The sequence below is a fragment of the Stutzerimonas stutzeri genome, assembly GCF_002909485.1.
GTDB lineage: Bacteria > Pseudomonadota > Gammaproteobacteria > Pseudomonadales > Pseudomonadaceae > Stutzerimonas > Stutzerimonas stutzeri_AH.
The window spans coordinates 1-230686 of sequence record NZ_PPXG01000006.1 but is presented as its reverse complement, the minus strand read 5'-3'; the positions used below and the strand labels follow the sequence as shown (position 1 = coordinate 230686).

Genomic DNA, 230686 nt, shown 5'->3' with positions numbered 1-230686 from the left:
AGTGGGGCAATTTCTATGGCTATCTGCTCAATGTAAAAGAAGCCGGTCAGCTGGTTGCCGAGGGCGAGGGCGCCTGGGGTGAACTGCAGCGCCGCATCGACCGCGTCGACGACCTGCACGGCGGAATCGCGCGCATCGAGAAGGTCGATATCGGCCGTATCAACCACGGCATGGAGCGCCTGCGCCTGAAGGCCCGTCAGCTTGAATTGAACGACAAGCTGGACGCTGCTGCTCAGGCCGAGCTGGATGCTGAGCGCGCCTATTGGGACGCCGAGTATCGCGTGCTGGAAGAGAAGCTGGTTACCCTGCAACAGGCGTTCAACCGCGACAGCATTACCGTGCGCACTGCCGATGGCCGGGAGCAGGAAATTACCTTGGGTAAGGTCGTCCGCGCCTTCCAGCCCAACGCCATGTCGACCCTGGACAAGGTGTTTTTCTACTTCGCCAAGCTTTGGGAGTTCGTCAGCGACGAACCACGTGAGGCCAATACCGAGGGCGGCGTGTTCCCGGCGATCTTCGGTACGGTGCTCATGACATTGATCATGGCGGTGATCGTCACCCCGTTCGGTGTCATCGCGGCCGTCTATCTGCGCGAATACGCCAAGCAGGGCCTGCTCACCCGCATCATTCGCATCGCGGTGAACAACCTCGCCGGCGTGCCGTCGATCGTCTACGGCGTATTCGGCCTGGGTTTCTTCGTCTACGTGCTGGGTGGCTCGCTGGACCGACTGTTCTACCCAGAAGCCGCGCCGGCACCGGTATTTGGTACGCCGGGCCTGATGTGGGCCTCGCTGACCCTGGCCATCCTGACCCTGCCAGTGGTGATCGTAGCCACCGAGGAAGGCCTGGCGCGCATCCCGCGGATGATCCGTGAAGGCTCGCTGGCGCTCGGTGCCACGAAGTCCGAGACACTGTGGAAGGTCGTGCTGCCGATGGCCAGCCCGGCGATGATGACTGGCCTGATTCTCGCAGTGGCCCGCGCTGCCGGTGAAGTCGCGCCGCTGATGCTGGTCGGTGTGGTCAAGCTGGCACCGAACCTGCCGCTTAATGGCAACTACCCTTACCTGCATCTGGACCAGAAGATCATGCACCTGGGGTTCCATATCTACGACGTCGGCTTCCAGAGCCCCAACGTCGAGGCGGCGCGACCGCTGGTATACGCCACGGCGCTGCTGCTGGTACTGGTGATCGCCACGCTCAATTTCAGCGCGATCTACATTCGCAACCACCTGCGCGAGAAGTACAAGGCGCTGGATCACTAATTGAAGCGGCAAGCTTCAAGCCACGCCTCCAGAGGGATGAGGCGCCGGCCTGGACTTGCAGCCTGTAGCTTGCAGCTGGCAGCTGCGAACGGAGCGAGCACATGCAAACCAACACGCATTCCATCGACATCTCGGCCCTGGGTCGCGACAAGCGCAGCCTGAACCTGGCCAAAGAGCCGGTAGCCATCGAAGTCCCTGATCTGAGCCTGTACTACGGCCAGAAGCAGGCGCTGTTCAACGTCAGCATGAACATCCCGCGCCAGCGCGTGACCGCCTTCATCGGTCCGTCCGGCTGCGGCAAGTCGACCCTGCTGCGTTGCTTCAACCGCATGAACGATCTGGTGGACGGCTGCCGTATCGAAGGCGCAATCAACCTCGACGGCCACAACATCTACCGCAAGGGCGAGGACGTGGCCGACCTGCGTCGTCGCGTCGGCATGGTGTTCCAGAAGCCCAACCCGTTCCCCAAGAGCATCTACGAGAACGTCGTCTACGGTCTGCGTATCCAGGGCATCAAGCAGAAGCGCGTGCTCGACGAAACCGTCGAATGGGCACTCAAGGGCGCCGCGCTTTGGGAAGAAGTGAAGGATCGTCTGCACGAATCGGCACTCGGCCTCTCCGGTGGTCAACAGCAACGCCTGGTGATCGCCCGCACCATTGCCGTGCAGCCGGAAGTGCTGCTGCTCGATGAGCCCAGTTCGGCCCTCGATCCGATCTCCTCGCTCAAGGTCGAAGAGCTGATCTACGAACTCAAGGCCAAGTACACCATCGTCATCGTCACCCACAACATGCAGCAGGCCGCGCGGGTGTCCGACTACACGGCGTTCATGTATATGGGCAAACTCATCGAGTACGGCGACACCGATACGCTGTTCACCAACCCGGCCAAGAAGCAGACGGAAGACTACATCACCGGCCGCTACGGCTAGTCTGGTCATGCCGTTCGGTCGGTACGAGGCAGCGGCGTAGGGTGGGCTTCAGCCCCACCGGATTCGCGCCCGAGGCGGGTAAGGCCACCCGCGGACCTCGTTTGTACTGCCTGCGCGCCGCCTCCTGGCGCAGCACGATTTGCCAAAGGCCGGACCGTCCGGCGAGAGAACAACCGTTTCGCAAGGGTTCGCACATGATCAGCAAAGACAGCCATACCCAACACATCTCCCAGCAGTTCAACGCCGAGCTCGAGGAGGTGCGTAGCCACCTGCTGGCCATGGGCGGGCTGGTAGAGAAGCAAGTCAACGACGCGGTAACCGCACTGATCCAGGCCGATTCTGGCCTCGCTCAGCAGGTGCGCGACGTGGATGACCAGATCAATCAGATGGAGCGCAATATCGACGAGGAATGCGTACGCATTCTCGCTCGACGCCAGCCGGCGGCCTCTGACCTACGGTTGATCATCAGTATTTCCAAGTCGGTGATCGACCTAGAACGCATCGGTGACGAGGCGACCAAGATCGCCCGCCGCGCCATCCAGCTGTGCGAGGAAGGCGAGTCGCCCAAGGGCTACGTCGAAGTGCGGCATATCGGTGATCAGGTGCGCAAGATGGTGCAGGAGGCGCTCGACGCCTTCGCCCGTTTCGATGCCGATCTGGCGCTGTCGGTGGCGCAGTACGACAAGACCGTCGACCGGGAATACAAGACCGCCCTGCGCGAACTGGTCACCTACATGATGGAAGACCCGCGCTCGATCTCCCGCGTGCTTAGCGTGATCTGGGCGCTGCGCTCGCTGGAGCGCATCGGCGACCACGCACGCAACATCGCCGAACTGGTGATCTACCTGGTGCGCGGCACCGACGTGCGCCACCTCGGCCTGGCGCGCATGGCCGAGGAAGTGGAAGGCACCAAAGAGCGCTGATCCGGGCAGAACCGTAGGGGGGCTGAAGCCCACCCTACGCGGGCCGTTCGTTTGCTGATACGCATCGGTCAGGTGTGGTATCGCCGAGCGGGCGCTCTGATTCGTGCGCGGCACCGCTGTCCGCCATTCAGGCCACTGATCTGCGCTACCAAGACCAGCAGATGCGTATCCCCCATCGGCGCTCGGTTGGATGCAGCTCAAGTGGGGATCAGCGCCTCGCTGAGATAGTCGATGAGAGCCCGCGTCTTCGGAGGCAGGTGGTGATTCTGTCGCCACAGCAGCCAGGCCGCGCCCTGGTAGGAGCCGGTGTAGCGCCACTCGGGCAGCACTTCGCGCAGTCGCTCCTCGGCCAGTGCCTGGGCGGCGGTGAAGTGCGGCAGGCACGTGATGCCCAGATGCGCCAGCGCTACCTGCCGCCGCGCTTCGCTATGGTTGCTGATATAACGGCCACGCACGGTCACTGTTTCTTGCTGGTCCCCGCGGCGCAGGTGCCAGCGATTGTCCCCGGCACTTTCCCCAAGATGCAGACAGCTGTGGCGCAGCAGGTCCTGCGGATGCTGCGGCTCGCCGTGACGTTGCAGGTAGTCGGGGCTCGCGCAAAGCAGCTGGCGCACCGGCCCGAGCGGTTTGCCGGCCAGGCCTTCGGACGGGTTGTCGGTGACTTGCACCAGCAGATCGAAACCGTCCTCGATCAGGTCCGGGCTCTGGTCGCTGATCCGCAGCTGTACATCGACTTCGGGATAGCGCTGCAGAAAGGCCGGTATCAACGGCCCGACGACGAACTTGCCATAGGCCTTGGGCACGCTCAGGCGCACCAGCCCGCGCGGGCTGCGCATCAGCCGTTCGCCAATGGCGACGGCGGCATCGGCCGCATCGAGCATGCTCCGGCAGTGCTGGTAGAACTCCGCCCCGGCCTCGTTCAGCCGCAACTGGCGTGTCGTGCGTTCCAGCAGGCGCAGCGCCAGGGCCTGCTCCAGCCGCGCCACCTGGCGGCTCACCGCCGACGGTGTGCTGCCCAGCAGGCGCGCGGCGCCGGAGAAGCTGCCGGCCTCGACCACCCGCACGAACACGGCCATATAGGGCAACAGGGCTGCGCTGTCATTCGTTCCCATGCGGAACAGGTCCTGTGCTGTTTCGCTAGATTATCGACCGCGGCGACAGGCCCGACAATCAGCGCCTGATCGTTGGTGCGGGGCTCGAGCATGAAAGGTACGTTGAGACAGGGGCTGTGGCTGGCCGATGGGATGCTGCTGACGGTGGCGCTGATCTGGGGCAGCAGCTATGCGGTGGCCAAGCAGGCGCTGCTGTTCTATCCGGTGCTGGGTTTTCTGGCGATCCGCTTCGGCCTGACCTTTGTCCTGCTGCTGCCGCAACTGCGTGGCGCCGGTCGCCGGGCGCTGCGTCCCGGCCTGCCGTTGGGGCTGGTGATGCTGGCGATCTTTCTCTGCGAGACCTGGGGCGTGATGCTGACCAGCGCCAGCAATGCGGCGTTTCTGATCAGCCTGTGCGTGGTGATCACGCCATTCATGGAATGGCTGCTGCTGCGCCAGCGGCCGCACAGCTCATTGTTCATCGCCTGCGCGCTGTCGCTGGCGGGCGTCTGGCTGCTGACCGGCGGCCCGCAGCTGTCGCTCAATCTCGGCGATGCGCTGATGCTCGCAGCGGCATTGCTACGTGCCGTACTGGTCTGCCTGACCCGGCGACTGACGGCGGGCCAGGCGATTCCAGCGTTGGCGCTGACTGCGGTGCAGAGCGGGGTCGTGGCAAGCGGCTGCATCCTGCTCGGCTTGTCTCTACCGGGCGAGCTACCCGCGTTGCCGTCGGAACCGGCGTTTTGGTTCGCGGCGCTGTATCTGGTGCTGTTCGCCACGCTGTTCGCCATGTTCGCGCAAAACCGCGCGCTGGCGCGCAGTAGCGCGACGAGGGTGTCGTTGCTGATGGGTTCCGAACCGCTGTTCGGCGCGATCATCGCCGGTCTCTGGCTGGGTGAACGGCTGGGGCCGATGGGTTGGGCAGGTGGTTTGCTGATCATGCTGGCGACGCTGTGCTCGTTGCGCATCGGTCGTCAGTCGGCATCGTCCATGCAGGGCGATGGCGTGCCGGTCCGCGCCTAGCGCGTACCCGGGCGAAGCCAGAAGGCTGGTCAGCTCTGCCGCAGTTCGGCCTGCAGCTCATCCAATGCCGCTTGGCGCTCGACGTCCTGCAGGCGGGCACCGGGGTTGAGTGATGACCACTCGGGATGCGCACGGCAGCGTTGCAACGCTTCTGGCAGCTTGCCTTCACGCCAGCTCTGGTCCTGCGGCGTCGCCAGGCGGATGGCCTCGGTCGCAGCGTGCCCGCGGCTGGCGAGCACGGCTAGCAGTTGCCGCTGGCGCAAGGCGAGCAGGCGCAGCACGGCATCATCGACAGTGAGTTCACGCTGGCCCTTGAGCTTGCCCAGCAGGCGATTGCCGTAGTGCCGGGCGGTCTGCGCACCACCACCAGCGATGGCGCCGAGCAGGGCTGCCGCGCCGAGGGTGATGCCACCGACCATCAGATCGACCCCGGCGCCGGCGGCCGCGCCCGCAGCCATGCCGCTGCCAATCTTCACACCCAGCTGCTTGAGGGTTTCCGGGTTGAACAGGTCGTCGCCCCAGCGCCCATCGAGCAGAGGCAGATCACTGGCCGCTGCCTGCTCCTTGCGGAAGGCGTACAGGCGCAGCAGCGCATCAACGCCGCGCTGCTCGCGGCCGCGCACGGCGTCGTGCAATTCACGTATGGCGCCGCGCTCCAGCTCGGGTTGTGCGGCCACGCTGCGCCGGCAGGCGGCGACGTCCACCAGCAGTTCGGCAATCAGCCGCTGGCCGCTGACCAGGCGCGCGGCGGCCTGGGCTTCATGGTCCTCGATCAACCGCTGCAGCTTGGGCCGCGCCTGTTCCAGCAGCAGCGCCAGGCTTTCGTACAGCCGGCGCTCGCCGTCGACTGGCGGCGCCACACTATCGAAGCGCACCAGCGCATGCAGGCCCAGACGAGCCAGCGCCTGACGCCATTCCTCCTCACGGTGCCCGGGTTGGGCGACGAAATTGAGCACTGGCAACAGCGGCTTGCCACAGCCGGCGAGCACCGCCAGCTCGTCCTTGTACTTGGCCAGTACCGGCTCACGGGCGTCGATCACGTAGAGTCCGGCATCGCTGGCCAGCAGCTGGCGCAGCACCTTGGCTTCCTGTTCGAAACGCTGGCGCGCCTCGCTGCCGCCGAGAAAGCGGGCGGTGCGCGCCGGGCCATCGAGGCGTTCGCCGGGTCGATCTACGCGCTCGAGGTAGTCGAGCAAGGCGATGGCGTCTTCCAGGCCTGGTGTGTCGTACAGCTCCAGCAGTGCCTCGCCGTCCACCGACAGTCGGGCACCTTCGACATGGCGGGTGGTACTTGGGCGGTGCGATACCTCGCCAAAGCCACTGTCGCGGGTCAGGGTGCGCAGCAGCGAGGTCTTGCCGACATTGGTGTGGCCGACCACGGCGAGCTTAAGGGCTTCAGTCATGTCCGCTCTCCAGCCAGCTCAGCGGTGCGCAACTGGAGTGGGGCAGGCCCAGGGTCTCCAGAGCCTGATGCCAGTCATCCAGACGCGCGCTGTCCAGTGCCTCGCCTGGTGGTGCCTGCAGCAGCCAGACACGGGTCGCCGCTGCACAGCGCGACAGTTCGCCGATCAACGCCAGGGTGCCGCGGTCCGGCGAGCGCCGGGGATCGCAGGCGATGGCCAGGCGCGCCGGTGGAAAGCGGGTGAGCTGATCGAGCAGGCGCCGGCGCCCCTCACGGTCGTCGAGGATGCCGGCATCGGCGACGGTGTTGGGCAACGGCGGTGGCCAAGTGCGACTGCCGTCCAGCTCGATGGCCACCAGCACGGCGCCAGCGCTGCCTTCGAGCTGAGCACCAGCGGTGGGCGCGTGCAGCTGGGCCGGAGCCGCATCGCGAACGCCGAGGCGTTCACTCGGTGGCTGCAGGCGCTCGCGCAGCAGGCGATAGGTCGGCAGACTCAAGTCGAGCGTCAAGGCTGCACGACCGTGGCGCCAGCGCAACAGACTGAACCCGGCGAGCAGCAGCCGTGGCAGAAGACCGTAGATCAGCAGCACGCCGACCAGCCAGCCGGCCCAACGTTGCCGGGCACCTTCCAGATCGCCACCGAGCGCGCCACTAGCTCGGATCTGCTCGATGTCCGGCACGCTGAAACCGAGCGCCGCTGGCAGCGCACCCAGGGTCTGGGTCAGGCCTACGAAAGCGCTTTCGCCGAGAATTGTGGTCTCCCAGACGAAGCCATAACGCCGCGTCGCCAGCAGTGCCAGTAGTGTCAGCAGCGCGCTGCCCATCGCCAGCAGCCACAAGCCATGCACGCCGACGCCAAGCAGCCAGCGGCCTAGTCGATGCCGGTGCAGGATGCTCAGCAAGGCCGGTGCCAGTTGCGCCGCGCGGGCATCACGAGCGAGCTTTTCGCTGAGCCAGAGCCATAGCCGCCCCAGTGCACCACCGCTGTCACTAGCGAGGAGCAGGCCGAGCAGCCAGCCGAGCAGGGTTAGCAGATTAAGCCCGAGCAGGCTGCCGAGCGCCCAGAACACATTGACCGGCCGCTGTCCGTCACCCAGTGCGGCGAAGGCCAGGCCGGCGCCGGTGAAAACCGCGAGCAGCGCCAGCACAAACGCGCCCAGACGTGCGCCCTGGCGCCAGTGCAGGAGCGCTTCGACCAAGCCATCACGGCGGGCCAGCCAGAGCGCGCGCTGTTCGATCAGTGCCGGCAGGTCGCCGCCTTGGGCGCGGGCCTGGCGGTTGGCTTCGTCATCCTCCAGCGGCCCGGCATGCTCTTCGCGCAGGCGCACGGCTTCGGTCAGCCAAAGGCGATCAAGGGAGGTGAGGGCGGGTAACTGAAGATCGGTCACGCGTCATCTCGTGGCAAGGCGAAGACCTGAGCATACCCGCCGAGACAGGCGCGGGGGAATTGCGCTGCTGCTCGATCTCGCTACCGCTGGGTTGGATGTCGCCGCGCAGACGGCTAGAATCCGCGCCCCGATCACTATCGGGCGGCCTAGAGCCGTTTCATTTGCCATGGACGAGGCAAAAGACGCTGTCACCTCGGCCAGCCATCCTGCCAACGAAAAGGAATTCCATGAAAGACCTGTTTTTCTTCGACGCCATGCTCACCCCGAAAATCATCACGCTGATCTACTGGCTCGGCCTGGCTTCGGTTGTCGTCGGATTTGTCGTCGCGCTGTTTTCCGGTGCCATCTGGCAGGCACTGGGCATCCTAATATTCGGCTCGATCGGCACCCGCGTATGGTGCGAACTGCTGATCGTGCTATTCAAGATCCACGAAAACCTGCAGAAGCTCGCCAGCAAGGCGTAATCGAACGGGCGGTCATCACGACCGCCCGTTTCGTTTCCGGCCGTCAGTCTGCGTTGCGCAGGCGCACGGCGATGTCCGGCTGGTCGATGAACAGCCCATCGATACCGGCGTCGAGGAAGGCGCGAATCTCCGCTTCGCTGTCACCGCGCTCATAGCGCTTGTCGCTGCTGCGCAGGTTGGCTGGCAGGAAGGCGTTTTCCGCGCGGAAGGTGTAGGGGTGGACCTTGAGGCCCACGGCGTGGGCGGCGGCGACGAAGCCGGTCGGCGTGCCGAGATTGCCGTTGGCATCACGCGGGATGATGTAGCTCTTCTCCGGGCCGACTCCGGCGGCGTAGCGGGAGATGTCCTTGAGCCCTGCCGGCGTTGCCATCTGCGCGTAGGTCAGCTTGCTGCCGCGTACCTGCTGATCATACGGCTGCCCCGAGCTGAACAGCTGCACCAGGCGCAGCTGGGTGAGCCGGCTGAGGGTCTTGAGGTTGTCCACCTCGAACGACTGGATATACACCGGCGCCTGCCGACCGACATAGCCGTTGCGGGTGAGGATGCGCACCAGCGGCTTTTCCATCGCCAGGCCAAGCTGCTGGAAGTGCGTCGGGTGTTTGGTTTCCGGATACAGGCCGATGCGCCGACCCTGGCTCAGTTGCAGGGTTTTCACCAGGTCGATGATCTCCTGCAGGGTCGGAATTTCCAGGCTACCGTCGAGGCGGGCGTTGCCCGGACGGATATCCGGGATGCGCTCGATGGCGCGCAGGGTCTTCAGTTCGGCGAGGGTGAAATCTTCGCTGAACCAGCCGGTGAGGGTGACCCCATCGACCTGCTGGGTGCGCTTGCGATCGGCGAACTCGGGGCGCTGGGAGATGTCGGTGGTCAGACCCAGCTCATTGTCGTGGCGGGCGACGATCTGCCCGTCGCGAGTCATCACCAGGTCCGGCTCGATGTAGTCGGCACCCTGGAATACTGCCAGCGCATAGGCGGCCAGGGTGTGTTCCGGGACATAACCACTGGCGCCGCGATGGGCGATCACCAGCGGCGATGGCTCACCACGCGCGGCCTGGTGTTTCGCGGCGTGTTCATCCGGGGCGGCAAAGCCGGCCAGTGGGAGCAGCAGGCTGCAGGCGGTCAGCCAGCGGCGAAGGGAAGCGGTGGTCTTGCGGGCCATTTCGGCATCTCCTCGGGTTGGAAGGTCACAGCCTGAGCCAGTTGCATGACCGGACTTTGACGTTTCGCCACCATGTTCGTTTCAGCTAGATGAAGGTGACGAACGGCTGACGTGGCGATTGTTATTGCGCGGCTATGAAGGCGACGACGCTGCAGGAAGATGCGGCGCTCTGATATTCTCGCGGCCATGAATCAGACCCGTCTTCCCCTCGCCATGATCGCCGCGCTCGCGCAGAACCGCGTGATCGGCCTCGACAACCGCATGCCCTGGCACCTGCCCGCCGATCTCAAGCATTTCAAGGCCATGACCCTCGGCAAACCGATCATCATGGGCCGCAAGACTTGGGATTCGCTCGGCCGCCCGCTGCCGGGTCGGCTCAACCTGGTGGTCAGTCGCCAGGCGGATCTGCAGCTAGACGGCGCGGAAACCTTCACCGACCTGGACGCCGCGCTAGTGCGTGCCGAGCAGTGGGCGCGCGAGCAGGGCGTCGACGAGCTGATGCTGATCGGCGGCGCGCAGCTGTACGCCCAGGCGTTGGGGCAGGCGCAGCGGCTGTACCTCACGCGAATCGATGCCGCTCCCGAAGGCGATGCGTTCTTTCCAGCCTTCGACGAGGCCGAGTGGCAGTGCGTTGACAGCCAGCCGCATCCGGCCGACGGCGATGCCCCCGCCTACTGTTTCGAGACTTGGCAAAAACATAGCTGACCGGCACCCTCTTCGCTTGATCGGCGCCAAATCCTTAACGGGCCGCAGCTTCTATGCTGGCCCGTCGCTGTCGTAACGAGAAATCCCATGCAACCTGACAAATCCGACGCCCCGGAAGCCGAGCGCGTTGCCGCGATCTTCGTCCGTCACCCGCTGTGGGAGGACGGCCTGGCCCTGCTCACCGGCACCGCCCTGGTCGCCCTCGGCATTGCCTTCTACAGCCATGCCGGACTGCTCACGGGTGGCACCGTAGGGTTGGCGTTCCTGCTCAAGTACCTGCTCGACTGGTCGTTCGGTCCGGCATTTTTCCTGCTCAATCTGCCGTTCTATGGGCTGGCGATCTGGCGTATGGGCTGGCAGTTCACCCTGCGCACCGTCTGCGCGGTGGGGCTGGTCTCGCTGTTTGCCGAGCTGACCCCGCAATGGATGCGCTTCGCCGAACTGAACGTGGTCTACGCTGCGGTGTTTGGTGGTTTCGCCATTGGCGTCGGCCTGCTGATCCTGTTCCGCCATCGCGCCAGTCTTGGCGGCGTGAACATCCTTGCGCTGTTCCTGCAGGAGCGCTTCGGTGTGCGCGCCGGCACCTTTCAGATGGGTATCGACTCGCTGATCGTGCTGGCTGCCGTGTTTGTCGTTCCTGCGGACAAGGTGATGCTGTCGGTGCTCGGCGCCGTGGCGCTGAACCTGGTGCTGGCAATCAACCACCGCGCCGATCGCTACATGGGCGTCAGCTGAGTGTGATCAGCTCGACCTGCGCACCACCGTCGTTCAACTCCAGCAGCGCCAGGCTGATCGGCAGGCTGAAACGCCGCGGACCAGCGCTGCCCGGATTGATGTAAAGCACGCCATCGCGCCGCTCGACCTTGGGTTTGTGCGAGTGGCCGGCGATCACCACGTCGATGCCGGCGGCAAGCGGGTCGATATCCAGCTGCTTGAGGTCGTGCAGCACGTGCAGCGTTAGGCCGCCAAGACGCAGATCCAGCCGCTCTGGGAATGGCTGCGCCCAGTCAGCCGTATCGATATTGCCGCGAATGGCTTCCAGCGGTGCGATGGCGCGCAGTCCGTCGAGCACCTCCGGCTTGCCGATGTCGCCGGCGTGAATGATCTGCTCGCAACCCTGCAGCGCCGACAGTGCCTCGGGGCGGAGCAGGCCGTGGGTGTCGGAGATCAGACCGATGCGCATGTCGGGTTTCCTTCAGAAAACGTTGATAGATCATCCGACTCTTGGCCGGCATCCGAGGTTGCGGCAGGCTTGGACGTGTTCGGGTCGAGGAGTCTGGCATGGATCGAGTGGATTGCGTGGTGGTGGGCGCTGGCGTGGTTGGGCTGGCGGTGGCGCGCGCGTTGGCGCTGGCCGGGCGTGAGGTACTGGTGCTGGAAGCCGAGGCGGCCTTCGGCACCGCCACCAGTGCACGCAACAGCGAGGTCATCCATGCCGGCATCTACTACCCTCAGGGCTCGCTCAAGGGCCGGCTGTGCGTCGCCGGGCGGCGATTGCTGTACGACTTCTGCGAGAGCCACGGCGTGGCCCATCGACGTTGCGGCAAGCTGATCGTCGCCACCGACGAGGCCCAGCTGGGCGCACTGGAGCAGCTGCAGCGGCACGCGCAGGCCAATGGTGTTGATGACCTGCAGCGTCTCGACCGTAGCGAGGTGCTGGCCTTGGAGCCGCAGGTGCAAGCCGTGGCCGGACTATTCTCACCAAGTACCGGGATCGTCGATAGCCACGCGCTGATGCTGGCGCTGTTGGGAGATGCCGAGCGGCATGGCGCGGTGCTGGCGCTGAATACGCCGGTAGAAGGCATTGCCGTCACTTCCGAAGGCTTGCATGTTCATATCGGCGGCGCCGATCCGCTGGAGCTGCTGGCGCGAACAGTCATCAACTGTGCCGGCCATGGTGCCCCGGCATTGGCGACGCGCACCCAACACCTGAGCGAAGCTGCGCGGCCGCGGCAATACTTCGCCAAGGGCAGTTACTTCAGCCAGACCGGGCGCACGCCCTTCCGCCATCTGGTCTATCCACTTCCCGAGCCCGGCGGGCTGGGCGTGCACCTGACGCTGGATCTCGGCGGTCAGGCGCGTTTCGGCCCGGACGTGGAGTGGGTCGACGGCCTCGATTACACGATGGATGAGAGCCGCGCGGAGCGTTTCTACGCCGCGATTCGGCGTTACTGGCCGGGATTGCCCGATGGTGCGCTGCAGCCGGCATACACCGGCATTCGCCCGAAGATCAGCGGCCCCGGCGAGCAGGCAGCGGACTTCTGCATCGATGGGCCAGCGGAGCATGGCATCGCTGGGCTGGTGAACCTGTTCGGCATCGAATCGCCAGGGCTTACCGCGGCCCTGGCGATCGCCGATGAGGTCTGCCGGCGCCTCGCTGAGGGTGCTCGCGCCGGTTGATCAGGCCGGGTCCTGCTCCGAGACTGCCGGCGACTCAGGCAGGAACCAGTTCATCACCAGGGCGCAGATGCCGCCGGTGGCTACGCCTGATTCCAGCACGTTGCGCAGTGCTACTGGCAGATTGGCAAGGAACTCCGGCACCTGAGAAAAGCCCAGGCCCAGCGCCAGCGAGACCGAAATGATCAGCAGCGCGCGGCGGTCCAGCCTGATGCCCGCGAGGATGTTGATGCCCGCAGCCGCCACCGCGCCGAACATCACGATCGCGGCGCCGCCGAGCACCGGCTCGGGCACCGCCTGCAGCACGCCGGCAACCGCCGGGAAAAGCCCAAGGATCACCAGCATTACCGCGATCCACATGCCGACGTAGCGGCTGGCAATTCCGGTGAGCTGGATGATGCCGTTGTTCTGGGCGAATACCGAACTGGGGAAGGTATTGAAGAAACCCGCCAGCAGCGAGTTGGCGCCGTTGACCAAGACGCCGCCCTTGATGCGCTGCATCCACAGTGGGCCTTCAACCGGTTGGCGCGAGAGCTTGCTGGTGGCGGTGATATCGCCGATGGCTTCGAGCGACGTGACCAGATAGATCACCACCATGGGGATGAACAGACTCCAGGAGAAACCGAGGCCAAAGTGCAGCGGCATCGGGATCTCGAACAGCTCGGCTTCGTGCATGCCGGTGAAATTCAGGCGTCCCAGCCAGGCCGACAGCGCATAACCGATGCCCAGCGCGATGATGATGGCGCAGCTGCGCATCCACTGCACCGGCAGCCGGTTGAGCACGACGATGGCCGCCAGTACCACACCAGACAGCAGCAGGTTTTCGCGGCTCGCAAAAGTACCGTCGCCCATGGCCGCGTAGCCGCCGCCCATGCTGATCAGGCCGACCTTGATCAGCGTCAGGCCGATCATCAGCACGACGATGCCGGTCACCAGCGGCGTTATCAGCCGCTTGATGAACGGCAGCACGCGGGAGACGCCCATCTCGATAAAGGACCCGGCAATCACCACGCCGAAGATCGCCGCCATCACGCCTTCGACCGGCGTGCCCTGCTTAACCATCAGTACGCCGCCGGCGATCAGCGGGCCGACGAAATTGAAGCTGGTGCCCTGCACGATCAGCAGCCCGGCGCCGAGCGGGCCGAAGCGCTTGCATTGAACAAAGGTGGCGATGCCGGAAATCACCAGCGACATGGAGACGATGATGTTGGTGTCACGGGGCGATACACCGATCGCCTGACAGATCAGCAGACCAGGCGTGACGATCGGGACGATGATCGCCAGCAGATGCTGCAGCGCGGCGAGAAAGGCGATCCAGGGGCGGGGCCGATCGTCGAGGCCGTAGACCAGATCGTTACGAGGCTCTTCGGGGGAGGACTTCAGCGCGCTCATGGCATGCTCCAAAAAAGAGCGCGATTCTACGTGGCGCCGTCGATGGGGCACAGCTGAACCCGTCGAATGATGCAGCGGGCCTGATATCCGTGGAGCAGGGCGCCCCGGTCTCGTATCCGGTCACAGCCCGATGGGAAGCGCATTGCGGCGGCCGGAGGCGCCTTACATACTCGGTCGCTGTCGTGCCCCCATCGGCACAGCACGGCGTGTTGATATTCCGATGTTGCAACCGCATCACCCGCGCCTGACCGCGCTGTCACGAATTCCTGAAGGAACAACCATGCAACTAGCAATTGAACAGCGACCTCTGATGGTTTATCTGGCGGTGGGTCTGCTGCAGGGCCTGACGTTATGGATGGCCAGCGAGAGCTGGCCGCATGGGATTATCTGGCGGTCTCTCTGCTCGGCCTTGATCGTGCTGGTTGTGGTGGGGGGCTGGCAGCTGCAGATGCTCTGGGGACAATTGCGCGAGGCGGAGCGGTGGAAGCTGCTGCTTCCTGCGATTCTGTTGCCCGCGGCGCTGGCGGCGTGGCTCGCGGTTCAGTTCGATCAGCCCCGCTGGTATTACTTCGATGAAACGACCGGCACGCTGTTGCTTTGGAGCCAGCTGGCGCTCGCCTACATCCTCACGCCATTCATCCAGGCGCGGGACTCTGCTCATAGCTGGCGCTTCGACTACAGCGCGCTTTATCGGAACGCCTGGAACAACGGCTTGCTGTTGTTCATGGCGTTCGTAATGCTCGGGGTCTTCTGGCTGCTGATCTGGCTCTGGGCGGGCCTGTTCAGCATGCTCGGGGTTGATCAGTTCAAGCGGCTGTTCAGTTCGTCCGGCTTCGTCTGGGTGGCCAGCGCTACGGTGATCGCCGCCGGGCTGCGCATCGGGCAGGAGCGTGGCCAAGTCATCGATGCGCTGCGCAACGTGCTGCAGGCCATGTGTCGTTTTCTGCTGCCGTTGACGGTGGTGATCCTGCTGCTGTTCGTGGTCTTCCTGCCGTTCACTGGCCTAGCTCCGCTCTGGGCGACACGCCACGCGACGCCGATCCTGCTGGCGTTGGTGTTCGCGCATATCGCGCTGCTCAATGGTGTTGTGCAGGACGGGCTGCAGGCTGCCCATTACCCACGGCCCTTGCGCCTGCTAGCCGACGCCAGCTCGCTGTGCCTGCCGCTGCTGGCCGGGCTCGCGATGCATGCGCTGTGGCTGCGTATCGATCAGTACGGGCTGACCCCGGATCGCGTATTGGCTGCGCTCCTGGCGCTGGTAGCGCTGGTCCATGGCCTTGCACTGGTGAGGGCGGTGCTCCGGCGTGATCCCGCCTGGCTGAGCGGGCTTCGGCAGAGCAACCCGCCTCTGGCGCTGTTCGCCGCATGCCTGCTGGTGCTGATGCATGTGCCGATGCTGAGCCCGCTGCAACTGAGCGCGGCGAATCAGTACCAGCGGCTGCTCGATACCACGCTGCCAGCCGAACGAACCGATCTCGGCGCGCTGCGCTTTCAGCTGGGTGAGCCTGGGCGGCGATATCTGCAAGTGCTGCGTGAGGAGCTGGGCAAGCCTTGGGAGGACGAAGCGCTGCGCATACGACTGCAGGCCGATCTGCAGCGACTGGATGGCGCGGAGCACTACTGGGCCTGGACGCGGGAGCAGGAAGTGGCTGCCGCACCGCCAGTGCCCTGGATTGGGGAACCAGTGGCGGATGACGACGGATCACTGGCGCGTGCGGTCAATTATCAGGGGTGCGTAGACAAGTGCCGATTGTTCGCTGTGGATCTGGACCGGGACGGCCAATCCGAGGTGCTGCTACTTCGCGCCGAGCCGTGGGTGGTGCCGGTGTTCGGGCAGGCTGCTGCGGGGAGCTGGGACAGGATTGGTCAGCTACGCGTCACTGCAGGCGTGCTCCCGGACAGCGACGTGCTCAGCGAGATTTTGCAGCGCAGTGACTTCGAGTTGGTCGCGCCACGATTCAATGCGATCGAGATCGATGGCGTTCGCCTGGAACCGGCCATCGGCGAGCCATGAAAAAGCCCGACGCGATGGTCGGGCTTTCTACGTCGCAATAAACCGAACGATCAGCCGTCCAGCATCGCCTTGTTGCGCACCGCGCCTTTGTCGGCGCTGGTGGCGAGCAGGGCGTAGGCCTTGAGCGCCGTAGTCACCTTACGGGCGCGCGGCTGGGCGGGCTTCCAGCCTTTCTTGTCCTGCTCGATACGGCGGTGGGACAGCTCTTCATCGCTGACCTGCAGCTGGATGCTGCGGTTGGGGATGTCGATCAGCACCTTGTCGCCGTCCTGTACCAGACCGATGGCGCCGCCCGCAGCCGCTTCCGGCGAAGCATGGCCGATGGACAGGCCCGAGGTTCCACCGGAGAAGCGGCCGTCGGTGAGCAGGGCGCAATCCTTGCCCAGGCCCTTGGACTTCAGGTACGAGGTTGGATAGAGCATTTCCTGCATGCCTGGGCCGCCTTTCGGACCTTCATAGCGAATGATGACGATGTCGCCAGCCTTCACTTCGTCGTTGAGGATGCCCTTCACGGCGCTGTCCTGGCTTTCGAAGATCTTGGCGGTCCCTTCGAACACGTGGATGGACTCGTCCACGCCAGCGGTCTTCACCACGCAGCCATCGATGGCGATGTTGCCGTAGAGCACGGCGAGGCCGCCTTCCTGGGAATAGGCATGCTCGACGCTGCGGATGCAGCCTTCGGCGCGGTCCAGGTCCAGGGTGTCCCAGCGGGTCGACTGGCTGAATGCCGTCTGCGTCGGAATGCCGGCCGGGCCTGCCTTGAAGAAGGTGTGTACTGCTTCGTCCTGGGTCTGGGTAATGTCCCATTGGGCGATGCCTTCAGCAAGCGTCCGGCTGTGCACGGTGGGCACGTCGGTGTGCAACAGGCCGCCACGGGCCAGCTCACCCAGAATGGAAAAGATACCACCGGCGCGGTGCACGTCTTCCATGTGGTACTTCTGGATGTTCGGCGCAACCTTGCACAGCTGCGGCACCTTGCGTGACAGGGCATCAATGGCGCGCAGGTCGAAATCGACCTCGGCTTCCTGAGCGGCGGCCAGCAGGTGAAGAATGGTGTTGGTCGAGCCACCCATGGCGATATCCAGGGTCATGGCGTTCTCGAACGCCTTACGGCTGGCAATGTTGCGCGGCAGAACGGATTCGTCGCCCTCGCCGTAATAGCGCTGGCAGAGCTCGACGATGGTGCGGCCGGCGCGCAGGAACAGCTGCTCGCGGTCGCTGTGCGTGGCGAGTGTCGAACCGTTGCCGGGCAGGGCTAGCCCTAGGGCTTCGGCCAGGCAGTTCATCGAGTTCGCAGTGAACATGCCGGAGCAGCTGCCGCACGTCGGGCAGGCGCTGCGCTCGTATTCGGCGACTTTTTCGTCGGAAGCGCTTTCATCGGCAGCGATGACCATGGCGTCGACCAGATCCAGGCCGTGGCTGGCCAGCTTGGTCTTGCCGGCTTCCATCGGGCCGCCGGAGACGAACACTACCGGGATATTCAGGCGCAGGGCGGCCATCAGCATGCCGGGGGTGATCTTGTCGCAATTGGAGATGCAGACGATGGCATCGGCGCAGTGCGCGTTGACCATGTACTCCACCGAGTCGGCGATGATCTCGCGCGATGGCAGCGAATAGAGCATGCCATCGTGGCCCATGGCGATGCCGTCATCGACCGCGATGGTGTTGAATTCCTTGGCGACGCCGCCGGCCTTTTCGATCTCACGGGCGACCAGCTGGCCCAAGTCTTTCAGGTGCACGTGGCCGGGCACGAACTGGGTGAAAGAGTTGGAAATGGCGATGATCGGCTTCTTGAAGTCTTCGTCCTTCATGCCGGTGGCACGCCACAGCGCGCGGGCACCGGCCATGTTGCGGCCGTGCGTGGATGTTTTCGAGCGGTAATCGGGCATGACGGTTCCTGCGGCTGATCAGGTAAGCAAAGGTATGCGTATGGTGAGCAACGCCTGTGCCGGATGCAACGGAGGGTGACCGCGCGTTCGGAAGGGGCCGGGTCGAGGCGGGTAGACGCTCGTAGGGCCTGGGCTCAGTGTTCGCCGTGTGGTGAATGGCGACATATCACCGATTCTACGCACGTTCCGGTGCTCGGGCCAGGCGGGACGATTGCCGGTTCTGCGCTACCCCGCGTGCTAGCTGGCCGGCGCTGCTGGCGATGCCGTTCACCCCGCCGTTGCGTGCCCTCGAGGGGCATCGACCGCTGGTCCGCTCGCCTGGCGAGCAGGCATCTGCTCGCTAGAGTCCAACCCCGACCGTTGCGCTGGCAAGCGCACCTTTTCTCTCGTGCCGTTGACCAACGAGCGGTCGCCTCACCATGCGTGCCTGTTTTACGCATTAGCGGGCTGCGGTCGGACGGTGGGTGTCCTTCTATACCAACGATAAGAATTGAGGAACGCAGATGCACAAGATCTCACTTCGATACCTCGGCGCTGCCGCTTTGCTGGTTATATCCACCAGCGCGATGGCCGCTCCCTTGCCGGACACGCCCGGGACGCCATTCCCATCGGCTTCGAGCTTCGATAACTCCGGCCCATATGCGGTCAGTAGCCAGAGCGAAGGGCCTAACTGCCGCGTCTACCGGCCGCGCACGCTCGGTCAGAACGGCGTCAGGCACCCGATCATCCTCTGGGGTAACGGCACCGGCACCGGGCCGACGGCCTATTCCGGGTTGCTGACCCACTGGGCCAGTCACGGTTTTGTGGTCGCTGCCGCGGAAACCTCCAACGCCGGCACCGGGCGAGACATGCTCGCCTGTCTTGACTACCTGGTGCAGGAAAGCAACCGCACCTACGGTACCTATGTCGGTGTGCTGAACACCGGACGTGTCGCGACCTCAGGGCATTCCCAGGGTGGCGGCGGGTCGATCATGGCCGGGCAGGATGACCGTGTGCGGGTCACCGCGCCGATCCAGCCCTATACCATCGGTCTCGGACACAACCCGGCTTCACAGCGCAATCAGCGCGGGCCAATGTTCCTGATGTCGGGCGGTGCTGACACCATAGCCATTCCTTATCTGAATGCGCAGCCGGCCTATTCCCGCGTCAATGTGCCGATCTTCTGGGGTGAACGGCGCTATGTCAGCCATTTTGAGCCGGTGGGTAATGGCGGTGAGTATCGCGGGCCGACGACCGCCTGGTTCCGTTATCACCTGATGGACGACGAGAGTGCGCGCAGCACCTTCTACGGGCGACTCTGCCGCTTGTGCAGCAGCCTGCTCTGGAGCGTGGAGCGCAAGGGCATCGAGTAAGGGCAGGTGAGCGCAAGGCGGTCCGCCGCCTTGCGCACTGCGGATGGAGAATCAGCTATTGGGCAGGATGCGGCAGGTCAGGCTCTTGATGTAGCGGGTCTCCGGAATCGCCGGGTGCACCGGATGATCCGGGCCCTGGGCGCCGCGTTCGAGCAATTGGATGTTGCGGTCCAGATGCCGGGCGCTGCCGAGCAGGATGTTCTGCAGGTTGTCTTCTTCCAGATGCATCGAGCAGCTGGCGCTGACCAGAATGCCGTCCTTGTTCAGTAGACGCATGGCGGCTTCGTTGAGGCGGCGGTAAGCACCTTCACCGTTCTTGATGTCCTTCTTGCGCTTGATGAACGCTGGCGGGTCGGTGATGACCACGTCGAAGCGTTCTTCGGCGTTCTTCAGTTCCTTCATCGCCTCGAAGGCATCGCCTTCCACGCAGGTCATCTTCTCGGCCACGCCATTGAGTGCGGCATTGCGCTCGACGCCGTCCAGGGCGAAGGCTGAAGCGTCGACGCAGAACACTTCACTGGCGCCGAAGGCCGCGGCCTGTACGCCCCAGCCGCCGATGTAGCTGAACAGGTCGAGCACGCGTTTGCCCTTCACGTAGGGCGCCAGGCGCGCGCGGTTCATGCGGTGGTCGTAGAACCAGCCGGTCTTTTGGCCTTGCAGCACCGGAGCCTCGAACTTCACGCCGTTCTCTTCCAGCGCGACCCATTCCGGGACCACGCCGAACGCAGTATCGACGTACCGCTCCAGGCCCTCCGCGTCGCGGGCGCTGGAGTCATTCTTCCACAGCACGCCGCGCGGCTTGAGCACCTGCACCAGGGCTTCGAGCACGGCATCCTTGTTGCGCTCCATGGTGGCCGAAGCCAGCTGCACCACCAGATGGTCGTGGAAGCGGTCCACCACCAGGCCCGGCAGCAGGTCGGAATCACCGTATATCAGGCGGTAGCACGGCTGATCGAACAGGCGATCACGCAGCGATAGCGCGACCTGGATGCGATGCACCAGCAGCGACTTGTCCAGGCTGTGCTTGAGATCGCGCGACAGCAGGCGAGCGCAGATCAGGTTGTTTGGCGACACCCCGACGATACCCAGCGGTTTGCCGCCGGCTGCTTCGAGCACGGCCTGATCCCCGGCTACGAAGCCGGCCAGCGGCGTAGCCGCGGTGTCAACTTCGTTGCTGTAGACCCACAGATGACCAGCGCGCAGGCGGCGATCGGCGTTGGCTTTGAGGCGCAGGCTGGGCAGGGTCATCGGCGGGGCTCCGGGAAAAAGACGGGCATTCTAAACGAGCGGCAGGCCACGCGCGCCGGCGCTGCTGGAAAATCCTCGCAACGCCTGTCGCGCCTGTCGTCGGATCAAGCGGACAACGCCTCGATCAGCGCTTGGCTGAATGCCGGAATGTCATCGGGCTTGCGGCTGCTGATCAGTTGGCCATCCACCACCACCTGTTCGTCGACCCACTCGGCCCCGGCATTCTTCAGGTCGTCGGTCAGCGACGGCCAGCTGGTCATGCGCTTGCCCTTGACCAGGCCGGCGGATATCAGCAGCCAGCCACCGTGGCAGATCACCGCGATCGGCTTTTTCGCGCCCGCGGCGTCGCGGACCAGCTTTTGCGCGGTTTCGTCGGTGCGAATGGTGTCGGAATTGACCACCCCGCCAGGCAGCAGCAGGGCGTCGTAGTCATTAACGTTCAGATCGGCGAATGTCCTGTCTACATGGAACTTCCCTGCCGGAGTGGTGTGGTTCCAGCCCGTCACTTCGCCGTTTTTAGCGGAAACGATTTCGACGGTTGCTCCCGCATTCTCCAGCGCGTCCTTGGGGCCGGTCAGCTCCACTTGCTCGAAGCCGTCGGTGACCAGGATTGCCACGCGCTTGCCGTTGAGGGATTGGGTCATGGGCATGCCTCCGTCTGTCTAGTTGGTCGCCTCGCGGAATGCGAGTCACTTGAAATGGGACCCGAATCTCAGCCAAAGTTCGCCCTTTCGTGCCGATGGCACTTTGCCCTCTCTTCGAGTTCCCCCTTTCATGGCTGTCGAACTTTCCGCCGAACAGATCCGCCGGGTACTGCAAGGCATCAGCGTACCGCCGCAACCCCAGATCATGGTCGACCTGCAGATGGAGCAGGTCATGCCGATACCCGATCTTAAGGCCATTGCCCGGCTGATCAGCCAGGACCCAGGCCTATCCGGGGCGTTGCTCAAGCTGGTCAACTCCCCGCATTTCGGCCTCGCCAATCGCATCGCCTCCATTCAGCAGGCAGTGAACCTGCTGGGCTGCAACTCAGTGATCAATCTGATCAACGCGCAGTCGATCAAAGGCGAGATGAGTGACGAGACCATCGTCACCCTCAGTCGCTTCTGGGACAGTGCGCAGGATGTGGCCATGGCCTGCCTGACGCTGGCCAAGCGCATCGGCTACCAGTCGCCGGACGAGGCGTACACCCTGGGGTTGTTCCACAACTGCGGCATTCCGTTGATGCTCAAACGCTTCCCCGGTTACATGGGTGTGCTGGAAGAAGCTTATGCCAGCGCTGGCGACGAACAGCGCATCGTCGATATCGAGAACCGCGTGCTCAGCACCAACCACGCGGTGGTCGGCTACTTCACCGCCAAGTCGTGGAATCTGCCGCTGTACCTGTGTGACGCCATCGCCAATCATCACAACGCGCTGTCACTGTTTTCCGACGATTCCGGGCGCGATGCGCCGATCAAGACGCTGCTGGCGATCCTGAAGATGGCAGAACATATCTGCGCCTGCCATCGGGTGCTCGGGGCGCAATCGGACGATCACGAGTGGGAGGGCATTTCGCAGCTGGTCCTCGAATACGTCGGGCTCTCGGAATATGATTTCGTCTGCCTCAAGGAAAGCATCCGCGAGCTGGGCGTGGGCTGACGCTCCGCCACTGGCCTGTTAAGGTCGGCATCCCTTCGCTGTCTCCAATGTCCTGCCATGCCCGAACTTCCAGAAGTTGAAACTACCCGCCGTGGCATCGAACCGCATCTGCTCGGTCAGCGCGTCAGCCGGGTGCTGGTGCGCGACCGGCGCTTGCGCTGGCCGATTCCGGAGGATCTGGATGTGCGTCTCTCCGGCCAGCGCATCGAGGCGGTCGAGCGGCGCGCCAAGTACCTGCTGATCAAGGCCGAGACGGGTACGCTGATCGTTCACCTGGGCATGTCCGGCAGCCTGCGGCTAGTGGAGGCGACGGTGCCGGCGGCCAAGCATGAGCACGTCGATATCCTGCTGGAGTCCGGCCAGGCGCTGCGCTACACCGACCCGCGGCGTTTCGGCGCGATGCTCTGGAGCGACGAACCGCTCGCCCATGTGCTGCTCGCCAGCCTAGGCCCCGAGCCGCTGGGCGAGGATTTCGACGGCGATCGGCTGTACCGGCTGTCCCGCGGCCGCAGCATGGCGGTCAAGCCGTTCATCATGGACAACGCGGTGGTGGTGGGTGTCGGCAATATTTATGCGAGCGAGGCGCTGTTCGCCGCCGGAATCGACCCGCGGCGGCCGGCCGGAAGCATCTCGCGAGCGCGTTACCTCAAGCTGGGCGAGGAAATCCGGCGGATACTGGCGATGGCCATCGAGCGCGGTGGCACCACTTTGCGTGATTTCGTGGGTGGCGACGGCAAGCCGGGTTACTTCCAGCAGGAATTGTTCGTTTATGGACGCAGCGGTGAGTTCTGCAAAAATTGCGGCACCACCTTGCGCGAGACCCGCCTCGGTCAGCGTGCCAGCGTTTATTGTCACCGTTGCCAGCGCTGAGGCCATCGCAACTGCGCGGGCGTTCACGCCCAGCATGCCCCGGCCACTGCTATAGTGCCCGCTACAACTAAAATTGCCGCGTTTCGCACAGCTGAAGGACCACACCATGAAACTGTTCCGCTCCACCGCTGTTGTCTTGGCTCTGACCACCGGCCTGCTGGCAATGCCGGCGTATGCGGAGTCGGTTCCGCAGAATGTCAGTGGCGACCCGATGTATACCGTCGAGGCGCCGAAGGCCTTCTCCATGGTTGGTGATCTAGTGATTGCCCGGCCGCTACTGATCGCCGCTACTGCTATCGGCGCAGGCGTATTTGTCGTCAGCCTGCCTTTCACCGCGCTGGGCGGCAACGTCGGCGAAGCTGGCAAGGCATTGGTCGTCGAGCCGGGCAAGGCTGCCTTCGTCCGCTGCCTGGGCTGCACCACCAGCGGTTACGGCGCGCAGCATTGATCGGCATCATCTGCACCGCGGCTGACCGGGCCTGAGCCTTCCGGTCGCGGTGCCGCTGCAGTAGGCTTCGCCTCCCATTCCCCGCGCCGCGAAGCCTTTCTCCTTGAACAGCCGCTACTTCAAGATTGTTCTGCCCATTGCGGGCGTGCTGATGCTGTCCTGGTCGTTCTGGGCCAGTGACGGCTGGCTCGAACTCTGCGCAGGACTTGCACTGTTCCTGTTCGGTATGCAGTGCCTAGAAGAGGGGCTGCGCCAACTGGCGGGTAGCAAGCTCGAACAACTGCTGGCGCGCAGTACCGCAACGCCGCTCAAGGGCCTGCTGTTCGGCATGAGCGGCACGATGCTGCTGCAATCCAGCACACTCGTTTCGTTGCTTACGATTGCCTTCATCAGTACCGGCCTGATCAAGCTAGCTGGCGGCATTGCGATTTTGTTCGGTGCCAATCTGGGCTCCACGACGGGTATTTGGTTGCTGGCGCTGGCCGGGCAGAATGTAAGCCTGAGTCCGCTGGCCCTGCCGCTGCTGGTATTCGGAGTGCTGGCCAGCTTCACCGGTGAAAAGGGCAAGGCGGCCGGCAGAATCGTGCTTGGCATCGCATTCATCTTCCTCGGCATCGATCAGATCAAGACCGGCTTTTCCAGCTTCGGCGGCATGGACTTGTCGCAATACCATGCCGGGGGCCTGGCGGGGCAGTTGATGTTCGTGGCGATCGGGCTGTTCGCCACGGTGGTACTGCAGTCCAGCCATGCCACGTTGATGCTCACACTGACCGCCTTGGCCTCCGGACAGCTCGATCTTGCCCAGGCTTTGGCGACTGCAATCGGTGCGAATGTCGGGACGAGCGTTACCACGGCCTTTGTCGGTTCGCTCGGCGGCAACCGCAGTGGCCAGCGCCTGGCATTGGCCCATGTGCTGTTCAACGTGACCACCGCAGTACTGGCTATTGCGCTGCTGGTGCCGTTGGCCTGGCTGGTGCAGTGGTTGGTGACTCCGCTTGGTCTGGGAGAAAACCGGCTGATTCAGCTGGCGCTGTTCCATACGCTGTTCAACGGAATGGGCGTGCTGCTGTTCTGGCCATGGCAGACGCAATTGGCGAATCTGCTGCTGCGTGTACTGCCTGAGCGCATCGAGCCGGCGGTGCTGATCACCGAGTTGGCGCCGGCGCGACCGGAGGAACTGACTCACGCACGCTACTTGAGCGATCGCGCGCTGGACTCGGCTGATGCCGCCGCGAGCGCCGTGGCGCAGGAGCTGCAGCATCTGGCGCGCCTGAGCCTGGAAGTGATCTGCCATGCTACCTATCTGCCGGTGAACCAGCTGCGCCAGCAGGGCACTATCGACGAGACGCTGATCAGGTCCAAGCCCGACGCCCAGGCGCTCGATGCCGAGCGGCTGTATCAGCGACACATCAAAGGTGTGTACTCCGATCTGCTGACTTTTATGGGCCGTCTGGACCTGCCGCTGGATGAAAGCCACCAGGCGTTCTGGCTGAACTGCCAGGTCGCGGCGCTGCAGCTTGTGGATGCAGTCAAGGATGCCAAGCACCTGCAGAAAAACCTCGGGCACTACCTGCGCACCGACGAATCCGCCGCGCGCCAAGCCTATGTGGAGCTGCGTCGTCACCTGCTCGAGTCACTGCGGGAGATTCGTGCGCTCAACCATTCGGAGCTGCCCGATGAACTCTGGCGTGAGCGCTTGAACTGGCTGGACGAGCGCGCAGCGCAGTTCGATGCCGACTTCCGCCGCCGGCTGTTCGAGTCGATCCGCAACCACAAGTTGGACGGATTGCAGAGCAGCTCGCTGATGAATGATCTGGGCTACGCCAGCCGTATCATCCAGAGCCTGCGCAATGCCTTGCTGCTCGGCGAGGGCCATGAACTGACGCGGCAGCTGCGTCAGCTCGCCGAGGATGAAGGGCCGGTCATTCTGCAGCTCTAACCGGAGCCCGTGGCGCGGGCACTTTCAATGCCTGGCCTATGCCACGCGGATCGCTGGCCGCCTCGACCGCCCCGCTTGGCTTGTGCCAGTAGAGCACCTGCTGATTGCCATAATCGCGATCGATCAGCTTGGGCTGGTGGCCACGCTCGCGCAGGGCAGCGAGCTGCGCTGGGGTGAATGCTTCGGCCTCGTACTGCAGCACGTCCGGCAGGTACTGGTGGTGGTAGCGCGGCGCCGCCGGCCAGGCCTGAACCGGCTCGCCATCCAGGTACGACAGCGCCGAAAGCAGCACCATGCTGGGGATGCGGCTACCGCCGGGCGTGCCGAAGGCGGCGAACTCTTCACGGCTTTCGATGAAGGTCGGGCTCATGCTCGACAGAGGGCGCTTGCCACCGGAAATCGCATTGGCGCTGCTACCTTCCAGGCCATAGGCATTACTGCCGTCGATGTCGGCGGCGAAGTCATCCATCTCGTCGTTGAGCAGCACACCGGTGCCGGGCACGGTGAAGGCGGCGCCGAACATCATGTTCAGCGATAACGTCGCGGCCACCGCATTGCCTTCGGCATCGATCACCGCGAAGTGGGTGGTGTGTTCGCCCTCGCGCCAGCGCGGCGCGGGCGGCAGCGCGCTGCTGGGTGTGGCCTGCTCGGGGTCGATGGAGCCAGCTAGCTGGCTGAGATATTGGTCGGACAGCAGGTGCGCGAGCGGCGACGCAACGAAATCCGGGTCACCCAGCAGCCCGCGGTCGCGGTAGGCGCGGCGTAGCGCCTCGACCACCAGATGACTGCGTTGCAGCGGTTCGGCATCGCGCCAGGACAGACGTTCGAGAATGCCCAGGCTCTGCGCGAGAATCATGCCGCCAGCCGAGGGCGGCGGCGCGCCGATCAGCTCGTGGCCATCGGCGAGAGCGAAGCGCAGTGGCTCACGTTCCACGGTGTGGTAGTCGGCCAGATCCTTCATGGACCAGATACCGCCGGTTGCGCGCACCCCTTGCACCAGCTTTTCTGCAAGCTCGCCACGGTAGAAACCGTCATGGCCGTGGCTGGCGAGGCGCTCCAGGGTCTTGGCAAGTTCCGGCTGGCGCAGCAGATGACCTTCGGCCGGCAGCTCGCCGCCATCGAGGAACAGGCGCGCGCTTTCGGGATCGTCACGCAGCGCGGCGAGGCGCCAGCCGGCACGCTGGCGATACACCGCATCCACTGCAAAGCCTTCGCGGGCCAGGGCAATGGCCGGGGCGAGAGTGGTCTTCAGCGGTAGACGGCCGCGCTTTTCGGCGAGTTCGACCAGCGCGGCCGGTGTGCCAGGAATCGCCGCGGCCAGCGGGCCGTTCAAAGAAAGCTCGCGTTTAACCCTGCCATCGCGCAGGTACATGTCCGGCGTAGCAGCCGCGGGCGCTCGCTCACGGGCGTCGAGAAAGGTGTGGCGGACGGAGTCACCGGCTTCGCGCAGCAGAAAGAAGCCGCCGCCGCCGAGCCCGGAACCGTATGGCTCGACCACCGCCAGTGCGGCGCTGACCGCGACGGTGGCATCGAAGGCATTGCCGCCGGCTTCGAGGATGTGCCGGCCGACTTCACTGGCCAGCGGATGAGCCGTGGCGACTGCGCCGTTGGCAAGGGGGTTGCCGTGGGCCGAGCAGGCCAGTAACAGGAGCGCGGCGAGCCAGCCTTGGAGACCCTTGAGCAGGGTGGTTCGTCGGGTCTGTCGCCGCAGAAGCATCACGCCTTGCCGGTGATGATCATGTACTTCTGCATCAGCTCGTCCTTGCTCTCGACATTGGTTTCGTCGAGGGGGATGCAGTCAACCGGGCACACCTGCTGGCACTGCGGTTCGTCATAGTGGCCGACGCATTCGGTGCAGAGGTTGGGGTCGATGACGTAGATTTCCTCGCCTTGGGAAATGGCGCTGTTCGGGCACTCCGGCTCGCACACATCGCAGTTGATGCAGTCATCGGTGATTTTCAGGGACATCCAGCGAACTCCTGCCGTGGCTCGAACCACGGCACAGCAATATTACGACCGGGCAATTGTGCCGCATCGCCGACCTGCGTGCACTCGACGTAGTGCCGGCGGGCAACGTCAGGTCGGGCCGAAGCGCTCGTTCAGTGCGCTCATCACCGCCGGGTGGACGAATTTGGATACATCCCCCTTGAGTGAAGCGATTTCCCGCACCAGCGTCGAGGAAATGTAGGAATACTTTTCCGACGGCGTAAGGAACAGGCTTTCCACATCGGGCGCCAACTGGCGGTTCATGTTGGCCAGCTGGAACTCGTACTCGAAGTCCGACACCGCGCGCAGGCCGCGTAGCAGGATATTGGCCTGCTGCTCCTTGACGAAGTGCGCCAGCAGTGTGGAAAAGCCCATGACCTTCACGTTCGGCAGGTGCTTGGTGACTTCGCGAGCCAGCGCCACACGTTGCTCAAGCGGGAACAGCGGGTTCTTCTTGGGGTTGGCCGCCACGGCGATGATGACCTCGTCGAACAGGCGCGAAGCGCGTTCCACCAGATCGGCGTGGCCCATGGTGATGGGATCGAAGGTTCCCGGATACAACACTCGATTCATCGCGGCGTCCTGACGCATGCGTGGGGGTGTGGATGGTAGCGGCTCGGTAACGACAGCGTAAAGCCTGAATACCATGCAGCGATCTGTCGTGAATGGGAGTCAATCTCAGGACTTCTTCAGGCGATCGTCCAATTCCGCTGCCAATTTCGCACACAACGCATAGATCGAGAGTTGGGGGTTGGCGCCGATACTGGTGGGAAACAGCGAGCCGTCGTGTATCGACAGGTTATCCAGCTGATGGTGCCGCCCCTGGCTGTCTGTGACCGCCTGGCTTGGGTCGTCGCCCATGGCGCACCCGCCCATCACGTGGGCGCTGCCGAGCCGGGTGCGGTACGGCGCGAGGTTCAGGCCCTCGATCAGCTCGCGAGCGGCGCGGAACGCGCGCACGTAACGGGCATCGGCGTGCAATGGCAACACCGCGCGGGCGCCAGCGGCGAACTGGATTTCCGCCATGCTGAGAAAGGCGCGGCGGATGCCGTTCCAGGCGTAGTCGGTCATGCGGTAATCCAGCACCGGGCTGCCATCGCTGCGCAGTTCGACGGTGCCTTCGGCGCTGTCCGGATGAAAGCCATCGCGTTGCAGGGCGATCATCGCGTGGGTATGTGGCAGTTGGGCCATGCGCTGCGCACTATCGGCGCCGAAGCCGCCGAGCAGCGTCGCGGCCAGGGCCGGATGAATGGGCGGCACTTCGAGCTTGTAGCCTGCCGGCCCGACAACCCCGTCTCGCCACTGGAAGTGATCGGAATAGACCGATTGCGGTGCGCCTTGAAAGGCATCGATACGCTCGCCGAACTGCGCCGCGGAGAAGTTCGTCAGGTGCAGGAAGGTACGTTTGCCGACCCGCCGGTGCGGGTCCGGGGCGTTCGAGCGTAGTAGCAGCGCCGGCGTGTTGATGCCGCCGCCGGCGAGGATGTAATGCCTGGCGACGACGCGGATTCGGCGGCCGTTCGGCTCCACACAGCGTTCGTCCATGCCCAGGCATTCCAGACCGACGACCTGCTCGCCCTGAATCTGCAGGCGCTCGGCACGGGCGAGGTAGAGCAGCTCGCCGCCTTTTTCCAACATCGCGGGGATGCTGGTGACAAGCATCGACTGCTTGGCGTTGGTCGGGCAGCCCATGCCGCAGTAGCCCAGGTTCCAGCAGCCGCGGACGTTGCGTGGAATCACAGCCCAGTGCTGGCCGAGGCTTTCGCAGCCGCGTTGCAGTACCGCGTTGTTGGCATTCGGCGGCACGGCCCAGGGTGCGATGCCGAGGCGCTGCTCCATACGTTCGAACCAAGGTTGCAGCGACTCGACCGAAAGCCCGCTGACGTCGTGTTCGCTGGCCCAGTGTTGCAGCGTCTGCGGCGGTGTGCGAAAGCTCGACGTCCAGTTCACCAGCGTGGTGCCGCCGACTGCGCGACCTTGCAGGATGGTGATGGCGCCGTCCTTGCTGGTGTGGCCGATGGCTTCCTGGTAGAGCGAGCGGTAGGCACTGGCTTCTTGCATGTCGAAGTCACTGCTGGTGCGCAGCGGTCCTTCTTCTATCAGCAGTACCTTGAAGCCCGCTGCACTCAGGATTTCCGCACTGGTGGCACCGCCCGCACCGCTGCCGACGATAGCGATATCGGCTTCCAGTACCAGGTCGTGCTGCAGTCGCGAGCCATCGTGGGTAGTCCAGCCATGGGTGAGGCCTTCGGTGAAAAGATCGGGGACGGGCACATGGACCTCCTTCAGTCAGACCGTCGGCGGTCCGGGATAACCGCAGTGCGCCCAGGCGACGGGGCTGGCGTACCAGGCCATGAAGGTCATCTGCAGCAGCGAGGCGTGTCCCTGCCGGAGCAGGGCAAGCGAGCTGTTCTGCCAGCGCAGCAGGAACGCGCGCAACTGGTCATCGGAGGCTGCATCCCAATGGGACCATATCCCCGTCAACGGGCCGCGAGTCAGCGGCAGGCTAAGCACATCGAACAGCTGGCGTACCTGGCCCAACAGCGCGGGTGAAAGGTGATGCAGACCCCGATCCAGGCTGACCAGGGTGGTCTGCACGGCCTGGGGCATGGCGTCGGGCGCCGCCGAGCCTTCCAGCAGCAATGGAGTCAGGCGGCGCAGCATCGGCAGATCACTATCACGCAGTACGAAAAAGCCGCTCGCCGGGCCGTCTGCCGAGGCGCAGAGGGTCCGGCTGAGCAGGCCGCCGCCGGCCAGGACGGCGCCACCGAGCAGTCCGACCTTGAGCAGGCCGCGACGATTCAGGGAAAGGTCGTGCATTGCTTTCAGCTTCGCATCAGCGGATGAACAGCGCGTAGATCAGCTTCTGCCACCACTTGCCATAGGGCGGATAGATCAGCCGGGCCGCATTGAAGCGCTGCTTGATGAACACGCCCTTGGCCTTGCTGAAAGTCAGGAAGCCTTCGTGACCGTGATAGTGCCCCATGCCGGAGGGACCGATGCCGCCGAAGGGGAGATCGTCCTGGGCGACGTGCAGCAGGGTGTCGTTCAGGCACACGCCGCCGGAGTGGGTCGTCTGCAGTACGTGCTGCTGCTCGTTGCGGTCGTAGCCGAAGTAGTACAGCGCCAGCGGCCGGGGGCGTGTGTTGATGTAAGCCAGCGCTTCGTCCAGATCGCCGTAGGGCACGATCGGCAGCAGAGGGCCGAAGATTTCCTCCTGCATCACGTGCATGTTGTCACTCGTGTTCAGCAGCAGACAGTGCGGCATACGCCGTTGCTGCGTCTCGGTGAACAGCGGCACGACTCGCGCGCCTTTTGCCCCGGCATCGTCCAGATAGTCCTGCAGGCGTGCCAGCTGGCGGGCGTTGATGATCGCTGTGTAGTCGGGATTGTCGGTAAGGGTCGGGTACAGGCGCTGCACCGCCTCCCGGTAGGCGGCGACGAAGCCCTCGACACGCTCGCGCGGCACCAGCACATAGTCCGGTGCGACGCAGGTCTGCCCGGCATTCATGCACTTGCCGAATGCGATGCGCTCGGCTGCATCGGCCAGCGGGACGCTCGCCGAGACGATCGCCGGCGATTTGCCGCCGAGTTCGAGCGTCACCGGTGTCAGGTTCTCCGCGGCCGCGCGCATTACTTCGCGGCCGATTAGCGTCGATCCGGTAAATAGCAGGTGATCGAACGGCAGCCGGGCGAAGGCCTGCCCGACCTCCACATCGCCCAGTACCACCGCAACCTGATTCTCGGGGAAGATCTGCGTCAGCAGGGCCTTGAGTAGCTGGCCGGTGGCCGGTGTTGACTCGCTCATCTTCAGCATCACGCGGTTGCCAGCGGCCAGCGCGCCGATCAGTGGGCCAATGGCCAGGTACAACGGGTAGTTCCACGGCACGATGATGCCAACCACACCCAGCGGCTGGTAGATCACCCTAGCGCTGGCCGGCTGGAAGGCCAGGCCAACACGCCGGCGTGAGGGTTTCATCCAGCGCCGCAGATGACGGCAGGCGTAACGGATGCCATGCAGGCTGGGCATGATTTCCGCCAGCAGCGTTTCGTCGGCCGATCGCTGGCCGAAATCCGCAGCGATCGCTTCTATCAGTGCCGGCTGGTTGCTGACCAGCACATCGCGCAGGGCATCCAGCCAACGTACGCGGTCTTCCTCCGAGGGCATCGGCGCGGCGGCAAAGGCCGAACGCTGGCCTGCGAACAAGACCTCCAGGTCGGCAGGTGCGTGCAGGGTGTCAGCTGACATGTGAACTCCGATGGCGATGTGCTGGAAGATTTCTAGAGTAATTGCTCTAAAGTGTCAACGAGACGTGCTTGCCAGCCTGCCGGCGTGTACCGTTGCCCTCCGCTTCGCCGCCGAGACCAGCCACCCATGGCACCCCGAGCAAAGACCCGTGACCGCATCATCGACGCCAGCCTGGCGCTGTTCAACGGCCAGGGCGAGCGCAATGTCACGACCAACCATATCGCCGCGCACCTCGGTATTTCGCCAGGCAACCTCTACTACCACTTCCCCAACAAACAGGCGATCGTGGCGGAGTTGTTCGTCGGCTACGAGTCGCGGGTCGATCAGTTTTTGCGCCTGCCGCTGGAGCGACCGATGCAGGTTCAGGACAAGGCGATCTATCTGGAAGCGTTACTCGGCGCGATGTGGGATTACCGTTTTCTGCATCGCGATCTGGAAGGCCTGCTGGATGCCAACCTGGAGCTTTCGCAGCGCTATCAGGCCTTTGCCACTCGCTGCCTGCAGCATGCCCAGGCTATCTACCGGGGCTTCGTCGCGGCCGGCATTCTGGTGATGGACGAGGATCAGACGGAGGCTTTGGCGCTCAACGCCTGGATTGTGCTCACGTCCTGGGTGCGTTTCCTCGGTACGGTCGGCGCCGGTGCGGGACAGCTGGATCAGCTTCACCTGCGTCGCGGCATCTATCAGGTGCTGGCGCTGGAGAGCGGCTTTGTCGGACCCGCGGCGCGACGCGAGGTGGAGGCATTGCAGCGGCAGTACGCCGTTGCGCTGGAGAAGCTGTTGCAAGCGCCGAGAGACTGAAGCAGCACTGCCGGCGTCAGCGCGTTTCCGTCAGCCACTTCGGAATACGACGCTCCAGGTAGTAGCGCGGGCATCGTGGTGTGCCTTCGATAAAGCCGACATGGCCGCCGTGGGCATGCAGTTCAAGTGTGGTGCTTGGGGACAGTTCGGTGGTTTCGGGCACGCTGTGGCGGAACACGAAGGGATCGTCGGCAGCCTGGATCAGCAGTGTGGGAATCTCGATCATGGGCAGGAAGTAGCGGCTGGAGGCCCGTCGGTAGTAATCCTGAGCATCACGATAGCCGTGCAGCGGCGCGGTGAAGCGGCCGTCGAAATCCCAGAAGGTGCGCATGCCCTGCAACGGGCCGAGGCGCTGCAGGGCGCCAAGGTGCTCCATCAGGCCTTCATGCTGGAAGCGCTGCTGCTTGTCCTTCACGTACGCGACCATCGCCTTCATGAAGTGCGCCTGGTAGATCCGTGAAAAACCGAGGCCGATGCGATCGGCGCACTGGTCCAGGCGAAACGGCACGGAAATCGCCACTGCTTTGCGCAACGGGCAGCCCGTGGCGGTTTCACCCAGATACTTGAGCAGTACGTTGCCACCCAGTGAGTAGCCCACCGCATACAGCGGCGCCAGGGGGCGGCAGGTCTGCAGGTGGGCGATGACCTCGGCCAGATCATCGCTGGCGCCGGAGTGATAGGCGCGCGGCAGCAAGTTCGGCTCGCCCGAGCAGCCGCGCCAGTTGATCGCCACGCTGGCCCAGCCTTGGGCGGCGAGCTGCTGCTGCAGGCCAAGCACGTAAAGGGAGTTCGACGAGCCGGTGAGTCCGTGCAGCACCAGCACCAAGGGGGCTCCGGCTTCATGGGGGCCGTGCCAGTCCAGGTCGATGAAGTCGCCGTCGCTCAGCCAGAGCCGTTCGCGCTGGCGCTCGAGGCGCGGTGCCTTGCGGAAAAATGGGTTCCACAGGGTTTGCAGGTGCGGGCCGGGTAGCCACCAGGCGGATTGAAAGGGTTCGGACACGGTCGCTGGATTCCTCTGTTCGGTCCGACGCTAGAGTTTCGGCGCCAGGGAGAAAAGCATGATGCAGGCGTTGAATGATGTCCGCCGCTCGGCGACTTATGCCTTTGGAGATATGGTCAGCGCAGCACAGGCAGTGGAGAGTGGACGTCGATATACCCATCCGGAATCCAGCTCATGACTCTTACCCCTTTCGATCAACTGCTGGCCGCTGCTCGCCAGGAGCGCGAACCTCAGCGACTGCTGTTCGTCTTCGTCAGCGCCGAGCTGCCCGATGATGCCACCGAGGCGGAGCGCCAGCGCTTCGAGGAAAACGCCGGCGGCTCGCTCAAGCCGGTGCTCTGCGTGGACAAGCTACCCGAGGAGCTGCGCGATTTCGCAGCGCTGCGTGAGGAGTCCGAGCGTACCGGCGTAGCCTGGGATCTGCTGTTCGCCGCGGCGTTGCCCGGGCAGGCCGGCATCACGCCGAACTCCGACGAGGCCGAGCAGCCCCTGAAAATGATGGTCGGCGCCATCGAGACCGGCAACGTCGGCCGCTTTCTGGCCTTCGATTGCAATGGCCAGACCGTCGATTTCTACTGAGGCCTGCTGGCGTCAGCTCGGCGAGGAGCTGATGGGCGCCTGGCGCTCCCACAGTGCGTAATGCACCTTGCTAGCCTGCTTCTCCCGATGCAGCCGCCAGTTCCCCGGCAGGCCGAGACTGGAAGGCAGCGCTTCGCTTTCGGTGTAGATCCAGGCGTGCTCGGCCAGCCAGCCCTTGCTCTCCAGCAACTCGCAGGCCGGCAGCAGCAGGTTCTTGTTGAACGGCGGGTCGAGGAATACCAGGTCGAAGGCGGTCGGCGACTGAGTCTCCAGGTAGCGCAGGGCATCGCTTTGCAGCAACTGACCGTGACCGCAGTTGAGCGTATCCAGATGCTTGCGCAGGCTGGCGATGGCGTTGGCATTCACGTCCAGCGCCAGGGCCATGCTGGCGCCGCGTGACAGCGCCTCGAGATAGATCGCACCGCTGCCGGTAAACGGGTCGAGCACCCGCGCACCGGAGAGATAGGGCGCCAGCCAGTTGAACAGCGTTTCGCGAACCCGGTCCGGCGTCGGCCGCAGACCCTCGGCATCGGGGAAGCTGAAGCGGCGCGAGCGCCATTCGCCGCCGATGATTCGCAACTGGCCCTGGCCGCCATGGGCGTTAGGGCGAATGGGTGGGTTGGCCATCAGTGCTCCGGAACGCCGCTGGGCTGTTCGATTGGTTTGTCGGTGGGCGGCGGCAGCGGTTTTTGCTCGACGCTAGGACCGGCGGTGACGATGACAAAGCTATCGCTGTGCAGATGCTTGTTCATCGCTGTCTTGACCTGGTCGACCGTCAGCGCCTGCACTTCGCCCATGAAGTCTTCCAGATAGGTCAGTGGCAGGCCGTAGAAACCGATGCTGCCAAGCTGACCGACGATATCGGCGTTGCTCGCAGTCGACAGCGGGAAGCTTCCGGCGATCTCGCGCTTGCTACGTTCCAGCTCGGCCTCGGTGGGGCCTTCGGCGAGATAGTCGCTGACCAGCTGTTGCACCAGTTCGAGTGAACCGTCGGTGAGCTCGGCGCGAGTCTGCATGCTGATCATGAACGGGCCTTCTGCGCGCATCGGGCTGAAACCAGAGTAGATGCCGTATGTCAGGCCGCGCTTCTCGCGCACCTCTTCCATCAGTCGCGTGCCAAAGCCGCCACCGCCGAGGATCTGGTTGCCCAGATAAAGCGCTGCGTAATCTTTGTCGCCGCGGGGGATGCCAAGCTGTGCCAGCATCAGGTGACTCTGATTGGAGGGGAAATCGATATGGTGCTTGCCGGCAGTGGGCGCCTTGGGCGCCGGCGTAGCCGGGAGCGCAGGGCCTTCCGGTAAGGCGGCAGAAACTTCGCCTGCGAGCGCCTCTGCCTCCTCGCGGGACAGGTCGCCGACCAGTGCGATCACCGCGTTGCCTGCCGCATAGGCGCGGGCATGGAATTCGCGCAATTGCTCGACGCTAATCGTTGGAACCGACTCGGGCGTGCCTTCGCTCGGGTGAGCGTAAGGATGCTCACCGTAGAGTTGGGCGAACAGCTCGAGGCTGGCCAGCTTGCCGGGGTTCTGTTTCTGGAACTCGAAGCCGGCCAACAGCTGGTTCTTGATCCGTTGCAGTGAGTCGGCGGGAAAGCTTGGCTGACCGATGACCTGGTTGAACAGCTCCAGGGCCGGTTGGCGCTTGTCCAGTGCGCTCAGGCTACGCAGGCTGACCACCGCCATATCGCGGTAGGAACCATTGCCGAAGTTTGCACCGAGGCTTTCGAAACCGCGCGCGATGGCGCTGACGTCCTTGCCGTCGGTGCCTTCGTTGAGCATGGCGTTGGTCAGCAATGCGAGCCCCGGCACGTCGCCATCCTGGCTGCTGCCGGCGGAGAAGGTCAGGCGCAGGTCGAACATCGGCAGCTCACGGGCCTCGACGAACAATACCTTGGCGCCCTCGGCGGTCTGCCAGCTCTGGATGTCCAGCTTGCGGCGAGCCAGTGGCTGGTCGCCGAGTTCAGCCAGTGACTCCAGGCGAGGTTTTTCTTTGGCTTCGGTTGCTGCAGTGGGTACGGCGGGCTGGCTAGCCTCGCGGGCAACGTCCTGCTTCACCGGTTCGCCAGGTTGTGGCAGAGCGGTGGAGCCTTCATCGCAGCCCGCCAGGCCGAGGCTGGCCGCCAGCAACAAGCCGATCAGGCCATTGCGCAGGGCTTTGGATTCACTCATCACGGGCTTCCTCGGGCAAAACATGGGCGACGCTCAGGCGGGAGCGGGTGAAGTAACTGCGGGCGGCCTGCTGGATGTCTTCGGGGGTGACGGCTTCCAGCGCGCTCAGCTCCTCGTCCATCAGGCGCCAGGAAAGGCCGACGGTCTCCAGCGTGCCGATCGTAGTGGCCTGCTGGGTGATGGAGTCGCGCTCATAGACCAGGCCGGCGATGACCTGGGCACGTACGCGCTCGAGTTCGTCAGCCGAGGGCGCACTTTGCTTGAGTGCCTCCAGTTCCTTCCACAGGCCTGCTTCGACTTCCTCGAGCGTGCGATCCTTTTGCATGTTCGGTGCGGCGCTGAGTACGAACAGGCTGTCGCCGCGGGCGTAGGCGTCGTACCAGGCCGACGCGCTGGTCACAAGCTCTTCACCGCGCTCCAGTCGCTCCGGCAGGCGGGCGCTGTAGCCGCCGTCGAGCAGCGCACTGATCAAGCGCAGCGCATGCACCTGACGAGCATTGTCCTCAGTGGCCAGGCTCGGCACGTTGAATGCCATCAGCAGGGTGGGTAGTTGGGTTTTCACGTGCAGCTTCAGTCTGCGCTCGCCTGGCTCGGCCAGCTCCAGCGGCAGTTTGGCGGTCGGCACGGCGCGCTTTTCGATGGGTCCAAAGAAATGCTCCGCTAGGCTGCGCACCTCGTCCAGCGAGACATCGCCAACGACCACCAGCGTGGCGTTGTTCGGTGCATACCACTGCTCATACCAGGCGAGCAGTTCGTCGGCCTGCATACGGTCGAGATCGTTCATCCAGCCAATGGTCGGATTACGGTAGCCGCTCGCGGGATAGGCGATCGTCTTGAAGCGCTCGTAAGCCAGTGAACTGGGCTTGTCGTCGGTGCGCAGGCGGCGCTCTTCCTTGATGACTTCGATTTCCCGTGCGAACTCCTCAGGGGGGAGCTTGAGACTGGCCAGGCGATCGGCTTCGAGTTCAAAGGCCACGGCCAGGCGATCACGTGCCAGCACTTGGTAGTAGGCCGTGTAGTCGTTGCTGGTAAAGGCGTTTTCCTCGGCGCCAAGCTCACGCAGGATGCGCGAAGCCTCCCCCGCGTCGAGCTTGCGGCTGCCCTTGAACATCATGTGTTCGAGGGCATGGGAAAGGCCGGTCTGGCCGGGCGTTTCGTAGCTGGAGCCGACCTTGTACCAGAGCTGGGATACCACTACCGGGGCGCGACGATCTTCACGCACGATCACTTTCAGACCGTTATCAAGGAAGAACTCGTGGGTTGGCTGGCTGTCTGCTGCTGCCGATAAGGGCAAATAGAAAGCTCCGAGCAGCAGGGCGACGGCGCGGCGTAACATCAGGGGCATAGTTCAGGACTCGTCCAGGTTGGTGTCCGCCACGGCAGACTGGCAGGGCGGCAACACGGCAGCCATGGTACTGGCGTGCGCGGATCAGGCAAAGCCGGGATATCCGCACCTGACGTCGGCCACCGATGCAGGAAGCCGTGCTTAGCGCAGCCGCTTTGCGAGGTGCTAGGATAGAGCCCATTTGGCCGGCAGCGTGGGCTGCCGGTGTTTCGCATCCTTGAGAATACCTTCTCCATGTTTGGTTCCAACGACGACAAGAAGACGCCGGCCGAGCCCGGCGAGAAGAAAGGCCTGTTCGGCTGGCTGCGCAAGAAGCCGCAGCCCCCGGTGGCCGAGCAGCCTGCCGCCGAGCCGCAGGACGACAGCCTGCCGCTTGCGGAAGAACAGGTCGAGGCCGAGATCGAGCAGTCGGCACTCACTGCTCCCGAGGTATTGCCTGAGCGGCTCGCCGAAGCTGAAATACTGCCAGAGCCAGAGCCAGAGCCAGAGCCAGAGCCAGAGCCAGAGCCAGAGCCAGAGCCAGAGCCGGAGCCGGAAATCGTGCCGGCCCCGGTCGTCGCGGCTGCACCCGCCGAGGCGCCGAGCAAGTTAGGCTTTTTCGCCCGTCTCAAGCAGGGACTGTCCAAGACCAGTTCCAGCATCGGCGAGGGCATGGCCAGCCTGTTCCTCGGCAAGAAGGCGATCGACGACGACCTGCTCGACGAGCTGGAAACCCGCCTGCTGACAGCCGACGTCGGCGTCGAGGCGACCACCGCGATCATGCAGAACCTCACGCGCCGCGTTTCGCGCAAGGAACTGGCCGATAGCGGGGCGCTCTATACCGCGCTGCAGGAAGAACTCACCGGTCTGCTCAAGCCCGTCGAGCAGCCTATGGTGGTCGATAGTGCCAAGCGCCCTTACGTGATCTTGGTGGTCGGCGTGAACGGTGTCGGCAAAACGACCACGATCGGCAAGCTGGCCAAGAAGCTGCAGCTCGAAGGCAAGAAGGTCATGCTTGCCGCCGGAGACACCTTCCGCGCCGCGGCGGTTGAACAATTGCAGGTGTGGGGCGAGCGCAACAGCATTCCGGTCATCGCTCAGCACACCGGTGCCGACTCTGCCTCGGTGATCTTCGATGCGGTGCAGGCGGCCAAGGCGAGGGGCATCGATGTGCTGATCGCCGACACCGCTGGCCGGCTGCACACCAAGGACAACCTGATGGAGGAGCTGAAGAAGGTCCGCCGGGTAATGGGCAAGCTCGATGAGTCGGCTCCGCACGAGGTCCTGCTGGTTCTCGACGCCGGCACCGGCCAGAACGCCATCAACCAGACCAAGCAGTTCAACCAGGCGGTAGAGCTGACCGGCCTGGTGCTTACCAAGCTCGACGGAACCGCCAAGGGCGGGGTGATCTTTGCGCTGGCCAAGCAATTCGGCACACCAATCCGCTACATCGGGGTCGGCGAAAGCATCGACGACCTGCGCACCTTCGAGGCCGATGCCTTCGTCAAGGCGCTCTTCGCCCAACAGGACGGCACATGATCCGCTTCGAACAGGTCGGCAAACGCTACCCCAACGGTCACATCGGGCTGCACGAGCTTTCCTTCCAGGTCCGCCGTGGCGAGTTTCTCTTCGTCACCGGCCATTCCGGCGCCGGTAAGAGCACATTGCTGCGTTTGCTGTTGGCGATGGAACGCCCCACCAGCGGCAAGTTGCTGCTGGCCGGGCAGGACCTCTCGCGCATCACTAATGCGCAGATCCCATTCCTGCGCCGACAGATCGGCGTGGTGTTCCAGAATCACCAGCTGCTGTTCGATCGCACCGTGTTCGACAACGTCGCCCTGCCGTTGCAGATACTCGGTCTGAACAAGCGCGAAATCGGCCAGAGGGTAATGACTGCGCTTGAGCGTGTCAGCCTCAAGGACAAGGCGCTGCAGTACCCGGCGGATCTGTCCACCGGACAGCAGCAGCGTGTCGGCATCGCTCGGGCGGTGGTGCACCGGCCGGCGCTACTGCTCGCCGATGAACCCACCGGCAACCTCGACCCGCGCCTTGCCGCGGAGATCATGGGCGTTTTCGAAGACATCAACCGCCTGGGTACAACCGTATTGATCGCCAGTCACGATCTGGCGCTTATCGCGCGGATGCGTCATCGCATGCTGACCCTGCAACGTGGTCGCCTGATCGGCGATGGGGAGGCCAGCTGATGAGTGGCGAACGCAATCCTAAAACCAACCCAAGCCCGGCCGAGCGCGTTGGTGGCTCGGTGAAGAAGCCGGAGCAACCGCGCGGCGACGAGCCGGACTTCAAGACGTTGTTTCACGCCTGGCTGGAAAGCCATCGGGCGAGCCTTGTGGACAGCGTCGGTCGTCTGATCAAGCAGCCGATCGGCAGCTTCTTCACCTGTCTGGTAATGGCAGTGGCGCTGAGCTTGCCCATGGGTCTTGCCCTGCTGCTGGACAATGTCGAGCGCTTAGGCGGCTCCTGGCAGCGCGCGGCGCAAATATCGCTGTTCATGCAGCTGGATGTGGAGGCCGCTGCTGGCGAACGCTTGCGTGATGAAGTTGCAGCCATGCCAGACGTGGCGGCGGCGGACTGGGTCAGCCGCGAGCAGGCGCTGGAAGAGTTCCAGCAACTGTCCGGTCTTGGTGAAGCGCTCAAGGAGCTGCCGGAGAACCCGCTGCCTGGCGTGGTCCTGGTGACGCCCGAGGAGGTGGACAAGGACAAACTCGAAGCGCTGCGCCAGCAGCTGTCCGAGCTGCCGGGGGTGCAGATGGCGCAGCTGGACCTGCTCTGGGTGGAGCGGCTTACGGCCATTCTCAAGCTTGGTGATCGTTTCGTCTTTGGTCTGACACTGTTGTTGATTGCAACGTTGTTGCTGGTGATCGGCAACACCATTCGCTTGCACATCGAGAACCGTCGCACCGAGATCGAGGTGGTCAAGCTGGTCGGTGGAACTGATGGCTACGTCCGTCGTCCATTCCTCTACATGGGCGCGATCTATGGCCTGGGTGCCGGATTGATTGCGTGGCTGTTGCTGGCCTACGGACTGGGCTGGCTGAACGAGGCGGTAGTGAGTCTGGCCGGTCTTTATGGCAGCGATTTTGGTCTGGAAGGCGTTCCGGCTGGTGATGCGCTGTCTCTGGTGATCGGAGCAGTGCTGCTCGGCTACATTGGCGCCTGGCTGGCTGTCGCGCGGCATCTGAGCGAGCTGGCTCCAAGATAAAATCCTTTATATACAGTGACTTAGTATATGGCCTGGGGAACTTTTGCGCAGGCTTGCAGTCTCATGCGGCAATGCTAAACTGCTGCAGCTTCGTCATTGGAGGTACTGCATGACAACTACTCTGCAACCTGTTCAAGCGCTAGTCCCGGGAGCCAATCTCGAGGCTTATGTGCAGACCGTGAACAGCCTCCCGCTGCTCACCGTCGAGCAGGAGCGCGAGCTGGCCGGGCGCCTCTTCTATCATCAGGATCTCGAAGCGGCTCGGCAAATGGTGCTGGCGCACCTGCGTTTTGTCGTTCACATCGCTCGCAGCTATTCCGGCTACGGTCTGGCTCAGGCCGACCTGATCCAGGAAGGCAACGTCGGCCTGATGAAGGCGGTCAAGCGTTTCAATCCGGAGATGGGCGTACGATTGGTGTCCTTCGCCGTGCACTGGATTCGCGCCGAAATCCACGAGTTCATCCTGCGTAACTGGCGCATCGTCAAGGTCGCGACGACCAAGGCGCAGCGCAAGCTGTTCTTCAATCTGCGTAGTCAGAAAAAGCGCCTGGCCTGGCTGAACAACGATGAAGTGACGGCCGTGGCCGACAGCTTGGGCGTTGAGCCGCATGAAGTGCGCGAGATGGAAAGCCGTCTTACCGGGCACGATATGGCGTTCGATCCGGCAACTGATGCCGATGACGACAGTGCCTATCAGTCGCCGGCGCACTACCTGGAAGATCACCGTTACGACCCAGCCCGCCAGCTGGAAGATGCCGACTGGAGCGACAGCTCCACATCCAGCCTGCATACGGCACTTGAAGGGCTTGATGAGCGCAGTCGCGATATCCTTCAGCAGCGCTGGCTTAATGAGGACAAGGCGACCCTTCACGACCTGGCTGCCAAGTACAACGTGTCAGCCGAGCGCATTCGACAGCTGGAAAAGAATGCGATGAACAAGCTCAAGGGGTCGATCCAGGCTTGATTCTCATAGGCAAAAAAAAGCGGGAGGCTACGGCGCTCCCGCTTTTTTTTGCCCCGAATCGGCTGTTGCCGCACACCCATTGATGATCAGTCGGCGCGCTTTGCCTGTCGGATGTTGTCTCGCGCCTGCTCCACCGCGACCAGCAGTTGGGCATTGGTGATCGGCTTGTGCAACCAGACGATCCACGGCGGGAATTGGGCCTGATCGAACTGATGTGCAGCGGAGATGACGATGATCGGTAGATCCTGCATGTCCGCCTTGGCGCGCAGCTCGTCGATCAGTTGCATACCGCTGCCATCAGGCAGGTGCAGATCGAGCGTCATTGCCGCGTAGTGGCCGCTGGCAAGCTTTTCCCGGGCCTGGTGCAGGCTTTGTACCCGCTCCGCCCCATATCCGCCTTCACGCAGCATCATATGCAGCAGGCGCCCAGTGTCTGGCTCGTCTTCGACCACCAGGATTCGCGGCAGATCGTCGCGGCTGTCCGTGTCGCTGGCGGGCACCTGAATGGGCAGTTCGCACCAGAAGGTCGTGCCTTGATCGGGTAGACAGTCAAAGCCGACGGTACCGCCCATACGCTCGATCAGCTCCTTGGTGATGGCCAACCCAAGCCCGGTACCGGATTTCTGACGGCTGTCGGAAGCGTCGGCCTGGGCGAATTTTTCGAACACCCGGGAGCGGAAAGCCTCAGGGATGCCTGGACCCTGGTCCGTGACACTGATGCGAACCTTTGGTCCGCGTAGGCTGCTGTGCAGTCGAATCTGCCCCCCTTCAGGGGTGAACTTGACGGCATTCGACAGGAAGTTGCCGAGCACCTGCTGCAGACGAATACCGTCTACCCACACAAGCACGTCATCGGTGTGTTCCAGCGTGCAGGTTACCCCGTGCTGATCGCAAAGCGCGCGATTGCTTGCCAGTGCTTCCTCGAGCAGGTCACCCAGAGAGTGTTCGCGCAACTCGAAGGACATTTTGCCGGCGGCGATCTTCTCCATGTCCAGCAGGTCATTGATCAGGTGGCCCAGGCGCAGGCTGTTGCGGTAGGCGATTTCGAGCATCTGCAACATGGTTGGAGGTACTGCGCCGAGTGCGCCGCCGACAATCAGCCCGAGCGCTCCGCTGATGGAGGTAAGTGGCGTGCGCAACTCGTGGCTGACGGTGGAAACGAAGTCGTTCTTCATCTGTTCGACGCGCTTGTGCTCCGTCAGGTCCATCAGCGTACCGCTGATACGTTGCGCCATGCCCTGTGGGTCGCGCTGGATATAACCGCGCAACAGTACCGGCACAATGTGGCCATGTTTGTGTTGCAGCCGTAGTTCGGTGGTGAAGTGGTCGACGTTGGAAAGCATGGTTTGCGCCAATCGCGCCTTCTGCTGGGCAAGCTCTTCGGCAACGGTCACCCGTTCCCACAATTTGAGATCGCAGGCCAGTTCATTGGGGCGATAACCGAGCATGTCCCAGGCGCGGGGTGAGGCAAACATGCTGCCGGCTTCCAGATCGAGGTCCCAAAGGCCGTCGTTGCTGCCCTTGAGGGCCAGCGAAAGACGTTCCTCGCTCAGCTTCAGGTCGTGCCTGCTCTGTCGAATATGCCGGGTCATCTCTTCAGCCAGAGCCTTGGTACGGCGATGGCGGAGCGCAAGCGAGGACGTTAGAAGGAACACCAGCAGACTTAGCCCGAGTCCCAGGCCAATTACCAGCGCTTCGTTGGTGCGGAAGCGCTCATCGAACTCTGGCCTGCTGTCCATGCGTAGCGACCAGGTCTGGCCGTAGAGTTCCAGTTGCTGAAGCTGGCTGTAGCGGGCGCTACCAGGCTCTGGTACCTCGCGCGAAGCGTAGAGCAAATGCTGCGGTGCTTCGCTGGTGCTGGCATAGATGTGCAAAGCCAGTGGCAAGTCTGCAGCGCGAAGAATACCTTGCAGTAGGTCGTCGACCCGATAGGGACTGTAGACGAATCCTAGCAGCGCCTGCATGCGTTGCTCGGGCGTAGTCGCCGGAAGTTCTGGTCGGTACACCGGTACATAGAGCAATACGCCGGCCTGGACCTCGCCGTGGGTCTCCTGCAGCAGCGTAACTTTCCCGGTAATGCTGGTTTCACCTAGCCGCGCAGCGCGCAGCATCGCCCGCTGGCGGGTCGGTTCGGAATACATGTCGTAGCCAAAGGCGGCCAGATTGCGACCGGTAAATGGCTCTAGAAAGATGATCGAGGTGTAAAACTCGCGATCCCCGGCAGGGGAAATGTCGTAATTCGGGAAGCCCTGCGCGCGGATCATCGCGATATGGGCATCGCGCTCTTCATGAGGGACGGCCTGTGCGAAGCCGACGCCTTGAATGCCCGGGTAGCGATCCGGCAGCAGCAGACGGCTGACATACATGCCCCACTGCTCGCGGCTGACGTGCTCGACGGCATCGAACAGACCGGCGCCGCCAAGAAGGATCTGCTCGTGGTCACGCAGACGTTTGCGAATGGCCTCGGTGACCTTCTCGCTGAGCATACGGAATTGCTCTTCGGCCGCGCGATCTTCATTGGCACGTAGATTCTGCCAGACCACCAGCTGTACCAGCAGGGTCAGCACCAAAGCGCCCCAGGCGATACCGTTTCGCCAGGTGAAGAGCTGTTGCAAACCCATGGATTGGCTGTGGTGTTCTACTGGATCGCTCATCATCTTCGCTGTGGTGGGCGGTACGTGAACCGATTTGGTTGCCTGGTCGGTCAGAAACTGTGCTGCCCGCTGCTGGCTTTCCGGGCCAGTATGCCGCAACGAAGCGACCTCGGGCGCACTGGCGGTCGGCCTGGGCACGCTGAGCAATCGTCAGTCTACCGTCCATGATGGCCTATTGATATAAATGCGCCGTCAGCGTCGAGATGAATGGCTGCTGTTGCCGTAATCCAGTGCTGTCGGGCGCCAGTCGATGTCGCTCGCAGGCTGCGGCCGGGCAAAACCGTAGCCCTGCCCATAGTCGCAATTCTGGGCCAGCAGGAATGCCGCCTGGTCCGCAACCTCGATGCCTTCAGCGACGACCTTCAGCCCCAAGTTGTGCGCCAGGCTGATGACCGAGCGGGTAATGGCAGCATCTTCACGATCTGCCGGCAGCCCTCTGACGAACCCTTGGTCGATCTTGAGCTTGTGCACATTCATGCGCTTTAGTCGTTGCAGCGATGAATAACCGGTACCGAAGTCGTCGATTGCCAGTTGAACGCCGAGCGCGCGCAAGCGCTGCAACAATTCCAGCGCTGCGTCCGGGTCCTGCATGACAGCGCTTTCGGTGATCTCCAGCTCCAGATAACGGGCGTCCAGCCCGCTCTTGGCCAGAATGGTCGCTACCTGCAGATCAAGGTCACCGTTGCCGAACAGCCGACTGGAGATATTCACCGCGATGAATCCAAGCGTGCGACCTTGGGCAAGCCATTCCCGGGCCTGGTTACAGGCTTGCTCCAGCACCCAATGGTCGATAGCTCCTATCAAGCCGGTTTCTTCGGCGATGGGAATGAAGATGTCTGGCGCTACAAGGCCTTTTTGCGGATGCTGCCAGCGGACCAGGGCTTCGAAACCAGCGATCGTGCCTTGGAGCAGATCGTAGATCGGCTGAAAATGTAGACGTAATTGCCCTTGCTCCAAGGCCTGACGCAGCGCCGCGACCAGTTCGACGCGTTGGCGTGCCTGGCTGGTCAGCTCTTCGGAATAGAACGCATAAGTAGAGCGGCCACTGCTCTTGGCCTTGAACAGCGCTGAGTCGGCGTTGCGCATCAGCTGCTCGACATTTTGCACATCGGTCGGATACGGATAGAGCACGATGCCGATGCTGGCGCTGCTGAACAGCTCCTGCCCTCCGAGGTTGAAGGGCTCGTTCAGGCGATCAAGGATGCGCAATGCCAGGGCGGTGGCTTTTTCGGCGCCGTAGCCTTCGCAAAGCAGCGCGAACTCGTCGCCGCCAAGTCGGCCGAGCGTCATGCCTTCCTCCAGCCCGCTGGTCAGCCGAGCGCTGACGGTTTGCAATAAGGCATCGCCCAGGCTATGACCAAGGCTTTCGTTGATGTCCTTGAAATGATCGAGGTCGATCAGTAGCAGGGCACCGCTACGCTTGCTCGCTCGTGCTCGCTCGAGGTCTTGCTTGGCGCGCTCGGTGAATAGCAGGCGATTCGGCAGATTGACCAGCGGGTCGTAATGGGCGAGCTGGTCAAGTTCCTCGCGGGAGCGTTTCAGCGCCGAAAGATCGGAGAACACCGCTACGTAATGGCTGAGATTACCCTGGTTGTCGTGGATACAGCGCAGGTTCTGCCATTGCGGGTAAACCTCGCCGTTCTTGCGTCGGTTCCAGATCTCGCCGCTCCATTCCCCATGTTCTTTCAGCGCCAGCCACATCTGCTTGTAGAAGGCCGCGTCGTGCTTGCCGGAGGCGAAGAGCTTGGGCGTCTGCCCGAGTACCTCGGCGGTGCTGTACCCGGTAATGCGGCTGAATGCAGGATTGACGTGCACGATGTGCTGGCTTGGATCGGTTACCAGAACGCCTTCTTGGGTGCTGTCGAAGACCGCAGCAGCCTGTTTCAGGCTGGTTTCCTGCACATGCTGAGCGAGCTGCTGCTCGTCGAAGCGGCGAAAGTGCTGCCGGCCGAGCACGAACAGCAGGGCGCTGGTGAATGACACGAACAGAGCGCCTTTGCCCATGTGCCAGGCCTGGCTGTCATCGCCTTTGACCAGGTTGCCGATGAGCGTGTCGCCGAGAAGAATCCACAGCATGGCCAGGAGGAAGTAGGCCAGGGTCAGCCGGACGAGGTGCGTGTTCATCGTTGCTCTTGGGTCCGATCGAGATACTGCACAGTCAAACCTCATCGCACACGGCGAGCGGAAGGAACATCGTATACACAGGTAGTGCTGCATCCTGCTGCGCCCGCGGTGCGACATACTGGCCTAAAGCCAGCTCGGCCACCAGTCCGGGCGGTCGGGTTTGATTCGCTGCAGGTAGTGCCCGCCCCCGAGCTGGCGCATCTGTTGGCGAATCCAGGCGGCGCGATTGTTCACATACCCGCTCGGCTGGCCTGCATGCCATTGCCGCGGATTGGGCAGCACCGCAGCCAGAAGGCTGGCCTGTCGGGTAGATAAGTACGATGCGCCGATACTGAAATGAAGCTGTGCCGCCGCCTGCGCACCGAAGATGCCATCACCCCACTCAACGCTGTTGAGATAAACCTCGAGGATGCGCTGCTTGGGCCACAGCAGTTCGATCAGTGCGGTGAACCAGGCTTCCAGGCCTTTGCGCGGCCAACTGCGGCCGGACCAGAGGAACAGGTTCTTCGCCACCTGCTGGCTTAGCGTACTGGCGCCACGTAGTGAGCCGCCGCTCTCATTGTGGCTGAGTGCCGCGCGAATTGCTGCGACGTCGAAGCCCCAGTGGTCGGCAAACTTCTGGTCCTCGGCAGCGATCACCGCCATCTTCAGATCGTCCGGCAGCTCGCGCCAGGGCCGCCAGTCGCGGGTCAGGTCGATAGTTTCGCCTGTGCGCCAGGACTCTATCTTGCGCTCGATCATCAAAGCGGTGAACGGCGGCGGGACCCAGCGAAACAACAGGACCAGCAGCACCGATAGGCCGATCAGCCAGAGCAGCAGTTTGGACAGGCGCAGTAGAAGGTTTCGCAACATGGCACGTGGTCGTGGGCGAAAAGAGCCGGCATTATAGCGACCGTTCAAGTCCTCGACTGGAAAAGGCAATGATTCGTTCTTATCTCGTGCTTGCCGCCCTGTTCGGTTTCACTGGCGTGGCGCTCGGCGCCTTCGCATCCCACGGTCTCAGGACTCAGCTGAGCCCCGCCTATCTGGCGGTTTTCCAGACGGGCGTGCAGTACCAGATGATTCACGCGCTGGCCCTGCTCGCTGTCGCGCTGCTTGCATTGCAACGGCCCAGTCGCCTACTGACAGCTGCTGGCGCACTGTTCGTCGGCGGCATCCTGCTGTTTTCCGGCAGCCTATACCTGCTCACGCTGAGCGGAGTCGGGCGGCTGGGCATGATCACACCGATAGGTGGCACAGCCTTCCTCGCAGGCTGGCTCTGCCTCGCTCTGGCGGGATGGCGCCTGCGCGCTTGAGCGGGACGAACGGCCGCGGGCTTCGCGTTGGTGGTATGGGTGATTCGGGCTAGAATGCTGTCCCCTTTTCGCAATGGCGGCGAACAGTATGCAGATTCAGTTGAACGGCGAACCTTATGAGCTGCCAGCCGGCGAGACGGTGGCGGACCTGCTGGTGCGTCTTGAGCTGAGCGGACGCCGCCTGGCGGTCGAGCTCAATCGGGACATCGTGCCGCGCAGCGCGCACGCGTCTACCGAGCTCAGCGAAGGCGATCATATCGAGGTGGTCCACGCCATCGGTGGCGGCTAGCCGCTTGCGCTCCTCCGAATCACGCCGCCTGTGCGGCACCCTGTCCGCAGCAATACGTCCGAACGAGGATTTCCCATGCGCCCAGTTCCGAACGACAAGCCCTTTACGCTGGCCGGTCGCACCTATCAATCGCGCCTGCTGGTAGGTACCGGCAAGTACAAGGACCTCGAGGAGACGCGCGCAGCCATCGAAGCCTCGGGCGCCGAGATCGTCACCGTCGCCGTGCGCCGCACCAACATCGGTCAGAACCCAGGCGAGCCGAACCTGCTCGATGTGATCAGTCCCGAGCATTACACCATCCTGCCGAACACCGCCGGCTGCTTCACCTCCGAAGACGCGGTACGCACCTGCCGCCTGGCCCGTGAACTGCTCGACGGTCACAAGCTGGTCAAGCTGGAGGTACTGGCCGATCAGAAGACGCTGTTTCCCAATGTGATTGAAACCCTCAAGGCCGCCGAAGTGCTGGTCAAGGACGGTTTCGACGTGATGGTCTACACCAGCGACGACCCGATCATCGCCCGCCAGCTGGCCGAGATGGGCTGTATTGCGGTAATGCCGCTGGCTGGACTGATCGGCACCGGCCTGGGCATCTGCAATCCGTACAATCTGCGCATCATTCTCGAGGAAGCCACGGTTCCCGTACTGGTGGATGCCGGGGTCGGCACCGCCTCGGACGCCACCATCGCCATGGAGCTGGGTTGCGAAGCGGTGTTGATGAACAGCGCCATCGCCCATGCGCAGAATCCGGTACTGATGGCCGAAGCCATGAAGTACGCCATCGAGGCCGGCCGCCTGGCCTATCTCGCCGGGCGCATGCCGAAGAAGCTCTACGCCAGCGCCTCGTCGCCGCTGGACGGGCTGATTCGCTAAAACGGCTCATGGCCGACCTCGACGTCGTGTCGAGGTCGGCTTTTTTATTTCTCGCAGGTAGACCATGACAGAGCAGACCCCCGCGGCCGAAGAGCAGCAAACCGAGCACCGCCGTACCATCAAGAGTTTCGTGATGCGTGCCGGTCGCATGACCGAAGGCCAGCAGCGCGGTCTGGAACAAGGCTGGCCGAAGTTCGGCTTGGCGCTCGAAGACGGCCTGCGCGATTTCGACGAAGTGTTCGGCCGCAGCGCGCCGCGCACTTTCGAAATCGGCTTCGGCATGGGCCATTCCACGCTGGAAATGGCGGCAGCGGCGCCGGATCAGGACTTCATCGGCGTGGAAGTGCATAAACCCGGTGTCGGCGCGCTGCTGAGCGGACTTATGTCACAGAAATTGAACAACGTGAGGGTCTACAGTTGCGACGCCTTGGAGGTGCTGCGCGATTGCGTGGCCGATTCCAGTCTGGACCGCGTACTGTTGTTCTTTCCGGACCCATGGCACAAGAGCCGCCATCACAAGCGCCGCATCGTGCAGCCGGCTTTCGCCGAGCTGATACGCAGCAAGCTGAAGATCGGCGGCGTGCTGCATATGGCTACCGACTGGGAGCCCTATGCCGAATACATGCTTGAGGTAATGAGCGTCGCTCCGGGCTATCGCAATCTGGCTGAAGACGGGCGCTGCGTGCCGCGACCGGCGGAGCGGCCGGTAACCAAGTTTGAACGACGTGGCGAGCGGCTCGGCCATGGTGTCTGGGATCTGAAGTTCCAGCGCATCGACTGAGCGAAATCACGACAAGCAGTATCCGGGACCGCCGCCGGGCCGCCTTGTAGGCGGTAACCGGTCAGCGCCGTCGCTTGCCACACTCAATCGAGAGCCGCAACAGCGGCCAGGGACAAGTGCCTGCCAGGAAGGCACGCCTGCCACACCGTATAACAATGCAACGCCGACGGCTGGGAACACCAAGCAGTGCCCAGCGTCGTGCGCAATCGGGGGGGAGTAGACGATGTACGGAAAGATCGGAATTCTGTTGTTGGCGGCCTGTGCCGCTTGGCAGGCTCAGGCAAAGGTAGACAGTACCGAGGCTGCCCGGCTGGGGCAGGACCTTACTCCGCTGGGGGCGGAACGAGCTGGCAATGCGGCCGGCACAATCCCGCCCTGGACGGGTGGCGTTGCACCGCCAGCCGGCTACGAGTCGGGAATGCACCATCCCGACCCGTATGCGTCGGATACGATGCTGTATCGCGTTGATCGGACCAACCTCGACCAGTATGGCGGTCAGCTCTCCGAAGGTTTGAAAGCCTTGCTGGAGCGCTATCCGGATTACCATCTACGCGTTTTCCCGACTCGTCGCAGTGCTTCGGTACCGCAACGCATCTATGACGCCACACGCTTCAACGCTGTGAGCGCTGAGCTGATCGCCAACGGCAACGGCATTCTAGGGGTTGCAGCCGGAATCCCCTTCCCGATTCCGCAGAGCGGCATCGAGGTCATCTGGAACCATATTCTGCATTACAAGGGCGACCAGACCCACATGGTCAACAACCAGGCAGTGGTGATCGGTGGCAGGGCCAACTACATCAAGCGCGACCGGCATGTTTACTACGTCTACAACCGCGAGGGGATGACTCAAGGGGATCTGGACAATACCGTGCTGTATTACAAGTATCGGGTTACGGCGCCCGCCAAGCTCTCCGGTACCGCGCTAGTGGTACAGGACCCGCTGGATCAGGTGCTGACCACCCGCAAGGCTTGGCGCTACAGCCCGGATGATCGCCGTGTTCGCCGGCTGCCTTCGCTGGCCTATGATTCACTACAGCCCGACACCAGCGGCCTGGCGACGGCAGATGTAGTCGACTCGTTCAATGGTGCGCCTGACCGTTATGACTGGGAGCTGCTCGGCAAGCGCGAGATGCTGATGCCCTACAACAGCTATGCGGTGCACCAGAAGGGCATTCCCTACGACACCATCGTTCAGCCGCGAACGCTGAATCCCGAGCTGCTGCGCTACGAGCTGCATCGCGTCTGGGTGGTCGAGGCGACATTGCGCAAAGGCTTCGGTCATCTCTACGACAAACGTCGGTTCTATATCGACGAGGACAGCTGGGCGATCCTCGCAGTCGACTTGTATGACGAGAAGGGTGCCCTGATCGGCCTGCAGGAGAGCCATCCGATCAGCTATTACGATGTGCCGATGTTCAACAGCACGCTGGAAACGCTGTACCACCTCAAGGACGGCAACTACTTCGTCGATGGGCTGGACAACAACGAGCAGATGTACGATTTCGACGTGAAGCTGAACCCTCGCGACTTCTCGCCCCAGGCGCTGCGCCGCGGCGGAAACTGATCCTAGGCCACGGATGAAAAAAGCCGCCCTGCAGGGCGGCTTTTTCGTTTTCGGCCGGGGTCGCTTATAACGATTCGCTCGCCGCCAGGCTGACGCGCGTTCCGGCGCTGCCTTGGACAATCGCTTCGATATCGCCAAGCGAGCCGATCACCGCGACCTTGCCTGTGTTGCGAGCGAACTCGCAGGCTGCTTGCACCTTCGGGCCCATAGAACCTGCAGCGAAACCCAGGCGTTCCAGCTGGTCGGGATGCGCTTCATGGATGCGCCGCTGCTGTGGTGTTCCCCAGTCCAGATAGGCGCCATCGACGTCGGTGGCGATCACCAGCAGGTCGGCGTTCAGCTGTTCGGCCAGCAGCGCCGAGCACAGATCCTTGTCAATCACTGCCTCCACACCTTGCAGCCGTCCGTTCTGGTCATACACCGTAGGGATTCCTCCTCCCCCGGCGCAGATCACCACGCTGCCTTTCTCCAGCAGCCAGCTGATCGGCCGAATCTCGAAAATGCGCTTCGGTCTTGGACTGGCGACTACGCGGCGAAAACGGTCACCGTCCGCAGCAATGCTCCAGCCTTTTTCCTTGGCTAGTTGTTCGGCTTCTTCACGACTGTAGACAGGTCCGATGGGTTTCGTGGGCTTCTGGAATGCCGGGTCGTCGGCATCCACCTCCACCTGTGTCAACAGGGTTGCGAAGGGCACCTCGAACGGAAGGAGGTTGCCCAGCTCCTGCTCGATTATGTAGCCGATCATGCCTTCGGTTTCTGCGCCAAGCACATCCAGCGGATAGGTAGGGACGTCCTTGTAGGCGGCACCTTGCAATGCCAGCAGCCCGACCTGAGGACCGTTTCCGTGGGCCACCACCAGTTCGTTGCCCGGCGCGATCCGTGCGATCTGGGTACACGCAATCCTGACATTCTCGCGCTGGTTTTCCGCGCTTAAAGGCTCCCCTCTGCGAAGCAGGGCATTACCGCCCAATGCGACTACGATACGCATGTGTGTTCCTCCGAAGTGCGCCCGCGGAGCGGGCGACAGGTGGATCAGATGTCGGCGAGGGTTGATACCAGGATCGCCTTGATGGTGTGCATGCGGTTCTCGGCCTGTTCAAAGGCTATGCACGCGGGCGACTCGAATACCTCTTCGGTAGCCTCGATACCGTTGGCCAGGTGCGGATAGCGCGCGGCGATCTCCTTTCCGACCTTGGTTTCGCTGTTGTGAAATGCTGGCAGGCAATGCATGAATTTTGCCCTTGGATTGCCGGTTGCCTGCATTAGCGAAGGGTTTACCTGATAAGGCAGCAGCTGCTCGATACGCTCGGCCCAGGCCTCGACCGGCTCACCCATCGATACCCATACGTCGGTGTGGACGAAATCGACGCCCTGGACTGCGACCTGCGGGTCTTCGGTGAGCAGCAGCTTCGCGCCGCTTTGCTCGGCGAACTCGTTGCACGCCTTGACGTGCTCTTCGCTTGGCCACAGCGCCCGCGGAGCCGCGATGCGCACATCCATACCCAGCTTGGCACCGATCAATAGCAGCGAGTTACCCATGTTGTTACGCGCGTCGCCGAGGTAGGCGTAGCTGATCTGGTGCAGCGGCTTGTCGCTGTGCTCGCGCATGGTCATGACGTCAGCGATCATCTGGGTCGGGTGGTATTCGTCGGTCAGGCCGTTGTAGACAGGCACGCCAGCGTAGCGGGCGAGCTCCTCGACGATTTCCTGCTTGAAGCCGCGGTATTCAATTGCGTCATACATGCGACCGAGCACCCGGGCGGTGTCCTTCATGCTCTCCTTGTGGCCTATTTGCGAGGAGTTGGGGTCGATATAGGTAACGTTGGCGCCCTGATCGTAGGCGGCCACCTCAAATGCGCAGCGGGTGCGGGTCGAGGTTTTCTCGAAGATCAGCGCGATATTTTTGCCTTTGAGATGCTGGCGCTCAGTGCCGGTGTATTTGGCGCGCTTGAGGTCGCGGGAGAGGTCGAGCAGATAGCGCAGCTCGCGCTCGTTGTGGTGCATGAGGCTTAGCAGGCTGCGGTTATGGATGTTGAAAGCCATGGTGAAGATCCTCTTTGCGCAGGGCGTGCCGGCCGGAGACCGGCACGTTGATCCGAGATCAATAGTCGAGAGCGTCGCGAATGATCGGGCAGGTCATGCAGTGGCCACCGCCACGGCCGCGGCCCAGCTCGCTGGCGCTGATGGTGATCACCTCGACACCGGCCTTGCGCAGCTGGGTATTGGTGAAGGTGTTACGGTCATAGCCGATCACGACGCCGGGTTCGAGGGCCACGACGTTGTTGCCGTCATCCCACTGCTCGCGCTCGACTTCGTAGCTGTCGCCGCCGGTCTCCACCACCCGTAGTGCAGGCAGGCCGAGTGCTTCGGCGACCACCTGGAGGAAGCTTGCGCTCTCGCGGCGCAGGTCGATGCCGCCTGGTTTGCTCTCGTCGGGCCGCAGGCTGAACGGAATGATGCCGCTCACCACCTCGGGATATATGGTCACCAGATCGCGGTCGCAGAAGCTGAACACGGTATCCAGGTGCATCGCTGAGCGAGACCGCGGAAGGCCTGCAACGATCACCCGCTGGGCGGCGCCATGATTGAACAGCGACTGTGCCAACTGGCCGATGGCCTGGCGAGAGGTGCGCTCGCCCATCCCGATCAACACCACTCCGTTACCGATCGGCATTACGTCGCCGCCTTCGAGGGTGGCCAGGCCGTGGTCGAGTTCGGGGTCGCCGTACCAGACCTTGAAGTCCTTGCCGGCGAACTCGGGGTGGAAACGATAGATCGCGGTGGTGAGCAGCGTCTCCTGACGCCGTGCCGTCCAATGCATGGGGTTTAGCGAGACGCCACCGTATATCCAGCAGCTGGTGTCGCGGGTAAAAATCGTGTTGGGCAACGGTGGCAAAATGAAACTTGAGTGGCCGAGGTAGTCACGGAACATGCTGACGATTTCGCCGCTCTGGGTGCCGGGCAGGTCGCTGCCAGATACACCGCCAATCAGGTATTCAGCGAGTCGTCGCGGCTGTTGTTCCTCGAGCCAGCTGCGAACCTCGTTTTGCAGGCCGATGCCCACTTGGTTGGGCGTGATCTTGCGGTCGAGGATCCACTTCAATGCTTCTGGATTGGCCACTGTTTCGGTCAGCAGGTTGTGCATTTCCAGGACTTCGACGCCGCGTTCTCGCATCTTGGTGACGAAGTCGAAGTGGTCACGCTTGGCCTGGTTCACCCAAAGCACATCGTCAAACAGCAGCTCGTCGCAGTTGCTTGGGGTCAATCGCTGATGGGCCAGGCCCGGCGAGCAGACCATTACCTTGCGCAGCTTTCCAGCTTCGGAATGGACGCCCAGCTCTGGTGTTTGCGGGGTCATGTCTGTACTCCTTGCAGTCTTCGCACCTGTGGGTGCTTAGTGGCTCGCCACCGCTTTTGGCGGTGGTCGAGGATTGGCGGAACTTGCTTCCGGTGATCAGAGAGAGAGGAATCCGTCGTACAGCCCGTAGGCGGCGATCGCCGCACCGATCAGTACCGCGGCGAAAATCAGTTTCTCCAGCGAGGTGAACACCGGCTGCCCGAGTTCACGTTTGGCCTTGGCGAACAACAGGGCGCCCGGGGCGTAGAGCAGTGCGGACAGCAATACGTACTGGATACCGCCGGCATAGACCAGCCATACCGCATATAGCGTTGCGATCACGGCTGTGAGCAGGTCCTTGCGTCGTTCACCCGGTGCAGTCTCGTAGCCTTCGCCACGCACACCGAGCAGCAGCGCGTAGGCGGCCGACCAGAAATAGGGCACCAGGATCATCGAGGTAGCCAGGTACAGCAGGCTCAGATAGGTCGAGGCGCTGAACAGGGTGATGATCAGAAATAGCTGGATCAGGCCGTTGGAGAGCCATAGCGCGTTTGCAGGAACGTGATTGGCATTCTCCTTGCGCAGGAAGCGGGGCATGGTGTCATCGCGCGCGCTGGCAAAGAGAATCTCGGCACAGAGCAGGGTCCACGACAGCAGAGCGCCGGCCAGTGAGACCACGAGCCCGACGCTGATCAGGATCGCCCCCCAGCGCCCTACCACCTGTTCCAGAACGCCAGCCATGGAGGGGTTCTTCAGGCCGGCCAGCTCGGCCTGGCTCATGATGCCCATCGACAGAACGTTCACCAGCACAAGCAGTGCGAGCACGCCGATGAATCCGATCACCGTGGCTTTACCGACGTCGCTACGTCGCTCGGCACGTGCCGAATAGACGCTGGCGCCCTCGATGCCGATGAACACCCACACCGTCACCAGCATCATGTTGCGCACCTGCTCCATGACGCTGCCAAGCTCAATGTTGCCGCGCCCCCAGAAGTCGGCTGTGAACACGTCCAGACGAAACGCCACGGCGGTGATGACGATAAAGAGCAACAGAGGCACGATCTTGGCGATGGTGCTGATCAGGTTGATGAACGCCGCCTGCTGGATGCCGCGTAGAACCAGCAGGTGTACGCCCCACAGGACCAGCGAGGCGCCGATCACCGCCGGCAAGGTATTGCCCTCTCCGAATATCGGGAAGAAATAGCCGAGTGTGCTGAAAAGGAGGACAAAGTAGCTGACGTTGCCGATCCAGGCACTGATCCAGTAACCCCAGGCCGAGGAAAAGCCCATGTAGTCGCCAAAGCCGGCCTTGGCATAGGCATAGACACCGGCATCGAGTTCCGGCTTGCGGTTGGCCAGGGTTTGGAAGACGAAGGCCAGGCTGAGCATACCGACCGCGGTAATTGCCCAGCCGATCAGAATGGCACCGGCGCTGGCGCTAGCCGCCATGTTCTGTGGCAGGGAAAAGATTCCGCCACCGATCATCGATCCCACTACTAGTGCAACAAGAGCGCTGAGTTTCAGTTGTTTCGAAGCCGTGGCCATGGTTCTGTCTCCTTTGCAAATCAAAGCAGCTAAAGCCATTAAATGCCTGGCAGTGCGACGGTGTGATGACCAGCGTCAAGAGAACCAGTGTAGCGGGGTGCAACGATCGTGCTGTCTGTTGGGGCGTGAGCTAGACAGTTCGGCGCTCAGACTCGGGGTGCGTCAGAATGGACCTGGAAAGGGGGGTATGCAGTGTTCAGATCCGGTCATGCGGTGGTCAGTCGGCCCTCATCGAAGGCTTTCTCCGGCTATCACCTTGTTCTCGATTACCACGTGGAAGGGTTGGAACAGAAGCCAGAATGGGCGTGCTTTCATTTGCACGGGACCGTCGATCGTACGCCGATCGACGAAGTGTTCCGCATGCATCGCGACGTCGCTTGCAATTTTCTACAGCATGTTCGTCAATCCCTGCGCAAACAGGGTGCCGCTCTGCACTCGGACGTCCTGTTTGCCTTTCATGCCGACTATGATCCTATGTTCAAGGATCTGCGCCAGCAGCTGCATTGCGTGCCTGGCGAGCCGATCGATCTTGACCGCTTTTTGCGTGAAGGCTGACCGCGCTAGTTGCGATCAGCGATCACCCCGATCAGGAAGAACACCAGCAACAGCACAGGCGCCAGGCTGTAGTTGTTCAGATGGGAAAGACCCTGGGTCATCCACGGTGTCAGGAACACGATGGCCAAGCCATAGCCCACCGCGCATACCAGTACGAAGATCAGTGTGCGGAAAAAGAAGTTGAGGCTGCTGACAGCGCCCTTTACCCATGTGTTGATCGCCGGGCCGAACAGTACGAAAAGCGTGGCCATCAGCGCCAGTGAGATATCGGAAAGGTGGCTGCGGCTCCAGCGCGACAGCGTGACGATCAGGTCGAGTAGCAAATCCATGCGGTGTCCTTAAGGCAGGAAGCTTTGTAGCAGGTCGTTGAGAAAAAGCTGGCCCTTGGCGGTTGCGACGAGACGTGTAGGGTCTGGCATCAGCAGACCGCGAGCTTCGGCGTCGCGCCGCGGGCCGGCGAGTACGTCCAGCGCCAACCCGGTGCGCTGAGTGAACAGCATGGCCGGCACGCCGTCGGTGAGGCGCAGCACATTCATCAGGAATTCGAAGGGTAATTCATCGGCAGTTAGCTGCTTTTCACCAGCGCGAAAGGCCTTGGCCGGGTCGAGGTAGTCCTTGGGCAGGCGGGTCTTCCAGCTGCGCAGGATGCGCCCGTCGGCGTGGCTGAGCTTGGCGTGGGCGCCGGCACCTATGCCGAGGAAATCGCCGAAGGCCCAGTAGTTCAGATTGTGCCGTGCCTGCCGACCTGGCTGGGCATAGGCCGAGGTCTCGTACTGGCGGTAGCCGTGTTCGGCGAGTAGCGCCTGGCCAGCTTCCTGGATGTCCCAGAGGGTGTCGTCTTCGGGCAGCTGCGGCGGCTGGCTCCAGAACACCGTGTTCGGCTCCAGCGTCAGCTGGTACCAGGACAGGTGCGTCGGCTGTTGGGCGATGGCGATGCGCAGGTCGCCTAGGGCATCGTCCAGGTTCTGATCCGGCAGGCCGTGCATGAGATCGAGGTTGAAATTGTCGAACCCGGCGGCGCGGGCCATATCCGCAGCGCGAATCGCTTCGCTGCCATCATGAATACGACCGAGTGCCTTGAGCTTGTCGGCCTGGAAACTCTGCACGCCGATCGACAGCCGGTTGATGCCGAGCTGGCGATAGTCGCGAAACTTGGCCTGTTCGAAAGTACCGGGATTGGCCTCTAGGGTGATCTCGATGTCCTCGGCGAAACCGACCAGCCGCTCCAGACCATCGACAATCGCCGCCAGCGCCTTGGCGGAGAACAGGCTCGGTGTGCCGCCACCAAAGAAGATCGAACTCAGTCGGCGACCCTGGACGTGCTCGATATCAGCGTGAAGATCGGCCAGCAGCGCAGCGACATAGGCTTCTTCGGGCAGCTCGGGTCCGGCCGTATGGGAATTGAAGTCACAGTACGGGCACTTGCGCACGCACCAGGGAATATGGACGTAGGCCGCCAGTGGCGGCAGTTCGAAGCCTGCCACCAGTGCCCCGCCGTTCATGCCGTCGTTAGCGGTTCGCGATGCTGCCGCTTTCATATCCCCAGCCGCTGCTTGAGCAGGGCCATGGCGCGTGCACGGTGGCTGAGCTGGTTCTTTTGCGCGGCCGGCAGTTCGGCGCTGGAGCACTCGCATTCCGGTACCCAGAACAATGGGTCGTAGCCGAAACCGTGCTCGCCGCGCGCTGCATGCAGGATGCTGCCGTGCCAGAGACCCTCGCAGATGATCGGCAGTGGGTCGTCGGCGTGGCGCACCAGCACCAGGGCGCAGACGAACTGCGCGCCGCGCTCGGCATCTGGAACATCACGCAGGACATCCAACAGCTTGGCATTATTGGCCGCATCGCCCCTGCCGTCGGCATAGCGCGCCGAGTAGATGCCCGGTGCGCCGCCAAGGGCGTCGACGGCCAGGCCGGAATCGTCGGCGAGCGCCGGCAGACCGGATAATTGCGCGGCGTTGCGCGCCTTGAGAATGGCGTTCTCGACGAAGGAAAGACCGGTTTCCTCCGGCTCGATGGTGCTGAACTCAGCCACAGAGCGCACGCGTACGGCGTCGCCGAGCATGGCCTGGAGCTCCTTGAGTTTGCCGGCGTTATGACTGGCCAGCACCAGTTCGGAAAAAGACATCATCGGTCGGGGAAGACTTCCTGGGTGAACTCGAAGCTGATCGGCTGTGCACCGGTCGGCTGTACGGTGAGGCTGAAGCGCAGGGTTTCCTGCGAATCGAAGGGGTACTGTGCAAGGTAATAGAGCGCCTCTTCGCCTTCCTTGAGTTGCTTGAAGGACAGAGAGCGATCCTGGCCGAGCAGGTTCTTCACCTGGCCGCTGACCTGTGCCGCCACCGGCTTGCCGTCCTTGAGCACCGAGACATTGAGCACGCCCTGGGTCTTACTACGTGTGAGACCAGCTGCCGCAGCGATATCGGGCTGCAGGAACCCGGAGTTGAAAGCGATGTAGTGGATGTCGTAGCCGCCGACGCTGTGCTTGCGCTCGGTCACTGCCGGCAGCGTAAGCAGTGCGGCCAGTAGGCCGATGAGAACTCGCTTCATGTGTTTTCCTCCAGCGTTGAACCGCTCAGCGGGTAGGTCCCGTGACACGGTAGATGCCGATCTCGCCCAGCAGATTTGGCCAGATTCGACTGGCCCAACCGTGCCTGTGATCTCGGTCGACGGCAAGGCGCTCGAGCACCCTGGCACCGCTTTCTTGGCATAGCCGCTCGAAATCCTCGAACGTACAGAAGTGAATGTTCGGTGTGTTGTACCAAGTGTAGGGCAGGAACTCCGATACCGGCATGCGGCCTTTGCTTGCGAGGTACCAACGGCAGCGCCAGTGGCCGAAATTGGGGAAGGTGATGATGCACTGACGACCGACGCGCAGCATTTCCTTCATCAGCTTGTCGGGGTAATGCACGGCCTGCAGGGCTTGTGTCATCACCACCATGTCAAAACTGTCGCTAGCGAAGTTGCCCAGCCCCAGATCGAGATTCTGCTCGATGACATTGACGCCCTTGTCTATGCAGGCGGCAATGTTGTCCGGATCGATTTCCAGGCCGTAGCCGCTGACCTGCTTGTGGTCGCGTAGCCAGGCCAGCAGCTCGCCGTTGCCGCAGCCGAGGTCGAGGACTCGGCTGCCGGCCGGAATCCACTCTTGGATGATGTCCAGATCGGCGCGCATCTTCGTTCCTTATACGGCTATGCGGTTCATGTAACCGCGGAAGGCTTGCAGGTAGCGTGGGTTGGGGATCAGGAAGGCGTCGTGGCCCTGTGGCGCATCGATCTCCAGGTAACAGACGTCCTTACGGGCGGCGAGCAACGCGTCGACGATTTCCCGCGAGCGCTCTGGTGAAAAGCGCCAGTCGGTGGTGAAGGACATGACGCAAAAGCGCGCCTGGGCGACCTCGAAGGTCTTGGCCAGATCGTCGTCGTTGGCCGCGGCCGGGTCGAAATAGTCCAGCGCCTTGGTCATCAGCAGGTAGGTATTGGCGTCGAAACGCCCGGAAAACTCCTCGCCCTGATAGCGCAGATAGCTCTCGACCTGAAATTCCACGCTGTTGAAGTCGTAGTTGAGCTTCTCGCTCTTCAATCCGCGCCCGAACTTGGTGCCCATGGCGTCATCGGACAGGTAGGTGATGTGGCCGACCATGCGCGCCAGCATCAGCCCGCGCTTGGGAATCACGCCCATCTCCTGGAAGTGCCCGCCATGGAACTCGGGGTCGGAGAGTATCGCCTGGCGAGCCACTTCGTTGAAGGCGATGTTCTGTGCCGACAGCTTGGGGGCCGAGGCGATGGCCAGGCAGTGGCGCACTCGCTCAGGGTAGCTGATGGTCCATTGCAAGGCCTGCATACCGCCCAGGCTGCCGCCAATCACCGCTGCCCACTGGGTAATGCCGAGGCGGTCGGCCAGAAGTGCCTGACTGTGCACCCAGTCCTCCACTGTCACCACCGGGAAGTCTGCACCATAGGGCTTGCCGCTGGCCGGGTTGGTGCTGCTCGGGCCGGTCGAACCATTGCAGCCGCCCAGGTTGTTCAGGCTGACGACGAAGAAATGATCGGTATCGATGGCCTTGCCCGGGCCTATGCAGGAATCCCACCAGCCGGGTTTGCGGTCATCCATGCTGTGGTAGCCGGCGGCATGATGATGGCCGGAAAGTGCATGGCAGATGAGCACGGCATTGCTGCGCGCGGCGTTCAGCTCGCCATAGGTTTCATAGATCAGCTGGTAATCGGCTAGCGTACGGCCGCAGGCGAGTGTCAGTGGTTCGGCAAAATGCGCGACCTGCGGAATCACCAGGCCAACGGAATCGGCGGGAATGGCAGTGGGCATCGACCCTGGCTCTTGCTTGAAGAAGGCGGCAAAGTCTAAAGGTATGCGCGTTGCAATTCATCCTGAAATGCAACGCGAGGAAGGCTCTTGCCAATTCGTCGGTAGCGTCGAGAGGATTGGCCGCAGGCGTTAGCTGATCTGTGCGCTGGCCAAACTGACCACTTTTTCCTGCCGCCGCATCGGCGCTGGCCGTCGCAAAGCGCGCAGCATCTCCGCGGCCTGTGCCAGTTGCAGCTCCAGCTCGCCGCTGTAGCGAGTCAGCAGTTGCCCGCGCTGGCTATTTTGCTGGCTTTCCGTGGCCAGGCTCTTGAGCCGCAGGATGTGCGTCTCCAGCTGCTGCTTGTGCTCCAGGGAGTACTGCAGCAGTGGCGTCAGCGCATCCCCCGCCCATTGTTCGGCTTCCAGGCGCAGACGCTGATGCAAGCCGATGACTTCCTGCACCAGCGTGGAGAAGAAGCGCCGGGTCAGCGTGCGTTGTTCGGTAAGCAAGGTCTTGAGCTGCAGACGAAATTGGTCAGCCTTGCTCTGCAACGCTCGCAGCTCACGCTGATAAGGCTGCAGTTGGAACGTCGGTGGGTCGATACCGTGCAACGGGTTCTCTTCGTTGTGTCGGCGGTAGATCGCCGCAACCATCTTGTTGGCGCGTTCGGCCTCCTGCTCGAGGATACCCAGATCCTGTTCCACCGAGCGGAAGAAGTGCAGGATCGCCAGGTTGATGCCCAGCGTCGTCAAGCTTCCGGTAAGGCTGCGACGTAGTCGGGTCAGGTGCTCTTCGAGGCGCTCGGCGCGTATCGCTGCACGCAACAGTTCGCCTTGGCGTTGCAGTAGTCGCTGGTTGGTCTTCAGGTCGAGCAGGCGCTTATGGTGGCAGTTATGGTCGTGACGCGTGCGAGCGGTAAGCTCAAGCAGCATCTGCCCGTTACCCTGCTGATGGTTGGCCAGCATGTCACGCTGTTCGATGACCTTTTCCTGGCGCAGCTTGAGTGCATGCTGACTGTTCTGCACCATTGCCAGCACCTGGTGCACCACTTGATCTTCGAGCAGGCGTTCTTTCTGCGCCAGGATGCGCTGGCTGAGCAACTGTTCCAACTGATCCAGCTGGCTGCGTTCGAGCAGCGCGTGGTCGCCGCGAATCTTTGCCATCAGCGCCTGCTTTGCCGACAGCGGCAACACGTCTGCGCAGTCGATGCCCAGCTGCTGCGCAGTAGTGGCGCGGATCTCATCGATCGCTCGCTGCACGAAGACTTCGCCGGCCACATCGTCCCAGAGTACGTCGATCTTGTTCAGTACGGCGAACAGGCTGGCCTGGGTGTCCTCGTCGAGCTGGCGGATGTGCTGCTGCCAGATCTCCATGTCGCTGGCGGTCACGCCAGTGTCGGCTGACAGCAGGAAAACGATCGCCTGCGCATTGGGCAGCATCGACAGGGTCAGTTCCGGCTCGCTACCCAGCGCGTTCAGCCCTGGCGTATCGAGGATGCGCAGGCCTTGACGCAGCAGCGGGTGGTCGAAGTTGACCATGGCGTGGCGCCAGGCAGGCACCAGCACGGTATTGGCATTGCCGGCACTTTCCAGGCTTGCGGGATCGAAGCCCAGCTGGATCGCCTGCTCCACCGGCAGCGCTTTGGTCAGCGCCACTTGGGCGAATGCTTCGGCCATGCCATCGGCATCATTCGGGTCGAGCGGCAGGTTCAGCCACAGTCGTGGTGTGCGCTTGAGCTGGGCAATGCTGGTGTCCTGCAGGCGCGATTCAATGGGTAACAGACGGATATAGGAGCGTTCCGAGCGCGGATCGAACAGCAGCTCGGTAGGGCACATGGTGGTACGCCCGGCGCGTGAAGGCAGGATGCGCTGGCCGTAGTTGGAAAAGAACAGACTGTTGATCAGCTCGGTTTTGCCGCGCGAGTACTCGCCGACGAACGCGAGGGTGATGTGATCGGTGCGCAGCACCCGCAGCGCCCTTTCCAGGCGGGCCTCAACGCCCTCGCTGCTGAGCCTGTTGTGCGCCAGCCAACTGCGGTAGCGGGTGATCTCACGAATCAGGTCGCGCTTCCAGGTGACGTAGGCGTCTACCTGTCGATCGAGTCGTTCCATGCTCATCCAACTCCTGGAAGTGTGATTCGGCGAATTATCGGATCCGCCGTTACGAGGTCAATTCATTCGAAGCCTGGCGTGACCGAGCGGGCAAGCCAGGGGCACGGACGGTTGTCGCCGGTTCGAAGTCGTGTCTATTACTCGTTCACATCCCGCGATCGAAGTGCGGGGTAGGATGGAAACAGCCGAGAAAATGCAGTCTACGTGCTGGCAAGCGGCAAGCCGAGGCGCTTTACGCGCCAAGGTGCCGCGATGGCAAGAAACCGTGAACGACGTCTCAGATCAACATGCGCAGGATGTTGGGCATATGGGTCATGGTGGCGAGGTTGTTGACCACCAGCATGTCCAGCAGCTTGATCGCGAGAAAGGCGAATATTGGCGAAATATCCAACCCGCCGAGGTTCGGGAGCAGGCGGCGCAAGGGAGCCAACACCGGTTCGCAGAGCTGGCCGACCAATTGTGCCCCTGGGTTCTGGCTGCCGGGTGCCACCCAGGACAGGATGACGCTGATTATCAGTGCCCAGAAGAAAATGTTCAGAAACAGCCCAATGATGCCGATCACCGCCCAGATCAATAGCAGCAAGGGATTGCCGATGGTGCCGTAGGCAATCAGCAGGATCAGCGCCATCAGCACCGTCTGTACGATCAGCGCAAGGAGCAGCGAGGAGAGGTCCAGCGTACCCATGCTCGGGATGATGCGGCGCATCGGCCGCAGCAGTGGGTGGGTCGCCTTGACGATAAACTGGCTGAGCGGGTTGTAGAAGTCTGCGCGAACCAGTTGCAGGATGAAGCGCAGCAGCACGATAAGCAGGTAGAGGCTGCCCAGCGTCTGGATGACGAGAATCAGCGCTTGCGAGAGTTGGGACATGAATGCTCCTTATTGGCCCAGTTGTTCGGCCAGCTCGGCCGAGCGTTGTGCGGCGGCGTTCAACGCCTGCTGCACCAGTTGCTCGAAGCCGCCAGCCTGAAAGGCTTTGATCGCCGCTTCGGTTGTTCCGTTCGGCGAGGTTACGCGGCGGCGCAATTCGGCTGCATCGACATCGCCCTCACAGGCCATACGCGCTGCGCCGAGCGCAGTCTGCAGCGTCAGCTGTGCTGCGGCTTCCCTCGGCAGGCCTAGCTGCTCGCCAGCGGCGGTCATCGCTTCGATCAGGAGGAAGAAATAGGCTGGGCCGCTACCGGAAACGGCTGTTACCGCGTCGATCAGGTGTTCCTCTTCGAGCCACAACGCCATACCGACCGCCGATAGCAGTTGTTCGGCCTGCCGCTTCTGCGTGTCGCTGACGTGCGAGTTGGCGTACAGGCCGCTGACACCCTGGCGCAGCAAAGCCGGCGTGTTCGGCATGCAGCGCACGATTGCCTGCGGGCCTGGGCCGAGCCAACGCTGCAGGCTGTCGCAGCTGATGCCGGCTGCGATCGATACGATCAGTGGGGCATGATCCAAATGCGCGACCAGATCACGACAGACGGCCTGCATGACCTGTGGTTTGACCGATAGCACCACGACATCGGCGCCAGCCAGCGCTTCAGCATTCTGAGCGAACGTCTGGATACCGTGGTCGGCGCTGATCTTTGCGCGCTGCTCGGCACCTGGATCGCTGGCGCGGATGGCGTCCGCTGGGACGCCCTGGGCGCGCATCCCGCCGATCAGGCTGGCGGCCATGTTGCCAGCACCGATGAAGGCGATGCGGGGAGAGTTCATAGCGTTTCCTTTATTGAGGGCGCCCGTAGTCACGGGCGCCGAATAGTGCAGTGCCGATGCGAACCCAGGTCGCGCCTTCGGCAATTGCAGCTTCGAGATCCTGGCTCATGCCCATGGACAGGGTATCGAGTTTCAAAGGCAGCTCATCGCGCAATGTCCGCAGGCGGGCAAATGCTGCGTGCTGTTCAGCAGCATCGTCGCTGGGGGCGGGAATGCACATCAGACCACGCAGGTGCAGACGAGGCATTGCGGCGACAGCCTGCGCCAAGTCATTCAGCTCCTCTGGCGCGCAGCCGGATTTGCTTGCTTCGCCACTGACATTCACCTGCAGGCAGATGTTCAGTGGCGGCAGCTCGCCTGGACGCTGATCGGACAGGCGTTGGGCAATCTTCAGGCGGTCCACCGAGTGCACCCAGTCGAAGTGCTCGGCGATGGGCTTGGTCTTGTTCGACTGGATCGGACCGATGAAGTGCCAGACCAGCGGCAGGTCCGTCAGGTCGGCCTGCTTGTCCAGCGCTTCCTGTAGATAGTTTTCGCCGAAATCGCGCGCTCCGGCAGCGAAAGCGTCACGAATGGCGGCGGCTGGCTGGGTCTTGCTCACCGCCAAAAGCCCGACCTTGGCGGGATCACGATCCACAGCTTGCGCCGCCTCACGGATGCGTGTTCCGACCTTTGCAATATTCTTCTCTATCGTGGACATTACTTGCGCCCGCCGCCTTAGGGTCTGCGCGGCATTCTACCTGCTTGCTTGTAATTGGGGAGTCCCATGGATATCACAGAACTGCTGGCCTTCAGCGCCAAGCAGGGTGCGTCGGATTTGCACCTTTCCGCCGGCCTGCCGCCGATGATCCGCGTCGACGGCGACGTGCGGCGAATCAACCTGCCGGCCATGGACCACAAGCAGGTGCATGCGCTGATCTACGACATCATGAACGACAAGCAGCGCAAGGACTTCGAGGAGTTCCTGGAAACCGACTTCTCGTTCGAAGTGCCCGGCGTCGCCCGCTTCCGGGTCAACGCCTTCAACCAGAACCGCGGTGCAGGCGCGGTATTCCGGACGATTCCTTCCAAGGTGCTGACCATGGAAGATCTGAATATGGGCGAGGTTTTTCGCAAGATTACCGATGTGCCCCGGGGCTTGGTGCTAGTTACCGGACCGACTGGCTCGGGCAAGTCGACCACCCTGGCAGCGATGCTCGACTACCTGAACAACACCAAGTACCACCACATCCTCACCATCGAAGACCCTATCGAATTCGTCCACGAGTCGAAGAAGTGCCTGGTCAACCAACGCGAGGTCCATCGTGACACCCTGGGCTTCTCCGAGGCGTTGCGTTCTGCACTGCGTGAAGACCCGGACATCATTCTGGTGGGCGAAATGCGTGACTTGGAAACCATTCGCCTGGCGCTGACCGCTGCGGAAACCGGTCACCTGGTATTCGGTACCTTGCACACCACTTCCGCCGCAAAAACCATCGACCGCGTGGTCGACGTGTTCCCGGCCGAAGAGAAATCCATGGTCCGTTCGATGCTCTCCGAATCACTGCAGGCGGTAGTCTCTCAGACGCTGCTGAAGAAGGTCGGCGGTGGTCGCGTGGCAGCCCACGAGATCATGATCGGTACTCCGGCGATCCGTAACCTGATTCGCGAGGACAAGGTAGCGCAGATGTATTCCTCGATTCAGACCGGTGGTTCGCTGGGCATGCAGACGCTCGATTCGTGCCTCAAGGGTCTGCTCGCCAAGGGGCTGATCTCGAGGGACAGCGCCAAGGAGAAGGCCAAGCAGCCGGAAAACTTCTAAGAGCCTGCTCAGCAGATCGCGAAAAGGCTCTGAAACACCCCGGGCGCCGCTCGTTGCGGCGCTTGCCACGATTGCGAGTACGACGATGGAATTCGAGAAACTTCTGCGCCTGATGGTTGAAAAGGGCGGCTCCGATCTGTTCATTACGGCCGGCGTGCCACCTTCAATGAAGGTCAACGGCAAGATCATGCCGGTTAGCAAGACAGCGATGTCCCCGGAGATGACCCGGGAAACCGTGCATGGCGTGATGAACGAGCAGCAGCGCCGCGAGTTCACCGAGAATCACGAGTGCAATTTCGCCATCAGTGCCCGCGGTATTGGCCGCTTCCGTGTCAGCGCCTTTTACCAGCGCAACCTGGCCGGGATGGTGCTGCGTCGCATCGAGACCAACATCCCCACGATCGACGAGCTCAAGCTGCCGGACATCCTCAAAAAGCTGTCGATGACCAAGCGCGGGCTGGTGCTGTTCGTAGGTGCGACTGGTACTGGCAAGTCGACTTCATTGGCTTCGATGATTGGCTACCGCAACAAGAACTCCAGCGGGCACATCATTTCTATCGAGGACCCGATCGAATTCATCCACCAGCACCAGAATTGCATCGTCACCCAGCGCGAAGTCGGTATCGATACCAGCTCGTTCGAGGTAGCACTAAAGAACACCCTGCGCCAGGCGCCGGACGTGATCCTCATCGGCGAGGTGCGCACCCGCGAGACCATGGACCATGCCGTGGCCTTCGCCGAAACCGGCCACCTGTGCCTGGCGACGCTGCACGCCAACAACGCCAACCAGGCGCTGGACCGCATCATCAACTTTTTCCCGCCCGATCGGCATAACCAGGTGTGGATGGATCTGTCGCTCAACCTTAAGGCCATCGTCGCCCAGCAGCTGGTGCCGACACCGGATGGGAAGGGGCGCCGCGCGGTGATCGAGGTGCTGATCAATACGCCGCTGGCGGCCGATCTGATCCGCAAGGGCGAGGTGCACGAACTCAAATCGCTGATGAAACGCTCCACCGAGCTGGGCATGCAGACCTTCGATCAGGCGCTGTACAACCTCTATGTGCAGGGCGAGATCACATACGAAGACGCGCTGTTGCACGCGGATTCGGCCAACGACCTACGTCTGCTGATCAAGCTGGGTTCGGAAACCGATGGCGAGCATCTGACCAGTGTGTCCCAGGGCTTGAGCCTTGAGGTCAGCGAAGAGGATCCAGGCCGCAGTTTCCGTTAATCGGCCTGTTCAGCAGCCCGGCCGATGCGCTTTCCGCTTTTAGCGGCGACGCGCTCGGCCTGGCCGTCGCGCTGCGCGCCTGCCCTCGCGCGGCTCATCAGCTGGGGTATCAGCATGCCCTCGGGCAGATTCTTCCAGAAGCGCACGGGCAGATTGCTTTCCATGACGCTTCGGTTCAGTCGTGCTGGATTAAACGTGCTCTCGTAATACGCCTTCCATAGCTCACCTCCAGGGTCCGCTGCGTTCTGCGCCAGCTGCCGCCACTGTGGCGGGCAGGGTTGGGCGTGGTGCATCTGCCGTCCATCCCAGCAAACGCCTTCTTCCGGTGTTGCAATCAGCCAGGTGTTCTCACCCATCCGCTCTGCAAAATGCCCGGCTGCCCAAGGCAGCACATCGTGTGCGGGCTCGAACCAGGCTACGTGCTGCGGTCCATCGCCGGCGTCCACCGGGCTGAAACGAAGAAAGGCATGCAGATGATGGGCCTCGCGGCGCACCGCCTTGATTCGGCCGTGCAGTTCGCTGCCATCGACATCGCCGACCATTCGTGCACTCGAATCGCCCTGGGCAACGCGCCAGAGCACGCGATAAAGCAAGCCCCAGCGGTTTTCTACGCGATAGCGTGCGGCCATCTCAAGTTCGTCCAGCAATTGTCTGGGTACACGAACCCGCTGTTCGCTCTCGGCTGACGGGGCAGGCGAGGGGATGTCGAACAGCCCAGCCGATTCATTGCCGCTCGCCCAGTTCACCTCATGTGGGGCGACATGATTCTGCAGCAGCGCACGGGCGCGAGTTCGCCATTCCGGAAAGCTGCCGTCGAAGCGCACCGTGACCATTACCAGAGTGCCAGTTGCGCAGGCGTATCGCGTAGATGCTGGCGCAGCACCGCCGATTCGTGCCCTGCCAGGCTTGGCCGGTAATCCTGGGTAATGATGAAGGGCTTGGCTTTCTCGAGGGAGCAGCGTAGGCGAGTCAGATCCTCAAAGCGGATGCGCTTCTGCCGGCGCAGATCCACCAAGCGTTTGGCGCTGAGCATGCCGATCCCGGGAATGCGGGCGATCATCGTTGGTTCGGCGCGATTAAGGTCCACCGGAAACTGGTCGCGATGGGCCAGAGCCCAGGCCAGTTTCGGATCGATATCCAGCGCGAGGTTGCCCGGCCCGCTGAGCAGTTCGCTGGCCCTGAAGCCGTAACCACGCATGAGGAAGTCGGCCTGATAAAGGCGGTGCTCGCGCATCAGCGGCGGCGCAGCGAAAGGCACGGTGTTGGGGCTGTGCGGGATCGGGCTGAACGCCGAGTAGTAGACCCGGCGCAGCCGGTAGCTGCCGTATAACGATTGAGCAGTGTGCAGAATGGTGCTGTCGTCGGTACTGTCGGCGCCAACGATCATTTGCGTGCTCTGCCCGGCAGGTGCAAAACGGGGTGCGCGCTTTTCCGCACTGGCCTCGGTTTCGCCTTGGTGGATGGTGTGCATCGCCTGCTTGATGGTCACTACCTGCTTTTCCGGTGCCAAGCGGATCAGGCTGGCTTCGGTGGGCAGCTCGATGTTCACGCTGAGCCGGTCGGCATAGCGCCCGGCTTCGGCGATCAGCTGCGGGTCAGCGTCGGGAATGGTCTTGAGGTGGATGTAGCCGCGAAACTCGTGCTCTTCACGTAGCAGCTTGGCGACCCGAATCAGCTGCTCCATGGTGTAGTCCGCTGAGCGGATGATGCCGGAGCTGAGGAACAGGCCGCTGATGCAATTGCGCCGATAGAAGTCGAGGGTTAGGCTGACCACTTCTTCCGGTGTGAAGCGTGCCCGCGGCACATCGCTGGAGCGACGATTGACGCAGTATTGGCAGTCGTAAAGACAAAAGTTGGTCAGCAGGATTTTCAGCAACGCTACGCAACGACCATCCGGCGTAAAGCTGTGGCAGATGCCCATGCCATTGGTGGCGCCGAGTCCGCTCTTGCCTTTCGAGCTTCGCTTCGGTGCCCCGCTGCTGGCGCAGGAAACATCGTACTTGGCCGCGTCGGCGAGCACGCTGAGTTTTTCGATCAATTGCATGGCGGCACCGTGATACTGTTTGCATATACAGTATCACGGCTTCCCTTACCGAGAGCCTCCGTCTGGTGGTTCGCGAGACGAGTTATCGGATAAGCTGGCGCCACTCATTAATTGCACATCGAGGCTCGGATGCAGCAAAACACACATAGCACGCTGATCGGCTATCTCCTGTGGATATTCGGTTTTCTTGGCTCCCATCGTTTCTATTACGGCAAGCCCATCACTGGCACCATCTGGTTTTTCACTCTGGGCTTGTTCTTCATCGGTTGGATCATCGATCTGTTCCTGATCCCCTCGATGGATCGCGAAGCGGACATGCGCTTCCAGCCGGGGCCCATCGATTACACGGTCGGCTGGATACTGCTGACCTTTCTCGGTGTATTCGGTGTGCACCGCATGTATCAGGGCAAGTGGATCACTGGGATTCTCTACCTGTTCACCGGCGGCCTGTTCTTCATCGGCGTGCTTTACGACTTCTGGACGCTGAACTCGCAGATATCCGAGCGCAATCTAGCGCGGCGCTGAGCAGGTTCAGGACGAATGAGGCGTTTTTCAGCGCCTTGTGCGCATGGATGAAGCCTCCTCCATGCGCATAAGGTCAGCTTCAGTTCTGGTAACTGATGCGGCCGTCGACGATCGTATAGCGCACCGAACCTGGCAGGCAGTGGCCCATGAATGGGCAATTGCGGCCCTTGGAGTACCAACTTTCGCCAACCAGGGTCGAGCTGTTTCGGTCGAATAGGACTATGTCGGCCGGCAACCCGGGTTGCAGCTTGCCTGCCGGGAGCGTTAGCGCCGCAGCGGGACCGCTGGTCAGCCGCGTCAGCAGGGTCGGCAGATCCAGCAGGCCGTCTTCCACCAGCGTCAGGGCCAATGGCAATAAGATATCCGCGCTGCTGATGCCCGCTTCGGTTTCGCCGAATGGTGCCAATTTGGCATCCGCTTCGTGAGGCTGGTGATGGCTGGAAATCGCCGAGATCACGCCTGTCTTCACTGCCTCGCGCAGACCGTCGCGGTCCGCTGTGCTGCGCAGTGGCGGCTGCACGTGATACAGGCTGGAAAAGCCGTGTAGCGCTTCGTCGGTGAGTATCAGTTGATACATCGCCACATCCGCCGTCACCGGGAGGCCGCGCGCCTGAGCTTGGCCGATCAGTTCCGCACCACGGGCGCTTGTCAGCTGGGTGAAGTGTGCGCGAACGCCGGACTTTTCCACCAGCAGCAGGTTGCGCGTCAGCGCAACGGTCTCTGCGGTTTCCGGTATGCCGGACAAACCTAGGAAGCTGGCGGCTGCGCCCTCGTGAGCGAGCCCGCCTTCGGCGAGGTCGCTATCCTGCGAGTGCAAGATCACCGTCAGGTCGAAGGTTGCTGCGTATTCCAACGCGCGGCGCAGGTTCCGGTTGCTGGCAAATTCGTTCAGGCCATTACCAAAGGCGACGCAGCCGGCTTCGCGCAGTGCCACCAGTTCGGAAAGCTGTTCGCCGGCCAGGTTGCGTGTCAGTGCACCGATGGGGAATACCTTGGCGTGCCCCGACTCGCGTGCGCGGTCGAGGATCAGTTCGGTGACTGCCGCGGTGTCCAGGACCGGGCGGGTCTGCGGCGGGCAGCATAGGCTGGTGATGCCGCCTGCTGCTGCGGACAGCGTCTCACTGGCAATGCTGCCTTTGCGGCTGTAGCCCGGCTCGCGTAGTGCCACCGCAAGATCGACCAGGCCGGGTGCCGCAATCAGCCCCTGGGCGTCGATCGTCTGTTGCGCCTCGAAGCCGGCGGGCGGCTGGCCGATGGCCGCGATCTTGCCATGCTGCAGGAATATATCGGCGATTTCGTCACGCCCGCTGGCGGGGTCGATCACGTGCGCGCCGAGGATTCGAATTGCCACCATCACTGCTGCTCCTCGGATACGGATTCAGAATCGATCTGGCGCTGCGCAGCCTGGCCGCTCATCGCCATGGACAATACGGCCATGCGTATGGCGATGCCGTAGGTGACCTGGTTGAGGATCACCGATTGTGGGCCGTCGGCCACCGCCGACTCGATTTCCACGCCGCGGTTGATCGGGCCCGGGTGCATGACGATGGCGTCGGACTTGGCCAGCGCCAGGCGCTGGGTGTTCAGGCCGTAGAGCTTGTAGAACTCGCCTTCGCTGGGGAGCAGGCCGCCTTGCATGCGCTCGCGTTGCAGGCGCAGCATGATCACCACGTCGACGTCACGTAGGCCTTCGTTCATGTCGGTGAATACACGCACGCCGTACTGTTCGATGCCCTCGGGAAGCAGGGTTTTCGGCGCGATGACGCGGATATCCGGACAGCCCAGCGTCTTCAAGGCGAGCATGTTCGAACGCGCTACCCGCGAGTGCAGGATGTCGCCGACGATGGCGACCGAAAGGTTTTCGAAGCTGCCTTTATGGCGGCGGATGGTGAGCATGTCGAGCATGCCCTGAGTCGGGTGTGCATGACGCCCGTCGCCACCATTGATGACCGCAACCTCCGGGCTGACGTGCTCGGCGATGAAGTGTGCGGCACCGGAATCGGCGTGACGCACGACGAACATGTCCGCCGCCATGGCTTCCAGATTGCGTAGCGTGTCGGTGAGGGTTTCGCCCTTGCTGGTGGAGGAGGTCGAGACGTTCAGCGTGATGACATCCGCTGACAACCGCTGCGCCGCCAGCTCAAAGGTGGTGCGCGTGCGCGTGGAGTTCTCGAAGAAGACGTTGCAGACGGTCTTGCCGCGCAGCAGCGGGACCTTCTTCACTGCCCGAGCGCCGACCTCTAGGAATGAGTCGGCGGTATCCAGGATCTCGGTGAGCAATTCGCGGGGCAAGCCGTCGAGGGAGAGAAAATGGCGCAGCTGTCCTTGGTCGTTAAGCTGTAGCGGGCGCTTGGCGTCGGTGGGCGTCATCGCAAGATCTCGGTTAGCGGCTGGAGATGGGCTGAGGGGATTGTCGACCCCCTCAGGAGGGGCTGGTTTCCATCTGTTGCTCGAGGGCCAACGGCTCCGGCCCGATCAGCTTGATGCGCTGTTCCGGCGCCAGCGACAGGGTGGCGCCGACCACGTCAGGGCGAATCGGTAGCTCACGCGCGTTCAGGTCGAGCAGGCAGACCAGGGTCACGCTGGCCGGCCGTCCGTAGTCGAACAGCTCGTTGAGGGCCGCGCGGATGGTACGGCCGGTCATCAGTACGTCATCGATCAGCACCAGATGCTGGCCTTCGATCTCGAAAGGCAGCTCCGATGGTTGCACCTGGGGATGCAGGCCCTTCTGGGTGAAATCGTCGCGGTAGAACGACACATCGAGAATGCCGAGAGGTTCGTTCTGTCCCCGCGCCGCGAGCAGTGCCTGGGCAACCCAGACGCCGCCAGTACGAATTCCGATGAAGCGCGGTTCCTGGATGCTACGGTCGCTCAGGTGCTGCTTGAGCGCGGCGGCCATTTCGGACAGCAGCTGTTCAGGGTTGGGCAGGATCATGGGATCTCCTTCAGGTCCGGATCAGGTGGGGTGATCGCTCAGCCAGCCTTCCAGTAATAGGGCGGCAGCCAGGGCGTCCACTGGACGGTCACGATAGCTGCCGTGCTGGCCCTGACGCAGACGCTCGCCTTTGGCTTCGAACGTGGTAAGGCGTTCGTCGTGAGTGTGTACCGGCAAGTTGAAGCGGCCATTGAGCCTGCGGGCGAACTTTTCCGCTCGCGCACTCATGTCGCTAGGCGTGCCGTCCATGTTCAGCGGTAGGCCGACGACCAGCGCATCGGGCTGCCATTCGCTCATCAGCGCCTCGACCTGCTGCCAGTCTGGTATTCCGTTCTGCGCCTTAAGTACGCAGAGCTCGCGCGCTTGTCCCGTAATAACCTGGCCGACGGCAACGCCGATCTGCTTGGTGCCATAGTCGAAGCCGAGCAACAGTCGAGGCGCGCTCATGCGTGCCCGACCTGGGTGCTGAGCAGTCGGAGGTCCACACCAAGTGACGCAGCAGCTGCGTTCAGGCGTTGGTCATACGGCAGGTCGTACAATATCTCGGTGTCAGCGGGGCAGCTTAGCCAGGCATTGTCGACCAGTTCGGCCTCAAGCTGGCCTGCTTCCCAGCCGGCGTAGCCGAGTGCGATGAAGTGCCGAGCAGGACCCTGGCCGTCCGCGATAGCGAACAGAACGTCCTGCGAGGTGGACATGCCCAGCGGGCCGAGCGACAGGGTGGCCTGGAACTGCAGATCGGGCGAATGCAGGACGAAACCGCGGTCGGTCTGCACCGGGCCGCCAGAGAATATCGGCAGGTTCTGACAGAGAAGGGAACTCGGCTGATCCGGGCGCAACTGCTCGAGCACATCGGCAAGGTTCAGGCCGCTCGGACGATTGATTATCAGGCCCATGGCGCCTTCTGGTCCGTGCTCGATCAGGTAGATCAGCGTCTGGGCAAAGTTCGGATCGGCCATCTGCGGCATGGCGATCAGAAAGTGATGCTTGAGGTAACTGGGCGCGGTGCTTTTCATGCGCATTAGCTTAAGCGTTGCACCGCTTTCCGGCTACAGGTGCGACGGTTCGTCCAGCTGTTCGCCTCAGCGGCTCGATAGCCTGTCGCCGCGCTCGAAACGCCAGGTCCGGATTATCTCTACCTGGTCGAACTTCTGCCCCAGCTCTCCGGTGAACGGTGCGAAAGGTGCTGCCAAGCGCACGATGCGCATTGCTGCATCGTCGAGCACCGGCTGGCCGGAGGACTCGATAACGCGCAGCTCCTGTATGGTGCCGTCGCGGTTGATAGTGACCAGCATGCGCAGGCTGCCGTAGATCTGCTGCCGGCGTGCTTCGTCCGGGTAGTTGAGATTGCCGATGCGCTCGACCTTTTTGCGCCATTCGTCGCGATACCAGGCGCTGATATCGCGCATCGTGGCGGCGCTGTTCTGGCGGCTGACTCTGGGGCGCTTGGCATAGCGTTCGACATCCTGCGCAAGTTCGGCTTCCAGGCTGGCGATCTCGGCACTCAGCTGCGAGCTGTCGAACGCAGGAGCAGCTTGCGGTTCGGGCTGTGGCTGGGTCTGCTGCTTGACCTGGGCTTTATCTGGCTGAGGGCTGCGAGTGGTGACGACCGTCTTTGCCGGCTCCGGCCGAGTGCTGCGTGGCGGTGCGGCAGGCGGGGTGACCTTGCGCACCTCGGTATCCTGGAACTGTGCCTGCTCGGTGGTTTTCGGCGAGGCTTTGTGTTCCAGCGTACCGCTGCCCTGTTGATTGTCTTGGGCGAGGAAGTCGGCCTCCTTGGGCTTTTCCTCGCTCTTGAATGTCGAGAGGGTGATTTCCAGCGTTTTGCTGATCTGCTTGGGCTCGGACAGGGTAAAGCCCACGCCGAGTATTAGGGCCAGATGCAACGCAGCGGCCAGAAATAGCGTGAAGCCGAGCCTGTCCGCAGGGCGGACGCGGGTAGGTTCAGGCATGGGTTGGCGGGTAGCGGCGTTCATCAGGTTTCGGGTCGGCTCGAAGTGCCGCGCAGTCTGCCGGCTTTGAGCTTGGAGCCGCAAGCTCCAAACTCAAAGCTGTTAGCTGGTTCAACCTTGCAGCTTGGCCGCGATCGCATCCATGAGGCGCTCGCCGATGCGCGTGTCAAAAGCATTGTCGATTTCGCGGATGCAGGTAGGGCTGGTTATGTTGATTTCGGTGAGGCAGTCACCGATCACATCCAGGCCTACAAACAACAGGCCGCGTTTACGCAATTCCGGGCCAACGATCGCAGCGATCTCTCGATCGTGATCGGATAGCGGTTGCGCGACACCACGACCGCCGGCAGCCAGGTTGCCACGTGTTTCACCCGCTGCGGGGATTCGCGCCAGGCAATAAGGAACCGGTTCGCCGTCGATCATCAGGATGCGCTTGTCGCCATCTTTGATAGCCGGGACATAGCGCTGCGCCATTATCTGGCGGCTGCCATGCTCGGTGAGTACCTCCAGGATGACCGAAAGGTTGGGGTCGCCCTCGCGGTGACGAAAGATAGAGGCGCCACCCATCTCGTCAAGGGGTTTGAGAATGATGTCACGGTGCTCGCGGGCGAACTCGCGGAGAATGTCCGAGCGTCGGCTGACCAGCGTCGGCGGCGTGCATTGTGGAAACTGGGTGGCGAAGAACTTCTCGTTGCAGTCGCGCAGGCTTTGCGGGCGGTTGACCACCAGCGTTCCCGATTTCTCCGCCAATTCCAGTAGATAGGTTGCGTAGATGTATTCGCTGTTGAACGGCGGGTCCTTGCGCATGAGGATCACGTCGAGGTCGCTAAGGGCGGTGTCAACCTCTTCGTCCGTCTCGAACCAGTGTTGCGGATCATTGAACACCCGTAGTGGGCACATGCGTGCACGGGCCTGGTCGCCGAGCTGATAAAGGTCACGCTGCTCCATATAGAACAGCGCCCAGCCTCGCGCCTGGGCAGCCAACAGCATGGCCAGCGAGCTGTCCTTTTTGAAGGCGATATGCGCGATAGGGTCCATGATGATCCCGACGCGAACGGTCATGAGGTGTTTCTCCGGCAGTGGGCAGCAGATGCCGCCAGTGGCTCAAAATGTCGCTGCAGATTGGCTGTGGTTGTGCACTGGGTCAAGGAAAATCCGGATGCTTTTCCGGTTGATAGCGTGCGCATGAGGAGTGTGCTAAAAAGGTCCGGCGATTGGGTGCAGCCCATCGGTGGCAGGGCCTCCGGCGCACTGACATAACGATAAACTACGACTCACCGAGGCGATGGTAGGGCGAAATGGAACAGCACTCCGAGGGCTTGAAGGTCATGGTGATCGACGATTCGAAAACGATTCGTCGTACCGCTGAAACCCTGCTGAAGAAAGTAGGATGCGATGTCATCACCGCAGTGGACGGTTTCGATGCGCTCGCCAAGATTGCGGATACTCATCCCCGCATCATCTTTGTCGATATTATGATGCCCAGGCTGGACGGCTATCAGACCTGCGCCTTGATCAAGAACAACAGCTCCTTCAAGTCGACGCCGGTCATCATGCTGTCTTCGAAAGATGGCCTGTTCGACAAAGCCAAGGGGCGTATCGTCGGTTCCGATCAATACCTCACCAAGCCGTTCAGCAAAGAAGAGCTGCTCGGTGCGATCAAGGCGCATGTGCCTGATTTTGCACCGGTGGAGCAAGCATTCTGAAGTTCGGCATTGTTTGCCGCTGAAGCCTTCCTATGGAGAAATCATGGCTCGCGTTCTGATTGTTGATGATTCGCCGACCGAAATGTACAAGCTCACCGCCATGCTGGAAAAGCATGGGCATGTAGTGCTGAAAGCCGAAAACGGTGCTGACGGTGTTGCATTGGCGCGCCAAGAAAAACCGGACGTCGTCCTGATGGATATCGTCATGCCTGGGCTGAATGGTTTTCAGGCCACGCGTCAACTGACCAAAGATTCTGAAACCAGTCACATTCCGGTGATCATCGTCACCACCAAGGATCAGGAAACCGATAAGGTCTGGGGCAAACGCCAAGGGGCCAAGGATTACCTGACCAAGCCGGTGGATGAAGCGACATTGCTGAAAACCCTGAATGCCGTTCTGGCGGGCTAACGCCGGGGTAGCCAACACTCGGACAAAGGGACGTGGCCAGCATGGCTGACATGCAAACGCCGTTTCAGCAGTTGCTGGAGCTAGATAATCGATGCCGCATGTTCGCGGCGGGCCTGCCTTCTCAACAGGAAGCCGTACAAACCTGGGGAGGGATCGGTTTCCGCATGGGGGGACGGTTGTTCGTCGCTCCAATGGGAGAGGTAGGCGAAATCCTGCACGAGCCGCGCTACACCTTACTTCCTGGCGTCAAGAGCTGGGTCAAGGGTGTGGCGAATGTCCGAGGCAGGTTGCTGCCGGTGATGGACCTTTGCGGCTATTTCGGGTTGGAGCTTTCGGCTCTGCGCAAACAGCGCAGGGTGCTTGTAGTCGACCATCAGGACGTGTTTGCAGGGCTAACCGTCGATGAAGTCTTCGGCATGCAGCATTTTCCGGTAGAGACCTTCTCGGAGGAGTTACCTCCGATCGAAGCATCGATCCAGCCGTTTATTCATGGTGTGTTTCAGCGCGAGCAGCCCTGGCTGGTCTTCAGCCCGCACGCATTGGCTACGCACCAGGCGTTCTTGGACGTCGCGTTTTAAATAAGTTGTAGGTGGGTCGACCGAGGTCGGCCTTTTGGTTCTTGGATGGAAGCGCACGGGGGTCCAGGCGGGGGCCGGATAATGATCAAAATGAATGCTAATGCTTTGTTGAGCGGGGTGCGCAGCAATACGCTGACCACCGGCCTGTTTATCGTACTGATCGTTTCGATCGTGTTGCTGTTCGCGAACTTCGCGTACGTCAACACTCAGGCCGATTACGATAACGAGTACATCGCTCACGCAGGAGAGCTGCGCGTACTGTCCCAGCAGATCGCCAAGGACGCCGTGGAAGCGGCAACGGGCACGCAGGAGGCGTTCGCGTCTCTGAAACAAGCCCGAAACGAGTTCGATCAGCGCTGGGCTTACCTCTCGCAGGGTAACGAGAGCATTGGCTTGCCTGCGGTGCCTGAGTCGCTACGCGACGAAGTCAACGCGGTAGAGCAGGACTGGACCACGTTGCGCCGTGACACTGACGCCATCGTGTCCAGCGAGCAAACCGTTCTTTCGCTGCACCAGGTAGCCAGTACTCTGGCTGAGACCATTCCCCAGCTGCAGGTAGAGTACGAGGAAGTCGTCGATATCCTGCTGGAAAGTGGTGCGCCGGCGGCTCAGGTCTCGGTAGCTCAGCGGCAATCACTGCTGGCCGAGCGTATTCTCGGCTCGGTGAACAAGGTGCTCTCCGGCGACCAGGACTCCGTCCAGGCAGCAGATATGTTCGGTCGTGATGCCAGTCTGTTCGGCCGCGTTCTGAACGCCATGATCGAAGGCAACGTCGCGATGGGCATCACCGCCGTAACCGACGAAGAAGCGCTTGATCGACTATCCGAAATTGCTGAACTGTTCCAGTTCGTATCCGGTTCGGTGGATGAAATTCTCGAAACGTCGCCTGAGTTGTTCCAAGTGCGCGAATCGGCAAACAGCATCTTCGAAGTTTCGCAAACCTTGCTCGATAAGACTTCTGCGCTGTCGCAAGGCCTGCAAAGTCGTGCCGATGCCCGTTATCTCAACACCATTCTGGGCTATGTGCTGGGCGCTCTGGCATTGGCCTCGATCATCTTGATCGGTTTGGTCATGGTTCAGGAGGCGCGTCGTCGCTTGAGCGAAACCGCCGAGAAGAACGAACGTAACCAGGCCGCGATTCTGCGACTGCTCGATGAAATCGGCGACCTCGCCGACGGTGACCTTACGGTAGCCGCTACTGTTACCGAGGACTTCACCGGTGCGATTGCCGACTCGATCAACTACTCCATCGACCAGCTGCGTGAACTTGTAGCGACCATTAACCAAACCGCCGTTCAGGTGTCGGGTGCAGCGCAGGAAACCCAGGCGACTGCAATGCACCTCGCCGAGGCCTCTGAGCATCAGGCTCAGGAGATTGCGGGTGCCTCCGCGGCGATTAACGAGATGGCCGTGTCCATTGACCAGGTATCGGCCAACGCCGCGGAGTCCTCGGCGGTAGCGGAACGTTCTGTAGCGATCGCCAACAAGGGTAACGAGGTGGTGCACAACACCATCACCGGCATGGACAACATTCGTGAACAGATCCAGGACACGTCCAAGCGGATCAAGCGTCTCGGTGAGTCGTCTCAGGAGATCGGGGACATCGTTAGTCTGATTAACGACATTGCTGACCAGACCAACATTCTTGCACTCAACGCGGCGATCCAGGCTTCCATGGCGGGTGACGCAGGTCGAGGCTTCGCGGTGGTAGCGGACGAAGTTCAGCGTCTGGCAGAGCGCTCTTCGGCGGCAACCAAACAGATCGAGGCACTGGTGAAGACCATTCAGACCGACACCAACGAGGCGGTCATCTCGATGGAACAGACCACTTCTGAAGTGGTGCGCGGAGCGCGTCTGGCTCAGGACGCCGGTGTGGCACTGGAAGAGATTGAGAAGGTATCCAAGACACTCGCTGCGCTGATCCAGAACATCTCCAATGCGGCACGCCAGCAGGCTTCTTCGGCCGGTCACATCTCCAATACCATGAACGTGATCCAGGAGATCACCTCGCAGACCTCGTCGGGTACCACCGCTACGGCCAAGAGCATTGGTAACTTGGCCAAGATGGCCAACGAGATGCGCCATTCCGTTTCCGGCTTTACCCTGCCGGACGCTCCGGATCAGGCCTGACTTGACGAGTGCGGCAGCCATTTGATGGCCGCCGCCGATGATCACAAGCGAGGGGCAGGGCATGCAGCCGAGGTTTGACTGGGCATTGGAGCCCTTGGCCGATATGTCGCCGGCGGAATTTCATGACTGGCAGACGCTCCTTGAGGAGCGTTCCGGCATGGTCGTCAGCGAACGCCGACGCAGCTTCCTGCAGACCAATCTGAGCGCCCGCATGCGAGAGGTCGGCGCGTCCGACTATGCCAGTTACTACCGGCAGGTCACGTCTGGCCCGCGTGGGGCGGTCGAGTGGTCGACCTTGATGGACAGGCTTACGGTGCAGGAGACGCGCTTCTTTCGTCACCCCGCCTCATTTGAACTGCTTGAAGAGCATCTGCGCCATCGTTTGGAACAGGGGCCGCTTGAGCGGCCCTTGGCGTTGTGGAGCGTGGGTTGCGCAAGCGGTGAGGAGACCTATTCGCTGGCGATGACTGCGGCAGAGGTATTGGCGGGTAGTGAGGCGCAATGCTGCTTCGGTGTCACCGGCACTGATATCAGCCTGAGCGCCTTGGCCAAATCGCGAGCGGCTGTCTATGGCGCTCGCAGGTTGGAGCAGGTCGAGCCGCTTATGCGAGACCGCTACTTCCTGCCGTTGCCCGATGATCGTTTTCAAGTCCTGGCCGCCCTGGCTGCACGAGTGTGCTTTGCGAGGCTCAATGTGTTGGAACTGGCGAACTCGCCTGTCTCCGACATGGACGTCATTTTCTGTCAGAACCTGCTGATCTACTTCCGTCGCTGGCGACGCCGAGAAATCCTCAATCGTTTGGCTGAATGCCTGGCGCCGGGGGGGTTATTGGTGATCGGTGTAGGTGAAGTGGTTGGTTGGCAGCATCCGGAATTGCTTCCGGTGGCCAATGATCAGGTTCTGGCATTTACCCGGAAAAGTTTATGAGCGGAGTCGCTATGGGTGATCGGCACGATTATGTCGCCCTGGAGTGGGTGAAGGGCGAGATTGCCGAAACGCTTAAGCAGGCGCGTCAGGCGCTTGAGGCGTTCGTCGAGAATCCACAGGACTCGACTCGGATGCGCTTTTGCCTGACCTACGTGCATCAGGTTCACGGCACTCTGCAGATGGTGGAGTTCTTCGGTGCTGCATTGCTCGCCGAGGAGATGGAGCAGCTGGCGCGAGCGCTGCTGGACGAGCGCGTTGCCAATCAGGGTGAAGCGCTCGAAGTCATGATGCAGGCTATCCTGCAGTTGCCGGCCTACCTGGATCGCATTCAGAGCGCCCGCCGTGACTTGCCCATGGTGGTGCTACCGCTACTCAACGACCTACGTGCCGCGCGTGGCGAGAAGCTGCTTTCGGAAACCAGCCTGTTTTCGCCCGACCTCTCCGGACGCACACCCGCGCTTTCTTTGGAAACGGTCGAGCGTCTGCGCACGAACGAGCTGCCAACACTGCTGCGCAAACTGCGGCAAATGTTGCAGGTTGCATTGGTTGGCGTGATTCGCAATCAGGACCTGCCTACCAACCTCGGTTATATGGCTCGGGTTTTCGCGCGGCTGGAAATGCTCTGTAAGGACGCCCCGCTTGCAGCGTTGTGGCAGATCGCTTCGGGCATGGTTGAAGGGCTTGCCAGCGGGGACGTGAGCAATGGCACGTCGGTGCGTACCCTGTTGCGCCAAGTGGACAAGCAGCTCAAGCGGCTGGTCGAAGAGGGAGCTGATGGCCTCAACCAGGCCGCACCTGATGAGCTAATCAAGAACCTGCTGTTCTACGTCGCCAAGGCACCGGGGCAGACGCCACGTATCCAGGCGCTCAAGCAGCAGTACCGTCTTGATGAGGCGCTACCGGACAGCGCCGTGGTCGATCAGGAGCGCGCCCAGTTGGCAGGCCCTGATCGGGGCGCCATGCGCTCGGTGGTTGCAGCGCTGTGCGAAGAACTGGTCCGGGTAAAAGACAGTCTTGACTTGTTCGTTCGTAGTGATCGTAAGGTCATTGCCGACCTTGCCAGCCTTGAAGTTCCGCTGAAGCAGATCGCCGATACACTGGCGGTTCTCGGATTCGCGCAACCGCGTAAGATCATTCTCGATCAGATCGCTTTGGTACAGTCCATCGCTCAAGGGCGGCAGTCACCTGATGACGCCGTGTTGATGGATATTGCCGGTGCCTTGCTCTACGTCGAAGCCACGCTGGCCGGCATGGTGGGAGGGCCTGGGGACGAGCGCAACGAAGCGAGCCATCTGCCGACCACCGACGTTGCACAGATTCATCAACTTGTCATTCGGGAAGCGCGGAACGGCCTGGAACAGGCGAAAGACGCGATCATCGAATTCATCGCGTCGCAGTGGAATCACGAGCATCTGGCCCGTGTTCCCGATCTGCTGACCCAGGTCCGCGGTGGCCTGGCGATGATCCCGTTGGAACGTGCCGCGGCGTTGCTGCAGGCCTGCAATGGATATATTCAAGATCAGCTGCTGGCCCGCCAAGCCGTACCTGACTGGCAAAGCCTGGACACGCTTGCCGACGCGATTACCAGCGTCGAGTACTACCTCGAGCGCCTGACCGAGGACTGCGGCACCCAGGGCGACCTGATTCTGGACGTCGCAGAGGAGAGTTTGCAGAACCTTGGCTACGCACCGGGGGGCGCACAGCGTCAGGACGAGGAGTCTGTCTCCGAGGCCGATCCTGTCGATTCACTGGATGAGATCGAAGTCCTGCCAGAAGAGTCGGATGCGGACAGCGGTGCTTTCGATTTTTACCCGGTTGAACAGCAGCAAGCGCCGGCTACACCGGAGGCCGATCTGCCTGTCGAACCGCTGTTCGAAGCAGAAAATGGTGGCGTTGAAGTTGTCGCTGAATCCGTCGCCGACGAGCCAGCTACCGAAGACGAAATCGTTTTCAGCTTGCCGGAGGAAGTGCCGCACGAAGAGCTGGACTCCAGTGTTGCCTTTATCCCGGCCGACGAAGCTGATTCCCTGGCTGATTGGAGCGAGGCGCAGGTAGCCGAGCTCGGTCTTCCTGAAGTCACCCTGCCTGACTTTTCCTTGCCTGATGAGCAGTCATCGCAGGCGCCGGAATCCGAACCCGTGGTCAGTCTGGAGCAGGTAATGGCTGCTCCGGTTGCTGCCATCAATCCGCCTGCTCAGGATGTGCCTCCAAGTCTATTGCCGCCGCCCGCTGATGAGGAGCCGGTCGATGAGGATCTGCTGGAGGTCTTCATCGAGGAAGCCGCAGAGGTTCTGGAAGCCATTGGCGAGCAACTGCCACTTTGGTGCGCCGACACGGAAGACAAGCACGCGTTGGGTGAAGTCCGCCGCGCGTTCCACACCCTCAAGGGTAGTGGCCGGATGGTTCGCGCGCTGGTTATCGGTGAGCTGGCTTGGTCCATCGAGAACCTGCTTAATCGCGTGTTGGATCGCAGCATCGAACCGACCGATCAGGTCAAGCAGTTGGTCAACGACGTCGTTGCACTGATGCCGGCTCTGGTCGATGAATTTGCCTCCAAGACTCAGCGTCAACGTGATGACGTTGATCGACTAGCTGCCGCAGCGCACGCCCTGGCCAAGGGACAGGCCGTGGCGTTGACCCAGCCGGACGATGTGCCCTCCGTGCCGGCTGTAGTGCCGGCGGCTGATTCGACGGAAGCGCACGACGACGTGCTGGACCCCCAGTTGCTGGAGATCTTTCGCAACGAAGCCGAGTCGCATCTGACTACTCTGGTCAGCTTTCTCGCCGATTGCGCCCAACGTCTTCCGCAGCCAGTCACCGATGCGTTGCAGCGAGCGCTGCACACGTTGAAAGGCAGTGCGCACATGGCGGGCATCCTTCCTGTTGCGGAAATCGCCACGCCATTGGAAAAAATGGCCAAGGAATTCAAGGCCAATCTGGTTCAGATGGATCTCGCTGAAGCCGAATTGCTGCATGAAGCCGAGATGCTGTTGCGCACGGGCCTGGCCAATCTCGACCATGAGCCGCTCGCACCGATCGAAGGTGCTCCCGAGTTCCTGGAGAAGGTGCATGCGTTGCACCAGGCGAGATTAGTCGAAGCCGGTGCGCGTCAGCATAACGATGCCGGCGAGGTTCGCGACCCGAGCATGATCGCCCTGTTCCTCTCTGAAGGCATGGATATCCTGCTGGACGCGGAAGATCTGCTGCGCAGCTGGCGCGCGCATCCCGCCGAGCGCCAGGAACTTTCAGCGTTGCTACAAGAGCTTACGACGCTCGGACAAGGGGCCAAAATGGCCGACCTGCCGCAAATGGATGCGCTTTGCCAAGTGCTATTGCGGTTGTATGCGGTGGTTGAGGAAGGCCGATTGGCAGTCAGTGAGCGCTTCTTCGACGATGTCGAACAGGGCCACGAGGCGCTGGTAGGCATGATGGATCAGGTGGCTGCCGCGTTGCAGGTGAGTGAGCAGTCGGAGCTGGTGGCGCGCCTGGAAGCACTACTGGCCGAAGCTATTGATCCGCTGGCTTTGCAGCAGATAGCCGATTCGCAGCAGTTCGCCTTGACGGACAATGAGACCGCGACAGACTTGCCAGCCGAAGCCGAAGCCGAAGCCGAAGCCGAAGCCGAAGCCGAAGCCGAAGCCGAAGCCGAAGCCGAAGCCGAAGCCGAAGCCGAAGCCTGGCCTGTTGACCCTGTCGTACAAGCTGAAGAGCAGGAAGATCTCGATCATGAAATGGTCGAGATCTTTCTCGACGAAGCCGTCGATCTGATGGAAAGTGCCGGCCATGCGCTCGATCGTTGGCTCGCGGATCCGGCCAATCAGATGGCTCTTTCGGCGCTGCTGCGCGATCTGCATACCCTTAAGGGTGGTGCGCGGATGGCCGCCATTCGCCCGATCGGCGACTTGGCGCATGAGCTGGAATCACTTTACGAAGGCCTTTCGGACGGCCGCTACGTGCATTCGGCCGAACTGGCTGCGCTGTTGCATCGAAGCCACGATCATCTGGCGTTGCAGCTCGAGCAACTGCAACGCCAGCTGCCTATGAGTTGCGCAGACGTGTTGATCGAAGCGATGCGGGCCTTTCGCCAAGGTGTTCTACCTACCTTCGAAGTGACTGAGGTGGCCGCTGAGCACGTCGCGCAGGAAGACGACGCACCGGACGAGGACGAGACGCAAGCCGCGTGCATCGATACCGACACTGATGAAGTGGCCGATCTGCCGCTGGCCTCCGATCCTCTGGAGCTGCGGCCGATCGAGGGCGACGGCAGTCCTGTAGACGTCACCGACGATATCAGCGACGCAGACGTTGTCTTGGACGACGAACAGCTAAGCGACGATCAGGAGCTGGAAGCAATCGAGCTTCAATTGCCTGAAGCCGACGCAAGCATCGTATCTGCAGATGAAAGTCCGGCGGGCGTGCATGAAGTCATCGAAGAGCGCGACCCGGAGTTGGTCGAGATCTTTCTCGAGGAGGGGTTCGATCTCATCGAAAGTGCCGCCGGTGGTCTACAGCGGTGGATGACGGATGTCGACAACAGCTTCGAACTGGAAGCGCTGCAGCGAGATTTGCACACGCTCAAGGGCGGTGCGCGGATGGCGGACATTCGCGAGATCGGTGATCTGGCTCATGAGCTTGAATATCTGTACGAAGGGCTGTGTGCCGGTAACTACCGGGCAAGTCCAGAGCTGTTCGGACTTCTGCAGGCATGCCAGGATCGCCTTGCCGAGATGCTCGAGGCTGTTCGCGCTCGCCGCCCGGTGCCTTCGGGCGATGCGCTCATCGAGACGATTCGCCGATTTCGTAGCAACCCCGACGAACAGCTGAGCATTCCCAGCAGCGTTTCGCTCAAGGCTGCCCAGGAAGATGCGCAACAAGCGGCCGAAGACGAAATCCTCGATATTTTCGTTGAGGAAGCAGATGAGCTACTGGAAGAAATGGAGTCTGCCCTTACCCGCTGGGATGCTGGGCGCGAAGACGCTGCGCCATTGACCGACGTGCTTCGTGTTCTGCACACACTGAAGGGCGGGGCGCGGCTTGCCGGGCAGAGCGCATTGGGCAACCTTGCGCATGACCTTGAGCAGCGCCTCAGCGAAGCGCAGCAGCAGGGTGCGCCATGGCCGGAAAGCCTGTTTCTCGATGTTCAGCAGGGCCACGATGCGCTGCTAAAGGATATCGAGCAGTTACGTGCGGGGCTGGCGGCGGATGGAGGCGGCGAGGCGCAATCGGCGTCGGCAGAACATGAGCAGAACTCGGCGAGCGAGCCGCTGACGTTGGCGCAGCCGATTATCGCAGCCAGTATCCAGCCAGCCCAAAGTGCCAGTCCGGCCAAGGTACTACCTTTCATTCGGCGTGCGCAGCTAGCCGCACAGGAAGCAGCCTCGCGGCGAGCGCCGCAGGAGTTGGTCAAGGTGCCGGCCGAGCTTCTGGAAGGCTTGGTCAACCTGGCCGGTGAGACATCGATCTTCCGTGGTCGTGTTGAGCAACAGGTCAGTGATGTGGGCTTCACCCTGGGCGAGATGGAAGCGACCATCGAGCGTGTTCGCGACCAGCTACGCCGGCTGGATACCGAAACTCAGGCGCAGATTCTCAGCCGCTACCAGGCCGAGGCCGAGCGCGCCGGTTACGACGATTTCGATCCGTTGGAAATGGACCGCCATTCCCAGCTGCAACAGCTTTCCCGCGCACTGTTCGAGTCGGCTTCCGACTTGCTCGATCTGAAGGAAACACTGGCGGCGCGCAACCGTGATGCTGAAACTCTGTTGTTGCAACAGGCGCGGGTGAATACCGAGCTTCAGGAAGGCCTCATGCGCACCCGCATGGTTCCCTTCGAGCGCCTGGTTCCACGCCTGCGTCGTATCGTTCGGCAGGTCGCCGGCGAACTGGGCAAGCAGGTCGAGTTCATGGTCGGTAATGCCACTGGCGAGATGGATCGTAGCGTCCTCGAGCGAATCGTCTCGCCGCTGGAGCACATGCTGCGCAACGCGGTCGACCATGGCATCGAGTCTGGTGACCGGCGCCGGGCTGCTGGCAAGCCCGAGCAAGGGCACATCCGCCTGGATCTGGCTCGTGAAGGTGGCGACATCGTGCTGACGCTGGCGGACGACGGCGGCGGCATCAATCTGGACGCGGTTCGGCGCAAGGCGATAGAGCGTGGTTTGATGTCGGCCGATAGCAATCTGTCCGAGCACGAAATCCTGCAGTTCATCCTGGAAGCCGGCTTCTCCACGGCCGAGCGCGTTACTCAGATCTCAGGGCGTGGCGTCGGGATGGATGTGGTGCACTCGGAGGTCAAGCAGCTTGGTGGTTCGATGAGCATCGAATCGACGCTTGGTCAGGGGACACGCTTTCTAATCCGCCTACCGTTCACGGTATCGGTCAACCGCGCACTGATGGTCTATTCCGGCGAGGACCTGTACGCAATCCCGTTGAACACCATCGAAGGTATCGTGCGGGTTTCGCCGTACGAACTGGAAGCTTACTACCAGCCGGATGCGCCTCGTTTCGAGTATGCGGGGCAAGCCTACGAGCTACGTTACCTGGGCGACCTGCTGAGCAATGGTCAGAAGCCAAAGCTGGTGGGGCAGAGCCTGCCTTTGCCGGTGATCCTGGTGCGCTCGAAAGAGCATAGCGTTGCGGTGCAGGTCGACAGCCTTGCAGGTTCGCGCGAAATCGTGGTGAAAAGCCTTGGTCTGCAATTTGCGGGTGTGCACGGCATTTCGGGCGCGACCATTCTCGGCGATGGCCGGGTGGTGGTGATTCTGGATCTGCTGGCGACTATCCGTGTGCTGCACGCGCATCAGCTCACCCAGCTGCAGCAGCCGCGACTGATCGATCAGGGTCTGGAACCTGTGGAGGCGGAAAGCGATCGGCCGAAGTTGGTCATGGTAGTCGACGATTCGGTCACCGTACGCAAGGTCACCAGCCGCCTGCTGGAGCGCAACGGTATGAACGTCCTCACCGCGAAGGACGGGGTGGATGCCATTACCCAGCTGCAGGAACGCAAACCAGACATCATGCTGCTGGATATCGAGATGCCGCGCATGGACGGCTTCGAGGTGGCCACGCTGGTGCGACACGACGAGCGCCTGAAGGACCTGCCTATCATCATGATCACCTCGCGGACCGGTGAGAAGCACCGCGATCGCGCGCTGACCATCGGCGTCAACGAGTACCTGGGCAAGCCGTATCAGGAGTCCGTGCTGCTTGAGGCCATTCAGCGACTGGTTCACGCCGATGTCTGAAGTCCTGTCCGCACGCATCGCGGTTCTCGCCGATACCTCGCTGCAGCGCCATGTGCTGCAGCAAGCCCTGACCGGCAGTGGCTATCAGGTGGTGTTGAACAATGATCCGGCGCGCCTTGAGCCCGCTGATCTCGATAATACCGAGGCCGATCTATGGCTGGTCGATCTTGCCCAGACCGAAGATTCGCCGCTCGTGGATGCCTTGCTCGAAAGGGATACTACTCGGGTACTGTTCGGTGAAGGACGTGCGCCGGAGCGACATTCGGAGTTCTACCCGCGCTGGGAACGTAGCCTCTTCAGCAAGCTCAAGCGCCTCGTGGGCGATCCATCGCGCGCCGTGGGGCCGCGCCTGCAGGTGCTGCAGGGTGAAGGTCAGCGTCCCGAGCGACTGACATTGCCGGCGGTGCTGGCCGACAGCGCGCTGGTTGCCGGCGAGCCGGCAACCCAGGTGTGGCTGCTGGCTGCTTCGCTGGGCGGCCCTGAGGCTGTAAAGGCGTTTCTGGATGCCCTGCCCGGTGGCCTGCCGATTGGTTTTATCTATGCGCAACACATCGAGGCCAGCTTCGAGTCGGCGTTATCCCAGGCCGTTGGCCGACATAGCCAGTGGCAGGTTCAGCAGGTTCGACCTGGGGAGCCGGTGCGCTGTGGTGAAGTGGTTATCGCGCCGATCGGCGAGGAATTGGGGTTTGAGGCCGACGGTAGTACGCGGCTCAATGGCCGCTGCTGGCCTGAGCCTTACAGCCCTTCGATCGACCAGATGATGCTGAATCTGGCTCAGCAGTTTGGCGAGCGTTGCGGCGTGATCGCTTTCAGCGGAATGGGCAGCGATGGCAGTGCCGCGGCTGCTTACATGCTGCGCCAGGGCGGTAAGGTCTGGACGCAGCGCGCCGATTCCTGTGCATGTTCCAGCATGCCGGACAATCTTCGCGAAGGTGGCTATAGCTCATACAGCGGTGATCCGCGCGAACTGGCACAGGCACTGGTCAATCATTTGGTGAATCAGACCGGCACTTCTGCCAGGTCGTTTCTACGGGAAAACTCATGAGTCAGATGGTCGTTTCTCAGGATGCACAGAGCAGCCTCACTGGGCTACTGATGCCGCTTGCTGATCGCATGTTGTTGATGCCTAACGTCGCGGTTGCCGAGCTGATACCTTATCGCGCGCCACAGGCGGTGCAGGGGATGCCGGCGTGGTTTCTCGGGCAAGTGCAGTGGCGTGATCTGAGCCTGCCGCTGCTGTCGTTCGAGGCGGCCTCCAGTGGCCAGGCGCAGCCGGTGAGCAGCACGGCCCGGGTGGCCGTACTCAACGCGGTCGGCGGGCGCGATCACGTCAAGTTCATCGCGCTGCTCGTACAAGGTATTCCGCACTCGATCAAGGTCGATGCAAGCCTCGCTCGCGCGGATGTTGCGCTCGCTCCCTTGGAGCTGGACGCAGTCAACCTGGGTGATGTGCAGGCCCGAATTCCCGACCTGATCGGCCTGGAGCAGAAGCTCGCCGATGCTGGCCTGATCTGACCAACCTGTTGCCGACCCGCCTTTAGAAATCGCCCCAGAGCTGCTGCGCCACGCTCAAGGCCACCACCGGTGCGGTCTCGGTGCGCAGCACTCGCGGTCCGAGTCTCGCAGGCTGGAACCCCTGTTCGGCGGCCTGCCCGACTTCACCTTCGCTCAAACCTCCTTCAGGGCCGATTAGAAAGGCCAGCGTCTGCGGCTTCGCGTGGCTCACCAGCGGCTCGGCCACTGGGTGCAGCACCAGCTTCAGATCTGCTTCTAAGGTCAGCCAGTCACGCAGGCTGACCGGTGCGTGGATGAGCGGCAGCACCGATCGTCCGCATTGCTCGCAGGCGCTGATCGCGATCTGGCGCCAGTGGGCCAGGCGTTTATCGGCCCGCTCGTCGTTGAGGCGAACCTCGCAACGCTCGCTGACGATAGGCGTGATCTGCGTTACGCCGAGCTCAGTGGCTTTCTGGATTGCCCAGTCCATCCGTTCGCCGCGGGACAAACCCTGTCCGAGGTGGATTTGCAGCGGAGACTCCGGTATCCCCATAACCCGTTCGTGAAGTTCGACTGTGACGGTTTTCTTTCCGACTTCAGCCAGCGCACCGCGAAACTCCGCGCCGCTGCCATCGAACAGTTGAACCGCACTGCCGGGCGAAAGCCGCAATACTCGACTGATGTAGTGTGCGGAGGCTTCCGGCAGTGAGTGATGGCCGAGGGAAAGAGGGGCGTCGATGAAGAAGCGGGATAGGCGCATAGGGACAGCTGCTGGCGGCAAGTGGAAGCAGCAAGTTTAAAGCATCGGCCGCCAACCTCGCAGGCGGCCTCGCTTCGAGCCTGCGGCTGGCATCAGCCCGGATCTCTGAACCCTGGATAAAGCCCGGTCGGAACGGATATCTGGCTGGTCTCTCGTGTGGCGATATCGATGCCTTCGGTGGCCACTGCGGCGAGAAAGTCGATCTGCTCTTCAGTGATGCAATACGGCGGCAAGAAATACACCACGCTGCCGAGCGGCCGCAGCAGGGCGCCGCGCTCCAGGGCATGCTGGTAGACCTTCAGGCCACGCCGCTCCTGCCATGGATATGGGGCGCGAGAGGTCTTGTCCTGAACCATTTCTATGGCCAGCGCCATGCCGGTCTGGCGGACCTCGGCAACGTTCGGATGGTCGGCCAGGTGTGCGGTGGCGCTAGCCATGCGGGCGGCCAATGGCTTGTTGGCCTCAATGACATTGTCTTCGGCGAAGATATCCAGTGTGGCCAGAGCCGCGGCACATGCCAGCGGGTTGCCGGTGTAGGTGTGCGAGTGGAGGAATGCGCGCAGTGTGGAATAGTCGTCGTAGAACGCCTGGTACATCCGGTTGGTGGTGAGCACCGCAGCCATCGGTAGATAGCCGCCGGTCAGGGCTTTTGACAGACAGAGGAAGTCAGGCGTGATGCCCGCCTGCTCACAGGCGAACATTGTGCCGGTGCGGCCGAAGCCGACGGCGATCTCGTCATGGATGAGATGCACCTCGTAGCGGTCGCTGGCTTCGCGCAGCAGCTTGAGGTAGATCGGATGATACATGCGCATGCCGCCGGCACCCTGGATCAAAGGCTCGACGATGACCGCGGCGATGTCCTGATGATGCTCGGCAAGCGTCTGCTCCATGTGCGCAAACATCTGCCGGGAGTGCTCCTCCCAGCTGACACCCTCAGGACGCAGATAGCAATCCGGACTCGGTACCTTGAAGGTATCCAGCAGCATGGGCTTGTAGGTATCGGTGAAGAGTGCGACATCGCCCACCGACATCGCAGCAACGGTTTCGCCGTGATAGCTGTTGGTCAGGGTGACGAATCGCTGCTTCTGCCCACGGCCGCTGTTACGCCAATAGTGGAAGCTCATCTTCAGCGCCACTTCGATACCGGTCGAACCGTTGTCGGTGTAGAACACCCGGTCCAGCCCGGCCGGCGTCAGCGCGACAAGCCGCTCGGACAGCTCGATCACTGGCTGGTGACTGAAGCCTGCGAGCATCACGTGCTCAAGCTGATCGACCTGATCCTTGATGCGTTGATTGATACGTGGATTGGCATGACCAAACACGTTGACCCACCAAGAGCTGACGGCGTCCAGGTAGCGCTTGCCGTCAAAGTCTTCCAGCCACACGCCATCGCCTCGGCGAATGGGGATCAGCGGCAGCTGTTCGTGATCTTTCATCTGAGTGCAGGGGTGCCAGAGTACGGCAAGGTCGCGTTGCATCCAGCTGTCGTTCAGGCTCATCGTTGGTCCTCCGCGGTGAGTCGCGCAGCCTAGCAGATGCAGGCCTGATGGCGCGGAAACGAGAGCAGCTATCGAATAGGTCGATAAGTCACAGCGAAAAAATGCACTCTATTGCGATAAGTTACCGGCTAGGCTTCTAGCCCTCGGAAAGTGAAGGAAGATTCGATGCAGTGGCGTAACTCCCCCACCAACTACGGTCTGACCAGCATTGCGTTGCACTGGCTGGTCGCCCTCGCCGTGTTCGGCCTTTTCGGTCTGGGCTTCTGGATGGTGGGGCTGACCTACTACAGCAGTTGGTATCGCACCGCGCCGGATTTGCACAAGAGTATCGGCGTCATGCTGTTCATGGTCATGGTGCTGCGCGTTCTCTGGCGTTTCGTGAGTCCTGCCCCGGCACCATTGGCGAGCCAGGGGCGACTGACGCAGCGGGCGGCGAAGCTCGGTCATGGTTTTTTGTATCTCGGCCTGTTCGTGGTGATGCTCTCCGGCTATCTGATCTCCACCGCCGATGGCCGGCCGATCACCGTATTCGGCTTGTTCGACGTGCCTGCGCTGATCACGACCATACCCGATCAGGCTGATCGCGCCGGACTGATTCATGAATATGCAGCCTGGGCGTTGGTGATCTTCGCGGTCGTACACGCCTGTGCTGCGCTCAAGCACCATTTTATCGACCGCGATGCGACACTCAAACGCATGCTCGGTCGTAATGCCGGTTAATCATCACTCGATAGGAGAATCATCAATGCTCAAGAAAACGCTCGCCGCACTGGTCCTCGGCTCTGCGCTGGCCAGTAGTCCGGTATTCGCTGCCGACTACGCCATCGACAAGCAAGGCCAGCACGCCTTCGTCAATTTCAAGATCAGCCATCTGGGTTACAGCTGGCTGTGGGGGACATTCAAGGACTTTGACGGTGGCTTCAGCTTCGATGCAGCCAAGCCGGAAGAGAGCAAGGTCAACGTTACGCTGAAGACTGCCAGCGTTGACACTAACCACGCCGAGCGCGACAAGCATTTGCGTAGTGACGATTTCCTCAATGTCGCCAAGCACCCGACCGCGACCTTTGAGTCGACCTCGGTGAAGTCCACCGGCGACGGCACTGCTGACATCAGCGGTAACCTGACCCTCAACGGCGTGACCAAGCCGGTGGTGATCGCCGCCAAGTTCATCGGCGAAGGCAAAGACCCGTGGGGCGGCTACCGCGCCGGTTTCGAAGGCAGCACGACTCTGACCCTCAAGGACTTCGACATCAAGATGGACCTGGGCCCAGCTTCGCAGACGGTCGACCTGATCATCTCGGTCGAAGGTGTGCGTAAGTAAGCGCTTCGTAGCGAATGATGAACGCCGGCAGCTTGCCGGCGTTCTGCATTGCGAGGGTGCTTCCGGAGTCTTTTCGTGAGGCGATGGTGTGTCGAGCCCGTCTATGGCGCACGTTTCGCAACACTTAAAAGGAAAGCGGCAAGTCTTGGCGGTTTACAGACAGTCATGGATGTAAGTATATTTCGGTCCACTCTGCGCTCCGTCTCTGCGGTGCGCTGTTGCTCATTCCCGCCTGCCAGGTTTTCAAGAGGTCTATCCATGTCAATCAAGTCAGCCAATGCTGCCCTGATGTCCGTTTTCGCCATGGCTGTTTTCCTGGCTGGTTGCCAGGAAGAAGCGGCGCCCCCTGCGCAGCAGAAACCCCAGGTGGGCGTCGTGACCCTGCAGGCAGAGCCGTTCGCGGTGACCACCGATCTTCCGGGACGTACGAGCGCCTACCGCATCGCCGAAGTGCGGCCGCAGGTCAACGGCATCATCCAGAAACGCCTCTTCACCGAGGGCAGTGACGTCAAGGCCGGGCAGCAGCTGTACCAGATCGATGCCTCGGTATACGAAGCCACGCTCAAGAGTGCCCAGGCCAGTCTTGCCTCGAGCAAGTCGCTGGCAGACCGCTACGCCGACCTGGTCAAGGATCAGGCGGTCAGCAAACAGGCTTACGACGAGGCGCGTGCCGCCAGCCTGCAGGCCGAGGCGGAGTTGGAGCGTGCGCGTATCGATGTGCGTTACACCAAGGTGCTGGCGCCCATTTCCGGTCGCATCGGCCGCTCGGCTGTAACCGAGGGCGCGCTGGTCAGCAATGGTCAGGCGCAGGAGCTGGCAACTATCCAGCAACTCGACCCGATCTATGTGGACGTGACACAGCCCGCTCGCGATTTGCTTGCGCTGCGCCGTGATCTGGCTGAAGGACGTCTGCAGAAGGCCGGTGAGAACGCTGCCAAGGTGACCCTGATGCTCGAAGACGGTAGCGACTACGGTCATGAAGGCAAGCTCGAGTTCAGCGAAGTGACGGTGGATCCCGGCACTGGCTCGGTGACGCTGCGAGCGGTATTCCCCAACCCTGACAAGGTTCTGCTGCCTGGCATGTTTGTGCATGCCCAACTGGTCGCAGGCATGAAAAGCGAGGCGATCCTGGTGCCTCAGCAGGGCGTGACGCGAAACGCCAAAGGCGAACCGACGGCGATGGTGGTCAATGCCGAGAACAAAGTGGAGCTGCGTCAGATCAAGACCGAGCGTGCCGTGGGCAATCGCTGGCTGGTCGGTGACGGCCTGCAGCCGGGCGACCGCGTGATCACCGAGGGGCTGCAGTTCATCCAGCCGGGGATTGAGGTCGAGGTGTCCTCGGCGACAAATGTCGATAATCGCGGTGGGGTGTCTGCACAGCCCCAAGGCCAAGAAGGCTGAGGGGTTTTTAGTCCATGTCCAACTTCTTTATCGACCGGCCGATTTTCGCCTGGGTGATCGCCCTGGTGATCATGCTTGCCGGCGGCCTGTCTATCCTCAAATTGCCGGTCAACCAGTATCCGAGCATCGCCGCGCCCGCCGTCGGTATCTCAGTGAGCTACCCAGGCGCGTCTGCACAGACCGTGCAGGACACCGTGGTGCAGGTCATCGAACAACAGCTCAACGGTATCGATGGCTTGCGCTACATCAGTTCGTCGAGCAACTCCGACGGCAGCATGGAAATCACCGTGACCTTCGATCAGGGCACCAACCCTGATATCGCGCAGGTCCAGGTACAGAACAAGTTGCAGCTAGCGACGCCTCTATTGCCGCAGGAGGTTCAGCAGCAGGGTATCCGTGTCACCAAGGCCGTACGCAACTTCCTCGTCGTTATCGGCCTGGTATCTACCGACGGTAGCCTGGACCAGCGCGATCTCGCCAACTACATCGTCGCCAACATGCAGGACCCGATCTCCCGTACCAAGGGCGTGGGCGATTTCCAGGTGTTCGGTGCCCAGTATGCGATGCGCATCTGGCTCGATCCGGCGAAGCTGAACAACTTCAGCCTGACGCCGGTGGATGTCAGTTCGGCGATTCAGGCACAGAACGTGCAGATATCCTCCGGTCAGCTCGGCGGTCTGCCGGCCCTTCCGGGGCAACAGCTTAACGCCACTGTGATTGGCAAGACGCGCCTGCAGACCCCGGAGCAGTTCCGCAACATCCTGCTCAAGGTCAACAGCGATGGATCTCAGGTACGCCTGGGCGACGTTGCCAGGGTCGAGCTGGGCGGCGAAAGCTATGCCGTCAGCGCCCACTTCAATGGCAAGCCTGCGGCCGGTCTCGCGCTGAAGCTGGCCACCGGGGCCAACGCGCTGGATACCGTTGAGGGTGTACGCAAGACTATCGAAGAGCTCAAGCCGTTCTTCCCGCCGGGTGTCGAGGTGGTCTATCCATACGACACCACCCCGGTCATCTCCGCTTCCATTACTGGGGTGATGCACACGCTGTTCGAGGCGTTCGTGCTTGTATTCCTGGTGATGTACCTGTTTCTGCAGAACTTCCGCGCCACGCTGATACCGACGCTCGCTGTGCCGGTCGTCCTGCTGGGCACCTTCGGCGTGCTGGCGGTGTTCGGCTTCAGCATCAACACGTTGACCATGTTCGCCATGATTCTGGCAATCGGTCTGCTGGTGGACGATGCCATCGTGGTGGTGGAAAACGTCGAGCGGGTGATGCGTGAAGAGGGCCTCTCGCCGCTGGAAGCGACACGCAAGTCCATGGGCCAGATCCAAGGGGCGCTTATTGGCATCGGCGTGGTGCTCTCCGCGGTGCTACTGCCGATGGCCTTTTTCGGCGGTTCGACAGGGGTCATCTACAGGCAGTTTTCCATCACCATTGTATCGGCGATGGTGCTCTCGGTACTGATGGCACTGATCTTCACGCCAGCGCTGTGCGCCACATTGCTGAAGCCGATCGACAAGGGCGACCATCACGAGAAACGCGGTTTCTTCGGCTGGTTCAATCGCTCCTTCGAGCGCAGCGTCAATGGATATGAGCGTGGTGTAAAAGCCGTCCTCAGGCGCAAGGCACCGTTCCTTCTGCTCTATGTGCTGATCGTCGGTGTCATGGTCGTCCTGTTCGGCCGAATCCCCAGCGCGTTCCTGCCGGAAGAGGACCAGGGCGTGTTGTTCGCTCAGGTAATGACCCCGTCGGGCTCGACGGCCGAGCGAACTCAGCAGAGCATCGATGCCATGCGTAGCTATCTGCTGGAGGAAGAGGGCGACATCGTGCGCTCGGTATTTACCGTGACTGGATTCAGCTTTGCCGGTCGTGGTCAGAGTTCGGGTATCGCCTTCATTGGTCTCAAGCCCTGGAGCGAGCGAACCAACAAGGAAGACAGCGTGTTCGCGCTGGCCGAACGGGCGCAGCAGCACTTCGCCAGCTTCCGTGATGCTCAGGTATTCGCTTTCGCGCCGCCGGCGGTCATGGAGCTGGGCAACGCCACCGGTTTCAATCTGTACCTGCAGGATAGAGCCGGGGTGGGCCAGGAGGTGCTGCAGCAGGCGCGTGACCAGTTCATGCAGTTGGCCAGTCAGAGCCCGGTGTTGACCCGGGTACGGCCAAACACGCTGCGTGACGAGCCGCAGTATCAGGTGTTGATCGACGACGAAAAGGCGCGCGTGCTGGGCGTTCCGCTAGCGGATATAAACAGTACGTTATCGATTGCCTGGGGTGGCCGTTACGTCAATGACTTCATCGACCGCGGTCGAGTCAAGAAGGTGTATCTGCAGGGCGTCTCCAGTGCCCGTATGAGCCCCGAAGATCTGCAGAAGTGGTACGTGCGCAACGACGCTGGGGAAATGGTGCCCTTCAGCGCCTTCGCGACCGGTGAGTGGACATACGGCTCACCCAAGCTTTCCCGCTACAACGGGGTCAGCGCGATCGAAATGCTCGGCGAGCCGGCCCCCGGCTACAGCTCGGGTGATGCGATGGCCGAGGTCGAGCGCATTGCCGCTCAGCTGCCGCCTGGGGTGGGTTACTCCTGGACTGGACAGTCCTACGAGGAACGTCTGGCGGGCTCGCAGACCCTTGCGTTGTATGCCCTGTCGCTACTGGTGGTTTTCCTCTGTTTGGCGGCGTTGTACGAGAGCTGGTCGATACCGTTCTCGGTCATGCTGGTCGTACCGCTGGGCATCGTCGGCGCGCTTGCCTTTACGCTGCTGCGCGGCCTTTCCAACGAGGTGTTCTTCCAGGTGGGCCTGGTCACTACCATTGGTCTGTCGGCGCGTAACGCGATCCTTATCGTGGAGTTCGCCAAGGCGCTGCACGAGCAGGGTATGAGCCATGTCGATGCGGCATTGCAGGCATGTCGCATGCGTCTGCGGCCGATCATCATGACGTCGCTGGCGTTCATTCTCGGGGTGGTGCCGCTGGCGCTTGCTTCCGGGGCTGGCGCGGGCAGTAAGCACGCCATCGGTACTGGCGTGATCGGCGGGATGATCTCCGCTGCGGTGCTGGCGATTTTCTGGATTCCGTTGTTCTACGTGATGATCTGCACAATCTTCGACCGCACGAAGCCCGCCAACGAAGGTGTGAAGGAGGACTCGCTGTGAACAAGTCTCTGTTGAGTCTGGCGCTCATGACGGCGCTCACCGGCTGCTCGCTGATACCCGATTACCAGCGCCCGGATGCGCCGGTTGCCGGCGACTGGCCGCAAGGTGAGGCTTATCCGCAGGCTGCCGTGCAAACGTCTGACCAGGCGCTTGGCTGGCGTGAGTTCTTCCGTGATCCGGCTCTGCAGCAACTGATCGAGGTTGCGTTGGAGAACAACCGCGATATGCGCGTTGCGGCGCTAAACGTCGACGCCTATCGCGCGCTTTATCGTATCCAGCGCGCAGATTTGCTGCCGGCAGTGAGCGCCGATGGCGCCGGCACGCGTAGCCGCACGCCGGGAGACCTGAGCATGAGCGGTGAGCCTGCGATCAGCAGCCAGTACAGCGCGACCTTTGGTGTTTCCTGGGAGCTCGATCTGTTCGGCCGGCTGCGCAGCCTTCGCGACCAGGCATTGGAGGAGTACTTCGCCAGCGAGGCCGCGCAGCGCAGTACCCAGATCAGCCTTATCGCCAGTGTCGCCAACGCCTGGCTTACGCTACAGGCTGATCAGGCATTGCTGCAGGTCACACGCGATACGCTCAAGACCTATGAAGAGAGCTTCGGCCTGACCCAGCGCAGCTTCGATGTCGGAGTCGCGTCGGCACTGGAGCTGCGTCAGGCGCGTAGCGCGGTAGACAGCGCACGGGTCAGCATTGAACAGTACACGCGTCTGGTTGCACAGGATCGTAACGCACTGACGCTGCTGCTGGGTCAGAATCTGCCGGCTGGCTTGCCCTCGGGTGACGGCCTGGAGCGCACCCAGCTTGCAGCGCTGCCGGTCGGTTTGCCGTCGGATCTGCTCCAGCAGCGGCCGGACATCCTTCAGGCGGAGTTTCAGCTCAGGGCTGTCAATGCCAGCATCGGAGCTGCGCGCGCCGCCTTCTTCCCGCGTATCAGCCTGACCGGCGCGGCGGGCACCGCGAGCAGAGAACTGTCCGGCCTGTTCGATGGAGGCTCTGGCTACTGGAGTTTTTCGCCGAGCATCAGCGTGCCGATCTTCAACGCCGGCCAGCTGCGGGCGAATGTGGATTACGCGCAGATCAGCAAGAACATCCAGGTTGCGCAGTACGAAAAGGCGATCCAAACGGCTTTCCGCGAAGTGGCCGATGGGCTGGCGGCCCAAGCCACTTATACGCGCCAGGTGCAGGCGCAACGCGACCTGCTGGAAACCAGCGAGGACTACTACAACCTTGCCGAGCGACGCTATCGCACCGGCGTAGACAGCTATCTGACCTTGCTCGATGCCCAGCGCCAGCTGTTCAGCGTGCAACAACAGCTGATCAGCGATCGGCTTGCGCAGATGGCCAGCGAGGTCAATCTGTTCAAGGCGCTAGGTGGTGGCTGGCAGGAAACTGCTCAGGTGCGGCCGGCGGAGGGCTGAGTGGCAACAGGGTGATGAAGCGGGGCTTGCTTGACGCCTATCTTCGCAGAAACGCAGAAACGCAGAAACGCAGAAACGCAGAAACGAAAACGCCGCCCATTGGGCGGCGTTTTTGTGTGTGGCTTACGCTTCGCGGTTACGCGTCAGCAGTGCTGGCTTCTCGCCGCGCGGGCGAGTCGGTAACTGCTCGAGCTGGTCAAGGCTAGGCAGGCGATCGATCTTCGATTCCTTGTGGATGATCACCGGCTGCTTCTCGCGAGGTTTGGCCGCTTCCTGACGAGACGCCACTGGCTCGTCGATCCGCCGGCTTTCACTCTTGCGCCGCGGCTGGCCGTTGCGTGGCTGACCACTGCGTGCTGCCGGACCCTGGCCGGGGCGCTTGCCCTTGCCTGCTGCGGGCGCGCTGGCACCGCTTGTGCCGCCTGTACCTGTTCGTGCAGCACCCGCTGCGCGTGGAGCGCTGCCTGGCTGAGCAGGAGCGCCGGGGCGGCGGCCGCGGTTCTGCTTGTTCTGATATGGGCTGACGTAATCGACCCGATTGCCGAAGTTGTCCACTTCGTCATCGCGGAACTCGTCAGGAGCGCGATCCGGCGGCAGCTGAGGCGGACGGACAACAGCTTGTGCTTCGCTGCTGGCGCCCTCGCGCGTAGGCTTGCGGGCCTTGCTTTGGCTGCGACGGTTGCGCTCCTTTTGCTCGGCGCCTTTTTCGGCAGGCTTGCTACGTTCGCCGCGGGGCTTGCCCTCTCCGCGCTGGGGGCGTGGCTGGCGCGGTTCGCGCACTTCGGGCTTTTCGGCCTCGATGGCACTGGCGTCAAAGCCCATCAGGTCGCCTTCGGGAATGCGCTGCTTGGTCATCCGTTCGATGCCCTTGAGCAGCTTCTCCTCGTCTGGCGCGACCAGCGAGATGGCTTCACCGCTGCGTCCGGCACGACCGGTACGGCCGATGCGGTGCACGTAGTCTTCCTCGACGTTGGGCAGCTCGAAGTTGACCACATGGGGCAGCTGATCGATATCCAGGCCACGGGCGGCAATATCGGTGGCGACCAGGATGCGCACCTGGTTGGCCTTGAAGTCGGCCAGAGCCTTGGTACGGGCGTTCTGGCTCTTGTTGCCATGAATCGCGGCAGCCGGCAGACCGTGCTTTTCCAGATATTCGGCCAGACGGTTGGCGCCGTGCTTGGTGCGGGTGAAGACCAGCACCTGCTCCCAGGCACCCTGGGTAATCAGGTGGGCGAGCAGGGCACGCTTGTGGCTGGCAGCCACGCGGAACATGCGCTGCTCGATTCGCTCGACGGTGGTGTTCGGCGGCGTGACCTCGATGCGCTCGGGGTTGTGCAGCAGCTTGCCGGCGAGATCGGTGATGTCCTTGGAGAAGGTGGCCGAGAACAGCAGGTTCTGGCGCTTGGCTGGCAGCTTGGCCAGGACCTTCTTGACGTCATGGATGAAGCCCATGTCCAGCATGCGGTCAGCTTCGTCGAGGACGAGGATTTCCACATGCGACAGGTCGATTGCCTTCTGATTGGTCAGGTCGAGCAAGCGACCGGGGCAGGCGACAAGCACGTCGAGACCCTTGGCTACTGCCTGGATCTGCGGGTTCATGCCAACACCACCGAAGATGCAGGTGCTCTTCAGGGGCAAGTCACGGGCATAGACCTTGAAGCTCTCGTGGACCTGAGCGGCGAGCTCGCGGGTCGGCGTCAGGACCAGTACGCGCGGCTGTTTCGGACCGTAGCGATGGTCACGGTCCGGGTGACCACCCGGGAACAGCAATTCAAGTACCGGCAGGGCGAAACCGCCCGTCTTTCCGGTTCCGGTCTGAGCGGCGACCATCAGGTCACGGCCTTGCAACACGGCGGGAATTGCCCGCTGTTGCACGGGGGTAGGCTGGGTGTAACCGGCGGCCTCGACGGCACCGGCCAAAGCCTCGGAGAGACCGAGGGAAGCAAAGGACATGAGTAATCCTGTCTTGTTAGGGCGAGGCCCTGGGATGATCATGCCTGGCTTGAATCGCGACTGGCGTGCGATCCCGTCCGGTCCTGCCGCAGATATGGTAGCGGCATCCGGGCGTAAGCCTGGCGGAAGCGCGGAGTATAACAGAGCCTGTTAACACCGCATTGCTCTGACAGTGTCGCAGGTCACGGGTTCATTAGCCAGCCCCGCATTTCTGCGGAGCAGGTTGAGTCCGACTCAGCGCGACAGCTTGAGGTTATTCCAGACTGCCAGGCTCGGCTCGGCCTGGTTCAGTGTGTAGAAGTGCAGGCCTGGCGCACCGCCGGCCAGCAGCTTCTCGCACATCTCGCTGATGACCTGCTCGCCGAAGGCCTGGATGCTCTGGATGTCGTCGCCGTAGGCTTCGAGCTGCTTGCGCACCCAGCGCGGAATCTCCGCGCCGCAGGCGTCGGAGAACCGTGCCAGCTTGCTGTAGTTGGTGATTGGCATGATGCCTGGCACCACTGGCGTTTCTACGCCGAGCTTGCGTACGCGCTCGACGAAGTAGAAGTAGCAGTCGGCATTGAAGAAATACTGGGTAATAGCGCTGTCGGCGCCAGCCTTGGCCTTGCGCACGAAGTTGGCCAGATCATCCTCGAAATTGCGTGCCTGCGGATGCATCTCCGGGTAGGCAGCGATTTCGATGTGGAAGTGATCCCCGGTTTCGCTGCGGATGAATTCCACCAGCTCATTGGCGTAGCGCAGCTCGCCGCTGGCCATACCCATACCAGAGGGCAGATCGCCCCGCAGCGCAACGATGCGCTGGATGCCTGCCTCCTTGTAGAGGTTCAGCAGCTCGCGCAGATCAGCCTTGGTGTCGCCGACGCAGGACAGATGCGGCGCGGTCGGCACTTTCACTTCGCCGTCGAGCTGCAGCACGGTGTTTAGCGTGCGGTCACGGGTCGACCCGCCGGCACCGTAGGTGCAGGAAAAGAAATCAGGTTGGTAACCTGCCAATTGGCGGGCCACGTTCAGCAGTTTTTCATGCCCGGCTTCGGTCTTTGTAGGGAAGAACTCGAAGCTGATGGAGGGGCGGGAAGTCGTCATCTAAAGATTCCTTAGCTGCCAAGCCGCAAGCTACAGGCCTCAAGCGGGCACGAAGCGGCTTGCGACCTGTAGCGTGCAGTTTGAGCTGCTTCTTAGTAGCGGTAGCTGTCCGGCTTGAACGGGCCTTCGACGGTCACGCCGATGTATTCCGCCTGCTTGGTGGTCAGCTGGGTGACCACGCCACCAAAGCCCTTGACCATCTCCAGCGCTACTTCCTCGTCGAGCTTCTTCGGCAGCACCATGACGGTGACGTTCTTGCTCTTCTCGGCAACCGGCAGGTCGGCAAACTTCTCGTTGTAGAGATGGATCTGCGCCAGCACCTGATTGGCGAAGGAGCCGTCCATGATGCGGCTCGGGTGGCCGGTGGCGTTGCCCAGGTTCACCAGGCGCCCTTCGGCCAGCAGGATCAGGTAGTCGTCGTTGGTCGGGTCGACGGTCTTGCCGGTGCGGTGGATCTTGTGCACCTGCGGCTTGACCTCTTCCCAGCCCCAGTTGGCGCGCATGAAGGCGGTGTCTATCTCGTTGTCGAAGTGGCCGATGTTGCACACCACGGCGCGCTTCTTCAGGGCCTTGAGCATGCCGGCGTCGCAGACGTTGACGTTACCGGTGGTGGTGACGATCAGGTCGATCTTGCCCAGCAGGGCGGCGTCGACGCTGGCTTCGGTACCATCGTTGATGCCGTCCTTGTAGGGGGAGACCAGCTCGAAGCCGTCCATGCAAGCCTGCATGGCGCAGATCGGATCGACTTCCGAAATCTTGACGATCATGCCTTCCTGGCGCAACGACTGAGCCGAGCCCTTGCCGACGTCGCCGTAACCGACGACCAGCGCCTGCTTGCCCGACAGCAGATGGTCGGTGGCGCGCTTGATGGCGTCGTTGAGGCTGTGGCGGCAGCCGTACTTATTGTCGTTCTTGCTCTTGGTGACCGAGTCGTTGACGTTGATCGCCGGGATCTTCAGCGTCCCGCCCTTGAGCATGTCGAGCAGGCGATGCACGCCAGTGGTGGTTTCCTCGGTGACGCCGTGGACGCGCTCGAGCACCTGCGGGTACTTGTCGTGGAGGATCTGGGTCAGGTCACCGCCGTCGTCCAGCACCATGTTGGCATCCCACGGCTGGCCGTCCTTGAGGATGGTCTGCTCGATGCACCACTCATACTCTTCCTCGGTCTCGCCCTTCCAGGCGAACACCGGGATGCCGGCGGCGGCGATGGCTGCAGCGGCCTGATCCTGGGTGGAGAAGATGTTGCAAGAGGACCAGCGTACTTCGGCGCCGAGGGCGATCAGCGTCTCGATCAGCACCGCGGTCTGGATGGTCATGTGGATGCAGCCGAGGATCTTCGCGCCCTTGAGCGGCTGCTCGGCGGCGTACTTGCTACGCAGGCCCATCAGCGCAGGCATTTCGGATTCGGCAATGATGATTTCACGGCGGCCCCAGGCAGCCAGGGAAATGTCGGCGACCTTGAAGTCAGTAAAACCGGCAGGCGTCATGACAGCACTCATCGAAGAGTTCTCCATTCGTATGTATGCGAATGGGCGCCGTTGATGCGTTCTAGAAAACGCCCCATCCGAGCCTGACAGGTTTATTTCACCTGCTGCAGCGCCCCTCGGACAGGTGGCGGGCACGGTCGAAACGGAGTCGACCGGGAAAACCAGCCGATTATAGCTGCGCCGTGCGCCAATCCCAAGCCCGATGCCGCGCGAACTACGTGGTGGGGCAGGGGGTCGAAATTTCAGGTTCGGTGACCTTTGCCGGGCGAAACCGTTTCAGGAGACCGCCATGAACCCCATGCTTCGCCTCGCGCCGGTATTGCTTGTCGGCGCCTTCAGCCTCCCTGTAGCTGCCAAATCCTGCTATGTGCATAGCGAAACGTCCGGCGCGGTACCGGCGCCGGTAGTGACGGAGCAATGCTTCGAGTTCCACGGTCTGGACAAGGAGGACGCCATCGACTGGGTCTGCCAGGACAACGAGGCGGTGAAAAACTCCAGCCGTGAGATCCGCGACAGTTGCCCTGAGGGTCACTTCGGTATCTGTACCGCAGCGATGACCCCGGAGACGCTGGCCAACGAGCGCGCCACCGGCAGCCAGGCGAAAAACGGGACCTTGCCGACCCAGGTGAATGACGATGCGACGATCATCACCTATCACTACCACGCCAGTGATAGGGCCCAGGCCAAGATCGATTGCGAGAGCGCGGGGGGCAACTGGTCGCGCTAGCGGACTGCTCGGGCAATCTTTGCTGACGAAGTCAATGTCCGACTGATTTGTTCAACCGTGCATGGGCGGGGATAATCCCGCGCTTTGCACCTATGAGTGGTTGAACCATGAAGCTGAGTCTGCTGAGTCTGCCCCTGATTGCTGTCCTGGCGCTGACGGGCTGCGATCGGGTCGACCCCAATTCCCCGCTGGGCAAACGCAAGGCGATCTATCAGGCGATGCTCGATACCAAGGAAGACCTTGGCGGCATGCTGCGCGGGCGCATTCCCTTCGACGTAGAGGCGTTCAGCGCGGGCACCGTCAAACTTGATGAGCTCTCGCGGCAGCCTTGGCAGCACTACCCCGAGGTCAAGGAAAAGCAGAGCGACGCGCGGGATGATGTCTGGCAACGTCAGGAGCGCTTTAACGAGATGGCCCGAGCACTGGAGGCGACTACCGCTGAGCTGGTCGACGTAACCCGCGCGGCATCCGTCACCGCACAAAGCGTGGCGCCGGCCTTTCAGCAAGTCGAGGATGCCTGCGAAGCCTGCCACAAGGAATTCCGCGCTTATTGAGGCGGGTCAGCGACGTAGCGTGTCGAGTTTTTCTCGAGACTTGGCCAACTGATTGCGGCGCAGCTCGATCAGTTGCGCGTCGCCAGTACCCAGTGCTTCACGTAAAAGCGTCTCACGTCGTTCCACCTGTCGGTTGATGTGCTCATATTCGACCTGTCGTGGATGCAGTGCTACCAGGCCCTGGCACTCTCCGGTCAGAGACTGCAGCTCGGCGTTGAGTTGCGTCTGGCGCAGCTTGTCGCCGAGCAGGCGTGCCTGCTGCAGCTGTGCACGCAAGGACTGGCGTTGCTCGTGGCATTGGGTCTCGGCTTGTGGTGCCGCTGCGGCTAGCGGGCTGATGGCAGTGCTGCCGATCAGCAGGGCAATGGGCCAATGTCGCAAAGACATGCCTCGCCTCCATAATTGTTATCCAGCCCCTATCGACCGCGCGGAGCGGCGAAAGTCCCCTAGAAACCTGAAACGCCGACCGCGCGCAATCTGTCGCGCAGCGGCTGCAGCTCCGCCGTCCGGAAGAACGCCTGCAACTGTCGCGCGCGCGCAGGTCCGACGCCAGGCTCGGCCTGCCATTGCGCAATACTGCGTGCGGCCAGTGCGTCCCAATCGGTTCCCTCAACGAGTGGCACTGCGACGGGTATCCCTAGCGCCTTGAGCCATTGTTCCGGCGACCTTTGCCGAGCCAGGGCGAAGCTCGCGGTCAGCTTGCTGGCGCGCGCTCTGCCGATGCCTGGCACCTGTTGTAGCGTTACTGCATCCAGTTCCAGCCAGGCGAGCAGGTCGGGCAGCAGCCCAGCATCCAGAAGCGCTTGCCAGTTGCCGGCACCGAGCCCGGGAAGGCCGAGGCCCTGCTTGCCACTTAGCCACGCCAGGCGGGCGATGAACTGCTGCTCACAACCGCGAGTCGGCTGCCAGCAACTGTGTGCGTGATAGCGCGTAGCGTCTGGAGCCGCCACCTCAGTTCGTTCAGTGCTGCGCCAGACCACCGAGTCGAGTTGCGGAATGGTCTGCCCCGCCAGCGCCACTGCAACCTGGTCGCCGGGTCGGACATCCAGCGCCTCCCAGCGGTCGAGCGAGCCCAGGCTGAGGGTGCGGATGTGGCGATCATTGAGATGGACCGGCGCGAGCTGCAGCATTGGAGTAATACGCCCGGTGCGACCTATGCGAAAGTCCACGGCGCGAACCTCGGTCACTGCCTTGCGCAAAGGATGCTTCCACGCTGCCGCCCAGTACGGGTCAGCCTGCCAGCGATCTGCCGGCGGGCGCTGGCTTTGTCGCAACACCACGCCGTCAGTGGCGAACGGCAAGGGCTGGCTATACCAATGCTCGCGCCAATGCCGCGCTTGTTCGATATCCCGCAGCGGCAGGCTGAAACGCTTGCTGTCAGCAAAGCCCATTGCAGCCAGCCCAGCGAGGCGGGCGGTCATCGAGTCCGGGCCGTTTGGCCAGTCCCAGACGAACAGGCCGATCTGCTTGGCCGTGTCGCCCGGCAGCTGTCTGCTTGCCATCGCTCCGGCTACGCGACTGCGTGCGCCGGCGCTGCCATGTGCCGCTTGCACGTGCTGCTCCAGGCGCCAGTAGAGCTCGCCCTGCAGAATTACCTCGCCTGTCTCTGCTAGTCGTGTTGGAACCGCCGGTAGCCGCCGGGCGTTGCTCGTCCAATCCTGACCAGTGCGTCCGTCGCCACGACTGATGGCTTGTTGCAGCTGGCCGTTGCGATACACCAGGGTGACCGCTACGCCGTCTACCTTGGGCTGAATCCAGAGGTCGTTACGCCGCTTGATCCAGTCGCCAACCGCTTGCTCATCAGCGAGCTTGACCAGCCCGGTCTGCCTGACCGGATGCGTTAGCGGGCCGCCGGCTGCGCCTAGCGGATCCGGCTGCGACTGGTCGGCGGCAGGGAAGCAGCGCTGCCAGTCGTGCAGGCGAGCGCGGCTCTGGTCGTAGATTTCGTCATCTACCAACGACACGCCGTTGCGGTGATAGGCCTCGTCCCAATGATTGAGTTGCTGCTGAAGGCCGAGGATCTCCTGTTGCGCTTGTTTGTCGTCCCAGGTCGGGCAGGCAGCAAGACAAAAGGGTGAGAAAAAGCACAGCGAAAGTGCAATCAAACGTTGCATGCGAGCGTCCTTGCTCAGATGGAATGGGGCTAGCCGTCGTTCATTGAAGGCCTACCTATTATTGTCGCTGGCTCGGCGAAGCGAAGCCGTGCGTCAGCGCATACTGAACAGTTCCTGATGGAAATCCGTGGCTGGCAAACCGTGGTGCTGCAGGTCCTTGCGCAAAGCCTGGCCGAATGCGGCCGGGCCGCAGAACCAGACATCGCTCTCCCGCCATTGCGGCGCCAACTGGCGCAACCGCTCGGGGGTCAGGCGCTCGCCTTCGCTGGCGACCAGCATGTGCAGGTGTACCTGCGCGCGCTCCGCCAATTGTCGGACACGCTCGATAAAGCCCTGATCCGGTTCGCTGGTGCAGTAGAAAAGATCGACGTTGCTGCCCGCCCCGCGCTCGGCTAGCGCCTGCAGCCGGCCGATGAACGGTGCGATGCCGATGCCGCCGGCGATCCAGATTTGTCGGGGTTTATGGCTGTGGAAGGCAAAGCAGCCATAGGGCCCTTCCACCTTAACCAGATCGCCCACTTTCAGGGTGTCCGGCAGGGTGCGGGTGTAATCACCGAGGCCTTTGATCGAGAAGGCCAACTTGCCATCGTTGCACCATGCCGATGACAGGCTGAAAGGATGAGGGCCTTCATTTTCGTCGAAGGTCACGAAGGCGAATTGCCCGGCCTCATGCCCCGGCCAGGCGCCGTCGAGGGCGATGTCGACACGCAATACATGGTTGCCCCGATGATGGGTGAGGTGGTCGATGCGCCCCACCACCTGATGCTTGCGGCCAATGCGGCGCAGCAGGGAGATATAGGCTGCTGCCGACCCGGCAGCCATCATCACACCGAGTACCAGACCCAGCGGCGACGCCCAGTACGCCGGAGGCGTCAACACTGCCGAATGCACCACCAGCGCCAGATAGACCAGCGCCAGCCAGCGGTGCGTTTTGAAGAACCAGCGGTAGGGAAACCGCTTGAGCAGCGCCAGCACGAGCAACGCCGCCGCCGCATAGAAGGCCCACTCACCGATATCCTCGGCGATGCCGTGAAAATCGTGTAGCACTCCGGCTATACCTTCGCTGACCTGAGCCGCACCGCGTCGCGCCGGCTTTTCCAGCCAGCCAAAGCCGACCAGCCATTTCGGTATCTGCGCCCACGCCCAGTGCAATGTCCCTAGCACCAGCGCGCTGATGCCCAGCCACTTGTGCAGTCGGTAGGTCTTGTCCAGACCATCGAAGAAATGCTCGAACCTACTTGGGCGGGCTGCCAATACCATCGCAACGCTCATGGCGCCCATGGTGAGCACGCCGCTGTAGTTGACCAGCGTCTTGCGTAGCGGCCAGAACTGATAGCGCGTCATGACAAAACTGTCGACCAACAGCCACAGCAGGGTCAGTCCGAGGAACAGGGCGACGTATGTCAGTTTTATCGGTCTCATCTTGGGCCTCATCGCTGATGTTCTGTATGTCAGCGTTCCGTGAGCATGAGTGCCCAGCCGCGCAGTCGCTATGATCGCGATCATTACTGCCTACGGCTGAGCGAAAATAGCCGCTGCCGGTCTACAATTCTGCCCCCTGATTTCCTCGAAGAGACGAGCCCGTGCAACCAGTGATCTCCATCGAGCAGCTCACCAAGACCTACGCGTCCGGCCATCCGGCGCTCAAACGCATCGACCTCGACATCCGCAAGGGCGAAATCTTCGCCTTGCTCGGACCTAACGGCGCGGGCAAGACCACGCTGATCAGCATCATCTGCGGCATCGTCAATCCGGGCACTGGCCGCGTGCTGGTCGACGGTCACGACATCGTCCAGGACTACCGCGCCGCACGCTCGAAGATCGGGCTGGTGCCGCAGGAGTTGTTCAACGAAGGCTTCGAAAGTGTCTGGGCTACGGTGCGCTTTTCGCGCGGGTTGTTCGGCAAGGCGCCGGACGATGCCTTTCTGGAGAGGCTGCTGCGTGATCTGTCCCTTTGGGACAAGCGCAATGCACGCATTCAGGAGCTCTCAGGCGGCATGAAGCGTCGCGTGATGATTGCCAAGGCGTTGTCCCACGAACCGTCGATCCTGTTTCTCGACGAGCCCACCGCCGGCGTCGATGTCGAGCTGCGCCGCGACATGTGGGAGATGGTCCGCGGTCTGCGCGAGCGCGGTGTGACCATCATTCTCACCACCCATTACATCGAGGAGGCCGAGGAAATGGCGGACCGCATCGGTGTGATCAGCCGCGGCGAGATCATCCTTGTCGAGGACAAGGCCGAGCTTATGCACAAGCTCGGCAAGAAGCAGCTGACCCTGCATCTGCAGCGTCCCTTGGCGGAGATTCCCGCAGAGCTGGCGAGCTATCCATTAGAACTCACCGATGCCGGCAACCAGCTGGTGTTCACCTTCGACGCCCAGCATGAGGACACCGGCATCGCCGAGCTGCTCAAGCGCCTGGCTGCCCACGGCATCGATTTCAAGGACCTGCAGTCGAGCCAGAGCTCGCTGGAGGAAATCTTCGTCAACCTAGTTCACGGTCGCTGAGGGAAAAACCTGCATGAATTTCTACGCGATCCGCGCGATCTACCTGTTCGAACTGGCGCGCACCTGGCGCACCCTGTTGCAGAGCATCGCCACACCGGTGATCTCCACTTCGCTGTACTTCGTGGTCTTCGGATCGGCCATCGGCGCGCGCATGGAAGCGATGCACGGCATTCCCTACGGGGCTTTCATCATTCCTGGCCTGATCATGATGGCGCTGCTGACCGAGAGCATCTCCAATGCCTCGTTTGGCATATACATGCCACGCTATTCCGGGACCATCTACGAGGTGCTCTCGGCGCCGGTTTCTTACGTCGAGATCGTTATCGGTTATGTCGGCGCAGCGGCGACCAAGTCGCTGGTGCTCGGCGTGATCATCCTCCTCACGGCACGCCTGTTCGTCGACTACCAGATCCAGCACCCATTTATGATGGCGCTGTTCCTGGTGCTGACGGCGATCACCTTCTGCCTGTTCGGCTTCATCATCGGCATCTGGGCCGACGGCTGGGAGAAGCTGCAGATAGTCCCGGCGCTGATCGTCACGCCGCTGGCCTTCCTTGGCGGCAGCTTCTATTCCATCGAAATGCTGCCGCCGCTATGGCAGAAGATTACGTTGTTCAATCCGGTGGTGTATCTGATAAGCGGATTCCGCTGGAGCTTCTACGGTGTTTCGGACATCAGTGTCGGCGTCAGCCTGGCGATGATCCTTGGCTTCCTCGCCGCCTGCCTGCTGGCGGTTTGGTGGATATTCAAGACCGGGTATCGGTTGAAGAACTAGGCCGCAAACAAAAACGCCCGCAGATGCGGGCGTTTTCAATGACGGCGTCGACGCTTACTTGCCGAACATCTTGCCCAGGCCGAGAACTGCGTCCTTGGCTTGGGTGACGGCCTGGACCTTCTCGTTCACCGCGGCGGTTTCATCGCCAGCAGCGTTGGCTGCCAGGCCGTCAGCATTGAGCTGGGCGCAGCCGCCATCAACCTGATTCAGCGCGTTGTTGAGCTTTTCGTTGCCAAGCATCTGGCCAAGCAGTTTGCCGGTTTCCAGATTGCCTTGCTGGGCGGCCAGCTGCTGTTCGCACTTGGCCTGCACGTCAGTGGTGGCAGCCTGCAGCGAGGCGCTGGCGAGGACAAGGGCGGTGCAGCCGAAGAGATGGGAAATACGCATGAAAACCTCCTGTAAGAGCCGATCACGGCATGTGATCGATCGAGTCCATTCGAAAGGGCGGCGATGATAGCGTTTGGCCTTTCGCTGGGGAAGGCTCTGCAGCGGGCGTTTTCGTGATGCGGTCCTGGTTGTTGGCTAATTGGTGTGCACGCTCGCTGAACGCTTGCCTTGCCTGCCCATAGCGCTAAAAGAAAACCCCGCTCGGCTTGCACCGGCGGGGCTCTTCATTTCGCATGGGCTGTTACAGGCGAGCTGCAGCGCGCAGGGCGTCCGCCTTGTCGGTCTTTTCCCAAGTGAAGGCGGTGAAGGTGTCGCCACCAACCGTCATCTCATAGGGCTCGCGGCCGAAGTGGCCATAGGCTGCAGTCGCTTTGTACATTGGATGTAGCAGGTCGAGCATCGTGGTGATCGCGTAAGGACGCAGATCGAAGTGTTCGCGCACCAGCGCGACGATCTTTTCATCGCTGAGCTTGCCAGTGCCAAAGGTGTTGACCGAGATCGAAGTCGGCTGCGCCACGCCGATGGCGTAGGAAACCTGGATCTCGCAGCGCTCGGCCAGGCCGGCAGCCACGATGTTCTTCGCCACGTAGCGACCAGCGTAAGCGGCCGAACGGTCGACCTTGGATGGGTCCTTCCCGGAGAAGGCGCCGCCACCGTGACGGGCCATGCCGCCGTAGGTGTCGACGATGATCTTGCGCCCGGTCAGGCCGCAGTCGCCCACCGGCCCGCCGATGATGAACTGGCCGGTCGGGTTGATGTGGAACTGGGTGTCCTTGTGCAGCAGCTCGGCTGGAATCACGTGCTTGACGATCAGCTCCATCACCGCTTCCTGCAGGTCGGAATGCTTGACCTCCGGGTTGTGCTGAGTGGAAAGCACAATAGCGTCGATGCCGACGACCTTGCCGCCTTCGTAGCGGCAGGTGACCTGGCTCTTGGCATCCGGACGCAGCCACGGCAGCAGGCCGTTCTTGCGTGCTTCGGCCTGGCGCTCGACCAGTGCGTGGGAGAAGCGTATCGGCGCGGGCATCAGCACGTCGGTTTCGTTGCTGGCGTAGCCGAACATCAGGCCCTGGTCGCCGGCGCCCTGGTCTTCCGGTTTGCTGCGATCAACGCCCTGGGCAATGTCCACCGACTGCTTGCCGATGATGTTGATGATGCCGCAGGTGGCACCATCGAAGCCGACTTCCGAGCTGTTGTAGCCGATGTCGATGATGACGTCGCGCACCAGTTGCTCCAGGTCGACCCAGGCGCTGGTGGTGACTTCGCCGGCAACGATCGCCACACCGGTCTTGACCATCGTTTCGCAGGCCACACGGGCGTGCTTGTCTTCGGCGATGATGGCGTCGAGCACCGCATCGGAGATCTGGTCGGCGATCTTGTCCGGATGCCCTTCGGACACGGACTCAGAGGTAAAAATCGAATATTCGCTCATCTATCGGTTTCCTATTACCGGTGGGTGAGGCGGTCATCAGCGGCGGACCGGGAAAAGTACCGGGCCTGGATCTGAAAACCGTTCTTCAAACCAATGTAGAGACTCTCGCCGGGCGTGAGCCCCGCGGCATCGGCCCAACGGGCCAGATCGTCCTGTTCGAACCCCAACCATAGATCGCCGCAGGCCTCCCTGGCCCAACTCTGGTTGTGGCTGCACAGCTCGGTGACCAGCAGACTGCCGCCTGCGTTCACCAGCCGTGCCAGTTGTTTCATTGCCTCGCCTGGCGCCGCCAAGTGATGCAGTACCATGTTCAACACCACGCAGTCGGCCGGCGGGCAGTCATCATGCAGGGCGTCGGCGAGCTTCAGCTCGACGTTTTCCAGCCCCGCCTCTTCGCAACGCGCGCGGGCCAGATCGAGCATGGCCGGGCTGTTGTCCAGCGCCACCACGCGTGCGAAACGGCGCGCCAGCTCCGGCAGGAAGCTGCCATCGCCGGGGCCGACCTCCAGTGCCGTGGCGCTGACGTCGAAGTGCAGTGCATCGAGAAGCGCCACCACGCTGTCGCGGTACTGCGGCAAGCCGGCGATCAGGTCCTGACGAGCCTGAAAGCTGTCGGCCATGCGTGCGAAAAAATCCTCGCTGGCCGCGCTACGCTGGGCGTGGACAGCGGCGATGCGTGCTTCGATCTCCCGCGGTAGCTCCAGGCGGTCGGCTTCCTCGAGCAGCGCCGCGTGCAGCTTGCCGCCCAGGCTATCCGCCTGCGGCAGGCTACGCCGATAGAACACCGCATTGCCTTCCCGGCGGGTTGCCAGCAAGCCGGCCTGGGTCATGACCTTGAGGTGATGGCTCATGCCCGATTGGCCGATGGCGAAGATCTGTGCCAGCTCCAGAACGCCGAACGAATCGCTGGCCAGCGCACGTAGTACGTTCAAACGCAGCGCATCACCACCGGCCTTGCACAGGGCGGCGAGCGAATCACTGGCGTCGAAACGGATCTGGGGAATGCGCAGGCTCATAAGCGGCGCAGTCTAGTCGGTCACTTTTCGTACAGCAAGGGCAATATCAAAAAGTTTTGATATTGCCCTGATGAGAGCAGGGTTACTGCAGCAGGCGAGACAGCCCTAGCGTGCAAGACACCAGGCCAAGCCCGATGAGGAAGTAGTTGGGCAGGATATCCAGTAGGCGCTGGATCAATCCTTCGCCCGCCAGGCGCCGGGAGAGCAGGCTGTAGGCCAGCAGAATGCTCAGATCGATCACCGCCCAGATTACGATCAGCACCGTCGCCTGCGGGGCGAACGGCTGCGCGGGCAGGATGAAGCCAGGCAGAAAGGCGAGGAAGAACAGGATGTCCTTGGGGTTGGACAGGCCTACCGCCATGGCACGCCAGAAGTAGTGTGCTTCGCTGCGTGTTGGCGTGGTGGTTTCACTGCGACCGCCACACAGGCCGTCACAGCCCAGCCAAATCAGGTAAAGGCCACCCAGTATCTGTCCGGCTTCGAGCACCAGCGGGTCGAGGTCCAGGGCCAGGTAGATCATCACCAGTGCAGCGATCATCAGTATCTGCGCAGACACCGCGCCGCCGAGAATCGTCCACAGCGGCCAACGGCGGCGGGCGTCGGCTACCACCAGGGCCACCACCGGGCCGGGGGAGGCGATCAGCAGGGCAACTGCGGCGGCGAAGGCGAGATAGGTGGCGTTCATAATTCGGTCACCAGGCCGAACACCCGGCTGCGTTTGCCCAGACGTTCTGCATAGAAATTCGGATTAGTAATGGCGAAGGCGCGCTGGATCCAGCGATCACTACCGTCGAAGCGCGCGCTGAATGGGCTGCGGGCATGGGCGGTACGGCGGTTGTCGATGATCAGCATGTCGCCTCGGTTCAGGCGCACCGGCTCGACCACCTCCCACGCAATGGCGCGCAGCTTGTCCATCAGGTGTTGTGCGCGGCTGCTGAAGGCCAGCATGAATTGCGGGTCGAAGCGAAAGAAGGGTGCATCCGGGTCGCCGTAAAGCACGGTCTGATGGCGGTTGATGTCGATGCGCTGGTTCTTTTCAGTGGGGCCGTAGTCGGAGAGGAAGTTGTAGGGTTCGGTGAGGAAGAACGACTGTTCCTCGAAGGTCAGGCGTTCGAGAATGCGTTCGATCGAAGCGATGTAGGTGACAGCCTCCGCGTCCGGATCCTGGCGCAGGCAGAGCAGGACCAAATAGTCAGGCAGCACAGCGTGAAAGGCGTTTTCCGTATGCAGGTCCAGTTCGGTGTCGAAGCTGTCCGAGGTTGCCCCGCGAGAATGGGCCTGCTGAGGGAAAAAGTTGTTGACGATGCAGCCGTCGGACTCCTGCAGGTAGCCGACCGGCTCGCCAAGCAGTGCGGTGGCTTGCAGCAGCAGTCGCTCGCTGCTGTCGTCGGGCTTGCAAAGATGGTCGCGGCTCTGTGGTGTGGGAGGGATGTCGCCTATAGGCAGGTTCTCGAGTGTCATGAAGCCTTTTTTGTTGCCGAACAACCTGAAGTTCAGGAGCCGGCCTATTTGCTCATGCTGCAGGGCGCCTTTCTCAACCGCATTGGCTAGAAGCGTCTCGTAATATTTGCTTTGCATGGCATCCTTTCCTGAGTCTTTTGGCATGGCAGGGCCTCGGGCGCGCTTGGACTCGGGCCTTTGCTGGCGCAGTATTGGGATGCAGCGAAGGATTGAAAAATGGAAAAAACACCCGATAAGGATGAGTTTTAGTCATGCCAGAATCTGCCGTCGAACACCCGCGCATGCCGCCTCTTTATGCGCTCCGCGCCTTTGAGGCAGCCGCGCGCTTCGGTTCATTCACTCAGGCGGCGCAAAGTCTGTTCATCACCCAGAGCGCGATCAGTCGGCATGTAAAAGCGCTTGAAGAGCACCTTGGCTGCCAGCTTTTCGAGCGGCGTGGCTCCCGGCTGCTGCTAACCGATGCGGGACGGCTGCTGGCGCAGGAGCTGAAGATCGGTTTTCGTACCATCGAAAACGCTTGCGTGGCCGTCACCCGTCAGCGGGGCGCGATGCGCCTCAAGGCGCCGTCGACGCTGACCATGCGTTGGCTACTGGGCACGCTGGAAGGCTTTCAGGTAGCCAATCCGCAAAATCGTGTGCAGCTCACCAGCGCCTGGATGGATCTGGATGCGGTGGATTTCAACAGCGAGCCGTTCGACTGCGCCATTCTGCTCGGCAATGGTGGTTTTCCCGCCGATTGGCGGCGGGTAAAGCTATTCGACGAGTGGCTGGTGCCGGTCTGTGCGCCGGAGTTGCTGGGTGCGATGCCCTGGACCACGCAGCAGCTGGCCGAGGCTGAACTCATCCATCCCTCGCGTGATTGTCGTGACTGGCGGCGCTGGTTGCAGCGTACCGGGCGGGCGGATCAGATCGCCTGGCAGCAAGGCAAACTCTTCGACACCCTCGAGCTGGGTATTTCTGCCGCGGCGCAGGGGCACGGGGTCTCGATCGGCGACCTCGCATTGGTCGGTGCCGAGCTGCAGCGCGGCAGCTTGGTGTTGCCCTTTGATCAGGCGGTGAAGTCCGGCGACAGCTATTACCTGGTCTGGCCGAGCGGCGGTGATGAGTCGGCGACCCTGATGCGCATGCGCGACTACCTGCTCGAACACCTACCGGATGTGACCAGTCAAGGCGTCGAGCTGTTGGATTGACGGCGCTGGCCAGGCCATTCAGTCATTGCCCCGGCTGCCCTCGGTAGGGGAAAATGGCCGCCTTTTTCTACGTACACCCCCGCAGGAGATTCAGCGATGCCCAGCCGTCGTGAGCGAGCCAATGCCATCCGCGCCCTCAGCATGGATGCCGTGCAGAAAGCCAACAGCGGCCACCCGGGTGCCCCCATGGGCATGGCGGACATCGCCGAGGTTCTCTGGCGCGATCACCTGAAGCACAGCCCGACCAACCCGCTATGGGCGGACCGCGATCGTTTCGTGCTGTCCAACGGCCACGGCTCGATGCTGATCTACTCGTTGTTGCACCTGACCGGCTATGACCTGTCCATTGAAGACCTGAAGAGCTTCCGTCAGCTGCACAGCAAGACTCCGGGTCACCCGGAGTTCGGCTATACCGCGGGCGTCGAGACCACCACCGGCCCGTTGGGTCAGGGCCTGGCCAATGCCGTCGGTTTCGCGCTGGCGGAAAAGGTCATGGCCGCGCAGTTCAACCGCGACGGACACAAGATCGTCGACCACAACACCTACGTGTTCATGGGCGATGGCTGCCTAATGGAAGGCATCAGCCATGAAGTCTGCTCGCTGGCTGGCACCCTTGGGCTGAACAAGCTGATCGCCTTTTACGATGACAACGGCATCTCCATCGACGGTGAAGTGCACGGCTGGTTTACCGATGACACCCCGCGTCGCTTCGAGGCCTACGGCTGGCAGGTGATTCGCAATGTCGACGGCCATGATGCAGAAGAAATCCAGATCGCTCTGCAAACCGCGCACAAGAGCGACCGTCCGACGCTAATCTGCTGCAAGACCATCATCGGCTTTGGCTCGCCGAACAAGCAGGGCAAGGAAGAGTCCCACGGCGCCGCCCTCGGCGACGCCGAGATCGCTCTGACCCGTGAAGCGCTGGGCTGGAAGCATGGCCCGTTCGAGATTCCCGCCGACATCTATGCCGAATGGGACGCCAAGCAGAAGGGCGCCGACGCGGAAAACGAGTGGAACAAGCGTTTCGCCGCCTATGAGACCGAATTTCCGGCGCTGGCGTCCGAGTTCAAGCGCCGCATGGCTGGCGAACTGCCGGCCGACTTCGCCGAGAAGGCGTCCGAGTTCATTCGTGAAGTCGCCACCAAGGGCGAAACCATCGCCAGCCGCAAGGCTAGCCAGAACTGCCTGAATGCCTTTGGCCCGCTGTTGCCGGAACTGCTCGGCGGCTCGGCCGACCTCGCCGGCTCCAACCTGACCCTGTGGAAGGGCTGCAAGCCGGTGGTCGCCGAAGATGCTTCGGGCAACTACATGTACTACGGCGTGCGCGAGTTCGGTATGGCCGCGATCATGAATGGCGTCGCCCTGCACGGCGGCCTGATCCCCTACGGCGCGACCTTCCTGATGTTCATGGAGTACGCCCGCAATGCCGTGCGCATGTCTGCGCTGATGAAGCAGCGTGTGCTCTACGTCTTCACCCACGACTCCATCGGTCTGGGCGAAGACGGCCCGACGCACCAGCCGATCGAGCAGCTGACCAGCCTGCGCACCACGCCGAACCTGGACACCTGGCGCCCGGCCGACACGGTCGAATCCGCGGTGGCCTGGAAGCATGCGGTCGAGCGCAAGGACGGGCCGAGCGCGCTGATCTTCTCGCGCCAGAACCTGCCGTTCCACGTTCGTGACAACGAAACTGAAGCGGCGATTGCCCGCGGCGGCTACATCCTGAAGAACTGCGCTGGCGAGCCGGAGCTGATCCTGATCTCCACCGGTTCGGAAGTCAGCCTGGCGGTGCAGGCTGCCGACAAGCTGGCAGAGCAGGGCCGCAAGGTGCGCGTTGTCTCGATGCCTTGCACCAGCGTGTTCGATGCCCAGGATGCTTCCTGGAAGCAGCACGTGCTGCCGGTCGAAGTCGGCGCGCGTATTGCGATTGAAGCGGCCCACGCGGACTACTGGTACAAGTACGTCGGCCTCGACGGTCGCATCATTGGCATGACCACCTACGGCGAGTCGGCCCCGGCCAACCAGCTGTTCGAGGAGTTCGGCTTCACCGTCGACAACATCCTCGCCGTCGCCGAAGAGCTGCTGGAGGACTGACTGCGAAGATGCGGTGGATGACCATGTCATCCACCCTACGAAGCCCCATCCGCGTAGGGTGGAGAACCACCAAGCGGTTTTCCACCCGCAGGACCGACTAATAACCCATGGCCAACGCCCGTCCCTATCGCGTCGCCCTCAACGGCTACGGCCGCATCGGCCGTTGCGTGCTGCGTGCTTTCTACGAGCGCGGCGCAGCTTTCGATTTTCAATTCGTTGCCCTCAACGATCTGGCCGACATGGCCAGCCTGGAGTACCTCACTCGTTTCGACTCCACTCATGGCCGCTTTCCAGGCGAGGTGAGCGTCGACGGCGACTGCCTGCATCTCAATGGGCACTGCGTAAAAGTGCTGCGTGAATCGACGCCGGAAGCCATCGACTGGCGTGCGCTGGATGTCGACCTGGTGCTGGAGTGCTCCGGCGCTTACACCAGCCGCGCCGACGGTGAGCGCTTTCTTGCGGCTGGAGCGCCGCGAGTGCTGTTTTCCCAGCCTATGGCCAGTGCGGCGGACATCGACGCTACGGTGGTTATGGGCATCAATCAGCACCAGCTGACCGGCGCCGAGAGGTTGGTCTCCAACGCTTCCTGCACCACCAACTGCGGCGTACCGCTACTCAAGCTGCTCAACGATGCGGTTGGTATCGAGTACGCCTCGATCACCACCATCCATTCGGCGATGAACGATCAGCCGGTGATCGACGCCTATCATCACGAGGATCTGCGCCGTACGCGTTCGGCATTCCAGTCGGTGATTCCGGTGTCCACCGGCCTGGCGCGCGGTATCGAACGTTTGCTTCCGGAACTCTCGGGGCGGATTCAGGCCAAAGCGGTGCGGGTGCCCACGGTGAACGTGTCCTGCCTGGACATCACACTGCAGACCGGCTGTGATACCGATGCGCGAACGATCAACCGGGTGCTGCGCGAGGCTGCCGAAAGCGGGCCTTTGCAGGGGCTGCTGGCATACACCGAGCTGCCCCACGCTAGCTGCGATTTCAATCACGATCCGCATTCGGCGATCGTCGACGGCAGTCTGACGCGAGCGTCGGGCCCGCGCCTGGTAAATCTGCTGGCCTGGTTCGACAACGAATGGGGTTTTGCCAATCGCATGCTCGACGTCACCGACCACTATTTGCGCGTGGCCAATCGCATCTAGCAGCCCGCGCCTGGAACATCGCTGCTTCTCGACCTTAAGGAAGACCAACATGACCGTTTTGAAGATGATCGATCTCGACCTCCAGGGTAAGCGCGTGCTGATCCGCGAGGACCTCAACGTGCCGGTGAAGGATGGCGCGGTGAAGAGCGATGCGCGCATCCTGGCCTCGTTGCCGACCATCAAGCTGGCGCTGGAGAAGGGTGCGGCGGTGCTGGTCTGCTCGCACCTGGGCCGCCCGGAAGAGGGTGTCTACAGCGAGGAAGACAGCCTCAAGCCGGTCGCCGACTACCTGTCCAAGGCGCTTGGCCGCGAAGTCCAGCTGGTCAAGGACTACCTGGAAGGCGTTGACGTCCAGCCTGGTGAACTGGTGCTGCTGGAGAACGTGCGCTTCAACAAGGGCGAGAAGAAGAACACCGACGAGCTGGCGCAGAAGTACGCTGCTCTGTGTGACATTTTCGTCATGGATGCCTTTGGCACCGCTCACCGCGCTCAGGGCTCGACCCATGGTGTTGCGAAGTTTGCCAAGGTGGCCTGCGCCGGCCCGCTGCTGGCAGCCGAGCTGGACGCCCTGGGCAAAGCGCTGAAGACCCCGGCCAAGCCAATGGTCGCCATCGTTGCTGGTTCCAAGGTGTCCACCAAGCTCGACGTGCTGACCTCCCTGGCGGACGTCTGCGACCAGCTGATCGTCGGTGGTGGCATCGCCAACACCTTCCTCGCCGCTGCCGGCTACAACGTCGGCAAGTCGCTGTATGAGGCGGACCTGCTGGATACCGCCAAGGCCATCGCCGCCAAGGTCTCGGTGCCGCTGCCGGTGGACGTGGTAGTCGCCAAGGAGTTCGCTGAAACCGCCGAAGCCACCGTCAAGACCATTGCCGACGTCGCCGATGATGACATGATCCTGGACATCGGCCCGAAGACCGCCGCCATGTTCGGCGAAATGCTCAAGGCCTCGCAGACTATTCTCTGGAATGGTCCAGTAGGCGTGTTCGAGTTCGACCAGTTCGGTAACGGCACCAAGGTGCTGGCAGAGGCCATTGCCCAGAGCCCGGCATTCTCGATCGCCGGTGGTGGTGACACCTTGGCGGCCATCGACAAGTACGGCGTGGCCGAGCAGATTTCCTATATTTCCACCGGTGGTGGTGCGTTCCTCGAGTTCGTCGAAGGCAAGGTGCTGCCGGCGGTCGAGGTGCTGGAGCAGCGCGCGAGCTGAATTAGGCAGTCGAGGTGACCTCGACGTATTTGCCTGTCGGCGCCGGATCCGCGGTGCCGGCAGTGCGCGGGGCAACCCAGACGTCTCGCCGTGGTCTTTGTTCTATCTGGAACAAGGAAAGGGGATGCACCATGCGATATGCCGTTGTTGCTATTTGCTGCCTGGGCCTGGCCGGTTGCGCCGGGAGTGCGTCGGATTCTGCCTGCCAGGTGCTCGACCCACCTGCCGCGATCGGACCGACCGCCGAACATGACCAGCGTGTCGAAATGCAGGCCACAGGCGATCCGACCATCACACAAGGCGGCTTGCAGGATTGCCCCTGATCGCCGTCAGCCAAGGAGAAGGAATGAACAAAGGCCTGCCCATGCTGATCGCAGCTTTGCTGCTCGGCGGTTGTGGCCACTGGCAGTCCGGTCCGGACGCGCCATTCGTGCGCTGGAAGTGCCAGAGTCAGCAGAACATCGCCTGGCGTTATGCCGACGACAAACGAACCGCTATCGACCTGAAAGTTGGCGATAGCGAGCGCATTCACACCCTCAGAAAGGAACCTGCCACGCGTGGCAGTTTCTATAGCGATGGCGTAGTCGCCTTCCACGACAAGGGCAACGAGGCGCTGGTATACCGCGTAGCCGACGACAAGGTGCTGGCCCATGGCTGCAGCGCGTCGCTCATCAGTATCTAGCGGTTAACGAGTACAGTTTGCCTTGCTAGCGCGGGGCATTGGATTGAAAGCGCTGGCGGGACGCTGGCAATTGCCGCTCCCGCCTCTACAATGCCGCGCCCAGGTGCGGCGCTTGAACAGCGTCGGCCACTGCGGCAGGCTCTACACGATCAAACGACCCAGACCGGGAGAAAGGAAAACATGGCACTCATCAGCATGCGCCAGATGCTCGACCACGCCGCCGAGTTCGGCTACGGCGTGCCGGCCTTCAACGTCAACAACCTAGAGCAGATGCGCGCCATCATGGAAGCGGCCGACAAGACCGACTCCCCGGTGATCGTCCAGGCCTCCGCCGGTGCGCGCAAATACGCCGGTGCGCCGTTCCTGCGTCATCTGATCCTGGCGGCGATCGAAGAATTCCCGCACATCCCGGTGTGCATGCACCAGGACCACGGCACCAGTCCGGACATCTGCCAGCGCTCGATTCAGCTGGGCTTCTCCTCGGTGATGATGGACGGCTCGCTGAAGGAAGATGGCAAAACCCCGGCTGACTACGAGTACAACGTGCGCGTGACCCAGCAGACGGTCGCCTTCGCTCACGCCTGTGGCGTTTCCGTGGAAGGCGAGCTGGGTTGCCTGGGCAGCCTGGAGACCGGCATGGCCGGTGAAGAAGATGGCGTCGGCGCCGAAGGAAAGCTGGATCACAGCCAGTTGCTGACCGATCCTGAAGAGGCGGCCGACTTCGTCGCCAAGACCAAGGTCGACGCATTGGCCATTGCCATCGGCACCAGCCACGGCGCCTACAAGTTCACCAAGCCACCGACCGGCGACGTGCTGGCCATCGACCGCATCAAGGCGATCCACGCGCGCATTCCGGAAACTCACCTGGTCATGCACGGCTCCTCTTCGGTACCGCAGGACTGGTTGAAGATCATCAACGAGTACGGCGGCGAGATTGGCGAAACCTATGGTGTGCCGGTCGAGGAAATCGTCGAAGGTATCAAGTACGGCGTGCGCAAGGTCAACATCGACACTGACCTGCGCCTGGCGTCTACCGGTGCGATCCGCGAATTCCTCGCCAAGCATCCCGGCGAGTTCGACCCGCGCAAGTATCTGGCGAAAACCGTCGTAGCCATGCGCGACGTCTGCATCGCTCGCTACGAAGCCTTCGGTACGGCCGGCAATGCCTCCAAGATCAAGCCGATCTCCCTGGAAGGCATGTTCCAGCGTTACGCCAACGGTGAGCTGGACCCGAAGATCAACTGATCTTCACCCAGACGTAAAAAAGCCCGCGCTATGCGGGCTTTTTCGTTTTTCCGCGCCGTGGCTTGATCAGCTGGCAAGCAACTGCTGGATCTGGCTGCGCAGCGTGTCCAGGGCGAAGGGCTTGGCTAGCACGGGGGCCGAGCGGGCGATGGGGCTGCCTGACTCAAAGATCTCGATGGGGTAGCCACTGATGAAGATCACCTTGAGATCGGGGCGCAGTTTGAGCGCCGGCTCGGCAATCATCACGCCCGACACATTGCCAGGCAAACGGAAGTCGGTGACCAGTAGATCTAGGTGCGGCTTGGTCGCCAGGATTTCGAAGGCCTTGGGCGCACTGTCCGCTTCCAGCACCTGATAGCCCTCGCTGGCCAGGTAGTCCGAAAGCAGGCTGAGGATATGCGGCTCATCTTCAACGAGCAGAACGATTTTTTGCAGTGCGTGGTTCATGATCGGTCTCGATGTTGCGTTACGTGCTGCGTGCCGAGCCCGTCGTTGCGACGGAGCCAGACAGGGTTTCGACAGGTTACGCGCTGCAAGTTTCAGTCCTGCAGTCGGACGGTCGTCGTTTTTGCCCCGTCACTGTGCGCTGCCGCACATCTGGCCGCTATCCTCGCTGCTTTGATGGCGGCGCTCAACGGCGCCCTTTGGTGAGGCTGCACGCTGGCTGTCCGGATAGAGCCCGCGGTACGCTGGCCATTCAGCTTTTGCAGGAGGACATCATGAGAGATCCGGACAGCGCGGCCCAGGGCACCCTCGACTACTACCGACAGAATGCGCAAGCCTTTCGCGAGGGGACCCGTGATCATGACGTCAGCCAGAACATTGATGCCCTTCTGCGTCACATAGAGGCAGAGGCGCCGCTGCGTATTTTGGATCTCGGCTGCGGACCGGGGCGCGACCTCAAGGTGTTGACGGCGCGCGGGCATATAGCGGTCGGCCTGGATGGCGCCGACGCGTTTGTCGAAATGGCACGCGCGGAGAGTGGCTGTGAAGTCTGGCAGCAGGATCTGTTGCACTTGAATCTGCCGGCTGAAGCTTTTGACGGCATCTTCGCCAATGCGGTTTTGTTTCATGTGCCGAGCGCGAGGTTGCCCAGCGTGCTCTCGCAGCTGCGCAACACTTTGAAATCGGGCGGGGTGCTGTTCTGTTCCAATCCGCGCGGTCAAAACGACGAAGGCTGGAGTGGCGACCGCTACGGTGTGTGGTACGACTGGCCGACTTGGCGCGAACGGTTATTGGAAGCCGGTTTTAGTGAACTGGAGCACTATTACCGCCCCCCAGGGCTGCCCCGCGCGCAACAAAGCTGGCTGGCAAGTGTCTGGAGGAAGATGTAGTTCTGCCCGCAGAATGCAACCCACCCTCCACCCTGTATTGCGTTTTGCACGGCTTAAGTCTTTGGCGTTTTTTGCTAAGTCATTGTTTTTAATGGATAAAAAACAAAAGCCAGGGTTGGCATGATCACTGCTCCGTTAACGTTCGCTGGAACTTAATTGGAGTACAGAACAATGACCGCTGCACAACAATACCTTACTGCCGCTTTCCCTGAGTTCGAAGTGCTCACCGAGCCCCGCCCGGATGGCGGACTGCTGCTTACCCTGCGCAACGACGACCGCACCCTGGTCAAGCGTGCGCTGTCGAAAGGGCAGACTCAGACCAGAATTCAGCTCGAGTGGGTGGTCAGCTCGGTCCGCCGAGATCTGGCGCTGGAGGCTGGGATGTCGCCTTCCATCGCTCACCTGCAAAGCCAGAGCCGTACCGCACTGCCCACATACGAGTACGCCTGAGCTATTTAGCTGCGGCATGCGCCGCAGCTGTTTTGAACCGGGCTGTGCGCTCGGTTCCTTTTACCGTGAAGCCGATGAGGATTGCCACATGAACGCCATCGACCTGTTGATTGAGGATCATGAGCGCGTGAAGGACCTGCTGACGCGTTTAACAGACTCCACTGAGCGTGCCGTGAAAACCCGCACCGAGCTGCTAGCCAAGCTGGAAATGGAAGTCAGTATCCATACCCAGTTGGAAGAGCAGATTCTCTACCCTGCCTACAAGGAAGCTGGCGGCAAGGAAGAGATCAAGATGTATCACGAGGCCAAGGAAGAGCACCGCGCCGTGGATTCACTTGTATTGCCGGATCTGAAGGCCACCGACCCTGGCAGCCTTGAATTCTCCGGACGCGCCAAGGTGTGCAAGGAGTTGCTGGAACACCATATCGAGGAAGAAGAGTCGGAGATGTTCCCGCAGGCGCGTGAGCTGTTCGACGCCAAGCGCCTCGAGGAGATGGGCGCGCAGATGAGCGAGCTTCGCGCGCAGCTCAAGAAGGAGCTGACCGCCAAGCAGGCGGCCTGATCTCTAACGCTTACCGGGACATCCCGTCCCGGTTGCTTGCCTTTGTTTGCTGACTAAACAGTCATCTTTGCTGACCTGTATCAATGCTGTTTCTTGCCGCCGCTGCGACCCTTGATGGCTTTACGGCATCACTTGACGCTACCTCTGCTCTGGACCCCTGACCGGCGAAAATGCCCTGGCTTGGAGGTATCAGCGGGACGCGCTCATCCGTACAGAGGCAGGCATGGAAGACGAGTTAGGAGCATTACTGCAACGAGTCGGCCTGGGTCCCGACCAAATCCTTACGCGAAAACGGCTCCTGCAGTGGCAGGCGGGCGACGCCCTGCGCCTGAAGGGAGTGGCGGTGGAGCAGCTGGAGCCCGCACATCGCATCTTCGTCGATAAACTCTACAAGCACCTCGCTGACTTCGGCCAGCCGTCGGCGATGCAGGGTGACCAAGCGGGGCTGTCGCGTATCAAGGAGCGCCAGCAGGAATACTATCGCCGGTTATGGAGCGGTCCGTACGAGCGTAGCTATGTGCGTAATCGCCTGCTGGTTGGTCTTGTGCACCAACGCGTCGGCGTCGACCTTGAGTGGTATTTGGGTGCGTATCGTCTCTACCTGTCGGAAATGCTGCGCAGTCTGCTCGGGAATGGTGAGCAGCAGGCGCTATATGACAGCCTGTTGAAGATCGTCTTCTTCGACATGATTCTGGCCATCGACACCTACAGTGCTGCACAACGACAGGCTCTGGAAGACAGTGAAGCACGCTTGAATCGCGCATTGCGAGGTTCTGAGGACGGCATCTGGGAGTGGGACGTGGAGCAAGATCAGCTTCATCTGTCCGAGCGCTGGACCGCCATGCTGATGATGTCTGCTCAGTCCGTTTACTGCAGTCGCAGTTGGTTCGACCGGGTCTACCCGGACGATCTCCCTGGCCTGCGCGAAGCCATTGCCGATCATCTGAACGGACGCAAGCCGTCACTGGTGCACGAGTATCGGATACGCACAGACAACGAAGACTATCTCTGGGTGCTGGTGCGAGGCGTGGCCGAACGCTGCGAGCAAGGACGGCTGCGCATGTCGGGCTCGCAGACAGACATCAGCGCGCGCAAGGCAGTCGAGGCGTGCCTGCGCCATGCTGCGCGCCACGATGCATTGACTGGCCTAGCCAACCGTCTACACCTTGAGGAGCTGCTCAAGGACGCGCAGCAGCGCCCCAGTGGGCGGGCTGCCGCGCTGCTCTTCGTGGACCTTGATCGCTTCAAGTTGATCAATGACAGCTTGGGACACAGCGCCGGTGATCAAGTGTTGGTTCAAGTAGCGCAGCGACTATTGCGTTGCCTGCGCCCCGGCGATCATCTGGCCCGCTTCGGCGGGGACGAGTTCGTAGCCCTGCTCGGTGATCTTGCGTGCGAAGCAGATGCTGAACGGGTAGCGCAGCGGATGCTGGTCGCATTGCGCGAACCGTTGCAGCTCGGCGAACGCACACTGTCGGTCAGCGCCAGCATTGGGATCGCGCCATTACGACAAGGCGAGCAGGCGTTGAATGCATTACAGGCGGCGGACCTTGCGCTTTACCGAGCAAAGAGCGCCGGCAAGGATCAGTTCGCCTTGTTTTGCGATAGTCTGCTTTTGAAGGCGACCCGCCAGTTGGAACTCGAAAGTGCGTTGGCGCAGGCGCTAACACGCCGGGAGTTTGCGCTGCACTATCAACCGGTTTGCCGTGTCGAGCATGGACAGCCGTATCTGGTGGGTGTCGAAGCGCTGCTGCGCTGGCGCTTCAGCGACAAGCCGGTGACGCCGAACGAGTTCATACCGGTGTTGGAGGAATCTCGCGAGATCGTCCGGGTCGGCGAATGGGTGCTACGTGAGGCTTGCTCTCAGGTCAGGCGTTGGCAGCAGGCGGGGCAAGTGCACCTCTATTGCGCCGTGAACCTATCGATTCGTCAGTTGCAACAGCCCGGCTTCGTCGACCTGGTGGCGCGTGTTCTTCGCGAAACGGGTTTGCCACCGCAAAGCCTGCTGCTTGAGATCACTGAAACCCTGCTGATGCAGGACAGCGAGATGCTGCTGAGCAGCCTGCACGAAATCGCTGCGCTAGGCGTTCGCCTGGCGCTGGACGACTTCGGTACCGGCTATTGCTCCCTTGGCTACTTGAAGCGCTATCCGTTGCACGTGCTCAAGGTGGACCGCAGCTTTATCGCGGCCGCGCCGGATGATGCCGACTCGGTAGCGATCAGCCGCGCGGTGATCGGCTTGGGTGAGAGCCTTGGACTGGCGGTCGTCGCGGAAGGCGTCGAGCGATTCGATCAGGTGGAGTTTCTGGTTGCGGAGGGCTGTCAGATGGTTCAGGGGTACTGGTTCAGCCCACCCAAGCCGGCGGCTGAGTTGCAAAAGCTGTTCGATAGGAAACAGTGTGTCGATGGCTTTTGGGGGCTGCTCGACGGAACGCCAAAAGCGGCTATGTACAGCGTGACGGCACAGTGTGTTTCGGGCTGATTTTTCAGGAGTATGCCTACCTCCAATCGGGCATGCGGGCACTCTTGCGCCTATACAGGGTCAACCTTCTGTGAATCTGATGATTCAAGAATTAGCTGGCAATTAGCCAGCCCACTCTGAAGGAGGTTAACCATGCGTCTTACCTATCTGCTGCCCCCCGTACTCGGACTTCTGCTGGTCGGTTGCGGCCCTGATAACGATCGTGATCGCGAGCCGACGCCGCCTCCGGTGACCACTGAGCAGCCGGCTGCACCTTCCACAGATACCACTACTCCGCCTGCAGGCACTGGCACCGGTACCGCACCAAGCACTGGGACTGGCACCTCCGGTGACATGGCGACTCCGCCCGCCGACAACGGTAGCGGTCTGGGCACCGAGTCTGGCTCGGGCACCGCGCCGAGCACTGGCACTGGTACCGGTACTGGCACCTCGCAGTAAGCGAGACACTACCGCCTGATCCGGGCGCCTCGCGCATAGCGTGGGGCGCTTTCACAGGAGAAACTCATGAAGTGGACACTTGTAATTGCCGGCGCGCTAACCGCGTTAGCCTTGGGTGGTTGTTCGCCGGACGAGGAAGAGTCGGCACTGGACAACAACACCCGCAATCAGCAGGAATATCAGAATACTGCAACCGATCCGGCTGGCCCGCGGCAAATCTCGCCGCCTTCGAATATGGCCAACGAGTAACCGGACCACTCGGCACTGCGCGGATTAGACGAATTGTCCGGCTGCGTAGGCCGAAGCCCAAGCCCACTGGAAGTTGAAGCCGCCCAGGTGGCCGGTGACATCGAGCACCTCACCGATGAAATAGAGGCCTGGTGATTTCTGCGATTCCATGGTCTTGGAAGATACTTCCCGAGTATCTACGCCGCCCAGTGTGACTTCTGCCGTGCGATACCCCTCGGTGCCAGCCGGCACCAGCTGCCAGTCGCCAAGCTTGTCCGCGATTGCCTCCAGCTCGTTGGGTGAGTATTGCTTGAGCGGTTTGGAAACGAACCAGTGCTCGCAAAGCAACCCCGCCATCTTGCGCGTGAAAACCTCCCCGAGCAGTGTCTTGAGCTCCGTGTTGGGGCGTTCTTGCCTCTGTACCGTCAACCACTCGCTTAGGTCCAAATGCGGCAACAGGTTGATATGCACCACTGCGCCGGGGTGCCAGTAGGACGAGATCTGCAGAATCGCGGGGCCGGACAACCCGCGATGGGTGAATAGGATGTTCTCGCGAAAGCTCTGGCCGTCACAGCTAACCTGACAATCTTCCACGGACGTGCCGGATAGCTCGGTGCAGATGGCTTTGAGCTGAGGTTCGGTAATGGTGAACGGCACCAGCCCAGCCTTGGTTGGCAGCACGTTGTGGCCGAACTGCCGAGCGATCTGGTAGCCAAAGCCGCTGGCGCCCAGCGTCGGGATCGATAGGCCGCCGGTGGCAATCACCAACGATTGGCAGCGCACCGGGCCGAGGCTGGTTTGCAACACGTAGCCCTCATCGCGCTTCTCGATCGACTCGACGGCGGTATCCAACCGCAGGTCAACGCCTGCCTGCACGCACTCGTCCAGCAGCATCTCCAGGATGTCGCTGGACTTGTTATCGCAGAACAGTTGACCGAGTTTTTTCTCGTGATAGGGCACCCCGTGGCGGCTGACCATCTCGATGAAGTCCCATTGGGTGTAGCGCGCCAGCGCGGACTTGCAAAAGTGCGAGTTGCTGGAGAGGAAGTTCGCCGGCTCGGTGTACAGATTGGTGAAGTTGCAGCGCCCGCCGCCCGACATCAGGATCTTCTTGCCGGCCTTGTTGGCGTGATCGAGCAGCAGTACCTGGCGGCCTCGTGCCGCTGCCATAAAGGCGCACATCAGCCCGGCAGCACCTGCGCCGATTACCACCACGTCAGTCTGCACCACTGCATACCTCGTCCAGAAAACGCGCGATGGTACTCCTGCTGCTGCCTCGGCGCAGCCATGCATCCGACGAGACGCGGGCGCCAATCCGCTCGCTTTGTGCTTTGATGGCGCTTCGCCAGAAATAGCGAGATAGATGTGACGGGTAAAGGACGTTTTCTCGGCTTGATACTGCTGCTGGCAAGCGCTTCATTGCCCGCAGAGGTGCTGCGCATGGCGGGTAACATCTGGCCGCCCTATACCGATAGCGACCTGCCAAACGATGGTTTGTCCGTCGACCTCATTCGAACTGCGCTCGGTCGTGGCGGTTATCGGGTGGAATACGTCGAGGTGCCCTGGGAGCGCGCGCTGTTGGGCCTCAGCAACGGCAGCTTCGACATGATCAACGGCTGGGATACAGAGAAGCGGGTCGACTACTCGCGTAGCTCCCGGCCGTTTCTGGTCAATCGAATACGCTGGTTACAACGACGTGGCAGTGATTTCCGTTATGACGGACTCGATAGTCTTATTGGCTATCCGATCGCGCTGAGCCGTGGCTACATGTACAGCGACGAGCTGGACAACGACTCTCGCCTGCAGAAAGGCTACGCCGCCAATTTTGTGCAGGCAGCCAAGATGCTGATCGTTGGGCGGGTCGATCTCACGCTGGAAGACGAGCGCACTGCGCGGTACCACCTTGAGCGCGAACTGGGACATGAGAGGGATGCTCTCTCATTCGTGCCGGGTGAGTTCAGGCGTATCGGGCTTTCGCTGGTGGTTCGTAGCGACCACCCTCGTGTGACCGACATCATCGCTACGTTCAATACGGAAATCGCCGCGATGGTCGAGGACGGCACCTATGCGGCGATCTTTCAGCGTCACGGGATGCCTGCACCCGATGCGTTGCCCTAGCTCGGCGGCTGTCGTTTGACCAGGTGCGCCGCCATGCTGCGTAGCGGCGCCAGCTGACGGCAGATCAGCCCCAACTGCGTCTGTAGCAGACGATGGCTGTCATCTATGTCTTCGGAAGCCTGCTCCAGCTGTTGCGCCAAGGCCTCTTCCGTCTCGTCGTATACAGCTACCGGCTGGTTCTGCTGCAGGCTTTTGGCCAGCTCGTCGAGGCTGCTCGCCAGATGCTGTGCGGCGCTTTCCAGCATCTCATCACGAGCGTCATCGGGCAGGCTTTCTCGGTGGGCGCCAAGCCCTGACAGATAATTCAGCAGGGTGTGAGAGAGGATCAGAAAGCGAAAGCCGGTTTCGGCGTCCTTCCGAAAGTGCCCGGGCTCCAGCAGCATATTCGACAGCGTGGTGGACAGCGCCGCATCGGCGTTGTGCGCGTTGCGCCGGGCCAGTCGATAGGCCAGGTCGTCGCGTTTGCCGCTGTCGTACTGACGCATGATCTGGCGCAGATAGTCGCTGTTGCAGCTGAGGGTATTGGCGACCACCTGGTTGAGGCGCCGCCCTTGCCAGTCCGGCAGGATGAGGAACACCGCGGCCGCGGCGATCAGGCTGCCTAGCAGGGTATCGAACAGTCGCGGCAAGATCAGCCCGTAGCCATCGCCGACCTGATTGAAGCAGAACAACACCATCAGGGTGATTGCCGCAGTGGCCAGTGTGTAGCGAGTACTGCGGGTGGCGAAGAACACCACGCCGGCGATGACCGCGAAAAGTGCCTGTATCGGCTGGCTGGGGAACAGATCGAAAAGCGCCCAGCCGGCGATGAGCCCCAGCAAGGTACCGCTGATGCGCTGCACCAGCTTTATCCGCGTGGCGCCATAGTTGGGCTGGCAGACGAACACGGTGGTCAGCAATACCCAATAGCCCTGCTCGGGATGGATGGCATGCAGCACGGCGTAGCCGCAGACCAGGGCGATGGTCATGCGTAGCGCGTGGCGGAACAGCAGCGAGGTTGGCGTCAGTTGTTGGCGAACACGATTGAACGCGTCGCGCAGCGTCTGCGGTTGGCGGTCGAGCAGACTGCTGTCTTGCTCGCCTTCCAGAGTGCCGGGATCGCTGGCGTTGGCGAGCTGGCGCTGCAACGTGGAAAGGTTGCCCGACAGCGCGCGCAGCGAACGGAGCAGGCCGCGCCAGGCCGGATTGTTCTGCCCGCGCAAGTGCTCCAGGGAAGCCTGCAGGTCTTCGAGCGCCTGCGCGTTGGCGTCGCTGTAGCGAAACGCCTGGCGCATCTGCATGGCTTCGCCGAGCTCGGCACACGCACTGGCCTGCAGGCGCAGCAGGCGCTGACAGCGAAACAGCACGTCGCTATGGAAGAAGGCTTCGGCCAGCGCCTGATAAGGGTAGTGCGATGAGCTGACCCGCTCATGCAGGTCTTGAGCAAGAAAGTAGAGTTTCAAATAGTGATTGATCTTGCCGCCGGCGCGGCCGTTGCCCAGGCGGTGCAACAGGGTTTCCTTGGCCGCGTTGAGCGCGCTGACCACCCGTCCGTTCTGCTGCGCCAGCTCGAGCCGGCGCTGCTCCACGTCGAGCTGGCGCACGGGTTCGAACAGCGCCGCCTTGTAACGGAAGTACAAACCCAATTCGCGATACAGACGTGCCAGGCTTTGCTGCACCGGCTGGTGGGCGAACAGCGCGTTCCAGCACACCGAAAGCAAACCGTACCAGGCAGCGCCGGCGATCAGCAGCAACGGATCACGCCAGAAGTGCTGCAGTTCGCCGGAACGCTGATCGGCGGCGATCATGCTGTAGATCGCGAGGATCAACGTTGCCTGCGCAATCGCGCCGTAACGCTCACCGAGCGCGCCGAGCATGACCAGCGCGAAGGTCGATAGCGCCAGGCCGGCGACGAATAGCCAGGGGTAGGGGAACATCAATTCGACCGCGACTGCGGCGATGCTGAAGCACAGCAATGTAACCAGCAGGGCGTTCAGCCGGCCGAGCCAGCTGTCATCGGTTTCTGCCAGCGCGCTGGCGATGATGCCGAGAAACAGCGGAATGATCAGTTCCGGTTGGCCGAGGTGCCAGCTCAGGCCCATGCTGCCGGTCATGGCGATCAGAACGCGCAGGCTGTAGCCGAACTTCTCCAGCGCCCAGAGGCGGCGTAAAAACTGGCTGAGCGAGGGTTGCGGCATGAATCGATCCGTTGGGGGTAGGCTGGGTTTGACGACGCCACCGCTAACGCTGTCACGGCCAGCCCGTGCATTCAATCTCAGCGGCCAGCCACCTGCGCCCGCGATCCACAGGAGCGGGCGCTGAGGGTTGTCAGAGCACGCGCACCTTCAGCGAGCGGCCCTTGATCTTACCTTCATTCATGCGTTTGAGCGCCTGCTTGGCCACGCCACGCTCGACGGCCACAAAGGCCTGGAAATCGAAAATGGCGATCTTGCCAACCTGGGTCCCGGGAATGCCGGCATCGCCAGTCAGTGCGCCGAGAATATCGCCCGGCCGCAGCTTGTCCTTGCGGCCTGCACCGATGCACAGCGTCACCATTGGCGGCTGCAATGGCTCACCTGCCTGGACTTTCAGGCTATCGAGCGGGTGCCAATTGAGCGGAGCCTTTTGCAGCTTCTCGATTGCCTGCGCACGATGGGCTTCGGCCGGTGCGACCAGGCTCATGGCTAGGCCCTGATTGCCAGCGCGTCCGGTACGACCAACGCGATGCACGTGTATTTCCGAGTCGCGCGCCAGTTCGACGTTGATCACCATGTCCAGCGCATCAATGTCCAGTCCACGGGCCGCGACGTCGGTCGCCACCAGTACCGAGAGGCTGCGGTTGGCGAACATGGCCAACACCTGGTCGCGATCGCGCTGCTCCAGATCGCCGTTGAGCGCCATGGCCGAAATGCCTTTAGCGGTCAGGTGTTCGACCAGCTCCTGGCATTGCTGCTTGGTGAAGCAGAAGGCCACGCAGCTTTCCGGGCGGAAACTGGCCAGCAGTCGCACGACTGCTTCCATGCGTTGCTCGGGGTCGATTTCGTAGAAACGCTGCTCGATCTGCGTATCGTCGTGCAGGGCCTCGGCGCGTACCTGTTGCGGGTCGCGCATGAAGCTTGCCGACAGCTGCTTGATACCGCTCGGGTAGGTGGCGGAGAACAGTAGCGTCTGCCGCTTGGCGGGTGTCTGGCCGATGATTTCGGCAATGGCGTCGTAGAAGCCCATGTCCAGCATGCGGTCCGCTTCATCGAGCACCAAGGTGTTCAGGCCGTCGAGCTTCAGCGTGCCTTTCTTGAGGTGTTCCTGTATGCGTCCCGGCGTGCCGACGATGACGTGCGCGCCATGTTCCAGCGAGGCGATCTGCGGGCCGATGGATATGCCGCCGCAGAGGGTGAGGATTTTGATGTTGTCTGCCGCCCGCGCCAGTCGACGCAGTTCCTTGGCCACCTGATCGGCCAGCTCCCGGGTTGGGCACAGAACCAGCGCCTGGCAGCCAAAATAGCGAGGATTGAGCGGCTCAAGCAGAGCGATACCGAATGCAGCGGTCTTGCCGCTGCCGGTCTTGGCTTGGGCGATCAGGTCTTGCCCCTTGAGCATGACCGGCAGGCTCTGGGCCTGAATCGGCGTCATCGCCGTGTAGCCGAGGGCATCGAGATTGGCGAGCATGGCGGCGGAAAGGGGCAGCGATGAAAAGACGGTACTGGGCACGGAAAGGATCTTCGGCTGGGGGGCGATCCGCAGTCTATCAGGCCATCGCACTATGCGCCGGTGACAAGGTGCTGGTGTGGCCATCCGCTGGCACGGCGAAACGTTTTGAAAGGCCAGTGAATGGAACCCCAACGGGGGAGGTCGATCGAAAAATATCCATGTTCCGTACTCAGGAGGTTTGTTTTGTCTCGTGTTCTTTTCCTTGCTGGGTTGTTGGCGCTACCCGCGTTTGCAGCCGAGCCCACCCTTTACGGACGTTACGAACACATCAAAATCGAGCAGATCGGCAAGACCCTACCCGCCAAGATGGATACCGGTGCCATGACCGCATCGTTGTCCGCACGTGACATCGAGCAATTCCAGCGAGATGGAGAGGACTGGGTACGCTTCCGCCTGGCAGTCGAGGGTGCGGATGACACGCTTTATGAGCAGCGCCTGCTCGGCATCAGCCGCATCAAGACCCGTGCCGAAGAGGCCGGCAACGTCGACCCTGACAGCGAGCCGCCACGGGCAGAGCGCCCAGTGGTAGGCATGCAGCTGTGCATCGGCGATCAGCTGCGTGAGGTCGAGGTCAATCTCACGGACCGCACCCACTTCAGCTACCCCTTGCTGATTGGTGCCGAGACCATCCGAGACCTTAATGCCGCAATCTATCCGACCGAGAAGTACACGGCCGGTCAGCCAACCTGCTGACGCGCAATCGCCATTGGCACGCGTCACCCGCCAGGCCGCACCGGCCTGGCTTAGGCCCAAGAAAGGCAGCGCTGCTTCGCGCTCGCTCATAGCTCCCAACAGCGCGTGATCGTTCGCCTCGGTCCGACAGGCCGATCGGGGCCTTTACCTGTGGCGTTGATACCGCGGTGCAACACAATTCCTTTCCAGCCAGCAGACCCTGCGGGGCGTGCCGGAAGAACGTGCTCTGGTCTCACGGAAATACGTTACGTATAAGCAGACCCTAAAAACACGACCGGCCGTTTCGTTTGCAATCAAAAGGCAATATAAGAAAGTTAGTTTAAGTTAGTTGTTTATATTTAAGGTCTTTTGTTTGTTGTATTGTTTTACGTATTTTATTGCTTTTAAATATTGTCGATGTTGTTTGCTAGTATTTTTTTAATTGAAGCCTAGCCAATATTAGCTTGTAACCGGCCAGTATTGAGAGTGCTCCTGGGGGACGCCCGGACCAAGCCGCCGACCGCCGCGTCAGCTCGCCGCACTGTTCAGCGCGAAAAGCGTCTGCCATGAAGGTTTCGGCGAGCGGTTTGCGCGATGGCCTATGGCTACGTTCAGGCGCATTTTCAGGGCCTCTCCCGTACGTGGACGGGTCTTTGCGTGTTGTTTGTCAGACTAAAGTCGGGGCTTTCATTCATTAACCCACCCCTGTTAAATTCAGGATGTGGGTTCCCTTCACACGTAATAAAAATAAGGCGGAGAACGTCAATGGCCGACAACGATAAAGAAAATGCTGCTGCGTACTGGAAGGCGAATGTTCGCCTTATCACTTGGAGCTTAGTGGTCTGGGCTCTGGTCTCATATGGTTTCGGTATCCTCCTGCGTCCGCTGGTGGCCGGCATCCCGGTTGGGGGAACGGATTTAGGCTTCTGGTTCGCTCAACAGGGTTCCATCATTACGTTCATTGCGATCATCTTCCACTACGCGTGGCGGCTGAACAAATTGGACAAGGAATTCGGGGTTGAGGAGTAACCACAATGAGCCAATATTGGATCAACATGATGTTCGTGGGCGCGTCCTTCCTGCTTTATATAGGGATTGCGATCTGGGCCCGCGCTGGGTCGACTAAGGAATTTTATGTCGCTGGCGGCGGCGTTCACCCCGTAACCAATGGTATGGCGACTGCGGCTGACTGGATGTCAGCGGCTTCCTTCATCTCCATGGCGGGTCTGATCGCCTCCGGCGGTTATGCTACGTCGGTTTACCTGATGGGCTGGACTGGCGGCTATGTGCTGCTGGCGATGCTGCTGGCACCCTACCTGCGCAAATTCGGCAAGTTCACCGTGCCGGACTTCATCGGTGACCGCTTCTACAGTCGTGGCGCTCGCCTGACTGCAGTCGTCTGCCTCATCCTCATCTCCGTTACCTACGTAATCGGTCAGATGGCGGGTGCTGGTGTGGCGTTCTCTCGCTTCCTGGAAGTGAGCAACGACGTTGGTATCTGGCTCGCTGCCGCCATCGTGTTTGCCTATGCGGTATTTGGCGGCATGAAGGGCATCACCTACACCCAGGTGGCGCAGTATGTGGTGTTGATCATCGCCTACACCATTCCGGCCGTGTTCATCGCCATGCAGCTGACTGGCAACCCGATTCCGATGTTCGGCATGTTCGGCACCCATACCGAGTCTGGTATGCCACTGCTGGATAAACTGGATACCGTCGTTCAGGAACTCGGCTTCGCTGCTTATACCGCTGATGTCGACAACAAGCTGAACATGTTCCTGTTCACCCTGTCGCTGATGATCGGTACTGCTGGTCTGCCTCACGTAATCATTCGCTTCTTCACCGTACCGAAGGTAGCTGACGCTCGTTGGTCCGCTGGCTGGACCCTCGTCTTCATCGCTCTGCTGTACCTGACCGCTCCGGCTGTTGCCTCCATGGCGCGTCTGAACCTGATTGAAACCATCTATCCGGAAGGTCCGCAGGCTGAGGCGATCCTCTATGAAGAGCGTCCGGACTGGATTCAGACCTGGGAAACCACTGGCCTGATCAAGTGGGAAGACAAGAACGGCGATGGTCGTGTGCAGATGTACAACGATGCCAATGCCGGCTTTGCTCCTACCGCACAAGAGCGTGGTTGGAACGGCAACGAGCTGACTGTTAACAACGACATCATCGTGTTGGCCAACCCGGAGATTGCCAATCTGCCAGGCTGGGTCATCGGTCTGATCGCTGCAGGTGCTATCGCTGCTGCGCTTTCCACAGCCGCGGGTCTGTTGCTGGCGATTTCGTCTGCAATCAGTCACGACTTGATCAAGACGATCATCAATCCGAAGATCAGTGAAAAGAACGAGATGTTGGCGGCTCGTCTGTCCATGACGGCGGCTATCCTGCTGGCAACCTGGTTGGGTCTCAACCCTCCCGGTTTCGCCGCTCAGGTAGTAGCACTGGCGTTCGGTCTTGCAGCTGCAAGCCTGTTCCCGGCGCTGATGATGGGGATCTTCTCCAAGCGCGTGAACAGCAAGGGTGCCGTCGCGGGGATGGTGGTTGGTGTGGTGAGCACCGCCGTATACATCTTCCTGTACCTGGGCTGGTTCTTCATCCCTGGCACTGCAAGCATCCCGAACACGCCTGATCAGTGGTGGATGGGTATTTCCCCGCAGGCCTTCGGTGCTGTCGGTGCGATGCTGAACTTCGCAGTGGCTTACGCCGTATCCCTGTCGACTGAGGCTCCGCCGCAGGAGATTCAGGATCTGGTAGAAAGCGTTCGTACCCCGAAAGGTGCTGGCGCTGCGCTTGATCACTAACTGATAATGCAACCAGACGTCAGACTTGCTCTGACACGAGGTTGAAGTAGAAGTCGGGCTTCCATTTGGAAGCCCGATTTTTTTGAGGGGGATATATATGTTCTGGCATCTGATCGCGGCAGCCGTCGCTGGTGTGGCGGGCGCGGGTATTGGATTGCTGCTGCGCTCCCTGACGCGTAAGCGGCTGCCGAAGTGGATCATTCCAGTGTTCGCCGGCCTGGGTATGCTGGCTTACACCATCCATTACGAATACACCTGGTTTGAAACCACCAAACTGCGCCTTCCAGAAGGATCCGTGGTCGTTTCAAGTGAGGAGGGTGAGATGTTGTGGCGGCCTTGGACGATGATCTTTCCAATGCCGTTGGCCTATGTCGTGCTGGATGGTGCGAGTGCGCAAATTCAAGATACGGACAGGGGCCGAATTGCCCGTTTCGTTCTGTATCGCTTCGAAAAGCATCACCTGATATCCACCGTGAAGAACAGTCCTCATCAGATGCTCTGCACAGAGAACGTGATGTTCAGATTGAATGAAGCTGGTCAGGCGAAGATCGAGACAGCGACCGAGCTGGCGGAAGATTCACCGCTGTACCAGGCCATTTGTGGCGCCGGCCGATAATAGGCTCCTTGCGCACCAGGCGGACTCCGCGCATCGGTATCAACTGATGCGCGCCGTTATGGCGTGTCGCTTACCAGAATTGCGGACGGCCGTTACTCAGCGGATATCCCACCAGTAGGTTCCGCAACGGAGCCGGCAGCTGATGTCAGCCGCCTTGGTAATACCGATCGACCTATATTCCTTACCGCTATCACCTTGGCTTTGGCGACGCTTGAAGAAAGGCTGTGCGCCGTTCAGATCGAGTTGAACGCGGCTTTGCGCGCGCGTTGCCAGCATCTGAGCCGCTGAGCCAGCTCGTCGATGCTGGTGAGCCCCATGCGTTGGGCTCGGTTCAGCAGGATCAAGGCAATTTCTGCTGTGGCCATCGCATCGGCGGATGCGTTATGGCGTTGCGGTATGTGGATATCGAAGTACTCGAGCCAGTGATCCAGCCCGCCACGATGAATCATCGCTTCCGGAAACAGCATCGGAGCCAGGTCGGCGACGTCGAGGAAGGTGTGTTCCAGCGCGTAACCCAGCTCGTTCTTCAGCGCGCGGGCCAGCATGCGCTGATCGAAGGGCGCATGAAAAGCCAGAATAATGCTGTCGGAAGCGAACTCCATGAAACTGAGCAGCGCCTCGGTCGGAGGGAGTCCAGTCGCCAATTCGCTGGGTGCTATGCCATGGATCAGCACGCTTTCGGTGACCTTGACCTGGCGGCAAAGCGTGCATTCGAACTGTTTGGAATAGCTGATGGCGCCATCTTCGATGGTGACTGCGCCAATGGCGATGACCAGGTCGCGCTTGAGGTGCAGGCCGGTGGTTTCCAGATCCAGAACCACCATGCGTTGCTGGCGCAGCGGGATGGCCTGCGGCAGGACGGGCTTCGGCAGCTCGTCGATGCGTTGCTGCTGCTCCGGGGGAAGCTTCGGTCCGCGAGGGTTGAACCAGAACATGCTCATAGTTGATAGCGCACCGCGAGGCTGGCCTGCAAACGCTGCGCCTGACGGAAGGATTCGCGCAGGATGCGACGGTCGAGAATGTTGAGCGTATCCGGATCCAAGCGGTTGGAATAGGGCAGTCCATCGCGTGCCTGCTGTTGGTGATGCTGCATGCGGGTCTGTTGGATGAAATGATAGGCCTCTTCGTAGGCCGCTCCATCCTTCTCCTCGATGACGCCTTTCTCAACCAGCTTGCGCAGGCGTTCAAGGGTATTGCAGGTACCGATGCCGTTGCTCAACGCCAGCAAGCGAGCGCCATCGACGAAGGGCGTGAGGCCCTGCACCTTTAGATCTAGCGTGTCCTTGCCTTCGCCTTTGCGTGCCACGACAAAGTCGCGGAAACGGCCCACAGGTGGGCGATGACGCAGCGCGTTGTCGGCCATCATGCGCTGGAACAGGGTGTTATCGGTGATTTCCCCGATCAGGTCACGACGCAACTGGTCGCAGCCCTCCGATGGACCCCAGATGCTGCGCAGATCGAAATAGATGGTGCTGCCGAGCAGATTTTCGGGAGTCGCCTCGCGGATGAACGAGCTGAAGCGACGACTCCACTCCTGGCGCGACAGACACAGCTGCGGGTTGCTGGCCATGATGTTGCCCTTGCACAGGGTGAAGCCGCAGGTGTCGAGGTCGCGGTTGATGCGCTCGGCCAAGGGCAGCAGGCGGCCGCGGATATGCGCGGCGTCGGCGGCGTCAGTGGCTTCGAAGAGAATGCCGTTGTCCTGGTCGGTGTGCAGCGTCTGCTCCTGGCGACCTTCGCTGCCGAAGCATAGCCAGGTGAAAGGCACCCCCGGATCGCCCAGATGCTCGATGGCCAGTTCGATCACCCGGCAGACGGTGTGGTCGTTTAGCAGGGTTACGATCCGGGTGATCTGGGTCGATGAGGCGCCGTGGGCGAGCATGTTGTCGACCAGTTGAGTGATGCGGCTGCGGATGACCACCAGCGCGTCGACACGATTGGCGTGGCGAATGGTTTGCGCCAGATGCACCAGATCCACGCGCTGCAGAGAAAACAGGTCACGCTCGGAAATCACGCCCTGGAGCAGGCCATTTTCTACTACACAGACGTGGGCGATATGCCGTTCGGTCATGGCGATGGCGGCATCGAACGCGGTGGCGTCGGGGGGCAGGTAGAACGGATCATGGGTCATGAACTGCGAGATTGGCTGGCTCAGGTCGGTGGTGCCGGTGCCAATGGCCCTTCGCAAATCGCGCAGCGTGAAGATGCCTTGCGGATGCAAAGCCTCGTCGACGATGACGATGCTGCCGACGTTCTCCTGCTGCATCATCGACACGGCTTCGTTGAGCGGTCGGCTTGGTAGGCAGGAAACGGGATGATGCAGCGCCAGCTCGCCGATGCTGGTTTCCAGGGAATACTGCTCGCCGAGACTCTCCACCGCGCGCATCTGTGCCTGCTGGTTGACCAGATCGAGCAGGCTGCTGACGCCGCGAATGGCGAAGTCGCGGAACACGTCGGAGGTGGAGACTAGCTTGACGAAAGCGGGTTTGTTCAACAGGAAGCAAAAGGTGTCATCTGCGGCCAGGTGTGCGGTGCGCGTAGCTCGCTCACCCATGAGGGCTGCCATTGGAAAGCACTCGCCGACGATGACCTCGAACGTGGTGTCGGTGCCGCGTTTTGCGGTATGCGGACGCTGACCATGAACGCGCCCCTGCTTGACGATATAGAAGTGCTGCACCACCCCGTCATCGGGTGAAATGATGCAATCGCCTTCGGCATAGAAGCGCAACTCACAATTTTCCACCAGATAAGCGAGGTGGGCCGGCTCCATCTGGTTGAACGGGGCGTACTTGCGCAGAAACTCCATGGTGCCATGGATGTTCTGCAGTACTGCCGTCTTCCCAGCCTGGGAGAAGGCGTCGGGTGTGCTCATGGTCGGCTTCCATTTTTTGTTAATGGTGGGCTGCAGGTCGTTCGGACCCAATTGGACGTAAGTCTAGTCACCTCAACGGTTGGGGGAGCTGATCAGGGTCAGGCTGATGTTTCGGGCTGTTGCTGCTGAGCGCGGACATAAAAAGCCGGCCTGGCGGCCGGCTCGTTTTACGCGTGATGCAACTCAGGGCAGGGTGAACAGTACCTTGACCGAGCCGTTCACGGCAGCGCTGTCGACATAACCGACGGCATCGGCTTCGGCAGCGATCTTGGCGACCACCGCGGCGTCGTCAGCGACGCTGGGCAGCGGCTGACCCTTGCCAGTGAAGATCAGGCCGGACCAGTAGGACTTGAGCTGCGACTCGTTCTTATTGGTCACGGCTTTGTAGAAGGATTCCTTTGTAGAATTCCAGCCAGCCTGGTCGACGCCTTTCATGGACTTGTCCTTGCCCAGGAAAATGTTGGCAACTTCGGATTGCGAGGGCGCCTTGGCTGCGCCGGGATTGACGATCACGGCAACCTCGGCCTGAGCCAGGGAAACCATGCCGAGCAGCGCGGCGGAACAGAGGATGCGAATAGGTGCTTTCATCGGGACGCTCCTCAGAATACGAAATCAACGCCGACGGAAACGATGTCGCCGTCGTAGTTGCGGGCTGGGGTGCCTGCGACACCGCCACTCAGATCGTATGCGGCGTTGTCGAAGACTTCTTGAGCGTTGCGGGTGAACACACCGTCGTAACCATTCTTGGTATCAACGCGCTTGTACTCGCCTTTGACCACCACGGTCGGCGCGGCCTGGTAGTTCAGGCCAAGAGTCCAGGAGCTCTGACGGCCACCGTTGTCATCCAGCTGTGCGTAAGTGACATGCGGCAGGAAATCGCCGAAGCGACGGCCGCCCATCAGGTAGAAAGAGTCGATCGCTTCCATGCCGTCGTTCTCGATCAGGCGCGAGGTCCACTCGTTGCTGCTGATCCAAGTGCCGTTGTCGTACTGGTAGCCGATCGAGGTGAACTTGCCCTTCTCTTTATTCAAGTTGAGCAGGGAAAGGGGGTCGTTGGCGCCAAAGCCAATGGCGGTCGCATCGACCGTGCCGGTGATATCCGTCTTGATATCCGCCTCGACATAGCCGATGCGCAGCATGCCGAAATCGTTGGTGGCCAGGCTGATGCTGGCGCCGAAGAGGTTGCCGTAGTCGATATCGAACTGCTCGTCGTAGGCGTAGTAGTCACGGTTCTTCGCCTGACCGCCAGCGACTTGGAAAGTCACCGAACCGTACGACAGCGGCACGGTGTAGACCGCATCGACGCCTTCGTAGTTGGTGACCTGTACCTGGCTGTAGACCTCATCGGGCAGGCGCAGCCACGGATAGCTGTAGCCGACGTCGAGGCTTTCGGAATACATGTACACCGGGCTGCGCAGGCGGCCGGCACGGAGCATCAGCTGGTCGCTGGCCTGCAGCGACAGGTATGCCCACTCCAGGTTGGCTTTCCACTCGTCCTGCTGCGCTTTGGCGGTCGCCTGGACGGTTACGCCCAAGGTGTCGGTGATGCCGTAGCTCAGCTGAGCGCCGAACTTGGACAGCTGATCACCGCGCCAGGAGTCGGTGGTTTGGCCCTGACCGCCGTAGCTGCGACCGTCGTCTTCACCGCCGAGGTGGGTGAAGCCGACGGTACCAAAACCGTTGAAGCGATGTTCACCCTGTTCCAGGGCGAAGGCAGGGGTGGCGGCCAGGCAGACAGCTGCCAGACCGGCGACACGAAGTGCAGTCATTTGATGCTCCAAATAATCGTTAAACACGGAATTGGCCCGTAGCCGCGCGCAGGTGGTCTCCGGTACTCACCAGTTGCTCGCCAAGTCGGGCGGTGGCTTCGGCGCCGTTAGCGGTTGCTTGTGCGTCCTGCTGCAACACTTGAGTTTCTTGTTGGATGGAACTCGACAGGCCGATCTGCTCTTGAGTGAACTGAGCGATGCCGGCGTTGAGTTCGTCGATCTGGTTGACCGTGCCTGCAATGGCTTCCAGCAGCTGCGTGGCTTCGACCGAACGCTCGATGCTGGCTCGGGATTTCTCGCCGTTGCTGGTCATGACATTGAGCACGGTATTAGCGCTGCTTTGCAGGCGCTGGATGATCTGCTGGATCTCAGCGGTGGATGCCGCGGTCTTCTGCGCCAGATTGCGCACCTCATCGGCGACCACCGCAAAACCACGGCCCTGCTCGCCGGCACGGGCGGCTTCGATGGCGGCGTTCAAGGCCAGAAGGTTGGTCTGTTCGGCGATGCTGCGGATGACGGTCAGTACCGAGCCGACTTCCTGGGTTTCTTCCTCCAGCTGCTCCATGGCCTTGACCGCGCCCATCACGCTGTCACCCAAGTCGCTGATGCCGGTCGACAGGCTGCCGACATGCTCACGTGCGGTGGCGGCCTGGCGTGCTGCGGAGTTGGCCTCGTCGGAAGCCTGCTGCGAGCGCTGCGCCACTTCCTGAATGCTGCCGGTCATGGTGAGGATGTCGCGGGTGATCGAGTCGGTGTGATGCTGCTGCGACTTGGCGTTCTCTTCCGAGCCCTGGGTGAGCTTGTACAGCTCCTTGGAGACCTGGCCCAGCGGAGTGGCGGCATCGATGATCTGGCGAATGGTGCGTTGCAGCTTGTCGAGAAAACTGTTGAACAGCTCGATCATCGCGCCGATTTCGTCGTTGGACTCGACGTTAACCCGCTGGGTCAGGTCGCCGTCGCCGCGGGCGATCGACTGCAGCGAAGCGATCACTCCGCGAATATTGACCATCACGCTGCGGATCACCAGCCAGGCGCCGAGACTGACCAGTACCACCAGTACCAGGCTCAGAATGATGCCGAGCTGCGTGGTGGCCGCGTTGGCTTCGCGAGTCTGGACCAGAGTCTGCTGAAATTCATCGTACGCTTGCGCACGGAAATCGCTGCCGAGCTTCTGTGCCTGGGCCAGATCACTGGCCATGCGATCCAGGCTTGGGCGCAGATCGTCGAACGATGCGCTGCCGTCGATCAGCTTGGTCGAAGCGGCGAGCGCATTATCGGCGTAGTCGCGCACGGCCTTGCGCCAGTCGCCCAGCGCCTGGTGCTGCTGGCGCTGATCGCTCAGCAATGTCGTCAAGGATTGCTGCTGCGTATCGATCTGCTGCAGCACTTCACGCGCCTCGTCGAGCACGCCGGGCTCGCCCGCGGCAACCGCGTTGTTCAGCAGAGCCGGTACCCGGGAAAACTGGAAGATCACCGCGTCGGCCTTCTCCAGCGTCGGGTAGCCGCGGGTTTCGAGAAACACCAGGCGCGAGTCGGTAGCCGAGAGCTGAAGCGACGTATAGGCAACATACAAAACGAGCCCGAACAGGGCCACCGCTGGTACCAAGGATAGCTTGGCGGTCAGCGAGAAGTTTTTAAGCATGCATCGACTCCAGGGTGGGCTGCAGGTACTGCGGGAGTTGCGGTTATGGCTAAATGCTATCGCGCAACGATATTGTGACTGGAAATGCCTTTCGGGTCACGTTATCGGTTGTAACCAAGTGAACTTGAGAACCGTTGGGCGGATTCGAGGCATAAAAAAACCGCCCCGTAGGGCGGTTCTCTTGCAGCTGATTCGTGGGTTACAGACCGTTCTTGGCCTTGAATTCACGACGGCGGCGGTGCAGTACCGGCTCGGTGTAGCCGTTGGGCTGCTTGGTACCCTCGAGGACCAGTTCCAGAGCAGCCTGGAAGGCCACGCTGTTGTCGAAGTCCGGCGCCATCGGGCGATACAGCGGGTCGCCCTGGTTCTGGCGGTCAACCACTGGCGCCATGCGCTTGAGGCTTGCGAGCACCTGATCCTTGGTCACCACGCCGTGGCGCATCCAGTTGGCCACGTGCTGGCTGGAGATGCGCAGTGTGGCGCGGTCTTCCATCAGTGCGATGTCGTTGATGTCCGGTACCTTGGAGCAACCGACGCCCTGCTCGACCCAGCGAACCATGTAGCCGAGGATGCCCTGCGAGTTGTTGTCCAGCTCGTTCTGCTTCTCTTCCTCGCTCCAGTTGGTGTCTTGCGCCAGCGGGATGGTGAGGATGTCGTCGATGGAAGCTTTTTCGCGCTTGGCCAGTTCCACCTGACGCGCCTGCACGTCGATCTTGTGGTAGTGCATGGCGTGCAGGGTTGCAGCAGTCGGCGACGGTACCCAGGCGGTGTTGGCGCCGGCCATGGGGTGGCCGACCTTCTGCTCGAGCATTGCGGCCATCAGGTCAGGCATGGCCCACATGCCCTTGCCGATCTGTGCCTTGCCCTGCAGGCCGCAGGCCAGGCCCACGTCGACGTTGTTGTTCTCGTAGGCGCTGATCCACTTCTCGGCCTTCATGGCCGCTTTGCGCACCATCGGGCCGGCTTCCATGGAGGTGTGGATTTCGTCACCGGTGCGGTCGAGGAAGCCGGTGTTGATGAACACCACGCGCTCACGTGCTTCCTTGATGCAGGCCTTGAGGTTGATCGTGGTACGACGCTCCTCGTCCATGATGCCGACCTTCAGGGTGTTGCGCGGCAGACCGAGGACGTCCTCGACGCGACCGAACAGCTCGGTGGCGAAGGCCACTTCTTCCGGACCGTGCATCTTCGGCTTGACGATGTACATCGAGCCGGTGCGGGTGTTCTTGCGGCTGGTGTTGCCGTTGAGGTTGTGCACCGCGATCAGGCTGGTGAACAGGCCGTCCATGATGCCTTCCGGCACCTCGTTGCCTTCCTTGTCGAGGATGGCATCGTTGGTCATCAGGTGACCGACGTTACGGATGAACAGAAGGGAGCGACCGTGCAGGGTCAGCTCGCCGTTGCCGTCGGCCTTGCTGTAGACGCGGTCCGGGTTCATGGCGCGGGTGATGCGCTTGCCGCCTTTCTCCAGCTCTTCGACCAGGTCGCCCTTCATCAGGCCGAGCCAGTTGCGGTAGACGATGGTCTTGTCGTCGGCGTCGACGGCGGCGATGGAGTCTTCGCAGTCCATGATGGTGGTCAGCGCCGACTCCATCAGGACGTCCTTCACGCCGGCCGCGTCGGTCTGGCCGATCGGGCTGGTCGGGTCGATCTGGATCTCGAAGTGAATGCCATTGTTCTTCAGCAGCACAGCGATCGGTGCGCTGGCTTCGCCCTGGAAGCCCTGCAGCTGGGCCGGGTTCTTCAGGCCGGTGGTGGTGCCGTCCTTCAGCGAAACGACCAGCTTGCCGCCTTCGATGCGGTAGCCGGTGGAATCGACGTGGGAGCCGGTTTCCAGCGGTGCGGCTTCATTGAGGAAGTTGCGCGCGTAGGCGATGACCTTGTTGCCGCGAATCTCGTTGTAGCCCGGGCCTTTGCTGGCGCCGTCTTCTTCGGAAATGGCATCGGTGCCGTAGAGGGCATCGTACAGCGAGCCCCAGCGAGCGTTGGCGGCGTTCAGAGCGAAGCGCGCGTTCATGATCGGCACCACCAGCTGCGGGCCGGCCATGCGGGCGATTTCTTCGTCGACGTTCTCGGTGGTGGCCTTGAAGTCTTCGGCTTCCGGCAGCAGGTAACCAATTTGCTGCAGGAAGCTCTTGTACGCTACAGCGTCGTGCGCCTGACCAGCGCGAGCCTGGTGCCAGGCATCGATCTGCGCCTGCAGCTCGTCGCGCTTGGCCAGCAGCGCGCGGTTCTTCGGCGCCAGGTCGTGGATGACGCTGTCGGCGCCGGCCCAGAAGGCGGCGGCATCGACGCCGGTACCGGGAATCGCTTCGTTGTTCACGAAGTCGTACAGGACTTTGGCGACCTGCAGGCCACCGACTTGAACGCGCTCAGTCATTACTCGCCTCACTTGGTTCTTCTAATTCGACAGACAATTTGGTTTCTTGTAGTCCGAGTCGCCGGATACTACATCAAGCGCCTGGGAAAATCAGTCCGCCGAAAGAGCCTGTCGTTCCGACCTTGCGCACGCCGGTCGTGGGCGTCGCAGCCTGTCGCGGTGGCCGCTGCCTGCTATACCTATTGGGCCGTCGCTAACGCGTGCGCGATTTCCCAGCACAGGAGCATTTCATGGACCACTTCGTTCTTACCGTCATCGCCGAAGACCAGCCCGGTCTGGTCGAGCGGCTGGCCAAGTGCATCGCCGATCACGGCGGCAACTGGCTGGAGAGCCGCATGTCGCGCATGGCCGGACAGTTCGCTGGCATTCTGCGGGTGGCCGTGCCGCAGCAGGCTCATGCCGAACTGACCGCGGCGCTGCAGGGACTCGAGGCGCAAGGCATTCGCGTCCTGCTGGCGCATAGCGGCACGGAGCCGACGACTAGCTGGCAGGAAATCCAGCTGGAGCTGGTCGGCAACGACCGCCCGGGTATCGTGCGCGACATCACCCGTCTGCTCGCCGAGCATGGCGTCAATCTGGAAAGCCTGGACACCGAGGTATTGCCGGCGCCGATGAGCAGCGAGCTGCTGTTTCGTGCTGAGGTGAGGCTGGCAGTGCCGAGCGAGCTGTCGCTGGAGGTGCTGCAGCAGCGCCTGGAAACGCTGGCCGACGACCTGATGGTCGAGCTCAAGCTGCAACCCACCGAGAAATCCTAGACAGTCTCCAGCATTTTCAGCCGGCGCTTTTGCGCATCACTCGCCAGGCGTCCAGGCTGTAGACGGCGAGCCCCGCCCAGATGCAGAAGAAGGCCAGCTGACGGTCGACCGGGAACGGCTCGCCGAACAGCTGTACGGCGAGGATCAGCAGCAGCGTCGGCGTCAGGTACTGCAGGAAGCCCAGGGTGGAATACGGCAGATGACGCGCCGCGGCGTTGAAGCCGAGCAGCGGAATCAGCGTCACCGGTCCGGCGGCCATCAACCAGAGCGCATCGCTGCTGGTCCAGAATGCCGGCTCGGTGCTGGTGCCGCTGCTGAACCAGAACAGCCAGACCAGTGCTATTGGTAGCAACAGCCAGGTTTCCACCACCAGCCCAGGTAATGCGGCCACCGGCGCCAGCTTGCGCAACAGACCGTAGCTGCCGAAGCTCAGCGCCAGCACGATGGAAATCCACGGAAATTCGCCAAGCATCAGCAACTGCAGGCTGACGCCTACGCCGGCCATTGCCACCGCCAGCCACTGCAGCGGGCGCAGCCGCTCGCGCAGCACGATCATGCCGAGCAGCACGTTGACCAGCGGATTGATGTAGTAACCCAGGCTCGCTTCGACCATCCGATCGTGGTTCACCGCCCAGACGTAGATCAGCCAGTTGGCGGCGATCAGCACGCTGGAGATGCCCAGCACGCCGAGGCGTCGCGGGTGCATCAGCAGTTCGCGCCACCAGCCTGGGTGGCGCCAGACCAGCAGCACCAGCGAGCCGAATACCGCCGACCAGATCACCCGCTGGGTGACGATCTCGAGAGCGCCGTATTGTTCGAGTGCCTTGAAGTAGAGCGGAAACATGCCCCAGATGCTGAAGGTAGCCAGCCCCAGCAGATAACCCTTGCGCAGATTGGCGGTAGCCATGACGTCCTTCGACGAGCAGCGGAGAGCCGGCCATTTTGCGCCTTTGCCTGCAGGAGAGAAAGATTAGGCAGCTAACGTAGCGCCACGATGCGACCAGCTGCCGTGATCGGACGCGGCAGGGAACGCGCGGCAGCTCGTTCCGTCTCATCTGCATCACTGATCGAAACGGCATCGCGCTCGCCAGAGCGTTTGGAGAACGGCAATGCGCTTGCAGAATCAGGTGGCTCTGGTCACCGGCAGTACCCACGGCATCGGCCTCGGCATCGCCGTGCGCCTGGCCGAGGAGGGGGCCGACGTGGTCATCAACGGTCGCGAAGAAGATGACGAGGCCCGTGCGAGTCTTGAACAGGTGCGCGCCGTCGGGCGGCGGGTCTGCTTTATTGCTGCGGATGTCAGCCAGGTCGAACAATGCCGCCGGCTGGTGCACGAGAGCGTCGAGCGTATGGGCCGGCTGGACATCCTGGTGAACAACGCCGGGGTGCAGACGCACGCCGCGTTTCTCGACGCCGAGGAAGGCGACTACGACCGGGTACTCGACGTGAATCTGCGCGGGCCGTTCTTCCTCTCCCAGGCCTTCGCCCGCTATCTACGCGAGCAGGGCCGCGGCGGGCGGATCATCAACAACAGCTCGGTGCACGAGGAATTGCCGCACCCCAACTTCACCGCCTACTGCGCGAGCAAGGGCGGGCTGAAGATGCTCATGCGCAATATCGCCATCGAGCTCGCGCCGCTGGGCATTACGGTCAACAACGTGGCGCCGGGTGCGGTGGAAACGCCGATCAACCGCGAACTGATGAACCAGCCGGAGAAGCTTGCCAGTCTGTTGCAGAACATCCCTGCCGGCCGTCTTGGCCGGCCACACGATGTCGCTGGGGTCGTCGCCTTTCTTGCCTCACCTGATGCCGAGTACATCACCGGGACTACTCTGGTGGTCGATGGCGGCCTGCTATGGAATTACAGCGAACAATGACCAATATCCCGCCGTGTCAGCCGTTCAGCCATGATGTCAGCGCCATCTCGCTGGCAGATACCCTCACCCCCGCCGAGCGCTATCAGGAGTTGTTCGTCGCGGTGCAGATGCAGCGCATCTTTCCCGACAGCAAGACCTTCGTCGACTGCGCGCCCTTGAAGCGTCCTGAAGCCATCCTCGATGATTATCGTGCCCGTTGCGATGAGCCAGGCTTCGACCTTGCGGCTTTTGTCCGCGAGCATTTCAGTCTTTATGAAATGCCGACCAAAGAGTTCGTCGCCAACCCTGACGACAGCCTGGCCGAGCACATCGACCGGCTCTGGCCGATCCTCACCCGCCATCCGCAGGACCATCCCGAGCACTCCTCGCTGCTGCCCTTGCCCCATGATTACGTCGTTCCGGGCGGGCGCTTCACCGAGCTGTACTACTGGGATTCCTATTTCACCATGCTCGGTCTGGATGAGAGTGGGCATTGCGACCTGCTGCGCGCCATGGCGGACAATTTCGCCTACCTGATCGACACCTACGGCCACGTTCCCAACGGCAATCGCACCTATTACCTTGGCCGCTCGCAGCCGCCGGTGTTCGCCCTGATGACCGAGTTGTTCGAGGAAACCGGCGTGTACCGTACCAGCGATTACCTGCCGCAGTTGCACAAGGAATATGCCTTCTGGATGGAGGGCGCCGATGCGCTACGTCCGGGCGAGGCGCACCGGCGCTGCGTTTGCCTGGCCGATGGCGTGGTGCTCAATCGCTATTGGGACGAACGTGATACGCCGCGCGAGGAGTCCTATCTCGAGGACATCGAGACCGCGCGCGCCAGCTGCCGGCCACGCCATGAGGTCTATCGCGACCTGCGTGCCGGAGCTGAGTCCGGTTGGGATTTCAGTTCACGCTGGCTGGACGATGCCCACCGGTTGGCCACCATCCGCACCACCAGCATTTTGCCCATCGACCTCAACGCGCTGCTCTACAAACTCGAGCGGCAGATCGCCGAGCTGTCGGCGGTTAAGGGCCAGCAGGCCTGCGCCGAGGCGTTCGCCCGCCGTGCCGAGGCGCGCCTGGCGGCCATTGATCAGTACCTGTGGAATCCGCGCGCCGGTGCCTATTTCGACTATGACTGGCAGCGCGCCCGCCAGCGCGACAACCTCACTGCTGCGACCCTGGCGCCGCTGTTCGTGCACATGGCCAGCGACGCCCAGGCAGAGGCGGTTGCCGCAACGGTGCATGCGCGTCTGTTGGCGCCGGGCGGGTTGTCGACAACCGAGATCAGCGGCAGCGGCGAGCAGTGGGACCGGCCCAACGGCTGGGCGCCGCTGCAGTGGATAGGTATTCGCGGGCTGCAGCATTACGGCCACGATGAGCTGGCGCTGGAGATCGAGGAGCGCTGGCTGACCATCGTCAGCCACCTGTTCGAGCGCGAAAGCAAGTTGATGGAAAAGTACGTGTTGCGACCGTGCACCGAGCACGCCGGTGGTGGCGAGTACCCACTGCAGGATGGCTTCGGCTGGACCAACGGGGTAACCCGCAAGCTGATGCAGGAAGACCCCAACCACGAAGCCAACCGCTGCCGCGCTGGGCATTGCCGGACTGCTTCCTAGTGCGTCTTCAACGCATCGGGCAGGGCTCTATTTCCTTACAAATGCAATGGATCAATAGTTATCGTACAACTGCTGGGCTATGATGTCGGTTGCTTCCGCTTCTCAGAGATCGTCGTCATGGATAACCAGAGCGTTCAGCCGCGCGCCCGTCGCAAACACCGCAGCCTTGCTCAGGAGCTGGTGGCCGAGCTGTCGCAGCAGATCCGCGACGGCCTGATGAAGCGTGGCGACAAGCTGCCGACCGAGTCCGCCATCATGCAGGCGCAGGGTGTGAGTCGCACGGTGGTGCGCGAGGCGATCTCGCGGCTGCAGGCCTCGGGCCTGGTGGAGACGCGGCACGGCATCGGCACCTTCGTGCTGGACACGCCGAGCACCACCGGGCTGCGCATCGACCCGGCGACCATCGGTACGCTGCGTGATCTTTTGGCGATTCTGGAGCTGCGTATCAGCCTTGAAGTCGAGTCGGCTGGGCTGGCAGCGCAGCGGCGCTCGCCCGAGCAGCTATCGGCCATGCGGGCCTTTCTCGATCAGCTCAATCAGAGCGCGGCGCATTCCAGCGATGCGGTCTCGTCGGATTTCCAGTTCCATCTGCAGATTGCCGAGGCCACCGGCAACCGCTACTTCACCGACATCATGAGCCATCTCGGCACCACGCTGATCCCGCGCAGCCGGGTCAACTCCGCGCGGCTGGCGCATGATGATCAGCAGCACTATCAGGCGCGTCTGGGACGCGAACACGAGCAGATCTACGAGGCCATCGAGCGGCAGGACCCGGAGTCCGCACGGGCGGCCATGCGCCTGCACCTGACCAACAGCCGCGAGCGGTTGCGTCAGGCCCACGAAAGCGCCGAAGCCGAAGTGCAGCAACGCTGATCGGCGACCCCGGCGCGGTTGGCGCCGGGTATGTCGATAGATACTAGCGGCGGTACGCCAGCAGGACGATACCGCCAACCACGATCAGACCGCCGGCCACCTGCGTGGCACCGAGTACCTGACCGAGGATCAGCCAGCCCAGCACCATGCCTGCCACAGGCTCCATGTTCATCACCGGCGCGTTGCGGGCGATGTTCAGGCGCGGCATGCAGATGAACAGCGTCGAGAAGGCTGCGCCGTAGAGCAAGACCAGACAACCCAATGCGATCCAGCCAACCGTTGCGCTGGGCAGGCTCAGCCCGCCGGGTATGAGGTCGCCCGCGCCCAGCAGGGTGGATGCGCTAAAGACCACCGCCATTGTCAGCATGCTGCGCACCGAACCGGCCATGTGCGACAGCTTGTGCTCGGTGACCCACAGTGCCACCGCGAATACCCCCGCGGCGGTCAGGCTGAACAGGATGCCGGCGGTCCATTGTCCATCCGGCGCGGCGTTGCTGAGCAGGCGTGCGGGAACGTCCAGTACCAGCACCAGCCCGATGAGGATCAGCCCCATGATCGCCAGCGCCTGGCGGGTCGGCCGCGGCCCACCGAGTAGCCAGGTAAGCAGCGCCAGCAGGATCGGCGACAGGTTCACCACCAGCAGCGCCAGCGCCACGGGAATGCGCGCCACCGCCGAATAGATGCAGAAACTCTGCACGGTGATCAACAGGCCAAGCAGAATCTGCCAGCCCCATGTGGCGCGCCCCAGTTGCAGCGATTCGCGTCGCCAGAACACCAGCGCAAGCAATGCCAGCAGGGTTACCCCGGCGCGGCAGAGCATCGCCAGTAGCAGGCCGGTATCGTGGTCGAAGGCGATTCGCGCAGCGATATGGTTCGCGGCGAATGAGCAGGCCAGGGTGGCCAGGACCAGTACAGCGATATGGCGTGGAAATGGCGCGGCAGTTTGCATGGTAAAGACCTGTCCTCTAAGACCCTGTACAGAATTCGTTGCGTTCAGTTCGTCGCCTTGCAAAGCAAAACGCCGCCCGGATGGGCGGCGTCCTCGTTCATGATCCTGGTGCTATCAGAGCAATACGCTCGGCAACCATAGCGAGATCATCGGAATATAGGTCACGGCCATCAGCACGGCGAACAACGCGGCGTAGAACGGCAGCAGCGCCTTCACGGTGGCCTCGATGGTGACCTTGCCGATGGCGGCACCGACGAAGAGTACCGCACCTACGGGCGGGGTAATCAGGCCAATCCCCAGGTTGACCAGCATGATCATGCCGAAATGCACCGGGTCGACGCCGAACGAGGTGACCACCGGCAGCAGGATCGGTGTGAGGATCAGGATCAGCGGCGCCATGTCCATCAGCGTGCCCAGCACCAGCAGCATGGCGTTGACGCACATGAGGATCACATAGCGATTGTCTGACAGCGTCAGGAACGCGGTGGTGATCTTCAAGGGGATCTGCATCAGGGTCATGATGTAGCCGAAGCTGGCGGCGAAAGCGATCAGGATCATCACGATCGACAGCGTGCGCACGGTGCGGTGCAGCATCTTCGGCAGCTCGAGCCACTTGTAGTCGCGGTAGATGAACATCGTGACGAAGAACGCCCAGACCACGGCTACCGCGGCGGACTCGGTGGCGGTGAATACGCCGGAAAGAATGCCGCCGAGGATGATCACCATGGTCATCAGGCCCCAGAGTGCCTCGACACAGATCTTCAGCGCCTGACGCAGCGGCACCACTTCACCCTTGGGGTAGTTGCGCTTGCGGGCGAAAAACAGGCACAGCGTTGCCATGGCGGCACTGAGCAGCAGACCCGGCCCGATGCCGGCGACGAAGAGCGCGGCAATGGATACGGTGCCGCCGGCGGCCAGCGAATAGATCACCGAGTTGTGGCTGGGCGGAGTCAGCAGCGCCTGCACCGATCCGGAGATGGTCACGGCGGTGGAGAACTCTCGTGGGTAGCCCTTCTTTTCCATTTCGGGGATCAGCACCGAGCCTACCGAGGCGGTGTCGGCCAGCGACGAACCGGAGATGGCACCAAAGAACGTCGACGCGGTGATATTGACCAGCGACAGCCCGCCGCGGACGAAGCCGACCAGCACCCCGGCGAAGGCGACCAGACGGCGAGCCATGCCGCCTTCGGCCATGATGGCACCGGCCAGGACGAAGAAGGGGATGGCCAGCAGGGAAAATTTGTTCACGCCGCCAGCGATCTGGATCATCACGGCATGCAGCGGAATATCGATCCACCAGGCGCCAACCAGAGTGGCCAGGCCGAGGGAGTAGGCCACCGGGACACGTAGCAGGATCAGGACGATGAAGCTGCCCAACAGGATGACGGCATCCATTACACGGACTCCTTGGACTCTTCGCGGTTCTCGTAATCGACGACACGGCGTTTGCTCTGGTCGCCGTACAGCAGCTGCTCGATGACGAACAGCAGGGTGATGAAGCCGCCCACGGGAATCGGCGCGTAGCTGATGCCCACGCGCATCCAGGTCAGGGTGCTGAGGTACTGGTTCCAGGTGGCCAGGCACAGCTTGTAGCCCCAGATCAGCATGAACAGGCTGATGGCGGCCATGGCCAGGCGCACGAACAGGGTGAGAAACGGCTGAGCCGCGAGTGGCAGGCGGTCGCTGAGCACCTGGACGGCCATGTGCGCGCCGGCACGGTAGCTGGCGGCTGCGCCAACGAAGGTGAACAGCACCATCAGCAGGATGGCGATTGGCTCGGGCCAGCCGAGGCCCTGGCCCAGGGCGTAACGGCTGAACACGCCCCAGGGAATGATCGTCGCCATGATCACGATCGCCGTGGCGGCAACGATCACACAGGCACGGTAGATGGCGTCATTGACGCCTAGAACCAGGTTTTTCATGAGACTCCACCGGTTGCATCGCGGCGGCACGGGCCGCCGCGATGCGCTTGCACGAGGGTTACTGAACGGCTTCGATGCGCTGGATCAGCTCGGCGAACTGCGCGCCGTACTTCTCGCGGACCGGGGCGGTGGCGTCGTAGAAAGGTTTGGTGTCGACTTCGATGAACTCGACGCCTTCGGCCTTGAGTTTCTCGTTGCTGGCGGTTTCCTTGGCTACCCACAGATCACGCTCTTCCAGCTGGGCTTCCTTGGCCAGTTTCTTCACCGTCTCCTGCTGCTCAGGGCTGAGCTTGTTCCAGGTGTCCTTGGACATCAGCAGCGGTTCGGGGAGGATAAGGTGGTGGGTCTGGGTGTAGTGCTTGGCGACGCGGAAGTGGTTGTGTTCGAGCAGGGTCGGCGAGTTGTTTTCGGCGCCATCGATCACACCGCTCTGCAGCGCACTGAAGATTTCGCCGGTGTCCATGGCGATGCCGTTGGCGCCCATGGCGTTGAGCGTGTCGATGAACAGCGGGTTGCCGATCACACGGATCTTCATGCCCTTGAGGTCTTCGATGCGGCGGATCGGTTTCTTGGTGTAGAGGCTGCGGCTGCCGGCCTCCATCCAGGCCAGACCGACCATGTTGAAGTCCGAGTTGGTGATGGCGTCGAGGATTTCCTGACCGATCTCACCGTCGACCACCTTGCGCATGTGGTCGATGTCGCGGAACACGAAGGGCATGTTGAACACGTTGGTAGCCGGCACCACCGGGCCCACCGAGCCGAGGCTGACGCGGGTCAGCTGCACCGCGCCGATCTGGGTCTGCTCGATCACTTCCTTTTCGGAACCGAGTACGCCACCGGCGAACATGCGCGATTTGATCTCGCCGTTGGTGGCGGCTTCCAGCTTCTTGCCGAGGTTTTCCATGGCGACCACGGTCGGGTAACCCGCCGGGTGAATCTCGGCGATCTTCAGCGTCATGGCGTGGGCCAGACCGCTGATGCAGAAGGCGAAGGGAAGGGCGGTAACGAGCAACTTGCGTTTGAGGTTCATGACACTCTCCATCTTGTTTTTGTTGGTGTGCAGCGTTGCGAGAAGCGAGGTTGGGCAAGCGGCTGCCCTTCCCTGGTGAGTCAGTTGAAAGCGGGTTCCTCCAGTCCGGTAACGCCTGGATTCAGGGCAAAGACGGCACCGGCCAGTGGCTGGTCGCTGAGGTCGCCACCGGGGCGGATCGAGGTGACGAACAGGGTGTCCAGGCGCGCGCCGCCGAAAGCACACATGGTCGGTTTCTTCACCGGCACGGCGAGCGAGCGGTCCAGCCGACCATCGGGCGTGAAACGGTGGATCAGTCCGGCATCGTTGCCGCAGATCCAATAACAGCCATCGGTATCGACCGCGGCGCCGTCCGGTCGGCCGGGGTGGTCGAGCATGTCGACGAACAGGCGTCGGCCAGTCGGCGTGCCGCTGTCGGGGTCGTAATCGAAGGCCCAGATCTTCTGCACGCTGGGGTGCGAATCAGACAGGTACATGGTTCGCCCGTCCGGGCTGAAGGCCAGGCCGTTGGGCACGATGAAACCGTCGAGCAGTGGCCTCAGTGGAACCTCGTCGACATCGCCATCCAACCGGTACAGTGCGCCGACCGGATGCCCGGCGGCCATGTCCAGCGCCATGCTGCCGGCCCAGAAGCGGCCCTGACGATCGCAGCGGCCGTCGTTCATGCGCATCTCGGGCAACTGATGGTCGATGGTCGCCAGTGGGCGGCTGTCGATGCGGCCATCCGGGCGCGTCTGCAGGGTGAAGAAGCCGCTCTCCATGCCGGCCACCCAGCCGTCGCCGTGGCGCGCGATGCAGGCCAGCATCTGCTCGCCCTGCCAGCGGGAAACCTGGCCATCGGCGTTGTTCCAGCGCAGCAGCTCGCGGTTGGGGATGTCGACCCAGTACAGCGCCTGTTCGGCGGCGACCCAGACCGGGCTTTCACCGGTGGCGCAGCGCAGGTCGGCGATGAGTTCAACTTCACTGGCCATTGCGTTTCTCTTGTTGTTGTACGCGGGCGAAGGGGGGCGATCAGTCGAAGGGGCCGGCCGCGACGAAGGCGCCGCCCTGGTAGATGCCGGCCGGGTCCTCGGCGCTGTACGGCGGTTGCTGCTCGACCTTGTCGCGGAACACTTCGGAACTGTCCTGCGCATGGAAGCCCAGGTGAGCTGCCAGGTGGTTGTCCCACCAGACGTCGCGGTTGGCGGACATGCCGTAGACCACTGTATGGCCGACCGCAGGCGTGAACAGCGCGCAATGCATCAGCTCGGTGAGGTCGCGGAAACTCAGCCAGGTGCTCATCATCCGGCGGTTGGCCGGCTCGGGGAACGAGGAGCCGATGCGGATGCTGACGGTCTCTATGCCGTAGCGGTCGTAGTAGAAGTTCGCCATGTCCTCGCCGTAGGACTTGGACAGGCCGTAGTAGCCATCCGGGCGGCGTGGAGCGTGGGCATCCAGGGTCTCGGACTGCGGGTAGAAGCCGATCACGTGGTTGGAACTGGCGAAGACCACGCGCTTGATGCCATGCAGGCGCGCCGCTTCGTAGATGTGGAAAGTGCCGCGGATATTGGCGTCGAGGATTTCCTCGAACGGCCGCTCGACGGAGACACCGCCAAAATGGGCGATGGCATCGACGCCTTCGCACAGGGCATGCACGGCTGCCTTATCGGCGAGGTCGCAAGGCACGACTTCCTCATGTTCACCGGCTGCCGGTGCCATCGGCGCGATATCGGACAGTCGGATGATGCGGGCGTAGGGCTGCAGCTTTTCGCGTAAGACCTTGCCAAGGCCGCCTGCCGCTCCGGTGAGCAGAAGACGGCCGAATGGGGGTGTCGGAGTGGTAGTCATCGGGGTGCCTGTCGTTATTGTTCTTGAAGTCATCTGTTGTCATATGACATGTGCTAAATATCAGCATCTGGTTGTGTGAATGTCAACACGCTTAAAGTCGTATTTGATGAGATATATCGCTCGTCAGCGCCACTTGCTGTGAGTTGACCTGGCGAAAGCGCTGCGACAGAGGGCTCCAATGGAGCGGCGCCCCCGACTGATGAGCACGGGAAGGCGTCAACGACGTTAACGGTAGTTGTATGATGACTTTCCGGTGAGGCGGTGCACAGCGATGCGGTGCGCGGCCAGTTCGATGGCGAAGCGCTGCCGGCGCGCACCGTAATGACTGCTTATGGATACTGCCGGGCGGGCACCCTGAGCGGCCGCGATTGGCCGCTGCTGTTCAGAACTGCCTGACCAGCGCCGCGGCGAGGATACCGGCGGCGATCGCCGGGAGTGGCTTCTTCAGCACCAGCATGGTCACCGTCGTGGCCAGCAGCGCCAGCTGGGCGCCGCTATCGCCCTGCCATGCCATCGGCGCGACTATCGCCACCAGTACCGAACCGGACATGGCGGTGATGAACTGCCTGGCTCGGTCGCCGATGGGCACGAAGGTCATGACGAAGACGCCGCCCCAGCGCGTAGCCAGCGTCACCAGCGCCATGACCAGCACCACGATCAGCGCGCCGGCGCCCGTCGCATCAAGATTCACGTGCTTTCTCCTTCCACAGCAGTCCGGTTGCGCCACCAGCCAGCGCGCCCACCACCACGTGGCTGTTCTCCGGCAGGTAACGAAAGGCGAGCAGCGAGGCGCCGGCGGCAACGCTCCAGATCACCAGCATGCGCAGGTTCTTTTCGCCGCCCACCACCATTGCCAGCAGAAAGCAGCCCATCACCATGTCCAGGCCCAGGCGCTTCGGATCGCTGACGGCGCTGCCGAAATGGATGCCCAGCCAGCTGCCGACCACCCAGAACGACCAGAGCGCCAGGCCGCCACCGAGCAGCAGGCCGAAGCCCGGGCGGTTGCGGTTGAAGGCCTGCATGGCCATCGCCCAGTTGGCGTCCGAGGCCATCAGCATTACGCCATAGCGACGGCCCGGCGGCAGCTGGCGCAACCAGGGGTAGAGCGTGGCGCCCATCAGCAGGTGGCGGGCGTTGATGGCGAATACCGTGACCATCAGGGTGAACAGCGGCACCTGCGTGCCCCACAGTTCCAGCGCGGCGAACTGCGAGGCGCCGGCGAACACCAGCGCGCTCATCGCCAAAATCACCGAATCGTCCAGCCCGGTCTGCACCGCGGCGAGGCCGAAGGCGGCACCGAACAGGGTGACGAAGATGGAAATCGGCGCGAGCTGGCGAAAACCGGCCCAGACCATGCGCCGGTCGAAATGATGCAGCTCGCTTTCTGCGTCAGTCATGCACGAATCCTCCAGATGGCAGCAGCGCTGTATCGACGACGTCATTCAATGTCCAGCCGACCAGATTAGGGGTTGTTGCTGCGGCGGAACAGCGCAGTTGGCCTCTGATCGAGCGGTACAGATTCGTTAGAGCGGTCGATGGCGCGGAGGGCAATGAAGATTTCGACCTATCGGCGCTGCGCCTCGCCAGCCACCACCAATGCTATAGAGGGTGTTTTCCGCTTCTGATATTGCAGCTGTGACGGGCTGCTGACTGCCAGAAGCTGCCAGTCGCAGCAGAAGGCTGATCTGGCTGGACTTGTGCCGAACTGGATAGATCTACCGCCCAGAATCCGAGAGTTGATCTACCGTGCCGGGGTTGTTCTTCTTAAATAAGATATCGATTCATTATATCTTATGATCCTTAAGGTGCTATAAGAAGCCTCATTAAGTGTCTGAAAAGGGTTGCTTAGTGCGCGATTGGTAGTACCTTATCCTTTGTAGGATGTCGCTTGGTGCCACCTTATGAAAGGCTTTTTCCCTGTTCAAAGTACCTCTCTGCTTTACCGTATAGGCCTTCTGGTGAAGGAGGCGCGTCTGCGCATGGGGCTGCGCCAGGCTGACCTTGCAGAGCAGGCTGGGATTTCTCTCCGAGCTGTTCGACACATTGAGGGGGGCAAGGCTGAAGGTGTTTCGCTGCGCGACTTCATGCTCGCGCTGTTCACCGTTGGGATTTCCGACCGGGTTTTCCAGGCGTTGATCGATGACCCTGCGCTTGATCTCGACGCTTTGGAAACCAATACGACCAAGCGCGTCAGGCTGCCGCGCAGCAACGCGGAGGACTTCTAATGTCGCGCGCTTACATCTACATGGAGTGTCCCGAAACGGGTGAGACTGTGACGCTGGGCAGGCTGACCCTTGCTGGTCGCACGGGAACCTTCATCTATGCGCCGGAGATCGTGGAAGCCAAGCGTTGGGTGCCTGATCCGATACGGTATCCGCTCTCCGCTCGACCCATTCAGGTTCATAAGAATGGCGGCGTTCCCGGCTTCATTGATGATGCGATGCCAGATGGCTGGGGAGAACAACTACTGCGCCGCACCCGAAAGGGAGAGCTCACTCCGATCCAGCTCCTGCTGTTATCTCCTAACGAAGATCGCGCCGGAAATATCATGGCTGGCGAAGATCGCACACCGCGGCCGGGTATAGGCGAAAGGCCTGTGAAAATGCTCGAAGCCAAAGGGCTCGATCATTTCATAGATGTTTGCGCTGCGATTTATGACAGCCAGCTGAGCGCTGAGCAGCTGGAGGCATTAAGAATACGGGATCAGCGCTCAGCTGTTGGTGGTGCGAGGCCCAAGCGCACGTACCGCTTTGATCACAAGCTGATTCTTGCCAAGCCACGCGACAAATTTGATCACTACGACCTGCCGAAATTCGAGTATGCCTGCATGACTTTTGCGGCTACCAAGGGGATGAATGTTGCCCGGACGGCACTCCATCAAAGTGAAAAAGGCAACACGTTGCTGGTGGAGCGATTTGACCGAGAATGGTCGGAGAATGATGCAAGGTTTCGCCGCATTCCGATGATGAGTGGCTTAACTCTTCTCGATGCCGAATGGCAGGTGCAGCGCAGCAACGGATGGATCTACGCGGCGCTCGCCGATGAGCTGTACCGCAGAGGCGCGCCAGATTCTGATAGGCAGGAGCTCTACAGGCGAATGGCCTACAACGCTCTTGTAGGGAACAGTGACGATCATCCTCGCAACCACGCGGTGATCTGGCAGGAAGGAGCTTGGCGCCTCTCGCCTATGTATGACGTTCTTCCCGTACTGGATGAGGGGCCTGCGCAGGGGCTGGCGATGGAGGTTGGTATCAACGGTACTCTCCTAAGTCGAGCTAACCTGCTTAGCCAGCATGAGCATTTTGCACTGACGAAAGATGAGGCGGCAGGCATATTGGACGAGGTCGCTTCTTGGGAGTCGGAGCTGATGGAGCACTATGCAAAGCATTTGGCTGGGGCTGAGCTGGATGCGGCGGTGGACGCAACAAGCAGCGACAGACTGCTGGCTTAGGGCGGGCTGCGAAGGCTTCTCCTGCACTCTTGGTCCTTGCTTTAGTGTCGAGCAGCGCATTCGTCACAGGCCTGAATAGCCCAGTTCTGGTCGACCATTCGAACGTCAACTTATGGTCGTCAGCAGCCCGTCCCTTGGTGTTGGCCCTGGATTGGCAGCAGGTCCCGGGCAATGTCGCTGGCCGCTTGGCGCACGGCATTGCGCGCCGCCTCCAGCGCGGGGTTGTCGTTGTCGTCGCGCCAGGCCAGGTGCAGCTCGGCGCAGATGCCCGCCGGCAGCGGCAGCTCGCGAAAGCGCACCTGTTGGAAGCGGATCGCGCTGGCCCCGCGTGGCACCAGCGCCAGGCCGAGGCCAGCGTTCACCAGCGAGAGGATGGTTAGCGTCGAGCCCAGCGACTGCACGAAGTCGGGCTGGATACCGTTGGCACGGAACAGCCCGGTGTGCAGCTCGTTGAACGGCTGCCAGGCGCCGTGGGCATAGAGGATGAACGGCTCGCCGTGGAGCATCGCCAGGGTCGGCGCCGGATGCTGCGCCAGCGGATGGTCAGCCGGCGTGGCTAGCACGAAGGGCTCGCGCAGCAGGCATTCACTGACCAGCCCCGGCTGCTGCAATGGCTCGCGCACCACCGCCAGGTCGACCCGTCGTGCCCGCAGTGCCTGCAGCTGTTCGAAGGTGGTGTTTCCAGCAGGTTGATGGCCACGCCTGGCCGCTCCCGCCGTATCTGGGTGATGGCACGTGGCAGGAAGTCGTAGACCGCGCTGGCAACGAAGCTGATGGTCAGCGAGCCGCTTTCGCCTAGCGCGGCGGAGCGGGCCCGCTGGGCGGCGCGATGAGCCTGGTCGAGCAGTGCCTGGGCCTCGACGAAGAAGGCACGACCGGCTGCAGTGAGCGCCACCGAGCGCGTGCTGCGGGTGAACAGCGCGACGCCGAGCTGATGCTCCAGCAACTGGATCTGCCGGCTCAGCGGCGGCTGGGTCATGTTCAGGCGCTCGGCGGCACGACGGAAATTCAGTTCGCTGGCCAGGGTGGTGAAGCAGCGCAGCTGGGCGAGTTCGAACATTGATCCGTTCCTGGTATCAATCGAGTGCGTTAATGAATTGGACCGTATCAATCAGCCGGCGGATTATCCAGCGCATCCCCAGACTGGCGAGGCGGCGACACACGAATGAGCGACCTCTATGAAGCGGACCGCATCAGCTGGATCGGCCTGCGTGCTGTGGAGTTGCCACTGCAGCGGCCCGTCAGCGACGCCAAGGTGCTTACCGGGCGACAGCTGCCGCTGGCGTCGGTCAGCCTGTTGTTCGTCGAACTGCAGACGCAGCAGGGTCATAAGGGGCTGGGCTTCAGCTACAGCCTGCGCACCGGCGGCCCGGCGCAATATGCCCACGCGCGGGAACTGGCGCCGTTGCTGCTGGGCGAAGATCCCAACGACATCGCCCGCCTGTGGAGCCGGCTGAGCTGGGCCAGCGCCTCGATCGGGCGCAGCGGCCTGGCAGTGCAGAGCATTGCCGCCTTCGACACCGCGCTCTGGGACCTCAAGGCGCGCCGCGCCGGCTTGCCGCTGGCCAAGCTGCTTGGCGCCCATCGCGACGCGGTGCCCTGCTACAACACCTCCGGCGGCTACCTGCAGGCGCCCATCGAGGAGGTCATCGAAAAGGCCGAGGCCTCCCGCGCGCGCGGTATCGGAGGGATCAAGCTGAAGGTCGGTCAGCCCGACCGGCACGCCGACCTGCGCCGGGTCGAGGCGCTGCGCAGGCACTTCGGCGACGAGGTGGCACTGATGGTGGACGTCAACCAGCAGTGGAACCGCACCACCGCGGCGCGCATGGGCAGGGCACTGGAGGAGTTCGACCTGACCTGGATCGAGGAGCCGCTGGACGCCCACGATCTGGAAGGCCATGCCGCCCTGGCCGCTCAGCTGATCACTCCGGTCGGCACTGGCGAGATGCTCGGCAGCGCGGCCGAAGCCTGTGCCTTCGTCGAGCGCGGGGCGGTGGATGTGATCATGCATGACGCGCCGCGCATCGGTGGCATCACGCCGTTCCTGCAGGTGGCCGAGGCGGCGCGGCGGCGCGGCATCGTGATGGCGCCGCATTTCGTCATGGAATTGCATATCCACCTCGCGGCGGCCTACGAACATGCCACATGGGTCGAGCATTTCGAATGGCTCGAGCCGCTGTTCCAGGAGCGGCTCGAGATCCACGACGGCTGCATGCAGGTGCCGACCCGGCCCGGATTGGGCCTGAGCCTCAGCGAGCGGGTGGCGGGCTGGACGCTGGCCCGCGAGACGTTCGGCAGCAAGCCGTGACGGCAGCCCCTCCGCTGGCGCAGAGGGGCGCAGGTTCAGGTACGTAGGACCTGACCGAGCACGCCGCTGCGCGGTCGCATCGCGCTGTACAGCTGCCAGAGCACGAAGGCCAGGGCGAGACCGAGGAAGGTCGCGGCGATGGGGTTGGTAAAGAAGGAGGCGAAGTTGCCGTCCGAGAGCATCAGGCCGCGGCGCAGATTGGTCTCCGCCATCGGCCCGAGGATGAAGCCGATGATGAAGGGCGCGACCGGCATGCCCGCCTTGACAAAGCCGTAGCCGAGCAGCCCGAACAGCAGGATCGACCAGACATCGAACAGCCGGCTGGAGAGGCCGAAGGCGCCGACCACACAGAGCACCAGAATGATCGGCAGCAGGATGTGCTTGGGCACGTCGAGCAGCTTGATGAACAGGCGCAGGCCGTAGAACTCCATGAACAGCATCATCACCGAGGCCACCAACAGCGCGGCGAAGATGGTGTAGACCAGCGGCCCCTGGCTGATGAACAGCAGCGGCCCAGGCTGGATGCCGTGAATCAGAAAGCCGCCGAGCAGGATCGCGGTGGTGGTGTCGCCGGGAATGCCGAGCGTCATCAGCGGCATCATGGCGCCGCCGATGCCGGCGTTGTTGGCGGTCTCGCTGGCGACCACGCCGCCGATGTTGCCCTTACCGTAGGTTTCTGGCTGTTTGGCGCGCTTCTTGGCGACGATGTAGGACAGCAGGTTGGAGGTGCTGGCACCGATGCCCGGCAGGATGCCCACCGCCAGACCGATCAGGCCCGAGCGGCTGGCATTGGGCAGTTCCTGGCGGAATTCCTTGAGCGAAAAGCCGAAGCCCTTGATCTGCTTCATGCTCACCGAGCCAGCTTTGTTGCGCACGGCATGGCGCCCGGTTTCGGCAAGCTTGATGACCTCGGCTACGGCGAACATGCCGATCATCACCGTGAGCATGGAGAACCCGCCGTTCAGTTCGCTGACGCCAAAGGTGAAGCGGCGTACGGCTTCCACCGGTGCGATACCGACGGTGGATACGGCGATGCCCAGCGTGCCGGCGAACAGCCCCTTGACCATCGAGCCGGCCGACAGAGTGGCGATCAGCGTCAGCGAGAACACCGCGATGGCGAAGTACTCGTGCGGGCCGAAACTCAGCGCGACCTTGGCCAGCTGCGGGGCGATGAACATCAGCGCGATGATGCTGAAGATGGTGCCGAGAAAGGAAAACACGATGCCGACCCCGAGCGCCTTCACGCCCTGGCCTTGCTCCATCAGCGGGCCGCCGTCGAACACCGTGGCGATGGAAGACGGCGTGCCGGGAATCTTCAGCAGGATCGCCGAGATCAGGCCGCCGGACGTAGCGCCGATGAACAGCGCAACCAGCAGCGACAGGCCGGCCTGCGGACCCATGGTGAAGGTCAGCGGCAGGCACAGCGCCACGGCCATGGTCGCGGACAGGCCGGGCACGGCGCCGAAGACGATGCCGACCGCGACGCCGCCGAGCATCAGCAGCAGGATGTTGAGCGAGAAGACGGCACCGAAGCCTTGCTGCAGTAAGTCGAGCATGGTCGATTCCTCAGAGGAAATTCAGCAGGCCAGCGGGCAGCAACAGATCGAAGGCCTCGCGGAACAGCAGGTAGATGACGATGGAGGTGACAAGCGCGATGCCCGCATAGGGCAGGTGGCGGATCTTGCGATCCACCGGCGTCAGCACGATGAACTGCAGGTACAGGTAGAGCGTGGTCATGATGGGGAAGCCAATCGGCCCCAGCAGTACGACATAAAGCAGGATCAGGCCAAGGGTCTTGAGCACCGTCAGCGGCTCGGTAACGGTTGGCTTGGGCTGGTCCGGCGTATCGCTGCTGCTCTCTGCAGCCTGCGCGTGGCGGGCAAAAGCGCTCAGGGTCTGCAGCAGGCCCAGCAGGCATAGCAGGATGGCCAGCAGGGTGGGCACGGTGGCGGCATCGATGCCGTCGTGGCCAGGTACGCGGTAGGCCATCACCAGATAGGCAATGCTGGCGCCGAGCATGGCCACGCCGATGATCAGTTCTTTCTTGTTCGCAGTGGTCATGGCAAACCTCCGTACGCGAAGAGGAGCGGCCAGCCGGTCCGTTCAGTCGGCTGGCGCTGCGTCGGGTTTATTTCTTGGCTTTGCGCAGCTCGTCCTTGAACTGCATGAAATCCTCGCGGGTCTTGGCCAGGATCGCCTTTGACTCCTCGGTACCGAAGTAGGCCACCGGCTGCTTGAACTTCTTCAGGTCCTCGGCGTATTCGGGGATCTCAGTGATCTGCTTCATCAGGTCGGCCATCTTCTTAACGATTGCCGGGTCGGTGCCCTTCGGAAAGGCGACCACGTAGGGCTTGTCCATGGTGATATCCAGGCCCTGCTCCTTGAGTGTCGGCACGTCGCCGAGCAACGGGTTGCGCTCGTCGTTGGGCTGGCCGAGGGCGACCATCTGCCCACCACTGACGTAATCCTGTACCGATCCATAGGTGATCGCACCGAGGTCGAGACGACCACCGAGCATGCCCACCACGCGATCAGCGACCGTTCCGCCATCGACCATCTTCAGCTTGGTGTCGGTCAGTTTCTCCAGCATCAGCCCCTGCACATGGGAGAAGCTGCCCATCTCGGTGCCGTAGGTGATGCTGCCCGGCTTGGCCTTCGACTTGTCGATCAGGTCCTGCATGCTGGTCACGCCGGACTGCTTGGAGGCGACGAACACGGTGCTCTTGTCGACACCGGCGATGCAGGACACATCGAAGGTCTCGTAGCTGTCCTCGGTGAGGCCGGCCACCTCGTTGACGATCAGCTGACCCGGGTGGGTGAAGAGGATGGTGTTGCCGTCCGCTGCTGCGCCCTTGACCTGCTCGGCCGCCAGGGTGCCGCCGCCGCCGGCGATGTTGGTCACCACCATGCTCTTGCCGGTGATCTGATTGAAATACTTGGCCATGGTGCGGGCGTTGAAGTCGGTGTCGCCGCCGGGGTTGGCGATCACCACCACCTGCACGGGGCGGGTCGGCCATTTCACATCGGCGGCCATCGTGGTGGAGGCGGCAGCGAGACCGGCAATGCCGACGAGGGCGGAAAGCAGGGAGGCGCGGAATATTGTTTTCATTGGAGTTCTCCGGGTTTGGGCTGCGGGTTCAGGTATTGCGGCCGAGGCTGGGTTTCTTCGGGTCATAGGTCCAGCCAGGCATCAGGTAACGCATCGCCATGGCGTCGTCGCGCGCGCCGCTGGCGACCTTCTTGTACAACTCGTGGGCGGCCATGATCCGGTCCATGTCCGGCTCGATGCCCAGGCCCGGGCGCTCGGGCACGCGGACCTGGCCGCCGACGATCTGCAGTGGCTCGCGGGTCAGGCGCTCCTGGCCTTCCTGCCAAATCCAGTGGGTGTCGATGGCGGTGATGCGCCCCGGTGCAGCGGCCGCGGCATGGGTGAACATGGCCAGCGAGACATCGAAATGGTTGTTCGAATGCGAGCCCCAGGTCAGGCCGAACTGCTCGCACATCTGCGCCAGGCGCACCGAGCCCTGCATGGTCCAGAAATGCGGGTCGGCGAGCGGGATGTCGACCGACTCCAGGCGCAGCGAGTGGCCCATCTGCCGCCAGTCGGTGGCGACCATGTTGGTGGCGGTGGGAATGCCGGTGGCGCGCTTGAACTCGGCCATGATCTCGCGGCCGGAATAGCCGCTCTCCGGGCCGCAGGGGTCCTCGGCGTAGGCCAGCAGGTGACCCTGGCCCTTGCACAGGGCGATGGCCTCGTCCAGCGACCAGGCGCCGTTGGGGTCGAGGGTGACGCGGGCATCGGGGAAGCGCGCCTTGATCGCGGCGATCGCCTGCATCTCCTCCGCGCCGCGCATCACCCCGCCCTTGAGCTTGAAGTCGGCGAAGCCGTAGCGCGCATGCGCGGCCTCGGCCAGGCGGGCGACCGCGTCCGGGGTCAGCGCCTGCTGATGGCGCAGGTGGTACCAGGCCTCACCGGTGCTGGCCAGGTAGGGCAGGTCGGTGCGCTGGCGATCACCGATATAGAAGAGGTAGGCGAGCATCGGCACCGCGTCGCGCTGCTGGCCGCTACCCAGCAGCTCGGCCACCGGCACGTCGAGGTGCTGGCCGAGGAGGTCGAGCAGCGCGGCCTCGACCGCGGTGATCACGTTGTCCAGGCGCAGGTTGATCTCGTGCGGCTGGCGCAGCACGGCGGCCTCGGCTTCGGAGGTCACCTCGTGGCGGGTTGCTTGCGGCGTACCGGCGACGTTGCCGGCGATGGCGCTGCGCAGGCTGTTGAGCGTGCGGTTGTAAAGGCCGATCGGCTGGCCGATGACCAGCGGCCGGCAGCGCTCCAGCGCCTGGAGGATGCCTTCGCCACCCGGCACTTCGCCGACGCCGGTGTTGCCGGCATTGTCGGTGAGCAGCACCAGGTTGCGGGTGAAGTAGGGGGCGTGGGCGCCGCAGAGGTTGAGCAGCATGCTGTCGTGGCCGGCCACCGGGATGACCTGCATGCTCTGGACGCGGGGTGTTGCACTGAACGACTGGCTCATTGTGCGCGGCCTCCGCTGCAGGCGAGGCGAGCGACCGGGGTGGGCGCTGTGCGCGCATCTGCCGAGGCAGCGCGGCGGATGGCGTTGTTGGCAGCCAGCGGCTGCGCAGGGGACGGGCAATTGCGGAACATGTCCGGGGCCTCGCTATTGTTATTGTGGTCATAGGTCGTCGTACGACTATGGAAGATTTTTTACAGTTCGCTACGTCACCTGTCAAACGAAATCATCAGTGCATTTAGCTGGGTTGGCTGCAGCTGCTTATGCCTTTTAAGCTGCCGCACTCATGGTGATCGACCTGGCCGGGCGAGTGAAAGGCAGAAAGCTTTCATTCAGCTTTCAGTGTTGAAGAAAATGCGCAGAAAAAACGATTGGACTATTTGTAGTTGTACGATAACGTATCTCAAGGCTCATGCCCTTGTACCTCTTCAACATGCATTCAGGATGCTCGAATAATGAACCCACAAGAATTGAAGGCCATCCTCTCTTCCGGCCTGCTGTCATTCCCGGTCACCGACTTCGACGCGCAGGGCGACTTCAATCGCGCCGGCTACGTCAAGCGCCTGGAATGGCTCGGCCCCTACGGTGCCTCGGCGCTGTTCGCTGCCGGTGGCACCGGCGAGTTCTTCTCGCTGGAGCCGCGCGAGTACAGCGAGATCATCAAGACCGCCGTTGATACCTGCGCCGGCACCGTGCCGATTCTCGCCGGCGTCGGTGGTCCGACCCGCCTGGCCATTCAGATGGCGCAGGAAGCCGAGCGCCTGGGTGCCAAGGGTCTGCTGCTGCTGCCGCACTACCTCACCGAGGCCAGCCAGGAAGGCGTCGCCCTGCATGTCGAGCAGGTTTGCAAGTCGGTGAACATCGGCGTGGTGGTCTACAACCGCAACGTCTGCCGCCTGACCGCGACGCACCTGGAGCAGTTGGCCGAGCGCTGCCCGAACCTGATCGGCTACAAGGATGGTCTGGGCGACATCGAACTGATGGTGTCGATCCGCCGCCGCCTCGGCGATCGCTTCAGCTACCTCGGCGGCCTGCCGACCGCGGAAGTCTATGCCGCCGCCTACAAGGCGCTGGGCGTGCCGGTTTATTCCTCGGCGGTGTTCAACTTCATTCCGAAGACCGCCATGGACTTCTACAAGGCCATTGCCCGCGAGGATCACGAAACCGTTGGCAAGCTGATCGACGATTTCTTCCTGCCGTACCTGGACATCCGCATTCGCTGCAAGGGCTACGCGGTCAGCATCGTCAAGGCCGGCGCACGCATTTCCGGCTACGACGCCGGCCCGGTGCGCGCGCCGCTGACCGAGCTGAAGCCCGACGAGTACGAGCGCCTGGCGGTGCTGATCGAGAAGCAGGGCGCCCAGTAAGCCTTTCCGGAACCGCCCCGGCGCCGCCCTGCGGAATGGCCGCGCCGGGCATCATCAGAGGACACTTTGCATGGCTGACGTACAACGCTACGACAACTACATCGACGGCCAGTGGGTCGGCTCGGATCGCTACCAGGCCAACACCAATCCGTCCGACCTCTCTGACGTGATCGGCGAATACGCCCAGGCCGATGCCGGGCAGGTCGAGCAGGCCATCGCCGCCGCCCGCCGCGCCTTTCCGGCCTGGGCCACCTTCGGCATCCAGGCGCGCGCCGATGCGCTGGAAAAGGTCGGCCTGGAAATCCTCGCCCGCCGTGAAGAGCTCGGCACGCTGCTGGCCCGCGAAGAGGGCAAGACCCTCCCGGAAGCCATCGGCGAAGTCGCCCGTGCCGGCAACATCTTCAAGTACTTCGCCGGCGAATGCCTGCGCCAGGCCGGCGAGACGCTGCAGTCGGTGCGCCCCGGGGTCGGTGTGGAAGTGACTCGCGAACCGCTCGGCGTGATCGGCCTGATCACACCGTGGAACTTCCCCATCGCCATCCCCGCCTGGAAGATCGCTCCGGCGCTGGCCTTCGGCAACTGCGTGGTGATCAAACCGGCCGACCTAGTGCCGGGCTGCGCCTGGGCCATCGCCGAGATCATCTCCCGGGCGGGCTTCCCGGCCGGCGTGTTCAACCTGGTGATGGGCCGCGGCCGTGAAGTCGGCGAGGCCATCGTCAATGCCAAGGATGTCGACGCCGTGAGTTTCACCGGTTCGGTCGGCGTCGGCCGCGGCATCGCCCAGGCCTGCGTGGCGCGCGGCGCCAAGGTGCAGCTGGAGATGGGCGGCAAGAACCCGCAGATCGTACTGGACGACGCCGACCTCAACGTTGCCGTCGAGCTGTGCACCCAGAGCGCCTTCTACTCCACCGGCCAGCGCTGCACGGCCTCGAGCCGCATCATCGTCACCGAAGGCATCTACGACCGCTTCGTCGAGGCGATGGTCGAGCGTATCAGCAAGATCAAGGTCGGTTCGGCGCTGGAGCAGGGCGTGGACGTCGGTCCGGTGGTGTCCGAGGCCCAGCTGGAGCAGGACCTGCGCTACATCGAGATCGGCAAGCAGGAAGGCGCACGCCTGGCCTGCGGCGGCGAGCGGGTGACCTGCGGCACCGAGGGCTACTTCCTGGCGCCGACGCTGTTCGTCGACAGCAACCCGAACATGCGCATCAGCCGCGAGGAAATCTTCGGCCCGGTGGCCAACGTGGTGAAGGTCAAGGACTACGACGAAGCGCTGGCGATGGCCAACGACACCGAGTTCGGCCTGTCCGCCGGCATCTGCACCACCTCGCTGAAGTACGCCAACCACTTCAAACGTCACGCCCAGGCCGGCATGGTGATGATCAACCTGCCGACCGCCGGAGTGGATTACCACGTGCCGTTCGGCGGCCGCAAAGGCTCTTCCTATGGCCCGCGCGAACAGGGTCGCTACGCCCAGGAGTTCTACACCACGGTGAAGACCACCTACATCGGTTGAGGTGAAAGCCGGCCGAAAGGCCAGGCTGCGAGACTGTGTCACGGCGCCCCGCGCGGGCGCCGCATCCCCGACAAGAACAACAGAGGGACACCCATGACCATTGCCGCAACGGGCACGCCCCGCATTACCGAACTCACCGTCGTGCCCGTCGCCGGGCAGGACAGCATGCTGATGAACCTCAGCGGCGCCCACGGGCCCTGGTTTACCCGCAACGTTCTTATCCTCAAGGACAGCGCAGGGCGCGTCGGCGTCGGCGAAGTGCCGGGCGGCGAAGCCATTCGCCAGACCCTGGAAGACGCCCGAGCTCTGATGGTTGGTGAACCGATCGGCCAGTACAAGCTGCTGCTCGAACGTGCCCGGCGCGCCTTCGCCGACCGCGATTCCGGCGGCCGCGGTCTGCAGACCTTCGACCTGCGCATCGCCATTCATGCCGTTACCGCGCTGGAGTCGGCGCTGCTCGACCTGCTTGGCCAGCACCTTGAGGTGCCGGTCGCCGCACTGCTCGGTGACGGCCAGCAGCGCGACGAAGTGGAGATGCTCGGCTACCTGTTCTTTATCGGCGACCGCAACAGGACCGACCTTGGCTACCGTGACGAAACCAGCGCCGACGACGCCTGGTTCCGCGCGCGCAACGAGGAGGCGATGACGCCGGAGCGCATCGTCCGCCAGGCCGAAGCAGCGTACGAGCGCTACGGCTTCAAGGACTTCAAGCTCAAGGGCGGCGTGCTGCGCGGCGAAGAGGAAGTCGAGGCGATCCGCGCCCTGGCAGCGCGCTTTACTGATGCGCGCGTAACACTGGACCCCAACGGCGCCTGGTCGCTGGACGAGGCCATCGGCCTGTGTCGCGACCTGCACGGCGTGCTGGCCTATGCCGAGGACCCCTGCGGAGCCGAGAACGGCTATTCCGGCCGCGAGGTGATGGCCGAATTCCGTCGCGCCACCGGCCTGCCGACTGCGACCAACATGATCGCCACCGACTGGCGGCAGATGAGCCACACGGTACAGCTGAACTCGGTGGACATCCCACTGGCCGATCCGCATTTCTGGACCATGGCCGGCTCCGTGCGCGTGGCGCAGATGTGCAGCGACTTCGGGCTGACCTGGGGTTCGCATTCGAACAACCACTTCGATATTTCACTGGCGATGTTCACCCACGTCGCCGCCGCCGCGCCGGGCCGCGTCACCGCCATCGACACCCACTGGATCTGGCAGGACGGGCAGCACCTGACCCTCGACCCGCTGAAGATCGTCGGCGGCAAGGTCGCGGTGCCGCAGAAGCCGGGGCTGGGCGTCGAGTTGGACTGGGATGCCTTGCGCAAGGCGCATGCGATGTACAAGGAAAAAGGCCTGGGCGCCCGTGACGACGCCATCGCCATGCAATACCTGATCCCCAACTGGACCTTCAACAACAAGAAGCCCTGCATGGTGCGCTAAGCCTTTTTTGAGGGACGACTTTGCGCCGTTTTTTCATAGCGGCCCTGGCGCCCAGCATTTCGGCAGACCTTCTCGTCGTAGGGTGGGCTTCAGCCCACCGGGTGCGGTGCTACGAAATAGCGCTGGTCGTCGGCGACATGGCGGTGGGCTAAAGCCCACCCTACGGAGCTACGAAGAACGAACGATGCCAGAACAACAACCGGACTGACCCGGAGCGAAACATGAGCGAAACCGTGCAACTGATTCCCCACCAGGATTCCCCGCGCTGCATCCGCTTGAACGAGGCGGACAATGTGGCTGTGGTGGTCAATGACGGCGGCGTGCCGGCTGGCGCCCGTTTCGAGGACGGCCTGATCACCGTCGAGGCGGTGCCGCAGAGCCATAAGGTGGCGCTCGTCGATATCGGCGAAGGCGAGGCGGTGCGCCGTTACGGGCAAATCATCGGTTATGCCCTCGAACCCATTCGCCGCGGCAGTTGGGTCAAGGAAACTCAGCTGAAGATGCCCAGCGCACCGCCGCTGGACAGCCTGCCGCGCGCTACCGCCGTGCCGGACAAGCTCGCGCCGCTGGAGGGCTATACCTTCGAAGGCTATCGCAATGCCGACGGCACGGTTGGCACGCGCAACATCCTCGGCATCAGCACCACCGTGCAGTGCGTCACCGGCGTGCTGGAACACGGGGTCAAGCGCATCCGCGACGAGCTGTTGCCCGAGTACCCGAACGTCGATGACGTGGTCGCGCTGACCCACAGCTACGGCTGCGGTGTGGCGATCAATGCGCGCGACGCTTACATCCCGATCCGCACCGTGCGCAACCTGGCGCGCAACCCCAATCTCGGTGGCGAGGCACTGGTGATCAGCCTCGGCTGCGAAAAGCTGCAGGCCGAGCAGGTGATGCACGAGGGCGATCCCTCGGTGGACCTGCGTGATCCCTGGCTATACCGCCTGCAGGAGTCGAAGACCGGTTTTGGCGAGATGATCGAACAGATCATGGCCTTGGCCGAAACCCGCCTGAAGAAGCTCGACCAGCGCCGTCGCGAAACGGTGCCGGCCTGCGAGCTGATCCTCGGCATGCAGTGCGGTGGCAGTGACGCCTTTTCGGGCATCACCGCCAACCCGATGTTGGGTTATGCCTCCGACCTCTTGGTGCGTGCCGGTGCCACGGTGATGTTCAGTGAGAACACCGAGGTTCGTGACGCGGTTTACATGCTCACTGCCCGCGCGGAAACGCCGGAGGTCGCCGACGCGCTGATTGCCGAGATGGACTGGTACGACCGCTATCTGGAGCGCGGCGCCGCCGATCGCAGCGCCAACACCACGCCCGGTAACAAGAAGGGCGGGTTGTCGAATATCGTCGAGAAATCCCTCGGTTCCATCGTCAAGTCCGGTAGCAGCGCCATCAACGGTGTGGTCGGCCCAGGCGAGCGGGTCGAGCGCAAGGGCCTGCTGTTCTGCGCAACGCCGGCCTCGGACTTTGTTTGCGGCACGCTGCAGCTCGCCGCTGGGATGAACCTGCATGTGTTCACTACCGGTCGCGGCACGCCTTATGGGCTGGCAATGGCACCTGTGGTCAAGGTGTCCACGCGCACCGAACTGGCCGAACGCTGGCCGGACCTGATCGATGTCGACGCCGGCCGCATCGCCAGCGGCCGTAGCAGCATCGAAGAACTCGGCTGGGAGCTGTTCCATTACTACCTGGATGTCGCCAGCGGTCGCCAGCGGACCTGGGCCGAACGACACAAGCTGCACAACGACATCGTGTTGTTCAACCCGGCACCCATCACCTGAGTCGGACAAGCCTCCCCATCTGCTGCAACCGTGCCTCTGCAGGCCCCAGCGGGCAGGTTGCAGCAGATGGGCAAGGTTATATCTTCTAAATAGAAACATTTATCAATATCATGCGCGTTCTCATCAAACAACAAGGTAGAACCCCATGAGTCGCGTTGTCGCTCCGCCTCCGTTTTCGTTGCGCCCGCTGGTGCTGGGCCTGCCAGTGCTGGTCGCCTGCTTTGCCGTCGAGGCTCAGGAAGCGGTCGAGCTCGAAGCGCAGCAGATCACCGCACCTCGCGAGACCGAGCGCGGCAATGGTCCGGTCCAGGGCTATGTCGCCAAGCGTAGCGTCAGCGCCACCAAGACCGACACGCCGATCATCGAGACTCCGCAGTCGATCAGCGTGATCACCGCCGACCGCATCCGCGACCAGGGCTCGCTGACCATCCAGGATTCGCTGCGCTACGTTGCCGGTATGCGTGGCGAGGCTTATGGCTTGGACAGCCGCGGCGATTCGGCACTGATACGTGGCACATCGCCGGGCATCTTTCTCGACGGCTTGCAGAAGAGTGTGGGCTACTACAACGATACCCGCACGGATCCTTACACCCTTGAGAGGGTCGAGGTATTGAAGGGGCCTTCCTCGATGCTCTACGGGCAAAGCCCGGTTGGCGGCCTGCTCAATTTCGTCAGCAAGCGTCCGCAAGCTGAGCAGAAAAGCGAGCTGCAGCTGCAATACGGCAGCTTCGACCGCAAGCAGATCGCCTTCGACAGCACCGGTCCGCTGGATGATGAAGGCACATTGCTCTACCGCGTGGTGGCGATCCAGCGCGACAGCCAGACCCAGGTCGACCACACCAAGGACAACCGCCTGCTGTTCATGCCGTCGCTGACCTGGCGGCCCAACGAGCAGTTCGAATGGACGCTGATGGCCAACGTGCAGAAGGACGACGGCGGCACCACCAGCTCCTTCCTGCCGCACCGTGGCACCGTGCTTGGCGCGCCGTATGGGCGGGTCAGTAGCGAGCGCTTCGTTAGCGAGCCGGGCTTCGATGAGTACGACAGCGAGCAGAAAGCGTTGACCTCGCAGATGACCTGGCGCCTGGACGATACCTGGACGTTGCGGCAGAACCTGCGCTGGCAGAAGAGCAAGGTCAGCTACCAGACGATGTACGGTTGGCCGTTCGGGTTGAACACGGATGACCGCACCATCAATCGCGTTTACTCGGTTAGCAAGCCTGAAGTGACCATCTGGAACGCTGACCACCAGGCAGAGTCCCGCTTCGATACCGGCGCACTGCAGCACACCGCACTGGTGGGCATCGACTACCAGCACTCCGTCACCGACAGCCGGAGCGCATTCGGTTTGGCGACGCCGTTGGATGTCTACTCGCCGGTTTACGGCACCTTCGACCCCTCGGTGATTAGCCTCGCTGATGAGCCACAACAGCGTGTCGGGCAAAAGGGGCTGTATGTGCAGGATCAGGTCCGTTATCAGAACTGGTTGATGACGCTCGGGCTGCGCAAGGACTGGACCGACACCCGCGTCGAGAATGGCGCGCGGCAGGAAGACGATGCAGTCACCGGTAGAGTGGGGCTGACCTATCTGTTCGACAATGGAGTTGCGCCGTATATCAGCTACAGCGAGTCATTCTCGCCAATCATTGGCCTGAACCCGGACACCCTGCAATCGTACAAACCCGTTGAGGGCGAGCAGTGGGAGCTCGGCGTGAAATACCAGCCGGCTGGCAGTAACACCTTGCTGACTGCCGCGGTGTTCGACCTGCGTGAGAAAAATCGTCAGATAGCCGGAGCGACGGCCCGCGGTAGTGCTCAGGCCGGTGAGACTCAGGTCAAAGGCTTAGAGCTTGAAGGCTTGGTGGAGCTCACGCCCGATTGGAATCTGATCGCCAACTACACCTACCTCGACAGCGAAACGATCAAGGGCGGGGCTGAACAGGAGGGTAAGCGGATCGAAAGCGTGCCCGAACACATGGCCTCGCTATGGTCGCAGCACCGCTTCAGCATCGCCGGCATTCCCGGCTTCAGTGCCGGCGCCGGTGTGCGTTACGTCGGCGCCAGCTGGGATGGCACGGACAGCCTGAAGACGCCGTCGACCACGCTGTTCGACGCCATGCTCGGCTACGCCTACCAGGACTGGTCGCTCACCCTCAATGCCACCAACCTGGAGGACGAGACCTACTACACCACCTGTCTGTCACGCGGCGACTGCTTCACCGGCAACCGCCGCACGCTGACCGCGACCGCGAGCTACAGCTTTTGAGCGCCGCTGAGCCAAGCGCCGTGTACCGGCCTGCAAGGGAGGATTCAAGGTGAGTCGCTACCTATCCATCAACCGCTGGAACATCGCGTCGCGCGTGCTCGCGGCGCTGGTCGGCGGTTACGCGGTCGCCTACGCGGTGACCGCCTTTCTCGCGGTCTATCTGCCGCTTACACGGCCTGATCGTGTGGTGTTTTCCAGCCTGGCGAGCTTCGCCGTGTGGACGGCCGTGGTGATCTACGTGTTCGCTGCCCGCAGTGCCACGCGGGTATGGCTGCTGATTGTCGGCCTGACCGCAGTGCTGTGCCTGGCCGCATTCCTTTCCGGCGACTGGAGGGTTCGTCCATGAAACTGCGCCAAAGTATGGCCGGGTTACACACATGGGGCGGGCTGCTGCCGAGCTGGCTGCTCTTTGTGATCATCTTCGCCGGCACCGTTGCCTGCTTCGACAAGGAACTCACACGCTGGATGCGCCCCGCGCTGCACGACGGCGTGGTATCGAGCCTGGGAGCGGACGACGTACGCGGCTGGTTGCAGCAGAACGTCAGCGATGAGCTGCATGCCTTCTGGATGCACGGCCCCACCGAACGTGAACCTTACTGGCGGCTCGGCTGGGAGGTGGATGGCACCGAGACGATCCATAATGTTGCCTTCGATCCGCGTAGTGCACAGGCCACGCCCATGCCGGAAACCGTGGGCGGCGAGTTCTTCTTCAAGTTGCACTACAACCTGCACGCGGGCGACATCGGCATGTATATCGTTGGCCTGGCCGGCATGTTCATGCTCGTCGCGCTGGTGTCGGGGGTGATTATTCATCGGCGGATATTCAAGGATTTCTTCACCCTCAGGCCCAAGGCCAACGGCCAGCGTGCATGGCTTGATGCGCACAACCTGTTCGGCGTGGTGGGATTTCCATTCCATCTGGTGCTGGCCTACACCGGCGTGGCGATCTTCGTCGCGTCCTATATGCCGGCTGCCGCCCAGGTGAGCTACTCCGGCAACGTCGTGCAGTACTTCGGTGAGGTGATGGGCAGCTATCACCGTGATGAGCTGCACCAGCCGGCTGCAAAACCGACCTCGTTGGATGCGTTGATTGCCGAATCGCGCCAGCAGTGGGGCGGCGGCGAGGTGGGCTGGGTCAGCGTGCATCACCCCGATGACGCCTCGGCAGTTGTGGACATCCGTCGCCGGGACCGCTCGCGCATCGGCTCACCGCAGGACACCCTGACCTATGACGCCGCCAGCGGCGAACTGCTCAATCGTCAGGATGCATCCACCGGCTATCGCGCCTACCTCTGGCTGGCCGGCCTGCATATGGCGCAGTTTGGCGGCACGCTGGTGCGTCTGTTGTACCTGCTGATGGGGCTTGCCGGGTGCGCCATGCTGGTGGGCGGGCTGAAGGTCTGGGTGGCCAAGCGTGAGCAGCGCGGGGACAGGAGCCTGGTCTGGGTGCGCGCGTTGAACGCCTCGGTTTTCGCCGGCCTGCCGCTGGCCAGCCTGGCGCTGCTGTGGGGCAATCGCCTGATCCCAGGCACCTTCGCCGAACGCGCAGTAGCCGAGGGCTGGGTGTTCGTCGGTGCCTGGTTGCTAGCTGTGCTCTGGGCTGTGTTGCGTCGCCTGCAAAGCCGCCGCCTGCTGCGCGAACAACTGCTGCTCGGTGCCGTGCTCGCCCTTGGATTGCCACTGATCAACGGGCTGACTTCCGAAGGGCACCTGATCGCCAGCCTCGGCCGTGGCGACTGGGTGTTGGCATCGGTTGATCTATTCATGATCGTCGCAGGGTTGGTGTGTGCCGCCTGCGCCTGGCGCCTGAACGCAGCGCCAGCCCCCGCCGCGGTGCGTAGCCGGGCAACCCGAGCACAGGAGGCGTGAACGTGTTGTTATTGGCTTTGGCCCTGGCTTATCTGGGTATGACGCTGCTCTGCCTGGCCATGAACCGCCACCGTGGCGTGCTGCTTCGCGCCAGTACACGTCTTCCGGGCGCGGCGATCATTCGTTCACTGGCAGCGGGCTGCTTCGGCTTCGCCCTGTGGCTGTGCATCAACACTCAGGGCGGCGAGATCGGGACGGTGATCTGGCTTTGCCTGGTGATGCTCTCCGGCTTGTTGCTGGTGCTGCTGCTGGCGTGGCGTTCGCGTTGGGTGTTGCCGGCCGCGCCACTTCTGGCAGTGTGCGGCGTATTGCAGGGAGTGCTCTAACAACCCAACGGGCGGCACCGGTCGTGCGGCTCGCCAACTAGCAGAGGAAAATCGATGACCTGCATTCTTCAGATGGGCCCGCTAACCGAGCGATTTCAGCAGCGCCTGGACGGCCACGAAGTACTAAGGTACTGGCAAGGCGATGCCGAAGCGCTGCTCGCCAAGCATGCCGAGCGCATCGAGATCATGGTTACCTCTGCTCGATTTGGCTGCCCGGCCTCACTGCTCGAACGGCTGCCCAGGTTGAAAGCCATCTGCAGCTTCGGTGTCGGCTATGACTCCATTGCGGTGGAGGCCGCCAGGGCGCGGGGCATCCCGGTAAGCAACACTCCCGACGTACTCAACGACTGCGTGGCCGATCTGGCCTTCGGTCTGATCATTGACTGCGCCCGGCAGCTCGCTCAGGGCGACCGTTTCGTTCGAGAGGGCCGTTGGGCGGATGGCAATCTCGGCCTCGGCCGTAGGGTTAGTGGCAAACGCCTGGGCATCGTTGGGCTGGGGCGCATCGGCGAGGCGGTTGCCAAGCGTTCGACGGGCTTCGATATGTCGGTGCGTTATCACAACCGCCGGCCGGTTGCGGGTAGCCCGTTTCAATACGAGGCAGATCTGCACGCGCTCGCGCGCTGGTCTGATTTCCTGGTCCTTACCTGTCCGGGCGGGCCACAGACGCACAATCTGATCGACCGTGCAGTGCTCGACGCGCTGGGTGCAACGGGCATTCTGATCAACGTGGCGCGAGGATCGGTGGTGGACGAGCCGGCATTGGTCGCCGCGTTGCAGGAAGGGCGGCTCGGTGGCGCCGGGCTGGATGTCTTTGCCGACGAGCCCAGGGTGCCCGCTGCACTCTGTGAACTGCCCAATGTCGTGCTGCTACCGCATATCGGTAGCGCCACCCATGAAACCCGCGGGGCCATGGAGGATCTGCTGTTGGACAACCTGGACTGCTTTCTACGTGAAGGAAGGCTGCTGACGCCGGTCTAAGCGTGGCCGCAGCCGCAAGCTGTGGCGGGCTGTGGCGGGCTGTGGGTGCGAACACTGCAGCTCCGAAGGCGTGGAGCTGCCTCATCCCCGAGCAGCATCGCTCCGCAGCGGGGCGCACCAGATAGGGAGAAGGCATGGCTACCTCTGACCAGGTTCACCTCGACCACGCAGGATTCCGGCTATCGGTCTGCCCGGCGTTGGGCGGCGCCATCACTCGTTTCGCTCTGGGTGATTTCGATCTGCTGCGGCCTTGGGACGGCATCGAGCAAGTGCGCCGTGCGAGCTGTTTCGTGTTGGCGCCGTACTCCAATCGCATTGCCGATGGGATGTTCCAAATGCACGGTGAACAGTACCGGTTGCGTCTGAACTCACCGGAGCACGCCCTGCCAATTCACGGCGTGGGCTGGAAGCGTCGGTGGATCGTGGCAGCGCACGAGCCCGATCGCCTCCTGCTGACACTGCAGCATCGGGCCGAAGGCGACGCCCTGCAGGATTGGCCGTTTTCCTTCGATATCGAGCACGAGCTCGGGCTTGACGAGCAGGGCGCCTGGCTGCGCCTGACGCTGACTAACCGTAGCGATGGCGTCATGCCGACCGGCCTTGGCTGGCACCCGTACTTCCCGCGGCATAATGGCGTGACGCTGGGCTTTACCGCCAAGCAGGTCTGGTTGAGTGATGAGCAGCAGCTGCCGCACCAGGCCGTCAACCTGCCGCCACGCTGGGACTTTCGGCAGGCGCGGGAGCTGGCCGAGCCCGAGCTCGATCACTGCTTCAGTGGCTGGGATGCTAAGGCGACACTGCGGTGGCCCACCGCTGGCGTCACGCTGCAGATCGAGGCGGACCCGTCGATGACGCACCTGGTGGTCTACACGCCGCCGGCCGCGCAGGGCTTGTTCGCCGTGGAGCCGGTTTCCCACCTCAACAATGCGCTGAATCAGGCCGACCCCATCGAGCACGGTGTGGTTGATCTGCAGCCAGGTGAGTCGCTGCAGCGTCACTGCCGCTTGCGTGTTACGCGCAGCTGAGGGCAGACGAAAAAAGGCCCGTCAGAAGACGGGCCAAAGATTTATCGCAACCGGAGCGAGGAGGGTTGCGTACTGCGCTACCGCTTACAGCAGAGACAGCGGGTAGTTGAAGATCAGGCGGTTCTCATCGAACTCGTTGGTGCTGAAGTCGCGACGGATGCTGGAGTTGCGCCATTTGACGTTGAGGTTCTTGAGCGGCCCGCTCTGCACGGTGTAGGCAAGCTCCGACTCGCGACCCCATTCCTTGCCATCATCCACGCCACCGGCTTCGATGCGATCACCGCTGATGTAGCGGTTCATGATGGTCAGCCCCGGAACACCCATGCCGGCAAAGTTGTAGTCATGGCGCAGCTGCCAGGAGCGTTCGTTGGGGTTGTCGTAACTGGAGTTGAACGAGTCGTTGGCCAGGGTGCCGCCACTGGTGCCATTGACGCGCATCCAACCATTGTCGCCGCTGACTTTCTGCAGGCCGACATAGAAGGTGTTGCCCCCTACCTGCAAGCCGAACAGACCGGAGTAGGTCTTGTTGTCGAGGTCGCCGACCAGCGCGCTGCCTTCTTCCTTGCCGGTGAAGTAGCCGAGGTTGGCGGTCAGCGCCATGTTTTCGCCTAGCGGCTGGGTATGCAGGAGCTGGAAGTAGTTCTGCTGGTAGATGTCTTCCAGGCGCGCGTGCCAGGCACCGACCTTGGTTTTGGCGCCGAGGTCGTACTCGCCACCGACGAAATTGAAGCGGTCAGATGTGACACCGCCAAAGCCCTGCAGAAACATGTCATCCATGCTGCCGTCGTCGCGTGGGCTGTTCTGCCGCATCTGGCCACCATAGAGCGCCAGGCCATTGATCTCCTTGGAGGTGATCATGCCGCCCTGGAAGGTCTGTGGCAGCGAGCGGCCGTCATCCGAGCGCAGGATCGGCAATACCACCATCCACTCACCGACACGCACTTCGGTCTCGGACAGCTTGGCCTTGGCCGCGACTGCAACGCGGGCGAAATCATCCGGCGGATGGCGATCGCCCGGTGCGCCATGTACCGGCAGCAGACCGGTGCCGTAGGTACCGCCGCCGCCATCGAGCTTGACGGCCAACAGGCCCAGCGCATCCACGCCGAAACCGACCGGGCCGGGCGTGTAGCCGGACTGGAAGTTGAGGATGAAGCTCTGTGTCCATTCCTCACCCTTGCTCTGGGCGTAGTCGGGGTCGACGAAGTTACGGTTGATGTAGAAGTTGCGCAGGTTCAGTGAAAGCTTCGCGTCGTCGACGAAACCTTCGGCTTGCGCACCGCTTACGAAGCCGAGTGATGCGAGGGTCATACAACCGCCAGCGAACAGCGCGACGGACGAGGGGGTGCGTGGGGTCATTATTGTTGTGCTCCCTTGCTTGATGGGCCGCCCCGGTGTGGCCACCGTGGGGGCGGTGGTCTATGCCTGATGGCAAGTCTAATGACGTCAGTTGTCATATGACTGCAGGCATTATGGACACGGCTTCGCGCTTGTCAATGTCGCCTAAAGTCGAAAGAAGGGATGGCCTACGGCAAATAAGACGGGCCTCTGGTTAGGTCCGTGCTGTATTCCATGGGTGCCGGCAGCGCAAACACCTGGTGCTCTTGGTGTTCGCTGCCAAGGGGGAGATCACTCGCAGATAGACGAGTGATCGTATGACTCATGGGCGGCGATAGGGAGAGGTTGCTGCTGGGGAAAGATCGAATGTGCCTTTCTCGACGAAGCGCTGGGTGCCGAACAGACCGCCGGCGAGCTTGCCACGCAATACGTAGGGCACCTCGTCGAGGCCTATATGCTCGGCCAACCCCAGTGCCTGGCGCGCGGCAGAGAAAGCCGAGATGGTCACCGGTACGCTGAGTACGCTCTCGCCGAAGCGTGGCACCGTGCCGCGCTGGTCGCTGACGCCGCTGGCCAGTCGGCGACCGTTGACCTCCAGGTCCAGCGCTACGCCGTTGTAATCGATGGCGGCCTCGTTGGGGTTCTGCAGGCGCAGCCGGACCATGAAGCGCAACTCCAGACCTTCGCCCTGCAGCGGCTGGATGCCGGCGACCTGAACGTTCAGCGGGTCGCGTGGCGAGAAGGCGGCGCAGGCGCCCAGTGCGGATGCAAGCAGGGCGATCAGCAGCAGGCGCAGCGGTCGGTGAAGCGTGGCAAATATGTGCACTCAGGATTTCCTGTCGAGGTTCTTGATGCCCTGCAGCAGCTCTATGGGCAGCGGAAAGACGATGGTAGAGCTCTTGTCGCTGGCGATGTTGCTCAGCGTCTGCATATAGCGCAGCTGCATGGCGCCCGATTGCCGGCCGAGCATCTCGGCGGCCTGCATCAGCTTCTCCGAAGCCTGCAGCTCGCCCTCTGCATGAATGACCTTGGCGCGCCGCTCGCGTTCCGCTTCGGCTTGGCGGGCAATGGCGCGAACCATGGATTCGTCGAGGTCGACGTGCTTGATCTCGACGTTGGCCACCTTGATGCCCCAGGCGTCGGTCTGTGCGTCCAGTACCTGCTGGATGTCGGTGTTGAGCTGCTCGCGTTCTGCCAGCATGTCGTCCAGTTCGTGCTTGCCGAGCACCGCGCGCAAGGTGGTTTGCGCCAGCTGGCTGGTCGCCGAGTGGTAGTCCTCGACCTCGATGATCGCTTTCTGCGCATCGAGGACGCGGTAATACACCACCGCATTGACCTTCACCGAAACGTTATCGCGGGAGATTACGTCCTGCGTCGGCACGTCCAGCACCAGTGTGCGCAGGTCGACCCGCACCATCTGCTGCACGCCGGGGATGATCAGAATCAGCCCTGGCCCCTTGACCTTCCAGAAGCGTCCGAGCATGAACACCACCCCGCGCTCGTACTCGCGCAAAATGCGAAACGCCGAGGCGAGCGCACCTACCAGCAATACCAACAGCACCAGAAAACTCATTTCATAACCCATGGTTCAGCTCCTCTCGATTGGTTGACGACGGTGGCGCGACTTCCAGTTGCAGGCCGTGGCGGGCGATCACCTGCACTTGCTGGCCGACCTGCAGTGCAGTAGCGCTGCGCACCTGCCAGTTCTCGCCGTGCAGGTGCACCCAGCCGCTGTGCGAATTCTGTGACGGCACTGCATCGACCTGCACCAGGCTGCCGATCAGTGCGCTGTCGCCGCTGACCAGCCGCTGGCGCCTTGCCTTCAACGCCATGGCGACGAGGGCGAATACCAGCAGGGCGCTGATGACTCCCAGCGGCACTATCAATGAGAGCGGTATGCCAAAGCCGGGTACCTCGGTGTCGATCAGGATCACCGCGCCAGCGACGAACGCCGCGACCCCGCCGATGCCGAGTACGCCGAAACTGGGCAGAAAGCCCTCGGCAACCATGAAGGCGATGCCAAGCAGGATCAGCGCTACCCCGGCGTAGTTCACCGGCAGCAGCTGCAGCGCATACAGGGCGAGGATCAGGCAGATGCCGCCGAGCACGCCGCCGGCGCCTATCCCGGGATTGGAAAATTCGAGAATCAGCCCGTAGATGCCGATCATCATCAGGATCAGCGCGACACTCGGATTGGTGATCACCGCCAGCAGGCGCACCCGCCAGTCCGGTGCATGTTCGATCAGCTGCGCAGCGGCGGTGCTCAGGCTGACTTCACCATCGATGGTGGCGAGCGTCTTGCCGTCCAGCTGGCGCAGCAGATCGGCTGCATCGCGCGCCAGGTAGTCGATCACCTTGAGCTCCAGTGCTTCGCTGGCCGACAGACTGACCGCTTCGCGAACCGCCTGCTCGGCCCATTCGACGTTGCGTTCGCGCAGCTGGGCGAGACCGCGGATATAGGCTGCGGCATCGTTGACCTGCTTGCGGCTCATGGCATCGCCGGGCTTTTGCGTGTCCTCATCCTTGTCGCCCTTGGGCTGCTCGGCTGGAGCGCCGGGCATGCCGCCACCGATCTGCACCGGTGTCGCAGCGCCGAGATTGGTGCCCGGCGCCATCGCCGCGACATGGCTGGCATAGAGCATGTAGGTACCGGCGCTGGCCGCACGGGCGCCGCTGGGGGTGACATAGGTGGCCACCGGAATCGGGCTGGCGAGAATCGCCTTGATGATCGCGCGCATCGACACGTCCAGCCCGCCAGGAGTGTCCAGCTCAAGTACCACCAGCTGCGCGCCCTCTTTGCCGGCATGTTCGAGGCCCCGCAGGACGTAGTCGGCGCTGGCCGGGCCGATGGCGCCATCTACCCGCAGCAGCGTCACCGGTGCCGCGGCGAGTACCGGACCCGCCACTAACAGCAGCAGGGCCAGCATCCGGCGCAATAGGCGCATGGAGCGGGGCATGGCATTCTCCTCGGGCAGCGCAGGGGTACTGCCTGTCCCTCTGAGCGTAGACGACCGGTCCGGCTGCGTCGGTTGCTGCGCGGGTATGCCACGCCGGCGCCGCACCGGCACTGAACTCTGGCGCAGGTTTCCGTCTCACACTTGCAGCTTGGCAGTATCCGCGAAGAATGAAGGAGTTAGCCGAGATGGTGATCGTTCACCCGCCCGTTCAAAGATCAACGGTCAAGCCGAAGCAACTGAGGAATGGAGCTGACTGATGCCCGCATCGCGCAGTAAAACCGTCGAGAAGATGATGGGCGCCGTGCGCTGGATCGGCTTCGGCGCCTGCTCGCTGGCGGCGGTCGGCTATGCCGCCATCGGCAACTACAACATGGCTGGTGCGATGCTGGCGTTGGCGGTGCTTTCCTGGATCAATATCCGCCGCAAGCGCGGACCACGGCCGCCCCGCGCCTGAGCGGCGTCAACGTCCGCGTCGACCCAATGCCCATCCCGCACCCAGCGCCAGCAGTGCTCCGGCACCTAGGGCCAGCTTGCCGACACTCGCTGCGCTGATGGCCAGTGCGCGTGACTGTGCCTGGTCGCTGAAGCGACCGTCGGTGGCATGTAGGCCCTCGACTGGTTCGAACAGATTGTCCTTCCGGTCTTCCGCCACACGTTCGGGCACCAGCTGTCCGTCCCAGGCCTGCCGCGCGAGCATGCGATCGAGCAGACCGGGCATGAACAGCGTGCCGATGATCGCTTTCAGGCTCGCCGTGCCGACCCACAACTCCCGTGGTGCTTCGTGGGCTGCGCGCAAGATGGCGCGGGCCGCGACCTCCGGTGTGTGGATCGGCGGCACTGGTTGCGCGCGCCAGCCCACCTTGTTGCGCGCCCAGTCGAATTGCGGCGTGTTATGCGCTGGCAGCTGAACCATGGTCAGGCGTATGGCGCTGTTGTCGTGGATCAGCTCGCAGCGCAGCGAGTCGATGAAACCGCGGATCGCGAACTTGGCGCCGCAGTAGGCCGACTGCAGCGGTATCGCCCGATAGGCCAGCGCTGAACCGACCTGGACGATGGTGCCGCTGTTGCGCGGGCGCATGCGGCGCAGGGCGGTGAGGGCGCCATGCACGCTGCCCAGGTAGGTCACCTCGGTAACGCGGCGGATTTCCTCGGCGGTCAACGCGCCGAATGGGCCGAACACCGTGGCCATGGCCGCGTTCACCCAGACATCGATTGGCCCCAGTTCGGCCTCGATGCGCGTAGCTGCCGCATCCAGTGCAGCGGCATCGGCGACATCGGCGGAAATCGCCAGCACGGTCGCGCCCAGCGCTTCGAGCTGTTCCTGGGTGTCGCGCAGGCCCTGTTCGCCCCGAGCGATCAGCGCGACCCGGTAGCCGGCTTTGGCGAAAGCCTCGGCGGTCGCTCGGCCGACTCCGGCGGTCGCGCCACAGATCACTACGGTTGGTTCAGACATAGGAACTCCTCTGATCGAAGAAGAAAGCGGCACGACTCGATCGCCCGCAAGGTCTGCTAAGACGACCTGCATAGGCGGTGGCGAGTTCCGGTCCGGGCAGGGTGCGTTCGTTGCAGAGTGGTTCGGCTATCGACCAATGGCCAATGGTGGCAAAAGAGAGCTTCTGGGATGGTTAGCAGGCTAAGCGATGCGCTTGGCGCCGCCCCTTGGCTCAAAAGGCGAAGCGGCATGACGCAACGGTGCCATCGCAACAGGTGTGGCTGCGTCTTCCCCCTCTGTGCATCGATCAGATGCCCTCGGCGGCTTATCCGGTCGCCTTCGGACTATTGGTCCGTCGCCCATGGGCGGCGGTCGCCGCAACGCTGCAAACGGAACCCGTCTGCGCCGATCAGGTCGATTCAGGTAGGCCTTGCTAAGGCCACCCTGACCTGACGGAGACCAAGATGGACCTCATCCGCATCATTATTGCGATTCTGCTACCGCCGCTCGGCGTATTCCTCCAGGTGGGTTTTGCTGGTGCTTTCTGGCTGAACATCCTGCTTACGCTGCTGGGCTACATCCCAGGCATCATCCATGCAGTCTGGATCATCGCTCGCCGTTGATCGTAATCGGCCCGGCGTCGTCCGGGCCGTTTTTGAACTCCCTCCTCTGGCCGTGTAGAGTCGCGCTTCCTGCGCCGCGGAACCTATTACGCGCGAAACACTCAAGAACACGCCGGTAACCGAGCGCGATCGCCTCTGGCATCAATGCGTTTTACCGTCGCGTCGGCTATGGGAATGGAAACCAAATGAGCGAGTCCTTCATCGATCAGAGCAATTTCAGGCGGATACTCAACCGCAATGTGGCGGTGCCGCTGGGTTTCGGCTTTCTCAGCGCTTTCTTTTTCAGCGCCATCGTCTATTACCTGATGAGCGTCAGCCACTGGGTCGATCAGTCGGTCAAGGGCGTGGCCCATGCCCATGAGGCCCTGCGTCTGGTTGCCGATCTGGAAACCGGCATGCGCGGCTACCTGATCGCCGGCGAGCAGCCGTTTCTCGACCCCTACCGCCAGGGCCTCGAGAGGATGGAATACGAGCTGGACGAGCTCAAGGATTACGCCCAAAACAACCCATTGCAGCTTTCACGCGTCGAGAAAGTCGAGGCGGCCCACCATCTCTGGTTGAACTTCGCCGAGGAGGGCATTTCCCGGCGCATGGCTAACGAATCGGTGATCGACTATGTGCGCAGCAGGCGCGGTCTTGATCTGACCAATCAGCGACGCAACCTGCTCAATGAGTTCGTCGCCACCGAACGCCAGTTGCGCGCCGAACGTACCGACGCATCGGAGATAATCACTACAGCGCTGATCGGTGGCTTTTTGCTGTTCAGCCTGGTTTTCAGCGGCATGCTGGTTTATTTCGGCCGTCGTGATCTGACCTCACTTTCCGATAGCTATTCGGCGTCGCTGAGCAGGCAGCAGGCCCATGCCGAAGCGCTGGAGCAGCAAGCCTGGTTCCGCACCGGGCAGACGCAGCTTGGCGATTCCATCATTGGCGAGCTGGCCCTGCCAGCGCTGGGACAGGGCGTGCTGAACTTCCTCTCGCGCTATATCGATGCGGCGGTGGGCGCGCTTTACGTCGTGCAGGACGGCAAACTGCAGCGCGTCGCCGAATATGCCTACGACCCCGAGCACCTGCAGAGCGCACGCACCCTCGAGATTGGCTCCGGTCTGGTTGGCCAGGCAGCGCTGGAGCGGCGCGTGCTGGCCCTCGAAGACCTGCCGGCCGACTATCTCAAGGTCACCTCGGCGCTGGGTGACACGACGCCGCGCTCGGTACTCATCGTGCCGGTGGAAGACAGCGGCATGCTCAACGGCGTGATCGAGTTGGGCTTCCTGCGGCCGCTACGCGAGCAGGACAGCGAACTGCTGCGGCGCATCGCTCCCAGCATCGCTTCTGCCATCGAAGCCGCACGTTACCGTCAGCGTCTGCAGAAGGTGCTGGCCGAGACCCAGCAGCTCAACGAGGAACTGCAGGTGCAGCAGGAAGAGCTGCGCGCCGCCAACGAGGAACTGGAAGAGCAGTCCAACGCCCTGCGTGAATCCCAGGCGCATATGGAAGAGCAGCAGGCGGAGCTGGAGCAGACCAACGAACAATTGGCCGAGCAGACCGAGGCCCTGGCCCGTCAGCGCGACCAGATGGACGAGAAGAATCAGCGTCTGAACGAGGCCCAGTCGATGCTTGAACAGCGCGCTGACGAGCTGCAGCGCGCCAGCCGCTACAAGTCGGAATTCCTCGCCAACATGTCCCATGAGCTGCGCACGCCGCTGAACAGTTCGCTAATCCTCGCCAAGCTGCTGGCCGACAACCCCGTTGGCAACCTCAGCGATGAGCAGGTGCAGTTCGCCCGCTCCATCTACTCGGCTGGCAACGATCTGCTCACGCTGATCAACGACATTCTCGATATTTCCAAGGTCGAGGCGGGCAAGCTCGAGGTGCATCCCGAGCTGACCATCCTCACCCGCCTGGTGGACGGGATGAAGAACCTGTTCCTGCCGCAGGCCATGGAGAAATCCCTGATCTTCAGCGTTGAGCTCGCGGATGACCTGCCGGCCAGCCTGTTCACCGATCGTCAGCGTCTGGAGCAGATTCTCAAGAACCTGCTGGCCAACGCCTTCAAGTTCACCGAAAAGGGATCGGTGACGCTGCGTGTCGAGCCGCGAGATGACGACCTGCTGGCCTTCGCTGTGCGCGACACCGGGATCGGTATCGCCGAGGAGCAGCAGGCCGCGATCTTCGAAGCGTTCCGCCAGGCCGATGGCACTACCAATCGACGCTATGGCGGTACCGGTCTGGGGCTGTCGATCTCCCGCGAGCTGGCCGGCCTGCTAGGCGGGGAGATCGAGGTGCAGAGCCAGCCAGGTGCCGGTAGCACCTTTACCCTGGTCGTGCCGCAAAGCTACACCGAGGCGCGTGCCGCCGAGCCGATACAGGCGGCATCGCGCGCGACGCCGCTGGCAGCTGCGGAGCAGAACGCCACGCCGATCATTGCATCGGCACGTCGCGACGAGGGGGAACTGCTCAATCGTGCCGCTGCGCCCCAGGAACGCCTGCCGGATGACCGAGACAGGTTCCCGTTCAAGGAACGTTGTGTGCTGGTGATCGAGGACGAACCGCAATTCGCCCGGATCCTTCACGACCTTGCCCATGAACTGAAGTACAGCTGCCTGCTGGCGCAAAACGCCGACGACGGTTTCGATACCGCAGTGCACTACAAGCCCGATGCCATTCTGCTCGACATGCGTCTGCCGGATCACTCCGGTCTGACGGTGCTCGAGCGCCTCAAGGAGAACCCTGCGACCCGGCATATCCCGGTGCATGTGGTGTCGGTGGAGGATCGCAAAGAGGCAGCTCTGCAAATGGGGGCGGTGGGCTACGCGATGAAGCCGACTACCCGCGAGGAGCTCAAGGACGTTTTCAGCCGCCTGGAGGCCAAGCTGGCGCAGAAGGTCAAACGCATCCTGCTGGTGGAGGACGATGCCCTGCAGCGTGAGAGCATGTCGCGGCTGATCGAGGACGTCGACATCGAGATTACCGCTGTCGAGTTCGGCGCCAAGGCGCTCGAATTGCTGCGTGACACGGTGTTCGACTGCATGATCATCGATCTCAAGCTGCCGGACATGGATGGCAGCGAGCTGCTCGAGCGCATGGCCAAGGAGGACATCTGCTCCTTCCCGCCGGTAATCGTCTACACCGGGCGCAACCTGACCCGCGACGAGGAGGCGGCACTGCTCAAGTATTCGCGTTCGATCATCATCAAGGGCGCGCGCTCGCCGGAACGCTTGCTGGACGAGGTCACGCTGTTCCTGCACAAGGTCGAGTCGGACATGCCGCCGGAACGGCAGAAGATGCTCAAGAGCGCACGCAGCCGCGAGAAGGCTTTCGAGGGGCGCAAGATCCTTGTAGTGGACGACGACGTGCGCAACGTCTTCGCACTGACCAGCGCGCTGGAGCAGAAGGGGGCGCTGGTGGAAATCGCCCGCAACGGCCTGGAGGCCATCGACAAGCTGCAGCACGATGCCGACATCGACCTGGTGCTGATGGACATCATGATGCCGGAGATGGATGGCTTCACCGCCATGCAGGAAATTCGCAAGGACATGCGTTTCGCCAAGCTGCCGATCATCGCGGTGACCGCCAAGGCGATGAAGGACGATCAGGACCGCTGTCTGCGGGCCGGCGCCAACGATTACCTGGCCAAACCCATCGACCTCGACCGGCTGTTCTCACTGATCCGCGTCTGGCTGCCGAAAGTGGAGCTGCTGTGAAATGCCCGACCGTAATGTCGAGATCGAACTCAAGCTGCTGATCGAGGCCATCTACCTCAAGTACAGCTACGACTTCCGCGACTATTCCGGCGCTTCGCTCAAGCGCCGGGTGTTGCTGGCGTTGAAGCAGCTCAACTGCGACAGCATCTCGGCGCTGCAGCGCAAGATTCTCTACGACCCGCAGGCCTTCATGGACCTGCTGCAGTACCTCACCATCCCGGTCAGCGAGATGTTCCGCGACCCGAGCTATTACCGCTCGCTGCGCGAGCATGTGGTGCCAGTGCTGCGCACCTACCCGTCGCTGAAGATCTGGATTGCCGGTTGCAGCACCGGTGAAGAGGTCTACTCGATGGCCATCCTGCTAAAGGAAGAGGGGCTGCTCGAGCGCTCGATCATCTATGCCACCGACATCAACCCGCGCTCGCTGGAGCAGGCGCGGCAGGGCATCTTCGCCATCGACCATCTGCGCCAGTACACGGCCAACTACCAGCAGGCCGGCGGCACGCGCAGCTTCTCCGACTATTACACCGCCGCCTATGACTCGGCGATCATGGATAAATCGCTGAAAGAAAAGGTTACGTTTGCCGACCATAGCCTGGCGACCGATAGCGTATTTTCCGAAACGCAATTGATCTCCTGCCGCAACGTGCTGATCTATTTCAACAAGCCGCTGCAGGATCGTGCCTTCGGTTTGTTCCACGAGTCGCTCTGCCATCGTGGTTTTCTCGGTCTCGGCAGCAAGGAGACCGTCGAATTTTCGGGCTATGCCGGCTACTACGAGCCGTTCGACAAATCGGAAAGGATCTTCCGCAAATTATGAGCAGCTCCGTGCAGGCGTTTCTGCAAGGCAGACGCCAGCCGCCGATCGAGGCGGTGGTGATGGGCGCCTCCGCTGGAGGGCTGGAAGCACTTGGCATGGTGCTCGAAGGCCTGCCCAGCGGTTATCGCCCGCCGATCCTGGTGGTCCAGCATGTCCCGGCCAACGGGCCCACCCATCTGGCTGAAATCTTCGGGCGCAGAACCCGGCTGCAGGTCAAGGAAGCGGATGACAAGGACCAGTTGCGCTCAGGAATGCTGTACTTTGCCCCGCCTGGCTATCACTTGCTGGTAGAGAACGACTGCAGTCTGTCGCTGAGCCAGGATAATGCTGTGCATTTTTCCCGTCCGTCGATCGACGTATTGTTCGAGTCGGCGGCGGATGTATGGGGGCCGCAGGTCGCGGGCGTTCTGCTGACCGGTGCCAACGAAGATGGTGCCGCCGGGCTCGAGGCGATTCATTTCAACGGCGGGCTGACCGTGGTTCAGGACCCCGCCGAGGCGGCCGTACCCACCATGCCTCGCGCCGCGTTGCAGCGCTTCGCGCCGGATTACATCTTGCCCCTACGCGACATCCACCGCTTGTTGCGAGAACTGGAGTGACCATGCCCGACCGTACCGACGAGGTGAACCTGCTGATCGTCGATGACCTGCCGGAAAACCTGCTGGCTCTGGATGCGCTGTTGCAGGCACCTGGCATACGGATTCACCAGGCCGAGTCGGCTGAGCAGGCACTGGAGCTATTGCTGCGTCATGAGTTCGCCCTGGCTATCCTCGATGTGCAGATGCCAGGCATGGATGGTTTCCAGCTGGCCGAGCTGATGCGCGGCACCGAGCGTACCAAGCAGATTCCGATCGTCTTCGTCAGCGCGGCCGGTCGTGAGCTCAACTATGCCTTCAAAGGCTACGAAAGCGGCGCGGTGGACTTCATGCAGAAGCCGCTCGATGCCCATGAGGTACGCAGCAAAGTCAGCGTGTTCGTCGACCTGTACCGGGGCCGCAAGCGCCTGGCGCGCCAACTCGAGGCGCTTGAGAAGAGCCGCCGCGAACAGGAAGTCTTGCTCGACGAGTTGCGTAGCACCAAAGCCGAGCTGGAAGACGCAGTGCGCATGCGCGACGACTTCATGTCGATCGTTTCCCATGAGCTGAAAACGCCGCTGAACACGCTGATCCTCGAAGTGCAGCTGCGCAAGTTGCAGCTGAGTCGCAACGACCTTGCGGGTGTCAGCGAGGAGCGCCTGCGCAAAATGGTGGACAAGGACGAGCGCCAGATTCAGAGCCTGATTCGCCTGATCGACGACATGCTCGATGTTTCACGCATCCGCACCGGCAAGCTGTCGATCCGCCCGAGTCATACCGACCTCGCGCAGCTGGTGGGCAACGTCGTGGAGAGTTTCGCGGCGCAGATGGAAGCCTGCGGTTGTGAGCTGCGACTGGATCGAACCGAGTCGATCGTCGGCGTCTGGGATGCCTTCCGCATCGAGCAGGTTCTGGCCAATCTGTTGACCAATGCCATGCGCTATGGTGCCGGCAAGCCGGTGCAGGTCAGCGTCACCTCATGCGCAGAAGGCGCCTGTATCGAGGTGCGCGACCACGGTATTGGCATCAGCCCGAAGAGCCTCGAACGCATCTTCTGCCAATTCGAACGCGCCGAGGGCAGCGAAGGCAGCGCCGGGCTGGGGCTGGGCCTGTTTATCGCCGATCAGATCGTCAGAGCCCATAACGGTCGCATTCAGGTGCAGAGCCAGGAAGGCCAGGGTTCGCTGTTCCGCGTCGTGCTGCCGCTGGGCGAGTAGCGCCTCCCTCCATTCGTGTTTGTTGCTTCGCGCCGATCTGTGGCCCGCGTTCGGTGCGAGCTTTTGATCTTCTGGCGGGCCTGCGGCCTGCATTCGTCGCGAGGGCGCGCCTCCCACGGGAGCGGGGCGGCGTGGCTGGTTGCTTTTGTGGGGGGCCGCCCTCGGCTTGAGCTTTTGATCTTCTGGCGGGCCTGCGGCCTGCATTCGCCGCGAGGGCGCGCCTCCCACGGAGTGGGTCGGCGTGGCTGGTGGCTTTTGTGGGAGGGCCGCCCCCGGCGCGAGCTTTTGATCTTCTGGCGGGCCTGCGGCCTGCATTCGTCGCGAGGGCGCGACTCCCACGAGAGCGGTGCGGCGTGGCTGGTTGCTTTTGTGGGAGGGCCGCGCTCGGCGCGAGCTTTTGATCTTTCGTTCTCGTTGTCAGGACGAACAGCTGATTTCCAAATGCTTGCCCCATTGCGGCGGGCGCTCGGCGTAACGCTGCATGCCCGGCTGATGCTCGAATGGGCGGCTGAGCACCGCGTGAAGCTCGCGTACCGGGGCGTAGTCGCCTTTTTCCGCTGCCTCGATGACCTGTTGCGCTAGGTAGTTGCGCAGGATGTATTTCGGATTGACCGCCTGCATCCGAACCTGGCGTTCGGTTGCGTCGGCACCCTCGCGCGCAGTTCGCGCGCAATAATCCGCGGCCCAGGCATCGAAGCCCTGCAGATCGACGAAGTCCTCGCGCAGGCGCTGTGTGGCCTGTTCGGCAAGGCCCTCGCTGAGTTCGCGGAAGAAGCTGGTGTAGTCGACGGCGCTGGCCTGCATCAGTTGCAGCAGGCGGCGTACGAGCTCGTCGTCATTCGCTTCGGTCTGGTTGAACCCCAGGCGCCGGCGCATCAGGTCCAACCACTCGGCTTCGTACAGCGGCAGGAACAGTTCCATGGTCTCGCGCAGCACCTTCACGTCAACGAAAGGCGTCAGCGCCTGGGCCAGCGCGGCCAGGTTCCAGTGGGCGATGGGCACCTGGTTCTCGAAGGAGTAGCGACCGGTGTCGTCGGAATGGTTGCAGATGAAGCGCGCATCGAAGTCGTCGAGGAAGGCATAGGGGCCGAAATCGAAGGTGATGCCAAGGATCGACATGTTGTCGGTGTTCATCACGCCGTGGCAGAAGCCATAGGCCTGCCAGCGGGCAATCAGCGCCGCGTTGCGCTCGAGTACTTCGCGGAAGAACGCATGGAACGGCTCGGGGTGTTCGAGCAATTCGGGGAAATGCGCCTCGATGACGTGTTCGAGCAGCTGCTTCAGTTCGGCGTGCTGGCGGGTGTAGTAGAAGAACTCGAAGTGGCCGAAGCGCACGTGGCTGGGCGCCAGACGCAGCAGCATGGCTCCACGCTCCGGGCGCTCGCGGTAGACCGGCGTGTCCGAGCCGGTAACGCACAGCGCACGGGTACTGGGAATCCCCAGCGCGTGCAGGTGTTCGCTGGCGAGGAATTCGCGGATCGACGAGCGCAGCACCGCGCGGCCGTCGCCCATGCGCGAGTAGGGCGTCTTGCCGGCGCCCTTGAGATGTAGATCCCAATATTCGCCCGCCTCGTTGATCACTTCACCGAGCAGTAGCCCGCGGCCGTCACCGAGTTGCGGGTTGTAGCTGCCGAACTGGTGGCCGGAATAGACCATCGCCCGTGGTTCGGCCGTGGACCAGATCTTGTGCCCGGAGAACAATTCGGCGAACAGCGGTTGCTCGGCTTCGGCAGGGTCCAGATCCAGCAGCGCCATCGCCGCCTCGCTGGCAACCACCAGCCGCGGATCGCTCAACGGCTGCGGCGATACCTCGGTGGAAAAGGTATCGCCGAGGCGTGCGAAGCGGTTATCGAAGGTCAACTGAGTCAGGGTTTTCACAACGCCTCCGGCGCGGCATGCGGGCAACAATAGCCCGGCCGGTGCCGGGCGTTTCAGGACGTTTGAGAGGGTGCGCGCCTGGACGTTCCTCAGCTGCGATCGCCGGTCGCTGGCTTCTGCTCATCGTCGCCTGGCTTGGGTGCGGCGCTGAGCTGCAGCTGCTGGCCGGCGAAGTTCTTCAGGAACACGTCGACCTGGCGGAAGGCTATATTGATGCCCGCCTTGTTGAACTCGCGATCGATGAAGCGATTGATCTCATCGGTTGCCGGGTTACGGTCGCCCAGATCCCGCACGTGGATGCGCAGTTCGTGGTCCAGGGTGCTCTCGCCGAAGTTGAGGAACAACACCTGCGGTGGCGGCTCTTTCAGAACCCGCGGGTTTTCCTGTGCGGCCTGCAGCAGCAGCTTGCGCACCGCTTCCAGATCCGAGCCGTAGGCGACACCGACTTTCAGGGTTACCCGCGTCACGGTATCGCTCAGCGACCAGTTGACCAGCTGTCCAGTGATGAAGGTCTTGTTGGGGACGATGATGTCCTTGCGGTCGAAGTCGGTGATGGTGGTGGCGCGGATGCGGATGCGGCTGACCGTACCCGACAGGTTGCCAATGGTGACGACGTCGCCGATGCGCACTGGGCGCTCGAACAGGATGATCAGGCCGGAGATGAAGTTAGCGAAGATTTCCTGCATGCCAAAGCCCAGGCCCACCGACAGTGCGGCGACCAGCCACTGCAGCTTGTCCCAGCTGACGCCAAGGGTCGATAGCGTGGAGACGATGCCGATACCGGCCAGTGCATAGGACAGCAGCGTGGTGGTGGCATAGGCGCTGCCCTGGGCCAGGCGCAGCTTTGATAGCACCGTGACTTCCAGCAGGCCGGGCAGGTTGCGCGCCAGGGCCACGGTGATGGCAATGATCAGCAGCGCACCGAGCAGGTTGTTCAGGCTGATTGCCGCTGTGGTCAGGGTGTCGCCACTGCCGCTGGTGTATTCGTAAAGGGTGATGTTGTCCAGGTAGGAGACCACCGAGATCAGGTCCGACCAGACCCAGTACAGCGCAACCAGGAACACGCCGAACATGGTCATGCGCGTCAGGCGCAGCGACTGCTGGTTGACCTGTTCGATATCCAGCCCCGGCTCGCCCTGGGTTTCCACCGTATCGCTGCTCTCGTCACCCTGAGCCTGACGTTTGGCCAGCGCGCGCTTATAGGCCAAGCGTCTTGCGGCCACGGTCAGGCCACGGGTCAGGGCGGCTTCGAGGACGATCCAGATCATCAGCACATAAAGCGTGTCGATCAGTCGGTCGGTCAGTTTCAGCGCGGTGTAGTAGTAGCCGAAGCCCACGGCGACGATCAGCGCGATCGGCAGCATGCTGAACAGCAGACCGATCATCAGGCGCAGCGGCGGCGCGTTCTGGCTCGATGGTCCCTTGAGCAGCAGTCGGTTGAGGCGCCAGCTCATCAACGCGAAGCAGGCCAGTACCACGAGAATGCCCAGCACATCGTCGGCCAATCGCGCCGGCTGATGTTCGGCGACGCTGACCACGGCGACCAGAGCCATGACGATCAGGCCCAGACGACGGATCTCGTCGCGCAAGAAGGCAACCTGTGGCCGCGACCAGCCGAAATGCAGCTCGGCCACGCGCCCTGGTGAAAGCATGCGGTAGGCGCTGTAGAACACCAGCCAGGCCTGGGCCATCTCATACAGGGCCGCGCCGAGGATGTAGTTCTGCCCGCGTGCATCCATCTGCAACAGGTAGCCGCAAAGCGTCAGAAACAGTGCGCCCGGCAGCGCTAGCAGTAAGTTGAGCAGCAGCGCCAGCGGCGTGTGCAACTGGCTGTCATTGCGGAAGTGACCGATCTGATTGCTCAGCGAACTGAGCTTGGCGTCGATCGTCTTGCGCCACCAGAGTAGCGCTGCGATCAGCAGTAGCAGTGGCAGGAAAAACAGCGGGCGCTCCTTGAGGCCCGCCCCCAGCTCCTGTATCGCCGACAGCCAGGGCATCGCTGCCAGCTGCACTTTCAGTCGTCGCGGAGCGTCCTGCAGCCAGCTGAAATCCAGCGGCCTGTTGCTGGGTATCCAGAACATCTGTTCGTCGAGCGTATCGCTGAGGGCGCGGGCCATGTCCTGCAATTGTTTCTGGTTGAGCTGCAGGGTGATAGAGGCATTGAGCAGCGTATCCAGTTCGCGATTGAGGCGGTCAAGCAACTCGCTGCGGGTGGTGGCCAGCTCCAGCAGGGTACGGCGCAGCTCGGGTGTCACTTCCTCATCGCTCTGCCGCGCCAACAATTGATCGACATAGGCTGCCGCATTGCCGGACGCCTCGCGGCGCTGGTTGAGCTCGAACTGATAGAGACGGATATCGGCGATTTCGTCGGCGAGGTTCTTGTCCAGCTGCAGGCTCGGCAGGGACTGTTTCTGCTGATAGAGAATGCGCGATAGCAACAGGCTGCCCTCGAGCACGGCAATCTGCTCCTCCAGCGCCTGGTCGGACTGGTTGAGGGTGTCGAGCTGCTGGCGGGTCTTGAGGTTTTGCTGGTTGAGTCGATTCAGCCGTTCGGTCGCACGCAGCAAGTAGTCGGACAGCTTGAGGTTCTCGGCGCTTTCGGCGGCGAGCAGCTTGTCGGAGCCGGCCTGCTGCACCCGAGCCGAGAACTCGGCGACGGTTTGTTCCGATTCGGCGCGCCGCCGTTCGTTGATCAACCCCTGCAGCGCCTGGGTTTCCTGCTCGGCGCGGGCGATGCGCTCGGCCAGCAGGTCACGGCGGGCCTTGCCCAGATCCTGCAGCACGCTGTTGCCGGCCAGCTCCTGGCGGCGCAAGTCGATCTGCGCGCTGAGCGAGACAATCTCCGCCTCCATAAGGGCGCGACGTTCTTCGCTCAGCGGCTTGCCCGATTCACGGCCGCTCTTGAGCAGGTTGTTCAGTTCCTGAATGCGTGTCTGTGCCGTGCTGATCTGCGCCTGTGCCCGTTCCGGGCGAGTCTGCGCGGTGATGATCAGGCTATTGGCCGCGCTGAACTGCTTCTGCCACTCGGAAAGCTCTTCGACGCGCGCGCCCAGGAGCTGCTCCAGGGCTTCGACCGACTGCTTGGCATAGCGCTGAGCAGGGTCCTCAACCGTACTGTCCTTGAGCTTCGCCAGTTCGCGCTGAGCCTCGGCGATTTCCTTCGGCGCTTGTGCCAGCAGAGCCTTCAGTTCCTCCCCACGCTTGTTGCTGGCTTCAGTCTGTTGAACCATGCGCTGGGTCTGCTCGCCCAGCGATGGCTGCGCGGGTTTTGCCTCGCCTTCGGTGGCGGCCGGCGAACCGGTCAAGCTATCCAGCGATTGGGCATGCAGGGGGGCGACGAACAGGCAGAACGTCGAAAACAGCAAGGTGCGCAGAAGTGACATGGGGGCAGTGACGTAGGCGAATGACCAGAGAGTGCGAAAGTCTACGGGCTGCGCCAGTCCAGCGCGAGTACTGCGCACCTGGCCGACGGACGGGCGGTTAGCCGCCGTAGTTCGCCGGCGTCCGTGCCATCAGAACATCAGCTGCGGGCCAGGTTTGTCACTTTCGGGAAATTTGAGACCGACCTTGCGCACTTCGCCGGCATCCATGGCTGCCACGGTCCAGGTCAGACCATTCCATTCGATCTGGTCACCCACCACTGGATTGCCGCCGACCTCTTCGGCCATGAAGGCGCCGATGGTCTGCTCGCCATTCACATCACCGAGTTTGAGGCCGTAAAGCGCTGTGATCGCGCTCAGTTGAGCGTCGGCCTCCAGGATAAAGTCACCGAAGAAACGCAGGTCCTGACCACGTTTGGGCGCCTGGCTGAACAGCTTGCCAAGGGCCGGTAGGTCTTCGTCGTGGCCGATCACGCAGAGAATGTCATCGACTTTCAGGCGTGTGCTGCCAGACGGGTGCAGCAGTTCCTTGCCGCGAAACAGCGCAGCGATGCGCGTTCCAGGGGGCATCTTCAATTCACGCAGGGCGGCGCCGACGCACCATTTGCTGGCGCTCAGGCGGTAGACGAACATTTCCCACTGGCTGGTGGTGTGTACTTGCAGGCCGGTGCGCGAGACGGGCATCGGTGAAGGCGGTACTTCGACCTTGGCTTTCTTTGCGGCCCAAGTCAGGGTCGTGCCCTGCACCAGTAGCGACACCAGCACGATGAAGAAGGCGACATTGAAGAACAGCTGGGCATTTTCCAGACCGGCCATCAGCGGGAATACCGCGAGGATGACGGGTACCGCACCACGCAGACCGATCCAGGAGATGAACAGGCGCTCACGCAAATGAAAGCTGCGGAACGGCAACAGGCTGAGAAACACCGCCAGCGGCCGGGCGAAGAGAATCATCCACAGCGACAAAGCCAGTGCCGGCAGTGCGATGGGCAACAATTCGCTGGGGGTAAGCAGCAGCCCGAGCACAAGGAACATGCCGATCTGGCTTAGCCAGGCCAGGCCGTCGAACATGTGCAGAATGCCGTGCCGATTGCGAATCGGCCGGTTGCCCAGCAGCAGGCCACAGACGTAGATCGCCAGGATGCCGCTGCCGCCAATGGCACCGGACAGCGCGAAAATCATCAGGCCCCCGGCAACCGCCAGTAGAGGGTAAAGCCCGTCGGCCACGGAAAGTCGGTTGATCAGCTGCAGCAGCAGCCAGCCGCCGACCAGCCCAAGTATGGTGCCGATGCCGAACTGCTGCAGCAGCGTGAGCAGGAAGTCCCAGCCGAAGCTGCTGCGGCCGGCGAGCAGCATGTCGATCAGCGCAACGGTGAGAAACATCGCCATCGGATCGTTGCTGCCCGATTCGATTTCCAGGGTCGAGCCGACCCGTTCGTTGAGCCCTTTGCCGTTGAGCAGGTTGAACACCACCGCAGCATCGGTCGAGCCGACGATGGCGCCGATGAGTAGCCCTTGCAGCAGCGGCAGGTCGAACAGCCAGGCAGCCGCCAGCCCGGTCAGGCCGGAGGTGATGGCCACGCCAATGGTCGCAAGGGAAAACGCGGGTTTGAGCGCAACGCGGAAGGTTGCCGTACGGGTGCGCATGCCGCCATCGAGCAGGATCACCGCCAGCGCCAGGTTGCTGATGATGAACGCCAGCCGGTAGTCCTCGAAGACGATACCGCCGATGCCATCGACACCGGCGAGCATGCCTACGGCGAGGAATATGACCAGGATCGGCACGCCGAGACGTGCCGAAAGGGAGCTCATCAGGATGCTCGCCGCCACCAACAAGGCACCGATAAAGAACAGGTGGTTGATGTTGCCGACGTCCAAATGATGATCTCCGTTAGAGAAAGCTGTCTCGCGCTCATGCACGGGATATGCCAGCGATTCTAACCTGATGATTTGACGGGCTGTCAAAAAAGCGCCCCGCATGGGCGGGGCGCTGTAACGGCATATGCGCGACGCGCTAGAACCAGGCGTCCTGCATCGCCAGGCAGGTGTCGTCACGCGCTTCGAGGATGGCCAACTCGTGCTCGCAGCCCGGTATTTCCCAGGTAAGGAAGTAGCGTGCTGCCTGCAACTTGCCACGATAGAAGTCGGCATCGGCAGACGTGCCCTCGGCCAGCCCGCGTTCGGCGCGCAGGGCCTGCTCCAGCCAGCGCCAGCCGATTACGGTATGACCGAAAACCTTCAGGTACAGCGCCGAATTGGCCAGAGCCTGGTTGACCTTGCCGGCTGCCAGCTCGCCGAGCAGCGCCTGGGTCACGCTGGTGAGGCGGGCGATGTGCTGTTCCAGCGGCTGGCGCAGCGCGGTCAGCGAGTCGTATTCGGCGGCGCGTGCGCAGCTGGCCTGGATCAGCCCGAGCAGCCGGCGCAGACCAGCACCCTTGTTCTGCATCAGCTTGCGTCCGAGCAGGTCCAGCGACTGGATGCCGTGGGTGCCTTCGTGAATCGGGTTGAGTCGATTGTCGCGGTAGTACTGCTCCACCGGATACTCGCGGGTGTAGCCATGACCACCGAGAATCTGGATAGCCAGCTCGTTGGCCTTCAGGCAGAACTCCGAGGGCCATGATTTGACGATGGGCGTCAGCAGGTCGAGCAGCTCGCCGGCATTGCGCCGCTCCTCTTCGCTCTCGGCGGTGTGCTCGTCGTCCACCAGGCGCGCCGAGTACAGGCCGAGATCGAAGGCGCCTTCGACATAGGCCTTCTGCATCAGCAGCATGCGCTTGACGTCGGTGTGCTCGATGATCGGCACCTGCGCCGAGGCGGGGTCCTTGCCGTCCGGCAGGCGGCCTTGCGGGCGCTCGCGGGCGTAGTTCAGCGAATAGAGGTAGCCGGCATAGCCGAGCATGATCGCGCCCATGCCGACGCCGATGCGTGCCTCGTTCATCATCTGGAACATATAGGCCAGGCCCTTGTGCGGCTCGCCTACCAGGTAGCCGACGCAGTTGCCGTTGTCACCGAAGTTCAGCGCGGTGCTGGTGGTGCCGCGCCAACCCATCTTGTGGAACAGGCCGGCCAGCAGCACGTCGTTGCGCTCGCCCAGCGAGCCGTCGTCGTTGACCAGAAACTTCGGCACGATGAACAGGCTGATGCCCTTCACGCCGGGCGGCGCGTCCGGCAGCTTGGCCAGCACCATGTGCACGATGTTTTCCGACAGCGGATGGTCGCCGCCGGAGATGAAGATCTTGTTGCCCTTGAGCCGGTAGCTGCCGTCACCGGCCGGTTCGGCGCGGGTGCGGATATCCGACAGCGAGGAGCCGGCATGCGGCTCGGTGAGCGCCATGGTGCCGAAGAAGCGCCCCTCGAGCATCGGCTGCAGGAAGCGCTGCTTCTGCTCCTCCGAGCCGAAAGCTTCGATCAGGTGCGAGGCGCCCATGCTCAGCATCGGATAGGAACTGGTGGCGATGTTGGCCGACTGGAAATGCGCGAAGCAGGCCCGCGACAGCAGGTTCGGCAACTGCATGCCGCCATCGTCGAAGCTGCGTTGAGCGTTGTGAAAGCCCGCCTCAATGAAGGCGTCCACGGCTGGCTTGACCTCAGGAATCAGCACTGCTTCGCCGTTGACGTACTGCGGTTCGTGCTCGTCTGACTTACGGTTGTGCGGCGCGAAGTACTTTTCGGCGATGGTGCGCGCGGTGCCGATGGCGGCGTCGAAGGTTTCGCGGCTGTGATCGGCGAAGTGCTCGCGGCGGGTCAGGGCCTCGGCATCCAGCACTTCATAGAGTTCGAACGCCAGATTACGCGGGCAGAGCAGGGTCTCGGTCATGGTCAACCTCCGTTTTTATCGGCTTGAGTCTAAGGACCGCGCTTTTCCATTGCCTAGCTTCATCCATTGCACTGATGAAGCGTCAACACGGGGTCGGTCTATTCAGCCGAACAGCTGGCGCATGAGTGCGGCTAGTTCGCCCTCGCCCAGGCCGGCGGCATCGAGATGGCTGAGCGCGGCCGCTCGATGCATTGCCAGTTGCTGCTCGGCCGCCTGTTGGCCAAGCAGCGCGACCACGGTCGCCTTGGCCCGGTCCTGCTGACAGTCCTTGCCGGTCTGCTCCGGCGTCAGGCCATCGGCGATATCGTCGAGCAGCTGAAACGCCAGCCCCAGCTCGTTGGCAAAGCCTTGCAGATGGCGTGTCCGCGTCCGCTCCGCGCCGGCAAGCAGGGCGGCAACTTCCAGCGCGGCGGTGAACAGCGAACCGGTCTTCAACTGGTTGGTGGCGATCACCGCGTCGAGCTGCTGTGCTTCCTGTGCACCATGCAGGTCGCGGAACTGCCCACGTACCAGGCCTTGCGCACCGACCGAGCGCGCAAGGATGGCCACCGCATCGTTGCGTTGCCGTGGCGTGAGCCGAGGCGCTGTCGCGGTGATGCCGTAGGCATGGCTGAGCAGGGCGACCGAGGCGAGCACGGCGACGTCCTCGCCGAAACGCAGATGAATGGTCGGCTGGCCGCGACGGAGGCTGGCGTTGTCCATGCATGGCATGTCATCGAGAAATAGTGACGCGGCGTGGATCATTTCCAGCGCACAGGCCGGGTCCAGGCCGACATCCGGGTCGACGCCGAGGTCGCCTAGCGCCAGCAGCAACAACAGCGGCCTGAGTCGTTTGCCGGGTGCCAGGGTTCCTTCGCGTAACGCCAGCGTGACCTTGTCCAGCTCCGACTCCGGATGGGGAAGCCGCATCGACAGGCGCTCGTCGACTTGCCGGCGCAGGCGCAGCAGGCTGTCGCATTGCGCAAGCGGGACGGGGGAATTCTGCGTTTGCATGGCGGTGCCCTCGCTGGCGCCCCAGTTCGAGCAGCCGGGTTGCGCAATGTTGTACAACGATTGGTACGTTTCGACAGAAAGCTGTACAAGTCGTGCCATCGCATAGCACTTTTTTCAGGGCGCCACGTCCAAACAAGTCTTCCCGGGAGCCGATTTCCATGAGCAAGCAATCGTTGGTCAGCCGCAAAAACGATCATCTGGATATCGTCCTGGACCCGACGCGGGCAGCCGGTGCGACGGGCACCGGTTTCGGCGCCTTCCGCTTTGAGCACTGCGCGCTGCCCGAGTTGCACCTGGACCAGATCGACCTGCACGGCACGCTGTTCGGACGCAGCCTGCGGGCGCCGCTGCTGATTAGCTCGATGACCGGTGGCGCCGCGCGTTCGGCCGCGATCAATGCCCATCTGGCAGAGGCGGCCCAACACCTCGGTATCGCCATGGCGGTGGGCTCGCAGAGGGTCGCGTTGGAGACCGCCGGTGATCAGGGCCTGACCGGCCAGTTGCGCCAGCTCGCGCCGGACATCCTGTTGCTGGCCAACTTCGGCGCGGCACAGCTGGTACGTGGCTACGGCGTAGATGAAGCGCGCCGCGCGGTGGAGATGATCGATGGCGATGCGCTGATCGTGCACCTGAACCCGCTGCAGGAAGCGGTGCAGCCGGGCGGCGACCGTGATTGGCGAGGCGTGCTGGGGGCGATCGAGTCGCTCGCCAGCCGCCTGGCGGTGCCGGTGGTAATCAAGGAAGTCGGCGCGGGCATCTCCGCGACGGTGGCCCGGCAGCTGGTCGACGCCGGCGTCGCCGCCATCGATGTCGCCGGTTCCGGCGGGACCAGTTGGGCCGCGGTGGAAGCCGAGCGCGCCACCGATGTCAGCCAGCGCGCGATCGCCCAGGCCTTCGCCGACTGGGGCATACCCACGGCGCAGGCACTGCTGGCTGTGCGCGAGGCCTGCCCAAACACGCCGTTGATCGCCTCCGGCGGTATCCGCGATGGGGTCGAGGCGGCCAAGGCGATCTGCCTGGGCGCCGATCTGGTCGGTCAGGCGGCCGGGGTGCTGCAGGCCGCGATGCTGAACAGCGAGGCAGTGGTGGAGCACTTCGAGGTGCTGATCGAGCAGCTACGGATCGCCTGTTTCTGTACGGGCTCGGCCAGCCTTGCCGAGCTCCGGCATGCGCGGCTGCTGCAAGTACCAACCTTCTGAAGCCCGGGCGGAGCCGCCAGATGACTCATTTTGCGGCAATTGCACCGCCCTTTCTCAGCCATCTGCGCGCGTTTGAAGCCATCGCCTGTGAGCTGGCGCAGCGGGGCCACCGCGTCACCTTCGTTCAGCAGATCGATGTCGGCGCTCTGCTGACGCTGCCCGAGGCCGAGTTCATTGGTATTGGCGCTGACTCCCATCCGCCGGGCACCTTGGCTGCGGTGGTCCGTCGCGCAGCGCAACCGGGGCCGTTCGGCATCCGCCGGGTTATCGCCGACATGGCAGCCAGCACCGAGCTGTTCTGTCGCGAGGCGCCTGGCGTGCTGCGTTCGCTGCAGGTCGACGCCGTGCTGGCCGATCAGATGGAGCCGGCGGGAGCGCTGGTGGCCGAGCATCTCGGCCTGCCGTTCGTTTCCATCGCCTGCGCCTTGCCATTCAACCGCGAACCGCTGATGCCGTTGCCCGTGATGCCCTGGCGCTATCGGGCGACAGACTGGGGCGAGCAGCTCAACCTGCACAGCAGCCGTGTCTATGACCGCCTGATGCGCCCGCAGGCCGAGGTAATCGAGCGCTACTGCCAGGCGTTCGGTCTGGCGCCGCGTTCGACTCTGAGCGACTGCCTGTCGCCGCTGCTGCAGATCAGCCAGACGGTACCTGGCTTCGACTTTCCGCGCCGCCATCTTCCGGCGAATTTTCATGGCGTCGGGCCGCTGCGTCGCTCGCTGCAGGCGGATGCCGAGTGGAACCTGCCGTTCGACTCGGCGCGACCTTTCGTCTTCGCGTCTTTGGGCACCCTGCAGGGCCATCGCTACACCCTGCTGCGCAATATCGCCCGCGCCCGCAAGCCGCTCGGCGTACAGCTGTTGATTGCCCATTGCGGCGGGCTGAATGCCGCGCAAGCGGCGCAGCTGCGCGATGAGGGCGCGTATTGGGTCACCGACTTCGCGCCCCAGCGCGCGGCATTGGCCAGGGCCTCGGCGGTCATCACCCATGCCGGGCTGAATACCGTGCTCGATGCCCTGGAGGCCGGCGTGCCGATGCTGGCGCTGCCGATTGCCTTTGATCAGCCGGGTGTCGCCGCGCGTATCGAACATGCCGGCGTCGGCCTGCGCTTGCAGCCGCGACTGGCGAGCCCGGCGCGGATCAGTCGTGCGCTGGAGCAGCTGCTGAGCGATCCAGCGTTTCGCCGGCGCGGGGCGCAGCTGGGGAAGGAGGTGCGGCAGGCTGGCGGTGTCGGTCGCGCCGTCCAGCTGATCGAGACGGCGCTCGGGACAGATGGACAACGACCGGGGGTGGCCAGTGGCGCTTGATGCGGACCTGATTCTGGTTGGCGGCGGGCTGGCCAACGGCCTTTTGGCCCTGCGTCTGCGTCAGCAGCGGCCTGATCTGCGCCTGCTGGTGTTGGAGCAGGGCGACACCCTGGGTGGCAATCACACCTGGTCCTTTCATGAGCACGACCTGACGCCGGCTCAGCAGCGTTGGCTGGAGCCCATGGTAGGCAAGCGCTGGCCCGGCTATGAAGTGATCTTTCCCGAACTGCAGCGAAGGCTGGCCAGCGGTTACGCGAGCATCTTCTCGGAGCGCTTTCACCAGTACCTGATGCCTGAACTGAGTGACGGCGTGCGTTTGCGCACCACCGTTGCCAGCATGGCGCCACAAAGGGTGCGTCTGGCCTCGGGGGACATCCTGCAGGCCGGCGCCGTGATCGACGGTCGTGGCGTGCGCAGGACCGATCAGCTGGCCCTAGGCTTTCAGAAATTTCTCGGCCAGGAACTGCGCCTGCAACGGCCGCACGGCTTGCGTGAGCCGATCATCATGGACGCCAGCGTCGCGCAGCACGACGGCTATCGCTTCGTCTACGTGCTGCCGCTCAGCGCTGACACCCTGCTGATCGAAGACACCTACTACGCCGATGGCGATGCCGTGGCGCTCGATAAGCTGCGTGACAACATCGCCAGCTACGCCAGTACGCGCGGCTGGGCTATCGCCGACGTGTTGCGCGAGGAGCAGGGCGTACTGCCCATCGTGCTCTCCGGTGACCTGCCGGCATTCTGGGATGAGGCGCACGGCGTACCGCAGACTGGGTTGGCGGCGGCTTTGTTCCATCCCACCACCGGCTACTCGCTGCCCGACGCGGTACGTCTGGCCGATCACCTGATCGCGCTGGATCGCTGGGATGCCGCCGGCCTGTTCGAGGCGATCCGCGATTACTCGTTGGCGCAGTGGCGCCAGCGCGGCTTTTTCCGCCTGCTCAATCGCATGCTGTTCATGGCCGGTCCGGCGGATCGCCGCTGGGCGGTGATGCAGCGTTTCTATCGCCTGCGCGAACCGCTGATCCAGCGTTTCTACGCGGCCAATCTGACCACCCGCGACCGCTTGCGCATCGTCTCGGGCAAGCCTCCTGTTCCGCTCGGCGAAGCGCTGCGCGCCATCGCCGCCCATGATCTGCATCGCAAGGATTACCGATGAACCAAGCTAAACGAGCGGTGGTAATCGGCGCCGGCTTCGGCGGGCTGGCGCTGGCCATCCGTCTGCAGCGCGCCGGCATCCAGACCACCCTGCTGGAGAAGCGCGACAAGCCGGGCGGCCGCGCCTATGTCTATCACGACCAGGGTTTTACCTTCGATGCCGGTCCGACGGTGATCACCGATCCGCCGGCACTGGAAGAACTCTTCAGCGGCGCCGGCAAGCGCATGGCCGATTACGTCGAGCTGCTACCGGTCAGCCCCTTCTACCGGCTGTGCTGGGAGGACGGCTACAGTTTCGACTACGTCAACGACCAGGCCGAGTTGGACCGGCAGATCCACGCGCTCAACCCTCGTGACGTCGCCGGCTATCAGCGCTTTCTCGCCTATTCGCGGGCGGTGTACGAGGAGGGCTACGTCAAGCTCGGCACCGTGCCCTTCCTGTCGTTTCGCAGCATGATCGGCGTCGCGCCGCAGCTGGCCAAGCTGCAGGCCTGGCGCAACGTGTACAGCATGGTGGCCAAATTCGTGGAGAACGACCGGCTGCGCCAGGCGCTGTCCTTTCATTCCCTGCTGGTCGGCGGCAATCCGTTCGAGACCTCGTCGATCTACGCGCTGATCCATGCGCTGGAGCGCCAGGGTGGTGTCTGGTTTCCCCGCGGCGGCACCGGTGCGCTGGTGCAAGGCATGGTCCGGTTGTTCGAGGACCTGGGCGGCAAGCTGGAGCTGAACGCCGAGGTCGCGCGTATCGAACTGGCGGGTGGACGCGCGAAGGCCGTGATCACGGGTGATGGTCGTCGCTTCGACACCGATGCGGTGGCCTCCAACGCGGATGTGGTCAACACCTACAAGCAGCTGCTCGGCCATGAACAGCGAGGTCGCGATGAGGCCAAACGGCTCTCCGGCAAGCGTTTCTCAATGTCGCTGTTCGTCATCCATTTCGGCCTCAAGCGCCGCCATGAGCACCTGCAGCACCACACGGTCTGCTTCGGGCCACGTTACCGCGAGTTGATCAATGAGATCTTCAAGCGCGAAACCCTGGCTGACGATTTCTCCCTCTATCTGCACGCGCCCTGCGTGACCGACCCATCGCTGGCGCCGGAAGGCTGTGCCAGCCACTACGTGCTGGCGCCGGTGCCGCACCTGGGCACGGCGGATATCGACTGGGCAGAGGAGGGGCCGAAATACCGCGACCGCATCTTCGAGTACCTGGAGCGGCACTATATTCCCGGTCTGCGCGGCGATCTGGTCACGCACCGGATCTTCACGCCGCAGGATTTCCACGACGAGCTCAACGCTCATCTGGGTTCGGCGTTTTCGCTGGAGCCGATCCTTACCCAGAGCGCCTGGTTCCGCCCGCATAACCGTGATGACGTGATTCCCAACCTCTATATCGTCGGCGCCGGCACCCATCCGGGCGCGGGAGTTCCGGGCGTCGTAGGTTCGGCCAAGGCCACTGCCGGGCTGATGCTGGAGGACTTCTTATTGAAGGAGCAGGCCGGATGAACGACAAGGTCGTCGATCACTCGACCCAGGCGATCAACGTCGGCTCCAAGAGCTTCGCGGCGGCGGCAAAACTGTTCGACGAGCACACCCGCCAGGGTGCCGTGATGCTCTATGCCTGGTGCCGTCACTGTGATGACGTGATTGATGGGCAGACGCTGGGGCATGGTCAGCTCGCCGGCGATCGCAACAGCGGTGAGGCGCGCCTGGCCGAGCTGGTCGATCTCACTGAGCGCGCCTATGCCGGCGAGGCGATGAGCGATCCGGCCTTTGCTGCGTTTCAGCAAGTGGTTCAGCGGCACCAGATTCCCAAGCGATACCCGCTGGAGCATCTGGCCGGCTTTCGCATGGACGTGCAGGATTACCAGTACCGGACCCTCGACGACACCTTGCTCTACTGCTACCGGGTTGCCGGCGTGGTGGGGCTGATGATGGCGCGAGTGATGGGCGCCAAAGCGGAGCCGACGCTGGATCGCGCCTGTGATCTGGGCTTGGCCTTTCAGCTGACCAACATCGCCCGCGATATCGTCGAGGATGCGCAGATCGGGCGCGTCTACCTGCCGGCCGAGTGGCTGGCTGAAGCGGGCATTCCTGAAGATGAAGTCGCGCTGCCTGGGCATCGTGCCGCGTTGGCGACGCTGGCGGCGCGGCTGGTGGATCTGGCCGAACCCTACTATCAATCGGCATCTCAGGGCTTGCGGGACCTGCCGTTACGCTCGGCCTGGTCGATCGCCACGGCGCATGGCGTCTATCGGCAGATCGGCGTCGAGGTGAAAGCGCGCGGCGCAGCGGCCTGGGATGCGCGGGTGTCGACGAGCAAGGCACAGAAGCTGCAGTTCCTGCTGGGGGGGGGCGTGTTGGCGCTGGCCTCGCGGCGGATGCAGGTCAGGCCGCGTCCTGTCGATCTCTGGAGACGTCCTCGCTAGATGCGCTCTGGTGCTTGCGCAACGGCCCGTCGTGCAGCTCGCGCAGCTGGCGCTTGAGCACCGGCAGCGGCGGCGCGTAGAGGAAGCCGAAGGACACGCAGCGCTCCTTGCCTTCCACCGCATGGTGCATGCGGTGCGCCTGATACAGCCGCTTGAGATAACCGTTGCGCGGCACATAGCGCAGCGGCCAGCGATGATGGACCAGCCCGTCATGGGCGACGAAGTAGAGAAAGCCGTAGGCCGTCATGCCAGCGCCGATCCATTCCAGCGGGTGATAACCGGCCGTGCCGAGGGCGATCAGCAGGATCGCCACGCCAGCGAACACCACCGCATACAGGTCGTTCTTCTCGAACCAGCCGCTGCGTGGCTCGTGGTGCGACTTGTGCCAGCCCCAGCCCCAGCCGTGCATCACGTACTTGTGTGCCCACCAGGCAAAGACTTCCATGCCGGCCAGGGTGGCCAGGAAGACGAGCGTATTGGTCAGTGGGCTCATGGCGGCGTTCCGTGTGACGTGCGGTCGATTCTACGCTCCGTCACGGCGGCTCAGGGCTCGCCGCGACGGACTGCGTAATGACTCAGGCCCGCCAGCCGGCCGCAAGTTCACGGGTCAGCTGGCCGGCCGGGATCTCCCGGCAGCCGCTGACGTTCTGCCCGGCCCACAGCGGCGTGCAGTGATCCAGGCCCTGCTTCTCGGTCTGGGCGCGCAGCGCGCCGATGGCGTTACCCGCCAGCGGGAAGGGGGGCACGCCTTCGGGGAGCGGGCCCAGTTCGCGCATGATGCGGTTGACGATGCCGCGCGCCGGGCGCCCGCTGAACAGGGTGGTCAGCGCGGTATGCGCTGCTTGCGGGCTCTTCAGCGCGGCGCGATGCAGCGCATTGGTGCGGCTTTCCGGACACAACAGGTAGGCGGTGCCCAGTTGCACGCCAGCGGCACCGAGGTTCTGCGCCGCGGCCACGCCCCCGGTGTCGGCGATGCCGCCGGCAGCGACCACCGGCACATCCAGCGCGGCGACCAGTTGCGGCAGCAGCGCAAAGGTGCCGAGCTGGGTGGTCAGGTCCTCGCTGAGAAAGATGCCGCGGTGGCCGCCGGCTTCCAGGCCTTGGGCAATCACCAGGTCGACGTCGTGCTGTTGCAGCCAGAGGCCTTCGGCGACCGTTGTCGCGCTGGAGGCGATCTTCGCCCCGGTGGCGCGGGCGCGCTGCAACAGTTCGGCGTCTGGCAGGCCGAAGTGGAAGCTGACCAGCGCCGGCTTGTGCCGCTCCAGCACCTCTGCCATCGCCGCATCGAACGGTTGGCGGGTGGCGCCGGTGGGAATGCTTGCAAGGTCGATGTCGAATTCGGCGAACAACGGCGCCAGCATCCGGTGCCAGGCGTCAAAGGCCGTCGGGTCGGCGGCCGGTGTCTGGTGGCAGAAGAAATTGACGTTGTACGGTCGGTCGCTCAGCGCCTCGATGGCGGTCAGCTCGGCGTCCAGCGCCTCGGCGTTGAGCATGCCGGCCGGGATCGAGCCCAGCCCGCCGGCCTCGCAGACAGCCGCGGCCAGCAGATGATTCTGCGCACCGGCCATGGGCGCCTGGATGATCGGGTGCTCGATGCCGAAAAGATCGCGCAGGTCCATGAGGTCAGCTCCGTTCAGTCGTCGTGGGGCGCCACTGTAGCCCGTGTCGGTGGCCGGGGAAAACGACGCTGGTCATGCCGGACCTGCGCGGCGCAAGGCGGACGGGTAAACTGCGCGGCTCTCGAGGAGGATCAGATGAACTACCGCCACGCCTTCCATGCCGGCAACCACGCCGATGTGCTCAAACACCTGGTGTTGAGCCGGATCTTCGCCCTGCTGTCGCGCAAGGAGGCGCCCTTCGCCTACCTCGACAGCCATGCCGGCGTCGGCCTCTACGACCTGGCCGGCGACCAGGCCAGCCGCACCGGCGAGTGGCTGCAGGGCATCGCCCGCATCTGGCAGGCCGAGGCGCTCCCGACGCTGCTCGATGACTACCTCGGCGTGATCCGCCAGCTCAACCCGGACGGGGCGCTGCGCTATTACCCCGGCTCGCCGGAGCTGGCGCGACAACTGACCCGCGAGCAGGATCGTCTGCAGCTCAACGAAAAGCATCCCGAGGACGGCGCGCTGCTCAAGGACAACATGGCCGGCGACCGCCGCGTGGCCGTGCACCGCGGTGAGGGCTGGCATGTGCCGCGGGCCTTGATGCCGACGCAGGAAAAGCGCGTGGTACTGCTGATCGATCCACCGTTCGAACAGGCCGACGAGCTGAGCCGCTGTGTGACGGCGCTGAAGGAAGCGCTCGGCCGTATGCGCCAGACCATCGGCGTGATCTGGTATCCGATCAAGGACGAGCGCCAGCTCAAGCGCTTCTATCAGGACTTGGCGCGCAGCGGGGCGCCCAAGTTGCTGCGTGCCGAACTGTTCGTTCACCCCGCCGACGATGCCAGCCGCCTGAGCGGTTCGGGCCTGGCCATCGTCAACCCGCCGTGGGGGCTGGAGGAAGAGCTGCGCGAGTTGTTGCCCTGGCTGGCCGAGCAGCTGGCGCAGAGCCAGGGCAGCTGGCGGCTGGACTGGTTGATTGAAGAGGCCTGAAGAGGACCTTCGCCCGTGTAGGCATTGGCCGGCTCGGTGGGCTTCAGCCGGCCAAAACCGGCTCGCCACTAGAACAGCCTGAGCGGCTCTTCCTGCAACGCCGACATCTGCTCGCGCAGGATCAGCACCTGGTCACCCCAGTAGCGCTCGCTGCCAAACCAGGGAAAGCTCATCGGAAAGGCCGGATCGTCCCAGCGGCGGGCGAGCCAGGCGCTGTAGTGCATCAGCCGCAGCGCGCGCAACGCCTCGATCAGCGGCAGCTCGCGCGGGGCGAAATCATGGAATTCGTTGTAGCCGTCCACCAGTTCGGCCAGCTGACCAAGACGTTCATGGCGCTCGCCGGCGAGCATCATCCACAGGTCCTGCACCGATGGGCCCATGCGGCAATCATCGAGATCGACCAGATGAAAGGCATCGTCGCGGGCAAGGATGTTGCCCGGATGGCAATCGCCATGCAGGCGGATCGGGGTGAAGTCCGTGCTGGCGAAGACATCCTCGACCCGTGTGAGCAGATCGCGCGCCACCGACTCATAGGCCGGCAGCAGGCTTTTGGGCACGAAGCCGCCTTCCAGCAGGGTATTCAGCGAGGCATGACCGAAGTTCTGCACGCCCAGGGTTTCTCGGTGCTTGAACGGGCGGTTGGTGCCCACCGCATGCATGCGCCCCAACAATTGGCCGAGGCGATAGAGCTGGTCGAGGTTGCCCGGTTCCGGCGCGCGGCCGCCACGGCGAGGGAAGAGGGCGAAGCGGAAGCCGGCATGCTCGAACAGCGTCGAGCCGTCACGTTCCAGCGGCGCCACCACCGGCACCTCGTGCTCGACCAGTTCCAGGCTGAACTGGTGCTCCTCGAGAATCGCCTCGTTGCTCCAGCGACCGGGACGGTAGAACTTGGCGATCAGTGGTGTTTCGTCTTCGATGCCCACCTGATAGACGCGGTTCTCGTAGCTGTTGAGCGCCAGCACGCGGGCATCGCTGAGATAACCGATGCTTTCCACAGCGTCGAGGACCAGGTCCGGCGTGAGTGTATCGAAGGGATGAGACATGACCGGCTCCGCAGAATAGACCGATCAGTGTATTGCACCGGGGCTTTTAAACAACCGCGCGTCCGCCGCTATCAGTCGCCTGGCTTGGGCGTGCGTGCCAGGCAGTAGACATCCACTCGCACCGCACCCGCACGCTTGAGCAGTCGCGCCAGCGCCTCGGCGGTCGCACCGGTGGTCAGCACGTCGTCGATCAGCGCCAGATGGCGGCCCTTGATGTCGGTACCCGGCGCCAGGCAAAACGCCTGGCGCAGATTTCGCCGTCGCGTGGCGGCGTCCAGTTGCTGCTGCGGGGGCGTATCGACGACGCGTTCCAGCAGATGCTCGTCGACCGGCAGTGTCAGCGCGCCGCCCAGCCACTGGGCCAGCATCTGCGCCTGATTGAAGCCGCGTTGGCGCAGGCGTCGGCGGGCCAGCGGCACCGGCACGAGAAGATCAGGCTGCGGCAGCCCGTCGGTGAAGGCGTGCTGCAGATGCAGCCCCAGCCGCTCGCCAAGCAATCGCCCAAACGGCCAGCGCGCCTGATGCTTGAAACGGGTGATCAGCGCATCCACGGGAAAGGCGAAGCGCCAGGGCACCTCGACGTGGTCATAGCTTGGCGGCCTTTTCTGGCATTCGCCGCAGACCAGCCCGTGTGTAGGCAGTGGCACGGCACAGGTTGCACACCGGCCATCGAGCCAGGGCAGTTCGGCTTCGCAAGGGCCGCACAGTGGGTGACCGTCGCAAGGTTCATCGCACAGCAGGCAGTTTTGTATATTAATTGACCAGTTGTAAACCATGATTCCTTTCCTGGTTGACAGCGTATCGAGCTTGGCTAAACATTCCGCATCCGTGCCAGGCCGCCGAGCCGCTATTAATTACAAGGAATGCCCATGAGCGCCACCTCCGCCTCCATTACGCGTCATGATTGGACCCTCGCCGAGGTCAAGGCGCTCTTCGAGCAACCCTTCAACGATCTGCTGTTCCAGGCGCAGACCGTGCACCGCCAGCACTTCGACGCCAACCGCGTGCAGGTCTCCACGCTGCTCTCGATCAAGACCGGCGCCTGCCCGGAAGACTGCAAGTACTGCCCGCAGTCCGGGCACTACAACACCGGCCTCGATAAAGAGAAGCTGATGGAAGTGCAGAAGGTGCTGGAGGCTGCGGCCGAAGCCAAGGCCATCGGCTCGACGCGTTTCTGCATGGGCGCCGCCTGGAAGCACCCATCGGCCAAGGACATGCCCTACGTGCTGAAGATGGTCGAAGGGGTCAAGGCGATGGGCCTGGAAACCTGCATGACCCTCGGCAAGCTCGATCAGGAGCAGACCAAGGCGCTGGCGGCGGCGGGGCTGGACTACTACAACCACAACCTCGACACCTCGCCGGAGTACTACGGCAACATCATCACCACCCGCACCTATGGCGAGCGTCTGGAAACGCTGAGCTACGTGCGCGAGGCGGGGATGAAGATCTGCTCCGGCGGCATTCTCGGCATGGGCGAGTCGCTGGACGACCGCGCCGGCCTGCTGATCCAGCTGGCCAACCTCCCGGAGCACCCGGAATCGGTGCCGATCAATATGCTGGTCAAGGTCAAGGGCACGCCGTTGGCCGACGAACAGGACGTCGATCCGTTCGACTTCATCCGCATGCTCGCCGTGGCGCGGATCATGATGCCGAAATCCCATGTGCGACTATCCGCCGGTCGCGAGCAGATGAACGAGCAGATGCAGGCCCTGGCGTTCCTCGCCGGTGCCAACTCGATCTTCTACGGCGAGAAGCTGCTGACCACCGCCAACCCGCAGGCGGACAAGGACATGCAGTTGTTCGCGCGCCTGGGTATCAAGCCGGAAGAGCGCCACGAGCACGCCGACGAAGTGCATCAGGCCGCCATCGAGCAAGCACTGATCGAGCAGCGCGATTCCAAACTGTTCTACAACGCTGCTTCGGCCTGACCGGCTCGTCGTGGATGGATGAAGCGTCAGCTGCGCGTTCATCCTTCGCGGCCAGCCCAAGCCATTCGTAGGGTGGGTAACCCGCCTGTGGTTTTCCATCCTCTGTCGGTGCACCCATGAGCTTCGATCTGTCCGCCCGTCTCGCCGAGCGCCGCGCTGCCCATCTCTATCGCCAGCGCCCATTGCTGCAGACGCCACAGCAGCCGGAGGCAACGGTTGATGGCGAGCGCCTGCTGGCGTTCTGTTCCAATGACTATCTGGGCCTGGCCAATCACCCCGAGGTGGTCGCAGCCATGCAGCAGGGCGCCGCGATATGGGGCGTCGGTGGCGGGGCTTCGCATCTGGTGATCGGCCACAGCACCCCTCATCACCAGCTCGAAGAAGCGCTTGCCGAATTCACTGGGCGACCACGGGCGTTGCTGTTTTCCACTGGCTATATGGCAAATCTGGCCGCGGTGACCGCGTTGATAGGGCAGGGCGATACGGTGCTGGAAGATCGTCTCAATCACGCCTCCCTGCTCGATGCCGGCCTGCTCTCCGGCGCACGCTTCTCGCGCTACCTGCACAACGACGCCGAGAGTCTCGCCAAGCGTCTGGACAAGGCCAGCGGCAATACCCTGGTGGTGACCGATGGCGTATTCAGCATGGACGGTGATCTCGCCGACCTGCCGGCGATCTGCACCACGGCGAAGCAGCGCGGCGCCTGGGTGATGGTCGACGATGCCCATGGCTTCGGTCCGCTGGGCGCAACGGGCGGCGGCATAGTCGAGCATTTCGGCCAGGGCATCGATGATGTCCCGGTACTGGTCGGCACCCTCGGCAAGGCCTTCGGCACCGCAGGCGCATTCGTCGCCGGCAGCGAGGAGCTGATCGAAACGCTGATCCAGTTCGCCCGGCCCTACATCTACACCACCAGCCAGCCGCCGGCGGTAGCCTGTGCCACACTCAAAAGTCTGGAGCTGTTGCGCAGCGAGGGCTGGCGCCGAGAGCATCTGAACCGGCTGGTCGCGCGTTTCCGCGAGGGCGCGCAGCAGATCGGACTGACGCTGATGGACAGCCCGACGCCGATCCAGCCGGTGCTGGTGGGCAGCAGTGAACGGGCGTTAAGGCTGTCGGCATTGCTGCGCGAACGCGGCATCCTGGTCGGCGCCATTCGCCCGCCGACCGTTCCGGCCGGTAGTGCCCGGCTACGAATCACCTTCACCGCGAGCCACAGCGATGCGCAACTGGAGCGCTTGCTGGAGACGCTGGCCGAGTGCTGGGCTCTGTTGCCCAAGGAGGAGGACGATGCGTGATCGACTGATTCTTCTGCCAGGCTGGGCGTTCAGCTCGGCTGCGCTGGAGCCGCTGGCCGAGTTGCTGCGCGACCGCGAACCGCGACTGCAGGTCGACATCGCCCCTTTGCCGACCATGGAGCAACCGGAGGCCTGGCTTCACGAGCTGGACGCACGGCTGCCGAACGACAGCTGGCTTGCCGGCTGGTCACTGGGGGGCATGCTGGCGACCCAGCTGGCAGCGCTGCGTGGCGACAATTGCCCCGGGTTGATTACGCTGTGCAGCAACCCCTGTTTTCGCAGTCGTCACGACTGGCCGACGGCGATGCCTGCGGAAGTGTTCGATGCGTTCGAAGCGGCGTTCCAGCTGGGGCCAGAGGACACACTAAAGCGCTTCAGCCTGCTGTGCAGTCGCAGTGCCTACGATCCGCGCACGCTGGCGCGGCAACTGCAGGTTAGCCTGCTCGAGCAGCCGCAGGCGGTGTCGGCCGCGGGTCTGCGCCTGCTCGCCGAGCTGGACGGCCGCGAGGCGCTGCAAGGTTATGTGGGGCCACAGCTGCATCTGTTCGCCGATGGTGATGCGCTGGTGCCGGCGTCAGCGGCAGATGCGCTGCTGGCCTGTCTGCCGGATGTAGAAGTCGATGTGCTGGCCAATGCCAGCCACGGCCTGCCGCTGGAGCGTGCCGACGACGTGGCGACGGCAATGCTGGCGTTTATGGGTGATGGCGAGGATGACTGAAGCATCGCTCAGCGAGCGTCCGCCGGCGCAGTTGCCTGATAAGCGCCAAGTCGCGGCATCGTTTTCCCGTGCTGCGGGCAGTTACGACAGCGTCGCCGCACTGCAGCGACAGGTCGGCAATCAATTGCTGGCCCGACTGCCCTCCACTCGGCAACCCGGCCGCTGGCTCGATCTTGGCAGCGGCACCGGCTACTTCTCCCGCGTCCTGGCTGCGGCCTTTCCGGAGGCCGATGGCCTGGCACTGGATATCGCCGAGGGCATGCTGCGCCATGCACGGCCGCAGGGCGGCGCACGGCATTTCGTCACCGGTGACGCCGAGCGGCTGCCGCTGCGTGATGGCACTGTCGACCTGATCTATTCGAGCCTGGCACTGCAGTGGTGCGAGGATTTTGACAGCGTGCTGAGCGAAGTGCGGCGGGTGCTGCGTCCGGGCGGCATCTTTGCCTTCACCAGTCTGTGCAGCGGTACCCTGCAGGAGCTGCGGGACAGCTGGCAGGCGGTGGACGGCTTCGCTCACGTCAACCGCTTCCGCTCGCGGGAGGCCTACCAGACGCTGTGTAGGGGCTGCGGTCTGGGATTGGCGAGTCTCGAAGTGCGCCCGGAAGTGCTGCATTTCCCCGATCTGCGCCAGCTGACCCATGAGCTCAAGGCGCTGGGTGCGCACAACCTGAATCCGGGTCGCCCGGATGGACTGACCGGGCGTGCACGCATCCGCGCGCTGGTCGAGGCCTACGAAGGGTTCCGCCGTCCCGAGGGGCTTCCGGCGACCTATCAGGTGATCTACGGCATTCTGCACAAGGAGCCATGATGCATCGCGCTTTCTTCATTGCCGGCACCGATACCGATGTTGGCAAGACCACTATCGCCGCGGGCCTGCTGCATGCAGCGCGCCTGGCGGGGTTGTCCACCGCGGCGGTGAAGCCGGTCGCCTCAGGCTGCGAAAGGACCGAGCAGGGTTTACGTAACAGCGATGCGCTGGCTCTGCTGGCCGAGTGCAGCCTTGCGCTGGACTATGCGACGGTCAACCCGTTCGCGTTCGAGCCGGCCATTGCCCCGCACATAGCTGCCCGCGAAGCGGGTGTCGAACTGACCGCCGCTCGTCTGATCGAGGCCGTGCAACCGGTAATGGCCCGGCAGGCCGGCGTCACTCTGGTCGAGGGCGCGGGAGGCTGGCGAGTCCCGCTGAATGCGCGTGAGTATCTGTCGGCATTGCCCGCGGCGCTGGGTTTACCGGTCATTCTCGTAGTAGGGGTGCGCTTGGGTTGTATCAACCATGCGCTGCTCAGTGCCGAAGCGATCGCCCGCGACGGGCTGGCGCTGGCTGGCTGGGTGGCGAATATCATCGACCCTGCCACATCGCGGCTGGATGACAACCTCGCCACGCTCGCTGAGCTGCTACCGGCACCCTGCCTTGGCCAGGTGCCTCGCCTCGCTGCGCCAACGGCGCGTCAGGTCGCGCGCTACCTGACGTTGCCCGCGTTGCAGCCGGTGTGAGCGGACGCGCATTGCGGCGACTCGCGCCTTGCGGTACGTGTCGGCATCTGCTTGAATGCTGGCAACCTGATAGCGCGTGGAGTCACCATGCAAATCACCAATAACCTTCTGGGCGCGGGCCTCAGTGCCTACCAGGGTGGTCAGCAGCGCGTCGAGCAGGCCGCTTCTTCCATCGCCTCCGCCAACGCGCCAGTGCTGGGCAACTCCCAGGCGGTCACCGAAATCACCGAGCAGCTGATCCAGTTGAAGGTCGGTGAACACAGTGCCAAGGCAGGTGCCCGTATGATCCAGAGCGCTGACGAAGTCCTCGGCACGCTGATCGATACCCAGGCCTGATCGCGTACTCCGGCGCTCATCGATTCTCCTTGCTGATTCGAGTCGTCATTCATGCGCTCGGCCAGCTTCGCTTTTCTCCTTCCAGCATCTTCGTTCCCGCCAGCCAGCTCGGCAGGTGCCGGGCTGGCTGCGTCTTTGCAACATCAGATTTCCTATTCACGAATTTCGCCAGGCTGCCCTTCGCTCGACCTGAATTTGGCTGATTCAGCCGACAAGTGGCGCCCTGTTCTGCGCTTGACATCGCTCAGGTCGAAACGTATGTTTCAAACGCCTGTTTGACCCTTCGGGCTGGTAGTCCGACGGTCGAAATCGAATTCAGATGGCTGGGTCGCCCGGTCAGCTTGTTACAAGAACTCACCGCTGAGGTTTACGCTATGCCCGACTACAAGGCCCCCTTGCGCGATATCCGTTTCGTACGTGACGAGCTGCTCGGCTACGAAGCGCACTATCAGAGCCTTCCGGGATGTGAAGACGCCACCCCGGACATGGTCAACGCGATTCTCGATGAGGGCGCGAAGTTCTGTGAGCAGGTACTCGCTCCGCTGAATCGCGTCGGCGACATCGAAGGCTGCACCTGGAGCGAGTCGGGCGTGAAGACGCCGACCGGTTTCAAGGAAGCTTACGAGCAGTACGTGGCAGGTGGCTGGCCGAGTCTGGCCCATGACGTCGACCACGGCGGTCAGGGTCTGCCCGAGTCCCTCGGTCTGGCGATCAGCGAAATGATCGGTCAGGCCAACTGGTCCTGGGGCATGTACCCGGGCTTGTCTCATGGCTGTATGAACACCATCGCTACCCACGGTACCGACGATCAGAAGCACACCTATCTGAGCAAGCTTGTGTCCGGCCAGTGGACCGGCACCATGTGCCTGACCGAGCCGCACTGCGGTACCGATTTGGGCATGTTGCGCACCAAGGCGGAGCCCCAGGCCGACGGCAGCTACAAGCTGAACGGCACCAAGATCTTCATCTCCTCCGGTGAACACGACATGGCCGAGAATATCGTCCATATCGTTCTGGCTCGCCTGCCCGATGCTCCGGCTGGCACCAAGGGCATCTCCCTGTTCATCGTGCCCAAGTTCCTGCCCAACGCCGAAGGCGAGAAGGGCGAGCGCAACGGTGTGAACTGCGGATCGCTTGAACACAAGATGGGCATCCACGGCAACGCGACCTGCGTCATGAACTTCGACGGCGCCACCGGTTTTCTGATCGGTCCGCCGAACAAGGGCCTGAACGCGATGTTCACCTTCATGAACACCGCACGTCTGGGTACCGCGCTGCAGGGTCTGGCACATGCCGAGATCGGTTTCCAGGGCGGCGTCAAGTACGCTCGTGAGCGCCTGCAGATGCGTGCGCTGAGCGGCCCCAAGGCGCCGGAAAAGCCAGCAGACCCGATCATCGTGCATCCGGACGTGCGTCGCATGCTGTTGACCATGAAGGCGTTCGCCGAGGGCAACCGCGCGATGGTCTACTTCACCGCCAAGCAGGTCGACATCGTCAAGAACAGCCAGGATGAAGAGCAGAAGAAGCAGGCCGACACGCTGCTGGCCTTCCTCACGCCGATCGCCAAGGCGTTCATGACCGAGGTGGGCTTCGAAGCGGCCAACCATGGCGTGCAGATCTACGGCGGTCACGGCTTCATCGCCGAGTGGGGCATGGAGCAGAACGTGCGTGACGCGCGTATCTCCATGCTGTACGAGGGCACCACCGGTATTCAGGCGCTGGACCTGCTGGGCCGCAAGGTGCTGATGACCCAGGGTGAGGCGCTGAAGTCCTTCACCAAGATCGTGCACAAGTTCTGCCAGAACCAGGAAGCCAACGAAGCCATCAAGGAATTCGTCACCCCCCTGAATCAGCTGAACAAGGAGTGGGGCGAGCTGACCATGAAGATCGGCATGGCCGCGATGAAGGACCGCGAAATGGTCGGTGCGGCGTCGGTCGATTACTGCATGTATTCCGGCTACGCCTGCCTCGCCTATTTCTGGGCTGACATGGCGCGGGTTGCTGCCGAGAAGCTGGCTGAAGGCACCTCTGATGAGGCGTTCTACAAGGCGAAGCTGCAGACTGCGCGGTTCTACTTCCAGCGCATCCTGCCGCGTACCCGCATGCATGTCGACGCCATGCTGTCCGGTGCCGACAACCTGATGCAGATGGCTGAGGAAGACTTCGCTCTCGGTTACTGACGGGTTGAGGTTGTAAAGGAAAGCCGCTGCTTTGCAGCGGCTTTTTTGTGCCCGATCCAGACGTTGTACTGCTTTTGCCGCATCTTCGCCGGTATTTCGGCTGCACAACTGGGAGCAAGAAGGCAAAATGCTAGCTTTTCTCGGCAGCATGCCGGAGTTGCCGTGTCGCGTACCGTCCCGCCTCGCTTCAGCCATTTTCTCGCGCCATTGGCCCTGTTGCTCGGCGGAGAGGTCATCGCGCGTCAGGTTTCGCTGAACGAGTTCTTCACGTCGCTCTATAACGTCCTGCCGACCGTACTGCTGTTGCTCGGCGGTGCGCTTTGCATGATGTACGGCCGCATCCGCGAGCTGTTTCTGCTGCTCTGCGTCTATCTTGCCTATTTCCTCCTCGATATCCACGCCGACCACTACCGGGCACATGGCACTCTGCTGGACGATGCTGCACTGACCTTTCATCTCTGCAGCTTGCTGCTGCCGCTGCTTTACGGCCTGTATGGCGTGTGGCGAGAGCGCAGTCACCTGGCGCAGGACGGCCTGGCCCGTGCCGCCGTGCTGTTTGCCGTCGGCGTCGTCGCCGTGGCGCTGGCAAAGCGGTTTCCGGAAGCGTTACATGCCTGGCTGGTGGTGATTCGCTGGCCCGCGCTCAAGGCCGACTGGCTACCGCTCATCCAGCTGGCGTATCCGGTGTTCCTCGTGGCGTTGGTGTTGCTGATCGTCCAGTACCTTCGCCAGCCGCGACCCTCCCATGCGGCGCAGATCATCGCGCTGCTCGGCATTCTGCTGATGCTGCCGCAGACGTTCAGCCGCTATGCCGCCCTCAACATTCTGAGCAGCCATGTACTGCTGATGCTGGTGACGGCAATCGCTCATGAGGCTTATCTCATGGCCTTTCGTGACGAGCTGACCGGCCTGCCTGGGCGTCGCGCTCTGAATGAGCGACTGCAGCGCCTGGGGCGGCAGTATGTGCTGGCGATGGCTGATGTGGACCACTTCAAGCGCTTCAACGATACCTATGGTCACGACGTCGGTGATCAGGTGCTGAAGATGGTTGCCAGCCGCCTGCGCAAGATCGGCGGCGGTGGGCGCGCCTATCGTTATGGCGGTGAGGAATTCACTCTGGTATTTCCTGGGCACAGTATCGAGGAGTGCCTGCCGCACCTCGAGGCGGTACGCCAGTCGGTGGAGGCTTATGCCCTGCAGCTGCGTGACGCAGACAATCGGCCGAAGGATGATCGTCGCGGCCGTATGGCCCGGGGAGCGGCGTCGGCGAACCAGGTCGCGGTGACCATCAGCATCGGAGTGGCGGAGCGACAAGGCGAGCAGCGCAGTCCGGAAGAGGTGATCAAGGCCGCCGACCAAGCGCTGTACAGTGCAAAAAAAGCAGGAAGAAACTGTTTGCGAGTGCATGGCAGTGGCCGCGGCGCGGTGCGCATGGCCGAGCATTCGCGTTAGGGTTGCATCGGTATTGATAGTGACTGATCAAAACTATCTGGTCATAAAAAGACGCTTAATCCTGTCCTGGTTATTCGGTTAGACTCGCTGGAAACGGCCCATAGTGGTCGCAACCCAGTGTCTTGCGAGGAACCTTGCCATGGCTGACTACCAAGCGCCGCTGCGCGACATGCGTTTTGTCCTGAATGAAGTCTTCGACGCGCCGAAACTCTGGCAGTCGCTGCCAGCGCTGGCCGAGGTGGTCGATGCCGAGACGGCCGATGCAATTCTCGAGGAAGCTGGCAAGATCACCGCCAACAGCATCGCGCCGCTCAACCGCAGCGGTGACGAAGAAGGCTGCCGCTGGGACGCCGGGGCGGTTTCTACGCCCGCCGGCTACCGCGAGGCCTACCAGCTGTATGCCGAAGGCGGCTGGGTGGGGGTCGGTGGTGATCCGGCATTCGGTGGCATGGGGATGCCCAAGGTCATCTCGGCTCAGGTTGAGGAGATGATGAACTCCGCCAGTCTGGCCTTCGGCCTCTATCCGATGCTGACGTCCGGCGCCTGCCTGTCGATCTACGCCCACGCCAGCGAGGAGCTTAAGCAGAAGTACCTGCCGAACATGTATGCCGGTGTCTGGTCCGGCTCCATGTGTCTGACCGAACCTCATGCCGGTACCGACCTCGGCATCATCCGCACCAAGGCCGAGCCGCAGGCAGACGGCTCCTACAAGATCAGCGGCACCAAGATATTCATCACCGGCGGCGAGCATGACCTGACCGAGAACATCATCCACCTGGTGCTGGCCAAGCTGCCGGATGCGCCAGCTGGCTCCCGCGGCATCTCGTTGTTCCTGGTGCCGAAGGTGATGGTCAACGAGGACGGCACCCTGGGTGAGCGCAACTCGCTGTCCTGCGGTTCCATCGAGCACAAGATGGGTATCCAGGCCTCGGCGACCTGCGTGATGAACTTCGACGGTGCCACCGGCTGGATGGTCGGCGAGCCGAACAAGGGCCTCGCAGCGATGTTCACCATGATGAACTACGAGCGTCTGGGCGTCGGTATTCAGGGCCTGTCGACTGGCGAGCGCTCCTATCAGAGCGCTATCGAGTATGCCCGCGAGCGTATCCAGAGCCGCGCACCGACCGGACCGATTGCGCAGGACAAGGCAGCCGATCCGATCATCGTGCATCCGGATGTGCGCCGCATGCTGCTGACCATGAAGGCGCTGAACGAGGGTGGTCGCGCGTTCTCCAGTTATGTCGCGCTGCAGCTCGATATCGCCAAGTTCAGTGACGACGACGAGGCGCGGCTGCGAGCTGAGGCGCAGGTGGCGCTGCTGACACCGGTAGCCAAGGCCTTCCTAACTGACATGGGGCTGGAAACCACGGTACATGGCCAGCAGATTTTCGGCGGCCATGGCTTCATCCGCGAGTGGGGCCAGGAGCAGCTGGTGCGTGACTGCCGCATTACCCAGATATACGAGGGCACCAACGGCATTCAAGCGCTGGACCTGGTTGGGCGCAAGATCGTCGGCAGTGGTGGCACCATGTATCAGGCCTTCGTCGATGAAATTCGTGCATTCATCGCTGATGCCGGTCCGGAGCTGGCGGAGTTCGCCGAGCCCCTCAAGGCTGCCATGGACAATCTGGATGAGCTGACCGCCTGGGTAATCGATCAGGCCAAGGTGAATCCGAACGAAATCGGCGCCGCCTCGGTGGAGTACCTGCACGTGTTCGGCTACACCGCTTATGCGTACATGTGGGCACGCATGGCGGTAGCGGCATTCGCCAAACAGGATGAAGGCGACTTCTACCAGAGCAAGCTGGGAACCGCGCGTTTCTACTTTGCTCGCCTGTTGCCGCGAATTCATTCGCTGAGCGCTTCGGTCAAGGCCGGAAGCGAGTCACTGTACTTGCTCGACGCTGCTCAATTCTGAGATGCCGCGGCTTAATCTAAAGGCAATATGAAATTATTTGGCCATGACGCGGAACGATTAAGCCGCCCTTCAGGTCATAAAAACCGCACCATGTAAGCCTGGACTTACAGCACTGCATCAAGGATGACGCGATGTAGGAAAAGGCTTACAAGGCGTGATGCACAATGGCTACTACAGGCTCACAAGGTCTGACGGTAATCTACTGCTTAAGGACGTGGCGCATGGAAAGCGCAAATCAATAAAAAGGATCACACAGGGAGCGGCGCCAGGATGGCGCGCGATCATGGATGTCAGGATTCAGTCTGCAGAGCCCCGCTTCGGCGGGGTTTTTCTTTTCTGCTTAGTTCTTATGCCAGTAGTCAGCCATTCAAGCGGCCTTGCGACCGCTTAGGCTTAGGCCGATGTCCCGGCATCAACTCGGCAGGCACACACCGGTGCCGCCCAACCCGCAATATCCCCCAGGATTCTTTGCCAGATACTGCTGGTGGTAGGCCTCTGCGTAGAAGAACGGCGGCGCGTCGTCGATCTCGGTGGTGATGGCCGGAAAACCCGCTGCGCTCAGTTGCTGCTGGAAACGTTCACGACTCGTCTCCGCCTCGCTGCGCTGCTGTGCATCCATGCAATAGATCGCCGAACGATACTGGCTGCCGACATCATTACCCTGCCGCATTCCCTGTTAGTATGACTTGGCCTGGCAGCTATCTATGTAAACTGATATCACCGCCAGCCTAGCTTCTACGAATGGTCTGAGAAGATCCTTTCTCGAAATATGCAGCCCAGCAACCATGAGTGTTGCAGATTAGCTATTTCGCGATACCGAGGCGTATTCGGCGTTTCCGCAAAGTTCCGAAGTTTTGTTTCTTAAAAAATTGAGTAACTGGATTTAGCCGTTCCGGGCTTATCTTTGTTTTGTACTGACTTTGCGACAGGTCACAGAGGAGAGTACATGGTTCTGATTGTCAATGTTGACTTTCGCAGTAGTCACGATTCGAGGCTATCACAGCTCTCACATAAAATTCCGCAGTTTTTCAATGATTCAGCTGAACCATATAGCGAGGCAAACGCCTACATGCGGTTTTTGTCCCGCCGATTAATGCCGAAAAGTATGAAAACTATCGCGGAACATATTAAAGAGTTTTTGGTTTGGTCGGAAAACTCCGGAATTGAACTTATAGATGTTACGGATGATGTCTTTGACAGCTACGTAGATGCGCTCTGTGGTTATCGAAAGGCATCTGGAGTGCCGCTTAGCTGGAATACTGTAAATGCAAGAGCGACAGGTGCTTATCGCTATCTTGTATGGTGTTATGAGAAAAAGTTATGTCCCGATTTGAATCCAATTGAGGTCGCTAGCTCATACGGCGGGTTGCGGAAAAAATATAACACCAAAGGACATCACTCAAGAGAAATAAAAGATCATACAAAATTTCTTATCTTGGAAACTGCTGTTAAGTTCATTGATACCCTTTCCGAGGTTTCGGGGGTCGCTAATTCAGAAGTAAGGCTAAGGAATAAGTTGATTGGAGCGTTTATGCTTCAGTCGGGACTTAGGATATCTGAAGTAGTAGGGTTTCCTTTAAAAGATCTGCCCGAGGTTAATCTAAGAGGGCACTCGACTCCAGCGAGAGTTATCGGCAAGGGGGGGAAAGCAAGACTGGTTTTGATACCCAATAAGCTGCTTGTTAAGTTTTGGCAGTACGTAGATTTTGACAGGCAAAGAGTTGTAGAAAAAATAGAATCGATCGCTGGAAATGATGTTGTAGATGATGTGCTCTTCTTAAGTGAAAAAGGTCGAAGGTTGACAGCTAACTGGATAGAAAAGTTGTTTACCAGGGCAAGTGAGAGGCTTGGGGTTAAGACCGTACCTCATGTGTTAAGACATACATATGGTACTTACCATTACCTTTTGAATAAAGATCTGGCGGGGTTGGCCAATTTAATGGGGCACTCCAATGAGAACACGACTCGGAATTTCTATGTCCATACGGCTTTACTGATTTCCTACGCTGGGACATATAGAGCTCTACAGGATGAGATTGATAGATTGATAGGGGCTGCTAATGGATGAAAACAGGTCTAGCTCTCTTTATTTCCTTACTGTGGCTGAGGAACGTGCTGAAACAGAGCTTAAATTCACTGCGGAATGTAAGAACACGGCGAAAATATATGCATATGACTTAAGTGACAAGCCATACTCTGATTCATTTCGGGATGTGCTCGGAGTAGTGGTGTGGGCTATTTACAGGCGAAGAAATATGATGGGGCATTTAAGTCGGTTGGCGATTATCGAGATACTTCCAAGGTTCTTTAAATTTCTTGAAAGTGTTCTGATCTATAGAGCAGAGCAGCTCTCAGGGGATACGCTGCGATACTTTGCGGAATGGCTAAAAAAGGATAAAAGTTTAAGCTATTCAACTGCGGCCTCTATGTATCGAAAAATTTCACCCGTATTTTTGCAAATGAGTAGCCATTATAAGGTTAGCGATAGTTTTATTCCCGTTCGTAATGCCTTTCCCAAGTCAAGCTCGCTTGTCTCGTCCTGTATTGGATATGATCAGGAAGAGTTGAAAGGTATTCTCAATGCGGCTGTGCGTGGGATGCGTGAAAGCGCGTCTAAGTTTGAGAAGACGTATCAGCCTAAATGGATTGGAATAGCTCCGCCATTAGAAGATGTGGCTCCTATTGGTCCGTCTGGCAGTAGGTCATATTGGGCCAGTGAAGAATATAGAATCTGGTGGTGGGAGAATAATTGTGGATGTATGAGGCTTAATAGCAATGCACTTTACAAGCTGCCAAAAGGGCAGGCTTTTTTTCAGTCTACGGCACTGGATGGTAAAAATGGCAGTGTCAAGTATTTGAGCGAGTTTTATGACCGCATAGGTGCTGGCCCTGATTATAAACCAAAGTATTTGGGGTTGCCTTGTCCTATCAATTACCGTACGCCATGGAAAAAGAAAGATTATCTTGTCTGGTACTGGGAAAACAAATTAGGTTGCAGAGCTCTATCTGGCAGTGAATTGAAGAAAATTGCGCCAGAGTTCTGGGGGGCTTTGAAAGAATATTTTGGGGGAAGGATAAAGGATTTTTACAAGGAGTTGGGTGTATATCGCTGGGTTCAAGCAGAGGACCTGATTCCATATTACTTGTTGCTCTTGATTAGAACGCAGTTGAATCCATTTACTGTCCAGCGCCTGACAATAGACTGCCTAGTTCCTGACCCGTTGAATGATGGTCGTGTCATGATTAACTGGAAAAAGTATCGGTCTTTTAAGAAAGGAATGACCATTCCTACTGATAAAGGCAACGATAGCTGGCCTGCGATGATAATTAAACGGGTGAGTGCTATTACCGAGTCTATTAGGGAAGACGGCCAAGATGAGTTGTGGATTGCAAACGCCAATCGTTTCAAAGTTAGCCAGCCTCTAGGTAGCTCCGCATTTAAAAGGGCTCTTCAAGCTTTTTCACGAAAACATGCATTAACAAGCAGTGATGGTAAACCTTTATCTATTCAGGCGCGACTGATTCGTCCAGCAATGGCTTGGAGTGAATACTTAAGGACTGAAGATATGAACTATCTTCAGGCGTTATTAGGACATGCTAGGCTTTCAACAACTGCTGATTATTTGAGGCGGTTAGATGATCCAATCTTTCTGACCCGACGAGCAGTTCATCAGGATGCAGTTTTTGTTCGACTTTCCTCTGCTGAGGATGGCTCTTTGATTAGCGAGTCTCTGGAAGCAAGTGAGAGTACTCAAGGAATGCACGAGGCTCTTTTAAATCACTGCAGGGATCCGATGAAATCTCCTGTTTCTGGGCAAAAAACTGGGTCCTTATGTAGCGCTAGTAATGAGGTGTGTTTGGGGTGTCAGAATTTAATAATAACCTTTCTTGATATAAAGAAGTACTTCTGCTTCATTGCCTTTCATGATTATCTTTTGCAGGTTGGAGATATAACTGATTTGGAGCACAGGAAGGCTACTTCTGAGAAGCGATTCATTTGGGAGAATTATATACTTGTAAAATATGACTCAGGCGTTATTGAGAGGATAAGGTCTGAGGCTCTGAGTTTTCCAATCCCGGAGTGGGATATTTCCTTGTATGAGGAGAGAAAGCATGGTTGATCGTTTAGGCTCTCCTCTATATTTATTTACGAGAGATATTGTCCAAGAGTTGAATAATGAGCTGGGCTTTTACACTAATCTCAAGGGCGTGTCGGAGGCGGTTAGAGCGAAAATTAAGATATCGACATTGTCATTTTATAAAGATAATGTTTGGGATTTTTCTGCTGAGTATCCAAGTTTACGCTCAAGGGCCGTTGTTCTTAAGTTCAGCCAGATTCATTTTGAGGATGGTAGCGATATAACCATGCCGGGTTATGAGTGTTATTTGAGTTCGGTTAAGGAGTATTGTTATTCATTGTTGGTTGATCCTCCCTCTACATATCCCAAGTGGTCAACTATTTGCGTTGCAATGACAAAGGGGGTCAGAAGTCTTTTAAGGTTCATGAGAGAAGCGGGGATCGACAGATTTTCTGATGTTATCGATCTTGATTTTCAGGCGTTTCAGGATTGGGTGGCTGAGTCCGCAAATAAAGCTGGAGGATTGATTACGGATAGGACGCTTAAGTCAAGAATTTATGGGCTCTCGTGGCTCTATGAGCAATCTGGAAAGCTTACTGACGGATTGTGTACTTGGCCTTTTGGAGATAGTCGCAGTGAAACGGAATGGGCTAAGGATCGTGCGCAGAAAAAACTACCTAGAAAATATCAGACTACACCAGAGATGCCGGACTCGGTTGCGAAGAAGCTAATTCAATGTGCGATAGATGATTTATCTATTGCTGGCAAATTGGAGGAAATAAGGGCGAAGCGTAAGGAATATAAGTCTGGAAGAGCAACTTCTAGAAAGCTGCTGCCCACTGGTGAGTATAAGCATTCTGTGGAGGTGATTAATCCATTTCCTTGGGATAGATATGGTATTTCTTCTTGGCATCAAGTAAAGACATTGGAGTCAAGGCTCCTTGTGGCTGGTTATATTTTGATAGCGATGTTTTCAGGTATGCGGTTCCATGAAATGGCCCATATTAAGGTTGGTCGTGCTAATAATTGGAGTGTGCGACCGGTTAGCGTTGATGGTGGGGTTAAATATTTTTATTTCTTGATGTCGAAAACGAATAAATTGCAGCATGATGCTACTAGCTACCTCTGGCAAACGATTCCTTACGTCGAGCGTGTTTTGGAGGCGCTTGAACAAGGCTTGGCTCATCGTTATAAGAGAGGAAATTCTTTTCTTTTCTCGGGCTACCTAAACACCGGTGAAAGGATCTCACTTTCTACCATAAATGGCGCCTTAAAAAAATATGCTGAATATCATTGTGTGGAATTTGATGGGGAGGTGTGGCCGGTTGCGACACATCAGTTTAGAAAGAAGTTCTCACGACTTATGATTAGGAGTGGTCTTGGTTTGGTTGAGCTTCAAGATCAATTGAAGCACTTTGATATTGAGATGACGAAGAATTACGGTGACTTAAATCTCTACTCTGAATTGCAGCAGGAGAAATTTACCCTGTCTAGAGAGAAGTACGACGAAATTATGCTGACTCAGGCCCCTATTATTGGCGGTGGTGCTGATGAGGTTGAGGGGTATAGGAAGGCTTTTATGGGTATGTCTGCCGATGATAGAGAGCGGCTCTTGGATAATCTATCCAAGAAAGCGCTTATTGAGCAAATGGATGATGGCTTGTGTATGTTTAGAGCCAAAAAGGCGCTTTGTGGGGGAGATAGTGCAAACTGTCGTCCAGCGGATTGTAATAATTCTATTATTCCCGCTGAAGGTATGAGGCGAACCTTGACCTGGCGTAAGAGCGAGAATCAAAGAATGAGAGACTTCTTTTCTGGTCAGCCACTAAAGGTGGCCCATTTAGATGACAGGATCTCTGAAATTGATAAATTGCTCAGTCAAATGGATGGCTTAAATTGTGAATAATAAAAAACCTCGTGGCAGTTTGGTAGGCCTCAAGGAAAATCGAGAGGCCCTGAAGGTAAAAAATACTGAAGCAATGTTGAAGGTTGTTGAGAAACTGGGGAAGGAAAAACCAGATGCGCTATGGTCTTACAAGGACGTTTGGTCTGGTGCGGGCTTGAAAAGTAATGTTGCCCTCAATAGTCCATGGAATTCTCATGTTCGTGATGCAATCGACGCTCATAACTCTAGTATTCGAGAAGCATCAGAGCTTGAGGTGTTCGCTTCAACGCAACAAAAGACGCTGAGGGTAATAAATGGAGAATTGAGGAAACAGGTTGAAGTCATGCGAAAAGAAAGAGATCAAGCCTTGTCGAAGATTGCTATTTATGAGGCTGAAACTGACTTCTATAAAAGAAAATGTGAGGGGCTTTTGAGGGTGAATGAGCGCCTAAGGAGTAGCCCCGGCGGTTTAAGTGTCGTTTAGTCAATTGGCGTTATTAAGACGTCTCTGTTTTCGCTATGGATGGTCTGAAGTAGTTGTGTATTTCTGGCTGACTTCAGCCCCTGCCGATTTTAAAAGCGGCAAATCGATCAAAAACGCTCAGATCACCCGCTTATTTCTGTGTTTTTAGCCGCCGCGAGCACCTC

General features: G+C 62.0%; 201 protein-coding genes, 2 pseudogenes and 1 riboswitch (1 of these 204 cut by a window edge). Of the genes and pseudogenes, 106 read left to right on the top strand and 97 right to left on the bottom strand.

All coding sequences use genetic code 11. The features are described from left to right. The 3 genes from pstA to phoU all read left to right on the top strand — a co-directional run. On the top strand, positions 1-1262 hold the 3' portion of the coding sequence (gene pstA / locus CXK91_RS15905; RefSeq protein ID WP_103457082.1) for a phosphate ABC transporter permease PstA. 409 nt of this gene lie to the left of the window's left edge; 1262 of the gene's 1671 nt are visible here — the last part of the coding sequence; the start codon falls outside the window, past its left edge; its stop codon occupies positions 1260-1262. A 101-nt stretch (positions 1263-1363) separates the two neighbouring features. Further along, positions 1364-2191, top strand: a complete 828-nt coding sequence (gene pstB / locus CXK91_RS15900; protein ID WP_103457081.1) for a phosphate ABC transporter ATP-binding protein PstB — start codon at positions 1364-1366, stop codon at positions 2189-2191. 194 nt (positions 2192-2385) lie between these two features. After that, positions 2386-3114, top strand: a complete 729-nt coding sequence (phoU, locus tag CXK91_RS15895; RefSeq protein ID WP_103457080.1) for a phosphate signaling complex protein PhoU — start codon at positions 2386-2388, stop codon at positions 3112-3114. A 197-nt stretch (positions 3115-3311) separates the two neighbouring features. Here the strand turns inward: phoU and CXK91_RS15890 are convergent, their stop codons facing one another. Beyond that, positions 3312-4226: a LysR family transcriptional regulator gene (locus tag CXK91_RS15890; protein WP_103457079.1), complete on the bottom strand. Its 915-nt coding sequence runs from the start codon at positions 4224-4226 to the stop codon at positions 3312-3314. Between the two features lie 90 nt (positions 4227-4316). On the opposite strand from CXK91_RS15890, the gene CXK91_RS15885 reads away from it, so the two are divergent. Next, complete coding sequence (locus tag CXK91_RS15885) at positions 4317-5228, top strand: DMT family transporter (protein WP_103457078.1); 912 nt, start codon at positions 4317-4319, stop codon at positions 5226-5228. A gap of 29 nt (positions 5229-5257) precedes the next feature. On the opposite strand, the gene CXK91_RS15880 is transcribed toward CXK91_RS15885, so the two are convergent. Both CXK91_RS15880 and CXK91_RS15875 read right to left on the bottom strand, forming a co-directional pair. Then, complete coding sequence (locus tag CXK91_RS15880) at positions 5258-6631, bottom strand: DUF3482 domain-containing protein (RefSeq protein WP_103457077.1); 1374 nt, start codon at positions 6629-6631, stop codon at positions 5258-5260. Next, positions 6624-8018: a DUF2868 domain-containing protein gene (locus CXK91_RS15875; protein ID WP_103457076.1), complete on the bottom strand. Its 1395-nt coding sequence runs from the start codon at positions 8016-8018 to the stop codon at positions 6624-6626. The genes CXK91_RS15880 and CXK91_RS15875 overlap by 8 nt, the downstream gene beginning before the upstream one ends. 227 nt (positions 8019-8245) lie before the next feature. On the opposite strand from CXK91_RS15875, the gene CXK91_RS15870 reads away from it, so the two are divergent. Further along, on the top strand, positions 8246-8482 hold the full coding sequence (locus CXK91_RS15870; RefSeq protein WP_103457075.1) for a DUF4282 domain-containing protein: 237 nt from the start codon (positions 8246-8248) through the stop codon (positions 8480-8482). 43 nt (positions 8483-8525) lie between these two features. On the opposite strand, the gene CXK91_RS15865 is transcribed toward CXK91_RS15870, so the two are convergent. After that, positions 8526-9641, bottom strand: a complete 1116-nt coding sequence (locus CXK91_RS15865) for a glycerophosphodiester phosphodiesterase (protein ID WP_103457074.1) — start codon at positions 9639-9641, stop codon at positions 8526-8528. A gap of 186 nt (positions 9642-9827) precedes the next feature. Between CXK91_RS15865 and folA the strand changes: the two genes are divergently transcribed. Together folA and CXK91_RS15855 are read left to right on the top strand one after the other, a co-directional pair. Next, positions 9828-10346: a type 3 dihydrofolate reductase gene (gene folA / locus CXK91_RS15860; RefSeq protein WP_103457073.1), complete on the top strand. Its 519-nt coding sequence runs from the start codon at positions 9828-9830 to the stop codon at positions 10344-10346. An 87-nt stretch (positions 10347-10433) separates the two neighbouring features. Beyond that, positions 10434-11081, top strand: a complete 648-nt coding sequence (locus CXK91_RS15855; protein ID WP_103457072.1) for a YitT family protein — start codon at positions 10434-10436, stop codon at positions 11079-11081. Here CXK91_RS15855 and CXK91_RS15850 read toward each other — a convergent pair. Continuing rightward, positions 11074-11529 (bottom strand): metallophosphoesterase family protein, encoded by a 456-nt coding sequence (locus CXK91_RS15850; RefSeq protein WP_103457071.1) that lies wholly within the window; start codon positions 11527-11529, stop codon positions 11074-11076. The two genes, CXK91_RS15855 and CXK91_RS15850, sit on opposite strands and share 8 nt — an antisense overlap. Before the next feature lie 98 nt (positions 11530-11627). On the opposite strand from CXK91_RS15850, the gene CXK91_RS15845 reads away from it, so the two are divergent. Beyond that, entirely contained in the window at positions 11628-12746 is a 1119-nt protein-coding gene (locus CXK91_RS15845; RefSeq protein ID WP_103457070.1) for an NAD(P)/FAD-dependent oxidoreductase, read from the top strand. Here CXK91_RS15845 and CXK91_RS15840 read toward each other — a convergent pair whose 3' ends face one another. Then, a complete protein-coding gene (locus CXK91_RS15840) occupies positions 12747-14135 on the bottom strand; it encodes a uracil-xanthine permease family protein (protein ID WP_103457069.1) in 1389 nt (462 codons plus the stop codon). It abuts the gene before it with no gap. Between the two features lie 280 nt (positions 14136-14415). Here CXK91_RS15840 and CXK91_RS15835 point away from each other — a divergent pair, with 280 nt between their 5' ends. Further along, positions 14416-16149 (top strand): DUF4153 domain-containing protein, encoded by a 1734-nt coding sequence (locus tag CXK91_RS15835; protein ID WP_103457068.1) that lies wholly within the window; start codon positions 14416-14418, stop codon positions 16147-16149. 50 nt (positions 16150-16199) lie between these two features. Here the strand turns inward: CXK91_RS15835 and ilvD are convergent, their stop codons facing one another. Further along, positions 16200-18038: a dihydroxy-acid dehydratase gene (gene ilvD, locus CXK91_RS15830; protein ID WP_103457067.1), complete on the bottom strand. Its 1839-nt coding sequence runs from the start codon at positions 18036-18038 to the stop codon at positions 16200-16202. Positions 18039-18541: 503 nt separating this feature from the next. Here ilvD and CXK91_RS15825 point away from each other — a divergent pair. Further along, complete coding sequence (locus CXK91_RS15825; RefSeq protein ID WP_103457066.1) at positions 18542-19390, top strand: alpha/beta hydrolase; 849 nt, start codon at positions 18542-18544, stop codon at positions 19388-19390. A 51-nt stretch (positions 19391-19441) separates the two neighbouring features. Here the strand turns inward: CXK91_RS15825 and CXK91_RS15820 are convergent, their stop codons facing one another. Both CXK91_RS15820 and CXK91_RS15815 read right to left on the bottom strand, forming a co-directional pair. Then, entirely contained in the window at positions 19442-20638 is a 1197-nt protein-coding gene (locus tag CXK91_RS15820; RefSeq protein ID WP_103457065.1) for a class I SAM-dependent rRNA methyltransferase, read from the bottom strand. Positions 20639-20742: 104 nt separating this feature from the next. Continuing rightward, complete coding sequence (locus CXK91_RS15815; RefSeq protein ID WP_103457064.1) at positions 20743-21282, bottom strand: type 1 glutamine amidotransferase domain-containing protein; 540 nt, start codon at positions 21280-21282, stop codon at positions 20743-20745. Between the two features lie 130 nt (positions 21283-21412). On the opposite strand from CXK91_RS15815, the gene CXK91_RS15810 reads away from it, so the two are divergent. From CXK91_RS15810 to CXK91_RS15795, 4 genes are all read left to right on the top strand, one after another. Then, the gene (locus CXK91_RS15810) at positions 21413-22279 is read left to right on the top strand and encodes an HDOD domain-containing protein (protein ID WP_103457063.1); all 867 of its coding nucleotides are present in this window, start codon (positions 21413-21415) and stop codon (positions 22277-22279) included. 57 nt (positions 22280-22336) lie between these two features. Then, entirely contained in the window at positions 22337-23149 is an 813-nt protein-coding gene (gene mutM / locus CXK91_RS15805) for a bifunctional DNA-formamidopyrimidine glycosylase/DNA-(apurinic or apyrimidinic site) lyase (protein ID WP_103457062.1), read from the top strand. A gap of 106 nt (positions 23150-23255) precedes the next feature. Continuing rightward, positions 23256-23597, top strand: coding sequence for a multidrug transporter (locus CXK91_RS15800; RefSeq protein WP_103457061.1), 342 nt, complete (start codon positions 23256-23258; stop codon positions 23595-23597). A gap of 151 nt (positions 23598-23748) precedes the next feature. After that, the gene (locus CXK91_RS15795; RefSeq protein ID WP_423834020.1) at positions 23749-25536 is read left to right on the top strand and encodes a Na/Pi cotransporter family protein; all 1788 of its coding nucleotides are present in this window, start codon (positions 23749-23751) and stop codon (positions 25534-25536) included. Here CXK91_RS15795 and ggt read toward each other — a convergent pair. From ggt to CXK91_RS15765, 6 genes are all read right to left on the bottom strand, one after another. After that, complete coding sequence (gene ggt, locus CXK91_RS15790; protein ID WP_103457059.1) at positions 25520-27253, bottom strand: gamma-glutamyltransferase; 1734 nt, start codon at positions 27251-27253, stop codon at positions 25520-25522. The two genes, CXK91_RS15795 and ggt, sit on opposite strands and share 17 nt — an antisense overlap. After that, on the bottom strand, positions 27253-27504 hold the full coding sequence (locus CXK91_RS15785) for a YfhL family 4Fe-4S dicluster ferredoxin (protein ID WP_003282787.1): 252 nt from the start codon (positions 27502-27504) through the stop codon (positions 27253-27255). Before CXK91_RS15785 ends, ggt begins: the two co-directional genes overlap by 1 nt. Positions 27505-27612: 108 nt before the next feature. Then, positions 27613-28095: a pantetheine-phosphate adenylyltransferase gene (coaD, locus tag CXK91_RS15780; RefSeq protein WP_003282785.1), complete on the bottom strand. Its 483-nt coding sequence runs from the start codon at positions 28093-28095 to the stop codon at positions 27613-27615. A 105-nt stretch (positions 28096-28200) separates the two neighbouring features. Then, a complete protein-coding gene (locus CXK91_RS15775) occupies positions 28201-29796 on the bottom strand; it encodes a GMC family oxidoreductase (protein ID WP_103457058.1) in 1596 nt (531 codons plus the stop codon). Positions 29797-29811: 15 nt separating this feature from the next. After that, positions 29812-30342: a twin-arginine translocation pathway signal protein gene (locus CXK91_RS15770; protein ID WP_103457057.1), complete on the bottom strand. Its 531-nt coding sequence runs from the start codon at positions 30340-30342 to the stop codon at positions 29812-29814. 16 nt (positions 30343-30358) lie between these two features. Continuing rightward, positions 30359-31771, bottom strand: coding sequence for a coniferyl aldehyde dehydrogenase (locus tag CXK91_RS15765; protein WP_103457056.1), 1413 nt, complete (start codon positions 31769-31771; stop codon positions 30359-30361). Positions 31772-31897: 126 nt separating this feature from the next. On the opposite strand from CXK91_RS15765, the gene CXK91_RS15760 reads away from it, so the two are divergent. Next, entirely contained in the window at positions 31898-32572 is a 675-nt protein-coding gene (locus tag CXK91_RS15760) for a TetR/AcrR family transcriptional regulator (RefSeq protein WP_103457055.1), read from the top strand. Between the two features lie 16 nt (positions 32573-32588). On the opposite strand, the gene CXK91_RS15755 is transcribed toward CXK91_RS15760, so the two are convergent. Further along, a complete protein-coding gene (locus tag CXK91_RS15755) occupies positions 32589-33572 on the bottom strand; it encodes a hydrolase (protein ID WP_103457054.1) in 984 nt (327 codons plus the stop codon). Positions 33573-33746: 174 nt separating this feature from the next. Between CXK91_RS15755 and CXK91_RS15750 the strand changes: the two genes are divergently transcribed. Next, positions 33747-34151, top strand: a complete 405-nt coding sequence (locus CXK91_RS15750) for a hypothetical protein (protein ID WP_003282777.1) — start codon at positions 33747-33749, stop codon at positions 34149-34151. 12 nt (positions 34152-34163) lie between these two features. Here CXK91_RS15750 and rsmD read toward each other — a convergent pair whose 3' ends face one another. From rsmD to CXK91_RS15735, 3 genes are read right to left on the bottom strand one after another with little or no spacing between them, the layout of a single operon-like run. Next, positions 34164-34778: a 16S rRNA (guanine(966)-N(2))-methyltransferase RsmD gene (gene rsmD / locus CXK91_RS15745; protein ID WP_103457053.1), complete on the bottom strand. Its 615-nt coding sequence runs from the start codon at positions 34776-34778 to the stop codon at positions 34164-34166. Further along, positions 34778-36319 (bottom strand): M16 family metallopeptidase, encoded by a 1542-nt coding sequence (locus CXK91_RS15740; RefSeq protein WP_103457052.1) that lies wholly within the window; start codon positions 36317-36319, stop codon positions 34778-34780. The genes rsmD and CXK91_RS15740 overlap by 1 nt, the downstream gene beginning before the upstream one ends. Further along, positions 36312-37664, bottom strand: coding sequence for a M16 family metallopeptidase (locus CXK91_RS15735; RefSeq protein ID WP_103457051.1), 1353 nt, complete (start codon positions 37662-37664; stop codon positions 36312-36314). The genes CXK91_RS15740 and CXK91_RS15735 overlap by 8 nt, the downstream gene beginning before the upstream one ends. A 234-nt stretch (positions 37665-37898) precedes the next feature. Here CXK91_RS15735 and ftsY point away from each other — a divergent pair, with 234 nt between their 5' ends. The 4 genes from ftsY to rpoH all read left to right on the top strand — a co-directional run bounded on the left by ftsY (position 37899) and on the right by rpoH (position 41830). After that, positions 37899-39182, top strand: coding sequence for a signal recognition particle-docking protein FtsY (gene ftsY, locus CXK91_RS15730; RefSeq protein WP_103457050.1), 1284 nt, complete (start codon positions 37899-37901; stop codon positions 39180-39182). After that, positions 39179-39847 (top strand): cell division ATP-binding protein FtsE, encoded by a 669-nt coding sequence (gene ftsE, locus CXK91_RS15725; protein ID WP_003282770.1) that lies wholly within the window; start codon positions 39179-39181, stop codon positions 39845-39847. The genes ftsY and ftsE overlap by 4 nt, the downstream gene beginning before the upstream one ends. Next, positions 39847-40866, top strand: a complete 1020-nt coding sequence (gene ftsX, locus CXK91_RS15720) for a permease-like cell division protein FtsX (RefSeq protein WP_103457049.1) — start codon at positions 39847-39849, stop codon at positions 40864-40866. The genes ftsE and ftsX overlap by 1 nt, the downstream gene beginning before the upstream one ends. A 109-nt stretch (positions 40867-40975) precedes the next feature. After that, entirely contained in the window at positions 40976-41830 is an 855-nt protein-coding gene (rpoH, locus tag CXK91_RS15715) for an RNA polymerase sigma factor RpoH (RefSeq protein ID WP_103457048.1), read from the top strand. Between the two features lie 86 nt (positions 41831-41916). On the opposite strand, the gene CXK91_RS15710 is transcribed toward rpoH, so the two are convergent. From CXK91_RS15710 to mtgA, 3 genes are all read right to left on the bottom strand, one after another. Then, complete coding sequence (locus CXK91_RS15710; RefSeq protein ID WP_103457180.1) at positions 41917-44484, bottom strand: CHASE domain-containing protein; 2568 nt, start codon at positions 44482-44484, stop codon at positions 41917-41919. Positions 44485-44676: 192 nt separating this feature from the next. Continuing rightward, on the bottom strand, positions 44677-46608 hold the full coding sequence (gene dibA, locus CXK91_RS15705; protein WP_103457047.1) for a phosphodiesterase DibA: 1932 nt from the start codon (positions 46606-46608) through the stop codon (positions 44677-44679). A gap of 123 nt (positions 46609-46731) precedes the next feature. Beyond that, a complete protein-coding gene (gene mtgA / locus CXK91_RS15700; RefSeq protein ID WP_103457046.1) occupies positions 46732-47460 on the bottom strand; it encodes a monofunctional biosynthetic peptidoglycan transglycosylase in 729 nt (242 codons plus the stop codon). A 68-nt stretch (positions 47461-47528) separates the two neighbouring features. Between mtgA and CXK91_RS15695 the strand changes: the two genes are divergently transcribed. The 5 genes from CXK91_RS15695 (at position 47529) to CXK91_RS15675 (ending at position 51407) form a co-directional block, all read left to right on the top strand. Beyond that, positions 47529-47903 (top strand): DUF423 domain-containing protein, encoded by a 375-nt coding sequence (locus CXK91_RS15695; protein WP_103457045.1) that lies wholly within the window; start codon positions 47529-47531, stop codon positions 47901-47903. Between the two features lie 73 nt (positions 47904-47976). Next, on the top strand, positions 47977-48192 hold the full coding sequence (gene thiS / locus CXK91_RS15690) for a sulfur carrier protein ThiS (RefSeq protein ID WP_258035666.1): 216 nt from the start codon (positions 47977-47979) through the stop codon (positions 48190-48192). A gap of 75 nt (positions 48193-48267) precedes the next feature. Beyond that, positions 48268-49062: a thiazole synthase gene (locus CXK91_RS15685; protein WP_103457043.1), complete on the top strand. Its 795-nt coding sequence runs from the start codon at positions 48268-48270 to the stop codon at positions 49060-49062. Positions 49063-49126: 64 nt separating this feature from the next. Further along, the gene (gene trmB / locus CXK91_RS15680; RefSeq protein ID WP_103457042.1) at positions 49127-49843 is read left to right on the top strand and encodes a tRNA (guanosine(46)-N7)-methyltransferase TrmB; all 717 of its coding nucleotides are present in this window, start codon (positions 49127-49129) and stop codon (positions 49841-49843) included. A gap of 223 nt (positions 49844-50066) precedes the next feature. Next, on the top strand, positions 50067-51407 hold the full coding sequence (locus CXK91_RS15675) for a DUF1329 domain-containing protein (protein ID WP_103457041.1): 1341 nt from the start codon (positions 50067-50069) through the stop codon (positions 51405-51407). A 64-nt stretch (positions 51408-51471) separates the two neighbouring features. On the opposite strand, the gene arcC is transcribed toward CXK91_RS15675, so the two are convergent. The 4 genes from arcC to arcD all read right to left on the bottom strand — a co-directional run bounded on the left by arcC (position 51472) and on the right by arcD (position 56289). Beyond that, positions 51472-52395, bottom strand: a complete 924-nt coding sequence (gene arcC, locus CXK91_RS15670) for a carbamate kinase (RefSeq protein WP_103457040.1) — start codon at positions 52393-52395, stop codon at positions 51472-51474. Between the two features lie 44 nt (positions 52396-52439). After that, entirely contained in the window at positions 52440-53450 is a 1011-nt protein-coding gene (locus CXK91_RS15665; protein WP_103457039.1) for an ornithine carbamoyltransferase, read from the bottom strand. Positions 53451-53508: 58 nt separating this feature from the next. Continuing rightward, positions 53509-54765, bottom strand: a complete 1257-nt coding sequence (arcA, locus tag CXK91_RS15660) for an arginine deiminase (protein ID WP_103457038.1) — start codon at positions 54763-54765, stop codon at positions 53509-53511. A 96-nt stretch (positions 54766-54861) separates the two neighbouring features. After that, positions 54862-56289, bottom strand: coding sequence for an arginine-ornithine antiporter (gene arcD, locus CXK91_RS15655; RefSeq protein ID WP_103457037.1), 1428 nt, complete (start codon positions 56287-56289; stop codon positions 54862-54864). Positions 56290-56481: 192 nt separating this feature from the next. On the opposite strand from arcD, the gene CXK91_RS15650 reads away from it, so the two are divergent. Continuing rightward, a complete protein-coding gene (locus CXK91_RS15650) occupies positions 56482-56844 on the top strand; it encodes a DUF5064 family protein (protein ID WP_103457036.1) in 363 nt (120 codons plus the stop codon). Between the two features lie 5 nt (positions 56845-56849). Here CXK91_RS15650 and CXK91_RS15645 read toward each other — a convergent pair whose 3' ends face one another. The 10 genes from CXK91_RS15645 to CXK91_RS15600 form a co-directional block, all read right to left on the bottom strand. After that, complete coding sequence (locus tag CXK91_RS15645; protein ID WP_103457035.1) at positions 56850-57173, bottom strand: DUF3392 domain-containing protein; 324 nt, start codon at positions 57171-57173, stop codon at positions 56850-56852. Positions 57174-57182: 9 nt separating this feature from the next. Then, a complete protein-coding gene (gene hemW, locus CXK91_RS15640) occupies positions 57183-58346 on the bottom strand; it encodes a radical SAM family heme chaperone HemW (RefSeq protein ID WP_103457179.1) in 1164 nt (387 codons plus the stop codon). A 32-nt stretch (positions 58347-58378) separates the two neighbouring features. Continuing rightward, positions 58379-58972 (bottom strand): RdgB/HAM1 family non-canonical purine NTP pyrophosphatase, encoded by a 594-nt coding sequence (gene rdgB / locus CXK91_RS15635; RefSeq protein WP_103457034.1) that lies wholly within the window; start codon positions 58970-58972, stop codon positions 58379-58381. Next, positions 58969-59391: a DUF4426 domain-containing protein gene (locus CXK91_RS15630; RefSeq protein WP_103457033.1), complete on the bottom strand. Its 423-nt coding sequence runs from the start codon at positions 59389-59391 to the stop codon at positions 58969-58971. The genes rdgB and CXK91_RS15630 overlap by 4 nt, the downstream gene beginning before the upstream one ends. Positions 59392-59416: 25 nt before the next feature. Then, a complete protein-coding gene (gene metW / locus CXK91_RS15625; RefSeq protein ID WP_103457032.1) occupies positions 59417-60016 on the bottom strand; it encodes a methionine biosynthesis protein MetW in 600 nt (199 codons plus the stop codon). 9 nt (positions 60017-60025) lie between these two features. Then, positions 60026-61165: a homoserine O-succinyltransferase MetX gene (metX, locus tag CXK91_RS15620; RefSeq protein ID WP_003282749.1), complete on the bottom strand. Its 1140-nt coding sequence runs from the start codon at positions 61163-61165 to the stop codon at positions 60026-60028. 129 nt (positions 61166-61294) lie between these two features. After that, positions 61295-63262: a dynamin-like GTPase family protein gene (locus tag CXK91_RS15615; RefSeq protein ID WP_103457031.1), complete on the bottom strand. Its 1968-nt coding sequence runs from the start codon at positions 63260-63262 to the stop codon at positions 61295-61297. A gap of 271 nt (positions 63263-63533) precedes the next feature. Next, positions 63534-64124: a YggT family protein gene (locus CXK91_RS15610; RefSeq protein WP_103457030.1), complete on the bottom strand. Its 591-nt coding sequence runs from the start codon at positions 64122-64124 to the stop codon at positions 63534-63536. 9 nt (positions 64125-64133) lie between these two features. After that, positions 64134-64958 (bottom strand): pyrroline-5-carboxylate reductase, encoded by an 825-nt coding sequence (gene proC, locus CXK91_RS15605; protein ID WP_103457029.1) that lies wholly within the window; start codon positions 64956-64958, stop codon positions 64134-64136. A 10-nt stretch (positions 64959-64968) separates the two neighbouring features. Further along, entirely contained in the window at positions 64969-65658 is a 690-nt protein-coding gene (locus CXK91_RS15600; protein ID WP_103457028.1) for a YggS family pyridoxal phosphate-dependent enzyme, read from the bottom strand. A gap of 66 nt (positions 65659-65724) precedes the next feature. Here CXK91_RS15600 and CXK91_RS15595 point away from each other — a divergent pair, with 66 nt between their 5' ends. Both CXK91_RS15595 and CXK91_RS15590 read left to right on the top strand, forming a co-directional pair. Continuing rightward, a complete protein-coding gene (locus CXK91_RS15595) occupies positions 65725-66759 on the top strand; it encodes a type IV pilus twitching motility protein PilT (protein ID WP_103457027.1) in 1035 nt (344 codons plus the stop codon). A gap of 85 nt (positions 66760-66844) precedes the next feature. After that, a complete protein-coding gene (locus CXK91_RS15590) occupies positions 66845-67990 on the top strand; it encodes a PilT/PilU family type 4a pilus ATPase (protein ID WP_103457026.1) in 1146 nt (381 codons plus the stop codon). Here the strand turns inward: CXK91_RS15590 and CXK91_RS15585 are convergent. Continuing rightward, positions 67987-68823: a TIGR03915 family putative DNA repair protein gene (locus CXK91_RS15585; RefSeq protein ID WP_103457025.1), complete on the bottom strand. Its 837-nt coding sequence runs from the start codon at positions 68821-68823 to the stop codon at positions 67987-67989. The genes CXK91_RS15590 and CXK91_RS15585 overlap by 4 nt on opposite strands. After that, positions 68823-70034 carry a putative DNA modification/repair radical SAM protein gene (locus CXK91_RS15580; RefSeq protein WP_103457024.1) on the bottom strand — a complete coding sequence of 404 codons (1212 nt, stop codon included), beginning with the start codon at positions 70032-70034 and terminating at the stop codon, positions 68823-68825. Before CXK91_RS15580 ends, CXK91_RS15585 begins: the two co-directional genes overlap by 1 nt. A 129-nt stretch (positions 70035-70163) precedes the next feature. On the opposite strand from CXK91_RS15580, the gene CXK91_RS15575 reads away from it, so the two are divergent. Further along, complete coding sequence (locus CXK91_RS15575) at positions 70164-70559, top strand: NINE protein (protein ID WP_103457023.1); 396 nt, start codon at positions 70164-70166, stop codon at positions 70557-70559. A gap of 79 nt (positions 70560-70638) precedes the next feature. On the opposite strand, the gene CXK91_RS15570 is transcribed toward CXK91_RS15575, so the two are convergent. From CXK91_RS15570 to gshB, 7 genes are all read right to left on the bottom strand, one after another. Continuing rightward, positions 70639-71913, bottom strand: coding sequence for a dihydroorotase (locus CXK91_RS15570; protein WP_103457022.1), 1275 nt, complete (start codon positions 71911-71913; stop codon positions 70639-70641). Continuing rightward, complete coding sequence (locus CXK91_RS15565; protein WP_103457021.1) at positions 71913-72929, bottom strand: aspartate carbamoyltransferase catalytic subunit; 1017 nt, start codon at positions 72927-72929, stop codon at positions 71913-71915. The genes CXK91_RS15570 and CXK91_RS15565 overlap by 1 nt, the downstream gene beginning before the upstream one ends. A 52-nt stretch (positions 72930-72981) precedes the next feature. After that, entirely contained in the window at positions 72982-73494 is a 513-nt protein-coding gene (gene pyrR, locus CXK91_RS15560; protein ID WP_103457020.1) for a bifunctional pyr operon transcriptional regulator/uracil phosphoribosyltransferase PyrR, read from the bottom strand. Between the two features lie 21 nt (positions 73495-73515). Beyond that, positions 73516-73941 carry a Holliday junction resolvase RuvX gene (gene ruvX / locus CXK91_RS15555; protein WP_103457019.1) on the bottom strand — a complete coding sequence of 142 codons (426 nt, stop codon included), beginning with the start codon at positions 73939-73941 and terminating at the stop codon, positions 73516-73518. After that, positions 73938-74507, bottom strand: a complete 570-nt coding sequence (locus CXK91_RS15550) for a YqgE/AlgH family protein (protein WP_103457178.1) — start codon at positions 74505-74507, stop codon at positions 73938-73940. Before CXK91_RS15550 ends, ruvX begins: the two co-directional genes overlap by 4 nt. A gap of 66 nt (positions 74508-74573) precedes the next feature. Continuing rightward, complete coding sequence (locus CXK91_RS15545; RefSeq protein WP_103457018.1) at positions 74574-75467, bottom strand: energy transducer TonB; 894 nt, start codon at positions 75465-75467, stop codon at positions 74574-74576. Positions 75468-75554: 87 nt separating this feature from the next. Beyond that, entirely contained in the window at positions 75555-76505 is a 951-nt protein-coding gene (gene gshB, locus CXK91_RS15540; RefSeq protein ID WP_103457017.1) for a glutathione synthase, read from the bottom strand. A gap of 236 nt (positions 76506-76741) precedes the next feature. On the opposite strand from gshB, the gene pilG reads away from it, so the two are divergent. The 8 genes from pilG (at position 76742) to CXK91_RS15500 (ending at position 89950) form a co-directional block, all read left to right on the top strand. Beyond that, positions 76742-77149 (top strand): twitching motility response regulator PilG, encoded by a 408-nt coding sequence (pilG, locus tag CXK91_RS15535; RefSeq protein ID WP_103457016.1) that lies wholly within the window; start codon positions 76742-76744, stop codon positions 77147-77149. Positions 77150-77192: 43 nt separating this feature from the next. Next, positions 77193-77558, top strand: coding sequence for a twitching motility response regulator PilH (pilH, locus tag CXK91_RS15530; RefSeq protein ID WP_003282728.1), 366 nt, complete (start codon positions 77193-77195; stop codon positions 77556-77558). A 41-nt stretch (positions 77559-77599) separates the two neighbouring features. Next, positions 77600-78136 (top strand): chemotaxis protein CheW, encoded by a 537-nt coding sequence (locus tag CXK91_RS15525; protein WP_103457015.1) that lies wholly within the window; start codon positions 77600-77602, stop codon positions 78134-78136. 81 nt (positions 78137-78217) lie between these two features. Then, entirely contained in the window at positions 78218-80266 is a 2049-nt protein-coding gene (locus CXK91_RS15520; protein ID WP_103457014.1) for a methyl-accepting chemotaxis protein, read from the top strand. 61 nt (positions 80267-80327) lie between these two features. Next, a complete protein-coding gene (locus CXK91_RS15515) occupies positions 80328-81194 on the top strand; it encodes a CheR family methyltransferase (RefSeq protein WP_103457177.1) in 867 nt (288 codons plus the stop codon). An 11-nt stretch (positions 81195-81205) separates the two neighbouring features. Further along, on the top strand, positions 81206-88435 hold the full coding sequence (locus tag CXK91_RS15510; protein ID WP_103457013.1) for an Hpt domain-containing protein: 7230 nt from the start codon (positions 81206-81208) through the stop codon (positions 88433-88435). Further along, positions 88428-89480: a chemotaxis protein CheB gene (locus CXK91_RS15505; RefSeq protein WP_103457012.1), complete on the top strand. Its 1053-nt coding sequence runs from the start codon at positions 88428-88430 to the stop codon at positions 89478-89480. The genes CXK91_RS15510 and CXK91_RS15505 overlap by 8 nt, the downstream gene beginning before the upstream one ends. Next, positions 89477-89950: a chemotaxis protein CheW gene (locus CXK91_RS15500; RefSeq protein ID WP_103457011.1), complete on the top strand. Its 474-nt coding sequence runs from the start codon at positions 89477-89479 to the stop codon at positions 89948-89950. Before CXK91_RS15505 ends, CXK91_RS15500 begins: the two co-directional genes overlap by 4 nt. A 22-nt stretch (positions 89951-89972) precedes the next feature. On the opposite strand, the gene CXK91_RS15495 is transcribed toward CXK91_RS15500, so the two are convergent. Both CXK91_RS15495 and CXK91_RS15490 read right to left on the bottom strand, forming a co-directional pair. Next, a complete protein-coding gene (locus tag CXK91_RS15495; protein WP_103457010.1) occupies positions 89973-90689 on the bottom strand; it encodes a 16S rRNA (uracil(1498)-N(3))-methyltransferase in 717 nt (238 codons plus the stop codon). Positions 90690-90781: 92 nt separating this feature from the next. Further along, a complete protein-coding gene (locus tag CXK91_RS15490; RefSeq protein WP_103457009.1) occupies positions 90782-92188 on the bottom strand; it encodes an adenosylmethionine--8-amino-7-oxononanoate transaminase in 1407 nt (468 codons plus the stop codon). 165 nt (positions 92189-92353) lie between these two features. Here CXK91_RS15490 and CXK91_RS15485 point away from each other — a divergent pair, with 165 nt between their 5' ends. The 5 genes from CXK91_RS15485 (at position 92354) to CXK91_RS15465 (ending at position 99483) form a co-directional block, all read left to right on the top strand. Beyond that, positions 92354-92908 (top strand): cytochrome b, encoded by a 555-nt coding sequence (locus CXK91_RS15485; RefSeq protein WP_103457008.1) that lies wholly within the window; start codon positions 92354-92356, stop codon positions 92906-92908. A gap of 25 nt (positions 92909-92933) precedes the next feature. Then, on the top strand, positions 92934-93509 hold the full coding sequence (locus CXK91_RS15480; RefSeq protein ID WP_003282716.1) for a YceI family protein: 576 nt from the start codon (positions 92934-92936) through the stop codon (positions 93507-93509). A gap of 258 nt (positions 93510-93767) precedes the next feature. Then, a complete protein-coding gene (locus CXK91_RS15475; protein WP_003282714.1) occupies positions 93768-94910 on the top strand; it encodes an efflux RND transporter periplasmic adaptor subunit in 1143 nt (380 codons plus the stop codon). A gap of 14 nt (positions 94911-94924) precedes the next feature. Further along, on the top strand, positions 94925-98062 hold the full coding sequence (locus tag CXK91_RS15470; protein WP_013984308.1) for an efflux RND transporter permease subunit: 3138 nt from the start codon (positions 94925-94927) through the stop codon (positions 98060-98062). Beyond that, positions 98059-99483 carry an AdeC/AdeK/OprM family multidrug efflux complex outer membrane factor gene (locus tag CXK91_RS15465; RefSeq protein WP_103457007.1) on the top strand — a complete coding sequence of 475 codons (1425 nt, stop codon included), beginning with the start codon at positions 98059-98061 and terminating at the stop codon, positions 99481-99483. Before CXK91_RS15470 ends, CXK91_RS15465 begins: the two co-directional genes overlap by 4 nt. A gap of 123 nt (positions 99484-99606) precedes the next feature. On the opposite strand, the gene CXK91_RS15460 is transcribed toward CXK91_RS15465, so the two are convergent. From CXK91_RS15460 to ahcY, 3 genes are all read right to left on the bottom strand, one after another. After that, the gene (locus CXK91_RS15460; RefSeq protein ID WP_103457006.1) at positions 99607-101436 is read right to left on the bottom strand and encodes a DEAD/DEAH box helicase; all 1830 of its coding nucleotides are present in this window, start codon (positions 101434-101436) and stop codon (positions 99607-99609) included. 234 nt (positions 101437-101670) lie between these two features. After that, positions 101671-102519: a methylenetetrahydrofolate reductase [NAD(P)H] gene (gene metF, locus CXK91_RS15455; protein WP_103457005.1), complete on the bottom strand. Its 849-nt coding sequence runs from the start codon at positions 102517-102519 to the stop codon at positions 101671-101673. Between the two features lie 92 nt (positions 102520-102611). Next, positions 102612-104018: an adenosylhomocysteinase gene (ahcY, locus tag CXK91_RS15450; RefSeq protein ID WP_103457004.1), complete on the bottom strand. Its 1407-nt coding sequence runs from the start codon at positions 104016-104018 to the stop codon at positions 102612-102614. A 24-nt stretch (positions 104019-104042) separates the two neighbouring features. Continuing rightward, positions 104043-104130: riboswitch (S-adenosyl-L-homocysteine riboswitch) on the bottom strand. Positions 104131-104295: 165 nt separating this feature from the next. Here ahcY and CXK91_RS15445 point away from each other — a divergent pair. Then, positions 104296-104733, top strand: coding sequence for a hypothetical protein (locus CXK91_RS15445; RefSeq protein WP_103457003.1), 438 nt, complete (start codon positions 104296-104298; stop codon positions 104731-104733). 107 nt (positions 104734-104840) lie between these two features. Continuing rightward, positions 104841-105287, top strand: a complete 447-nt coding sequence (locus tag CXK91_RS15440) for a c-type cytochrome (protein WP_103457002.1) — start codon at positions 104841-104843, stop codon at positions 105285-105287. A gap of 6 nt (positions 105288-105293) precedes the next feature. On the opposite strand, the gene CXK91_RS15435 is transcribed toward CXK91_RS15440, so the two are convergent. The 3 genes from CXK91_RS15435 to CXK91_RS15425 all read right to left on the bottom strand — a co-directional run bounded on the left by CXK91_RS15435 (position 105294) and on the right by CXK91_RS15425 (position 108823). Continuing rightward, on the bottom strand, positions 105294-105674 hold the full coding sequence (locus CXK91_RS15435) for a DUF1090 domain-containing protein (protein WP_103457001.1): 381 nt from the start codon (positions 105672-105674) through the stop codon (positions 105294-105296). A 59-nt stretch (positions 105675-105733) separates the two neighbouring features. After that, complete coding sequence (gene ligB / locus CXK91_RS15430; RefSeq protein WP_103457000.1) at positions 105734-107401, bottom strand: NAD-dependent DNA ligase LigB; 1668 nt, start codon at positions 107399-107401, stop codon at positions 105734-105736. A 93-nt stretch (positions 107402-107494) separates the two neighbouring features. Then, positions 107495-108823: a ferredoxin reductase family protein gene (locus CXK91_RS15425; RefSeq protein ID WP_103456999.1), complete on the bottom strand. Its 1329-nt coding sequence runs from the start codon at positions 108821-108823 to the stop codon at positions 107495-107497. Positions 108824-108984: 161 nt separating this feature from the next. On the opposite strand from CXK91_RS15425, the gene CXK91_RS15420 reads away from it, so the two are divergent. Beyond that, positions 108985-109908: an ABC transporter ATP-binding protein gene (locus CXK91_RS15420; protein WP_103456998.1), complete on the top strand. Its 924-nt coding sequence runs from the start codon at positions 108985-108987 to the stop codon at positions 109906-109908. Between the two features lie 13 nt (positions 109909-109921). Continuing rightward, positions 109922-110683, top strand: a complete 762-nt coding sequence (locus CXK91_RS15415) for an ABC transporter permease (RefSeq protein ID WP_103456997.1) — start codon at positions 109922-109924, stop codon at positions 110681-110683. Between the two features lie 54 nt (positions 110684-110737). Here the strand turns inward: CXK91_RS15415 and CXK91_RS15410 are convergent, their stop codons facing one another. The 5 genes from CXK91_RS15410 to CXK91_RS15390 all read right to left on the bottom strand — a co-directional run bounded on the left by CXK91_RS15410 (position 110738) and on the right by CXK91_RS15390 (position 115096). Then, entirely contained in the window at positions 110738-111070 is a 333-nt protein-coding gene (locus CXK91_RS15410) for a hypothetical protein (protein ID WP_103456996.1), read from the bottom strand. A 241-nt stretch (positions 111071-111311) separates the two neighbouring features. After that, positions 111312-112502: a methionine adenosyltransferase gene (gene metK / locus CXK91_RS15405; RefSeq protein ID WP_103456995.1), complete on the bottom strand. Its 1191-nt coding sequence runs from the start codon at positions 112500-112502 to the stop codon at positions 111312-111314. Positions 112503-112516: 14 nt separating this feature from the next. Then, positions 112517-113518: an ArsR/SmtB family transcription factor gene (locus CXK91_RS15400; protein ID WP_103456994.1), complete on the bottom strand. Its 1002-nt coding sequence runs from the start codon at positions 113516-113518 to the stop codon at positions 112517-112519. 82 nt (positions 113519-113600) lie between these two features. After that, positions 113601-114203 (bottom strand): LysE family translocator, encoded by a 603-nt coding sequence (locus CXK91_RS15395; protein WP_103456993.1) that lies wholly within the window; start codon positions 114201-114203, stop codon positions 113601-113603. Then, positions 114200-115096 carry a TauD/TfdA family dioxygenase gene (locus CXK91_RS15390; RefSeq protein WP_103456992.1) on the bottom strand — a complete coding sequence of 299 codons (897 nt, stop codon included), beginning with the start codon at positions 115094-115096 and terminating at the stop codon, positions 114200-114202. Before CXK91_RS15390 ends, CXK91_RS15395 begins: the two co-directional genes overlap by 4 nt. 134 nt (positions 115097-115230) lie before the next feature. Here CXK91_RS15390 and CXK91_RS15385 point away from each other — a divergent pair, with 134 nt between their 5' ends. From CXK91_RS15385 to fba, 7 genes are all read left to right on the top strand, one after another. Continuing rightward, complete coding sequence (locus CXK91_RS15385) at positions 115231-116169, top strand: LysR substrate-binding domain-containing protein (RefSeq protein ID WP_103456991.1); 939 nt, start codon at positions 115231-115233, stop codon at positions 116167-116169. A gap of 96 nt (positions 116170-116265) precedes the next feature. Then, a complete protein-coding gene (gene tkt / locus CXK91_RS15380) occupies positions 116266-118263 on the top strand; it encodes a transketolase (protein ID WP_103456990.1) in 1998 nt (665 codons plus the stop codon). A gap of 107 nt (positions 118264-118370) precedes the next feature. Further along, positions 118371-119417 carry an erythrose-4-phosphate dehydrogenase gene (epd, locus tag CXK91_RS15375; protein WP_103456989.1) on the top strand — a complete coding sequence of 349 codons (1047 nt, stop codon included), beginning with the start codon at positions 118371-118373 and terminating at the stop codon, positions 119415-119417. A gap of 49 nt (positions 119418-119466) precedes the next feature. After that, complete coding sequence (locus CXK91_RS15370; protein ID WP_103456988.1) at positions 119467-120627, top strand: phosphoglycerate kinase; 1161 nt, start codon at positions 119467-119469, stop codon at positions 120625-120627. A 131-nt stretch (positions 120628-120758) separates the two neighbouring features. Then, entirely contained in the window at positions 120759-120950 is a 192-nt protein-coding gene (locus CXK91_RS22935; RefSeq protein WP_103456987.1) for a hypothetical protein, read from the top strand. 23 nt (positions 120951-120973) lie between these two features. Then, on the top strand, positions 120974-121309 hold the full coding sequence (locus CXK91_RS15360; RefSeq protein ID WP_103456986.1) for an MliC family protein: 336 nt from the start codon (positions 120974-120976) through the stop codon (positions 121307-121309). Between the two features lie 180 nt (positions 121310-121489). Continuing rightward, positions 121490-122554: a class II fructose-bisphosphate aldolase gene (gene fba / locus CXK91_RS15355; RefSeq protein WP_103456985.1), complete on the top strand. Its 1065-nt coding sequence runs from the start codon at positions 121490-121492 to the stop codon at positions 122552-122554. 66 nt (positions 122555-122620) lie between these two features. Here the strand turns inward: fba and CXK91_RS15350 are convergent, their stop codons facing one another. After that, positions 122621-123001 (bottom strand): response regulator, encoded by a 381-nt coding sequence (locus tag CXK91_RS15350; RefSeq protein WP_103456984.1) that lies wholly within the window; start codon positions 122999-123001, stop codon positions 122621-122623. Between the two features lie 272 nt (positions 123002-123273). Between CXK91_RS15350 and CXK91_RS15345 the strand changes: the two genes are divergently transcribed. The 6 genes from CXK91_RS15345 to CXK91_RS15320 all read left to right on the top strand — a co-directional run bounded on the left by CXK91_RS15345 (position 123274) and on the right by CXK91_RS15320 (position 128069). Further along, positions 123274-123888, top strand: a complete 615-nt coding sequence (locus tag CXK91_RS15345) for a class I SAM-dependent methyltransferase (RefSeq protein ID WP_103456983.1) — start codon at positions 123274-123276, stop codon at positions 123886-123888. Positions 123889-124059: 171 nt separating this feature from the next. Next, positions 124060-124338, top strand: coding sequence for a DUF3509 domain-containing protein (locus tag CXK91_RS15340; protein ID WP_003282682.1), 279 nt, complete (start codon positions 124060-124062; stop codon positions 124336-124338). A gap of 88 nt (positions 124339-124426) precedes the next feature. Continuing rightward, positions 124427-124900: a hemerythrin domain-containing protein gene (locus CXK91_RS15335; RefSeq protein ID WP_103457176.1), complete on the top strand. Its 474-nt coding sequence runs from the start codon at positions 124427-124429 to the stop codon at positions 124898-124900. 223 nt (positions 124901-125123) lie between these two features. Next, the gene (locus CXK91_RS15330; protein WP_103456982.1) at positions 125124-127382 is read left to right on the top strand and encodes an EAL domain-containing protein; all 2259 of its coding nucleotides are present in this window, start codon (positions 125124-125126) and stop codon (positions 127380-127382) included. 132 nt (positions 127383-127514) lie between these two features. Then, the gene (locus tag CXK91_RS15325; protein ID WP_103456981.1) at positions 127515-127820 is read left to right on the top strand and encodes a hypothetical protein; all 306 of its coding nucleotides are present in this window, start codon (positions 127515-127517) and stop codon (positions 127818-127820) included. Positions 127821-127886: 66 nt separating this feature from the next. Next, on the top strand, positions 127887-128069 hold the full coding sequence (locus CXK91_RS15320; RefSeq protein WP_103456980.1) for a hypothetical protein: 183 nt from the start codon (positions 127887-127889) through the stop codon (positions 128067-128069). 24 nt (positions 128070-128093) lie between these two features. Here CXK91_RS15320 and CXK91_RS15315 read toward each other — a convergent pair whose 3' ends face one another. Then, positions 128094-129278, bottom strand: a complete 1185-nt coding sequence (locus CXK91_RS15315; RefSeq protein WP_103456979.1) for an NAD(P)/FAD-dependent oxidoreductase — start codon at positions 129276-129278, stop codon at positions 128094-128096. A gap of 210 nt (positions 129279-129488) precedes the next feature. Here CXK91_RS15315 and CXK91_RS15310 point away from each other — a divergent pair, with 210 nt between their 5' ends. Further along, positions 129489-130166, top strand: coding sequence for a substrate-binding periplasmic protein (locus CXK91_RS15310; protein ID WP_256055790.1), 678 nt, complete (start codon positions 129489-129491; stop codon positions 130164-130166). On the opposite strand, the gene yccS is transcribed toward CXK91_RS15310, so the two are convergent. Further along, positions 130163-132343 (bottom strand): YccS family putative transporter, encoded by a 2181-nt coding sequence (yccS, locus tag CXK91_RS15305; protein WP_103456977.1) that lies wholly within the window; start codon positions 132341-132343, stop codon positions 130163-130165. The genes CXK91_RS15310 and yccS overlap by 4 nt on opposite strands. Before the next feature lie 130 nt (positions 132344-132473). Continuing rightward, positions 132474-133853 (bottom strand): ATP-dependent RNA helicase DbpA, encoded by a 1380-nt coding sequence (gene dbpA / locus CXK91_RS15300; RefSeq protein ID WP_103456976.1) that lies wholly within the window; start codon positions 133851-133853, stop codon positions 132474-132476. A gap of 183 nt (positions 133854-134036) precedes the next feature. Between dbpA and CXK91_RS15295 the strand changes: the two genes are divergently transcribed. The 4 genes from CXK91_RS15295 to CXK91_RS15280 all read left to right on the top strand — a co-directional run bounded on the left by CXK91_RS15295 (position 134037) and on the right by CXK91_RS15280 (position 137945). Continuing rightward, entirely contained in the window at positions 134037-134546 is a 510-nt protein-coding gene (locus tag CXK91_RS15295) for an ATP-dependent zinc protease (RefSeq protein ID WP_103456975.1), read from the top strand. Between the two features lie 744 nt (positions 134547-135290). Next, the gene (locus CXK91_RS15290) at positions 135291-135554 is read left to right on the top strand and encodes a DUF4212 domain-containing protein (protein ID WP_003282672.1); all 264 of its coding nucleotides are present in this window, start codon (positions 135291-135293) and stop codon (positions 135552-135554) included. A 5-nt stretch (positions 135555-135559) separates the two neighbouring features. Beyond that, entirely contained in the window at positions 135560-137329 is a 1770-nt protein-coding gene (locus CXK91_RS15285) for a sodium:solute symporter family protein (RefSeq protein WP_103456974.1), read from the top strand. Positions 137330-137426: 97 nt separating this feature from the next. Then, positions 137427-137945, top strand: a complete 519-nt coding sequence (locus CXK91_RS15280) for a hypothetical protein (protein WP_103456973.1) — start codon at positions 137427-137429, stop codon at positions 137943-137945. 233 nt (positions 137946-138178) lie between these two features. Here the strand turns inward: CXK91_RS15280 and CXK91_RS15275 are convergent, their stop codons facing one another. The 6 genes from CXK91_RS15275 to CXK91_RS15250 form a co-directional block, all read right to left on the bottom strand. Next, positions 138179-138886: a 3'-5' exonuclease gene (locus CXK91_RS15275; RefSeq protein ID WP_103456972.1), complete on the bottom strand. Its 708-nt coding sequence runs from the start codon at positions 138884-138886 to the stop codon at positions 138179-138181. Then, on the bottom strand, positions 138883-140817 hold the full coding sequence (locus tag CXK91_RS15270; protein WP_103456971.1) for a putative nucleotidyltransferase substrate binding domain-containing protein: 1935 nt from the start codon (positions 140815-140817) through the stop codon (positions 138883-138885). The genes CXK91_RS15275 and CXK91_RS15270 overlap by 4 nt, the downstream gene beginning before the upstream one ends. 183 nt (positions 140818-141000) lie before the next feature. Continuing rightward, the gene (locus tag CXK91_RS15265; RefSeq protein WP_103456970.1) at positions 141001-141405 is read right to left on the bottom strand and encodes a phosphate ABC transporter substrate-binding protein; all 405 of its coding nucleotides are present in this window, start codon (positions 141403-141405) and stop codon (positions 141001-141003) included. Positions 141406-141416: 11 nt separating this feature from the next. After that, positions 141417-142586, bottom strand: coding sequence for a hypothetical protein (locus tag CXK91_RS15260; protein ID WP_103456969.1), 1170 nt, complete (start codon positions 142584-142586; stop codon positions 141417-141419). A gap of 19 nt (positions 142587-142605) precedes the next feature. Continuing rightward, the gene (locus CXK91_RS15255; protein WP_103456968.1) at positions 142606-144228 is read right to left on the bottom strand and encodes a methyl-accepting chemotaxis protein; all 1623 of its coding nucleotides are present in this window, start codon (positions 144226-144228) and stop codon (positions 142606-142608) included. Positions 144229-144427: 199 nt separating this feature from the next. Further along, entirely contained in the window at positions 144428-146608 is a 2181-nt protein-coding gene (locus tag CXK91_RS15250) for a malate synthase G (RefSeq protein ID WP_103456967.1), read from the bottom strand. 230 nt (positions 146609-146838) lie between these two features. On the opposite strand from CXK91_RS15250, the gene CXK91_RS15245 reads away from it, so the two are divergent. Then, on the top strand, positions 146839-147363 hold the full coding sequence (locus CXK91_RS15245) for a glycine cleavage system protein R (RefSeq protein ID WP_103456966.1): 525 nt from the start codon (positions 146839-146841) through the stop codon (positions 147361-147363). A gap of 16 nt (positions 147364-147379) precedes the next feature. On the opposite strand, the gene rarD is transcribed toward CXK91_RS15245, so the two are convergent. Beyond that, the gene (gene rarD, locus CXK91_RS15240) at positions 147380-148270 is read right to left on the bottom strand and encodes an EamA family transporter RarD (RefSeq protein WP_103456965.1); all 891 of its coding nucleotides are present in this window, start codon (positions 148268-148270) and stop codon (positions 147380-147382) included. A gap of 202 nt (positions 148271-148472) precedes the next feature. Between rarD and CXK91_RS15235 the strand changes: the two genes are divergently transcribed. From CXK91_RS15235 to CXK91_RS15225, 3 genes are all read left to right on the top strand, one after another. Further along, positions 148473-149240, top strand: a complete 768-nt coding sequence (locus CXK91_RS15235) for an SDR family NAD(P)-dependent oxidoreductase (RefSeq protein ID WP_103456964.1) — start codon at positions 148473-148475, stop codon at positions 149238-149240. Continuing rightward, complete coding sequence (gene treF, locus CXK91_RS15230) at positions 149237-150841, top strand: alpha,alpha-trehalase TreF (protein ID WP_103456963.1); 1605 nt, start codon at positions 149237-149239, stop codon at positions 150839-150841. The genes CXK91_RS15235 and treF overlap by 4 nt, the downstream gene beginning before the upstream one ends. Positions 150842-150958: 117 nt before the next feature. Then, positions 150959-151714: a FadR/GntR family transcriptional regulator gene (locus tag CXK91_RS15225; protein ID WP_103456962.1), complete on the top strand. Its 756-nt coding sequence runs from the start codon at positions 150959-150961 to the stop codon at positions 151712-151714. Between the two features lie 43 nt (positions 151715-151757). Here CXK91_RS15225 and CXK91_RS15220 read toward each other — a convergent pair whose 3' ends face one another. The 8 genes from CXK91_RS15220 to CXK91_RS15185 all read right to left on the bottom strand — a co-directional run bounded on the left by CXK91_RS15220 (position 151758) and on the right by CXK91_RS15185 (position 158839). Beyond that, positions 151758-152663: an EamA family transporter gene (locus CXK91_RS15220; RefSeq protein WP_103456961.1), complete on the bottom strand. Its 906-nt coding sequence runs from the start codon at positions 152661-152663 to the stop codon at positions 151758-151760. Positions 152664-152777: 114 nt separating this feature from the next. After that, entirely contained in the window at positions 152778-154058 is a 1281-nt protein-coding gene (locus CXK91_RS15215; protein ID WP_103456960.1) for a TRAP transporter large permease, read from the bottom strand. Then, complete coding sequence (locus CXK91_RS15210) at positions 154058-154585, bottom strand: TRAP transporter small permease (RefSeq protein WP_103456959.1); 528 nt, start codon at positions 154583-154585, stop codon at positions 154058-154060. The genes CXK91_RS15215 and CXK91_RS15210 overlap by 1 nt, the downstream gene beginning before the upstream one ends. A gap of 58 nt (positions 154586-154643) precedes the next feature. Beyond that, the gene (locus CXK91_RS15205; RefSeq protein ID WP_103456958.1) at positions 154644-155615 is read right to left on the bottom strand and encodes a TRAP transporter substrate-binding protein; all 972 of its coding nucleotides are present in this window, start codon (positions 155613-155615) and stop codon (positions 154644-154646) included. Positions 155616-155695: 80 nt separating this feature from the next. Then, positions 155696-156586: an SMP-30/gluconolactonase/LRE family protein gene (locus tag CXK91_RS15200; protein WP_103456957.1), complete on the bottom strand. Its 891-nt coding sequence runs from the start codon at positions 156584-156586 to the stop codon at positions 155696-155698. A gap of 40 nt (positions 156587-156626) precedes the next feature. Continuing rightward, positions 156627-157442 (bottom strand): NAD-dependent epimerase/dehydratase family protein, encoded by an 816-nt coding sequence (locus CXK91_RS15195; RefSeq protein ID WP_103456956.1) that lies wholly within the window; start codon positions 157440-157442, stop codon positions 156627-156629. 382 nt (positions 157443-157824) lie between these two features. After that, entirely contained in the window at positions 157825-158133 is a 309-nt protein-coding gene (locus CXK91_RS15190; RefSeq protein ID WP_103456955.1) for an AzlD family protein, read from the bottom strand. Beyond that, a complete protein-coding gene (locus CXK91_RS15185; RefSeq protein ID WP_103456954.1) occupies positions 158123-158839 on the bottom strand; it encodes an AzlC family ABC transporter permease in 717 nt (238 codons plus the stop codon). Before CXK91_RS15185 ends, CXK91_RS15190 begins: the two co-directional genes overlap by 11 nt. Positions 158840-159343: 504 nt before the next feature. Here CXK91_RS15185 and CXK91_RS15180 point away from each other — a divergent pair. Together CXK91_RS15180 and CXK91_RS15175 are read left to right on the top strand one after the other, a co-directional pair. Then, positions 159344-159667 (top strand): helix-turn-helix domain-containing protein, encoded by a 324-nt coding sequence (locus tag CXK91_RS15180; protein WP_146029725.1) that lies wholly within the window; start codon positions 159344-159346, stop codon positions 159665-159667. Then, positions 159667-160893, top strand: a complete 1227-nt coding sequence (locus CXK91_RS15175; RefSeq protein WP_103456953.1) for a type II toxin-antitoxin system HipA family toxin — start codon at positions 159667-159669, stop codon at positions 160891-160893. The genes CXK91_RS15180 and CXK91_RS15175 overlap by 1 nt, the downstream gene beginning before the upstream one ends. 119 nt (positions 160894-161012) lie before the next feature. Here CXK91_RS15175 and CXK91_RS15170 read toward each other — a convergent pair. Further along, positions 161013-161953 (bottom strand): annotated as a pseudogene (locus CXK91_RS15170) (LysR family transcriptional regulator). Between the two features lie 105 nt (positions 161954-162058). Between CXK91_RS15170 and CXK91_RS15165 the strand changes: the two are divergent. Then, positions 162059-163201 (top strand): L-talarate/galactarate dehydratase, encoded by a 1143-nt coding sequence (locus CXK91_RS15165; RefSeq protein WP_103456952.1) that lies wholly within the window; start codon positions 162059-162061, stop codon positions 163199-163201. Positions 163202-163236: 35 nt separating this feature from the next. On the opposite strand, the gene CXK91_RS15160 is transcribed toward CXK91_RS15165, so the two are convergent. From CXK91_RS15160 to CXK91_RS15145, 4 genes are all read right to left on the bottom strand, one after another. Next, positions 163237-164757, bottom strand: a complete 1521-nt coding sequence (locus CXK91_RS15160) for a tripartite tricarboxylate transporter permease (protein ID WP_103456951.1) — start codon at positions 164755-164757, stop codon at positions 163237-163239. A gap of 10 nt (positions 164758-164767) precedes the next feature. Then, positions 164768-165262, bottom strand: coding sequence for a tripartite tricarboxylate transporter TctB family protein (locus CXK91_RS15155; RefSeq protein ID WP_103456950.1), 495 nt, complete (start codon positions 165260-165262; stop codon positions 164768-164770). Between the two features lie 67 nt (positions 165263-165329). Further along, positions 165330-166310, bottom strand: a complete 981-nt coding sequence (locus CXK91_RS15150; RefSeq protein ID WP_103456949.1) for a tripartite tricarboxylate transporter substrate binding protein — start codon at positions 166308-166310, stop codon at positions 165330-165332. 28 nt (positions 166311-166338) lie between these two features. Next, positions 166339-167730: an enolase C-terminal domain-like protein gene (locus CXK91_RS15145; RefSeq protein ID WP_103456948.1), complete on the bottom strand. Its 1392-nt coding sequence runs from the start codon at positions 167728-167730 to the stop codon at positions 166339-166341. Positions 167731-168182: 452 nt separating this feature from the next. Between CXK91_RS15145 and kdgD the strand changes: the two genes are divergently transcribed. The 10 genes from kdgD to CXK91_RS15095 all read left to right on the top strand — a co-directional run bounded on the left by kdgD (position 168183) and on the right by CXK91_RS15095 (position 180295). Further along, positions 168183-169094 carry a 5-dehydro-4-deoxyglucarate dehydratase gene (gene kdgD / locus CXK91_RS15140; RefSeq protein ID WP_103456947.1) on the top strand — a complete coding sequence of 304 codons (912 nt, stop codon included), beginning with the start codon at positions 168183-168185 and terminating at the stop codon, positions 169092-169094. A gap of 70 nt (positions 169095-169164) precedes the next feature. Further along, complete coding sequence (locus CXK91_RS15135; RefSeq protein WP_103456946.1) at positions 169165-170607, top strand: aldehyde dehydrogenase family protein; 1443 nt, start codon at positions 169165-169167, stop codon at positions 170605-170607. Between the two features lie 93 nt (positions 170608-170700). After that, complete coding sequence (gene gudD / locus CXK91_RS15130; protein WP_103456945.1) at positions 170701-172041, top strand: glucarate dehydratase; 1341 nt, start codon at positions 170701-170703, stop codon at positions 172039-172041. Between the two features lie 233 nt (positions 172042-172274). Next, positions 172275-173828, top strand: a complete 1554-nt coding sequence (gene garD / locus CXK91_RS15125; protein WP_103457175.1) for a galactarate dehydratase — start codon at positions 172275-172277, stop codon at positions 173826-173828. Positions 173829-173973: 145 nt separating this feature from the next. Beyond that, on the top strand, positions 173974-176094 hold the full coding sequence (locus CXK91_RS15120) for a TonB-dependent siderophore receptor (RefSeq protein ID WP_103456944.1): 2121 nt from the start codon (positions 173974-173976) through the stop codon (positions 176092-176094). 49 nt (positions 176095-176143) lie between these two features. Then, a complete protein-coding gene (locus CXK91_RS15115; RefSeq protein ID WP_103456943.1) occupies positions 176144-176440 on the top strand; it encodes a DUF3649 domain-containing protein in 297 nt (98 codons plus the stop codon). Beyond that, positions 176437-177963: a PepSY-associated TM helix domain-containing protein gene (locus CXK91_RS15110; RefSeq protein WP_103456942.1), complete on the top strand. Its 1527-nt coding sequence runs from the start codon at positions 176437-176439 to the stop codon at positions 177961-177963. The genes CXK91_RS15115 and CXK91_RS15110 overlap by 4 nt, the downstream gene beginning before the upstream one ends. Before the next feature lie 2 nt (positions 177964-177965). Next, positions 177966-178289, top strand: coding sequence for a DUF3325 domain-containing protein (locus tag CXK91_RS15105; protein WP_103456941.1), 324 nt, complete (start codon positions 177966-177968; stop codon positions 178287-178289). A 54-nt stretch (positions 178290-178343) separates the two neighbouring features. Then, positions 178344-179270, top strand: coding sequence for a 2-hydroxyacid dehydrogenase (locus CXK91_RS15100; protein WP_103456940.1), 927 nt, complete (start codon positions 178344-178346; stop codon positions 179268-179270). A gap of 134 nt (positions 179271-179404) precedes the next feature. Then, entirely contained in the window at positions 179405-180295 is an 891-nt protein-coding gene (locus tag CXK91_RS15095) for an aldose 1-epimerase (RefSeq protein WP_103456939.1), read from the top strand. An 84-nt stretch (positions 180296-180379) separates the two neighbouring features. Here the strand turns inward: CXK91_RS15095 and CXK91_RS15090 are convergent, their stop codons facing one another. The 4 genes from CXK91_RS15090 to CXK91_RS15075 form a co-directional block, all read right to left on the bottom strand. Further along, positions 180380-181651, bottom strand: a complete 1272-nt coding sequence (locus tag CXK91_RS15090) for an OprD family porin (RefSeq protein ID WP_103456938.1) — start codon at positions 181649-181651, stop codon at positions 180380-180382. A gap of 301 nt (positions 181652-181952) precedes the next feature. Beyond that, positions 181953-182456 carry an LEA type 2 family protein gene (locus CXK91_RS15085; RefSeq protein WP_103456937.1) on the bottom strand — a complete coding sequence of 168 codons (504 nt, stop codon included), beginning with the start codon at positions 182454-182456 and terminating at the stop codon, positions 181953-181955. Then, on the bottom strand, positions 182457-183215 hold the full coding sequence (locus CXK91_RS15080) for a slipin family protein (protein WP_103456936.1): 759 nt from the start codon (positions 183213-183215) through the stop codon (positions 182457-182459). Further along, positions 183205-184587, bottom strand: a complete 1383-nt coding sequence (locus CXK91_RS15075; protein ID WP_103456935.1) for an NfeD family protein — start codon at positions 184585-184587, stop codon at positions 183205-183207. Before CXK91_RS15075 ends, CXK91_RS15080 begins: the two co-directional genes overlap by 11 nt. 256 nt (positions 184588-184843) lie before the next feature. Here CXK91_RS15075 and CXK91_RS15070 point away from each other — a divergent pair, with 256 nt between their 5' ends. Continuing rightward, a complete protein-coding gene (locus tag CXK91_RS15070) occupies positions 184844-185041 on the top strand; it encodes a hypothetical protein (RefSeq protein ID WP_103456934.1) in 198 nt (65 codons plus the stop codon). A 6-nt stretch (positions 185042-185047) separates the two neighbouring features. On the opposite strand, the gene CXK91_RS15065 is transcribed toward CXK91_RS15070, so the two are convergent. Next, on the bottom strand, positions 185048-186040 hold the full coding sequence (locus CXK91_RS15065) for an SDR family oxidoreductase (RefSeq protein WP_103456933.1): 993 nt from the start codon (positions 186038-186040) through the stop codon (positions 185048-185050). A gap of 443 nt (positions 186041-186483) precedes the next feature. Between CXK91_RS15065 and CXK91_RS15060 the strand changes: the two genes are divergently transcribed. The 5 genes from CXK91_RS15060 (at position 186484) to CXK91_RS15040 (ending at position 192958) form a co-directional block, all read left to right on the top strand. After that, positions 186484-186642, top strand: coding sequence for a YqaE/Pmp3 family membrane protein (locus tag CXK91_RS15060; RefSeq protein ID WP_003282625.1), 159 nt, complete (start codon positions 186484-186486; stop codon positions 186640-186642). A gap of 185 nt (positions 186643-186827) precedes the next feature. After that, positions 186828-190346: a response regulator gene (locus CXK91_RS15055; RefSeq protein WP_103456932.1), complete on the top strand. Its 3519-nt coding sequence runs from the start codon at positions 186828-186830 to the stop codon at positions 190344-190346. A 1-nt stretch (position 190347) separates the two neighbouring features. Beyond that, positions 190348-191166: a CheR family methyltransferase gene (locus CXK91_RS15050; protein WP_103456931.1), complete on the top strand. Its 819-nt coding sequence runs from the start codon at positions 190348-190350 to the stop codon at positions 191164-191166. Next, on the top strand, positions 191163-191765 hold the full coding sequence (locus CXK91_RS15045; RefSeq protein ID WP_103456930.1) for a chemotaxis protein CheB: 603 nt from the start codon (positions 191163-191165) through the stop codon (positions 191763-191765). The genes CXK91_RS15050 and CXK91_RS15045 overlap by 4 nt, the downstream gene beginning before the upstream one ends. A 2-nt stretch (positions 191766-191767) precedes the next feature. After that, positions 191768-192958, top strand: coding sequence for a hybrid sensor histidine kinase/response regulator (locus tag CXK91_RS15040; RefSeq protein WP_103456929.1), 1191 nt, complete (start codon positions 191768-191770; stop codon positions 192956-192958). A gap of 417 nt (positions 192959-193375) precedes the next feature. On the opposite strand, the gene selO is transcribed toward CXK91_RS15040, so the two are convergent. From selO to CXK91_RS15015, 5 genes are all read right to left on the bottom strand, one after another. Beyond that, entirely contained in the window at positions 193376-194836 is a 1461-nt protein-coding gene (selO, locus tag CXK91_RS15035) for a protein adenylyltransferase SelO (protein ID WP_103456928.1), read from the bottom strand. 89 nt (positions 194837-194925) lie between these two features. After that, positions 194926-198219: a mechanosensitive channel MscK gene (gene mscK / locus CXK91_RS15030; RefSeq protein ID WP_103456927.1), complete on the bottom strand. Its 3294-nt coding sequence runs from the start codon at positions 198217-198219 to the stop codon at positions 194926-194928. Positions 198220-198348: 129 nt separating this feature from the next. Next, on the bottom strand, positions 198349-200094 hold the full coding sequence (locus tag CXK91_RS15025; protein ID WP_103456926.1) for a potassium/proton antiporter: 1746 nt from the start codon (positions 200092-200094) through the stop codon (positions 198349-198351). 136 nt (positions 200095-200230) lie between these two features. After that, positions 200231-202033 (bottom strand): acyl-CoA dehydrogenase, encoded by a 1803-nt coding sequence (locus CXK91_RS15020; RefSeq protein ID WP_103456925.1) that lies wholly within the window; start codon positions 202031-202033, stop codon positions 200231-200233. A gap of 102 nt (positions 202034-202135) precedes the next feature. Beyond that, on the bottom strand, positions 202136-203026 hold the full coding sequence (locus CXK91_RS15015) for a polyprenyl synthetase family protein (protein ID WP_103457174.1): 891 nt from the start codon (positions 203024-203026) through the stop codon (positions 202136-202138). Positions 203027-203184: 158 nt separating this feature from the next. Between CXK91_RS15015 and fni the strand changes: the two genes are divergently transcribed. The 5 genes from fni to CXK91_RS14990 are packed head-to-tail and all read left to right on the top strand — an operon-like array spanning position 203185 to position 209116. Beyond that, positions 203185-204225, top strand: coding sequence for a type 2 isopentenyl-diphosphate Delta-isomerase (fni, locus tag CXK91_RS15010; protein WP_103456924.1), 1041 nt, complete (start codon positions 203185-203187; stop codon positions 204223-204225). 20 nt (positions 204226-204245) lie between these two features. Next, entirely contained in the window at positions 204246-205532 is a 1287-nt protein-coding gene (locus CXK91_RS15005) for a glycosyltransferase (protein ID WP_103456923.1), read from the top strand. Beyond that, complete coding sequence (gene crtY / locus CXK91_RS15000; RefSeq protein ID WP_103457173.1) at positions 205522-206691, top strand: lycopene beta-cyclase CrtY; 1170 nt, start codon at positions 205522-205524, stop codon at positions 206689-206691. Before CXK91_RS15005 ends, crtY begins: the two co-directional genes overlap by 11 nt. Beyond that, positions 206688-208193, top strand: coding sequence for a phytoene desaturase (locus CXK91_RS14995; protein WP_103456922.1), 1506 nt, complete (start codon positions 206688-206690; stop codon positions 208191-208193). Before crtY ends, CXK91_RS14995 begins: the two co-directional genes overlap by 4 nt. Continuing rightward, positions 208190-209116: a phytoene/squalene synthase family protein gene (locus tag CXK91_RS14990; protein WP_103456921.1), complete on the top strand. Its 927-nt coding sequence runs from the start codon at positions 208190-208192 to the stop codon at positions 209114-209116. The genes CXK91_RS14995 and CXK91_RS14990 overlap by 4 nt, the downstream gene beginning before the upstream one ends. Here the strand turns inward: CXK91_RS14990 and CXK91_RS14985 are convergent. Both CXK91_RS14985 and CXK91_RS14980 read right to left on the bottom strand, forming a co-directional pair. Then, positions 209076-209609, bottom strand: a complete 534-nt coding sequence (locus CXK91_RS14985) for a sterol desaturase family protein (RefSeq protein WP_044313872.1) — start codon at positions 209607-209609, stop codon at positions 209076-209078. The two genes, CXK91_RS14990 and CXK91_RS14985, sit on opposite strands and share 41 nt — an antisense overlap. Before the next feature lie 82 nt (positions 209610-209691). Beyond that, positions 209692-210735, bottom strand: a complete 1044-nt coding sequence (locus tag CXK91_RS14980; protein WP_103456920.1) for an NAD(P)H-dependent flavin oxidoreductase — start codon at positions 210733-210735, stop codon at positions 209692-209694. Between the two features lie 135 nt (positions 210736-210870). On the opposite strand from CXK91_RS14980, the gene CXK91_RS14975 reads away from it, so the two are divergent. Beyond that, a complete protein-coding gene (locus CXK91_RS14975) occupies positions 210871-211710 on the top strand; it encodes a 23S rRNA (adenine(2030)-N(6))-methyltransferase RlmJ (protein ID WP_103456919.1) in 840 nt (279 codons plus the stop codon). A gap of 68 nt (positions 211711-211778) precedes the next feature. Here CXK91_RS14975 and CXK91_RS14970 read toward each other — a convergent pair whose 3' ends face one another. Both CXK91_RS14970 and CXK91_RS14965 read right to left on the bottom strand, forming a co-directional pair. Next, a complete protein-coding gene (locus CXK91_RS14970) occupies positions 211779-212753 on the bottom strand; it encodes a serine/threonine protein kinase (RefSeq protein ID WP_103456918.1) in 975 nt (324 codons plus the stop codon). Between the two features lie 71 nt (positions 212754-212824). Beyond that, positions 212825-213529 (bottom strand): ComF family protein, encoded by a 705-nt coding sequence (locus CXK91_RS14965; RefSeq protein ID WP_103456917.1) that lies wholly within the window; start codon positions 213527-213529, stop codon positions 212825-212827. Between the two features lie 93 nt (positions 213530-213622). Here CXK91_RS14965 and bioB point away from each other — a divergent pair, with 93 nt between their 5' ends. The 9 genes from bioB to CXK91_RS14920 all read left to right on the top strand — a co-directional run bounded on the left by bioB (position 213623) and on the right by CXK91_RS14920 (position 224074). Beyond that, positions 213623-214681, top strand: a complete 1059-nt coding sequence (gene bioB / locus CXK91_RS14960; protein WP_103456916.1) for a biotin synthase BioB — start codon at positions 213623-213625, stop codon at positions 214679-214681. Positions 214682-214797: 116 nt separating this feature from the next. Continuing rightward, positions 214798-215976: an 8-amino-7-oxononanoate synthase gene (bioF, locus tag CXK91_RS14955; RefSeq protein WP_103456915.1), complete on the top strand. Its 1179-nt coding sequence runs from the start codon at positions 214798-214800 to the stop codon at positions 215974-215976. Further along, positions 215969-216694 (top strand): alpha/beta fold hydrolase, encoded by a 726-nt coding sequence (locus CXK91_RS14950; RefSeq protein ID WP_103456914.1) that lies wholly within the window; start codon positions 215969-215971, stop codon positions 216692-216694. The genes bioF and CXK91_RS14950 overlap by 8 nt, the downstream gene beginning before the upstream one ends. Further along, the gene (gene bioC / locus CXK91_RS14945; RefSeq protein WP_103456913.1) at positions 216687-217502 is read left to right on the top strand and encodes a malonyl-ACP O-methyltransferase BioC; all 816 of its coding nucleotides are present in this window, start codon (positions 216687-216689) and stop codon (positions 217500-217502) included. The genes CXK91_RS14950 and bioC overlap by 8 nt, the downstream gene beginning before the upstream one ends. After that, a complete protein-coding gene (gene bioD, locus CXK91_RS14940; protein WP_046617610.1) occupies positions 217502-218188 on the top strand; it encodes a dethiobiotin synthase in 687 nt (228 codons plus the stop codon). The genes bioC and bioD overlap by 1 nt, the downstream gene beginning before the upstream one ends. 87 nt (positions 218189-218275) lie before the next feature. Next, positions 218276-218524, top strand: coding sequence for a hypothetical protein (locus tag CXK91_RS14935; protein WP_014818868.1), 249 nt, complete (start codon positions 218276-218278; stop codon positions 218522-218524). Positions 218525-218898: 374 nt separating this feature from the next. After that, entirely contained in the window at positions 218899-220704 is a 1806-nt protein-coding gene (locus CXK91_RS14930) for a phenylacyl-CoA dehydrogenase (RefSeq protein ID WP_103456912.1), read from the top strand. 162 nt (positions 220705-220866) lie between these two features. Further along, positions 220867-222156 (top strand): GGDEF domain-containing protein, encoded by a 1290-nt coding sequence (locus tag CXK91_RS14925; protein ID WP_103456911.1) that lies wholly within the window; start codon positions 220867-220869, stop codon positions 222154-222156. A gap of 139 nt (positions 222157-222295) precedes the next feature. Further along, complete coding sequence (locus CXK91_RS14920) at positions 222296-224074, top strand: acyl-CoA dehydrogenase C-terminal domain-containing protein (RefSeq protein WP_046617612.1); 1779 nt, start codon at positions 222296-222298, stop codon at positions 224072-224074. A 412-nt stretch (positions 224075-224486) separates the two neighbouring features. Here CXK91_RS14920 and CXK91_RS14915 read toward each other — a convergent pair. Next, positions 224487-224750, bottom strand: a pseudogene (locus tag CXK91_RS14915) (peptide-methionine (S)-S-oxide reductase); the annotation flags it as partial. A gap of 270 nt (positions 224751-225020) precedes the next feature. On the opposite strand from CXK91_RS14915, the gene CXK91_RS14910 reads away from it, so the two are divergent. The 4 genes from CXK91_RS14910 to CXK91_RS14895 are packed head-to-tail and all read left to right on the top strand — an operon-like array spanning position 225021 to position 230522. Then, entirely contained in the window at positions 225021-226142 is a 1122-nt protein-coding gene (locus tag CXK91_RS14910; protein ID WP_003246636.1) for a tyrosine-type recombinase/integrase, read from the top strand. Next, positions 226135-228195, top strand: a complete 2061-nt coding sequence (locus CXK91_RS22745; RefSeq protein ID WP_015275424.1) for a hypothetical protein — start codon at positions 226135-226137, stop codon at positions 228193-228195. Before CXK91_RS14910 ends, CXK91_RS22745 begins: the two co-directional genes overlap by 8 nt. Further along, entirely contained in the window at positions 228188-230059 is a 1872-nt protein-coding gene (locus CXK91_RS14900) for a tyrosine-type recombinase/integrase (protein ID WP_023118217.1), read from the top strand. The genes CXK91_RS22745 and CXK91_RS14900 overlap by 8 nt, the downstream gene beginning before the upstream one ends. After that, the gene (locus CXK91_RS14895; RefSeq protein WP_256055789.1) at positions 230052-230522 is read left to right on the top strand and encodes a hypothetical protein; all 471 of its coding nucleotides are present in this window, start codon (positions 230052-230054) and stop codon (positions 230520-230522) included. Before CXK91_RS14900 ends, CXK91_RS14895 begins: the two co-directional genes overlap by 8 nt. Positions 230523-230686: the final 164 nt, after the last annotated feature.

Bases quoted from the DNA above. Each gene is read 5' to 3' on its own strand.
- CXK91_RS15740 (WP_103457052.1), bottom strand. From the start codon at position 36,319: ATGAGTGAATCCAAAGCCCTGCGCAATGGCCTGATCGGCTTGTTGCTG.
- CXK91_RS15150 (WP_103456949.1), bottom strand. From the start codon at position 166,310: ATGAAAACAATATTCCGCGCCTCCCTGCTTTCCGCCCTCGTCGGCATT.
- CXK91_RS15180 (WP_146029725.1), top strand. From the start codon at position 159,344: ATGAAAGGCTTTTTCCCTGTTCAAAGTACCTCTCTGCTTTACCGTATA.
- rsmD (WP_103457053.1), bottom strand. From the start codon at position 34,778: ATGGCCAACCCACCCATTCGCCCTAACGCCCATGGCGGCCAGGGCCAG.
- CXK91_RS15820 (WP_103457065.1), bottom strand. From the start codon at position 20,638: ATGACCCTGCCCAGCCTGCGCCTCAAAGCCAACGCCGATCGCCGCCTG.
- bioF (WP_103456915.1), top strand. From the start codon at position 214,798: ATGAGCTTCGATCTGTCCGCCCGTCTCGCCGAGCGCCGCGCTGCCCAT.
- CXK91_RS15065 (WP_103456933.1), bottom strand. From the start codon at position 186,040: ATGTCTGAACCAACCGTAGTGATCTGTGGCGCGACCGCCGGAGTCGGC.
- CXK91_RS15470 (WP_013984308.1), top strand. From the start codon at position 94,925: ATGTCCAACTTCTTTATCGACCGGCCGATTTTCGCCTGGGTGATCGCC.
- CXK91_RS15335 (WP_103457176.1), top strand. From the start codon at position 124,427: ATGAACGCCATCGACCTGTTGATTGAGGATCATGAGCGCGTGAAGGAC.
- CXK91_RS15815 (WP_103457064.1), bottom strand. From the start codon at position 21,282: ATGACCCAATCCCTCAACGGCAAGCGCGTGGCAATCCTGGTCACCGAC.
- dibA (WP_103457047.1), bottom strand. From the start codon at position 46,608: ATGAACACGCACCTCGTCCGGCTGACCCTGGCCTACTTCCTCCTGGCC.
- CXK91_RS15400 (WP_103456994.1), bottom strand. From the start codon at position 113,518: ATGAGCCTGCGCATTCCCCAGATCCGTTTCGACGCCAGTGATTCGCTC.
- hemW (WP_103457179.1), bottom strand. From the start codon at position 58,346: ATGAACGGCGGGGCACTGGTGGCAGGCTTCGAACTGCCGCCACTGGCG.
- CXK91_RS15070 (WP_103456934.1), top strand. From the start codon at position 184,844: ATGCCCGCATCGCGCAGTAAAACCGTCGAGAAGATGATGGGCGCCGTG.
- CXK91_RS15835 (WP_103457068.1), top strand. From the start codon at position 14,416: ATGCAACTAGCAATTGAACAGCGACCTCTGATGGTTTATCTGGCGGTG.
- CXK91_RS15285 (WP_103456974.1), top strand. From the start codon at position 135,560: ATGAGCCAATATTGGATCAACATGATGTTCGTGGGCGCGTCCTTCCTG.
- folA (WP_103457073.1), top strand. From the start codon at position 9,828: ATGAATCAGACCCGTCTTCCCCTCGCCATGATCGCCGCGCTCGCGCAG.
- CXK91_RS15460 (WP_103457006.1), bottom strand. From the start codon at position 101,436: ATGTCCTTTGCTTCCCTCGGTCTCTCCGAGGCTTTGGCCGGTGCCGTC.
- CXK91_RS15350 (WP_103456984.1), bottom strand. From the start codon at position 123,001: ATGAACCACGCACTGCAAAAAATCGTTCTGCTCGTTGAAGATGAGCCG.
- metX (WP_003282749.1), bottom strand. From the start codon at position 61,165: ATGCCCACTGCCATTCCCGCCGATTCCGTTGGCCTGGTGATTCCGCAG.
- CXK91_RS15595 (WP_103457027.1), top strand. From the start codon at position 65,725: ATGGATATCACAGAACTGCTGGCCTTCAGCGCCAAGCAGGGTGCGTCG.
- arcA (WP_103457038.1), bottom strand. From the start codon at position 54,765: ATGACCCCGCAAACACCAGAGCTGGGCGTCCATTCCGAAGCTGGAAAG.
- mscK (WP_103456927.1), bottom strand. From the start codon at position 198,219: ATGTCACTTCTGCGCACCTTGCTGTTTTCGACGTTCTGCCTGTTCGTC.
- CXK91_RS15370 (WP_103456988.1), top strand. From the start codon at position 119,467: ATGACCGTTTTGAAGATGATCGATCTCGACCTCCAGGGTAAGCGCGTG.
- CXK91_RS15510 (WP_103457013.1), top strand. From the start codon at position 81,206: ATGGGTGATCGGCACGATTATGTCGCCCTGGAGTGGGTGAAGGGCGAG.
- CXK91_RS15750 (WP_003282777.1), top strand. From the start codon at position 33,747: ATGACTCTTACCCCTTTCGATCAACTGCTGGCCGCTGCTCGCCAGGAG.
- ftsX (WP_103457049.1), top strand. From the start codon at position 39,847: ATGAGTGGCGAACGCAATCCTAAAACCAACCCAAGCCCGGCCGAGCGC.
- CXK91_RS15440 (WP_103457002.1), top strand. From the start codon at position 104,841: ATGAAGCTGAGTCTGCTGAGTCTGCCCCTGATTGCTGTCCTGGCGCTG.
- epd (WP_103456989.1), top strand. From the start codon at position 118,371: ATGGCCAACGCCCGTCCCTATCGCGTCGCCCTCAACGGCTACGGCCGC.
- CXK91_RS15810 (WP_103457063.1), top strand. From the start codon at position 21,413: ATGGCTGTCGAACTTTCCGCCGAACAGATCCGCCGGGTACTGCAAGGC.
- CXK91_RS15155 (WP_103456950.1), bottom strand. From the start codon at position 165,262: ATGACCACTGCGAACAAGAAAGAACTGATCATCGGCGTGGCCATGCTC.
- CXK91_RS15410 (WP_103456996.1), bottom strand. From the start codon at position 111,070: ATGCGTATTTCCCATCTCTTCGGCTGCACCGCCCTTGTCCTCGCCAGC.
- CXK91_RS15490 (WP_103457009.1), bottom strand. From the start codon at position 92,188: ATGAGCCTGAACGACAGCTGGATGCAACGCGACCTTGCCGTACTCTGG.
- CXK91_RS15100 (WP_103456940.1), top strand. From the start codon at position 178,344: ATGACCTGCATTCTTCAGATGGGCCCGCTAACCGAGCGATTTCAGCAG.
- CXK91_RS15310 (WP_256055790.1), top strand. From the start codon at position 129,489: ATGGCGGGTAACATCTGGCCGCCCTATACCGATAGCGACCTGCCAAAC.
- CXK91_RS15675 (WP_103457041.1), top strand. From the start codon at position 50,067: ATGTACGGAAAGATCGGAATTCTGTTGTTGGCGGCCTGTGCCGCTTGG.
- CXK91_RS15840 (WP_103457069.1), bottom strand. From the start codon at position 14,135: ATGAGCGCGCTGAAGTCCTCCCCCGAAGAGCCTCGTAACGATCTGGTC.
- CXK91_RS15045 (WP_103456930.1), top strand. From the start codon at position 191,163: ATGAGCAGCTCCGTGCAGGCGTTTCTGCAAGGCAGACGCCAGCCGCCG.
- CXK91_RS15040 (WP_103456929.1), top strand. From the start codon at position 191,768: ATGCCCGACCGTACCGACGAGGTGAACCTGCTGATCGTCGATGACCTG.
- CXK91_RS14930 (WP_103456912.1), top strand. From the start codon at position 218,899: ATGCCCGACTACAAGGCCCCCTTGCGCGATATCCGTTTCGTACGTGAC.
- CXK91_RS22935 (WP_103456987.1), top strand. From the start codon at position 120,759: ATGCGATATGCCGTTGTTGCTATTTGCTGCCTGGGCCTGGCCGGTTGC.
- CXK91_RS15075 (WP_103456935.1), bottom strand. From the start codon at position 184,587: ATGCCCCGCTCCATGCGCCTATTGCGCCGGATGCTGGCCCTGCTGCTG.
- CXK91_RS15210 (WP_103456959.1), bottom strand. From the start codon at position 154,585: ATGAAAAACCTGGTTCTAGGCGTCAATGACGCCATCTACCGTGCCTGT.
- CXK91_RS15090 (WP_103456938.1), bottom strand. From the start codon at position 181,651: ATGACCCCACGCACCCCCTCGTCCGTCGCGCTGTTCGCTGGCGGTTGT.
- CXK91_RS15800 (WP_103457061.1), top strand. From the start codon at position 23,256: ATGAAACTGTTCCGCTCCACCGCTGTTGTCTTGGCTCTGACCACCGGC.
- CXK91_RS15340 (WP_003282682.1), top strand. From the start codon at position 124,060: ATGACCGCTGCACAACAATACCTTACTGCCGCTTTCCCTGAGTTCGAA.
- CXK91_RS15235 (WP_103456964.1), top strand. From the start codon at position 148,473: ATGCGCTTGCAGAATCAGGTGGCTCTGGTCACCGGCAGTACCCACGGC.
- CXK91_RS14970 (WP_103456918.1), bottom strand. From the start codon at position 212,753: ATGTCTCATCCCTTCGATACACTCACGCCGGACCTGGTCCTCGACGCT.
- CXK91_RS15545 (WP_103457018.1), bottom strand. From the start codon at position 75,467: ATGAACGCCGCTACCCGCCAACCCATGCCTGAACCTACCCGCGTCCGC.
- CXK91_RS15500 (WP_103457011.1), top strand. From the start codon at position 89,477: ATGAGTCAGATGGTCGTTTCTCAGGATGCACAGAGCAGCCTCACTGGG.
- CXK91_RS15330 (WP_103456982.1), top strand. From the start codon at position 125,124: ATGGAAGACGAGTTAGGAGCATTACTGCAACGAGTCGGCCTGGGTCCC.
- CXK91_RS15480 (WP_003282716.1), top strand. From the start codon at position 92,934: ATGCTCAAGAAAACGCTCGCCGCACTGGTCCTCGGCTCTGCGCTGGCC.
- CXK91_RS15095 (WP_103456939.1), top strand. From the start codon at position 179,405: ATGGCTACCTCTGACCAGGTTCACCTCGACCACGCAGGATTCCGGCTA.
- coaD (WP_003282785.1), bottom strand. From the start codon at position 28,095: ATGAATCGAGTGTTGTATCCGGGAACCTTCGATCCCATCACCATGGGC.
- CXK91_RS15200 (WP_103456957.1), bottom strand. From the start codon at position 156,586: ATGGCCAGTGAAGTTGAACTCATCGCCGACCTGCGCTGCGCCACCGGT.
- CXK91_RS15165 (WP_103456952.1), top strand. From the start codon at position 162,059: ATGAGCGACCTCTATGAAGCGGACCGCATCAGCTGGATCGGCCTGCGT.
- CXK91_RS15735 (WP_103457051.1), bottom strand. From the start codon at position 37,664: ATGCCCCTGATGTTACGCCGCGCCGTCGCCCTGCTGCTCGGAGCTTTC.
- mutM (WP_103457062.1), top strand. From the start codon at position 22,337: ATGCCCGAACTTCCAGAAGTTGAAACTACCCGCCGTGGCATCGAACCG.
- CXK91_RS15185 (WP_103456954.1), bottom strand. From the start codon at position 158,839: ATGACTGACGCAGAAAGCGAGCTGCATCATTTCGACCGGCGCATGGTC.
- CXK91_RS15870 (WP_103457075.1), top strand. From the start codon at position 8,246: ATGAAAGACCTGTTTTTCTTCGACGCCATGCTCACCCCGAAAATCATC.
- bioB (WP_103456916.1), top strand. From the start codon at position 213,623: ATGAGCGCCACCTCCGCCTCCATTACGCGTCATGATTGGACCCTCGCC.
- CXK91_RS15325 (WP_103456981.1), top strand. From the start codon at position 127,515: ATGCGTCTTACCTATCTGCTGCCCCCCGTACTCGGACTTCTGCTGGTC.
- CXK91_RS15845 (WP_103457070.1), top strand. From the start codon at position 11,628: ATGGATCGAGTGGATTGCGTGGTGGTGGGCGCTGGCGTGGTTGGGCTG.
- CXK91_RS15080 (WP_103456936.1), bottom strand. From the start codon at position 183,215: ATGGGTTATGAAATGAGTTTTCTGGTGCTGTTGGTATTGCTGGTAGGT.
- CXK91_RS15220 (WP_103456961.1), bottom strand. From the start codon at position 152,663: ATGCAAACTGCCGCGCCATTTCCACGCCATATCGCTGTACTGGTCCTG.
- CXK91_RS14920 (WP_046617612.1), top strand. From the start codon at position 222,296: ATGGCTGACTACCAAGCGCCGCTGCGCGACATGCGTTTTGTCCTGAAT.
- CXK91_RS15885 (WP_103457078.1), top strand. From the start codon at position 4,317: ATGAAAGGTACGTTGAGACAGGGGCTGTGGCTGGCCGATGGGATGCTG.
- kdgD (WP_103456947.1), top strand. From the start codon at position 168,183: ATGAACCCACAAGAATTGAAGGCCATCCTCTCTTCCGGCCTGCTGTCA.
- CXK91_RS15290 (WP_003282672.1), top strand. From the start codon at position 135,291: ATGGCCGACAACGATAAAGAAAATGCTGCTGCGTACTGGAAGGCGAAT.
- pyrR (WP_103457020.1), bottom strand. From the start codon at position 73,494: ATGATCCTGCCCAACCCTGAACAGCTGCTGTCCGAAATGGCCGCCGCG.
- CXK91_RS15415 (WP_103456997.1), top strand. From the start codon at position 109,922: ATGAATTTCTACGCGATCCGCGCGATCTACCTGTTCGAACTGGCGCGC.
- CXK91_RS15485 (WP_103457008.1), top strand. From the start codon at position 92,354: ATGCAGTGGCGTAACTCCCCCACCAACTACGGTCTGACCAGCATTGCG.
- CXK91_RS15110 (WP_103456942.1), top strand. From the start codon at position 176,437: ATGAAACTGCGCCAAAGTATGGCCGGGTTACACACATGGGGCGGGCTG.
- ligB (WP_103457000.1), bottom strand. From the start codon at position 107,401: ATGCAACGTTTGATTGCACTTTCGCTGTGCTTTTTCTCACCCTTTTGT.
- gshB (WP_103457017.1), bottom strand. From the start codon at position 76,505: ATGACCGTTCGCGTCGGGATCATCATGGACCCTATCGCGCATATCGCC.
- fba (WP_103456985.1), top strand. From the start codon at position 121,490: ATGGCACTCATCAGCATGCGCCAGATGCTCGACCACGCCGCCGAGTTC.
- mtgA (WP_103457046.1), bottom strand. From the start codon at position 47,460: ATGTTGCGAAACCTTCTACTGCGCCTGTCCAAACTGCTGCTCTGGCTG.
- CXK91_RS15645 (WP_103457035.1), bottom strand. From the start codon at position 57,173: ATGGATTTGCTACTCGACCTGATCGTCACGCTGTCGCGCTGGAGCCGC.
- CXK91_RS15880 (WP_103457077.1), bottom strand. From the start codon at position 6,631: ATGACTGAAGCCCTTAAGCTCGCCGTGGTCGGCCACACCAATGTCGGC.
- CXK91_RS15495 (WP_103457010.1), bottom strand. From the start codon at position 90,689: ATGCGCCTATCCCGCTTCTTCATCGACGCCCCTCTTTCCCTCGGCCAT.
- CXK91_RS15575 (WP_103457023.1), top strand. From the start codon at position 70,164: ATGCAGCAAAACACACATAGCACGCTGATCGGCTATCTCCTGTGGATA.
- CXK91_RS14980 (WP_103456920.1), bottom strand. From the start codon at position 210,735: ATGGACCTGCGCGATCTTTTCGGCATCGAGCACCCGATCATCCAGGCG.
- gudD (WP_103456945.1), top strand. From the start codon at position 170,701: ATGACCATTGCCGCAACGGGCACGCCCCGCATTACCGAACTCACCGTC.
- CXK91_RS15520 (WP_103457014.1), top strand. From the start codon at position 78,218: ATGATCAAAATGAATGCTAATGCTTTGTTGAGCGGGGTGCGCAGCAAT.
- CXK91_RS15250 (WP_103456967.1), bottom strand. From the start codon at position 146,608: ATGACTGAGCGCGTTCAAGTCGGTGGCCTGCAGGTCGCCAAAGTCCTG.
- yccS (WP_103456977.1), bottom strand. From the start codon at position 132,343: ATGCCGCAACCCTCGCTCAGCCAGTTTTTACGCCGCCTCTGGGCGCTG.
- CXK91_RS22745 (WP_015275424.1), top strand. From the start codon at position 226,135: ATGGATGAAAACAGGTCTAGCTCTCTTTATTTCCTTACTGTGGCTGAG.
- ruvX (WP_103457019.1), bottom strand. From the start codon at position 73,941: ATGAGCGCGCCTCGACTGTTGCTCGGCTTCGACTATGGCACCAAGCAG.
- metW (WP_103457032.1), bottom strand. From the start codon at position 60,016: ATGCGCGCCGATCTGGACATCATCCAAGAGTGGATTCCGGCCGGCAGC.
- CXK91_RS15145 (WP_103456948.1), bottom strand. From the start codon at position 167,730: ATGAGCCAGTCGTTCAGTGCAACACCCCGCGTCCAGAGCATGCAGGTC.
- phoU (WP_103457080.1), top strand. From the start codon at position 2,386: ATGATCAGCAAAGACAGCCATACCCAACACATCTCCCAGCAGTTCAAC.
- CXK91_RS14935 (WP_014818868.1), top strand. From the start codon at position 218,276: ATGCAAATCACCAATAACCTTCTGGGCGCGGGCCTCAGTGCCTACCAG.
- CXK91_RS15275 (WP_103456972.1), bottom strand. From the start codon at position 138,886: ATGAGCATGTTCTGGTTCAACCCTCGCGGACCGAAGCTTCCCCCGGAG.
- CXK91_RS15515 (WP_103457177.1), top strand. From the start codon at position 80,328: ATGCAGCCGAGGTTTGACTGGGCATTGGAGCCCTTGGCCGATATGTCG.
- CXK91_RS14950 (WP_103456914.1), top strand. From the start codon at position 215,969: ATGCGTGATCGACTGATTCTTCTGCCAGGCTGGGCGTTCAGCTCGGCT.
- CXK91_RS15570 (WP_103457022.1), bottom strand. From the start codon at position 71,913: ATGGTGGCAATTCGAATCCTCGGCGCGCACGTGATCGACCCCGCCAGC.
- CXK91_RS15055 (WP_103456932.1), top strand. From the start codon at position 186,828: ATGAGCGAGTCCTTCATCGATCAGAGCAATTTCAGGCGGATACTCAAC.
- CXK91_RS15255 (WP_103456968.1), bottom strand. From the start codon at position 144,228: ATGCTTAAAAACTTCTCGCTGACCGCCAAGCTATCCTTGGTACCAGCG.
- CXK91_RS15280 (WP_103456973.1), top strand. From the start codon at position 137,427: ATGTTCTGGCATCTGATCGCGGCAGCCGTCGCTGGTGTGGCGGGCGCG.
- CXK91_RS15360 (WP_103456986.1), top strand. From the start codon at position 120,974: ATGAACAAAGGCCTGCCCATGCTGATCGCAGCTTTGCTGCTCGGCGGT.
- CXK91_RS15435 (WP_103457001.1), bottom strand. From the start codon at position 105,674: ATGTCTTTGCGACATTGGCCCATTGCCCTGCTGATCGGCAGCACTGCC.
- CXK91_RS15850 (WP_103457071.1), bottom strand. From the start codon at position 11,529: ATGCGCATCGGTCTGATCTCCGACACCCACGGCCTGCTCCGCCCCGAG.
- CXK91_RS15215 (WP_103456960.1), bottom strand. From the start codon at position 154,058: ATGGATGCCGTCATCCTGTTGGGCAGCTTCATCGTCCTGATCCTGCTA.
- CXK91_RS15050 (WP_103456931.1), top strand. From the start codon at position 190,348: ATGCCCGACCGTAATGTCGAGATCGAACTCAAGCTGCTGATCGAGGCC.
- CXK91_RS15795 (WP_423834020.1), top strand. From the start codon at position 23,749: ATGCTGTCCTGGTCGTTCTGGGCCAGTGACGGCTGGCTCGAACTCTGC.
- CXK91_RS15445 (WP_103457003.1), top strand. From the start codon at position 104,296: ATGAACCCCATGCTTCGCCTCGCGCCGGTATTGCTTGTCGGCGCCTTC.
- CXK91_RS15615 (WP_103457031.1), bottom strand. From the start codon at position 63,262: ATGAGCATGGAACGACTCGATCGACAGGTAGACGCCTACGTCACCTGG.
- CXK91_RS14995 (WP_103456922.1), top strand. From the start codon at position 206,688: ATGAACCAAGCTAAACGAGCGGTGGTAATCGGCGCCGGCTTCGGCGGG.
- CXK91_RS15760 (WP_103457055.1), top strand. From the start codon at position 31,898: ATGGCACCCCGAGCAAAGACCCGTGACCGCATCATCGACGCCAGCCTG.
- pilH (WP_003282728.1), top strand. From the start codon at position 77,193: ATGGCTCGCGTTCTGATTGTTGATGATTCGCCGACCGAAATGTACAAG.
- CXK91_RS15060 (WP_003282625.1), top strand. From the start codon at position 186,484: ATGGACCTCATCCGCATCATTATTGCGATTCTGCTACCGCCGCTCGGC.
- CXK91_RS15665 (WP_103457039.1), bottom strand. From the start codon at position 53,450: ATGGCTTTCAACATCCATAACCGCAGCCTGCTAAGCCTCATGCACCAC.
- ilvD (WP_103457067.1), bottom strand. From the start codon at position 18,038: ATGCCCGATTACCGCTCGAAAACATCCACGCACGGCCGCAACATGGCC.
- CXK91_RS15245 (WP_103456966.1), top strand. From the start codon at position 146,839: ATGGACCACTTCGTTCTTACCGTCATCGCCGAAGACCAGCCCGGTCTG.
- CXK91_RS15475 (WP_003282714.1), top strand. From the start codon at position 93,768: ATGTCAATCAAGTCAGCCAATGCTGCCCTGATGTCCGTTTTCGCCATG.
- ftsY (WP_103457050.1), top strand. From the start codon at position 37,899: ATGTTTGGTTCCAACGACGACAAGAAGACGCCGGCCGAGCCCGGCGAG.
- CXK91_RS15585 (WP_103457025.1), bottom strand. From the start codon at position 68,823: ATGGTCACGGTGCGCTTCGACGGCAGCTTTCCGGAATGGCGAACTCGC.
- CXK91_RS15005 (WP_103456923.1), top strand. From the start codon at position 204,246: ATGACTCATTTTGCGGCAATTGCACCGCCCTTTCTCAGCCATCTGCGC.
- ftsE (WP_003282770.1), top strand. From the start codon at position 39,179: ATGATCCGCTTCGAACAGGTCGGCAAACGCTACCCCAACGGTCACATC.
- CXK91_RS15610 (WP_103457030.1), bottom strand. From the start codon at position 64,124: ATGTCCCAACTCTCGCAAGCGCTGATTCTCGTCATCCAGACGCTGGGC.
- arcC (WP_103457040.1), bottom strand. From the start codon at position 52,395: ATGCGTATCGTAGTCGCATTGGGCGGTAATGCCCTGCTTCGCAGAGGG.
- CXK91_RS15630 (WP_103457033.1), bottom strand. From the start codon at position 59,391: ATGAAGCGAGTTCTCATCGGCCTACTGGCCGCACTGCTTACGCTGCCG.
- rarD (WP_103456965.1), bottom strand. From the start codon at position 148,270: ATGGCTACCGCCAATCTGCGCAAGGGTTATCTGCTGGGGCTGGCTACC.
- CXK91_RS15765 (WP_103457056.1), bottom strand. From the start codon at position 31,771: ATGTCAGCTGACACCCTGCACGCACCTGCCGACCTGGAGGTCTTGTTC.
- CXK91_RS15160 (WP_103456951.1), bottom strand. From the start codon at position 164,757: ATGCTCGACTTACTGCAGCAAGGCTTCGGTGCCGTCTTCTCGCTCAAC.
- CXK91_RS15550 (WP_103457178.1), bottom strand. From the start codon at position 74,507: ATGAAAAGCACCGCGCCCAGTTACCTCAAGCATCACTTTCTGATCGCC.
- CXK91_RS15345 (WP_103456983.1), top strand. From the start codon at position 123,274: ATGAGAGATCCGGACAGCGCGGCCCAGGGCACCCTCGACTACTACCGA.
- fni (WP_103456924.1), top strand. From the start codon at position 203,185: ATGAGCAAGCAATCGTTGGTCAGCCGCAAAAACGATCATCTGGATATC.
- CXK91_RS14900 (WP_023118217.1), top strand. From the start codon at position 228,188: ATGGTTGATCGTTTAGGCTCTCCTCTATATTTATTTACGAGAGATATT.
- CXK91_RS15270 (WP_103456971.1), bottom strand. From the start codon at position 140,817: ATGAGCACACCCGACGCCTTCTCCCAGGCTGGGAAGACGGCAGTACTG.
- arcD (WP_103457037.1), bottom strand. From the start codon at position 56,289: ATGGCCACGGCTTCGAAACAACTGAAACTCAGCGCTCTTGTTGCACTA.
- tkt (WP_103456990.1), top strand. From the start codon at position 116,266: ATGCCCAGCCGTCGTGAGCGAGCCAATGCCATCCGCGCCCTCAGCATG.
- CXK91_RS15195 (WP_103456956.1), bottom strand. From the start codon at position 157,442: ATGACTACCACTCCGACACCCCCATTCGGCCGTCTTCTGCTCACCGGA.
- CXK91_RS15225 (WP_103456962.1), top strand. From the start codon at position 150,959: ATGGATAACCAGAGCGTTCAGCCGCGCGCCCGTCGCAAACACCGCAGC.
- CXK91_RS15580 (WP_103457024.1), bottom strand. From the start codon at position 70,034: ATGCAATTGATCGAAAAACTCAGCGTGCTCGCCGACGCGGCCAAGTAC.
- CXK91_RS15260 (WP_103456969.1), bottom strand. From the start codon at position 142,586: ATGACTGCACTTCGTGTCGCCGGTCTGGCAGCTGTCTGCCTGGCCGCC.
- CXK91_RS15015 (WP_103457174.1), bottom strand. From the start codon at position 203,026: ATGCAAACGCAGAATTCCCCCGTCCCGCTTGCGCAATGCGACAGCCTG.
- CXK91_RS15395 (WP_103456993.1), bottom strand. From the start codon at position 114,203: ATGAACGCCACCTATCTCGCCTTCGCCGCCGCAGTTGCCCTGCTGATC.
- CXK91_RS15565 (WP_103457021.1), bottom strand. From the start codon at position 72,929: ATGACGCCCACCGACGCCAAGCGCCCGCTACAGCTTAACGACCAAGGA.
- CXK91_RS15120 (WP_103456944.1), top strand. From the start codon at position 173,974: ATGAGTCGCGTTGTCGCTCCGCCTCCGTTTTCGTTGCGCCCGCTGGTG.
- CXK91_RS15770 (WP_103457057.1), bottom strand. From the start codon at position 30,342: ATGCACGACCTTTCCCTGAATCGTCGCGGCCTGCTCAAGGTCGGACTG.
- CXK91_RS15825 (WP_103457066.1), top strand. From the start codon at position 18,542: ATGCACAAGATCTCACTTCGATACCTCGGCGCTGCCGCTTTGCTGGTT.
- bioC (WP_103456913.1), top strand. From the start codon at position 216,687: ATGACTGAAGCATCGCTCAGCGAGCGTCCGCCGGCGCAGTTGCCTGAT.
- CXK91_RS15695 (WP_103457045.1), top strand. From the start codon at position 47,529: ATGATTCGTTCTTATCTCGTGCTTGCCGCCCTGTTCGGTTTCACTGGC.
- CXK91_RS15265 (WP_103456970.1), bottom strand. From the start codon at position 141,405: ATGAAAGCACCTATTCGCATCCTCTGTTCCGCCGCGCTGCTCGGCATG.
- CXK91_RS14985 (WP_044313872.1), bottom strand. From the start codon at position 209,609: ATGAGCCCACTGACCAATACGCTCGTCTTCCTGGCCACCCTGGCCGGC.
- CXK91_RS15505 (WP_103457012.1), top strand. From the start codon at position 88,428: ATGTCTGAAGTCCTGTCCGCACGCATCGCGGTTCTCGCCGATACCTCG.
- CXK91_RS15710 (WP_103457180.1), bottom strand. From the start codon at position 44,484: ATGAGCGATCCAGTAGAACACCACAGCCAATCCATGGGTTTGCAACAG.
- pilG (WP_103457016.1), top strand. From the start codon at position 76,742: ATGGAACAGCACTCCGAGGGCTTGAAGGTCATGGTGATCGACGATTCG.
- CXK91_RS15785 (WP_003282787.1), bottom strand. From the start codon at position 27,504: ATGTCCCTGAAAATCACCGATGACTGCATCAACTGCGATGTGTGCGAG.
- CXK91_RS15385 (WP_103456991.1), top strand. From the start codon at position 115,231: ATGCCAGAATCTGCCGTCGAACACCCGCGCATGCCGCCTCTTTATGCG.
- CXK91_RS14910 (WP_003246636.1), top strand. From the start codon at position 225,021: ATGGTTCTGATTGTCAATGTTGACTTTCGCAGTAGTCACGATTCGAGG.
- CXK91_RS14990 (WP_103456921.1), top strand. From the start codon at position 208,190: ATGAACGACAAGGTCGTCGATCACTCGACCCAGGCGATCAACGTCGGC.
- pstB (WP_103457081.1), top strand. From the start codon at position 1,364: ATGCAAACCAACACGCATTCCATCGACATCTCGGCCCTGGGTCGCGAC.
- CXK91_RS14965 (WP_103456917.1), bottom strand. From the start codon at position 213,529: ATGGTTTACAACTGGTCAATTAATATACAAAACTGCCTGCTGTGCGAT.
- CXK91_RS15865 (WP_103457074.1), bottom strand. From the start codon at position 9,641: ATGGCCCGCAAGACCACCGCTTCCCTTCGCCGCTGGCTGACCGCCTGC.
- metF (WP_103457005.1), bottom strand. From the start codon at position 102,519: ATGACGACTTCCCGCCCCTCCATCAGCTTCGAGTTCTTCCCTACAAAG.
- CXK91_RS15390 (WP_103456992.1), bottom strand. From the start codon at position 115,096: ATGCAAAGCAAATATTACGAGACGCTTCTAGCCAATGCGGTTGAGAAA.
- trmB (WP_103457042.1), top strand. From the start codon at position 49,127: ATGACAGAGCAGACCCCCGCGGCCGAAGAGCAGCAAACCGAGCACCGC.
- rpoH (WP_103457048.1), top strand. From the start codon at position 40,976: ATGACAACTACTCTGCAACCTGTTCAAGCGCTAGTCCCGGGAGCCAAT.
- ggt (WP_103457059.1), bottom strand. From the start codon at position 27,253: ATGCTTCTGCGGCGACAGACCCGACGAACCACCCTGCTCAAGGGTCTC.
- CXK91_RS15135 (WP_103456946.1), top strand. From the start codon at position 169,165: ATGGCTGACGTACAACGCTACGACAACTACATCGACGGCCAGTGGGTC.
- CXK91_RS15175 (WP_103456953.1), top strand. From the start codon at position 159,667: ATGTCGCGCGCTTACATCTACATGGAGTGTCCCGAAACGGGTGAGACT.
- ahcY (WP_103457004.1), bottom strand. From the start codon at position 104,018: ATGAGTGCTGTCATGACGCCTGCCGGTTTTACTGACTTCAAGGTCGCC.
- thiS (WP_258035666.1), top strand. From the start codon at position 47,977: ATGGCGGCGAACAGTATGCAGATTCAGTTGAACGGCGAACCTTATGAG.
- metK (WP_103456995.1), bottom strand. From the start codon at position 112,502: ATGAGCGAATATTCGATTTTTACCTCTGAGTCCGTGTCCGAAGGGCAT.
- CXK91_RS15205 (WP_103456958.1), bottom strand. From the start codon at position 155,615: ATGAACCTCAAACGCAAGTTGCTCGTTACCGCCCTTCCCTTCGCCTTC.
- CXK91_RS15020 (WP_103456925.1), bottom strand. From the start codon at position 202,033: ATGACCGAGACCCTGCTCTGCCCGCGTAATCTGGCGTTCGAACTCTAT.
- CXK91_RS15600 (WP_103457028.1), bottom strand. From the start codon at position 65,658: ATGTCCACGATAGAGAAGAATATTGCAAAGGTCGGAACACGCATCCGT.
- CXK91_RS14975 (WP_103456919.1), top strand. From the start codon at position 210,871: ATGAACTACCGCCACGCCTTCCATGCCGGCAACCACGCCGATGTGCTC.
- CXK91_RS15320 (WP_103456980.1), top strand. From the start codon at position 127,887: ATGAAGTGGACACTTGTAATTGCCGGCGCGCTAACCGCGTTAGCCTTG.
- rdgB (WP_103457034.1), bottom strand. From the start codon at position 58,972: ATGATGTCTTTTTCCGAACTGGTGCTGGCCAGTCATAACGCCGGCAAA.
- CXK91_RS15425 (WP_103456999.1), bottom strand. From the start codon at position 108,823: ATGAGACCGATAAAACTGACATACGTCGCCCTGTTCCTCGGACTGACC.
- CXK91_RS15890 (WP_103457079.1), bottom strand. From the start codon at position 4,226: ATGGGAACGAATGACAGCGCAGCCCTGTTGCCCTATATGGCCGTGTTC.
- CXK91_RS15855 (WP_103457072.1), top strand. From the start codon at position 10,434: ATGCAACCTGACAAATCCGACGCCCCGGAAGCCGAGCGCGTTGCCGCG.
- CXK91_RS15525 (WP_103457015.1), top strand. From the start codon at position 77,600: ATGGCTGACATGCAAACGCCGTTTCAGCAGTTGCTGGAGCTAGATAAT.
- proC (WP_103457029.1), bottom strand. From the start codon at position 64,958: ATGAACTCTCCCCGCATCGCCTTCATCGGTGCTGGCAACATGGCCGCC.
- CXK91_RS15590 (WP_103457026.1), top strand. From the start codon at position 66,845: ATGGAATTCGAGAAACTTCTGCGCCTGATGGTTGAAAAGGGCGGCTCC.
- bioD (WP_046617610.1), top strand. From the start codon at position 217,502: ATGCATCGCGCTTTCTTCATTGCCGGCACCGATACCGATGTTGGCAAG.
- treF (WP_103456963.1), top strand. From the start codon at position 149,237: ATGACCAATATCCCGCCGTGTCAGCCGTTCAGCCATGATGTCAGCGCC.
- CXK91_RS15685 (WP_103457043.1), top strand. From the start codon at position 48,268: ATGCGCCCAGTTCCGAACGACAAGCCCTTTACGCTGGCCGGTCGCACC.